We start from the raw sequence: 200149 nt of genomic DNA, 5'->3' as shown, positions 1-200149 counted from the left end.
AGCCGAAGATCGTCGCCATCGTCGCGACCATGCGAAAGCTCCTCACCATCCTCAACGCCATCATCCGGGACGGAAAACCATGGCAAAGCGCTTGACTGACAAGACAGTCGCTCTCCCCGCACGTGGCAGGGCTATTGTATATGGAACTCGACGCTACCGCTCTTCCCTTCTCCCCTCGGGAACAAGGTGGCCCGAAGGATCGGATGAGGGGGGTGGCAAAGAGAAACTTTTCTTTCTGCCTTCGGCATCCCCCTCATCCGCCTGCCGGCACCTTCTCCCCGCCGGGGAGAAGGGGAACGAGGCAACGGTTTCCTTCCACATGCGATGGTGACCCCGCCTGTGGGGAGAGGTGGCCGGCAGGCGGGATTGAGGGGCCAACGCCGAGCCCGTCACGCCTTGGTGACGTGATATTCCTTGATGGCGACCATCTTGATCGCCGGGTAGCGCTTCGCCTCGTAGCGCAGCGAGAAGGCGTCCTGCGCCAGGAACACCGGGTCGCCGTCGAGGTCGCGGGCGATATCGCCGCGGCGCTGGGTGACGAACTTGTCGAGCTCCGCGGCGCTGTCGGACGAGATCCAGCGGCAGACTGAGAAGCGCGACATCTCGAAGGAGACCGGCAGGCCGTATTCCGCCGAAAGCCGCTCCTTCAGCACGTCGAGCTGAAGCGCGCCGACGACGCCGACGATGGCGGGCGAGCCGTCCTCCGGCGAGAAGAGCTGCACGACGCCCTCTTCCGCCATCTGCTGGAGCGCCTCCTTCAGCTTCTTGGCCTTCATCGCGTCTTCCAGCCGCACGCGGCGCAGGATTTCGGGGGCGAAGTTCGGCACGCCCTCGAAGACCAGCGCCTCGCCTTCCGTCAGCGTATCGCCGATGCGCAGCGTGCCGTGGTTGGGGATGCCCACCACGTCGCCGGCATAGGCCGTGTCGGCAAGCTGCCGCTGCGAGGCGAAGAAGAACTGCGGGGCCGAGAGGCCGATGGTCTTGCCCGTGCGGGCAAGGCGAACCTTCATGCCGCGCTCCAGCATGCCGGAGCAGACGCGGGCAAAGGCGATGCGGTCGCGGTGGTTGGGGTCCATGTTGGCCTGGATCTTGAAGACGAAGGCCGTCATCCTGTCTTCCGAGGCGTGGACCTTGCGCACGTCCGCCACCTGGTCGCGCGGCGGCGGGGCGAAGGCGCCGAGCGCGTTGATGAGGTCGCGCACGCCGAAATTGCGGAGCGCGGAGCCGAAGAAGACCGGCGTCAGGTGCCCTTCGAGGAAGGCCTCGCGGTCGAACGGGCGGCAGGCCTCGCGGGCAAGCTCCATCTCCTCGATGAAGGCGTCCCGCTCGTTTTCCGGCAGGTGCTTTGCGACCTCGGCCGCATCGTCAATCCGCGTCGGCTGGACCTGCGTGTCCGAGCCGCGGAAGGTGCGGTCGGCGAGGTGATAGGAGCCGCAGAAGGTTTTCGAGCGGCCGACCGGCCAGGTGACCGGGGCGGTGTCGAGCGCGAGCTTTTCCTCCACCTCGTCGAGGATCTCGAACGGATCGCGGCTCTCGCGGTCCATCTTGTTGACGAAGGTGATGATCGGGATGTCGCGCAGGCGGCAGACCTCGAAGAGCTTCAGCGTGCGCGGCTCGATGCCCTTGGCGGCGTCGATGACCATGACGGCCGCGTCCACCGCCGTCAGCGTGCGGTAGGTGTCGTCGGCGAAGTCCTCGTGGCCGGGCGTATCGAGAATGTTGAAGACGTTGCCGTCATATTCGAAGGTCATGACCGAGGTCACGACCGAGATGCCGCGCTCGCGCTCGATCTTCATCCAGTCCGAGCGGGTCTGGATGCGGTCCTTCTTCGCCTTCACCTCGCCGGCGAGCTGGATGGCGCCGCCGAAGAGAAGCAGTTTTTCGGTAAGGGTGGTTTTACCGGCGTCCGGGTGCGCGATGATCGCGAAGGTGCGGCGGCGGGAGACCGCCTCGGCAAGGGTTTCGGCCATTTTCTGCAATATCCTGTGAGTTGCCGGGGTCTTTACAGGCTCCGCCGAAAAAGCGCAATTGACGAGGCGCGCCGCGCGCCGGCTTATGGGCGCATGAACGCGCACGCCCCCTCCCAGCCCACGCTTTCCCTCGTCCGCCTGCCCCATGGCGACGGCATCGAGCTACCCGCCTACGAGACTTCAGGCGCCGCCGGCATGGACCTTCGCGCCGCCGTAGCAGCGGATGCGCCGCTCACTCTGGAGCCCGGAAAACGCGCGCTGGTGCCGACCGGCTTCGTCTTCGAGATCCCGAATGGCTACGAGGGCCAGATCCGGCCGCGCTCCGGCCTTGCCTTCAAGCACGGCATCACCTGCCTCAACACGCCCGGCACCGTCGACAGTGACTATCGCGGCGAGGTGAAGGTGCTGCTCGTCAATCTCGGCGAGGAGGCCTTCGTCATCGAGCGCGGCATGCGCATCGCGCAGATGGTGATCGCCCCCGTGACGCAGGTCGCGGTGCGTGAGGCGACGGAAGCGAGCGAGACCACGCGCGGCGCAGGCGGCTTCGGCTCGACCGGCGTCCGCTGAGGCGATGCCCGGCCGTCGAGGTCTTTCCTTCCGTTCCGGCCCCGTCGCCGACCCAGTCACATGGCGCGCGGTCGCCGGCCTGCTGGAAGACGTCTTCGAAATCGACGTGACCGTGCTCGACCAGTTCGGCGGGCCGGATCCAACCGGCGTTTCTTTCGCCTGGTTCGACGCGGCAGGCACCTGCATCGCCAATATCAGCGCCTTCGACCTGCCGCTCGTCATGGACGGCGCCGTAGTGCATGCGGCGGGCCTGCAATCGGGCGCCGTGCGGCCGTCCCATCGCGGCAGCGGGCTTTATCGCGACGTCATGGAGGCGGCGCTGGCGCATTGCGACGCGGAAGGGTTCGAGGCGGTCGTCCTGCTGACCGATACGCCCGAACTCTACGGGCGCTACGGGTTCGAGCCGCTGGCGCAGCACCGTTTTGCCGGAGCTGCGCCGACCGGCGGACGGGCGCTGCCGGTCCGCCGGCTGGAGGCCGGGCGCAAGGCCGATGCCGCGCTGCTGCGCCGGCTGCTCGACGGCCGCCGGCCGATATCCGATCGTTTCGCCCCGCTCCGGCAGACGGAGATGTTTCTCTTCAATGCCTTGCTGATGCCGGACCTGCGGCTCGACTTGATGGACGAAGACACCGTCATCGCCTGGCAGGCCGGGCAGGATGGCGGCTTCGAGCTGCTGGATATCGTCGGCGGAGAGATCCCCGATCTGGCGGATATTCTGGCCAGCCTTCGCATCGCCCCTGCGCGGGTTCTCGTCCATTTCGCGCCGGACCGCCTGGCGTGGGAGGGCAAGGCCGTCGCCGGGACGGGCGACATGGTCCTCATGCTTCGGACGAAACGCGGCCTCAGGCCCGCGAAGCCCTTCGCGCTGCCGCCGATGGCCGAGTTCTGATCAGGGACGCGCTTGCGTCGCCATGCGCAGGGCGAGGCCGGCGAGCACCGTGCCCATCAGCCAGCGCTGTACGAGCATCCAGCGCGGCCGGGCGGCGAGCAGCGTCGCGATGGAGCCCGCCGACACGGCGACCAGCGCGTTGACGCTGACGCTGATGGCGATCTGGACACCGCCGAGCACGAGCGACTGAAGGAAGACGCCGCCTCTGGCGGGATCGATGAACTGCGGCAGGAGCGACAGGTAGAGCACCGCGATCTTGGGGTTCAGGAGGTTGGTCAGCAAGCCCATCGTGAACAGCCTGCGCAGGCTGTCGCGCGGCAGCGCCCTCACCTCGAAAGCCGAGCGGCCGCCGGGACGCAACGCCTGCCAGGCGAGCCAGCCGAGATAGAGCGCGCCGGCAAGGCGAAGCGCATCATAGGCATAGGGAACGGCCATCAGCAGCGCGGTGATGCCGAGCGCGGCGGAAAGCATGTAGAAGACGAAGCCGAGCGCCACGCCGCCGAGCGAGACGAGACCGGCTGCCGCCCCTTGGCAGATCGAGCGGGAGACGAGATAGACCATGTTCGGCCCGGGCGTCAGCACCATGCCGAGCGCGATGAGGGCGAAGGCGGCGAGGCCGGCCGGATCGGGCATGGCGCTCCATCTCCTGATTTTTCGGTGCCCGCGGCCGCAAGGCCGCTTCGCGCCCGTACCGGAATCGCTCCGGCGGATGCCAAGCACTATCCGGCGTCCGCTCCCGCGGCAAGACGGCGACCCTTACCGGCAACTGCGGGCGGCGGTAGAAGATGCCGGATGCCCGGAGTTTTCATCACCATTGGCGTCCCTCTCGCCGGCTCGCTCCCATCGCCGCTGTCATTCCCGGGTCGCAGCATCACGGCGATCGTCGCGCGCTCGGTTCGGGGTTCGGCCCGACCTTCTTCATGGGGCCCGGCCTTATCCTCGGCGACATGCTCTACCCGACATCGGTCATCCCCGGCCTTGCCTTCATCGCGCGGGCCTTCACCTGACCTCATGCCGTTTGATATCGCCGGCGCGCGCTATCTCGGCCAGATCGCCTGGAAGCGCTGGACGACCGACCTCCTGCCGCAGGGGCCGGCATGGGCATGTCCGGACTGCCGGTGACGCCCGTCAATCAAAGACCGAGCGCCCGTGCCAATGCTGATCGACCCCAACGCCATCGACCCGACGGACTACGGCCTGCTGCTCGCCGCGGCCTTCGTGGTGCTCGAAGGCGTGCTCATCCCCCATATGGCGCTCGCCTCGCACGCGGCTGCTTCTCAGGCAACCGATGCCTTGAAGCGGCTCAACCGCGGCGCGGCGGGTATTCTTGCGGGAACGGCGGCCTGGATCGCGACGCACGCGGTTCGACCGCGCCGGCTTTTGCCGGTTCGCCAGCCGAATATTCCCCTTTGAGGGCTTTTACCGCGAAATCCGGACTCGTCTCCGGCTGCATTCCCTCCTACATTCTCGTTCAACGTGAACCGAGGGAGCCCCCAATGACCGAACCCCGCAAGCCCGGCCGCGGCCGCATCTATGCCTCCATCACCGAGACCGTCGGCGATACGCCCATCGTGCGGCTCGACAAGTTCGCGAAGGAAAAGGGCGTGAAGGCCAATCTTCTCGCCAAGCTGGAATTCTTCAACCCGATCGCCTCCGTCAAGGACCGCATCGGCGTGGCGATGATCGAGGCGCTGGAAGCGCAGGGCCGGATCAAGCCCGGCGAATCGACGCTCGTCGAACCCACCTCCGGCAACACGGGCATTGCGCTCGCCTTCGCGGCGGCGGCCAAGGGGTATCGGCTAATCCTCACCATGCCGGAGACCATGTCGATCGAGCGGCGCAAGATGCTGGCGCTGCTCGGCGCCGAACTGGTGCTGACCGAGGGGCCGAAGGGCATGAAGGGCGCGATCGCCAAGGCGGAGGAACTGGCGGGCACCATTCCCGGCGCCGTGATCCCCCAGCAGTTCGAGAACCCGGCCAACCCGGAAATCCACCGCAAGACGACCGCCGAGGAAATCTGGAACGACACCGAGGGCGCGGTCGACATCCTCGTCTCCGGCATCGGCACCGGCGGCACGATCACCGGCGCGGGGCAGGTGCTGAAGGCGAAGAAGCCCGGCGTGAAGGTGGTCGCCGTGGAGCCGGCCGACAGCCCGGTCCTGTCCGGCGGCAATCCCGGCCCGCACAAGATCCAGGGCATCGGCGCGGGCTTTGCGCCGGCAATCCTCGACACCGCGATCTACGACGAGGTCGTGACCGTGACCAATGACGAAGCCTTCGAAACCGCCCGCCTCGTCGCGCGGCTCGAGGGCGTGCCGGTCGGCATCTCCTCCGGCGCAGCACTGGCCGCCGCCGCCAGGGTCGGCAGCCGTCCGGAAAACGCCGGCAAGATCATCGTCGTCATCATCCCCTCCTTCGCCGAGCGCTACCTTTCCACCGCGCTCTTCGAGGGCCTCGGCGGCTGAACAAGCATCCGTCGCGCAGGCCCGCCTGCGCGACGGGCTCCCGCCAAGGAGACCCGGCACGGCCCATGCTCCACCACCTTTCCCTCGGCGTCCGCGACATCGCGCGCACGGCGGCCTTCTACGACGCAGCCCTCGCGCCGCTCGGCTATGGTCGTGTCTGGTCGGATATCCGGCCGGGCGAGCCGGGCCAGGCCATCGGCTATGGGCCGCCCGGCGGCGGCGACAAGCTCGCCCTCAAGCAGCACGGCGATGCCGCAGCGCCCGGCCCCGGCTTTCACATCGCCTTCGCCGCGCCGAACCGCCAGGCGGTCGACGCCTTCCACAAGGCCGCGCTTGCGGCTGGCGGACGCGATAACGGCCCGCCGGGCCTGCGACACGACTACGGCCCGACCTATTATGCCGCCTTCGTCATCGATCCGGACGGACACCGGCTGGAAGCCGTGTTCAAGGGCTCGACCTGAGGCGGCGCCCCGTCGTCACGACACCGTTTCCAGCGCTGGCCATCCGCAAGCCCCACCGACCGGGGCGGCCGCACGCCTGTCTTTCAAACGCACCCCTTCGTCCCTCGACCACCGGTGCTCAGGCCGCGGCGACCAGCCGGTCGCCGGCGATGCGGTAGGAGATCGCTTCGGCAAGATGGATGCGGCCGACGATGGACGCCTCGTCGAGATCGGCAAGCGTGCGGGCGACCTTGAGGATGCGATGATAGCCGCGGGCGGAGAAGCGCATCTTCTCGGCGGCGTCGCGCAGGAGCTGGAGGCCGCCGGGATCGGGTTCGGCAACCTTCTCGACGAGGGCGGTCGAGGCCCGGGCATTGCTCGTCACGGATGCCATGCCGAGGCGGGCGAAGCGGTCGACCTGCAATGCGCGGGCCCGGGCGACACGGCGGGCGACGGTTTCGCTGGCTTCGGCCGCCATGGGGCGGATGAGGTCCGTCGCCGAGACGGCCGGCACGTCGATGCGGATGTCGATGCGGTCCATCAGCGGGCCGGAGACGCGGGCCTGGTACTCGCTGACGCAGCGCGGACCGCGCGCGCAGGTGTGGCCCGGCTCGCCCGCCATGCCGCAGCGGCAGGGGTTCATCGCGGCCACGAGCTGGAGGGCGGCGGGGTAGCTGACGCGGTGATTGGCGCGGGCGATGATGCATTCGCCGGTCTCGAGCGGCTGGCGCAGCGCATCGAGCGCCTGCGGAGAAAACTCCGGCAGTTCATCGAGGAAGAGCACGCCGTTGTGGGCGAGCGAGACTTCGCCGGGCCTTGCCCGCGATCCGCCGCCGACGAGGGCCGCCATGGTGGCGGAGTGGTGCGGCGTGCGGAAGGGCCGGCGGTCCGACAGGCGCCCGCCGGAAAGCTGGCCGGCGATGGAGTGGATCATCGACACTTCGAGAAGCTCGGCCGGGGAAAGCGGCGGCAGGATGGCGGCGAGGCGCGCGGCGAGCATGGACTTTCCCGATCCGGGCGGGCCGACCATCAGGAGGTTATGGTTGCCGGCCGCCGCCACCTCCAGCGCCCGCTTGGCGCTTTCCTGGCCGCGTATATCGGCAAGGTCCGGCAGGCCGGCGGCGGGGGCACGGATGGCGGGCGTCGGCCGCGACAGGACCTGCGTGCCCTTGAAGTGATTGGCGAGCGCGATGAGGCTGCGCGGGGCGAGAATATCGAGGCCGCTGCCCGCCCAGGCCGCTTCCGCCCCGTTCTCGGCCGGGCAGACGAGGCCCTTGCCGAGCGCGTTCGCACCCATGGCGGCGGGGAGCGCCCCCGCAACCGGCGCAATCGTGCCGTCGAGGTTGAGTTCGCCGATGACGAGGTAATCGTCCAGCGCATCGCCCGGCACGGCACCGAGCGCCATCATCAGGCCGAGCGCGATGGCGAGGTCGTAGTGGCTGCCTTCCTTCGGCAGGTCGGCGGGCGCCAGATTGACCGTCACGCGCTTGGGCGGCAGCGAGAGGCCGGAGGCGTGGAGGGCCGCCTGCACCCGCTCACGACTCTCTGCCACCGCCTTGTCCGCCAGGCCGACGATCTGCATGCCCACCTTGCCGGGCGCGACCATGACCTGGACGTCCACCGGGACGCCCTCGATACCCTGAAACGCAATCGTACCGACCCGTGCCACCATGACCGCCCCACCCGCTCCACGGCATCATGCGTCGCTCATGGCGCACAAGGACACCGAAACACTTTTTCGCCGAAGACGGCCTCTGCCGCCGCCTCTGGGTTGCAGCCGCAAATCTGGCACGGAATGCGGAATGAAACAAGAACAATCAAGGAACTTGCGAGGGAATTTTCCGCGCGACGGTTGCACCCGGTTGCATTCGCGGAACGAAGGCGGGCCGTTCGCGAACGGGCGGCCCGCCAGGCGCCGTCAGCGCTTCTTCTCGATGGCGTCCCACAGGAGAGCGGCGATGTCGGCACCGCCGAATTTCCTGACCTCGCGGATACCGGTCGGGGAGGTCACGTTGATCTCCGTCATGTAATCGCCGATGACGTCGATACCGACGAGGAGGAAGCCGCGCTCGCGCAGCGCCGGGCCGATGCGGGCGCAGATTTCCCTTTCGCGCGCCGTCAGGTCCGTGGCCTCCGCGCGGCCGCCGACATGCATGTTGGAGCGGCTGTCGTGCTCGGCGGGCACGCGGTTGATCGCGCCCACCGGCTCACCATCGACGAGGAGGATGCGCTTGTCGCCCTTGCGCACGTCCGGCAGGTACTGCTGGGCGATGAAGGGCTCGCGGAACATCTGGCCGAACATTTCGAGCAGGGACGAGAGGTTGCGGTCGTCCTTCGTGGAATGGAAGACGCCCGCCCCGCCATTGCCGTAGAGCGGCTTGAGGATCATGTCGCCCATCTCGTCGCGGAAGCGGCGGATCTCGGCGGGATCGCGGGTGATGAGGGTGGCCGGCATCAGGTCGGCGAATTCGGTGACGAAGATCTTTTCCGGCGAGTTGCGCACCCATGCCGGATCGTTGACGACGAGCGTCTTCGGATGGATGCGCTCGAGCAGGTGCGTCGAGGTGATGTAGGCCATGTCGAAGGGCGGGTCCTGGCGCAGCAGCACCACGTCCATGGTGGACAGATCGACACGCTCGGGCGCGCCGAGCGTGTAGTGATCGCCCTTGACGTCGCGCAGCTCCATCGGCTCGACGGTGGCGTAGACCTTGCCGTCGCGCAGGCTCAGGCGGTCCGGCGTGTAGTGGAAGAGCCGGTAGCCGCGGCTCTGCGCCTCGAAACTCATGGCGAAGGTGGAATCGCCCGCGATGTTGATGGTCGACACATGGTCCATCTGGACCGCGACGTTCTTGATCTCAGCCATGAAAAATCCCCTGGGAGTGCCCGACACATTTAGGATGCGGCGGGCACGAAGGCAACGGGCCGGAGAAAGACGGGCGCGCGGCCGTCAGGGCTGCGGGCCGAGGAAGCGGAAGGGCTCGGCCGGCACGAGGGCCGCCGTCGCATCGCCGGAATAGGTATGATCCTGGTCCTTGCCGAGATCGAGCTTCATCGTCTTTCCCGTTTCGGGCGAGAAATCGATCTTCTTCAGGTCCAGCCAGAAGGTGTTGGGCGTCAGCGCGGATTCGAAGAAGTAGAGGCCGCGCTTGTGGTCGGCCACCGTGCGCCAGCGGGTCGAGGAGATGTTCGGCTCGTCCGGCGTGGTGATGCCGAAGGGAACGGAGACGTTGCGGATGACGCTGAAGACGCTGGCGAGCGCCCGGTTCGGGTCCTCTGCCTTCGGAATGGCGTTCACATAGAAGGAGGCGCGGGCGAAGCGGTCGGAGGCGCGGTTCGTGCCCGGCAGCATGACCGTCCCGCCGATCTGCTTCCAATAGGCGTTGAGGGCCAGCTGCTGGTCGAAGACCGGCGAATTCGTCATCACCTGATAGGATCGGTCGTGGTGGATGACCTGCCTGCCGCCGATATATTCGACGATGGCGCTGTCGCCGGAGGCATCCGAAAGGGAAAGGTGCAGGGTCGTCAGCCGGGTTTCGCCGGGCACGCTGTCCGTCACGATGGTGAAGGGCTCCTCCTCCAGCGCGCGCACCGCCTCGTCGACGGTCTCGTAGCTGTCGAGCACGTACTGCGCCCAGGCGGCGATTGTCAGGCCCGGTTTCTTCCGGTCGAATTGCGGATAGTCCGATTCCACCAGCCAGAGCACATTGGCCACGAGGCCGCGCTCGTTCATGCCGTCGGTGGTCGACACATCGTAGCCGGTGGCGATGACGCTGCCGTATTTCGAGGTCCACTTGAAAGAGTTCTCGCCGGCCTCGCCGTTGCGCTCCATGCCGCGCGGAAAGGCCCACAGATTGGTCGCCACGTCCAGCTTCCAGTCCATGGAGCGCGCGGTGACGATGTTGCCGTCCGCACCGTGATAGACGAGGCGGGTGCAGGCCTGCGCAACCGGCGCCAGCGCCATGCAGCCCGCCGCGAGCGCGAGGAGGACCGCTCCTGCTTTCTGTACTGTCTTGCGTGGCATGGTGCTCTCCTCCTTTTCCTTCCCGCAGCCTTGGAAACGCACGGACAGGCCGCTGACCGGCCCGTGCTGCCCGACATTCCTGCAGAAAGTGTTGCGGGTAAAGTCGTCGTCCTCGCGGTCCGGCGAGAGCATGCGGTCGCTGGCCCGGAAGATGGCCGGCAGCCTGCCGAGATAGGCCCGGGCGTCGACGCTGAGCTTGGAGCCGGCATCGAAGCCGCCGACATCGGCTTCGGCATCGGGAATCCAGCGGTCGTTCAGGCCGGCATTCATGCGCAGGCCGGCGACGGACCGGTCCAGTCGGCGCGCTTCGTCGTGCGCAAGACGCCGGCATCGAGCATCGCCTTGAGGCGGGTCCAGCGGACACTGAGGGCACCGAAGACGACCGGCAGGAGGATCGCCGTGAGAAAGAGCCGTCGCAACGCCATTCTTCACCTCTCACAGTTGCATCTGCACGCTACAACATGGCGGGAAATTCGCAACAAGCAAGTTTCAGCGGGGCTTTCCGGCAAATCGTCCCGCTTCGATACCACCCTGGATTTCAGGCGATGGCGGTGCGGTCTTGCGCGTTCTGACCGGCGCGTTGAAGGCCCGCAGGCTGCTCGCCCGGGTAGAAGGCGGCGATGCCGGAAGCGAAAGCTGGTGCCTTGGGAAGCGGGCGTGACGGAGCGCGCCGGCTGTGCAGCATTGCCACCCCGAGCGGCTTCCTCGCTCTCGCCATTACAGCCAACCGCAAGCCGGAAGCAGCGAGCGTAAGACCTGCACGCGAAAGCAGCGCGGACACTGGATGCACCAAGGGGCGCCGATGGCGGGCGCGCTGCGCTTCCGGTTTCGCGACATCCGATCAGAACGCATCCGCAAGATGCTTCGGAAGCCGCCAGGGCAGGACCGCGACGATATCATACCGCAAGGAAAGGCGATGGGCGTCCGGCTGACGGGAGAGCCAGATCCCGCTGGCCGCGCGGATGCGCCGCTGCGCCGTTCCGGTGACGGCGAAGACGGCGCTGTCGACATCGCGGCGGGCCTTCACCTCGACGCAGATGACGAGATCGCCGCGCCGGGCGATGATGTCGATCTCGCCCAGTTTCGTGCGATAGCGGATGGCGCGGATGCGGTAGCCCTTGGCAAGGAGGTAGAGCGCGGCGAGATATTCGGAGACATGGCCCCGGCGGAAGGCTTTCAGCCGGTTGGCATCCGCCGGCCTATTCTTCATCGGCATCCTTCAGGGCGAGGAGGCGCTGGTAGAGGTCCTTGCGCGGCAGGCCCGTCTGGCGCGCCGCCTCGGTCGCCGCCTTGCCGGTCGACATGTCCTTCGCGAGCATCGTCAGCAGCCGGTCGACGTCCTCCGCCTCGGGCGCGGCCGCCGCGCCGGGCGGGCCGATGACGAAGACGATCTCGCCCTTCACCGTCGCCCCGTCGCCGTAATGGGCCGCGAGCTCGCTGAGCGTGCCGCGGCGGAATTCCTCGAAGGTCTTCGTCAGTTCCCGGCAGACGCAGGCCGCGCGTCCCCCGCCCAGCACGTCGGCGGCGGCGGTGACCGTCGCGGCGATACGGTGCGGCGATTCAAAGAAGAGAAGCGTCGCCGGGACGCCGGCAAGTTCCGCGAGACGGTCGCGGCGGGCCTTGTCCTTCGACGGCAGGAAGCCGGCGAAGAGGAAGGCATCGTTCGGCAGGCCCGAGCCGACGAGCGCGGCGAGCGGCGCCGAGGCGCCGGGGATGGGCACGACGCGGTGGCCGGCGGCGATGGCGAGCAAGGCCAGGCGATAGCCGGGATCGGAAACGAGCGGCGTGCCGGCATCGGAGACGAGGGCGACCGATTTTCCGGCTTCGAGGGCGGCAATGAGGCGCGGACCGGCCTCGTCCGCATTGTGCTCGTGATAGGCATAGGGCCGGTTCACGATGCCGTAGCGGTCGAGCAGCACGCGGGTGACGCGGGTGTCCTCGCAGGCGAGCACGTCGGCGCCGGCCAGCGTTTCGAGAGCCCGCAGCGTGATGTCGGAGAGGTTGCCGATGGGCGTTGCGACGAGATAGAGCGCCGGCTCCAGCGGGCGGGCGGGGATCACGGCATTGTGGAGGCGGAAGCTTTTCGCGCCGTCCCCTGCCCTGCCTGCCGCAGTCTCGTCCCGCATCGTCAGTCCCTTTTCAGCCACGCATGCCCGCGCTTTTCTCCCCTTATGGGCGAGCGCGGATGCCCCCGCAAGGTCCGGCGGTTGACTATCGCGCATCCCGTACCGTTAGCACTTGCAATCCTGCTGGAACTTCTGCCATTTTGCCCCTCCACATCTTCCGGCATCCGCCGGACCTTCAAGGCAATGCCGCGCCGGGCTCCGGCGTGCTAGCGGTCGAAAGCGGTACAGTTCATGCGCATTACTCTCGAGCGGTCCAACCTTCTGAAGTCGCTGAACCACGTCCATCGCGTGGTCGAACGGCGCAACACGATCCCGATCCTCTCGAACGTGCTCCTGCGCGCCGACGGCGCCAGCCTCGACATGAAGGCGACCGACCTCGACCTCGAGATCACCGAGGCGACGCCCGCGCAGGTCGAGCAGGCCGGCGCGACGACCGTTCCGGCCCATCTGCTCTACGACATCGTGCGCAAGCTGCCCGACGGTTCGGAAGTGCTGCTGGCCACCAGCGCCGACGGCGCATCGATGACGGTCGCCTCGGGCCGCTCGAAATTCTCGCTGCAATGCCTGCCGCAGTCCGACTTCCCGGACCTCACCGCCGGCAGCTTCTCGCACACGTTCCGCCTCAAGGCGACCGACCTCAAGATGCTGATCGATCGCACCCAGTTCGCGATCTCGACGGAAGAGACCCGCTACTACCTCAACGGCATCTTCATCCACACGATCGAGAGCAAGGACGAACTGAAGCTGCGCGCCGTCGCCACCGACGGCCATCGCCTCGCACGCGCCGACGTGGATGCCCCTTCGGGCTCCGAGGGCATGCCGGGCATCATCATCCCGCGCAAGACGGTCGGCGAACTCCAGAAGCTGGTCGACAATCCGGAGCTCACCGTCACCGTCGAAGTCTCGGATGCCAAGATCCGCTTCACCATCGGCTCGATCGTGCTGACCTCCAAGCTGATCGACGGCACGTTCCCGGATTACCAGCGCGTGATCCCGACCAACAACGACAAGGAACTGAAGATCGACTGCCAGTCCTTCGCGCAGGCCGTCGACCGCGTTTCCACCATTTCCTCCGAGCGCGGCCGCGCCGTGAAGCTGGCGCTGACCGACGGCCAGCTCACGCTGACGGTCAACAACCCGGATTCGGGCAGCGCGACGGAAGAGCTGGCGGTCGGCTACGACAACGACCCGCTCGAAATCGGCTTCAACGCGAAATACCTGCTCGACATCACCGCGCAGCTTTCCGGCTCGGAAGCCGTCTTCATGCTGGCCGATCCCGGTTCGCCGACGCTGGTGCGCGACCTTGCGGGCGACGACGCCCTTTACGTCCTGATGCCGATGCGCGTGTAGGCGTCGTTCCACGGCGCCGGGAGACGCTCAGGAGCCCGCCGGCCGCCGGCGGGTTTTGTCTATGCGGTTTCGCCGCCTGCCCGTCGTTTTCGTCAGGCAGCGGCGCAATCAGACTTGTTTTTGACGCAAACCGCGTCACATATTCGCCAAGGTCGAAACAAGCGGACGGGACGATGCCCGCTGCCGGCCTCAGGCGACCACAAAGGGGGACGGCATGACGTTGCGCGTGAAGGTGAAGGAACGGCTCGGCAAGAAATTCGATGACGAGATCCGCTTCTTCAAGGGCTGGGTGAGCAACACCAAGGCGGTCGGCGCCATCATCCCGACATCCTCCGTCACCGCGCGGCGCATGGCGAGCATCGTCGATCCCGCCTCCGGCCTTCCCGTCCTAGAGCTCGGCCCGGGCACCGGCGTCATCACCAAGGCGATCCTCAAGGCCGGCATCGCACCCGAGAAACTGACGTCGGTGGAATTCTCGACGGACTTCTTCAATCATCTCGTCGAGCGCTTCGAGGGCGTCAACTTCATCAACGGCGACGCCTTCGACCTCGACAGGACGCTCGGCGACCTGCGCGATGCGACCTTCGACAGCGTCATCTCCGCCGTGCCGCTGCTCAACTTCCCCATGCACCGGCGCGTCGCGCTGATCGAGGACCTTCTTTCGCGCGTGCCCGTCGGTCGACCGGTGGTGCAGATCTCCTACGGTCCCCTTTCGCCCGTCGTCGCCATGCCGGACCGCTACCAGATCAGCCATCTCGACTTCGTCGTGCGCAACATTCCGCCGGCGCAGCTCTGGACCTACCGCCGCACGCACTGAGCGGCGGCGGTGTTCGCGCTTTACATCACCCACCCCGAGGTCGCCATCGATCCCGCCGTGCCGGTGCCCGACTGGGACCTTTCCGGGCGCGGGCGGAAGCGTGCCGCGCTTGCGGCCGCCGCGCCGTGGGCGGGGCGGATCGGCCGCATCGTCGCGAGCACCGAGCGCAAGGCGATCGAGGCGGCGGAGATCCTCGCCGCCGGACGCCTTCCCGTCGAGACCGACCATGCCATGGGCGAGAACGACCGCTCGGCCACCGGCTTCCTGCCGCCCGACGCCTTCGAGGCGGCAGCGAACGAATTCTTCGCTCATCCGCAGGACAGCTTTTACGGCTGGGAACGGGCGGTGGATGCGCAGGCACGCATCGTCGCGGCCGTCGAGCGGGTGCTCGCGACCCATGACCCGGCCGTTCCCATCGCCTTCGTCGGCCATGGCGGCGTCGGCACGCTGCTGAAGTGCCACCTTGCGGGCACGCCCATCCGCCGCGACGGCGACCAGCCGACGGGCGGCGGCAATCTTTTCGCTTTCTGTCTTGCGGACCGAAGCGTCACATGCGACTGGACGGCAATGGAATCCTGGAAGGAGCTGTGACCATGCCCGCGCGCGACCGCCTGATCGTTGGCCTCGATGTCCCGACCATCGCGGAGGCGGAAAAGGTGGTCCGGACGCTTGGCAGCACCGCCCTCTTCTACAAGATCGGCTATCAGCTCGTCTTTGCCGGCGGCCTGGAATTCGCCCGCGACCTTGCCAGGGACGGCAAGAAGGTCTTTCTCGACATGAAGCTGCTCGACATCGACAACACGGTGGCCAAGGGCGTCGAGAACATCGTCAAGATGGGCATGTCGATGCTGACGCTGCATGCCTATCCGAAGGCGATGGCCGCCGCCGTCTCGGCCGCGAAGGGCTCGGACCTCTGCCTCCTCGGCGTCACGGTGCTGACCTCCATGGACGCCAAGGACGTCATCGATGCCGGCTATGAATACGATCCGCACACGCTGGTGCTGCGCCGCGCCGAACAGGCGCGCATCGCCGGCATGGGGGGCGTGGTCTGCTCGGCGGAGGAGGCGAACGCCGTGCGCAAGATCGTCGGTGCCGACATGGCGATCGTCACGCCCGGCATCCGCCCCGCCGGCGCCGAGCCCGGCGACCAGAAGCGCGTGATGACACCGGCCGATGCGCTGAGGGCCGGCTCCAGTCACCTCGTCGTCGCCCGCCCCATCGTCAAGGCCGCCGATCCGCTCGCCGCCGCAAAGGCGATCCTCGCCGAGATGGACGGCGCGCTGGCGGCGTGAAATAACAACCGTTGCGGGACACCCCCTCATCCGACCCTTCGGAGGAAGGGAAACGGATGCCGGCGATCTTGCCCTTCTCTCCACAGGCGGGAAGGTGCCGGCAGGCGGATGAGGGTGAGAATCCCGACGGCAACGCTGGAAAAAATGGGAGACAGAGATGCCCAAGGGTTACTGGATTGCACAGGTCGATGTGCGCGATCCCGAGCGCTACAAGGACTATGTGGCCGCCGCCAGGCCCGCCTTCGAAAAATACGGCGCGAACTTCATCGCCCGCGGCGGCGCCTTCGCGCAGCTGGAAGGCCGCGTGCGCGCCCGCAACGTGATCATCGAGTTCCCCTCGTTGCAGGCCGCCGTCGACTGTTACAACTCGCCGGAATACCAGGTCGCCGCCGCCATCCGCCAGGAAGTGGCGGACGCGGAAATGGTGGTCGTCGAGGGTCTTTGACCGGCAAGGCCGCGGCCCTTGCAAAACCGGCATGAGAGACGCTTCGCCGCGCTTCACCTTGCCGGTCGTTTCGGCTATGTAGGCCTCACCCACCTATCCTATCCTTCAGGAGCAGCCTCATGACCTTGTCCAACCTTCCGCCGCTCGTCACCGTCTTCGGCGGCTCGGGCTTCGTCGGGCGTCATGTGGTGCGCGCGCTGGCGCGGCGCGGCTACCGCATCCGCGTCGCCGTGCGGCGTCCCGACCTTGCCGGCTTCCTGCAGCCGATCGGCGGCGTCGGCCAGATCTCCTTCGTCCAGGCGAACCTGCGCTACCGCCAGTCCGTCGACCGCGCGGTCGAAGGCTCCGACCATGTCATCAACTGCGTCGGCGTGCTCTTCGAGGCCGGCCGCAACACCTTCGACGCGGTCCAGGATTTCGGCGCGCGCGCGGTGGCGGAAGCCGCCCGTGCGGTCGGCGCGAAGCTGACCCACATCTCGGCCATCGGCGCGGACGAGAATGCCGCCTCGACCTATGCCCGCACCAAGGGGCGGGGCGAAGCCGCCGTGCTGCGGACACTTCCGGATGCCGTCATCCTGCGGCCGTCCATCGTCTTCGGCCCGGAAGACGGCTTCTTCAACAAGTTCGCCACCATGGCCCGCTATGCGCCGGCCCTGCCGCTGATCGGCGGCGGCCATACGAAGCTGCAGCCGGTCTATGTCGCCGACGTCGCCGAAGCCGTCGCGCGCTGCGTGGACGGCACGGTCGAGCGCGGCCGGATCTATGAGCTCGGCGGGCCGGAGGTGTTGACCTTCCGCCAGTGTCTTGAGACGATGCTGCGCATCGTCGACCGCAAGAACCCGCTCGTCTCGCTGCCCTTCGCCATCGCCTCGCTGATCGGCTCCGTCGCCTCGCTCATCCCCTTCGTCAAGCCGCCGCTGACGGCCGACCAGGTGACGCTGCTGCGCTCGGACAACGTGGTTTCCGAGGCCGCCCGCAAGGAAGGCCGCACGCTCGAAGGCCTCGGTATCGAGCCGATCCTCGCCGAGGCGATCCTGCCGAGCTATCTCGTGCGCTACCGCCCGCAGGGCCAGTTCACGAAGATCGACCGCGCGGCCTGACCGCCTTTTCCGGATAGGGAACCGGCCGCCGCGGGAGGCTTTCCGCGGCGGCCGGTTCGTTTTTCCAGAGGCGCTTCGGGCCCGCTGTTGCACTTATGCAGCGGTTAAAAAAAGCATTGCGGCATTTACGCGCGATTCAGCATGTCGCGATATTGATTGTCGCGGGACCTGCGAATAAACACCGCCCCCGCCGCGTCATATTCGAAGAGACAGAAGCGGCGCATTTCAGCACTTTGAGAGGCTTCCGGCGCAAATGGGCAAGGCAATTGCAATCTTCTTCGGATTTTCGGCTCTGATCATCGTGGCCGGGTCCTTTGCCGCGCCCTCGACGGTCTCCGCCAGCAAGCACGGCTGCTCGCCGGCCTACGGCGTCGATCCCTGCACGACCGCTTCGGCCAAGTAAGCACGGCCAGCCCGGCGGGCCGGCCGTTCCGGGTCTTTCAACCCCAGATCAGAAGCGCCGCAAGGCCCAGCACGCCGACGACGATCCGCCAGATCGCGAACAGCGTGAAGCCGCGGCGCGAGACGAAGTCGAGCAGCGAGCGCACGACGAAGAGGCCGGCCACGAAGGCGGCGGCAAAGCCGACGCCGATCAGCAGCAGGTCGTCGGACGACAGCGCGTCGCGGTTCTTGTAGAGATCGAGCGTGAAGGCGCCGACCATGGTCGGCATGGCGAGAAAGAACGAGAATTCCGCCGCCGAGCGCTTGTCGGTGCCCATCAGAAGCGCACCGGCGATGGTCGCGCCCGAGCGGGACGTGCCGGGGATCATGGCGAGGCACTGGCAGAGGCCGATCTTGAAGGCGAGCGAGGGCGGATACTTCATCGCGTCGGTATAGCGCGGCTTCAGCGGCATGCGGTCGATCGCGTAGAGGATGACGCCGCCGACGATCAGCACGACGCAGATCAGAATCGGCGTCTCGAAGAGCACCGTCTTGATGAAATCGTGCGCCAGCGCGCCGATGACAGCGGCGGGCAGGAAGGCGACGAGGATGCTGACGACGAAGCGGCGCGCCTCCGGGCTCGACGGCAGCGCGAAGGCGATGCGCAGCAGCTTGGCCGCATAGACGGAGAGGATGGCCAGGATGGCGCCGAGCTGGATCAGCACCGCGAAGGTGTTGCCCGGCGACTTGAAGCCGAGGAAATGCCCGGCCAGCAGGATATGGGCGGTGGAGGACACCGGGATGAACTCGGTCAGGCCCTCGATGAGGCCGAGGACGAGGGCGCTGACGATGGACTGGTCTGCCATGGGGGTTCCTTGGGAGAGGGAAAGAAAAGCACGAAACGAAAGCGGGCATACGGCAAAAGGCCCGATTCGCTTGTGTTTGTACCACCAAATTTCTATAGGTTCGTCAAATCGGCCGTGACCAAATCAGTTCCGCATGAAGCGGCAGGCACGGCGCAGCCCCTTCCGCACGACCAGTAAGGCAGCGTTCATGCCCACACTCTATCATCACCCGATGTCCTCTGCTTCCCGCTTCGTCCGGCTGATTCTCGCGGAATACGGGTTCCAGACGGAGCTTGCCGAGGAGCAGCCCTGGGAGAACCGGCGCGATTTCCTGGCGCTCAACCCGGCCGGCACGTTGCCCGTCTATGTCGACGACAGCATGCGGGCGCTCTGCGGCGCGAGCGTGATCTCGGAATATCTCGACGAGACGCACGGCGTCCTCAAGCGCGACCGGCGGCTGCTCGCCGAGGATCCGTTCCAGCGCGCCGAGATCCGCCGCCTTACCGAATGGTTCCTGCAGAAGATGGAGCAGGACGTCACGCGGCCGCTGGTGCGCGAGCGCATCTTCAAGCTGCAGATGACCTCCGACCAGGGCGGCGGGCCGCCGGACAGCAAGATCCTGCGCAATTCGCGCGCCAATATCCGCCAGCACATGAAGTACCTCTCCTGGCTTGCCGGCTCGCGCACCTATCTTGCCGGCGACCGGCTCAGCTATGCCGACCTTGCCGCCGCCGCCGCCGTCTCCGTCCTCGATTATATGGGCGAGATCAACTGGACGGACGCGCCGCAGGCCAAGGACTGGTACCAGCGGCTGAAATCCCGTCCCTCCTTCCGCCCGCTGCTCGCCGAGCGCGTGCGCGGCGTGACCCCGGTCTCGCATTACGCGGACCTCGACTTCTGAGGATGACGCCATGTCGGGCGACGACAGGCTCCGGCGCCGCCTGACCGATTTCGTCAAGGCGGAGGCGGCGGACAAGGGCTTCGACCTCTGTCGCATCACCGGTCCGGATTCTATTCCCCAGGCGCCGGCACGGCTCGCCGACTTCCTTTCCGCCGGCTACCACGGCACGATGGACTGGATGGCGGAGACCGAGGCGCGACGGGCCGATCCGCGCGTCCTTTGGAGCGACGTGCGCTCCGTCATTCTCTTCGGCATGAACTACGGGCCGGAGCACGACCCGCGCGCCGTGCTCGCCATGCCCGACCGGGCGGCGATCTCCGTCTATGCGCAGAACCGCGACTATCACGACATCATCAAGGGCCGGCTGAAGGAAGTGGCGACGCGCTTTGCCGCCCGCGGCGGGGCGGACGTGAAGGTCTTCGTCGATACCGCGCCCGTGATGGAAAAGCCGCTTGCCGCCGCCGCCGGTCTCGGCTGGCAGGGCAAGCACACCAACCTCGTCAGCCGCACGCACGGCTCTTGGCTGTTCCTCGGCAGCCTCTTCACCACCGCCGATCTCCTGCGCGACGAGCCGGAGCGCGACCATTGCGGCTCGTGCCGGGCCTGCCTCGACGCCTGCCCGACCGATGCCTTCCCGGCGCCCTACAAGCTCGATGCGCGGCGCTGCATCTCCTACCTCACCATCGAGCACAAGGGGCCGATCGAACCCGCGTTCCGCGAGCAGATCGGCAACCGCATCTATGGCTGCGACGATTGCCTTGCCGCCTGTCCCTGGAACAAGTTCGCCGCGGCCGCCTCCGAGATGAAGCTCGTCGCCCGCCAGGAGCTGAAGGCGCCGCGCCTTGCCGATCTCCTCGCGCTCGACGACCCGACCTTCCGCACCCATTTCTCCGGCTCGCCCGTCAAGCGCATCGGCCGTGACCGCTTCGTACGCAACGTGCTGATCGCCGCGGGCAATTCCGGCGACCGCAGCCTCATCGACCGATGCATCAGCCTTGCCGACGACGCCGGGCCCGTGGTGCGCGGCATGGCCGCATGGGCGCTTTCCCGCCTGATGACGGCTTCCGAATTTACGGAATTTGCGGCAGGAAGGGCGGACGACGCGGACGAGGGCGTGCGCGCGGAATATGCAAGAGCGAAGGCAGAGCGATGACGAAGCACCTCCTGATCCTCGGCGCCGGCTTTTCCGGCAGGGCCATCGGCGATGTTTTCAGGCAGGCCGGTTTCACGGTCTCCGGCACGACGCGTTCCGAGGACAAGGCGGAGGCGCTGCGCCGGCGCGGCATCGAACCGATCGTCTATGACGGCGGCACCATTTCAGGAGCGCTCGCCGCAGACATGGCGCGCACCACCCATCTCGTGCAGTCCATCGCACCCGGCCGGGACGGCGACCCGCTGTTCCGCGCCGGGATGCCCGCCATCCCGGCGCTCATGCCGCGGCTCGAATGGGCCGGCTATCTCTCCACCGTCGGGGTCTATGGCGACCACAAGGGCGGCTGGGTGGACGAGGAAACGGTGCTGAACCCGGTTTCGGCCCGCTCCGTCGAGCGGGTGGAGGCGGAGGGCTGCTGGCTCGGCCACGGAAAGGCCTCCGGCGTGCCCGTGGCCGTGCTGCGTCTCGCGGGCATCTACGGGCCGGGACGCAACGCGCTGCGCAACATGGAGGAAGGTACCGCCCGCCGCCTGATCAAGAAGGACCAGGTGTTCAACCGCATCCGCGTCGAGGATATCGGCCGCTCGGCCCTCTTCCTTGCCGAACGGCATCTTGGCGGCGTGTGGAACATCACCGACGACGAGCCCGGCCCGCCGCAGGACGTGGTGGCCGAGGCCGCCCGCCTGATGGGCCTGCCGTGCCCGCCCGACATTCCTTTCGAGACGGCGGAACTTTCTCCCATGGCCCGGTCTTTCTATGGCGAGAACAAGCGCGTCTCGAACGCGAAACTGAAGGCTGCGGGCTTCGAATTCCGCTTCCCGAACTACCGCCTTTCGCTGGCCGAGCTGCATGGCTCAGGCCGCTGGAAGGGCTGACGGACGGGGCCGGAAAACCCGGCTTTTGCGATTTTCTACAACCTTGAATTCATCTGCCACATTTTTGCCGCCGAATTCCTGCGCAGCAATTGCTAATATTGAAAGTTTTTTCCGAAAATTTGCAGGAATGTCGAACGACTATTCCTGCTTTCAAGTCGATCCAGTTTAGCAACTGATTCGCAAGCACTTTTCCAGGCTCATTAACGAAGGTTAAAGATGCATCGCTGGCGATGAACTGTATATCTGCGACCGCCTTGCCAGCAATTGCGGCCGGTTGAGGCACGTTTTCGCCATTTTTGCTTCCTCATAGGGCGACCATCACAGCGGAAGTTCACAACTTGCCCGGAAGGTCACCCGATACATGACGCCCAAGCTTTCCAGCCTAGCCCTGGCCTCGCTTCTCGCGGCCGCCTCCACCATCGTTACTTTCTCCGACGCACAGGCCTCCGGCTGCGGACGCGCTTCCTGGTATGCGCTGCACTCGCGCACGGCCTCCGGCGAACGCATGAACCCGAACATGCTGACGGCCGCGCACCGGAGTCTGCGCTTCGGCACCAAGGTGAAGGTCACCAATGCCAACAACGGCAAGAGCGTGGTGGTCCGCATCAACGATCGCGGTCCGTTCGTGCGGGGCCGGGTGCTCGACCTCTCGAAGGCTGCCGCTTCGAATATCGGCATGATCGGCGCCGGCCACGCGAAGATCTGTTACCAGATCGTCAGCTGACGCCTTTCCGGAATCTGCGGCTCCCGGCTTGCCCTTCGCGCATTCCACCGCTACCACGACGCAAAACGGAGTAAACGGATGCGATTGGGTGGGCGGCTCTCGGGGGCCATCGAGGTTCTGGCGGATATCGAGACGCGGCGGCGCCCCGTCGCCGATGCGCTCAAGGACTGGGGCCTCTCCCACCGCTTCGCCGGCTCCGGCGACCGCGCCGCGATCGGCAATATCGTCTACGACGCGCTGCGCATGAAACTGTCGCACGCCTTCCTGATGGACGACGACAGCCCCACCGCCCTCGGCCATGCCGTGCTGCTGCGCCAGTGGGGACTTGCCCCCGAGGCGCTGGCCGCCGAGTTCGAGGGCGACCGCTTCGCCCCGCAGCCGCTTTCGCAGGACGCGCTCGCCGCCTTCCACGCCCGCGACCTCGCAACGGCCCCGCTCCATGTGCAGGGCGACATTCCCGAATGGATCCAGCCTTCCTTCGAGGCGAACTTCGCCGGCGACTGGCTGGCGGAAGCAAAGGCGCTCGCCGGCCGGCCGACGCTGGATCTCAGGGCCAACACGCTCAAGGCCGGCCGCGACAAGGTGCTGAAGGCGCTGGAGCGCAACGGTGCGCTCGCCTCCGCCATCGCAAGGCAGGGCATCCGCATTCCGGCCGGCGAAGGCCCGGCACGCCTTCCCAACGTCACCGCGGACCTCGCCTTCCAGAAGGGCTGGTTCGAGGTGCAGGACGAGGGCTCGCAAATCGTCGCCGACCTCGTCGTGCCCGGGGAGGGCGAGCAGGTGCTCGACTTCTGCGCCGGCGGCGGCGGCAAGACGCTCGCCATGGCGGCCGCCATGCACAACAAGGGCCAGGTCCACGCCTACGATACCGACCGCAAGCGCCTCGCCCCGATCATCGAGCGGCTGAAGCGCGCCGGCACGCGCAATGTCCAGGTCCACGAGGACATTTCCAGCCTCGCACCGCTGAAGGACCGTTTCGACCGCGTGCTGGTCGACGCTCCCTGCACCGGCACCGGCACCTGGCGCCGGCGGCCGGACACCAAATGGCGCCTCACCGAGAAGAATCTGGAGGAACGCCTCACCCAGCAGCAGGAAGCGCTCGCTAATGCCAGCGCCTTCGTGCGGCCCGGCGGCGCGCTGTTCTACGTCACCTGTTCCATCCTGCCGCAGGAGAACGAGGAACAGGTGCAAGGCTTCTGCAAGGCCAATCCGCAATTCGAGATCCTTGACGCCACGGACACCTGGCAGAAGCTGTTCGGCGCGGATACGCCGCAGCCGCGCTCGCGCGACGGCAAGACCGTGACGCTGACGCCGGCCACCACCGACACGGACGGTTTCTTCTTCTGCGCCATGCGCCGCAAGGCCTGAATCCCTTGCGTTCCGTCAAAACAGGCACAACAGCTTGAAATCGTTCTAAACTATACACTTTGACACAAGTTTTCATTTGGTCCATGACAGGAGCGCCTGAATAACCCGAGCCCGGCGGCCTGCCGGGCGGTCCGGGCGGCGGCCTGCCTGTAGCGAGCCGCGGCATCGGCGCCGGGGGGACTCGCCAAACAGGACACCAGGAGACGTCATGAAAACTTCCTTCCTTCGCGCGGCTGCCTTTGCGCTCGCTGCCGCGGCGTCAAGCCTTGCGATCGGTTCCGCCCATGCGGCCGCCGATCCGGCTGCGATCGTCAAGCACTATACGGACATCGCCCACGCCAAGTATTCCGATGCGCTCGACGCCGCCAAGGCACTCGACGCGGCAATCGACGCCCTCATCGCCAAGCCGGGCGACGACACGCTGAAGGCGGCGCGCGAGGCGTGGCTCAAGTCCCGCATCCCCTACCAAGAGACGGAAGCCTACCGCTTCGGCAACCCCATCGTCGACGAATGGGAAGGCAAGGTGAACGCCTGGCCGCTCGACGAAGGCCTGATCGACTATGTCGACCCGAGCTACGGCACGGAAAGCGACGAGAACGCCCTCTTCGTCGCCAATGTCATCGCCAATCCGAAGCTGGAGGTCGCCGGCAAGGAAGTCGACGCCACGACGATCACGCCCGAAGTGCTGCAGGAACTGCACGAAGCCGGCGGCGTCGAAGCCAATGTCGCGACCGGCTACCATGCCATCGAATTCCTGCTGTGGGGCCAGGACCTCAACGGCACGGGTCCCGGCGCCGGCAACCGCCCGGCGACGGACTACGACACGGCCAATTGCACCAATGGCAATTGCGACCGCCGCGCCGCCTACCTGAAGGCCGCCTCCACCCTGCTCGTCTCCGACCTTCAGGACATGGTCGCGGCCTGGTCGCCGGACGGCGACGCCACCAAGAACGTGACGGCAGACCCGAAGGCCGGCATCACCGCCATGCTGACCGGCATGGGCTCGCTCTCCTATGGCGAGCTTGCCGGCGAGCGCATGAAGCTCGGCCTCCTGCTGCACGATCCGGAAGAAGAGCACGATTGCTTCTCCGACAACACGCACAACTCGCACTACTACGACGTCGTCGGCATCCAGACCGTCTATACGGGTGAATATACCCGCCCGGACGGCTCCAAGCTGACCGGCCCGTCGCTGCACGACCTCGTCGCCGAGAAGGACGCCGCGCTCGACAAGGAGATGACGGCCAAGCTCGACGCCAGCCATGCCGCCTTCAAGGCGCTGGTGGACCGCGCGGAAGGCGGCGAAGCCTACGACCAGATGATCGGCGAAGGCAATGCGGAGGGCAACAAGGTCGTCCAGACCGCCATCGACAGCCTGATCGACCAGACGAAGACGATCGAGCGCGTCATCACGGCGCTCGACCTCGGCAAGATCGAGCTTGAAGGCTCCGACAGCCTGGACAATCCTGGCGCGGTCTTCAAATAAGAAGGAAGGCGGGCCGTCGGCATGAACGGCGGCCCGATCCAGCAATGACAGAACGCCCCGCCCGTCGCCTGCTCGCGGTTTCCGCCGCGTTCACCGTCGCGGCGGGCGTTTTCGTCATCGGCAGCGCCGTTTCGGCCAGCCGGGAGCGCGGGGATCTCTCCGCGAAGGACCTGAAGCGCGTCGCCGCCGTGACGGCACCGGCGACGGATTTCTCCAAGGCCGAGCAATACGAGGCCATGTCCGCCGGCGCCGCCACCTCGCTTGCAAGCGTGGATGCGAAGAGCTTCTCGCATTTCTCGGAGAACATCACCTTCGAGGAGCGCGAGACCTTCAAGCTCGGCAACGCGCTCTTCCAGAAGCTCTGGGTCTCCTCCCCCTCCTCCACGCAGGCCTCCGACGGGCTCGGCCCGCTCTACAACGCGCGCTCCTGCCAGTCCTGTCACATCAAGGACGGGCGCGGCCATCCGCCGGAGGGCGCGGCGGACGCGACCTCGATGTTCCTGCGCCTTGCCCGGCCCGCAGCGACGGCGGAGGAAGAGGCGGCGCTGAAGAGCTTCCATGCGATGAGCCTGCCGGACCCGATCTACGGCCGCCAGCTCCAGGACCAGGCCATTCCCGGCCTCAAGGCCGAGGGCCGGATGGCCATCGACTACACGGAAGAGCCGGTGACGCTTGCCGGCGGCGAGGTCGTGAGGCTGCGCCGCCCCACCTATTCCATTACCGACCTTGCCTATGGCGATCTCGATCCGGCGACGACGCTCTCGCCGCGCGTCACCCAGCCGATGCTCGGCCTCGGCCTCGTCCAGGCGATCCACGAGGCCGATATCCTGGCGCTGGCCGACCCCGACGACGCGAACGGCGACGGCATCAGCGGCAAGGCCGCCGTCGCCATCGATCCGAAGACCGGCAGAAAGACGCTCGGCCGGTTCGGCTGGAAGGCGCAAGCCGCCACCGTGCGCCAGCAGAGCGCCGAGGCCTTCGCCCTGGACATCGGCATATCGACGCCGGAGGTTCCCCTCCCTAACGGCGACTGCACGCCGGCCCAGACCGCCTGCCTCGAACGGCCCAACGGCGTGCAGAAGCGCCTTGGCGACGCCGAGGCGCCGCCGCCGGTCATGGACCTCGTCACCTTCTATGCCGAAAACCTCGCCGTGCCGGCGCGGCGCAGGGCGAGCTTCCCCGAAACGCTCGCCGGCAAGCGGGTCTTCTACGAGACCGGCTGCATCTCCTGCCACCATCCGAAATTCGTGACCCGGCGCGATGCCGGCAACAAGGCCCATGCCTTCCAGCTCATCTGGCCCTATTCCGATTTCCTGCTGCACGACATGGGCGAAGGCCTTGCGGACGGGCAGCCGGTGGGCGTTGCGACCGGAAGGGAATGGCGCACGCCGCCGCTCTGGGGTATCGGCCTTACAAAAACCGTCAACGGCCATACGTTCTTCCTGCACGACGGGCGCGCCCGCAACCTCACCGAGGCCATTCTCTGGCACGGCGGGGAGGCACAGGCGGCGCGCGACCGCTTCGCCGCGCTGGAAAAGCAGGACCGAGACGCCCTTCTGACCTTCCTGGAGAGCCTGTAGATGCCGATGCTGCGTTCAACCCTCCTGCGTTTCGCCGCCCTTGCCGGGGCAAGCCTGATGCTTTCCGCCGCCCTTCCGGCCATGGCGCAGGAAGAGGCGACGGCCGCGCCGCCCGAACTCACCGACGAGAGCGTCGTCGGCGTCATGACCCATGCCGTCGACGACGTCATCCGCCCCGGCTACCGGGCCTTCGAGGCATCCGCCGGCAAGCTGGCCGAGGCGACCGCCGCCTTCTGCAAGGCGCCCTCGGACGATTCGCGCAAGGCGGTGGACGACGCCTTCCGGCAGGCCGTCGCGGACTGGGGCCGCATCGAGATGGTGCGCATCGGCCCCGTTCTCGACGACAACCGCTTCGAGCGCATCCTCTTCTACCCCGACCGCAAGAGCACCGGCCTCAAGCAGGTGCAGGCGCTGCTCCAGAAGGCGGACGAGGCGGACACGAAGGCCGCGGCGATGGGCGAAAAGAGCGTCGCCATCCAGGGGTTCGGCGCGCTCGAATTCGCGCTCTACGGCACCGGCTCCGAAGACCTCGCGAAGACGCCGGAAAGCTTCCGCTGCCGCTACGCCGCCGCCGTCGCCAGCCATATCGAGACGACGGCCGGGCAGCTCACGGCGGCCTGGGACGCGCCCGACGGCGTCCAGCAGCACTGGAAGCATCCGGGACCGCAAAACCCCGTCTTCCGCACCGGCCGGGAGGCGATGACCGCCCTGCTCGGCATTCTCGTGCACGGGACGGAAGCGGTGCGCGACCAGCGCATCGAGACCTTCTACCGCAAGGGCGGCACGCCGCGGCCGAAATCGGCGGTCTTCTGGCGCTCCGGCAACACCTGGGTCTCGATCGACGCCAATCTCGAAGGCCTGCAGACGCTCTTCGACCGGTCCGGCATCGCCGAATTCGTCGATCCCGGCCGCACGTCGCTCAGCGGCAATGTCGATTTCGCGCTGAAGGCACTCAGGAGCGTCGCGCAGACCGTCGACCCAGACATCGAGAAGGCCGTCTCCACGCCGGCGGAAGAGAAGAAGATCGGCTTCCTCCTCACCAATACCCGCGACCTTATCCTGGCGCTCAACGGCGATTTCGGCGGCGCGATCGGCCTCGGCGCCGGCTTCTCCTTCGCGGACGGCGACTGATGGACGCTATGGGCCTGCCCAGCGCCGCGCTCGACCGCCGTGCCTTCCTGCGCATGGCGGGCACGGCCTTCGTGGCGTCGCTCGGCGCCGGCCCGGCCTTCGCCCTCGCGCGCACCGACGCGGTCTTCGCCTCCGGCTACATGGACCGCGACGGCCGCTTCGGCATCGCGGTGCTGGCCGAGGACGGGACGGTGATCGACCGCACGGCGCTTCCCGCCCGCAGCCACGGCATGGCCTTTTCGCCCGCGACGAACCATCTCGTCGCCTTCGCCCGCCGTCCCGGCACCTTCGCGCTCGTCATCGACCGGAGCGGCCGGGCGGAGCCGCGCACCATCGCGGCCGCGCAGGAGCGCCATTTCTTCGGCCATGGCTGCTTCTCGCAGGACGGCAGGCTGCTCTATGCCAGCGAGAACGACTTCGACGCCAATCGCGGCGTCATCGGCCTCTACGACGCCCGCGACGGCTACCGCCGCATCGGCGAATATTCCACCTATGGCATCGGCACGCACGACCTTTCCGTCAGCGACGACGGCCGGTTCCTGATCGCGGCGAACGGCGGCATCGAGACCCATCCGGATTTCGGCCGCACCAAGCTCAATCTCGACCATATGGAGCCCTCGCTCGCCCTCATCGACGCGGCGACCGGGGCGCTTGTCGAGCGCCACGCGCTGCCGGAGAAGCTGCGCCAGCTCTCCACGCGCCATATCGACCTCGACGACAGGGGCCGCATCTGGTTTGCCTGCCAGTACGAAGGGCCACGCAACGACCTGCCGCCGCTCGTCGGCCATTTCGGCAGGGGCGAGGACCTCGCCTTCATCGACCTTCCCGCGGAAACCACGATCGGCCTTGCCAACTATGTCGGCGCCATCGCCGTCAACCGGCGCGAAGGGCTCGTCGGCCTCACCTCACCGAATGGTGGGCGCTTCGTCGTGCTGGACGCCAAGACCGGCCGCGTCGTCAGGGACGAGGCGATCGCGGACGCCGCCGGCATCGCCGCCGCGCCGCACGGCTTCGCGGTGTCGTCCTATGACGGGCGCTTCGCCGGCCGCCGGGAGGATGTCGCCTGGGACCAGCACATCGCCGGGTTGTCGCCGCGGCGTTGAGACCCCTCTGGACGACGGCGCGGGCCGCACTATTTCGCAGGCCATGAGCAACAAGCCCCTCACCTATCTCGCCTTCATCATCCTCGTTCTCGGCGGCGGTCTCCTGATCGGCGCCAACACCATGCCGGGCGACTGGTATCAGTCGCTGGCAAAGCCGGCCTTCAACCCGCCGAACTGGGTTTTCGCGCCGGTCTGGAGCATCCTCTACGTCCTCATCGGCGTTGTCGGCGCCCGCACCTGGCTCGCTTTCCGCCGCTCCATGGCGATGCGGCTGTGGTTTGCCCAACTGGTCCTCAACTTCGCCTGGTCGCCCCTCTTCTTCGGCCTTCGCGATCCGATGTCGGCGATGATCGTCATTCTCGGCCTGCTGGTCAGCATCATAGCCTTTATCGCAGCCTCCTGGCGCCAGGACCGTACGGCGGCCCTTCTGTTCCTGCCCTACCTTGCCTGGATCGCCTTCGCGTCGGCGCTCAATGCGGCGATTCTCGTGCTGAACTGAGGCTTGCCAGAAACGACGCTTGCAGTGCAGCATACGTCGTGCAAACGTCGGCCACTTCTTCAAGGCCGGCGTGCCGGCAGACATGTGTGCACCATGACAAGCTTTCCCCCGTCGGGCTTTGCCGATCGCATCGCCAGGAGTTTCGAACGGCAGGCCGCAATGCGGCTGATCGGCGCCGAGCTGACCCGCGTTTCCCACGGCACGGTGGAGATCGAGCTGCCCTTCGACGAGAAGCTGACGCAGCAGCACGGCTTCCTGCATGCCGGCGTCATTTCCGCCGCGCTCGACACGGCCTGCGGCTATGCCGCCTATTCCGTGATCGACGCGGACGCCTCGGTGCTCACCATCGAGTTCAAGGTCAATCTCCTGTCGCCGGGGCGGGGCGAGCGCTTCCTGTTCCGCGGCGAGGTCACCAAGCCCGGCAGCAACATCATCGTCGCCGACGGGCGCGGCTATGCCATCTCGGACGGCCCGGCCAAGCTGATCGCCTCCATGACGGCCACGATGATGGTCGTGCGCGGGCGGGAGGACGTCGCCGAATGAGCTTCGTCGTCAAGACCGCCGGCCGCTACCGCATCCTTTATGTCATGGCCGTCGACGCCGAATACGGCCCGCATCTTGCGGCCCGCATGACGCCGCTGATGACGGGCGTCGGACCCGTCGAGGCCGCCGTGCAGCTGACGCTCGCCCTCTGCCACCTGGAGGCGGAGGGGAACCTGCCCGACCTCGTCGTCTCGCTCGGCTCGGCCGGCTCGGCGGTGCTGGAGCAGACCGGCGTCTATCAGGCCACCTCCGTCTCCTACCGTGACATGGATGCCTCGCCGATCGGCTTCACCCGCGGCGCGACGCCCTTCCTCGACCTGCCGGCGGAGGTGCCGCTGACCGTGCATGTGCCGGGCCTGCCGGAAGCCCGGCTTTCGACGGGCGCCAACGTGGTTTCCGGCGCCGCCTATGCCGCCATCGACGCCGACATGGTGGAGATGGAGACCTATGCGGAGCTGCGCGCCTGCCAGGCCTTCGGCGTCCGGCTCGTCGCGCTTCGCGGCATTTCCGACGGCAAGGCCGAGCTCACCCATATCGGCGACTGGACGGAATACCTTCACGTGATCGACGAAAGGCTCGCCGCCGCCGTCGACAGGCTGGAAACCGCTGCCGCCGACGGAACGCTCGTGCTCAAAGGCTGAGAATCCGGCTTTTTCCCCGTTGCACGCCGCAAGGATATTCTTTAAAGGCTCGCCATGACCCAGACAGCCCATCCCGACAGCGTTCTCATCATCGATTTCGGCAGCCAGGTGACCCAGCTCATCGGGCGGCGCGTGCGCGAAGCAGGCGTCTATTGCGAGATCATCCCCTTCCAGTCGGCGGAAGAAGCCTTCCACCGCATGAAGCCGAAGGCGGTCATCTTCTCCGGCGGTCCCGCTTCCGTTCTCGACCAGGGCAGCCCGCGCGCACCGCAGATCGTCTTCGATTCCGGCCTGCCGATCCTCGGCATCTGCTACGGCCAGCAGACGCTCGCCACCCAGCTCGGCGGCACCGTCGAGGGCGGCCATGCCCGCGAATTCGGCCGCGCCGACGTGGAGATCCTCAAGGAAAGCCCGCTCTTCGAAGGCTTCTGGGACGTCGGCAAGAAATATCCGGTCTGGATGAGCCACGGCGACCGCGTCACCGTCGCCCCTGAAGGTTTCGAGATCATCGGCGTTTCGGAAAACGCCCCCTTCGCCATCTGCGTCAACGAGGCGAAGCGCTACTACACGACCATGTTCCACCCGGAAGTGGTGCACACGCCGGACGGCGCCAAGCTGCTCTCCAACTTCGTGCACAAGATCGCCGGCATCAAGGGCGACTGGTCGATGTCCGCCTACCGCGCCCGCGCGGTGGAAGCGATCCGCGAGCAGGTCGGCGACAAGCGCGTCATCTGCGCCCTTTCGGGCGGCGTCGACAGTTCCGTCGCGGCCCTCCTCATCCATGAGGCGGTCGGCGCGCAGCTCACCTGCATCCTCGTCGACCACGGCCTGATGCGCAAGAACGAGGCGGCCGACGTCGTCGCCATGTTCCGCGAGCACTACAACCTGCATCTTATCCATGTCGACGCCGTCGACCGCTTCGTAGGCGAGCTGGAAGGCGTCTCCGACCCGGAGACCAAGCGCAAGATCATCGGCCGCCTTTTCATCGAGGTCTTCGAGGAAGAGGCGAAAAAGCTCGGCGGCGCGGAATTCCTCGCCCAGGGCACGCTCTACCCCGACGTCATCGAAAGCGTCTCCTTCACCGGCGGCCCCTCGGTGACGATCAAGTCGCACCACAATGTCGGGGGCCTGCCCGAGCGCATGAACATGAAGCTCGTCGAGCCGCTGCGCGAGCTGTTCAAGGACGAGGTGCGCGTGCTCGGCCGCGAGCTCGGCCTGCCCGACTCGTTCATCGGCCGCCATCCCTTCCCGGGACCGGGCCTCGCCATCCGCTGCCCGGGCGGCATCACCCGCGACAAGCTGGAGATCCTGCGCGAGGCCGACGCGATCTATCTCGACGAGATCCGCAAGGCAGGCCTCTACGACAAGATCTGGCAGGCCTTCGCCGTGCTGCTTCCCGTCCAGACCGTCGGCGTCATGGGCGACGGACGCACCTACGAATTCGTCTGCGCGCTGCGCGCCGTCACCTCCGTCGACGGCATGACCGCCGACTTCTACCACTACGACATGAACTTCCTCGGCCGCGCCGCCACCCGCATCATCAACGAGGTCCGCGGTATCAACCGCGTCGTCTACGACGTGACGTCGAAGCCGCCGGGCACGATCGAGTGGGAATGATTCAGACCCATCCGAACGCCGCCTATTTCGCGCTGAAATGCGATCTAACTGACTGAAAATAAAAATAAATTCCTTCTATGCCTATCGACATCTATCGGTGGGCATAGATCGCGTTTGGCAGCCTCGCTGACGGGCCTCGCCCCCATTGATCAAACGGAAAAACGAAAGTACCGTCAGGAGCAATGAGGCTCGTGACGGTACTTTTCTTGGTCTAAGACGCTGAATTAAAAGTGTTTTCGACGCTGACGGCCTCCAAAAACCGCGTGACGGTACTTTTCCGTTAGGAGGCCCGAAATGTTGACCGATGCAGCACTTAAGTGTTTGAGACCAAAAGCCAAAATGTACAAGGTATCCGATCGTGACGGCATGTATGTGCGCGTCGCGCCGTCGGGTGCCATCTCGTTCAGGCTCGACTATCGGCTGAACGGCAGGCGAGAGACCGTCTATCTCGGTAGGTATGCCCGTGACGGGATATCGCTCGCCAGGGCTCGAGAGCTATGCATCGATGCGCGCCGGGCGATTGCCGAGGGGCGGTCCCCCGCCATCGAGAAGCAGCGGGAGAAACGCCGGATCAAGGAAGCAAAGAGCTTCGGTCAGTTCGGAGAGAAGTGGCTGACGAACGCAACCATGGCCGACAGTACGCGCGCGATGCGTCGCTCCATCTTCGAGCGCGAACTGATGCCCGTCTGGCGCAATCGTCTTCTGACGGAGATCACGCCTGATGACCTGCGTGCCCATTGCGGCAAGATCGTCGAACGAGGCGCGCCTGCAACGGCCATCCATGTGCGGGATATCCTGAAGCAGATCTACAGCTATGCCATTCTGCACGGCGAGAAGGTCGTCAATCCGGCCGATGACGTCGGTCCGGCTTCAATCGCCACCTTTACGCCGAAAGACCGCGCATTGTCGCCCGCCGAGATCCGCATCATGTTCAAGCAACTCGAGCATGTCGCGACGCTGCCAACGATCCGCCTCGGTATGAAGCTCTTCCTCCTGACCATGGTCCGAAAGAGCGAGCTGCAGGACGCGGTGTGGGACGAGATCGATTTCGACAACGCTGTCTGGACGATACCAAAGGAACGCATGAAGCGGTCGAAGCCGCACAACGTCTACCTGTGCCGACAGACGTTGGATATCATGATCGCGCTCAAGACCTGCTCCGGCAACTCCCGATATCTTTTGCCGTCCCGGTACGATGCTGATGCTCCCATGTCCCGCGCGACCTTTAACCGTATCACCTACGCTGTCGTCGCACAGGCCAAGAAGGAGGGGTTGCCGCTGGAGCCGTTCACCGTGCACGATCTGCGGCGCACCGGGTCGACGCTGCTAAACGAATTGGGCTTTAACAGCGATTGGATAGAAAAGTGCTTGGCGCACGAGGACGGGCGCTCATCGCGCGGCGTTTACAACAAGGCTGAGTATGAAGTGCAGCGCCGGCATATGATGCAGCAGTGGGCGGATACTGTGGATGCCTGGATCGATGGCCGGAAGTACGCTCCCACGCTTTTGCCGCGAGCTATGCCCCTGATGGAGCTTGATCCTGCCCTTTGACGGGGCGGGTTTTACGCCTGGTGACATCGGGGTGTTGGGCGCGCCGGATCGGTGCCGCCCGCTTTGCCATTAGCCAAGCTTCGACTTCAGCCAAGTCCCAAACGACGCAACGCGGAGAGAGCGCAAACCGGCATGGAAACTCGCCACGTTGCTCCATTTCATAAATGGTGCTGTCAGCCAAAGGGACCATTTCACGTAGCTGCTGGCGCCGAATCGTTCGACGAAAATTTGGAGTGTTCATTCTATGTCCTCTGATCATCATGAGAACCATAGAAAGCGATAGAAGCTGAATGTGAAAAGTCCTTGCAGGCGCTTGTGCGGTAATATCGCGCTATGTCGTGCAAATCGGATTGGTCTTGGAAGAAACGCCTCCCATAACCGTCCACGCAGCTATGCAGCCCGCCTGTCACGTTCCCAGCCGTCTTCTCGATCGTATGACGTTCAATCAATTCGTTCCCGAAAGGTCGAGGGGCTTTGATTGCTCGGCAGAGACCGGTCGCGAAAGGAAGCCATCAATCAACGTCAGAATTATTCCAACAACAAGCCCCGTACCCAACACCAATATGAGGGAAATATTGTCGCCGCGATCGATTGAACGTATTGCTGCGGGGAGGACTGCAAAAATTGTCACGTTATTTAGCGTTTCAGCAAAAGCAAGTACCATGCCTTTGCTATACCCAGATCGCTCTGCCAATATCGTTGTGCTGCTTGGCGCGCCGGCGCCGAGTGCAAATCCCCATAGGACTAGGCAAGTTACGGCCCCGATGAAAGGGAGAGCGACTGTGGTGAAGGCTGCGATCGACAGCGCAAGTAATGCAGTTATCGCGATGAGTGATATTTCTTCTCTGCCGCACATGCGGCGTATCCAGCCTGCAGAAAGATTTCCGATGCCCAAACCGAAACCAAACGCGGTAACCGTGACGCCAATTTCGGCCGTGTTCAAGTTGTAGCGTTGCTTGAGCATCTCCCCCGAGAGTAGGAAAGCGGCCACGCCTGTCCCATTCCAGGCGCCCTTGGCTATCAGCGGTCGCATTACATTCCATTTCTTCATCCAATGAAAATGCACTGCAGTTCTGGCGAATGAGGGTGAATAATTACCGGGGGTCGTTCTGGAGCCGATAATGAACGCCAACACGCATCCGCTTGCGCTCGTGAGAAAAGGCAGTCGCCAACCAGCCCATTCGGTGAGCACGCCTGCGAGGGCTGGACCCAGCGCAATGCCGAACGTCATTCCAAGCATGACGAGGCCCATCGCACCAGCCTGCCTTTCCCTGGGGACGATTTCGGAAACCAGGGCGAACGCCGTTGGAATGATTACAGCAGACGCTAGCCCACCGAAGACTCTAAGAACCATTGCAATTTCGATAGTCGGCGAAAATGCAATTCCTATTCCATCGATAGCAAAGGCCAGAAGAGCAAAGAGTAGGAAACGAACACGGTCGATACGGTCTGAAAGATATCCCAGAATAGGAGCCGCCAAAGCGTAAGTGAAGGCGTAGCCGGAGATTAGCCACGAGGCACGAGCCGGAGACGTGCGGAATGCTTCAGCTAGCGGTCCAAGCATCGCCGAAAGCATGAACTCGCTTGCGCCGACGAAAAAAACCGCCAAGGCTAGGATAGCGAGAAAGGGTCTGTCCTGGTTGGACGTCTCCGACGTCTTTTCTGATGTCCTTACCATTGGTCTCTTGCTCTCTTTGAAGCTGTTTCAGACAAAAATACGTCTTCGCGATCGCGATCGCGTTTGGGCGGGATGAATTGACGGCGGGAGGGGTCGAGCGAGGGATCTCGCGACAAGGCCAGATGGATCAATATCCTATCTGGATCGGCTCAGAATGTTTGTGAGTATATCGACGAAAAGCAGCTTGAAATTAGCTGTCCACGCTGATCCGCGTTCCGATACAAGTCATCGTATAAATCGACCTTAGTGCTGCTGTCAACGTGCTGAGGTCGGAACAGTGATCGGGACCTGGCCTTCTCTTGGGGTTGCTTGCCGCCAGAATGGGCGACTTTAGCCGCTGGTGTTGGGATAGAGCACATAAAGGTGCCCGATAGCGCGGCCGATGATCACGGTCGAATGCTTGCGCCTCAACAAACCGAAGCCAGTTCGTCGCTCGCCGTACCCTAGGTCCAATTCGAGCTACTAACGTCGACTTCATATGTGACATCGATTATCTATAATCTATGACCAAAGAGACAGACGAGACCATTTCCGACCGGATCGCGCGTATTCTCGCGGATCGGATCATATCTGGCGCAATACGGCCCGGCGCGCGGTTGCGGCAGGATCATGTCGCGGCGGAGTTCAGCGCCAGCCACGTACCGGTGCGCGAGGCCTTTCGCGCGCTGCAAAAGCAGGGGCTGGCGGAGAGCGAGCCTTGGCGCGGGTTCCGCGTCACCGAGTTCGATATCGCCGAATTGCGCGAGGTCGCCGAGATGCGGGCGAGCCTCGAATCGCTAGCCCTACGCCACGCCGCGCCAAACCTGACGAGGGCAATTCTGGATGAGGCAGAAGAGGTTACCCGCCATGGCGATCGCGCAGGCAATGTCCGGGACTGGGAAGCCGCGAACCGCAGATTTCATCATCTGATCCTGGCGCCGTGCTACATGCCGCGCCTGTTGCATACAATCGACGACCTGCAGGCGGCGAGCGCGCGCTTCCTGTTCGCGGCATGGCGCAGCGACTGGGAGGCACGCACCGACCACGACCACCGTGCCATCCTCGATGCCCTGCGGAAGGGCCAGACCGAATTTGCCTGTTCGACCCTGGCACGCCATGTCGGCTGGATCGGCAAGCGCAAGCCGACATCAAAAAATGCAGATCTCAGAGAGACTTATGAGATTCCTGGCTGATTATCTATAATCTGTATTGAACGCATGAAGATGTCTCCGGAATTATAGATAGCGTCGAAACCTATCCTCGGAGAACCGCCTCATGGCCTTGCTCACCCCCTCCCTGACCCGCCCGGCATCGCTCTGGCGCGGTGTCGCCCTCACGCTCTTCGGCGCGGCACTGATCACGATCGGCGCCAAGGTGCAGATCCCGTTCTGGCCCGTGCCGATGACACTGCACACGCTCGCGGTGTTCTTTCTGGCAGCGGCGCTCGGTCCCCGTCTCGGCTTTGCAGCCATGGCCGCCTATCTTGCCGCCGGGGCGATGGGCCTGCCGGTGTTTTCCGGATCGCCGGCGCGCGGGATCGGGCTTGCCTACATGGCGGGGCCGACCGGCGGCTATCTCATCGGCTACCTGCTCTCGACCCTCGTGATCGGCAGGCTGGCCGAAGGCAATGGCCCGATGCGGCTGGCGCTGGCGATGCTCGCCGGTCTCGCCGTGGTCTATGCCTTCGGCCTGGCATGGCTCGCATTGTTCGTGCCGGCCTCCGGCCTGATCGCCGCCGGCCTCGCCCCGTTCATCCTCGGCGACCTGATCAAGATCGCGCTGGCGGTCTCCCTGATCACCGGCCTCGGCCGCCTCAAGGGTCGCGTGGCATGACCGGCGCCAAGATCAGAACCGACTGGACCATCGACGAGGCGCGGGCGATCCATGCCCAGCCCTTTGCGGGCCTGATCCACCGGGCGCAGACCCTGCATCGGGCCCATTTCGACCCGACCGCGATCGAGACGGCGAGCCTCTTGAGCATCAAGACCGGCGGCTGCCCCGAGGATTGCGGCTACTGCTCGCAATCGGCCCACCACAAGACCGGAGTGAAGGCGACGAAGCTGATGGCGACCGACGATGTGCTGGAAGCTGCCCGGCGCGCGAGGGATGCGGGCGCGCAGCGCTTCTGCATGGGGGCTGCCTGGCGCAGCCCCAAGGACCGCGACATGGACACGCTCTGCGCCATGGTGCAGGGAGTCTCTGAACTCGGGCTCGAAACCTGCATGACGCTCGGCATGCTGAAACCGGATCAGGTGGCGCGGCTGAAGGCGGCCGGGCTCGATTTCTACAACCACAATATCGATACCTCGCCGGACTATTACCGCGAGATCGCCACCACGCGGACGATGGCGGACCGGCTGGAGACGGTCGAGCATGTTCGCAAGGGTGGCATCAGGGTCTGTTGCGGCGGGATCGTCGGCATGGGCGAGACGGAAGAGGATCGCATCGCCATGCTGGTGACGCTCGCGACCCTGCCAGCCCATCCCGACAGCGTGCCACTCAACCTGTGGAACCCGGTCGAGGGCGTGCCGGTGCAGGAGACCGCAAGGCCGGTTGATCCATTCGCGCTCGTCCGTCTCGTGGCGCTCGCCCGCATCCTGATGCCGGCCTCCGTGGTGCGGCTTTCCGCCGGCCGCACGGGGATGAGCGATGAATTGCAGGCGCTCTGCTTCCTTGCCGGCGCGAATTCGATCTTCATCGGCGATCAGTTGCTGACGACCGGCAACCCCGCGGCCTGGAAGGACCACGCCCTGTTGCAGCGGCTCGGCATGCATGTGGCGCCCGCCAGGCCGCAAGGCTCCGCTATGGCGGCCGAGTAGCTCAATCGGGCAGGCTTCGGGCGAGGATATCCACCGCCCGGGCAATCTGCCCCTCGTCCAGCGCCGCATAGCCGAGACGAAGGGCTTGCGGCGCGGCGTGATCAAGGGCGAAACGCGTTCCGGGCAGCAGCGCAAGCCCGGCCGAGCCCGCCCGCTCCGCCCAGGTGTCGGCGGAGACATTCTCGCAGTGCAGCCACAGCGCCAGCCCGCCCGCAGGACTGTCGAACAGGATCCGCCCGCCCAGATGCGCCGACAGCGCCGACGCCAGGACATCGCGCCGGGCCCGATAGATGCGACGGGCCTTCCGCGCATGGCGGCCGAGATCGCCGTCGCGGATCAGGTCCGCCAGCGCGGCCTCGAGCGGCGCGTCGCCCTGCCGGTCGATGGCCGCACGGTCGGTCGCCATGCGGGTAAGCAACGGCTCCGGGGCCATGGCATAGCCGAGGCGAATACCGGGCGAGAGCAGTTTGGAGAGCGAGCCCACATAGATCAGCGGCAGGCCTGCCGGGGCCCGGGCCGCAAGCGGCAGGACCGGGCGCCCTTCGAAGCGGTACTCGTGGTCGTAGTCATCCTCGATCAGCGTGATGCCGTGACGCTCGACGGCGTCCAGAAGCTGCAGCCGCCGCGCCGCGCCCATGGTGACCGTGGTCGGATACTGGTGATGGGGCGTGACATAGACCGCCGCGATGCGTGGATCGCGTTCAATCGCCGCCTCAAGCGCCGCGACCGACAGCCCGCCCGCATCGACGGGAATGCCAAGCACGGCAACACCAGCGGCCCGGAAGGCCTCCCAGGCCAGCGGATAGCCGGGTTCTTCCACGGCAATCGCCTGACCGGCCTTCACCGCCGCCCTGGCCGCCAGGAACAGCGCCATCTGGCTGCCGCGCGTGATCAGCAGTCGCGCCGGATCGGCGACCACGCCCCGGTCCGTGGCAAGGTAGGACGACAGCGCGTGACGCAGGACCGGAGTGCCTCTGGCATCGCCATAATCCGCGCCGCCGCGGAAGGCCGGAGACAGCAAGGCCCGGCGGAAGGCGCGCGCCAGCGCCTTGTCCGGCACCAGCCTGGGATCGGGAGCGCCGTCGCTGAAGGCGAGATGCGGGCGGACGGTTGCGGGCTCTCGGGGCACGGACACGGAAACCGGCTCCGCCATGCTTTCGGGCAGATCCTCTGCGACGAATGTGCCGCGCGCGGGTTCGGCATGGAGCCAGCCCTGCGTCATGAGCTCCTGATAGGCGGCATCGACCGTATTGCGGTGAACGCCGAGCTCGCGCGCCAGGGCCCGCGTCCCGGGCAGACGGGCCCCGGGCTTCAGGCGGCCACGCATGATGTCGCGGGTGATCGCGTCGGCAATCGCCAGAAACAGCGGGCCGGAAGGCTCCTTCTCGATATCCAGCGCAAGCGGTTCCGATGCCATGACAACCGGCCTATCCAAATTTACGAAACTGGCACTTTTGTTCAGGCCGGATATTCGCGAGACACATGGCAAAACGCAAGAGGTCCCCATGTCGAAATCCGCCCTGATCCTGCGCCATCTCGCTTTCGAGGACCTTGGCAGCTTTGGCCCGGTGCTTGAGGAAGAAGGCTACCGGCTCATCCATGCCGAAGCTGGCATCGATGCCTTGCCGGATTCGCTCGGCCCCGATCTCGTGGTGGTGCTCGGCGGCCCGATCGGGGTGAATGACACGCAAGCCTATCCCTGCATGAAGACAGAGCGCGACTGGCTGGCCCCGCGTCTGGCCGCCCGCCGCCCGACGCTCGGCATCTGCCTTGGCGCGCAGCTCATGGCCGCGGCGTTCGGCGCGAAGGTCGCCCCGATGCCGCGCAAGGAAATCGGCTTTTCCGCCCTGACGCTGACAGATGCCGGCATCAACAGCCCGCTTCGTTACCTTCGGGATGTGCCCGTTCTCCACTGGCACGGCGAAGCCTTCGATATCCCGGATGGAGCGGACAGTCTCGCAGGAACTGCGGCCTCAGCGACGCAGGCCTTTGCCATGGGAGCAACTGTTCTGGCGCTGCAATTCCACCCCGAAGCAGGCGAACTGCCCGCCTTCGAGCGCTGGCTCATCGGCCACAGCGTGGAACTGGCTGAGGCCGGCATCGATCCGGCCAGCCTGCGCCGCGACGCCCTCGCGCATGGCCCGGCGCTGAGGCATGCCGGCCAATCCATGTTGCGGGCATGGCTGCAGGGCTTGGCCGCATGACCGTGATCACCCTTCTGGCCGGGCGCGCCAGACCGCTGCCGGGAAGCGACACGCAAAGCGGCATCATGAAGACGCCGGTGACGGGGCCGCTTCGGCTCGGCCCTGAAGGGTTCGAAGGCGACGAGCAGGCCGACCGACGGGTGCATGGCGGCGTCGAAAAGGCCGTGCACCATTACCCGTTGGATCATTATCCGCTCTGGCGTGAAGAACTCGGCGATCTGCCGGCGCTTGCCGCTCCCGGCGGATTTGGCGAGAACATTTCGGCATTGGGCCCGACCGAAAACACCGTCGCAGTGGGAGATGTTTTCCGGCTGGGCACAGCGCTCCTGCAGGTCTCGCAGGGGCGGCAGCCATGCTGGAAACTCAATCATCGCTTCGAGGTGCCTGACATGGCCCGTCGCGTGCAGCAGAGCGGCCGCACAGGCTGGTATTATCGCGTGCTGGAAGACGGACTCGTTAAGACGGGAGACCGGCTTGAACTGGTGGATCGCATCGCGCCGGACTGGACGCTCCAACGGCTCTGGCATGCGCTTTATGTCGACCGGCTGAACCTGGACGAACTGAAGGGCATCGCAGCCCTCGACGTGCTGGCCGAAGGCTGGCGGAAATATGCGGTGCGGCGGCTCGAGAGCGGTCGGGTGGAGGATTGGCGCAAGAGACTGGACGGCACTGCATGACCTTTCCTCCCTTCGTGATATCGATCCAGAGTCAGGTCGTGTTCGGCCATGTCGGCAATTCCGCGGCCGTGTTTCCGATGCTCGCGGCTGGGCTGGAGGTGGCGGCGATCCCGACGGTCATCTTCTCCAACACGCCCGACTATCCGACGTTGCGTGGCCGGGCACTGCCGCCGGAATTCTTCTCGGACCTGTTGCAGGGCGTACGCGAGCGCGGCCTGCCGGAACGCGCGGATTTCATCCTGACCGGCTATATCGGTTCGCTCGACGTAGCGCTGATGGTCGCGGATTTCGTGGCCGAGGCCAAGGCCATCAATCCGCGCCTCACGTATGTCTGCGACCCCGTGATGGGCGACACGGGCCGCGGCCTCTATGTACCGGAGGCGATCGCCGACGTCATGCGCGACCGTCTGCTGCCGATGGCCGACATCGCCACGCCGAACCCGTTCGAACTGAGCTGGTTGACCGGACAGCCGATCGCGACCATGGCGGACCTCAAAGCCGCACGAGCCTTTCTCCACATCGCGCCGGAAGCCCATCTGATCGCTACGGGCTGCGCGCTCGAAGATACGCCCGCCGGCCACATTGAAAGCGTCGTGCTTGGAGCCGCCGGCGCAAGCCGTCATCCTGTGGAGCACCTGCCGGTCGCACTTCCCGGAACCGGCGATCTGTTCGCCGGGCTGATCGTCGCGGGGCTCGCGCGCGGATTGCCGTTGACGCAGAGCGTCGAAGCAGCGCAGCGCCTCACATCGCGCGCGTTGGACCACGCCTGTGCCCTCGGCGCCAGCGAAGTGGTGCTCAGCGAACAGGAGTTCCGTCGCGCTCTTCTGACGCTCGATTTGTGAATGAGGGTTATTTCATCTGAACTGAGAAGACTTCAGTGTTCACTGAGGTGAATTAGCAATATCGAACTGAGGGTTTCGTAAAAAGTGGATGCTCATGCTCGATCGATATGACGTACTCCTTCAGAAATTGAGCGCCCCATTGTGGCTCCGGCAGTACCGGCTCGGTTCATACCTAAAAGAAACCTTTCTGATCGGTCAGCCTGCCGAATACTATGGCTGCCCGCCCGCTCTTATTCCCATCACCTCGAATGGTAGCTTACCGGAATATGAAGGGATCTGGATGCGCTGGTTCTGTGACGAGCCGGACGATATCCGACGCTATGTCTGCGCAGGCCCGGAGGACCAATTCCTGCTGGATGAGATCGCTCTTGATGATGAGCAATTTGCGAACTGGCTGTTGGTCCGGGCGCTCGTTTACACGGATGGGGACGATGAGACGGAAGAAATAGCGTCATTTAGTAAGGCGGCCGGGATTTCGGGTCGTCAATTTGCTGAAATAGACGCACACACAATTGAATTCGGTGATGATCCGGAAAAGCTGGACAAACTCGCCGCGTATACTGGACGCGCGCCCATTGGCATCGGCGAACGACGGGCTGCGCCGTCGGCGATCAGCCTGTCCGGTTTATCTGACGAGAATACAAATGATGTCGCTTATTTCGAGCTCAGTGAGCACGGGCGCTCGAGGCTGAGAAATGGGGCATCTCAACTGCCGCCTTGGCTTGTCGCGAATGCGCCGCTGAACCAGGTTTTCGGAGAGTACCTTAAAGGCGGTCGTCTAAAGGAAGCCTGGTTGACCCTCAACAGTACGGGTTGGTCGATCGGAGAGGCCCGCAGCGCCGCTCTTGCCCTTGCCAGGGCCGTAGACGAGCCGCTGTTCACACTCCATATGCGGACTTGGGTTGCGTTCACGCTCGATGAAGAAGAATTCATTCCGGACGATGAACTGAGTACCCGCGAATATGAAAACTACGATTATTAAGATGATCGGCTGGAAGATGCGTCCCTTAAAATGCGCGTCTCCCCCAAGGCTCAAAACGGCAGGCCCGCGCGGATGAGCAAAGCGGAAGCCACCATTTTCATTTTCGCCATCGTCTTGCTTATCGGTGTCGGCTGGCTGACGATATTTCTCTACATCAAGAGCCGCCTGTCGGCGGTGAGGCACAGCAGGATCGAGACCGCAGGAGAGGTCGCGAACATTCCGTTGGTCGCCGCATTTTCGGGCTGGCGGGGCGTACCCTGGATTTGCTGGTCATCGAGCGACCTGAAGCCGACGCTTATTTTGCACGCCGACCATATTGAGTGCCGTGTAATCAGGCGGCGCAGGAAAATCTATGACGTGGTTTCCCGTGTGGACTACCGACAAACTGTCGGGACGGCCAATATCGTGCTGGAATTTTCGGATTCTCTGTCGAGCTTCGTCGGCAACACGGGCAACAGGGATATCGCACGCGACGCGATCAAGCGGCTTGCAGAGAAGGGGTGCCCCCTGTCGGCTCGGGCGAGCGACCTGCTTGATCGCTGAACTTTTGTCCGGTCGTGGGAAAGACGTTCCCCACGTGTCGTGATCCGCCATGAAATCCTGCGCAAGACGGGTTCGATTCCCCGATCGGGCCGGAACAACGAAGATGCCGACGCCATCCGCCAAGGGCGCGACCCAGGCGAGCATGCCGCGCGGCCTTCTCCGCAACCTTCGTTCGTCGCCCGCGAGGAGACCCACAAGGAAATCAGCTTCATCTGGGGCGGGTCTGGTGCCCCTGTCCATCACCAGCATTGGCTGGTGCCCGAAGTCCCATCGTCCGTAGGCAAAATAGGCCTCTCTCATCGCAACTTCATGATCCGCCGTGACAAGCCAAAGCCGCTCTTTGAGCAGCAGCTTGCGCATACGGCCTAATAAATCGGGTCGACTACCAGTCTCCAGCAATTGGTGGCCGGCCGAGCGGAATGGCTCGGCGTCCGAGGAAAGAAAACTCAGGCGACCGAATCGTAACAGGCGCCGTGTGCAGGCGTCGAGTTCATGATCTGTCGGGCTGCCGCAAAATGGATTGATGAGCTCCTCGCCGACGAATGTCTCCCATCGCCAACCAAGAGCGCCTACCGCCTCCGGCCAATCCCGTAGGGAAGCGGCAAGGAGCGGATCCTCTTCCAAAAGGCGTAGCGCCTTAACCCTTACGGAGCCGTCGGATATCTCGTTCATGTCCCTTGCGTACTACGCACTGCTCGCCGGTCCAAGAAATGGCGAAATGAGAAATACTGCGGATCGGCTGAGATGACTTCAGTTTAGCGCTTCCCGAAGATGCTTATGATTTCGAGCAGGAAACTGGGGATCCTCACGATGAGAGCTTATCGTCTGCTGACCGGCGTCGATGACGCTGCCTTCTGTCACCGCATCACTGAGGCCCTCAACCTGGGCTGGAGCCTGCATGAGAGCCCGGTCCTGACCTACGACGGCGTGCGTCAGGCCGTGATTTGCGGGCAGGCGATCACGAAGGATGTTCCTGACCGCAGTTACGAGCCTTCGATGGATCTTTCCCAACAATAGAAGGGCGACAGAATGACCTCATTCATCACACTGCCAGGTATCGGCGGTTCCGGTGAAACCCACTGGCAAACGCATTGGGAGGCGTCAGACCCTTGCTTTACCCGGTTCCATCCTTCCGACTGGGACAAGCCCGAACTTGCAGACTGGCAAGATGCGCTGGAACGGCAAATCGAGAGGTTGCCATCGCCGCCTGTTCTCGTCGCGCATAGTCTGGCCTGCCTGCTCGTCGCGCACGCGGCAGAGACGGTCGCGGGCCGGGTTATGGGTGCTTTTCTGGTCGCAGTCCCTGATCCCGCTTCCGCTGCATTCCCGGCAGCAGCGGCCAGCTTCGCAAACCCGCCACGCCATCGCCTGCCGTTTCCGACCCTCATCGTCGCAAGCGCCAACGACCCTTATGCCACCCCTGACTATGTGAAAGAACGCGCCGAGGAATGGGGCGCCGGTTTCGTCGAGATCGGCCCGTGCGGTCATATCAACGGCGCAAGCGGCCTCGGTATCTGGGACCAGGGGCGGATGCTCTTCGGTGCATTCTGCGCTGGCCTGAGGTCCTGACATGGATGCCTTTTCCGCCGCTGCCGCCTTTTCGATCGCCGCCGCTCTTTTGACAATTACGCCTGGGCTGGACACGGCCATGGTCTTGCGCACTGCCACTGTTGAGGGCGGCAAACAGGCCATGCAGGCTGGCGCCGGGGTCGTAACAGGTGTTCTGGCGTGGGGACTGTTGGCTTCGGCGGGTCTCGGAGCCGTTCTCACCGTATCGGAAGTCGGCTACCGGCTTCTTCAATATCTCGGCGCTGGCTACATCATCTGGCTGGGCGCGCGGATGATTCGGAGCGCAATCCGTAGAACGGTCGAGAAGGAAGGGGCGCTTCACAGCGTGCAGGCAGGCGAATCGGCCAATAAAAGTGCCAACTGGTTCTGGCGCGGTCTGATGACCAATCTTCTCAATCCGAAAGTCGGCGTGTTTTACGTGAGCTTCCTGCCGCAGTTCATTCCGCAGGATGTCCCTGTTGTCATGTTCAGCATGGCCCTGGCGGCCATTCATGCGCTCATGGGGCTCATCTGGTTCGGGGCCATCACGGCGGCGACGCGGCCATTCACGCGCATTTTCCATAGTTCGTTATTCAAACGTGGCGTCGATGGAGTAACTGGCTCGGTCCTGATTGCCTTCGGTGTCCGGCTGGCTTTCGAAGAGCGGGGTTGATCAGGTATGGAGATGAATACCACGGCCCTTTTGGTCGCCGCCGGTCTTGTTGGCGGAACCTGCAATGCAGTCGCCGGGGGCGGCACTTTCTTTACTTTTCCGGCGCTCCTTGCGGCTGGCGTTCCTCCGATTGTCGCCAATGCCACAAGTGCGATTTCGATCTGGCCTGGACATGCGACCAGCCTGTTCGGTTATCGGGAGGAATTGCGCCGGAATGCAGGGCGATTGAAGTCCAGTGCGCCTGCTTTCGTTCTCGGTTCCCTTATCGGCGCGGTACTTCTTTCGATCACTGGGAATGCAATATTCCGCCAGCTTATACCATGGCTTTTGCTTGTCGCGACGATCCTGTTCGCACTCGGCCCTAGGCTACGCTCCTGGATAAGAAGGGACCGCCCCGGAATGCTGCCGAGGCCAGTCATCTTTGCGACAGATCTGCTCGTCGCAATCTATGGCGGATATTTCGGTGCGGGCCTCGGTATCCTGCTCATGGCTGTTCTGACGTTGATCGGGCTTAGCGACGTGAACGAGGCCAACGCGGTAAAAAATGCACTGGCAACAATCGTCTCGAGTCTCGCGGTCGCGGTTTTCATTGCCACAGGGATCATAGCCTGGGGGCCTGCATTCGCGGTTCTGGTAGGCGCTATTGCGGGCGGCTATCTCGGTGCGCGCTTCGCTCGCTGGATCAATCCTACCATCCTGCGCGGCATTGTCATTGCCGTCGGGTTTGGCCTGACCTGGTTCTATTTCTGAGATGCGGCGGTCAGAGGAACAGAGTGGGGAGCGGCGCGTCTACGGTCTGATACTGGTTGGCGCAGGAACCGTGCTCTGGAGCCTTGCTGGCCTGTTCGTACGCGCAATTGATCTTGGGCTTTGGGATCTGATCCTGTGGCGTTCTCTCTTCGCCTGCCTTTGCCTTGTTGCCATCGCCATCGCAAGGTCGGCGGAAGCGGTGCGTTTCGACTGGCGCTTCTGCCTGGCCGCCTGCTTCTCCGCCACCGCAATGTTCTGCTATGTCGCCGCACTCACGATGACGACGGTCGCAAACGTTTTGATCATCTACGCGACACTTCCCTTCGTGACAGCCGCATTGGCCTTCGCGGTCGGTCGGGAAGCGGCCTCGCGACGCCTGTTGATGGCGAGCACGGTATCTATGATCGGGATCGTGTTCGTTGCAGGCACGGCACTGGCGGCGAGCGATATCAAGGGTAACTTGCTGGCCTTCGCAATGACGCTGAGCTTTGGCGCGCTTCTCATCGTCACACGCCGTAATCGAGCCCTGAATCTCATTCACGTGAATGCTGCGGGGGCAGCGTTGTGTGCGATCGCGGCATTCCCATTCTCATCCGGCCAGCTTCCGGGGGGCGGTGCGCTCGGATTGATATTCATGCTGGCCTTTCTCACGACCGCGCTCGCATTCCTGTTATTTCTTGCAGGTGGACGCCATGTCGCTTCGTCGGAGTCGGCTTTGATCGCACTTCTGGATGTGGTTCTCGGTCCGCTTTGGGTTTGGTTGGCCTTCGCCGAAGATCCGGGGAAATCGGCGATCGCAGGTGGTCTTATCGTAGTGGCAGCAGTGGTCTGGTATTTCTGGCCGTCCCTGCTCCGGTCTCGATCCTGAAGCGATCGACTATGCGCCTGATCGCGGGAAGCGCCTGCTCAAGATCTTCAGAGGATGGCGCACCGATACAAAGACGGATTCCGGAGCTAATGCCGTTTGCGGAGGTTGAAGACGGCGGCGTAACCAGAATGCCCAAGGCCTTCGCCGCAGTCTCGAGTGCCCCGGCATGGGAATGGCCTAGCGGAACCCACAGATGATAACCGACATGGACAGGTTGGCGTACAGCTTGCCCCAACAAGTCCGTTGCCATCGCACGGCGGCGAATGGCTTCTTCCTGTATAGCCGTGCTGATGGCATCGGCCGTTCCATCGAGAAGCCATTGTTCCATGACCGAGCAACTCAGCGGACTGATCATCAGCCCGCTGGCATGCATCGCGGTTTCCGCGCGGTCCAGCCATGCCGGCGGAACCACGAGACCGCCAATCCGCAAAGCCGGGTTGAGGGTCTTCGAAAGGCTGTTGATATAAAAGACATGCTCAGGCGCAAGGCTCGCGATCGGCGGATAGTCCGGGTCGGGCGCGAGGGCATAAACGTCGTCCTCGATCACGATGATGCCTGACTTGCGGCAGATTAGCGCGATCGCGCTCCTTCTCGCTTTGCTCATCGAACTCGTGGTCGGGTTCTGCATCGTCGGCGTGAGATAGACTGCCGCGTTGCTGCCGCGACTTGTCGCGAGCTCCCGTTCAAGCTGATCCGGCAGCATGCCTTCGTCATCCATAGCAATTGAAGTGAGCTTGACGCCAAGATGGCGCGCAACGTTGATCACACCGGGATAGGTCTGATCCTCCACATAGAGCGTACCGCCGGGACCACAGAGCGTGGAGAGGCTGACGGACAGCGCGTGCTGCGCACCATTGGTCAGAAGCAGGCAGGCAGGGTCGGCGTCCAGACCGAGACGGCGAAACCAGCGCGCCATTTCTTGGCGGAACCTCTGATGCCCGGTTACGGGCGGATAGGTATTGAAAACATCCGCGTCGATACGCCTGGCGATCGCGTTGAGAGATCGGGACAGAAGCCTCTCGCTGATGACGGCGGGCGGCGCGTTGCGCGAAAGATCAATGACGTCGCCTCTGCGGGCTTCGGTAACGGCCACGAACGTGCCCCGTCCCTTGACCGAGCGCAGCAGGCCGCGCCGCTCCAGGATTCCGTAGGCCTTCGTCACCGTGCCAAGGCCGATGCCGAGACGCCAGGCAAGATCGCGGTGGGCCGGAAGCCTGTCTCCAACCTCCAATCGCCCGGCTGCGATGTCCTCCGACACGGCGGCGACGAGCCGATCGCATGGAGAGTCCATGTCACCAGTAAGGCGAGGTTGCCAGGGTGATTGTAGACGCATGTGAGTAGCCCGATAGTGTCATGTTACGCTTTTGTATTTTACGGGAAGTGTAACATCAAATAGTATTGGCTATCACGAAAAATCTTTTGCTCCGAGAAGAACGACATGGAGAACGCATCGAAACCCGGCCCTTTTGGCAAGGGTGTCCGCCTATGCGGGACATTGTTGGCGAACCGAGTTCTGAAAGTTGTCGATGAGGCTTTGGGTAAGAGGGCCAACGCTCCATTGGGCTCCAATCGCTGGCCCCTTGAGTTCGACGACGGGCTGGATCTCGATCGAAGTACCGACAACGAAGACTTCATCTGCCGCGCACAACTCCTCCAGCGAGACTTTTCGCTCCTCGAGTTCCAGGCCAGCCCTCTGCGCGAGAGCGAAGACATGGCGTTTGGTGATGCTGTCGAGAAAACAGTCTGCTGCCGGGGACACGAGCTTGCGACCTTCGACCAGTATGATGTTCGTCGCGGTCGTTTCGGCAACATCTCCGTCGACGTCGAGCAACAGGGCATCGTCGAAACCCTCATCATTTGCGGCATGCCGCGCGAGCGTGCCGATCATATAAAGGCCGGAGCATTTGGAGGCCGTCGGCGCCGTATCGGCACGCGGCCGCCTCCAGGAGGAGAGCTGAAGGCGAATACCCGTCTTGCTCCTTCCCTCGGCGGCCGGCGTCGGCCAATCCCAGGCGGCAATCGCAACGTGGATAGTGGCGTTGCGGGCGGCCACCGTCACGCTCTGGCTGCCGCGCCAGGCAATGGGACGGATATAAGCATCCTTCAATTCGTTCGCCCAGAGAACGGCTTCACATGCTTTGACGAGCTCAAGGCTAGAATAGGGAAGCGTGTACCCGACGATCTCGGCAGAACGCTGGAAGCGGGAGAAATGCGCGTTGGACAGAAATATACATCCGTCATAGGCCCGAATTCCTTCGAACACGGCCCCGCCGACATGCAGCGAATGGGTCATGACATGGAGCCGGGCTTCGTTCCAGGGAACGAGTGCTCCATCGAGCCAGATCAGGCCATCGCGATCATTGAAGGCAAGCACGTCACTCATAGCAATTTGGCCCTTTTGAAAGACATCCCATTGTCACTCAACATCCGTGCCTGGCGAGTGAGCAATCCTCAGAGAAAGCTGAGATTTCGTTGTTGGACGCCAAGTGCAGGAGGAGAACGGCGGCATCCGGCGAGGACGGGAAATACGAGAGCGGGCGCGGCATGACCGAAACGATGCGATTATCCGTGCCGCTGAATGCCCTGCGCGCTTTCGAGGCCGCCGCACGCCACATGTCGATCAAGGATGCGGCCGAAGAAATCGGCGTGACGCCCTCCGCCGTCAGTCATCAACTCAGGATCCTCGAGGATCTGCTCGGGGTAGAGTTGATGCGCCGCGTCGGACCGCGCCTTGAACTGACCGAGACCGGACGACTGTTGTCTCCGGATCTCACCGTCGGCTTCACGCGGATCATTCAGGCCGTTGCGACAGTGAAGCAGGAGCGGAAGCTTGGTCCTTTGCGCCTGTCCATGCTGCCGACGTTCGCGGTTCATTGGCTGTCGCCACGGATGGCATCCTATCCATTTGCGAGGTCCGGCTTCGAACTTTTGATCTCTACGACCCAAACCGCCGTCGATCTTGGCGCCGGCGTTGCAGATGCTGCTGTGCGCCATGGTTCTGGGCAATGGGCCGGTGTTCTCTCCGAGCGCCTGTTCGACGAAAATGTGACGTTGCTTGGCCGTCCGGATGACTGGCAAACAAATGACGAAATCGATATTCGCCAAGCCATCTCGCAAACCAACCTGTTTCTGTCCCAGCATCGGCGCGCGGACTTCCAGCGGTGGAACGAGACGCTACCGGGCGGCCCGACCCGACCTGCGGCAGTCACAGTCGTCGACTCTTCGAGCCTTGGTCTAAAGGCTGCGATTGACGGCGCAGGAATAACCTTTGCGGGCATCGAAATTGCGGCCTGCGACATAGCCGCAGCAAGGCTCAGCCCAATCATGCCGCACCAGGTTCCGGCAAATGCTGGCTACTATCTTTGCTACCCGCCGGCCCTTGAGCGCGACCGCCGCATCAGGAATGTCAGGACCTGGATGCTGGCAGAGGCCGCAAAGACATGCCTGCCTGCGGACCGAGAGACAAGATAATGGCACCGGAAAAACCTGCCAAAGCTACGCATCTTCCAGATTTTCCGGTCTATTTGTCCTATTGGCGGGCGGCGCTGCTTCTTTTCTTTACGCTGCCGTTCCTACTAGGTGCTGTGAGCATGCCCATCGCCGTTTTCAAAGCCGGCTGTCTTTCAGAGTTTGCGATGGCGGCGATCCCAGCGGCTTTTTTTATGACAGGGACGCTGATGTCCCTGTTCGGGGTGTTCAGGTACCGCCGGAGCCGTGGTCCAATGTATGTTTTCACGGCCAGCGGACTTATTGTCGGACGGTATTTTGGCGGTAAGCCCATACCCTGGAAAGACGTCGATGTTTCAACACCAATGCTGCTGTGGTCAGGACCTCTCCTCGTCAATGTGGACTATCGGAAAGCTGAGTTCCGGTCTGATCCAAACCGCCAGCCAATCACTTCCTTCTGTAAAGACAGACATAAAACCACCCGGCGTATTGTCATGCCGAACATTGCTACACTTGGGGGCAGAAATCTGGAACGCACCCTGATCGAGTACATCCGGGCCAGCGGCTGCTATGAAACCGAATAGCTCCCTATCTGAACATTTGTCCGCTGCACTGGTCCGCCTTCTCGCGGTCAGCGCGGGTGCGACCGTCGCCAACAGTTACTATAATCAGGCATTCCTCGGTCATCTGACGGCAGATTTTGGGCTGGCCGCGGGCACTGCTGCCATCGTGCCGGTTCTCACCCAGGCAGGTAATGCCTTCGGCGTGTTGCTTCTCGCCCCACTCGGAGACCGGCTGGAGCGCAAATCTCTCATTCTCCGTACTTTCGTTGTGTTGGTGATGGCGTTGATTGGTGCGGCCTTGTCTCCAAGTTTTGTGTGGCTGGCGGTCGCCAGTCTCGCTGTCGGATTATTCACCACCGTCACGCAGCAGATTGTTCCACTCGCTGTGCATCTTGCCCCACCTTCCGAGCGTGGACGCATTCTTGGCAAAGTGACGGGCGGCATATTGATCGGCATCCTGCTTGCCCGCACGGTGAGTGGCACAATCTCGGACCTTTGGGGTTGGCCTTTCGTATTCTGGTTCTCGGCGGCAATGATGACGGTAATTGGGGTGGCACTTGCGCTCTGGCTGCCTCGTGTGCCGCCAACAACTGACTTGAGCTATCTGCGGCTGCTTGGTTCCTTATGGACGCTTCTCCGAACGCATGGTGTTCTCCGACAAGCAGTCGCAGTGCAATTCCTGATTTTCGCAGCCTTTATCGGCTTCTGGTCGAATCTCGCGCTGTTACTATCCGAACCGCCTTATCAGCTTGGTGGCACGGCGGTTGGCCTTCTGGCGCTTGTCGGAGTCTGCGGAGCGCTTGCCGCGCCAGTTGCCGGGGGCTTTACGGATCGACGCGGACCCGCCGTCGTCGTGTCAGTTGGCGCTGGCCTCGTCACGCTCGCTTTCATCGTCTTCGGGCTTTGGCAAGGTTCCCTCATCAGCTTGGTAACCGGTATCCTAGTTATGGACCTTGCCGTACAGTCCTCGCAGGTTGCGAACCAGACGCGTGTCTATGCACTCGACCCGACCGCCCGCAGCCGGCTTAACACGGTGTTCATGGCGACCATGCTCGCTGGGGGGGCGGTCGGCGCCGGCGTTGGAGGCGCTGCGTATGCCGCCTGGGGTTGGACCGGCACATGTGTTTTCGGCGCAAGTTCGGCCGCCATGGCGTTCTATCTGTCGCGAAGATCATGACCCTTCAGCAGGGGTGAAAACGAACGGCCCCGATGAGGTGGATGCTCGCAAACCTGGTGACTAGGAGATTGAGGATGCTCTGCCTCACCAAGAGCCGCCATCGCCCAACCACAACACGTAGCTTTTCCAAGATGCTGCTTTGGCAAAGCGCTCATAGGTCCGAAGCGCAGCTGCATTGTCCTCTGGCACAAGCCATCTCAGATGAACCCAACCGCGCGCTCTGCCGATCAATGCTACCGCCTGGACCATTTCTTGCGCCAGACGCTGGCCGCGAGCGCCAGCAGCCACGTAGAGGTCGTCGAGCTGTCCGGCGCGTCCGTTTGAAATTGCTTCCGGCAGATCGAAGAAAACGGCGAATGCCGACAGTTTGCCGTCCAGGAAACCGCCTATCACCTCGGCCGTCTGGCTCGACAGCAAGGCGGTGGCAGCGTCCTGACGGAGGTTCTCTGTCTCTGAGGCGGGGTACATCTCTGCGCGATAAGCGTTAAGGAGCGGCGCCAGATGCGCCGTGTCTTGGCTGGAAAGCTGGCGAATGACCAGACGTCCTGCCGTTGCGCCTTGCGAGTCCGCCACCGGTCTGTCTTCAGCCTTTTTCAAACGGTTATTGTCTCAGCGTCCAAAATAACCGGCAATGCTTGCTTTCGCGAGCACGTGGCTATTGATCATGTAACTGGCCATTGCGCCAGAAGAGGTAACCGCCAATGGCAGTGTGCTGACATCAAGCGCATACACCGTAACCACGTAACGATGCGGCTGGGCACCAACTGGTGGGCATGGGCCACGATACCCGGAGATGCCAAAGTCGGTGTTTGTCGAGAGCGCTTCTCTGGGTTGGGATCGCTCCGGCAAGCTGGTGACATCCGCGGGGATGTTTACGAGAATCCAGTGCCACCAACCGCTTTCTGTAGGCGCGTCCGGATCGAACATTGTGACAGCGAAGCTCTTCGTTTCTGGAGGAGCGTCACGCCATTGCAAAGCAGGAGAAATATTCTGCCCTTCGCAACCCAAACTGTTAAGCGCATGGCGCAGAGGTATTATTCCTCCATTCTCGAAGGACGAACTCGTCATTTCCATTGCGAGCGCTGATGTCGGCAACAAAGCGGCCGCAATGAGAAGTGTCTGCATCCAACTCGCAGGTATGGCGAAAAGTGCACTTCTCTTGTTCTGACTCCGCTTCATTCCTCCCCCTCCCAATATCCGACAGCAGCATTTTTCTTCACGGTTAGTTCCAGGCTTCGGGCTGCTTTTTCACCACCCGGCGCGGAGCCCGCGAAAACCGCCACCTTGCCACTATCGGGATATTCCAGGACGTCGGGCTCATTCATTGTGCTGACCGCTAGGTAACGCAGCGGTTCGGAGCCTGCTGCCCGCAGTTGATGAGCTGTTTCAACGCCACCGGCGGGGCAAACGACGACATCACCAGCGCTTACGTCGTGTTCTTCCTCGCCATATCGCAGCACGCCGGCCCCGGCCAGAATGACAAAGAGCTCGTCATTCGCGTGGTGACAATGAAAGGGCCAAGCCTTTTTGCCCGGGGGAATTTCAACGTAGCGAGCGCCAAGTCGCTTAGCGCCAAACGGTGCCGCGACGGCAGCCATGTGCGCTTCATAGGCTCCACCATGCGATTGTGTCCGAAGCGGCAGTTCTCGAAGGCGAACGATTGGATGCATCGACTTTCCCTGGCTGATTTCAAGCTTTTCGCCAAATGAGCCTGCAATCGATAACGAAAACAAATGAGCGCTTCTCACGCCATATGGAGGGATGCTCATTCGACAATCTCCATCCGGGCGAAGAAAAAACGGATACGTGAAAGTAACAATCGAGAGGCGTCAGCGTGATAAACCACGGACGCGGAACAGAGGTTGCTGGTGTCCGGGAGATGCCGAACCAAGCATTGTCAGTGTGCCTTGAAACAGACGATGGCCGGCTTCTCGGCGGGTTTCTATGGCGACACGGCGGTGTTGCGGCCGCGCGCCCGATCGTGATCATCAGCGCCGCGACGTCTGTAAGGTGCCGCTACTACTCGCGCTTCGCTGACTACCTGTTTCTCAACGGATTCGATGTGCTCACCTTCGATTACCGGGGGATCGGCGAATCCCGGCCAAAATCCCTGCGCGGTTTCCGTGCCGACTGGGTGGATTGGGGCGCGCACGATCTGGAGGCGGCGCTCGCTTACGCTGAACGCACTTTTCCGGGGCAGGAAATCCATGTCGTAGGCCATTCGATCGGCGGCTTTGCCATCGGGCTTGCGCCCTCGAGCCGGCGGATAGGACGCATTCTTACCGTCGGATCCCAATTCGCCTATTGGCGGGATTACGGCGAGGCCGAACGCCCGCGCATGTATATCAAGTGGCACATCGTCATGCCGCTGCTGACACGGATGTTCGGCTACTTTCCGGCCAAACGGCTTGGCTGGATGGAGGATACGCCCGCAGGCGTGGTCCGGGACTGGAGCCGAATGAAGGCCCGGTTCGAGCATACCGTGCGGCAGGATCTTTTCATCGGTGGGGAGCGGGAATCCGAAATCCTGCAAAGACGCTTCACCAGGGTGACGGCGCCCATGCTCGCGATTGGCCTTGAAGACGATCCGCACGGCACCCCGGCAGCCCTCAACCGGCTGCTCGCCTATTTCACGTCCAGCCACCGGCATCATTGGCGCATTGCCCCAGCGGACATCGGCGTATCATCCATCGGACACTTCGCCTTTTTCCATGACCGGTTCAGGGACAGTCTGTGGCCACTCGCGCTTGGCTGGCTGCGCGCGGGCGAGATCCCGGCCGACGCGCCCGGCCTTCTGCTCGATGAAGCAACTCCAGGGACAACGACATGACGATAACGATCAAGGCCGCAAGCCACGCAGACAGAAGCGGCTGGGAAAAACTCTGGGCAGAAAACCGCGCGTATTTCGGTGCCGGGGACATGGACGAGGCGGTCATCGCCGGGCTGTGGCAGCGCGTACGCGATCCTTCCTCACCGATGAATGCCTGGCTCGCGTTTCAGGCTGGAGAACCTGTGGGGCTGGCGCATACAATTCTCCATCCCCACACATTCTCGCTCCGCCTCGTCTGCTATCTCGAAGACCTTTGGGTTTCTCCCCTGCACAGGGGCCGGGGCGTTGCGACGAGGCTCATCGAACATCTGGAGGTTCTGGGCAGGCAGGAGGGCTGGCGTCGCCTCTACTGGGAAACGGCCGAGGACAACGCGGCCGCCCGACACCTGTATGACCGCGTGGCGACGCTGAGGCCGATGGCGACTTACCAGATCGAGCTGGCTAACTGAGGTTGCCAATGGCGAGAACCACCCATGACCCATGCCACCGCCATCTTTGATCTGAGCCTTGCGTTGGAGGCGTATGGCGCCGGTCGCCTCGGCGAGGCCGAAAGTATCTGCCGCACTATCTGTGTGCAAGACCCGCCGCCAGTCGACGCGATGCACCTTCTCGGACTGATCGAAATGGCGCAAGGAAGGCAGGAGGCAGCAGTCGAAACGCTGACAGCCGTGACCAAATTTCAACCCGACGACGCAACGGCCCGGAACAATCTCGGCATTGCGCTGCGGAAGCACGGCAGATTGCCGGAAGCGATCGCCGCGTTCGAGAACGCCGTCGCCTGCCGCCCGACTTATCCGAACGCTCTTTACAACCTGGCTGTCGCATTGACCGATACGGGCAACAGAGGCTCGGCAATCGAACCCTTGCGCCGGTGCCTGTCACACGCGCCCGGCCATGCCGGCGCCCGCTTCCTGCTCGGGGATCCGCTGGTCGATGCCGGCGATCATGAAGAGGCCACCGCCCATCCGGAGAGATATCTGGGCGAAAATCCGGACGACGTTGATGGCGCCCGGATGCGTCTGGCTCAGATGAACAGGGGGCCGGTCCCCTCAAGAGCTTCCGCGGCGCAGCTCGACCAACTCTATTCATCCAGGGCGCGCGATTGGGATCGGGCGGACGGTTATCTGGCGCATCGCCATGTCGGCGACGCCCTCGCCCGGCTGTTGCCCCGACACGGCAACCGGATCCTCGACATGGGATGCGGAACCGGACTGGTCGGTGGCCTGCTGCGAGATCGGGCCGCGCATCTGGCGGGCATTGATCTGTCCGGGGCGATGCTGTCAGTCGCGAGACAAAAATCGCTTTACGACACGCTTGTCCGTGACGATCTGGCGTCGTTTCTCTCCGCCACCTCGCTTCGGTTTAATGCGGTCGCGGCTGCGGCCGTCCTGATCCATTTCGGAGACCTGGCCACAATCCTCCCGAGCGTCGCCAATATCATGGATCCCGGAGGCCTGTTTGCCTTCACAGTCTATCCAAATGACAAAGGAGACCGTCTCGGCTTTGGTCCCTGCATCAACCCGGAATTCGCCAGGTCGGGCTGTTTTTCCCACGGCTCCGCCTATATTGAGGCGATTGCCGAGCGCTCAGGCTTCAAGCTTCTTGAACAAGGCGAGGTTGTGCACGAATTCAGCGAAGGGCATATCGAAATGGGGCTGCTGACCGTTTTACAGTGTCGCTGATCGCACAACCTGACCACCAGAGGCAATTTTGCGTGACGATAGCCGTCGATCCAAGCTCAAGCCCCCCAATTCGTTGGGTCGGCGGGGTAGCGGTCACCGGATGTACTTGGGCTGGATGAGAGCAGGAATATAAGATCGGAAACGTCGTCGTTTCTGACCCAGTGCGGTTGCCCGGCCGGTATATGCATTCCTTGGCCCGGACCAATGAGAGTGACGCCGATGGGGGTGAGGATCGTCATTTGCCCATCCAGCACATAAAAGAATTGATGCGCCTCACGATGTACATGGGGCTCTTCAGCCGTCGCCGGCGGCATTGTTTCCTGCCTCACCTGAAGGTGCTCGAGGTCGAGCAGGCGCCAGCCCGAACAGCCGTTTCCCCAACGATAGAAATTCTCGCTTGAAGGTTCGACGGGTCTCATTGCGACGGCTCCGAAACATCCGCGCCATAAAACGCCTCGCCATAAACTTGCAGTCCATTCTCGAACCGCATGAGTTCGCATGCTCGAAGAGTCTTTCCACCGGCATGCGACACGTAGTGGACCAGAACGGTTTGCGCGTTCTCGTCACAGGCGATGGATTCAAGTCTAAATTCCAGGTCGGGAACGGCGGCGAGGGCTTTCGTCCAGTAGTCATAAAGCGCATCTCGGCCTCGCACCGTTGCGTCTCCGGTCACGATTGCCGCCCTCGGGCTAACGAATACAACCGACTTGGAAAATGGTGTGATCACCGCATCGACGTCGTGGCAGTTCCATGCTTCGATCCATGTAGTTGCATGATTTTCGAGATCTTTGCGTGAAAGAAAATTCATAGCCAAAACAATCCTGCTGTCAGTGCCGCGAGCGCGGACATGCTGCGATTTATGAGAAGAAGTTTCGATGGATCGTGAAGTACTTGTCGCAGTCCAGCCCCGAAGGCCGCCCACACCGCCAAGCATGGAATGCCGACAACGGTGAAAATCGCTGAGGCAAAGACAAGCTGGATCAGATAGCCGTTATCTGGAGAAATAAAGGCCGCGATGACGGTTACCGCAATCAGCCAGGCCTTGGGGTTTACGAACTGGAATGCGGCAGCCTGGAAAAAAGAAACCGGCTTTGCCAAAGAGGCATCGGGCATCTCGGCGGCACGCCAGAGTTTGTAAGCAAGCCAGAGCAGGTAAGCCGTGCCAATAATTTTCAAAAAAATCTGGATACGGGGCTCAAGTGCAAAGACAGCCCCAAGGCCAGCTCCGACCGACATCAATTGAACGGCAACACCAAAAGGAATTCCGAGAATATGTGGCCATGTTCGTGCCATGCCAAAGACAAGGCCTGATGTGGTGAGCATCAGGTTGTTCGGCCCCGGCGTGATCGTCATCACGAAAGCATAAAGTGCGAGGCCGGTAAGTGTTGCGGTTTCCATCCAGAGATCCGTTTGCAGGCCATCTCGATACTGAAAAATGGCCATACATACCTGTCATTGAATGGAGAGAGACGCTGCTGAGAATTCATCATGCAAAGATGAGCCTTTCTCTCTCGCTTACCGGCCAACCAAATGCACGATGTCGGGAACACAATGAATTTCCAGCGCTTTCAAGGATCAGATGGACCCATGCCATTGGCTATAGCTGCACGATTGGACGATCACCTTTCCAAGACAATAGACCGGTTAAGGCAAGATCTCCTCGTTCGGGCTCCGAACGCAGAAAAGCAGCTGGACTATCCACCACACATCACCTTGGCAGTGATAGAGGACGGTGAACGCGTTGATCCCATGATTCAGCAACTCGCCGCAGCTTGCCAAAATACTGGCCAGCTCAAAATAAAAATGAGTCACTTTGGAATATTTTCAGGGATCCCATCCTATGTTTTTCTGGCACCTGTCGTAACTCAATCGCTCCTTGCACTTCATGAGAATATCGCGGAAGCCGTTCGAGGGCAGCAAATACGCGAACATCATTTGGTTGGTAGTTGGGTACCTCATGTCACGGTCGCAACGCTCAAAGGAAAGCCGGAGATGGCTTTGTAAGCGGCGATGCGCAATTTTGACCATCACGACGGTCATATTACGGCGATCGAGCTTGTGCAGTTTCCGCCAGTCGAAATTCTGGCAAGTTTCCCTCTCCAGTAGAACTTTCAACGACGATGGTGGACGGAAAGAACCTGAGTTTTTCTCAGCATCCTGTCAGGGCTTTTCACTCCAGTATGTCGTCACCTCCCGGTAGTTTTGGCATCCAGGGTCATTGCTCCGGAGGTGTCATGAAAAGGGTTATTGGCAGTGCCGTAGACGCAAGCGTTGAGCAGCGGGTTCGTGACAGCTTTCGTCGCCAGGGGCTGATGAGCCATTTGGGCGCGACACTGTCCGAAATTCGCCAGGGACTGGTATCTGTCCAGATGCCTTTCCGGCCTGAGCTTTCGCAGCAGCACGGTTATTTCCATGCAGGAGGAACTTCCGCGATCGCGGATTCTGCCGGCGGCTATGCCGCTTTTACGCTCTTCCCGGAGTTCAGCTCGGTTCTCACCGTGGAATTCAAGATCAATCTGCTGAACCCGGCTCTAGGCGATAAACTCGAAGCGCTAGGCAAAGTGATCAAGGCCGGAAAGACGCTCACAATCTGTCAATTAGAAGTGTTTGCCGACTCTGCTGATGGCGGAACGCTTGTGGCAATTGGTCAGCAAACGCTCATTTGCATGATGGGCCGCCGGGATTCGCTGTCGCACGCTAACCCCGAATAGGTGGTTGTATTGTGTGTAGACGCAGGGCCTGAAAGGAGCGAGTTGTGTGTGAAGTACCCCTTTCCCCCTCCTTGACACAGATGCCGAATGCCATCGCGCTACGTCACCTACGATACTTTGTTGCCGCAACGGAGGAAGGGAGCTTCCGCAAAGCGGCGCTATCCTTATCGGTGCAGGAGTCTTCCGTCAGTAGACGAATTCGTAATCTCGAGGATCAAATCGGCGCTTCGCTCTTTCACCGCCACAGCTCCGGCGTAGCTCTTACCGTAGCTGGTGAACGCTTTCTTCCTGCCGCCCGTAAGGCTCTCAGAACCTTGACGGAGGGAACTAGAGATATCCAAGTCATCGCGCGAGGCGACCTGGGATCGGTAAGGATCGGCATATTTTCTTCGCTGGCATCGGGATTTCTTGCAGACTTGTTCCAAGCATATGGAACCAATCACATTCAGGTTCGGATGGACTTCATTGATGGCAGCCCCGCGGATCACCTATTAGCTATCCGCCGCCTTGAAATTGACGTAGCCTTTTTAACTGGAACTTCCAAACGTCCGGATTACGACTCCGCAGAGTTGTGGTCGGAGAAGGTGTTTGTCGCTTTGCCCGAGCATCATCACTTGACTGCCAAAACCGAAGTAAAATGGACTGATCTGGCTGATTCAACGTTTATTGTCAGTGACGCGCCGCCAGGTCAGGAAATTCAAGATTTTCTCGTGATGCGATTGGCCGAACTGGGACATCATCCGCAAATCGAGCCCCAATGTGTAGGGCGAGATAATCTTTTACCCTTGGTGGCATTCGGCCGCGGACTCACGGTTACAAGCGAATCCACGACAGCTGCCTGTTTTCCTGGTGTTGCCTACCGCCCTATCGAAGGAGAACGTCTGCCATTTTGTGCGGTATGGTCTCCTCGGAACGACAATCCAGCTTTTCGCAGGTTGTTGAGCTTGGCCAAGCATCTATCGAAATCAAGAATCTCTAGGCAGACGAACGTTGGCGCTTGGCCTTCGCAAAACCTCGGTCTGTCGCAATGAACCGTTCCAGCATGGGCACGATCAAGCGGACGGGATCGGCGGGCGCATGCCCTCCCTCCCTGCCGAGAATTTCGGCATAGGCGGCGAGGTCGCGATGGAGACTCGCAGGCAGTTCCACCGTGACTTTGACCGGCTTGTCATCAGCGATCGGACCAAGTTTCAACTTCGTCATGGTCAGCCTCCATAGGGTTCAAGTACGAGATCGTGCGTGACGATCACGCGGACGGGGAAGCCCGGACGGATCGTCAATGTCGGCGCGATGTTGAGCTGGCGGCTGACGATCTGCTGTCCGGTCTGGTTGATACTGTCGCCAGCGCCCTGGCGCAGGGCACGGACGATCTCGCTTTCCTCGTTCGACGAACTGGCCTGCGAACCGATGCTGAGCAGCGTCGAGAGCGCGGCAGCCTTGAACAGTTCGCCCCAGTGATAATCGACACCATCCTCCAAGCCGGCATAGCCTTGCGTGTCTGCGCCTGGCTGGCGTTCCAGCACGATCGAACGGCCGTTCGGGAAAATCAGCCGGTTCCAGACGAGCAGGATGCGGCGCTGGCCGAAACCGATGCCGTTGTCATACTGACCGATGACGCGCGTGCCCTGAGGGATGAGCAGGATGCGCCCGGTCGGGCTGTCATAGATGTTCTCCGTCACCTGCGCCGTGATCTGGCCGGGCAGGTCGGAACGAATGCCGGTGATGAGCGCGGCGGAAATCACCGCGCCGGCCTGAAGGGTGTTTGCCGATGCCGGAGCGGCGACGCGATCGGTCGACACGGTGCGTTTGTCGGGCGTCTGGTTGAGGAAGGCGAGCTGCCGATCCTGCGCCGAGGGCGTCGCTGGCTGCGGCGCGAGGCCGAGACTGGTCAGATCCGGCAAGGGCGTCGTTGTGGTTGTTGTCGTGGTGGCGGGCGAGGCCATGTTGCGCGTCTCGGTCGAAGTGAAGAGGCGCGCGGTCCTAGCGGCCTCCAACTCCTGCAATCGGCGCTGTTCCTCGGCGCTGAGGCCGGGCTGCGCGGCGGGGGTGCCGATCCGTGACGACGTCACAGGCTGGCCGCGGTTCTGCGCATCGAGGATCGGGCGGCCGAGATCGCCTGGCAGCGGTGGGCCGAGGACCGGGCCGGTATAGTCCTTCGGAAGCGTGTTTAGGCCATCGGGTGTCGGCCGGTTGTCGGTCGAATACAGCTCCTCGTTCGACCGGCCGTCATGCTGCACCTGAAGCGCATAGATCAGCGCGCCACCGATACCAACACCGGCGACCAGACCGAGACCAGCCAGCACTTTGCGCGAGAGCCGGGTGACGCGCGGCGGCTCCGGACGCAGCCGCATCGGCGCGGCCGGTTCTCCGGTCAACGGCCGGGCATCATCGTCGGACTCCGGCTGGGGTTCCAGCCCGGACTTGCGGCCTTCCTCCTTATCGGGATCGATCTCGTTCACGACGCAGGCCTCCCGTCAGTCCGGGAGATGCGCACGCGCTTCTGGTTCTTGGCTGCGCCGAAGCGTAGCTCGGCGGCGGCGAACAGCCGGTCGATGACCATGTAGTTGCCGCGCACCCGGTAGTTAACCAGCTCGGACGTGTCGCCTTCGGGGCCGACGACGAAGAGCGGCGGCATCTCGCCCTGACCGATGCCGCGCGGGAATTCGATGAAGACCTGTTTGCCGTCGTCGAAGGCGCGTAGCGGCCGCCACGGCGCGCGATCGCCCGTCACCTGGTATCGGAAATTGACGCGGGACAGATCGACGCCACTGGCGACGGGCTGTACGGCCTGCGCCTCCGTATTCTGGCGACGCAGCGCGATGAGTTGGTCCTGCGGATACTGCCAGGAGACCGAAGCCATGTAGGTCTTCTCGGTCGAGCGCAACTCCATATGATAGGTGCGCAGGCTGGTATTGATGACGAGATTGGTCATCAGCTCCGTGCGCGTGGGCTTCACCAGGATATGGATCTGCTTGGTCGCGCCTGTGCCGCTTTCGGTGTCGCCGATGATCCAGCGGACGGTATCGCCGGCGGCGACCGGGCCGGAGCCAACGAGGGTTTCGCCGGGCTGCAGCGCGATATCGGTGATCTGTCCGACGGCGGTGTAGACCTGATAGAGCGCGCCTTGAGTGAAGGGATAGACCTGCATGGAATTGATGAAGCCGTCACGGACGGGTTGGATGCGGGCGGCGGCGTTTGCCTGATTGACGCGGGCGGCGGGATCAGTCGGCTCCGGCGTCCGGCGTGAGGCTTCGACCGGCTTCATCTGACCGGGAAGCGGCAGCGGCTTTGGCAGTTCGACCACCGTGACGGGTGCGGGCGGATCGACTGTCTGCACGGCGGGCGCGGCATCGTCGTAGGAGATTTCCGGGGGCTTCTGCATCGTTGCGCAGCCTGCAAGCGCCGAGGTGCAAACGAGGAGAGCCAAGAAAGCGGATTTGCGGAAAGCCGGCCTCCCGGCGGCGCGGAAGGTCGGTGTCATTGTCCAAGCTCCTTCGACCAGTTGATGGCGTTGACATAGATTCCAAGCGGATTGGCCCGGAGTTTTTCGGGGTCGCGTGGTATCTGCACGGCGACGGTGAGGATGGCGGACCACCGTTCGGTGGAGGCGAGCGAGCCGTCCTGATAGCGGCGCTCGATCCAGGCGACGCGGAACGAGTCTGGTGAGGCCCGGATCACGCTGGAGACCTCGATGGCGATCTGCTGCTTGCCAACCTTGGTGAAGGGATCGTTGGCGCGGGCATAATCGTTGAGCGCGAGCGCCCCGGCCTGCGTGGTGAAGTCGTAGGCCCGAAGCCAGTTTTGCCGGACGATGATCGCGTCGGCCGGGATCGAGCGGACCTCTTCGATGAAGCGGGCGAGATGAAAGGCGATCTGCGGATCGGTCGGGCGATAGTCGGCGACGGCCGGTGCCACGGCTTGCGCTTGGCCGAGCTTGTCGACCTGAACCACCCAGGGAACGATCGAGCCGCTCATCGACTGCCAGACCAGTGCGGCCGACAATCCGGCTGAGAGCGCCAGTGATCCGAAGGCCATGAAGCGCCAGTTGCGGGCCTGCACGCGGGCGGAACCGATGCGGTCGTCCCAGACCTGGGCGGCGCGCTGGTAGGGCGTCTCGGGTTGTGGTGATTTACCGTAGTGAGTGGCGGGTCGTTTGAACATGGTCAGTCGCTTTCGGAGAGGTTGACGGAAGAGCCGCCGCCATGGCTGTCGCCCGACTTGACCGAGTGAGCTGCGGCCTGGACGCCGTGGGACATCTGCTGCGAACGCTTCATGCGCTTCGCCCAGGCGGGTGGGCCGTCGGTGGCGGGAGATGGGGATGCGGCGGACGCCGAAGCGGCCTCGGCGTCGGCTTCGCCGCCTATCGTGCCAGCGGTGGACGATCCGCCGGTCATTTCGAAGGCTGCGCGTGCCCCGGACTGGTAACTAGACTTGAAACCATCAGCGGTTTGGGTTGCTGCGCGTTTCAACGGCGAGGTGGCGGCTTGGGCGCCGGCGCTGGCGACATTGCCGAGACCCGACGCCACAGCCGATGCGCCGGATTGGCCGGCAGCGCCCAGGCTGTAGGCGGTCGAGGCGCCGCCCGCGAGCGCAGCCCCGCCACGGGCAGCGGCAGCAGCGCCGCCGGCAAGGGCAGCGCCACCAGATGCGACGGCGCCTACCGTGGCCGCACCCGCCGCGACCATGCCACCAGCGGCGAGACCCGTGCCGACAGCGGCACCAGCGCCAAGCTGCGGGCCGCCGGAGACCAGGCCATTGGCGATGCCGGGACCGAAGATGCCGAGGCCGAGCAGCGACAAAGCGGCGAGCACGATCGCCATGGCGTCGTCGATAGATGGGGTAGCACCGCCGAATCCGGCGGTGAACTCGGAGAACAGCGTCGAGCCGATGCCGATAATGACGGCGAGCACCAGCACCTTGATGCCGGACGAAATCACGTTGCCGAGCACGCGTTCGGCCATAAAGGCGGATTTGCCGAACAGGCCGAAAGGGATCAGCACGAATCCTGCGAGCGTCGTCAGCTTGAACTCGATCAGCGTCACGAAGAGCTGGACGGCGAGGACGAAGAAAGCGAGCAGCACCAGCATCCAGGCAAACAGCATGCAGGCGATCTGGATGAAGTTCTCGAAGAAGGACCAATAGCCCATCAGGTTCGAGATCGAGTCGAGCAGCGGGCGGCCGGCATCGAGGCCGGTCTGCGCCACCTTGCCGGGGCGAAGAAAGTCGGTGACGGTAAAGCCCGTGCCGGATGCCTTCAGGCCGAGGCCGGCAAAACTCTCGAAGACGATGCGGGCAAGATTGTTCCAGTTGCCGATGATGTAGGCGAAGACGCCGACGAAGAGCGTCTTCTTGACCAGGCGCGCGATGATGTCCTCATCGGCGCCCCACGACCAGAAGAGGGCTGCCAGCAACACATCGATGACGATCAGCGTGGTGGCGATGAAGGCGACCTCACCGCCGAGCAGGCCGAAGCCGCCATCGATGTAGCGGCTGAAGACCTCGAGGAAATGATCGATGACGCCGGTGCCGCCCATATCAGTGCGCTCCCGGCCGGACGGGTTCGGGTTGCGCGACCGGCGCGGTGTCCTTGATGGCCGTATCTTCGGTTGGGAAGAGCGTCACCGGCGCCTCCGTTGCGGGCGTCCTCGTTCCGCCCGGTTGGGAAGGTTTCGGGCTTTGACCCAGAAATCGGTCACGGGCCTTGGCCCAGACATCGAGGCAGGCGGGATCGCGGGCCGCCGCTTCGCCCATGTCGCGGCACCGGCGCAGGACCTGGCGAAGCGCATCGGTGTCGTCGCGCTCGTGGACGAGCGTGCGGACCTGCGGCTCCTCGGGCTTGCGGGTCACTTCTATGACCGTGGCGGTGATGGCGACGCCGACGAAGACGACGGCGCCGAGCCGGGCGAGCATCTTGCCGTCCATGGCGATCTCCCCGTTCAGTTGCTGCCGGGGAACATCCGGGCGTTGCCCGGCTGGTAGCCCGTGCTTGGCGTCAGGAAACGGCGACGCTGTTCGCGGCCCTGTTCGGCCGCCGCCGCCTGCTCGGCCGATTGCAGCGCCTGTGCGCGACCGTTCGCTGCGACGACAGCGGTGAGGTCGGCGAGTTGCTGGGCCTGAAGGGCGAGGAGCTGGTTGCCGGCCTGGGTTGCCTGAAGCGCGCCGGTGGCGCCCTGGCTCTGGCCGACAAGCGCTGACATCTGGGCTCGGTTGGTGTCGATGTTGCCGACGACGCCGGCCTGTACCTTCATGGCGTCCTGCAAGCCACCGACCGTGTTCTGCCAGCGCGATTTGGCGTCGGCGACGAGTTGCGCGTCCGAGGCGGAGAGTGAGGCACTCCCGTATTTCTGCTGGAATGCCTGGTCGATCTGCTGGACGTCGTAGGCGATGTTCTGCGCCTGGCTCAGAAGCTGTTGCGTGCGGCTCACCGACTGCTGGAGCTGTTGCAGCGAGGAATACGGTAGATTCGCAAGGTTGCGGGCCTGGTTGATGAGCATCTGCGCTTCGTTCTGAAGCGAGGCGATCTGGTTGGTGATTTGCTGGAGCGCGCGGGTGGCCTGAAGGACGTTCTGCGCGTAGTTGGTGGGATCGAACACGGTGATGGCGTGGGCCGGCGTCGTGATGATCGGCGACAGGGACAGCGGGACAGACAGGATGGACGCGGCAAGCAATGCCGCGCGTGAACGGCGCAGTTTCATGGCAGTTTCTCCAGGTTGGTGAGGTTGGGAATGAGGTCGGCGGCCCAGTCAGCGCCGCGCAGGCGCAGCCATGCGCCGAGGAAGCCATCCGGGCCGTGCTCGGCAGTGATGCGGGCGATGGCGGCCTGATCGGTCTTGGAGGATGCGGCGCAGAGCGCCAGCGCCACCTCCGACAGGCCGAGCTCGAACAGCCGGTTGCCGCGTCGGGACTGGCAGTAGTAATCGCGCTTGGGCATGGCCCGCGCGAGGATCTCGATCTGGCGATCGTTGAGACCGAACCGGCGATAGATGGCGGTGATCTGCGGCTCGATCGCCCGTTCGTTCGGCAGAAGGAGCCGGGTCTGGCAGCTCTCGATGATGGCGGGTGCGATGGCGCTGCCGTCGATGTCCGACAGGCTCTGCGTGGCGAAGATGACGGAGGCGTTCTTCTTCCTAAGCGTCTTCAGCCATTCACGGAGCTGGCCGGCAAAACCCTCGTCGTCGAGGGCCAGCCAGCCTTCATCGACGATGATGAGGGTCGGTGAACCGTCGAGCCGATCTTCGATCCGGTGGAACAGATAGGCCAACACCGCGGGTGCGGCGTCCGTGCCGATCAGCCCTTCTGTCTCGAACGCCTGAACGGTGGCCGTGCCGAGATGTTCGCTCTCGGCGTCGAGCAGCCGGCCCCAGGCCCCGCCGATGCAATAGGGGCGGAGCGCCTGCTTCAGGTCATTGGACTGGAGCAGGACGCATAGGCCGGTGACGGTGCGTTCTTCGACCGGCGCCGAAGCCAGCGAGGTTAGTGCCGTCCAGATATGCTCCTTCACGTCAGGCGAGATGGCGACGCCCTCCCGTGTCAGGATGGCGACAATCCAGTCCCCCGCCCACGCGCGTTCGCTCGTCTCCTCGATACGGGCGAGCGGCTGGAGGCTGACGGACGTGTCCGAGCCGTCCGTCAGGCCGCCGCCGAGATCGTGCCAGTCTCCGCGCATGGCGAGTGCTGCGGCGCGGATCGAGCCGCCGAAGTCGAAGGCGAAGACCTGTGCGCCGGCGTAGCGCCGGAACTGCAGCGCCATCAGCGCCAGCAGCACGGACTTGCCCGCGCCGGTCGGGCCGACGACGAGGGTGTGACCGACATCGCCGACATGAAGGGAAAACCGGAACGGGGTCGAGCCTTCGGTCTTGCCGAAGAGCAGTGGGGGCGCTGCAAAGTGCTCGTCTCGTTCCGGCCCCGCCCACACCGCCGAAAGCGGGATCATGTGGGCGAGATTGAGCGTGGAGATTGGTGGTTGCCGGACATTGGCGTAGACATGGCCCGGCAGGCTGCCGAGCCAGGCGTCCACGGCGTTGATGGTCTCGGCCATCGCCGTGAAGTCGCGGCCCTGGACGACCTTTTCGACCAGCCGCAGCTTCTCGTCGGCGATGCGCGGATCGGCGTCCCATACCGTCACCGTCGCGGTGACATAGGCAATTCCGGCATAGTCGGCGCCCAGCTCCTGCAAAGCGAGGTCGGCATCCGCCGCCTTGTTCGCCGCATCGGTATCGACCAGTACGGAGGCCTCGTTGGTCATCACCTCCTTGAGGATCGCGGCGATGGACTTGCGCTTGGCGAACCATTGCCGCCTGATCTTGGTGAGCAGCTTGGTGGCGTCCGTCTTGTCGAGCAGGATCGCGCGGGTAGACCAGCGATAGGGAAAGGCCAGCCGGTTCAGCTCGTCGAGCAGACCCGGCGTGGTCGCGGTCGGAAACCCGGTGATGGTCAGCACACGCAGATGCGACGTGCCCAGTCGCGGCTCCAGCCCGCCGGTGAGTGGCTGATCGGCGAGCAGCGCGTCGAGATAGATCGGCGTCTCGGGGACGCGGACGCGGTGCCGGTGCGTGGAGACGCAGCCGTGCAGATAGGTCAGCGTCTCGCCGTCATCGAGCCATCGGCATTCCGGCATGAAGGCTTCGATCAACCGCAGCAGGCGTTCGGTGCGGTCGGCGAAGGCGGTCAGCACCTCGTTGGGGTCGATTCCGGTCTTCTCGCGGCCCTCATAGAGCCAGGTCTCGGCGCGGGCGGCATCCTCGGCCGGTGGCAGATAGGTGAAGGTCAGAAAATAGCTGGACTCGAAATGCGCCCCGGCTTCTTCGAAATCGGCCTTGCGTTCGGCATCGACCAGTGCTGACGCCGCGTCAGGGAATCTACTCGTCGGGTAGATCGCTGCGGCATGGCGCTGCGCCTCCACGAAGATCGCCCAGCCGGAGCCGAGACGCCGGAAGGCGTTGTTCAATCGTCCTGCGACTGCAACCAGCTCGGCAGGCACGGCGGAATCCAGATCGGGGCCACGAAACCGGGCCGTGCGCTGGAAGCTGCCGTCCTTGTTGAGCACGATGCCCGTGCCGACCAGCGCGGCCCAGGGCAGGAAGTCGACGAGCCGGCTGTTGCGATTGCGGTATTCGGCGAGGTTCATCATCGCTGCGCGCTCCTCAGACCGAAAGATGCGCGGGGATGCGCAGATGGCGGCGGCCGACCTCGACAAACAGCGGATCGCGCTTGGCCGCCCACACCGCTGCGAAATGTCCGATCGCCCAAATGGCGAGGCCGACCAGCCAGAGGCGAAGGCCGAGCCCGACCGCGCCGGCCAGCGTGCCGTTCATGATCGCGATAGCGCGCGGTGCGCCGCCGAGCAGGATCGGCTCGGTCAGCGCCCGGTGGACGGGAACGGTTAAGCCCGGAACCTCGCCACACTGATCGACGACGCCCGCCATCAGACCAGCGCTCCGCCGCCGAAGCTGAAGAAGCTGAGAAAGAACGAGCTGGCGGCAAAGGCGATCGACAGGCCGAACACGATCTGGATCAGACGGCGGAAGCCGCCCGAGGTGTCGCCGAAGGCCAGCGCCAGGCCGGTCGAGATGATGACGATCACAGCGATGATCTTGGCGACCGGGCCTTCGATCGACTGGAGGATGGATTGCAGCGGCGCTTCCCACGGCATGGACGAGCCGGATGCGTGGGCGGGCGCTGCCATCACGACGCTGAGCGTGGTGACGGACAGCACCATGGCGAGGCGATGGCGCATTGAGCGCGAGGCTTGGATCACAGGTTTTCTCCTTCGGGGCTGGGGGTGAGAGAGGTCGCACCGCCGTCGCCCTTGACAGCCAAGGCCGTGACGGCGGGCGTGACGCGGTAGTCGCCATCCGGGCCGAGGCCCTCGACACGGGCGAGTTCGGAAAGCCGACGCGCGGAGCCGCGGCCGGAGAGCACGGCCACGAGGTCGATCGTCTCGGCGATCAGCGCGCGCGGGACGGTGACGACGGCTTCCTGGATGAGCTGTTCCATTCGGCGAAGCGCGCCGATGGCGCTGCCCGCGTGGATGGTGCCAACGCCGCCCGGATGGCCGGTGCCCCAGGCTTTGAGCAGGTCGAGTGCTTCCGAGCCGCGCACCTCACCGACCGGGATGCGGTCGGGGCGCAGGCGGAGAGACGAACGAACGAGATCGGAGAGAGACGCGACGCCGTCCTTCGTTCGCATGGCAACGAGGTTGGGTGTTGCGCATTGCAGTTCGCGTGTGTCTTCGATGATGACGACGCGCTCGGAGGTCTTTGCGACCTCGGCCAGGAGCGCATTCGTCAGCGTCGTTTTGCCGGTGGAGGTGCCGCCCGCGACGAGGATGTTGGCGCGCGACGCAACACCTTGGCGGAGCGCCTCGGCCTGTGCGGCGGACATGATCCCGGCGGCCACATAGTCGTTGAGGGTGAAGACAGCGACGGCGGGCTTGCGGATGGCAAAAGCCGGAGCCGACACGACGGGCGGCAACAGCCCCTCGAACCGCTCCCCCGTTTCCGGGAGTTCTGCCGAGACGCGCGGGGCGCCGGCATGGACCTCGGCGCCGACATGGTGTGCCACCAGGCGCACGATGCGCTCGCCATCGGCTGGCGACAGGTGTTCGCCGGTGTCGGACAGCCCTTCGGAGAGGCGATCGATCCAGATGCGACCGTCCGGGTTCAGCATCACCTCGACGATCGCGGCGTCTTCGAGAAGCCGGGCGATGGACGGGCCGAGCGCGGTGCGCAGCATCCGCGCGCCGCGTGCCAAGCCTTCCGAATTGTGGTGAGAAACTGCCATCTGATCCCCGTGTCCGCCGGGGAGACATCAGGCGGTCCCCGGACGGGGATGATTAAAAGAGCCATAAATTAGGCCCGTTCAACAAGAAATCAGAGGCGTAGTAGTGTAGCGTGTAAATACAGGAGAACGACGGATTCTACGGATGGCCCATCAATCGGATATATCAAGCCCGAGACTCGACTTACTTCGGCGAGAAGTTGAACAGAGTGTGCTGAAGCCCTTCCGCACCCACGGCTGGTCAATCTCGGACACCAGCGAATATGCGCATGAAGATCTCATTAAGATTACTGCACAACGCGGAATGGAAAAGATTCGGATTGCTATCCTCTACAGCAGCAGCGGCATCTCCAATCTACGATACAGAGCGTTGGGGAACGAGGTCGATCACATATTTTTTCATGGTCAACCTTATATGTTGGAATCGTTTGCCGCTGGCGTAACCATCCCGGTAGTACCACTCAGTAGCTTTTTCCCGTTCTTGGTGGCACTAAATAAGAGAATTGAACCAGACCGATCGCCACAACTGCCGATTCAACGCCCGAAGACCGTCAAACGTCTGACAGCAGAGCAGCCGATCGATGCTGTTTTTGCTCGGCTCCAGCAATTCACAAGTGTCAACTTAGCGGCAAAGCTTGTTAAACGCCGCGCGGCGGATGCAGACCTGGCCATGACTCCGGAGGTTGTTGCCAGCAAATCAACCGGCATCGCTTTCTCACTGCGAAGTGCGCTTGATTACATCGTTTCAACGCCGGGTGACCGCCTTAATAAGCGCGTTCTGGGGCTCTACTATGGAACGATGGCCTTCGCACAGGCGGAAATGCTCGCATCGCCCTCTGGGCCTATCGACTTGGACGAAGTCGAAGGAATGACCAAGCAGGGACACGGTCTGTACACGCTCGCCGGTCCGAACGGGGTATTCTCAGACCTTCGCATCGGTGTCTTGGCAACCGGCTTCCTTCCGCAATGGGCCAGCTTTCTTGGCTACGACATCACAAATTATCCTACACGGAAGGCGCGTTCCTTCGGCGATATAGAAAAGCAGCCGCAAGGCACCGTATGCTCGCTCCGCGACCTATTCTCATCAGTGCCGGAGATCGACGATCTTTTCTCTGAGGTTTTCAACGGGGCGGTCAATTGGCTATCTGTTCGCTACGACGACAAAACTAATATGCGGTTTTCAGTCCATGGTATGGCGGAGAAAAAGTACGATAGTACCTATGGTTTGTTTCATGACCGCTCGGGTGAAATCTCTGTCGAGCGCTTGAGCAAAGCAGGCTGGCCCCTCGCAGAGATCCAACGGGTCGAAGACTTTGTCGGACCGGGAACCCTATTCAGGGCACGTGTCGATCATGCTGGGCATGATGTTTGGTGGAGTGTTCTGCCAACACATTCGTCTCCATTCGGGACAAGAAGCACCCTCTTGTTGCCGACTGTCGGGGGGCTGAGAGATTATAGGACAATCGTAGCAGTAACCTTATATGCCCTGTCGATAATGGCTCGTTACATGCCTAGTGCATGGCGGCGCATTGAAGGAGGCGATGACGATCAATATCTCGCATTGATCAAGGCCTCCCTCAGTGTCTGGGAACGCGTCCTCCCAGAGCATTTTCTCGAAAGCATTGCGGGTGAAATCGTCCATACGGCTCAGCCAGGCAGTTTTTTTGGCTAATATGACAGCCGGTTGACAGTCACAAATCGTCATCGGTTCGGGGAACAATATCCTCCGAAATCTCCTGCCTGAGCTTCGGTCCCTTGGCGAGACGCCGACCGAGCGCAGTGACGAACTGATCGTATCGCTCGCCGGCCTTGGCGCGTGCTGCCTGCGCGGCGGGCTCTGGTAACGCAGGCGTGGTCGCGAGCCAGAACTTGATGAACACGGCCAGGCTCTCCACCGCGATGCCGCTATCGCGCTCAAGCCGGGTCATGCGTCGATCGAGCTGATCGAGACGCTTGGCGATCACTGCTTCCCGGCGCTCAGCCGCATCCGGTGACAGGAAGGAGGCGATCGCGGCCTCGGCGATCATCGACTGTGACTGATCCCGGCGCGCGGCATGGTCGGCAAGCATCGTCATGATCGCCGGATCGAGATAGACCGATATCTGGGACTTCTTCTTACGGGTCTCCATGACGGTCACAGCTCCATGCCGTCGTTCGGATCGAGCGAGACCTGTCGCGCCACGCCCTGCATGATCCCGCTCATCCGCCTGTTGCGGGTGGCGGCTTCCTTCATCTCGTCATCGCGATCAGCATCGATCTCGAACTCGTTTTCGATCGGCGGCGTTTTCTCGACCGGCTGCAGCCGATTAAGCTCCGGTTGGTGGCGGCGCTCGGATTCGGTCGGGTCTTCATCCTGGGTGGCGTCGACCTGTTTCGCCTCGGCGAGCTGGGGAGGTCGCGGAAGCGGCAGCGAGGTCCAATCGTCGGGGCGCCCCTGCTTCGGTGTGGCGAGGGCGGGAGGCGGCAGAAGACGCTCCTTGAACCTGATGTCCTCGTAATAGCGCGCCTTCTTCGCCCGGATCGGCGGCGTGCCCGCGACCATGACGATCTCGTCGCTCGGCGGAAGCTGCATGATTTCGCCGGGAGTCAACAGCGGGCGCGCCGTCTCGGAGCGGGAGACCATCAGGTGCCCGAGCCAGGGCGAGAGACGATGCCCGGCATAGTTCTTCATCGCCTTCATCTCGGTCGCGGTGCCGAGTGCGTCCGACACGCGCTTGGCCGTGCGCTCGTCGTTGGTGGCGAAGCTCACGCGGACATGGCAGTTGTCCAATATGCTGTTGTTCGCCCCGTAGGCCTTCTCGATCTGGTTCAGTGACTGCGCAATCAGGAAGCTTTTCAGCCCATAGCCCGCCATGAAGGCCAGTGCGGACTCGAAGAAGTCCAGCCGCCCCAGGGCCGGGAACTCGTCCAGCATCAGGAGCAACCGGTACCGCCCGGCTTTGGCCTGCAGATCCTCGGTCAGGCGGCGGCCGACCTGATTGAGGATCAGACGGATCAGCGGCTTGGTGCGGTTGATGTCGGACGGCGGCACGACGAGATAGAGCGTCGTCGGCTGTTTGGCTGTCACGATGTCGGTGATGCGCCAGTCGCAGCGGCGCGTCACCTCGGCGACCACGGGATCGCGATAGAGGCCGAGGAAGGACATCGCAGTGGATAGCACGCCCGACCGCTCGTTGTCGGATTTGTTCAGCAGCTCGCGCGCGGCGCTGGCGATGACGGGATGCGGTCCGACTTCGCCGAGATGCGCCGTCTTCATCATAGCGGCGAGCGTCGACTCGATCGGTCGCTTGGGATCGGAGAGGAAGGCGCCGACACCGGCAAGCGTTTTGTCCTCTTCGGCATAGAGGACATGAAGGATGGCGCCGACCAGCAGGGCATGGCTGGTCTTCTCCCAATGGTTCCGCTTTTCCAGCGAACCTTCCGGATCGACCAGGATGTCGGCGATGTTCTGGACGTCGCGCACTTCCCATTCGCCGCGCCGCACTTCGAGCAACGGATTGTAGGCAGAGGACTTCACGTTGGTCGGATCGAACAGCAGCACGCGGCCGTGCCGGGCGCGGAAGCCCGCGGTGAGCTGCCAATTCTCCCCCTTTATGTCGTGAACGATGGCCGAGCCTGGCCAAGTGAGCAGTGATGGCACGACCAGGCCGACGCCCTTGCCAGAGCGCGTCGGCGCGAAGCACAGCACATGCTCCGGCCCGTCATGGCGGAGATAGTCACGATCGAGCTTGCCGAGCACCACCCCATCCGGACCAAGAAGCCCGGCGGCTTTGATCTCTTCCGTCTCGGCCCAGCGAGCAGAACCATAGGTCTCGACCTTCTTGGCCTCACGTGCCCGCCAGACCGACATGCCGATGGCGACGCCCACGGCAATGAAGCCGCCTGACGCGGCGATGAATGCGCCTTGTGTAAAGATGCCAGGCGCATAGGCATCGTAGAAATACCACCACCAGAAAAAGGCCGGCGGCAGGTAGAAGGGGAAGCCGAGGACCGTGAACCACGGCGGCCCGAGCTGTGCCTGGAAGCCCAGCTTCCATGCGACATATTCGGTGGCGCCCCAGGTGGCGGCGAGAACGATCAGGAAGACAGTGAGGATCTGACCCCAGAGTATTTTGGTGGCCGACATGGCGACGGTCCTTTCTTGGGAATGAGGGTTAGAGGCCGAGCCCCCGTTTGCGGCCAAAACTCCAATCGACGCCGCCATCGTCGCGGGCGACGCCGGAGACATGGCGGCCGAGCTGCTTTTCGAGCGACGGCGTCCAGGGCACGAGTTGGAAACCGAGTCCGTCGTCGATCATGGCGAAGCGGCCGGAGGCGAGCGTGAGGCGCCGGCGATAGGTGCCGGCGACATATTCGCCGCTGCCTGACCGGTTAAAGGGCTGGCCGGTCTCGGTGGCGAGCTTGTCGCCAGCCGCCTCCAGTTCCCGGCGGCGTAACGTGTCGATCAAGTTGCGGCCGAAACTGATGCGCTGGCCCTGCCGCTCGGCAAGACCCTGTTCGATCAGATGCTCAGCGCGGGCGGACATCGCTTGCCGCACCTCGGCGCCGAAGCCGCCTTCGGAGAGAGCGACCGGCTCGCGGGCGATGTTCTGCCGATCAAGCCAGGTGGCGCCCGACGCCGTGACCTGAGCATCAACGTCGAGATCAGAGCGCACGGCGAGCGCGACGCGGCGCTGGCCACGCGCGTCATCGAACTTTCTGAGTTCGACGATCGAGCCCGGCGCGCTGTCGCCAGCCGCATCGAGGTCGGGCAACTTGATATGATGGGTGCGTCCGTCCACGCCATCCACCACGGCGTAGGCCGTGCCGTTCAGCTCGTCATCGAGACCGCGTTCGACCAGCCGTCCGACGACGGGCAGATCGAGGCTTTCGGCCGCCAGGACATAGTTGGTGGAGCCGCGGTCGATACCGCGCTCCGTCAGCGCCTTGTGCATCCGCTTGATGATGTCGCCGCGCTCACCCAGTTCGCGCAGCGTCTTCTCGGCTTCGGGCTTGATGAACCATTGCGCGTTGCCAACCTGGCTGGCGAGGCCGAGGGTTTCCAGCTTGCGCAGACGCCCGACCTTCAAGGCGTGGAACTCGTCAGGTTGCTGGCCTGGAACCGGCGCAAGGTCGATGATCCCGGTATCGCGCCCGTCGCGAACAAGCTGACGGTCGAGCTGGGTCCAGCGTTCCGTTTCGATCTGTCGCTCGAGGGTGCGGCGGATGTCGAGATCGGTGCGTGGCCCAAGCTCCTGGGTGATGAGATCGCGCGCCCGGTCACGCATCCCTTCCTTAATGTAGTCGCGAGCGATCACGAGGTCCTGGCCGTCGTCACGAACGCCACGGACGATCAGATGGACATGCGGATGCTCGGTGTTCCAGTGATCGACCGCCACCCAGTCGAGCCGGGTGTCGAGATCCTTTTCCATCTGCCCGACGAGGTCGCGGGTGAAGGATTTGAGATTGGCCATCTCCAGCGCGTCGTCGGGCGATACAATGAAGCGGAAATGGTGCCGGTCGCCCTGGCAGCGCTCGGCGAAGGCGCCAGGGGTCGCATTCTCGGTCTCCGGCCCGAACAGGTGAGCCTTCTCTCCATCGCGGGTCACGCCCTCTCGGCGCAGATAGTTGAGGTGCTGCGCCAGTGGTGCGGCCCGGGCCGTATGGCGCACGACGCGCGCCTTGATGACGGCTCCGCGCGAGCGCGAAGTGATGAGGCGGTTCGCCTGGATGCTCGCGCGCTGGCCATGTCCGAAGCGCGAGCGATTGCCCGGCACGATGCGACCCGAGCGCGACACGCCGCCACCGGCCTTCTTCGCCGCTGCCAATGCCTGCGCGATGAAGGGCTTGGCCCGCTGCGCGCCTGAGGAGCGGATGCGGCCCGGGCGGACACGGAATTCGCGCTCATCGGACATGGCGCGGCCCCGCAATGTGCGAAAGCTCTAGGGAGTACAGCGGCTTCGGCGTGTAGCGCACATTGCCGATAAAGGCCGCAAGGTGCGGAACCTTCAAGAAAATCCAGCAAAAACAACCAACCGACCAAAGCGCAATGTGCGCCCTTTTATCCTGCCCTCCTTCGGTCGTGTTGCCCGGTCCCCACCTCTGCGCCCCATATGCTGCGCCAGAGCCCGACAGGATGCGAATGGGAGGCAATGCGGTCATGGGACCGGCCTTTCCGCGGGGCGCGGCACGAACAATCCGCCGGACTGCGGCGCGATGGCAGAGACATCGCGCACGGTAACTGCTGCCGGCGCGTCGGTCGGTGGACGATCCGCCGACACGGGATCGGCAGCTGCAGCGCTTATCCGCTGCGCTACAAACAGCGGCGCGCGCGTCCAGGCGAGCGGCTCAACCGAGGCGACCATGACAGGTTCGGCGGTTTCGCTGCCGTTGATGATCGGCGCGATGGTTGCGACATAGGCGCGGGTTTCGGCGGGCAGCGGGCGACCGGAAAGCGATGCTTCGTAGCGGCCGGGACCGGCATTGTACGCCGCGAGAAACCCTGGGGAGCCGTAACGGTCGTACAGTTCGCGCAGGTAAGCCGTGCCCGCCAGGATGTTGTCGCGCGGGTCATAGGGATCGCTGCCGAGCCGATGCCGGACGCGCAGTTCCGCCCAGGTGTCGGGCATGATCTGCATCAGCCCCATCGCGCCGGCCGACGAGACTGCCTGGCGGTCGCCCGCGCTTTCGACCCGCATGACGGCCCTGATCCATGCCGTCGGGATGCCGAAGCGCTGCGAGGCCTCCGCGATATGGGCGGCATAGGGGTCGGCAGGCGCCGGACGCCGCACCGGCTCCGCCTGCGCCAGTGCGGAGGCCGTCCATGGGGCGGCAAAGATCAGGCCGGAAAGAAGAAGGAGGGCGGGACGGCGCATGGTGTCAGCCCTTCCCGCCGCGCGCCTGCGGGCGGCTCCAGTGCAGTGACCATGCGTTGCCGGCATCGTCGTCGCGGAACAGGTTGGCGCGGATCGGCTGCTTCAAAGCGGGATCGTCGATCAGCAAGGCGATATATTCGCCTGCGCGTTCGCCGGTACGCTTCCAGCCCGCTCCGACTTCCGGGCCGGCCTCCGCTTTGCCGTCGTCGCTGGCATGGATGCGGAAGTCCGGCGCGTTCTCGGCATCGGACGGCTCTGCCGAAACGATGACGATGTCGCGGAAGAGCGTGAACGTCTCGATGCGCCCGACAAAGCCGGAGGTCTCGCGTGTAAATTGTCCGATCTGGGGCATGGTGGGTTCCTTGGCGGTGGCGTTGGGAAACCCATCGGCAGACACCGCTTCCGCCGATGGGGAGGCGATCAGTGCGTGGCGGCACGCCAGACGTAGCGACCGTCACCGGCCTCGTCGGTGTAGATCGGCGCCGCCTTGCCGAGAACGGTGTGCGCAGGGATCGGGCCGAAGTAGCGGCCGTCCAGGCTGTCGCGCACGTCAGGATTCATCAGGAAGATGTCGCCGTCCGCGATGTGGCGGCAGCCCTGCCAGACGGGTAGTTCTCGACCTTGGCTGTCGCGGCCGAGGGCATCGCCGAGCGGCACGGCATCGACGGTCACGGCGTTGCCGGTACGGCAAACCCGTTGACCGGGAAGCCCCATGACACGCTTCATCAGCGGCACGCCGCGACCGATATAGCCGCGGTCGACCATGAAGTCGGCGAGTGGCTTGTCGGGCATGACGGCGACCAGATCGCCAATTTCCAGATGACGTGGCAGATCGAGATCATAGAGGCCGATCGGCACGCTGGCCGAGGCGTTCCAGACGATGCGCAGCGGCGTCGGAATGAACGCGGCGATGGCGACGCCCATGACGGAAAAATACGTCGCCAAGACATAACCGAAGCGGGTCATTGCTCGATCTCCCGCCGCTTGAGCCACGCCTGATGGCGTTCTAGCGTGTAGGGGCGAGGCTCCTGACCGGCGGTCATCCGGTTGGCGACATGCCGCCAGTGATCGGTAGCGACGTCGCAGGCGTCGATGCCGGCGGTCTCCACCGCGTCGATGTGACGGAGCACCTGTTCGACCTTGGGCCAGCCCTCGATCTTGAGCAGGATGTCGCCGCCGGGACGCACGAAGGGGAGCGTTTGGTAGGGCTCGCCCGGCTCAACGGCGCGAACGATGTCGATGCGGGAGATGATCGTGCCGAAGTCGTTGGCCGCCCAGCGGACAAAGGCGAAGATGCTGCCCGGCCGGTAGGAGAAGACGCGCCGCCTGCGGTCGAGCACCTGTTCGTTCACCTCGCGGCCGAACCTGATCCAGTTCTCGATCCGCTTCTCGATATGCGTCAGTTCGACATGGGTAAGGCTGTCGGCGGAATGCGCGCGCGGCACCGGGCCGCCGCGCGCGGAGGGAACCGCGGCGCTGGTCATGGATGGTCTCCTTCGGTTTGGGGGAATTCGCGCGCGAGCAGGTCGCGCAGCATGTCAGCGACCGTGATGCCCCGACGGAAGGCGGCGATCTTGATCCGCCCGCGCAGCTCTGGCGTTACGTCGATCGTGAGCCGTGCGGTGAAACCGCTGGCCTCACCGTCGCGTGGCGGAGTTTCGGCCGCCTTGATCCAATCTTCGGGATCGGCTGGACGGGCAGCGAAGCCACGGCGCGTCGGATGCTCGCTCATCGCGCGGCCCTCCCGATGCCAAGCCGGTCGAGCTCGTCCGCCAATGCTGCGATCTCACGTGCGGCAGGCGTGTCGTCGTCGAGTTCGGAGACGAGGCGGCCGGACTGCGCGGCGACTGCGAAAGCGATGCGCTGGCCGATGGTGCTGGAGAGCACCGGCGGATCGTGATCGGCCAGCGTCTCGGCTGTCTCGCGCGCTAGCACGGTGCGCGCGCCGCAACGGTTCAGCACGAAGCGGGTGGCGAGGTCCGGGCGGTAGATGCGCGCCTCGGTGACGAGCGCCAGCATTTCGGCCGAAGCCCAGCCGTCGAGTGGCGACGGCTGCACGGGGATCAGGACCAGGTCGGCGGCAAGCAGCGCCGAGCGCATCAGCGCGGCGACACGCGGCGGACCGTCGATGACGATATGATCGACGTCGCGGGCCAGTTCCGGCGCTTCCCGGTGCAGCGTGTCGCGGGCGAGACCAACGACGCCGAACAGGCGCGGAAGGCCTTCATGGCTGCGCTGCTGCGACCAGTCCAACGCCGAGCCTTGCGGGTCCGCATCGATCAGGGTGACGCGCTGACCGCGACGGGCCAGTTCCCCGGCGAGATTCAGCGCCAGCGTCGTCTTGCCGACACCGCCCTTCTGATTGAGCAGCGCGACGATCATGACGCGCTCCCGATCGTCGGCGAGCGGTTTTCCGCAATCGTAGAAACGGCGGAGTGCGTTAGAAGAATTCCATAGGAATTCTGGTTAGATAAGTTACGGGCGCCACAAGCTTTTGATTCAAGGCAAGGAATCGACGATTCCGGTCCCCGATAGCACGAGGATCGGGTCCCCGATGGCACGATAGGCGCGGTCCCTGATAGCACGAGACTATTCACAGCTTATCCCCAGAGCGAGAGGTTGCACGGCGACGGCGAAGCCGGGGCACGCCGAAGGGCACCGGATCGGTCGGAGCGAAGGAAAGTCGTTCGGGAAGACCTGACGGCTGCTCGATCACGAGCCGGTAGCCGGGCAGCGGCTGGCGCCGGACGATGTCTCGCAGGTCGTAGGCGAAATGCTTCAGGGGCGAGAGCGACCCCGACTTGGCGTGCAGATGGAGGAGATCGAAACTCCAGCCATATTCCTGGCGGCCGCCATGCTTGCGCACAAGCCGGTAGAGCCAGCGTTCGAGCCCGCCCGTCAAATCAAAATAGGCCTGGTCGATGGTCAGTACGAGCGCGTCGTCGAGCACGGCGGCGTAGAACCAGTCGGGCAGGATCAGTTCGAGCCCGAGCGGACGGCCGCGATGGTCGGCCTTCTCCTTCCACTCGTTGATCCAGGAGAAGCGATGCATCCGCCGCTCGGTTGGCTGGCGGATCGATGTCGCCACGGTGGTCGACTGAAGGCGATCGAGGGCCGCTTTGAGGCGGTCATAATCACGCAGGCTGACGCCGCGGCCAATGAAGGTCAGGATTTCGTAGGGCGTCGTAGCCATCAGGCGCGACGGGCGCAGGCCCAGGTCGCGCGCTTCCACGATCTGGGACGCCGCCCAGATCAGGACATCGGCATCCCAGATCGTTGCCATGCCGTGCTCGGCCACCGCTTCGACCCGGATGACGATCGACCCGGCCTTGAAGTCGATCGGCGCCAGGCGTTTCGACTTGGCGAGCGAGAAGAAAGGATAGGCCATGAGATCCTGGGCGTCGCGCGGAGCAAGATCGCCCGGCAGCGTCCGGAAGAGGTCGAGCTGATCGCGCTCGTTGCTGTGACGGTGAAACGTCATGGCCGACCGCTCAGCGGGCGTAACGGCCGGCATGGGCCGGCTGCGTCGGCTCTTGCCGCTTGGCGGGCAGCACTGCGCCGCGCGGATCGGAGGTCGAGGTGACGGCGCCCCGCTCAGCCCAGGCCCGCAGGTCATCGACCGCGTAGACGACCCGGCCGCCGAGTTTGCGGTAGGCCGGGCCAGTCCCATAGGTCCGGTGTTTTTCGAGGGTTCGGGCTGACAGGCTGAGAAATTCGGCCGCCTCTTTGGTGCGCAGAAAGCGCGGCGGCAAAACGGCGAGATCGTGTCGCATGGATCGAGCCTCCGTGGGGTTCGTTAGAGCCGTCGAGGATCGGCGGCGGACGAGAAGCACGGTGGCGAAGAAGGCCCGGCAGGAGGGAGGGCGAAGATGGAAGGGCTAAATTCTCCCCCCTCCCGAAAAGGGAGAATTCGCTAGGGTCGGCGGCGATGACGAAGAAGCTGACGATACCCGCCCTGGATCATGGCAAGGCCGTCGCGGACGAGATCCCTGACGGTGTCTCGCAGCGCGGAGGTTTTCCACGGCTGATCGGCGACGCGACGCACGCCGAAGAGGGCCTCGGCAATTTCGCGGTAGCTTGCGCCGTTGGTCCGGCCATCGACGGCTTGTAGCATGTGGCGCGCGCGGCGTAATTGCTGGTCGGTCAGTCGGGTATCTTGTGGCACGGCGCGCCCATGAAGCGCCTTGACGAGGCGGCTGACCGCTTCGACGCGATCAAGGCCGTCCGCGTTGAGGGGTACAAGAGCCGCCAGCGGCCGGGCTCCATCGACGCCAATCAGGCGGACCAGGTGCAGCGACTGCCCGTTGCCGAGATCATGGAGAAAATGCTCGCCGGCTTCGTCCCGCTGGGGCGCGTTCGGATCGAGCGCGTCGATAAAAATGTTGTCGGAGGGAAGGAGCGAGGGAACATCCGTCAGGATGACAACGCTGCTGTCTTCCTCTGGCGACCAGAAGACGGGAATCTCAACGGCGGTGAAAACAGGGTGGACAAGGAAATTGCAGGCCCCACCGCTGTCGCACTGCGTTCACAAGCAACTCGGGCTCTTCCGCCTGGCCTTCGACCTGGGAATAGTCATGCTGGTACTCGCTGTTGCGCCGCAACCATTCCCAGGCGAGGTCGGGCGCCACAAGGCGTTCGATATAGTCGTAGTTCGGTGAAGCTCTCCAGTTCGATATATCGGGAGTCATGTTACCTCCAGGCTCGCATCGTTCGTGCGTATCGCGGCCTGTGATGATTCCCGATTGCAATACCGGTCGGAAGCCCTGAGGGTTGCAACATGCGATGCCGTGACTGCATCGCAATTAATCAATGAAGATGGCCTTCGCGCACCAACAATCGATAGCCGTGCTCCGTCATCCAGCGCGCGCGGGCCAGATGGGTATCATGGACATGGCGCGCACGTTCTGGCTCGTTCGTGGGGTCGAGGCCGAACAGGATCATGACGGCTTCGCGCCAGTCGGCGCCGTCCGTCGCCGCGTCGAGCAGGCGCAGATAGCGAACCATGTGCTTACGGTCATATGCCGTGAGCACCGCGCTTTCCGGCGGTTCGTCGAGAAAATCTATGTCCGTCATATTGTGCCCCAGTACCCATTTATAGCCATTCTAAATCCCGGTGTTAACCATTGGATCTGGACGCGAAGCAGCGAGCATCGCACACATCAGGCGATGCGCCGCGTGTATCGCCTGTCAGTTCAAACGGGCAGAAATCACGAAGACTTGCGACTGTCGATTTTCGCACGGACGAGCATCACACCTTCACCCTGGTCGGATGTGAGGAGAACGATGCCGTTGCCTTCAAAGGCCCGACGAACCTGATCGCGCGTCGTTTCATACACCTCGAGGCCGTTTTCGGATTCGAGGCGCTTCAACGCGGTCAGTGATACCTGGGCCTTGTCAGCGAGCGTCTCCTGTGTCCAACCCAGCAACGCGCGTGCGGCCCGTGATTGTCGGGCGGTGATCATGCATGATCACCTCCCATCGGCACGGGCACGCGCGCCAGAACTACGACTTCTCTATTCGGGCCAATCGGATAGCGAGGCTTCCCGCGCGCTCCGCTGGCTCATTTACATACTATAGTTGATAAACTCAAAGTATGTAAATCACGATCCTCCTGCGCATGGATATGCGCAAATTGGTCGGCCGGAACTTCGCCCGCCTGCGTCGGGAGAAAGGCCTGACCCAGGAAGAGGTCGAAGCGCGCTCCGGTTTCAGTCAACAGTATCTCAGCAGCCTTGAACGCGGCCGGAGGAACCCGACCGTGATCACGCTTTATGAATTGGCTCAGGCCCTCGGCGTCAGCCACATGGAATTGGTCCGGCCCGACGATCAGCTTTGAGCCGTATTCCCGCGAGGATCATGCTTCTCTTCGTGGTCGGCACGAGGCCGCCACAGGATGGGATCAGAAGAGCCGGCGGAGCAATCTATAATGCGGCTTCGCGTTGGACATGCCGACGCTGCCAAGTCGTATTTGCGAACTCACCGTCCCTCGTCCCCTCGCAGGGAGACGCCTCAGTCAGACTTGCGCCTGACCGAACCTATGTCAGAGGAGCGGCGGCCTCTGGCCGCTTACCCCAGTCGAACTCAGTTCCATCCACCCACATGCGATGCAGTATGACACCGATGCGGCGAGCGAGGGCGACGATCGCCTTCTTGTGGCCTCGACGTCGCGAGACCTGAGCAGCCCAAGCCTTTAGGGTGGACCAGCGTTTTACGCGAGTCAGTAGCACCTGTGCTGCCTCGTAGAGCGCGCTGCGCGTCATGGCGTCACCCCATCTCGAAATGCGGCCGGTGCGATCCACTTCGCCGGATTGGTGCTTGCGCGGCGTCAGACCAAAATGGGCACCAACGGTTCGCGACCGAGTGAAGCGAGATGGGACATCGACCGTTGCCCGGAAGATGAGCGCTACGAGCGGGCCGACCCCCGGCACCGTCATAAACCGGCGCGAAACAGTGTCGTCCCGCGCGAGACGGACAAGCAAATCGTCCAACCGACCGAACTGCTCCCGCAGCGATCGCCGCGCCAACAGGAGCGTATCAGCGACTATGTGTAGGTCGCTTCCTGCGATCAGTTCCCGTACTCGCGGCTCGAAATCGCGCGCCGTGACTTTGCCGAGGTGATATCCGAAGTTTCGGATGAGACCACGGATTTCATTTTCAACATCCTGGAGCTTGTTTCGCAGGAGTTGGCGGGCCGTCAGGACGGTCCGAAGGCGCTGGCTTGTCGGCGTCTTGACGTGGACGGGTTTGAAGAGGCCGACGCGCATCATCTGCGCGATTCCGCGCGCATCATGCCGGTCGGTCTTGTTGAGTTGCGCGGAGAGAGCCGCCTTCATGTGCCGGGTCTCTACACACACGATGGGAATGCCGGCTTCGGCTAAATGCCCATAAATGTGCTGAGACAGCATCCCTGCTTCGAGACCGACGCGGACGACTGGAAGCGGGAGCGACAGGATATGCTGCGCAATCTCTTCCGGATTGGATGAAAGCTTTCGTTCATGCGCTACCTGCCCATCGGCGTTGACAACGCAGAGATTGATTGTTCGGGCGGAAACATCCAGCCCAATATAATAGCTTTGAGACATGCCGAACTCCTCCGAATCAAGAGTCGACACGTCTCATAACCAATCTACAGACCATTTTGTAAACTACGACTATTTCAGTCGTTCTCGGGACTAGACTGGCCCTTGGGCCGCGACGAGCCATCACCTATTGCATCGTGCGCCTCCTTCAGGATATTCCAGCCACCCTTGAGCACGATGCCGCCAACCAGCAACCCGATGATTAGGTCAGGCAGCGGGGACGCGAAGAACATGACCGCGGCACCCGACGCGACAATGCCGGCGTTCGCCAGCATATCGTTCGTCGTAAAGATCCAGGACGCTTTGAGATGCACACCTCGATCCCGATGCGACCGCAGCAGTTTTAAGCAAACTACATTCAGCGCGGCATTGGCGAGAGCCGTGACGATCATGGCGAGGCCGATTGGCTCGGCACCCACGAAGAAACGGCGAAGCACCTCCACGAACAATGCAAGTCCAAAGGCGATCAGAAGCAAACCCGAAAGACGCGCCACTCGCACCTTTGCCACGATCGTCCGGCCGACGGCATAAAGGCTGACGGCATAAACGCCGGCATCTCCCAAATTATCCAGGGCGGCACCCAAGAGACCTGTCGAGTCTGCGATAACGCCGACGACACCGGCCACGATCACCTGCAAGAAGTTTATGGCAAGAACCCAGATAAGAGTCCTGCGTTCGGCGGCATTGCTCGCGTCAAGCTCGATTTCACCTTCTTCTTGTTGTTTTTCACTCATACACGTTTCCGATATTTTGCATCTCAAGTGAAATAGCCCAAAGCAACCGCCCAGATGAGTACGATACCGAGAACACCTCGGTAAATAACAAACGGCCAGGCGGAAAAACGCTCGAGAACGCGCATCAGCCCCCAAATCGCACAGAACGCGGAAATAGAAGCCACGACGAGCCCGACAAGAAGTAGTGACCAGCCGTCGGCGGAAAGCTGCACTTTGTGGAGTTCCCAGAGCTCCTTGAAGCCAGCCAGGGCGATTGCCGGCAGGCCAAGAAGGAATGAGAACCGCGCCGCCTCATCTCGCTTCAGGCCGAGGGCGAGCGCCGCAGTCAAAGTCGAGCCTGAACGCGAAACGCCAGGAATCAGCGCTCCGATTTGAGCAATTCCCACGATCATTGCATCGATGGCCGATGTGTTCTCAAGCGTTCGTCGGTGCCGGGCAAAAATCTCCGCGAGCGCCAGGAGGACAGCCATGACGATGCACGCCCAGCCGATGACTTCGAGAGTACGAAGCGGCGAGCCGCACGCGTTCAACGCTCCAGACAAGGAAAGGCCGGCAATACCGATCGGGATCGTGGCAAGGAGAATTCCGACCGAGAAGCGGAAGTGTCGATCTCGGAAATCCCGATTTGCGACGGCACGCAGCGAATTGGTGGCTAGTTGGCTCACGTCGCTCCAGAAATAACTGACGACTGCAGTAAGCGCTGCAAGCTGCATGGCGGCTGAAAAGGCTGAGCCAGGATCCTGCCAACCGAGCAGCGCAGGCACGATCCGCATATGGGCGGTCGAAGAGATCGGTAGCAACTCGGTGATGCCTTGGACAAGTCCGAGCAGGGCGACCTTGCCATAGCCTAGCGCCACGAATCCGGTGTCGACGCCTTGAGTACACGCTCCCGTCATTCTGGCTCCCGGTTGTTGCGCGGCGCGGGCGCGCCCCGATGAATCACGCGCCAAAGTTCGGCGGGGGTTCTGAAGCCGACTGACGAGTCGCAGCAATTCGCGGCAGCCAGCGAGTCCCTCAACCGATCGCTCCCAGCATCGGAAACGTCATCAGCATCCAAATGGCGATCTCCTGCAACCTCCCGGTCATCATCAAAACGCCGACGCCGATCATGACCGCACCACCGCCGATGTTCAGCGCGGCACCGACGCGGCGCATGCGCTTCAATGCGGCTGCCGCGTTTCCCATGAAGAGGGCCGTGAGGAGAAACGGCACACCGAGGCCGAGGCCGTAAGTTCCGAGAAGAATCGCGCCGTTGCCTGATGACGTCGCGGTTACCGTGAGGATGGAGCCCAATACCGGGCCAATGCAGGGCGTCCAGCCGAAGGCAAAGGCGACACCCAGCAGGAAGGCGCCGACCGGTCCATTGACCTGGCGCGGTCCGTTCCATCGGCGGTCGGTCATGAGTATCGGGAGGCGAAGGAGCCCCGTCATCGCCAAACCGAAGACAATGACCAGAGCTCCGCCGATCAGGTTGGTTTCCATCTGGAAGCGTTGGAGAAGGCCGCCGAGGGCCATCGCGCTGACTCCAAGCAGCACGAATATGGTCGTGAACCCGAGCACGAACAGCAGCGCAGGGCGGAAGATGTGAAGCCGGGATACCGCATCACTGCTGCCGGTCGTGCCGGCGCCACCAGCGACATAGGACAGGTAGCCCGGCACGAGCGGCAGGACGCAGGGTGAAAGGAAGGAGATAGCGCCGGCAGCGGCCGCTGTCGCCAGCCCGAGCAACGATATTTCCAGCGCCGCCATGCTCAGCGCTTCCCGTTGCTAAGCGGCTCCTGCGTGCGAAGCACCGGTTGGGTCGAAAAAAGCGATCCAGCCAGGAGCAGCGCGACGCCAATGCTGATTGCAACATCCGCCATGTTGAAGGTCGGCCAATGCCAGTTGCCTATGTGAAAATCGAGAAAGTCTGTCACCGCGCCTTGATGCACGCGGTCAACGATGTTGCCGGCGGCGCCGCCGGCGATCAAGCCGAGAGCCGTTGCTTCAATGGTCCTGCGGGTCCGCATTGCCCAAACGAGAAGACCGACCGTGATCGCCACTTTGATCCCGGCCAACACCAACGGATGCTCGAGGAAGACATCTTGGAACATCCCGAAGCTGACTCCGGTGTTGAAGCCGAGCGTCAGGTTGAAAAAGGGCACAACCTCGATCACGCGTGGCGGGACCATGACGGCATTTATGATCAACCACTTCGTAGCAACGTCGAAAAGAAGCGCGGCCACAAATGCGCCGCCAACCCATATCGCGATATTTCTAGCGGGACGTTCGGCCACGATGATTCCTTGTGTTCTTCGGGTTCTGATCGGCATTTCTGTCGTCAGCGGCCGCCCCAATACAGGGCGGCCGCTATTGGCTCAATGCGCAGTTGCAGGGCGAGCCACAGTGGAATGCTGGCGCTCCTGTGCTCGAACCTTTGCGCCGCCGACTGGGCCACCATCTCTCTGGCGCTGTTCCCGATTGAGGAGCCGCAAACCGTTGAGAACGACCAGCAGGGAGGCCCCAACATCGGCGGCGATCGCGCCCCAAAGGGATGCGAGACCGATCACCGTCAGCACTGTGAACAACAGCTTCACGGCGATCGAGAAGGCGATATTCTGCCGAATGACGGCGAGCGTGGCTCGTGAATGGCGCACGAGCCAGGGAAGTCTGGAGAGGTCGTCCGACATCAGGGCGACGTCTGCCGTTTCGATGGCTGCGTCGCTCCCCATTGCGCCCATGGCAATGCCGAGATTGGCGCGGCCCATGGCAGGGGCGTCATTGACCCCGTCACCCACCATGGCGACGACGCCATAGCGCCGAACCAGGTCCTCGACGGCCGTGACCTTGTCGCCGGGCAGAAGTTCCGCGCGAACTTCATCAATGCCGGTCTGCTTGGCAATCGCCTCGGCGGTGGCCCGATTGTCGCCTGTCAGCATCACCACTTTTTCCACGCCCGCCCGATGCAGCGCGGTGACGATATCCTTGGCTTCAGCCCTCACAGCATCGGCAACAGCGATCAGTCCCCAGACTTCCTGGCCGTCGCCAACGGCGACAATGGTCCGGCCAGCGCCGGAAAGTGTGTCGGCGCGTTCCAGGATGGCCGGTGAGCCGACCGCGCGTTCATCGAGGTAGCGGCGTGACCCAAGCCAGACTTCGCGACCGGAGACGCGGCCGGTCATGCCGCGACCCGTGATGGCCTGGACGGCCTCGGCCGGTTGTGCGGCAATGCCGTTTTCTGTTGCCCTCGCCAAAATAGCGCGGGCGATGGGGTGCTCGCTGCGCGCCTCGAGGGCTGCTGCTAACCGAAGAAGGTCATCCTCGTTTCGGCTGCCGAGCGCCAAGATCTCCACGACCTGAGGACGTCCTTCGGTGAGCGTCCCCGTCTTGTCCATGGCGATTGCTTTCAAGCGCGCCGGCGTCTCGAGATGGACGCCGCCTTTCACCAACACGCCCTGCTTCGCAGCTCCCGCAAGGGCAGCCACAATGGTCACGGGCGTCGAGATGACAAGGGCGCAGGGGCAGGCGATCACGAGCAATACGAGGGCGCGATAGAACCAAACCTCCCAGCCACCACCGAGCAACAGCGGCGGCACCAAAAAAACGGCTATCGCGAGCGCCATAACGACGGGCGTATAGACGCGTGCAAATTTCTCGACCCACTGCTCGCTGGGAGCCCGCCGGCCCTGCGCGGAGCCGACCATGCGGATGATCTGCGCGAGCGTGGTATCGCTTGACGCCTTGGTGGTCACGACGTCCAGCGCGCCTTCGCCGTTGATGGTGCCTGCAAAAACGTCGTCTCCTTCCGATTTGAAGACCGGGACGCTTTCGCCGGTGATCGGTGCCTGGTTGACCTCACTCTCTCCGGCGGCCACACGGCCGTCGAGCGGTACTTTATCGCCAGGTCGAATAATGATGTGCGAACCGACACGGACTTCGGCTGCCGGCACGTCTCTCTCCGTGCCGTCTTCAAGCATGATGCGCGCGGTCGGCGGCGCGAGCTCCATCAGGGCCGCCACGGCCCGCCGCGCTCGGCCGAGGCTCCAGGCCTCGAGAGCAAGGGCGAGCGCGAAGAAGAACGAAACCGTTGCGGCTTCGAACCAAGCGCCAATTCCGATCGCACCCACGACGGCGATCACCATCAGGAGGTTCATGTCGGGACGCAGGCGCCTGGCCGCGAGCCAAGCCTTCGGGGCCACGTAACGCACAGCACAAAGCGCGGCGAGCGTATAGAGAATGACGCTTAGCAGCGGCGTTGCACCTGCACCATGTTCGCCTGCCTCGAAGGCCGCGATGATTCCACCTCCGACCCAGGCGTGAACCGCAAATCCGATCGCGACGAACAGGCCGCTCGCAGCAGTCAGCCATGATTGAATGCGTCTGCGCCGCTCTTCTGCCCGTGCCCCTTCGCTGGTGGCGCCCTCGGTCCAGGGCTCCGCCTGCAGGCCGGCGCGTACAACGGCCTTCTCGATCTTGGCCTCCAAGGCGGCGTCAGGCGCCATGTCGATCGACATGCGGCCGTTAAGAAGGTCGAAAGCGAGCTTGTCCTCACCAACGAGCGGGCCGACTTCGCGCTTCAGGGCGGCGATCTCGTCGGCACAATCCATGCCATGGATTCGATAGACAACGCCGCCAGGCAGATTGATCGGCGGCGGGCTGAGGGCTTCCTTCACGTTGGTCGCGCAACCGCACGCGGATCCTGCGGCATCGCAGGTTGCCTGCTCAGCAACGGCCGGCGCTGTCCACAGCTCAGCCCGCATCCCGGTTCGCGCGACCGCCTGTTCGATCTCTTGGAGGGTTGTCCCGCTCTGAGGTGCAATGGTCATCGCACCCTGCGAAGTGTCGAAGGCGAGCTTATCCTCGCCAACGAGCGGTCCCAGTTCCCTGGTCAGAGCAGCCACCTCATTCTTGCAGTCGAGGCCGCGCACACGCAGGAGCATGGTTTCGGCCGAACCATCCTGGATGAGAGAGCCTGACATCCCGGTTCTTGAGATGCCGCTCACGAGTTCGTCGATCGAGGCACGGTGCTGAGGCGCGACCGTCATCAACCCCTTTGCTGTGTCGAAGGCGAGCCAGTCCTCACCGCCAACCAGAGGGCCGATTTCGCGCTTGAGCATCGCGACCTCGTTTTTGCAATCGAGGCCCTCGACCTTGAACAGCCACGCCGACGCGGAGGACTTATCCAGCTCAGCCAGCAATTGTGCCCTCATTCCAGTGGTAGCGACCGCCTGCTCAATGGTATCGAGTGCCGGAGCGGTCAGGCCCGCGACCTCCATGACACCGCCCTTGGTGTCGAACGACAACTTGTCCTCGCCACCGACGACGGGACCGACCACGGCACGAAGCATCCGAACTTCGTTCTGACAATCCAAGCCCTCAACCTTGAAGCGTAACGTGCCTAAGGTGCTTCTAGCCTCGGCTTCAATAGTCATTGCGGTCTCCTAAATTTGCTTATTCTCTCGAGCCCGGCTCGAATCCTTTCACGCACCATACATTCTGTAGTGGCTACAGGAGCAAGAGGCCTTTCAATCGTTTTTTGCCGTCCAAGCGAGCGACAGACGTCAGCGTCCGGCGGCTATCAGCCCGACCACAATTCCATAGCTCGCGATTATTGAGGCGCCGGTGAGCGCCATGCCAAAAGCCCGGCCTGAGACTCGTTTGGCGTAGCCGAATGCAAAGGTGATGCGGCCAACCAGAAACAGAGCAACCAGCAGCGGTATGAGCACCAGTTCGGTTTCTCGCAGAAGCGCTGCTAGGGTCAGATGTGCGCCAAAAGCCAGTACTGTCTGCTCCAATGAATTCTGCAGCACCGCGGCACGCACGGCGATTGCCGGGCTGGGTTTGCCGAACGCCGAGCCCCGTATATCCGCCGGCGAATAGAACCTGCCTCTGCTCACCGCGCCGACGCAGCCGGCCAGCCAGAGAAACATGAGAATACTCGCCTTCAACGTGAACGCGATCCGCTCACCGAAGTCCATCTCTGGGCTGAGGCCGAACAATTCAGGAGGCAGCCAGGCATAGCCAACCACAAGGACGACCGCCGCGAAGGCGAGCGCGACGGCTGAGGCTCGGACAATGCCCACCTGGTCAGAACTGAGCCTCTTGAACACTGTCCTTGCTCCTTGTCGTCCTCCGCCGCCTGCCTGTGGTGATGAAAGACCGGGGGCGACCACTCATCGCGCGTGGGTTCACACGCCCCGATCATAGGTATATAAATCCTGTAGTAACTACAGAATCAACCCTTGCGAGGGGTCGAGGCCGTGACTGAACCCGGTCGCCGTAACAGCGGTCACGGCCACTTGGTGCCGAGATCGGGCACCGCAAGAACACGAGATGAGACCGGCGGATGAGCTTCTATTCGATTTATCAGCAGGGTTTCGTTCGCGTGGCTGCCTGTACACCGAAATGCGAAGTCGCCGATCCCAGCTACAATGTCGCTGAGACGCTCGCGCTCGCCCGCGACGGTGCGCGCCAGGGTGTTGCGCTGATGGTGTTCCCGGAATTGGGCCTCTGCGGTTACGCGATTGACGATCTTCTCGGCCAAGCCGCGTTGCTGCAGCGGGTGGAACAAGCGATCGAGGAAGTCGCGGCCGCGAGCCGCGAGCTTTCGCCGGTTCTGCTCATCGGCGCGCCGCTGGTGCGGGAAGGACGACTCTACAATTGCGCTGTCGCCGTCCATCGTGGGCGCATTTTGGGTGTTGTTCCCAAAGGACATCTGCCGAATTATCGGGAATTCTACGAAAAGCGTTGGTTCGCTTCGGGCCGAAACTTGAAAGGCGCTACCATCGAGATCGCTGGTCAGTCCGTCCCCTTCGGAATGGATATGATTTTCGCGGCCGAGGATTTGCCAGGCTTCGTCTTCCACGTCGAGCTGTGCGAGGACGTATGGGGACCGGCTCCGCCCAGCGACTTTGCCGCGCTCGCTGGCGCTCTCATCCTTACCAACCTCTCGGCCAGCAACATCACTGTCGGCAAGGCCGAAACCCGCCGGCTGCTCTGCGCAACCCAATCGGCGCGGTGCTGGGCTGCATACATCTATTCCGCGGCCGGTCCGGGCGAGTCGACGACGGACCTCGCTTGGGACGGTCAAGCCTGCATTTATGAACTCGGGCAGCTGCTGGCAGAGACCGAACGGTTCCCGCAGGACTCGCAAATGGCCATCGCCGATGTCGACGTTGATAGGCTCAGACTGGAGCGCCTGCGCACCGGCACCTTCAACGAGGCGGCCATCGCACAAGCTATGCCTGAAGACAGGTTCCGGCGTATCGGCTTCCGGTTCGAGCCGTCGATGACGGACCTCGGGCTGCGCAGGGCCGTCGCGCGCTTCCCCTATGCTCCAGCCGATCCGGCACGCCTCGACCAGGACTGTTATGAGGCCTACAGCATCCAGGTCCAGGGGTTGATGAAGCGCCTTCAGGCGACGGGCATCCGCCGCGTCTGCATCGGGGTCTCCGGTGGTCTGGACTCCACTCACGCGCTGATCGTGGCGGCGAAAGCGTTCGACCGGCTAGGCTGGCCCCGGTCCGACATTCTCGGCTTCACGATGCCGGGCTTCGCGACGGGGGAGGCCACCAAGGCAAATGCCTGGACGCTGATGCGTAGTCTCGGCGTCACCGCCGAGGAGATCGACATCAAGCCGTTGGCGCAGCAGATGCTGGCGTCACTTCAGCATCCGTTCGCGCAAGGCGAGCCGGTTTACGACGTGACGTTCGAGAACGTGCAGGCGGGCCTGCGCACGGACATCTTGTTCCGTGCAGCCAACCAGCGAGGCGCCATGGTGCTTGGCACTGGCGATCTGTCCGAAATCGCGCTCGGCTGGTCGACCTACGGTGTCGGCGACCATATGAGCCACTACAACGTCAACGCGTCGGTGCCGAAAACACTCATCCAGCATTTGATCCGCTGGGTGGCACAGTCAGCCGCCTTCGATGAGGCAACGAACGGCACGTTGCTCTCCATTCTTGACACTGTGATTTCGCCAGAACTCGTGCCGGCCGGCGAAGGCGGCGCCTTACAAAGTACGGAGGAGAAGATTGGGCCTTATGAACTGCAGGATTTTACCCTGTTTTATTTGACGCGCTATGGCCTGAAGCCGTCGAAGATCGCTTTCCTGGCCTTCCATGCCTGGCGTGACGCCACCGCCGGAGCTTGGCCTCCACAGTATCCGGAAGAGCGCCGTCGCGCATATGATCTGCCCACAATCAGATCGTGGATGGAGGTGTTCCTCTATCGCTTCTTCACGATCAGCCAGTTCAAGCGCTCGGCGTCGCCGAACGGCCCCAAAGTCACTGCTGGCGGCTCGCTGTCGCCGCGCGGCGATTGGCGCGCTCCGTCGGATGGCAACGCCCGCCTCTGGTTGGAGGAGTTGCGCGCTCACACGCCGTCGGAATGAACGTGCCCTGAGGGTTGGCGCTCAGCGGCCAACGGCAATCGGCGCACGGATGCCGATGACGCTTCCGCCCAGTTGTTATCCCTACTCGAACCACCGTTACGGAATGAATTCGCCATGATCACCATCGGAGCCTTGTCACAACGGACAGGCGTCAATATCGAGACAATCCGCTACTACGAGCGGATCAATCTCATCCCGCCGCCGCCCCGCACAGAGAGCAGGCGGCGCCTCTATGAAGCAGAGGATGTTCGGCGACTGACGTTCATACGCCATTCCAGGGATCTCGGCTTCGACATCCCGGCTATTAAGACGATGCTCGCTCTGCAGGAAAGGCCAGAGTCCTCTTGTGAGCAGGTGAGCCGAATTGCCACCGATCAGCTCGAAGCCGTCGAGGTGCGGATCCGACGCCTTCTCGGACTTAAGAGCGAGCTCACTCGGATGATCAAATCGTGCGACAATGGGAAAGTCGCATCGTGCCGGATCATAGAAGTTTTAGCTGACTCACCCAACTCGCATGATGCCCCCTGAATCGCTGAGGAATTCAGGAACATCCACGACTTTGTTGGCTAGGGAGTGCCCGAATACCCCATCTATAATAGTCGTTCTTGAGGCTGTGAGCCAAGCTATTTCTGCTGATTGGCCAGCTTCAGCCGTCATTCTGGCTTGACTGATTCGGTTGCGGCGGCAGCGCTTCGGCCCAGCCCGGATTATCCGGGCGGGGCGGCTGCGGGTCTCAGTCGCCGTTGCGGCGGTTGGGGCGGGACCAGATCAGCGAATGGGTGTCGCCTTCCTCGTCGTCGAAGAGGTTGGCGTAGATCGGGGCGTTGAAGCTCGGATCGTCGAGCTTGAGGCCCAGATAGTCGCGGCCTTCGCCCGAGCGCTTCGTCCAGGCGGCGCCGATCTCGGCGCGGCCAACCAGGACCCGGTGGCTGGGGGCGTTTTCGCCGGTGGAGCGCAGGTCGGGGACGATGCGCACGCCCTTGGCCTGGACGCTGAGGGTGACGATTTCGCCGGTGAATTCGTTCGAACCGATCTTCTTGAAGGTGCCGATGGTCGCCATGTTCAAATCTCCGTTTTCCGTTTTCGAGCCCGCACCATGCGGCCTCGATGGCGATCGGTTGGCCGGAGACGACCGACGACGCATCGCTTGCGACCGGAGCGAAGCGGAGGATGGCGCAGGAACGAGTTTCTTGCCTCGCGAGGAATGACGGCCTTGGCCGGCAGGGGAAGAAAGTAGGGACGCGCCATTGCGGCATAGGCGGCCGAGGCGAAGCCGCTCTTCGGCCAGATCAGCCCATTGAAGAGGCCGTTTGGAGCGGTCGGCGGACGGATTTCTCACGGAGATGATGGCGACCTGACGCGACTGGCGCGGAGACTGTCCGATCTCTCACCGGCTCATCCCTCCTTAGCGGCGGGCCGCATGTGCTTCTCCGCCGTCACGCCCTTCCGAATCACGAATGCCCACCATCACGTCATGATTGGTTGTGTCGGCCGTGGACACCGCTGGTCCAGGCGTATCAGCAGAATTCCAGCTTCTGGGCCTCTTGCGCGACACGCTGCCATCGCCGCCTTGCCACGTCTTCGACGACGAGGCGGGCGCGCGGATCAGCCGTTTGGTCTGGCGAACCATCGTATGGAGAAACGATCAGGCCCACATCGTGCCTTGACCGGCCGGGGCGGTGGCCGCCATGCCTGTGACCCGCATGAGTGCAGTGATGCCGACAGCGATCGCGCCGATGACGGAAAATGCGATCTGCCAGGTCTCCGACGGCATGGTGTGTTTCACGATGCCATGCGTGGCGTGATAGCCGGCCATCACCGCAGGCGCGACAAAGACCAGTGCGATCAGCAGCCGCGCCCAGATGGGGCGGACGATCACGAACAGGATCTGGCCGATGCCGAGCGTGAGCCCAGCGGCGACGATACCTATGATGATCGCTCCGAGCCAACCCGCGCCGGTGTGCCAGGCCCAGGTTCCGGCGCTCAACCCTGCGAAGAAAGGAAGCGCGAAGACGGCGAGCGTGAACAGAAGCCAGCAGAAGAAGCCGATGGCCGCGATGGAAAGAAGAATGCCGAGAAAGATCATAGTGGTGTCTCCGTGAGGAAAGCTCTGACGGTCGCGCCTCCACCACCACCACGACGCGAAACGGAGAATAGCAAAAGATAACCGTCAGCGGGAGCGGAAACCGGCAAGGTTTTCGTCTCGGCCATGACGATCTTCGCCCCGTCATGGGGCGAAAGGATCGATCTCGCTGACGATTTCGGCGGCATCGCCGTCGTATTCGGCTGCGGGGGTGACCGAGAGCGTGCCGTCGCCGGCACGGAAGATGACGATGGCGGCCATGAGCGTTGCGGCGAGGCTGAAGGCGAAGGCGTGAGCGTCGTTGAGGGACATTGATCCGGCTCCTGCTTGAAGCGGAGGACCATCCCCCGCTGACAGGCGCCCGATGTGTCGGACTGAGCGCTGCAATCACCGCGAAGGCGAAGCCGCAGCGGCGGCATGCTCGCATAGCCGACCCTTTACGGGTTGATGGCGTCAAGCGATCAGTCGGACCAAGGATCAGCGCAGAAAAGCGGGGGTGCGTCAGCCGGTCCGAAATGGTAGTCGATGAATATCTCAACAGCCCAAGTGCCAAGACTTCAGCCGGACGTCTCGCGCAGCGGAGGCGATAATCATGGCGGGGGAACAGTGGCGAGTGGATTTCATGTGCCCGACGGCAACGAGGCGCTTCGTGCCGACATCCCCGCAATCGTTGAATTGATCGAGCGAACGGCACGGTGGGTTCATCCGCACACTTTCCGCGCGCTGCCGGTCTGGGCGCCGCACACGGCGCGAGGCCGCCCACTCTACGATGCCGGTTGGTCTCGCCGATACACGAACACTCGGAAGGCGACAGGCGTGACTGCCGAGAAGTTCGAGGGAAACGTGGCGGCACTGAACGCGCTCGTGGCCGCTCTCGACGTCGCGTCGCCTAAGCCGAAGAATTGGACCGTCTGCCACATCTGGGGATATGACGATCCGTCTTTCGCGCAACGCAGCAACGTCGTGCAGGATCCGCGCTATTTCTCATGTGTCGCGAACATGGTCTGGCTGCCGACTTCGCTGAAGGGTTTCACCGACACGCTTCCCGAGATCAAGGCAATGCTGCGGGTTTGTTCGTTCCATCTTTACGGATGGGCATGCGAGCATAAATCTGTGGGGACGCAGGCGGAACAAGTTCGGTCGGGCTGGATACCGTCAGATTATCCGAAGAGTTGGCCTGCACCCGACCGACCGGGCATTCTGCCGCCGGGCACTGCTCCCTTCACATCGCGCATTGAGCGCGAGATCGCGAAACGAAAATCGAAGGTGCGATCTGATTTGGCCAATGCCGATTACCTCCACTACCCGAAAGCGGAAGTTGAGGAAGTGCTGCGGTTTTGGAAGATCGACCTGAGATAGGCGGCGCTCACGCGCCGCCGAACTTCCAGACCGGGATGCCGAGCTTCCTGGCCTTGTCGGCAAGGTTGTCGTTGATGCCCGTGCCGGGGAAGTGCATCACGCCCTTCGGCACGATGTCGAGCATCTCATCGTTGCGTTTGAAGGGCGCTGCGCGACCGTGCTTCGTCCAGTCGGGTGCGAAGCCGATCTGCGGGACATTGCGGTTCTTGGCCCAGATCGAGGCGATCTTTTCGGCGCCTTTCGGGGATTTGCCGTGGATCAGCACCATGTCGGCGTGCTTCTCGTGGACCTGATCGAGCTTGGCCCAGATCAGCCGGTGGTCATTGAAGTCCAGTCCGCCGGTGACGACGATCTTCGGGCCGGGAGGGAGAAGGATTTCCTGTTCTGCCCGCTTCTTGGCCATGAGGAAGTCGCGGCTGTCGATCATCGCGGAGGTCAGGTTGCGATGGTTGACCTTTGAGCCGGTGCGGGGAAGCCAGGGCTTGCCGATCTGGCGTTCGTAGTGTTCGGCGGCTTGGTCGCGCATCAGCTCGAAAGCGTTCAGCCGTTCGATGAGCGTCTTGCCCTCGGCGATCTGGCGCTCGAGTTCGACCGAGTTCACCTCGCTGCCGTCCTGCTGCCGCTGCGAGCGTTTCTGAGCCTGCTCGTTGTCGTCGAGTTCGCGGGCGATCCGCTCGGTGGCGCGGTGGAAGACGTTGACGGTCGACCAGAGGAGATCGTCGAGGTCGGGTTCGAGGCGCGTGTCCTCCAGGGTCGAGATCAGGGCATCGAAGATGTCTGCGACAGCGCCTGCGACCTGATTGCCGTCTGGCAGGAGACGCTGATCCGGCTCGTCGGCGAAGGGGCGGTAGCCGTGGAGCTGGAGTTCGTTGAGGACGTGATCGGTGGGTGACGATTCATGGTGGGGTTCGTAGTCGTCGTGCTCGTTCATGGGATGCTCCCTTGGCTGGACCGCGACCGTCGCGGCCTTCATGGCGACGGAGCCCACGGGCGGAGCGGACCTGCACCCGGCGGGCGCGCCGGGCCGGAGCGAACGCGGAGGATGCCGGAGGCCGGCTATTTTGTTTCGCGATGGAAAGGCGCGGCACGCGCCGCCGGAAAATAGTCGGCCGCAGGCATTGCCTGTCCGAGGCGCTTGTGGGCCGATCGCCCTCTCGAAGGCCGAGGCGCGGTCCTCTGCAAAGGACCGGACATACATGCGAGCATGATGGCGGCCGTGCGCCGCCGCCGTTCAGCCGCCGATCTATGCCGCCAGCAGCATGAAGCGGGCCACGTCCTGCGGTGCGAGCTGCACCCGGATATGCGCCATCAGCGCGTCACGGCCGTAGGTGCGGAGATCCTCGTTGAAGTCCCCGAGCATGGGTGACAGGGCAATCGCCTCGATCCCGACCGCGTTCGCCCGTTCGATCAGCGTGTTCCTCGCACCGTCCCCGGCGCGATCATTGTCGCGCACGACATAGAGCCGGCGCAGTGCATCGTGGAACTGGATGGCGGCGAGGTGCGCCGCGGAGAGTGCCGCTGCCACCGACATGCCGGGCATGACCTCACGGGCCGATAGCACGCTTTCGATCCCTTCGCCGGCCGCCAGCACGTCGCCTGAGAGCCCGAAGCGGACCGCGTGCCCCAAAAGGTCGCCCATCGCCTTGCGCTGGATGTCGATCGGCGCCTTGCCTGAACCGTCTGGCGCGAGCCAAGTCCGATGCGCGCCGGTGATCCTGTCGGCGAGATCGGTGACGGTGGCGACCATGGCCGGCCAGGTCTCGGTCGGGCTGTGCTCGTCGGGCCGATAGTAGCACCGGGGATGGAAGCGCAGGCTTCCGCATCCGTGCAAAGCCGTAATTCCGCGTCTGCGCAAATACGCTTCTACGAGCGTGCCGCCGATCGGCTGACACATCGCGATGAGCCGAAGTGCGGCCTTGGCGGACCCCGATGGTGCTGACGTGCGAGCGTGCTGTTTCGGCGCCGATTCGGGATCGGGTGGCGGCATGCTGAGGAACAGACGGGCCTCTTCGGCAACGTCGGCGAAGTCGATGAGGCCCAGCGATTCACGGATCACGTCGAGCAGGTCGCCATGCTCACCAGTCGCGGCGTCGGTCCATTTGCCAGCGGGGCCTTTGGCGGTGTCCTTGAGGCGCACGAACATGGATCGGCCGGGCGTGTTACGAACATCGCCAACCTGCCAATAGTTGCCCTGTGGGCGACCGGCAGGGAGATAGCGTTTGCATACCGCCTCAGCCTGCCGGCCGAGACGGGATGCGAGATCGGAAGCGTCGCGGCGGGCCATCACGAGGCCTCCCGCTCGCCGATGCGCGCCACCGGATAGGTGTCGAGCAGCTTGCCGAGCACCGCAGGTCCCGTGCTGTCGATCGGCACGAAGAACCGCAGCTTCCACGAGATAATTTCCGTGAAGAGGCCATAGGCGCGAAGGCGCTCGCGCATAGCTTCGGTGAAGCCGGTCAGCTCGATCCGGGTCGCGCCCATGACGCGCACGCGGCGAAGCTGAAGTCCCTCGGCCAGTTCGAGAATCGTGCGCCCGTCGATCAGCGCGGCATAAGCATCGTCGGCGCTGAGATTGGCCGCGTCGGTCGATGCGGCGTTCGCCGCCCAGGCCGGCGAGACGCGACGGCCGATGATGCGTTCGCCATCGTTGGTCTGGAGCCGGTAGACGCGGGTCGACTCGTTCGGTAGCCGCTTCCAGACCGGCAGTAGCAGTCCGGCGACGATGTGGATGGTGCTCTCGCTGAAGGCGGGCACGTCGCCGAGTTCGCGAGACCATGCCGCGGCAAACGTGTTGCGGTTGGCCTCCTGCCAATGGCTTTCAGCCATCGACTTCAACAAAGCATGATGATGCTCCATCGGTCGAATCAGCCGAACGCGGCGTTCGATCTCGCCATCGTCGAGCATTAGCGATGGCGCTGGAACCTGCACGGCGGCTCGCCCGGACCGCTCGTTCACCAGCAGCTTCGTACCACGATCATCGAGCCAGCCGAGCGCGTCGTCGAGCGACAGCGGACGATTGCGCTCGCGCTGCGCGATCGTCAGCAGCCGGGTTTCCGCGCCCGATGCCGGGTGGGTGTAGATCGTCGTGCGATCGGTGACGACGAAGCTCTCCGCCGTCAGGGTTTCGAGGCCAACGTCGTAGACGCCGCTGGCGATCGCGCCCGACACCTTCGCATCGAGAAGCTGTTCGAAGGCGGTGAAGAGAATGCCCTGCAGCTCAATAGTCAGCGCCAGCAGCCGGTTGAGGAAGGTGGTGATCGGCGGCAGCTCGTCCTTGATGCCGTTGTCGTCCATCAGCTTGAGGCCGGTGGCGGTTTCGAAGCGATGGAGCGAGCAGCCTTCGATCTTGCCGCGCACGATCAGGAGATAGAGCTGGCGCAGCGCATCACGGGCGTAGCAGGATTCCAGATTGTCCTCGGGCCGGAACAGGCCCTGGCCACCTGTCTGGCGTTGCCCGCGTGTGATCGCACCGAGCGTGTCGAGCCGGCGCGCGATCGTGCTGAGGAAGCGCTTTTCCGCTTTCACGTCGGTCGCGATTGGACGGAACAAGGGCGGCTGCGCCTGGTTCGTGCGGTTGGTGCGGCCCAGCCCCTGGATCGCCGCGTCGGCTTTCCAGCCCGGTTCGAGCAGGTAATGCACGCGCAGTCGCTGGTTCTTCGCCGACAGATCCGCATGGTAGCTGCGGCCGGTGCCGCCCGCGTCCGAGAAGACGAGGATGCGCTTCAGGTCATCCATGAAGGCGGCGGTTTCGGCGAGGTTGGCTGATGGCGCGCGGTTCTCCACGGCCAGACGGTCGCCCTTCCGGACGATCCGCCGCGAGCGGCCCGTCACCTCGGCTACCATATCGGTGCCGAAGCGCTGGACGATCTGGTCGAGCGCGCCCGGCACGGGCGGAAGCGACGCGAGGCGTTCGATCAGCTCGTCGCGGCGCGCGACGGCTTCGCGGCTCTCGACGGGCTGGCCATCGCGATAGACTGGACGAGACGACAGATTGCCCTCGCCATCGCTGAACGGCTCATAGAGCTGCACCGGAAAGGAATGGGCGAGATAATCGAGAACGTATTCGCGTGGCGTGATGTCGACGCGCACGTCGTTCCACTCGTCGGTCGGGACTTCGGCCAGGCGACGTTCCATCAGGGCTTCGCCGGTCGATACGATCTGCACGACGGCGGCATGGCCAGCCGCAAGGTCGCGCTCGATGGAGCCGATGAGGGTCGGCGTCTTCATCGAAGTCAGCAGATGCCCGAAGAAGCGCTGCTTCGCGGATTCGAAGGCCGAGCGGGCTGCGGATTTCGCCTGCCGGTTCAACGTGCCGGTCGAGCCGGTGATGTTGGTGGCCTCCATCGCGGCATCGAGGTGATTGTGGATGATGGCGAAGGCGCCGGCATAGGCATCGTAGATGCGGCTCTGTTCGTCGGTGAGCTGGTGTTCGACCAACTCGTATTCCACGCCGTCGTAGGAGAGCGAGCGGGCGGTGTAGAGTCCAAGCGAACGCAGGTCGCGAGCCAGCACCTCCATCGCTGCAACGCCGCCGCCCTCGATGGCCTCCACGAATTCCGCGCGCGTGGCGAAGGGGAAGTCGTCGCCGCCCCAGAGGCCGAGCCGCTGGGCATAGGCGAGATTATGAACGGTGGTCGCGCCGGTGGCGGAGACATAGACGACGCGCGCGTTCGGCAGGGCATGCTGTAGCCTCAAGCCCGCGCGTCCCTGCTGCGAGGCGGCGACGTCGCCGCGTTCTCCCTTGCCGCCGCCGGCGTTCTGCATCGCATGGCTCTCGTCAAAGATGATCACCCCGTCGAAATCGGAGCCCAACCATTCAACGATCTGCCGCACGCGCGAAACCTTCTCGCCACGGTCATCGGAGCGTAGCGTAGCGTAGGTCGCAAATAGGACGCCCTCCGAGAGCGTGATGGCCTTGCCCTGCGGGAACCGTGACAGCGGCGTGACCAGCAGTCGCTCCATGCCGAGCGCTGACCAGTCGCGCTGCGCGTCCTCGATCAGCTTGTCGGACTTAGAGATCCAGACGGCCTTGCACCGTCCCTGGAGCCAGTTATCGAGGATGACGCCGGCCGCCTGGCGGCCTTTCCCGGCGCCGGTGCCGTCGCCGAGCATGAAACCACGGCGGAAGCGAACGGTGTCGGGCACGTCGGCGGGCGCGGCCTTCACGACGTCAAAGGTCTTATCGACCGTCCATGATCCGGTGAGATGATCGCTGTGCGCCTCGCCGGCATAGATCACCGTCTCAAGCTGTGCATCGGACAGCAGGCGGAGGATGTTCGCCGGCAATGTCGGCCGATAGCTCGGCTTGGGCGGTGCGATGCTCGCCATGGCGGCGGACTGGACGAGCTTCGTTGGGTGGGCCTGAGAGCCGGGAATTCGGATCGATTGCAATCCGTATTCTTCATAGATCGCTTCGGTCAGGTGCGCGCCCTCTGACGGCGCCCAGTCCACGGTCTCATAGGCGAGTGAGACCCCATCGGGATCGGTGGCGATCGGTGTTCCCGGATGCGAGGATGCCGTGCGGGCGAGGTAGCCGCGCACAGATTTCGGGGACGCTGCCGAGCTCGGCGCAAGGATCTCCGGCAAAGTGACGGGCAGTCGGGCCGGCATGTCGCGCTCGATCCAGCCGAGCAGCGTAGCGACATCGGGCGCCATGCCGGGCGATGTCGGAAAGCTAACCGGATCGCCAGCCGGAAGCTTGTCGATGACGGTCAGCCGCGTCGCGAAGGTGGTTCCGTGCTTGGCATAGACCGAGCCTGCAATTGCCGCGGAGAAGACGACAGTGCTCCGTTTCTGCAGGCGCTCGAACGCACCGCGCCAATTAGGCGTGTCCGGCCCGACAGCGGCTCCGGTGATCGCCACGAGCCGGCCACCGGGCGCAAGCCGGTTCAGGGCCGAGGCGATGTGGCGAAAGCCGGCGTCTGCAACGCGACCGGAGACATTGGCCATCGCCGAGAATGGTGGGTTCATCAGCACGACGGAGGGAACGGCTGCCGGGTCGAGATGATCGTCGATCTGTGCGGCGTCGAACCGGGTGACGGTGATTGCCGGGAAGAGAGAGGCGAGGAGATCGGCGCGAAGGTCGGCCAATTCGTTGAGGATCAGCGATCCGCCGACCATCGATGCGAGAATGGCGAGCAGGCCAGTGCCAGCTGAAGGCTCCAGCACGATGTCGTCCGGCGTGATCGCCGCCGCCGTCAACACAGCGAGGCCAAGCGGCACTGGTGTCGAGAATTGCTGGAGCTCCTGAGATTCCTCGGATCGGCGAGTATGGGAGGGCAAAAGCCCCGCGACTTTCGCCAGCATGGAAAGCCGTGCCGCCGGAGATACGGATTTGCGGAAAAGTGCGCGTCCGAATTTCCGCAGGAACAGGACGGCGGCGACCTCGCAGGCTTCGTAGGCGACCTTCCAATCCCATGCGCCAGCGGAATCGGAAGCGCAGAACGCGGTTTCCATCACCGCACGCAGCAGCGGCGTATCGATGCGCTCACCGCGTTCGAGATGGAGGAGCAGGTTCTGGGCTGCCGACAGGATGGCAGGCCCACGGGCGACGGGCGCGGCCGGAGCGGCCACGGGTAAAAAGACAGTCATCGGGAGATCCTCGGGAGAGCGTGAACGGATAAGTCCGGCCGGCGCTCTCTCTCGAACCCCCCGGACTCATTCCGCCCCGGCGAGCCTCTCACTCTCGAAGGCGGGCATGAAAAAAGCGCCCAGCTGCAAGGCGGGGCGCTTTGACGATCGGGGGAAGGGGCTGGCTCCCTCAACTATGATGGCGCTTCGGGCCGCACGAAACCGCCCGGATCGTCAGGATCGGGCGGCAGATAGGCGTCATAGGGATTGTCGTCGGCGAGATGGCCGAAGGGAGTGAAGACATAATCTCCGCTATCGCGCCCAACGGCGCAGATGACATAGCGATGGGCGCCGGTCTCGGCGTCGAGGCATTCCATGAGCGCGAGATTGCCATCCGCCGCCGCGCGCAGCAGCGTCTGGAAATTGCACCTAGCATGGTCGGGGATGCTCATGTCCGTTCTCCATCGCCAGAGAGAAGCTCGGCAAGCCAGCCATCGGTGTAAGTCCAGTCGAGGGTCTCGCCCGTGGCGAGATCGAGGACATGCGCGCCGCCGCCGAAACCATCGAGCCGAGGTTTCGAGCAGGTGTTGGCGTATTGAAAGCCCCAGCGGCCGGTGAGACCGAATTCCACAGCGCACCGTTTGACGAACTGGATCAGCCGCTCGGGATCGCCGGTGACGTCATCGCGCATCCAGAGGTTCGTGCCGCCATGTTCGGGCTGGATCGAGAGCAGGAACCCGTCTGAAGGTGGTTCCTCCGAGACGCCTTCCTCCGACAGGACGTTGTAGAGATCGAGCGCACGAGCGGCGTTCTGAGGCGTGCCGACATCAAGCAGGCACGAGAAATGAGTGAAATAGTTGGCCATGACAGGCTCCTGAAACGAAAAGAGCCCGGCGCGATGGCCGGACTCGATGAAAGGGGAATTGGGCGGAGCGGCTGGAGCCACCCCGCCTCCTGTGATCATTCGGCCGGGATGGCGTGGACTTCGTCGTCCTCGTCCGCGGTGACGTCTTCATCCTCGTCGCCCTCGGTGAGGAAGGCCGGCAGGTCGGCCCCGTCATCCTCAGCACCCGCGTCGACGTCGGGCGTGGAGGTTTCGGCCTCGGCTGCCAGGCGCAGGGGCTCCGGGAGCCAACCGGTGTCGGCCAGCAGGCGCTCGGCTTCCCGTGCCATGTCACCCTTCTTCAGATGGTCGATGAGCTGCGCGGCCTGCTCGCCCGCACCCTCGCGTACCGCTTCGAGGATACGCGGCTTGGTGACCCGGCCGAGATAGTTGCCGACCGTGGGCCGCCAGCCGACCTCGACCATGTCGAGACCGGTCGCGCGCGCCAGCCGGTCAGCCTGAGCGAGCCGCATGTCCAGCGTGTGCTGCGAGACGCCGTTGCCGCCATAGGGGTTGGGCTTCTCGTAGAGGGCGTTGACGCCATAGCTGACGCAATGGGCGAGCAGCGCCATGCGGCTGGTATCGTCGAGCCCGGCCAGCCAGTCCCACAGCGCCTGGTCTTCGGCGGGGATGTCGCCTGCCCAGGCCTCGGCACGCGCCTGCACCGTGCGGGCCGACGGGCTTTCCTTCAGCCCCTCGTCCTGCACGGGGAAGAAGATGTGATTGACGCTCGCTTCAAGCGCCCCCTTGTACATGCGGTGCTGGAAGGTGTCGGAGACCAGCTTGTGCAGCAACGCCGTCATCGCGATATGCGGATTGTCGGCCAACGCATTGCGTAGCGCCAATGTCCGGTGTGCGGTCAGCTCGGTGACCAGACGGTCGGGCAGCGGCCTGATCGCCTCTTCCTCCTCGTCCTCGCCGTCCGCAGGTTCACCGCCGATGGTGATGACGGCGCGCTGCACGCGCGGATCATCCTGATCATGCGCCTCAAAGCCGGCATCGCCATCCTCGATGTCGTCCGCTGGTTCGGGCGCCTCGTCCTCGGGGCGGACATAGCCGCGTTCGATGTCGAGCCGGCCGTCATTGCCGATGCTGACGAAGACTCCGGCGCGGGCGATGTCGGCGAATTCGAAACGGATGGGACGCTCGTCGAAGGCCGCAAGGGCGGCCTCGATCTCGCCGAGACGCTGATCGACCTCTTCCGGCAGCTCGTCAGCGCCTTCATACTCGGCTTCGAGCTTCTGATATTCAGCGTTCAGGGCTGCGATCGTCGCCTGTTCGTCGGTGGTCAGGTCGAGCGGCTCGCCTTCCAGCGCCCGCAGGCCATGGGTCGCGCCATAGGGGAAGCTGACGGCGACCTCGATCCACTTCCAGCCTTCGGCTACAATCGTGTCGGCTTCGGCCTTCAGCTTCTCGGCGACCAGCCGGTCGAGCAGCGCCACGTCCTGCAGCCAGCCGCCATCGTCGGACTGAAACAGGTCGCGCATGATGATGCCGCCGGCCACCTCATAGGCGTCGAGGCCGACGAAAACGGCGCGCTTGTCGGAGGCCCGGACCGTGGTCTCGGTCAGCATCCGGCGGATCTGGTACGGCTCCTTCGACCAGGAATCCTTCACGGCATCCCAGACCTGCTGCTGGCGGTCATGGTCGCCGGAAACCGTGAAGGCCATGAGCTGCTCCAGCGTCATGCCGTCCTCGGCATAGATGTCGAGCAGCGCCGGCGAGACAGAGGCAAGCCGGAGCCGCTGCTTCACGACCTGGGCCGACACGAAGAAGGCGGCGGCGATCTCTTCCTCGGTCATGCCTTTGGCGCGCATGTCCTGAAAGGCCCGGAACTGGTCGAGAGGATGCAGCGGGGCGCGTTCGATATTCTCGGCAAGCGAGACTTCCTCGGCGAGGATCGCGCCATCACGCTCGCGCACGACACAGGGCACCGGTGTAGTCTTGGCGAGGCGCTTCTGCTTCACCAGCATCTCGAGCGCGCGGAAGCGGCGGCCGCCGGCCGGCACCTCGAACATGCCGGTCTCGTTGCCCTCGGCATCAATGACCGGGAAGACGCTGATGCTCTGGATCAGGCCGCGACGGGCGATCGAGGCCGCCAGGTCCTCGATCGAGATACCGGCCTTGACGCGGCGGACGTTGGACTGGCTGAGCACCAGCTTGTTGAAGGGGATGTCGCGCGAGGACGACAGGGTGATCTTCTGAACGGCAGTAGCCATCGGGATTTACTCCGCGACGGGCGGCCGGGAGCCTCTCTCTCGACCTCCAACCCGTCACGAAGCGAAGCGCCGCCCTCTTCCTCTAAAGGGGGCAGCGCCACGATGTGGGAACGCGGATAAGGAGAAGCGTAGAGCCGGAGATACGGACAGCCGGATCCCCGACTTCACGAAAGTTAGGCGGCCCGATCGAGCAGCTTCTTCGCTTTGCCCTCCATATCGAGGCGGGCATCCTGATGCGGCTTGTCACGCGCGACGGCGGTGACGCCCTGCACGAAATCGAAGATGCTTTCGGGCGGGCGACCTTCCTCGGCTAGCACCGTGTCGATGATCTTGCCAGTCTCGACCTTGGAGAAACCGCGACGGCGCAGGAAATCGGTGCGGTCCTCGTCAGTCTTGGCGACAATCCGTTCGCGAGCGGCTTTGATGCCGTTGACGAAGGGCATGGGCGAGGAGTTCGCGAAGTTCAGCAACGCCGGCGCCGCCTCATGCGCAAAGCGGTTGGCGGCATATTTGCTGTGGCGGATGGTGATTTCCTCGAAATCCTCCACGCCCCACAAATTGCGATTCTGGCAGACCGCGCGCAGATAGAAGCTCGCCATGCCGAGGGTCTTGGCGCCGACCTCGGAATTCCAGCAATAGAAGCCCCGGAAATAAAGGTCGGGCGATCCGTCTGGCAGTCGGCCGGCCTCAATCGGATTCAGGTCGTCGACCAGGAACAGGAAGACGTCGCGATCCGAAGCGTAGAGCGTCGTCGTATCTTTGGTGATATCGACGCGCGGATTGTAGACGCCGGTCGACCAGTCCAGCACGCCCGGCACCTTCCAACGTGTGTCGCCTGTACCGTTGCCAGCGATGCGCTGTACCGCCTCGACCAGTTCGTGATCGAAGATGCGGCCATAGTCCGGGCCGGTGACGGCGCGCAGCTCGACGCGCCCATCTTCGGTTTCGAACGTTTTGATCTGCTCGGCCCGGTTGGAGCTCAGGCCATATTGCAGATTGATGCCGGCAAGCGCGGCGGGGAGCTGCCGCAGATAGGCGGCGGGCGCGCCGACCAGGCTGGCGAGCTGCCCAAAAGACCAGTGCGTCGGTGCGACGGGAGCGTTGGCGCCGGGGAGCATGAAGGCCAGCCGCTCCGGATCGTCGCGATTGGCCTCGACATGGACGAGCGCGCTTTCCACCACGCGGGTGCGGCTGCGATCGGCGCGGTCACGCACCGATCGCGCTAACTCGGACAGCGACAGGTAGCGCTCGTCGGCCGGGCGCGAGAACCATTCGGACGAGACGCGGCCGATCCGCTCGCCACGGCTGACATCCACCTTGTAACCGCCGCTCGTGTCACGGTGCGCATTGAGTGCTTGCATGTTCATTGTACCAATCTCCACGACGGACGCGGGAGCCTCTCTCCCAGCTATTCACCCGTCACGGAAACAAGTCCGCTCTCTCACTCTGGGGGCGTTGCGGGGATCTCCCCGCTCGAAGGGGTCGGCCGAGACCCAAGGCTCGGACGCAGGGGAAGACCTTCCCCACCTTCTGTCACAAATATCGAACCGAAACGCTCGCGCTGCCGGGGCCTTGGCCAGAAATCTTGACTAATAGCTTAATTTGTCATATATGAACGTTTGTTCGCGGCATTCCATCAAATATGGACGATTGACATGGGTTCTCCCAAGGCGAAACCAGCGCTGGAACGGCTGGGCCAGGATATACGCAACGCGCGTCTGCGGCGTGGCATCGCCGTGGCGGATCTCGCCGTGCGTGCGGGAACCTCGCCAAGTTCTATCGCCCGCCTTGAACGGGGCGATCCGGGCGTTGCGATCGGAACGCTTGCCGACGTTCTCGTCGTGCTCGGCCTTCTGGAGCGGCTCGCTGACCTGGTCGATATCCGCAAGGACGATCTGGGGCTGGCGCTGGCAACGGAGCACGGACCGCGCAGGGGCCGCTCTTTCGCTGCAAGGCTGAAAAAGCAGAAGGCTCAGACGGAGGAGACGCAGGATCGACAGGACGTTGTGGACCCTGACGGGGCCTCCTTCTGATGGCCGATTTCGTCGCCCATGTTGCGCTTGGCGAAGCCCGGGCATCGGTGGGCCAGTTGCGTTTCACCCATGCCGGGCCACGGCAATTCTCGACCTTCACTTATAGTCCCGAATGGATGGAAAACCCGCGCGCCTTCGCCATACAGCCTGACTTTCTTCTGGAGGCTGGCCCATTCCACACTTCGGGGCAGCCCGGCAACATGCGCGACGCCTTGGCGGGCGTTTTCGCCGATGCGGCGCCGGACAGTTGGGGGCGCAGGCTGCTCGAACGCGCCTATGGCAATGGCCTCAACGAATTCGAGTATCTGACGCTTTCCGACGATGCCTGCCGTCAAGGCGCGTTGCGCTTTCTGGATGACAAGGGCGAAGTCATTCGCGGCAAGGCGGCCGACGCCGTTCCCCGTCTGGTCGATCTTGAAACCATCACGGCGATCGCGCGCGCCTATGAGCAAGGCAAGGAAATCTCGCCCGAGGAGATGCAGGCGCTGGCCGGGGCGGGCGGCTCCGGCGGCGCTCGCCCAAAAGCCAATGTCAGGGACGGCGACGCGCTGTGGCTGGCGAAGTTCACCTCCGTCCACGATCAGCAGCCGATCGAGCGCGTCGAGGTCGCAACCCTCCGCCTGGCGGCAGCCTGCGGTATCCGCACCCCCGAGGCACGGCTGGAACTGGCTGACACGCCGTTCCCGGTTGCTCTGATCCAGCGGTTCGACCGACGCGGGTCCGCACGGATTCCCTACATCTCCGCGCGCACTGCGCTCGGCAAGACAGGAGCGGAGCTGGGTTCCTATACCGAGATCGTCGATTTCATGCGGGCTTATTCACCCGATCCTTCCGACGATTTCCGCGAACTCTACCGGCGCCTGATCTTCACGATCCTCGTGTCCAACAAGGATGACCACCTGAAGAACCACGGCTTCCTCTATGTGGGGGCGGGTCAGTGGCGCTTGTCGCCAGTATTCGACGTGAACCCGGCCCCGGATCGCAACCCCCATCTCGAGACGGCGATCCTTGAGGGCGGCGCCCATGATCGGTCGATCAACCTCGCACTCGAAGCCTGCGAGTTTTTCGAGATTCCCGACGCAGAGGCACGGGAGGCGATCCGGAACGTGGCGCAGCGCATTTCGGACGGATGGCGGGAAGCCTTCAGACAAGTTGGCGTTTCTGGTGCGATGGCGCGCGACTATGAAGCTGCTTTCGTCAGCGATGAGATGGAAGCAGCGCACAGTCTTTAAGGCATATTTGACGACTTATGGCAAATTATCTGTCAGATATGGCGACAATCAAAAAGATGCTCGGACAGTAGGCTATCACGATGAGGAGCCGCCGGCTGAGTCCCACCGCGTGAGCGGACGATCTAAGCGCGCTTGAGAAGGCGACGACGGACAGTGGAAGCGATCGACCAAAGACATTCACTCCACTCGCAGCGTATAAGTGAATAGTTCTCGCCGAGCAGTGCGCAGCGCCGCGACCGGAAATCTGTCACGGGCAATTTCCTTGATTCGGGCAAGATTATCCGGAGCCATCAGTTCGCCCACAATTATCGATTTCACCGCTTCTGGTGGATACGAAATGGCTAGTGGCTCCATATCGTGTTGATCGGTCTGAACAATCAGACGGCGCTCGTGCTCGTAACTCCAAGCCACGGGCTTGGTGGCAAACCCATGACGGTACAGGTCCTGTATTTGCCCTTCCAAACGCTTGGCTTCCTCCAGCCAGAAGTCATTTTTCTCTTCATGATAGCACATATATGCGTAGTCGACCTGGTCGTCGAGAACGCCAAGAACCATTCCATCAACAGAAGGCGCTGCGTCCGAATATGCAACGTCCGTAATGAAAGGAAATCCGGGAAAATTACTGATAGCTTCGTTGATGACCGCATCATCAAACTCAAGACAGAATCCGCGTAAGCCGTCTCCATAGTGAGACCACATAAGAAGATTGTCGATCTCTGACGCGAAGCAGCAGATCCTCACACCCGGAAGAGCCATCTCCAAGTCGTAGTGCTCAAACTGTTCGAAATACTCTTCGGTATCTTCGAGCGGCGCATCTGCCGGATCATCAAAGCCCCACGCCCGTATCAACGCGGCAAAACGCTCTGGTTCAGCTTTGCGGTCAATCTGCCCCGCGACAAAATGCGCACTGCATTCGAACGGATCATTGAATCGCGTGAAATGCTGCGCATAAAGCGTCTGTTCAGCGAGTGCCTCTAAAGAACGCTCGCTGACACGCCAATATTTATAGAGCATATTCCCCCCGGCAGGACATACTTCACGGACTGTATTTCCATGTACTCGCCAACAATAATAACAGCAATGGCTACTCTCCAGCGAGACCTCGGAGTAAAGCAAAATGAATGAGGTTCCGGATTGGCGCATCTATGAGCGTGTAGCAGCGTGCTTCGAAATCGAGGCCGCCGATATGGACGCATCGGTGACACCGAATGCAACACTCGTCGGCAGCCTTAGCGGCACCCCACGCCAGATTGATGTGCTGGTAGATGCCCGATGGGCCGATGGCGTCGAAAGACGCATTATTTTTGACGCAAAGCTTCGGAAACGAAAAGTGGATGTGAAGGACGTCGAATCCTTCGAAGGCATGATGCGGGATGTGCGGGCCTCTCGCGGGGTTCTCGTATGTTCGAGCGGCTACACAAAGGCTGCGCTTGCGCGTGCGGAGCAGTGGATAGAGATCCGGATCATCACCTCTGACGAGGCTGAAGACCTTGATTTCGCAATGGTCGATCCGTGCCCGCACTGCCGGAACACCAAGCGGAGAACAGAGGGCCTTGTCTTCTGGGACGGGCAGTTGCCTCTGGCAATTGGCTGGGGATGGGCAATCATTTTCACGGGCAAGTGCGATGTTTGCCGGAGCTTCGCCTTCTGGTGCTGGGATTGCGGTGACAAGAAAGTCGTTCCTGACGGCGAGGTCTATGAGTGCGGCTGCGAACGCACGTGGTTTGTCGAAAAGAACGATGAGGAAGCTCTTTTTATCCTCGGCGTTGAAGATGGCGAAATCCCCATAGATCGGCGGCCGCTTCGGTAACGCAAGCGCCTACTCTCTTAGAGATTATGATCGCGCCGGCGCGCAAGGCCACGAGCAAGGCCGATCCAGGAAGATGAAGAGTATCGGAGAAATCAGCATAGCGACGCCGGCAGGCGGGATTTCGGGAATTCTCGTCGTGCCGGGGCGGGAAGCAGGCCAGCCGCAGGAGCTTCAACATAGTGGCCCGAAGGGGAAGCGGGACCGACTGGCCCCCGGTCCGGCGCTCTGCATGACGGGTGTACTGTTCAGCCAGATGCACATCTGTCCCCCGAAAGCAGCAGAAGGTCAATGTTCGGTAACCGAATTCACGCCCCTGCGCCTTTCCTCTACCGGTTGCAATTGATATATTAAGCTACGGATTTACTTAAGCCTTCAGAGGATTATGACGACGCCAAGGTGGAAAATTCAGGGAGGTGCGCTTTCACTCATCGATGAGGCCGGAGATACACGTCTTCTGTCTGCCGACGAGATTTACAGCGCCCTCATCGAAAAGCGGCCATCGGCCGACTGGATACCGACAAGCGTCGACGGCCTCCGTCCCTCACGTTATCCTCTGGTGCCGACCCTGACGATTTCGGAATGTGGCGATAGCAAGGCGCCTTCCTACAGCATCACGTCCATCAGCCGGGGCGTGGAAGTCCCTCTTGATCTCGCTGACCTGGAACGTGGCCACAAGGTGGCTGAAGACATCTGGTATCCGATAGAGCCGGCAGCCGGCGCCGAAATCCTGGAGTTGTTGCGAAACACGGGTGTAACACTCGGGGAAGCCGCTTCCCTCAAGGCTTTTCTTGCTATCCGCAAGGCTGCGGGAGCCGGAGCATCAATCGAGGACCGGACAACTGACCGGGCGATTTCGCCGCTCGCTTTCACGCCCTCTGGTGATGATGTGCCAGCCGGGGTTCAGGCAACCCTTTACCCATACCAGATTTCCGGCTGGCGCTGGCTGAAGTTCCTCCTGGCAGAGGGGCTTGGCGGCCTTCTGGCGGACGAAATGGGCCTCGGCAAAACCTTGCAGATCATCAGCGCGCTCAGCGATTCCGGCGGCGCGCCGCTACGGCCCGCTCTTATCATCGCGCCCGGTTCGTTGCTGGAGAACTGGCGACGGGAAATTTCGAAGTTTGCGCCCCATCTCAGTGTGCTGAAGCATCATGGAGCACTTCGGACGGGCCGGCCTTCGGAGCTGAAGGAGTATGATGTCGTCGTGACCTCCTATGACAATGCAGTGCGCGACAACAGCCTGCTCAACATGATCCTCTGGAAGGTGATAGTGCTGGATGAGGCACAGTTCATCCGGAACCCCGACGCCCAGCGGACCAAAGCCGTGAAACGGCTTCAGCGTGAGGCTGGTCTGGCCGTGACCGGAACACCTGTCGAGAACCGCCTGCTCGACTTGTGGTCGATCGTGGATTTCGTGCTGCCCGGTCATCTCGGTGACGCGAAAACCTTCGGGTCGGAATATGCCGATGATGTTGATGGCGCGGCAAAGCTGGAACCGCTGGTTTCGCCGCTTATGTTGCGCCGGCGCGTTGCCGAGGTAGCGCAGGACCTGCCAGGCCGGATCGACATCCCTCAAGTGGTTGAGCTGGATGAAGGCGAGGTCGCGGCCTATGACGCCGAGCGCGAGCGCATCTATGCGGAATATGGAGCTGCCGCCACTCTCGTCGCCCTGACATCATTGCGCCGTTTCTGCGCTCACCCAGACCTGATGAGCGGCAATGCCGCCACGGCCGATCCCATGTCCTTCTCGAAATTCCGGCGTATGGATGAGATCGTAGAAGAGATTTTCGCACGTGGCGAGAAGGTGATCATCTTCACATCGTTTACGGCAATGGCCGATATGATCGCCCGGCACCTCAAGACCCGTTTCGGAGCCTTTGCCGGCGTCATCGACGGTCGTCTGCCTATTGACGACCGCCAGCCGCTGATTGACTGCTTCAGCGCCGTCCAAGGTGGCGCAGCGCTCGTGCTGAACCCGAAGGCCGGAGGCGCTGGCCTCAACATTACAGCTGCCAACCATGTGATCCACTATAATCCGGAATGGAATCCGGCACTCGAAGACCAGGCGTCTGCCCGGGCTCACCGGCGCGGCCAACAATTGCCGGTAACAGTTCACCGGCTCCTCGTGGCCGATACGGTCGAGGACGTGGTGGACGAACGACTGACGCGCAAGCGGGCGATTTCCGGCACTGCGGTTGTCGGCCTTGAAGGCAGGGAAGATGATTACGGTGATATCGTTGCGGCGCTGATGCGGTCGCCATCGAAGGGGACTTAACAGGCTGGATATGGCAGAGCAGACAATTGCAAAGGTGCTGAGCGCCAACGACACGGGCGAAACCGGCGGCCATCAGGCCGGCATTCTTGTGCCAAGGGAGGAACGGCTGCTGTCGTTCTTCCCACGCCTGGACCCGAGCCAGTACAATCCGAGATGTCATCTGAATTTTGTGGATGATGGCGGCACTTTCTGGGAATTTGCCTTCATCTATTACAACAACAAGTTTTTTGACGGTACACGCAACGAGTACAGGTTGACCAGAATGACCAAATACATTCGCCAGGCAAATCTGGTTCCTGGCGACGAAATCATTCTGGTTAGAGATGACGAGGACCGGTATCGCATCACTCACAAACGCAAGCAGCAGGTAGAACGGGCAAAGGGCGTCCTCAAGCTCGGTACGGGCTGGCGCGTAATCGAAATTCAGGGGGGAAGATGAGCAACGTTGAAGAAATCGAACTACCACCGGACCCGGAACGGGTTATCGTCGGCCTGCGTGACACTGGCTATGAGTTCGATACGGCGGTGGCCGATATCGTGGACAATTCCATTGCTGCAAACGCCAGCCAGGTTCAGCTCTTGCTGGAAGCCGATCTGCGAGGCAACATCCGTCTGATGATTGCCGACAACGGCGACGGTATGAACCGCGATGGCCTGATCAACGCCATGCAATATGGCTCGAAAGCCCGCCCCAGCGCCGCCAGCCTCGGTAAATACGGTCTGGGCCTGAAAACCGCCTCAACGGCTTTCTGCAAGAAGCTGTCGGTGATCTCCCGGCCGGACGGCAATACGCCGGCGCTAATGGCAACTTGGGACCTCTACCATGTAGCCCAAGCAAAAAAATGGGCGCTGCTCCTGAATGAAGAATGCGATCCTGAAGCGCTCGAAACTCTTGATGCCGTGGCTCCCGGCCATGCCGGCACCGTCGTCCTCTGGGAAGATGTCGATCGCCTGATCAAGGACTATCAGGACAAGAAAGGTAAACCGGCGCGAAATGCTCTCAGGGCAAAGGAGGATGGTCTGCGAGAACATCTTTCCATGGTCTACCAGCGTTTCCTCGATCCGGATGACGATCGGGCGAGAAACGTCGTCATTGTGCTGAACGGCAAACCTGTCGTGGCTTGGGACCCGTTCCAGACAAAACTCTCCGAGCTCGTTGCCAACGAAACCATTGAGACAGAGCTGCCGGATGAACGAACGGCTTCTTTCACGGCACGGGCATATATCCTGCCCCGTCGTGAGGAATTCCCGGATGATGCCGCTGCTTCGGCTGCGAAGCTTTCGAATGACCGGCAGGGCATATACATCTATCGCGAAAACCGCCTGATCCATGATGCTGACTGGCTCGGCCTTTACCAGAAAGAGCCACACCTGACCGGCTTGCGCGTCGAATTTTCGTTCGACCACAAGCTGGATGATGCCTTCCACCTGGATATCAAGAAGTCCCAGATTATTCTCAACGATGATCTGGCAAACTGGCTGCAAAGCGAGTTCCTGACCGCGCCACGCCGCGAGGCAAACAACCGGTCGCGCGAGGGACAGCAAAAGCTGTTGTCAAAAAAGGGAGAGGGTGCGCACGACACCTCCAACAACAACATCCGTAATCGTGAGGCAGCTGCTGGCGGCCCCAAGGTCAACATAGCGGACCCGAATACCGGTGAAGCCATCGTTGAAAACAAGCACGGCACGACACGCCTGAAGCTGACGATAACGTCTGCAAAAAGACCTGGCGAAGTTTTCGTGCAGCCGGTGGAGGGGATCAACAATGGTCTGCTCTTCGAACCGGCGCTGATCGAGGGGCATAAGGGTATCCGGATCAACACCAGTCACCCCTATTACCAGAAGGTCTACATTCCGAACCTCAATCGGAGTGTGACCATGCAGGGGCTGGACTCGCTGATGTGGGCGCTGGCCGTCGCAGAACTCTCGACGGTTCAGGACCACACATCCTCAATGTTCCGTGACATGCGCTTTGAGGTCTCGCGTATCCTTGAGAAGCTTGTCGAAACGCTGCCTGAACCGGACGTGGATAAGGATGTCGCCTGATCCACGCTCGCTTGCGGAGCGGATCTCCGCCGAAATCGGGCTGGAATTCTCTGGCCGGGAAGGACGAGACAACGACGGTACGCGCTGGCTTGAACTCCAGCCGGCCGGCTATCCTCCCGGCCAGACCTTTACGCTGAGGACCCTGATAGGATGGCGACGGCTGGATGTGCATTTCCGGCCGGGCAATTTTGCCGGTGATCTTATGAGCGCCATGGGCTCGGCAGATGAGACCGGACGCCGTACCTTCCGGGCGGTGCTGGACGTTTGCCGTGATGCCGATGCCGAAATCGTTCTCACCATCAATGGCGTGGCATATTCACCGGACGATTCAGCGATCTGGGAAACGCAGTGGCGGAGCTTCAGCCTCGACGTGCGCCGGGGAATGCTGGCGATCAATGAGGGCAACGCTGAAGAGGATATGCGTCAGGTGGAACTCTGGACTTTCAGGGTCGCGGCGGCCGTTCTGGCACTGCTGCCAGTGGAGGCTGACGACGATGGCGCTGAGGCGTCTGTTGAATTGTCGGGGCTTCCGGAGGGAGCAAGGACCCGCATCGAAGTCAATGGCTACGAGAGGGATCGACGCAACCGTGCCGCCGCCCTCGCGATTCATGGCTATTCCTGCAAGGCCTGCAAGCTGGATATGGGGGAGCGCTACGGCTCAGCTGCTGCGGGTTTCATAGAGGTTCACCATGTGACACCAGTTTCGCAGCTCGGGGAAGATTACATTATCGATCCGAGAACGGACCTGACGCCGCTTTGCCCCAACTGCCATTCGGTCGCCCATCGCCGAAACCCGCCTTTTTCCGTTGACGATCTCCGCGAAATGCTAGCGTCGACACACGAAACTTGACAGTTATTCAGCCCGCTGGCGCTCCTTCACCAGCTCCACGAAGTTGCCAAGCGTCATAAGCCACCCGCGCTGACCTTCGCGATATGTCGAGTGGAGCGATTTCGGAAGAACCAGCTGAAGCTGCTTCGCCCGCATTTCGTCGGTCTGGTTTTCCGAAATACCGGGCTCCAACGTCATCAGGTGCTTTGGCTTGATCCTTTCCGCCTCGGAGAGCACCTGACGCCAGCGGTCTTTCAACGTCGATTTGGAGCCGAGCATGGTGAGGCGTGCGGCCGGGAATGCCGGATCCCGGTATTCCTCCTGACCGGGGAAAAGAAAGTCCGGCTTTTTGCGATTTTCCGTCTCGGCCTCATGATCAAAACGCACTTTGTGGGCAGAAAAGACAGCCTCCAGGTGATGTTCGAGGGCCAGGCCCGCACGCTTCTTGCGGCGGTTCTGGACGCTTTTCGAAAAGCCCATAAAGCCGTCAACGTCCGCGCCTTCGTCGGAATGAAAACCATTCTTAATACGGTCCGCGACTACATGCCTTTCCAGGCGGCGAAACAGCTGCTCTTCCATGTCGATCCAGGCCATCAGCGCGGCATCGGGATCATCGGCGGCCGACACCTGCGGAAGGGAGGTCCTTGCAAGTTCCGACAGGACGCGGGTCGGCGGAAACACCAGCCCGAATTTTTCGATCAGCGCATCAAGGCGGTCGGTTTCCGGCTCCTCGACCTCGATTCCGAGTTCGTCAAGGATATATCGTGCGGTAAAGTCCAGCTCGGCCGCATTGTCCTTGCTGATTTCCAGTGATTCGAACTGCAAGGCCGGCTGTGCCTCAAGCCCGAAGAGCCACAGCAGCTGGTTCTGGATCGTGCTATCTCCGGGTACAATAATCGCCATGAGGGTGTTATCAGTACGTCGGGCAATAAACAGGACATCCCCTTCGGCGGCGGTCGCACATACCGCATTTGTCGGGAAATAAAGCCTGTGCTCCCGCCTCGGAGGTTTCCGGGATTGATACCAGGTCAGGAAACCCTCTTCGGACAACGCCTCCTGCTCACCACCGATCCAGATGAAGATTGCCTGGTACTGCACCCGGTCAGGCGTCCCCAGCAGGCTCTTGAGCTGTTTTGAACTGTTGAATTCGTGCTGGTTCGAACGGAGGACGTTGGCCTCAACGGCGCTCAGCCGCTTGACCGCCACGCCGTCGAAATAATCTGAAAGCAGCCCCCGCCGCATGACCTATGCGCTCCCCCTGAGTTCGAAAAACGAAATGTCGGACTGAAGCCACGTCGCGCATTCGGTAAGAACGGTCTCGATTGGCAACCGGGCCTTACCTTTCAGTGCACACTCCCAGACGATTCCCTGACGCCATCCTGCTATCTGCAAGGCGGCCGAGGCGAGAGCGTCAACCTCACGGTTCCTGTGAATCTTGGCCTGCCAGAAATCCGGTCTGCTGGCGGGCCATTTGAACAGATGGCAATCGTGTCCGTGCCAGAAGCATCCATGAGCGAAGAGAACAGCCCGGTATTTCGGAAAAACGATATCGGGCTTTCCTGGTAACGTGCGATCATGCAGCCGGAACCGGAACCCGACCGCATGCAAACCACGTCTTAGCGTCAGTTCCGGTTTGGTGTTCTTACCCCGAATGCCGGCCATCATCCGGCTGCGGACCTCCGGGGTAACGATGTCAGCCATGAGCGGCGGCCAATGGCATACCAGGACGTGTCACAGCGAGAGCCGGGCCCGGAACCGCGGGACGCCGCTCTCCTGCTGCAAGAGCCGTCTCGATATGAGGCTTCATAGCCTCCGCAACGAACTCGACAACCGGAACAACGACGGCATTTCCGAATTGCCGATAGGCCTGCGTATCCGACACCTCAATCCGAAAGCGCCGGTCACCACGATCGAAGCCCATCAGTCGGGCACACTCAAGCGGCGTCAACCGCCGGGGGCGCTTGCCCGGCTGATCGATAAGCACCTCGGAACCGTCTTTGTAATAGCGTGCAGACAGGGTGCGGGCGACATCATCGGGTCCGAAAAGGCTGTATCCAAACCCGTTCCCCTTTGCCTGATGCTTCGCTTTATAGCCTTGCAGATACTCCCAAAGTCGCGGGGTAAGGGTATATTTTGGATCAACCTCGTCATGCGGCTGGAGAATGCTTCCAAGCTTCGGACCGCTTTTTGCAGGTGGCAGCTTGAGGCCCTTGAAATCGAACTTCGAGGGTTCGCGAAAGCCGACGATAAATACGCGTTCCCGCTTTTGCGGCACCCATGGCTCCGAGCTGATGACGCGATGCTGGACATGATACTTTAGCTCGTTTTGCAGAACGTTCATAATGGTCGCAAACGTTCGACCCTGATCATGGCTTTCAAGGTTCTTGACGTTTTCCAGAACGAACGCAGCAGGTCGGTGATGGGCGATAATCTGGGCTGTATCGAAGAACAACGTTCCCTGCGTATCACACAGGAAGCCATGCGGCCGGCCAAGCGAGTTTTTCTTTGAAACTCCTGCTAGCGAAAATGGCTGGCACGGGAAACCGGCCAGCAAAACGTCATGTTCCGGGATCAGGTCGGGATTTTTCGAAAACTCCCGCACGTCCCCATTGACGCGATGGTTATCAGGAAAATTTAGCGAATAGGTCTGCTGGCTGTGCGGATCCCATTCGGAGGTAAAAACACAACGCCCACCGATGCTTTCAAATCCAAGCCGGAGTCCGCCTATCCCAGCGAACAGGTCGATGAAGCGGAAGTCGGCCTTCCCCGCTTCGCATGCACTGAGCCGGCGGTCGGCTGCATCCTTAAGCGTCTTCAGGGCTAATCGGGGAACCTTGGTCGTGCCGTCTTCATAGCGATAGGCTGTGCGGGGCGAAACCTCAAGAAGTGCTTCGGTCTCCTCCAGAGTGAGGCCCGCCTGCTCTCTCAACCTACTGAATTCAGTTCGCTTTTTGGTTCGCATGATATGGCTCGAATCATTCTCTGGGTCAATTTTTGTCAGATTGACATTATTCTTCCTTACAAACAATAAATGTTCTTATTTTGTTCTGATTTAAAAAACGAATTGCACAGTTTCTTGCCGTCACAACGACGAGGTTCAGGCTTGCCCCTTTACGAATTTCCTGGGCGCAAGCATGTGCAGGCGATCGTCCTCATGGGGCCAGTAAACAAGAAAGGTTGCATCCGGAAATTGCTCCGATTGGCATCGAAGCTCCACAGGCATGCCCCTGATAATCGACATACCGTTTGCAGCCGCCTGCGACCGCAACAATTTTTCAAGGTCTGCTGGCACTTCGATCATTGACAGTTCCGACAACGGAAAACGCTGATCGATGAACGGATAGAAACCATCCGGTAGCTTCACTTGCATTCTTCGCCTCCCGACCAGTTCCGTCAGCTCATGACGTGAAAGTGGTGGTCTCGTCAAAGCGCTAGGCTCCGTGAGACCCGAAACTGATGATAGCAGGCCGTGTGGTATGGCGCGCTCCGTGAGTTGTTATCTGCATCAGGAGCGGCTCACGCAGCCTGCACAGTGCGGTCCAGGCAGCAAATTCGGCTGGCACCATTGAAATCTGGAGGTGAGTGTTGAAAATTATCCTCACCGGGCCGTCGAAACCATCAATCATTAGGGGCGGTGTCACAATTTCTGCTTTGGGGAGGCCTTCTCGCCGCTTTGCTTCGGCAGGTACGATTGCTCCAAGAACAAAGGGGACGGGGCCCTTCCGGCTTTGCGCATAATCGCAACTGGCACCGATCCTGAGGAGGCAGAGCCGGCTGGCACTGCGCTCACCTTTTTCAGTGAGGCAGAATGTACCAGACAACATTGGCTTTGCGGGGAGATCGAAACGCTTCATCATCGGTGCGTCAGCCAGTTCGGCTTCCGGCAAGAGGGTCACGGCACCCCACGCGTCAGACCTGAGCGCTTCACTGGAGGCTTTGGCGATATGGAGCATCGAATTAAGTTTTGCGGCCTCTGCTGGAGACGGTTGGCTAAGATCTTCGACCTTCGTCACCGCGGCTTTCCAGATCGCGCTGCTCTTCGGATCAACACGCTGGTTCGCTATGCGATCAGAAAGTATCGGCATGAGCGCCGCATTGACCGCGCTATAGGGATCCGCCTTCGCGTTGGCGCTACCGACCGCCTCAAAGGCCAGCAAACTGAGAATCTCGTCGAGCCTTTCCGAAAAACGCGCGGCAGTCCTGTCTTCTTTGGCGACGAGCGAGCCAATCTCGGCGAGCGTGGCTCCGGCCGCCTTCAGAACCTCCCGCTCCCAGTCGAGCATAGCTCTCAGGCGCGGATCCGTTTCGATAATCTGACCGACGTCAGTCGTAAGTTTCTCTCCGGCATCGCCCGCGAGGTAGTTGTTCTTATCCAGGCTGAGAATTGCGAGAGGCCGCTTCAGTGGATCGAGGTTTTCCATAACGTAAGCCTCGAACGCGGCCCTCTGCTCCTGATGCTTTGTCCAAAGAATGATTACATACGGTCCTGCCGTAGCAACAATGCCCTCTTCCAGCATTGCTACAATCAATCCAGCGGTTTGCGCGATGCTTCCCGACTGTGCGCCCGTAGTCAGATGCAGGTCAAGGAAGAGAAGCCGCACGCCGCCGAGATGCCTAGTTTCGATACCTTCTGCTTGATCGTACCTTAACGGAAGGCATGGTGCCCCGATTTTCTGCATGCAGTCAGCGAGTTGCTTCAACTCGTCAGCATTGTCATCTACAATGACGTATCGGGCCGGCGTGAACACGAATTATTTCTCCCCCTTGAAAGCGAGCGCCACAACAGCGCCATTGAAATCGTCTGGAATGTCAAAGTCGTCCATTGTTGGAAACAGAAGTTCGCCATCATTCAGGCTCATCGCGAGATTGGCGTAATATAGCCCGAGACCCATGCCGTCAGGACGCCGCGAAAAGAATGGCTCTACAAGCTGCTCGGGAGGATCGCGAAAACCCGGTCCATTGTCGGCGATTACAAGAGCAGGGCGTCCCTTGTAGTCAGGAACAACGTTCATGAAAATTCGTCGCGCGCCAGGTAGAGCATTGTCAGGTACGCTGACTTTCAACCAGTGGATTGCGTTATCGATGATGTTCGTTGCTGCGCCTAGCGCGAGACCGAAAGCGAATACCGCACTTGCGTCTTCAGCGCCCTCCTCAAGAGCAGGGCAGACGAGCTGGACCTTGTGGATCCGAAACCGGACCAATGTGATATCACGCGCCCTTCGTGCGAGCTGCCTTAACGAATAAGATTTCTTGTCGCCCTTTTTCAGCAACTGGGTAGAGGTTTCCAGAACACCTTGAAGCTGCCCGACCTGTATCCTGAGATCATTTATGTTCGCCCCATCGGCCAAGGCAGTGGCAAGGGCGCCTATACCACGCTCGACTTCATGAAAAACGACAGCAAGACCGACTTGGGAAATACCGGCACGCAAGAAGTCGTCTCTGAGTTGGTAGAATTCCTGCTCGACGCGTTTTAAAGAAGGGTCGATATCAGGCAGGAACCCTTTGGATCGGGCAACTTTGCGCACGTCGCTTATTGGTCCTGCGACGTCCCTGTCCGCACTCGGTGCTTTCCCGGTAAGTGCTCGGATGCGCTGCTTGTCAAGCCGTCGTTCTGTTTCAAAAACGCTGATCGCTCCAAGGACAAGTTGCCGCAAATGGCGGTAGGCATCGTTTTCCACAAAACCTTCGCGGTTCGTCTTTTCCTTGAGGTCCTTGCTCGCTTGCAAATCAAGGTCAATGAAGCCTAGGACGATGTTTCTACTGAGGTTTCTCGACGGGCTATTTACCCTTCGAAGGTCCAGGCCCAGCCAATCGTCTCCCGGCTCTCCGTAGTTATAGATACGGATATCGTCGCGGTAGACCCGCACCCCACCATTCTGATCCAGAAAACGCTCGATCAGGCGCGATTGGGCGTATTTCGAAATGACTTCCCGGTCTCTGTCGAAAACATAAAAAGTGCCCTTGAGACGCCCGATACCCTTTATAGTCGATTGATCCGCGACAACGCTGACAAGCCGCTTGGCCCTTGGTCCGGACGCCGCGTCGAGATCGTCCGGCTCTTGCTCAGCGGTGATTTGAAGAGGCTCGTTCTGCCGGACGATCCGGGGCTCAACCCGCACACCGGGAACTCCCCGAAATGAATACGTCGAGTCCAAGGTCATGCCATCGAACTCGAAATCGAAGCGCCACGGGGCACGCTCCACAAGCTCCGACGCATCCGGGAGTTCTGAGATCCAGTTTTCGAATCCCGGCACCCTGAAGTGAATTGTGAAGTTATCGTCCTTCGCGGCAAAGGGGGACGATATAGACGTGACCTGCCGGTAAAGATCCCTGACTTCTCGCCGCGACCATTCCTTCTGACTTAAGTCATCGATACGAATTCTTGTGCCGGTGCGGTTGCCGGTGAATACTTTAGCTTCCCGTTCGGTGACCGTTACAGGAGCGTCCTCGAGAAAGCGGGCTGACATGAATTCAGACCAGTTGATTGCAACATGGCATTCGCGGTGTCCAGCCGCCCGCGTTGTCATTCGGACCTTTCCGCCAAGCTTATGGACCGCAAAACGTCCGACACCTTTCTCCCCAAGCGGCAATCGCCGATATCTCGGCGATCGCCGATCTCCGGCACGATCCTTTTCACGATGATCATCTCCCGGCACTAGCCAGACGTCCCGGATGGTGTCGATTGACATTCCCAGCCCGTTGTCCTGTACCCGTATCCAGGGTTCATCGGTCGAAAGGTCCCCCATTGTTATCGTCACTTCGCTCGCGTCAGCGTCGTACGCATTCTTGACCAATTCGAAGACTGCCAACTTGGAAGAGCCAATAAGCTGGTCTCCGAGCAGTTGAAGTAGACGTGCACGTGGCTTGAACGCTTGCGTGATACGGTGCTCTATCGAGCTTTTCGCCATTTCGGGTGTGCACTTGTTGGCTTTTGCGACATACACGCGATTGCCAATGTTGCCGATAACGAGCTGGTCGCCCTCTTCAGCCCATGTGATTAAACCACGACCCATCCGGGTTTCCGGCTCTCGACCCGACCCGAGACGCAAAGAATTGTAGTACGATGTAGCCAAGGGCGCATGGGCTTCGCCCAGTACCTCGACTTCGATGAGTTCTGTCGATGGCCCTGGACTAGGTGAATAGCCCGCTGCAGCCATTGCTGCGCGTTGCTCTTCATTGGGCAAGTACGCCTGCTTTTCCTTGTCAGTTCGCGAAACGGCTTTCAGACCGAAATTTTCGAAAACCGAACCCCATCCGGCTGAAGTCACGCTTGAATCCTTGACCCTCGTGGGATTGTGAGGGTGAAAGTTCGCTGTTGCTCACCCGTTCCCTTGCTCGCGATGCATGTGGAAGTTTCTTGCAGGATCACGCTTTTCTTGCAAGATCGATCACGCGATAACCACGTTTCACCCGACTTGTTTTACCCGTACGCCCACGCGGATATTATTTAAAGTTGCAGTATTCGCAAGGAGATTGTGGTCGTCGACGGAGGAAAGATGGCGTTAGTCTGGGATGCAAATACGATCCGATTCGCATCCCATCGGGAACCCAGTATCTGTAGTGGCTGCAGGAAGACTGCGCCGCCTGCTTGTCATCTCTGGCTTTCATCGTTCTGCACGCGATCCACGACGAAACTCATGGTCTCGTTCATCTTGCCAAGAGTCCCATCTTTGCGAAAGCGCCGGCCGGACAGGAGGAATGTAACGTGCTTGTCGGTGGAATAGAGCGAAACCGATTCGGCCGAAATCCGGACAAACGCGCCATTATGTTGTGAGGCAATTATATCGCCAGGCCTGACGCCGAGAACGGCTTGTGCCAACTGCGATCGCTCGGCCTCGATTTGCTGTTCCCAGCGCTCCAGATCAGTCTCGATATGGGCAAATGCATCACGGGCGGCCCGAAACGGCCGCTCGGCGCCAAACCAGATCCGGTCTGCCATGGCCAGAACCTCGTCTGGAACAGACCTGTCCATGGCGTAAGCCGCGTTGGTGATCATCTCGTGGATCCGCTCAGCTTCATCGAGTGCCTGCAAACGTGCCTGATATGGTTTGACTTTGGCCTCGGCGATCGCCGGCGGCAAAACCCTGTCCTCTTCCCCATCGAGAAAATCGATCGGCATGACATCACGCAACTTGATCTTGCTCGTCGAGTGCCGCTCAGGCTGGTTTTCCTCCCGCCATGATCGTCGGTACCATTCTATCCACGCAGCCTCCGGCGATATGCATAGATAGCTATTTACAATAAAGTCAGCTTCGGGCTGATAGAGATGATTGCTCGACCATGCATGGTCTGCTGCTGACAACGGCTGCACGACATGGCTGAGATTTTGATCTCGGGCGATCGCCGCAAGCGTTGCTATTCTTGTCTGAAGCTCCGACGTCCACTGAACAAATACGACCGGGCCTGGTGCCGAGAAGGAATGGCGTTTCCCTTCCGTCTCGAAAGTCAGCAACTGCGGGCGAGCAAGCGGCATCAATCGCTCGACAAGTTTTCCGACGCTGGTTCTGACGGACGGCCCCCAGTTGACGTCGACACGACCATTCTGCGCCCATTTCTGCGCCTGGCTCTGTATCAAAAGCAGCACCTGCGCAGCGACATCCTGATCGAGGTGCAAGACATGCTTCAAACGCGATGTATCGACATGATGTTCGACGCCGCGCTTACGCAGTTCATCGAGTGCGGCATTGACGAATTTCAATTGAAGTTCCGTGAACTGTCCGGCAGTCCGGGCTTGTATCCTGCTCTTGCGTTTTTCCTCCAGTTCCTCTCGGAACGCCTTCAAGGCCGGGCGCCGTGGCGTCTGCCCCGCCTCCACGCGTGCCCAGTACCCACGAGGGGGCTTGGGAACCTGCAGTTTCTCGCAGAGCTTTCCGACTGCGACGTCGGAAATGCCGAGTTCTGTGGCGATCTCGCTGGTTGGGCGCTCCCATACCAATGCGAAGAGTTCTTCTCTCGACAAATCACGCTTTGCCATCTGGACATCCTTAAGCGGTAATAAGGCCTCAATCTGAAACGGCGTTCGCCTTTTCACAGATGGCGGCGCATCGAGGCGTACAATGTCATGCCAATGACACGAAAACCGGTCACCGCGAAGTCGTTCCTGCAGGCAGAAGACATGGATAACATCGCCATTTGGCATGTATGGTTAGATAACCGTAGTGACGTATGATCGGTGGCCGTGGTGAACTCTTCACCCCGGCGATCTAGGATCGAGCCCGTGTATTGATTTCGCTGATTCTGGCGGTACTTTATCGGAGGCGAAAGATTCGAGGTTTGAGGTCTATCCAACCGTGAAACAGTCGATAGATGCCGATAGTCCACAAAAAAATTTATGGGCTGAATCAGCAAAAAATCAAACAAAATCAAAATGATAGATTTTTGACGGCCCGCGTAACGGCTCTGTGTGCTGCAATTAATATTTTATACAATAAAACCAATAACTTATTATGCAAAAAATGTTCGAGTGGGAGTGAGGGCGCGTCCCTCTCCATGACGGAAATCCCAAAAGCCCCGGTGTTCGCGCCGGGGCTTTTGCTTTCCGGTAAAAAATTCGAAGTTCCATGTCACATTCCGTCTTACTGCCTCGTCATGACAGTACTGGATTGAAAAGGAGACTGGAATGTCTGCTCGCATGACCGATTATCTCACACGCGCCGAGCCCGCCTTCAAGGCGATGCTGGCCTTCGAAGCCGCCGTCAAGGCAGGCCCGCTGGACGGGATGCTTCTTCACCTCATCAAGGTGCGCGCCTCGCAGATCAACGGCTGCGCCTATTGCATCCACATGCATGTCGGCGAGGCGCTCAAGGACGGCGAGGATCCCATGCGTCTCCACCTTCTCGCCGGCTGGCGCGATTCCCCGCTCTATAGCGAACGGGAACGGGCCGCACTTGCCTGGACGGAGGCGCTGACGCTGGTGGCGGAAACGGGCGCGCCCGATGCGGACTGGGAGGCCGTCAAGGCCGTCTTCACGCCGGACGAGCAGGCATGGCTGCCGTTTGCGATCGGCGCGATCAATGTCTGGAACCGCGTGCAGGTCGGCTTCCGCGCCGAGCACCCGGTCGACCGGCGCCATGCGGCGTGATCCCGCCACTGATGTCTTCGAGGCGCAGCGGCCCCGGCTGCTGCGCCTTGCCTACCGCATGCTCGGCTCGCATGCGGAGGCGGAGGATATCGTGCAGGATGCCTGGCTGCGCTGGCACCGCAGCGACCGCGCGGCGGTGGCCGAGCCCGCCGCCTGGCTCACGCGCATCGTCTCGCGCCTCTGCCTCGACGCGATGAAATCCGCCCGCGCGCGGCGCGAGACCTATCCCGGCATGTGGCTGCCCGAGCCGCTGATCGAGCCGGCGGACGAGGAGATGCGCGCCGACAACATCACCCTCACGCTCATGGTGGCGCTGGAAAGGCTTTCACCGCTGGAGCGCGCGGCCTTCCTGCTGCACGACGTCTTCGACCAGCCGCTCGACCACGTGGCGGCGACGCTGAAGCGCAGCCCGGCGGCCACCCGGCAACTCGCGGCACGGGCGCGCGCGCGCGTGCGGATGGACCAGCCGCGTTACGAAATCCCCCGCGAGGATGGCGAGGCGCTGACGCGCGCCTTCTTCGAGGCCTGCCGCGCCGGCGATGCGGCGGCGCTCGGCTCCATGCTGGCGGCGGACGTGACGCTGCGCTCGGACGGCGGCGGCAAGGTGCTCGCCTTCCCCAACGCTATCCATGGCGTCGACCGGCTGATCCGGCTCTATCTCGGCCTCTCGCGCAAGCTGGGTCCGCAGATGGAATTCCTCGGCCATGAGATGATCGACGGCCTGCCCGGCTTCCTTAGCCGCGTCGACGGTCACCTGCAGACCACGGCGGTGGAAATCGTCGACGGCCGCATCGCCGCCATCTATATCACCCGCAACCCGGACAAGCTGACGAGCCTCGCGCTGCCGAACTAAAACCCGAACGTCTGCTGCGCCGGTTCCGGCGGGGCGAAGGAAATGCCCTCCAGCGCCAGCATCTTCACCTTGGAGGATGCGCCGCCGGGGGCCGAGAAGCCGCCGACCTTGCCGCCGGCGGCCAGCACCCGGTGGCAGGGAATGATGAGGGCGACGGGGTTCTTCGCCATGGCCTGGCCGACCTCGCGCGCGCCTTCGGGGCCTGCGCCGAGATCGCGGGCGATCGTGCCGTAGGTCGTCGTCTCGCCCCAGTGCACGCGCCGCGCCGCATCATAGATCGCCCGGAAGTAATCGCTCTGGCCGGCAAGGTCGAGCGGCACGTCGGTGAAATCGGCCTCCTCGCCGGCGAAATAGCGCTGCGCGGCTTCGATGGCCCGGGCGACGGCCGGCGGCGGCTCGGCAGGCTCGGCGGCCTCAGCATTTTCGAGACGGCGCAGCAGCAGGCGGCGCGTCGTTGCGGCATCCTCGCCGGGCAGCTGGAAGCGCACGACGCCCGCCGCCGTCCAGGCGATGCCGCAGGGGCCGCCCGCCGTTTCGAAGATCCGATACTGGGTCTTGCCGGTCATTTTCGGCTCCCGTTCCCGTTTTGTCACAAGATCGGGCTTTGCCCGGCCGGTTTCAACCCGTTTCTTGCCGGGGCTTGCGCCATCCGCAGCCAATTCGCATAACGCGGCAAACGATTTGAGGAGAAACGGCGTGGAGCGTTCCGAGATCATCATTAGCGGGGATACGGCAGGCATCGAATGGCGCGTGCCGGTCTTCCGCTTCAAGGGCAGCGAGGCGGCGGCGCCGTCCATCTATATCCAGGCAGCACTGCATGCCAACGAGCTGCCCGGCACGGCGCTCCTCCATTTCCTGCTGGAACGCCTGAGGACGGCGGAAGCGGAAGGCGCGATCCGCGGCGACATCACCGTCGTGCCGCAGGCCAACCCGATCGGCCTTGCGCAGTACCATTTCGGCGAGATGGAGGGCCGCTTCGATCTCGGCTCGCGCACCAATTTCAACCGCGACTTTCCGCTGGTGGCGCTCGCCGGGCGGGACACGCTGCTCGAAACGTTCGAAAGCCGCAGCGCCGCCGACCGGCTGAAGCGGACGCTGCTGCACACGGCGCTCGGCGCCGACTTCGTCCTCGACCTCCACTGCGACGACGAATCCCTGCAATATGCCTATATCGACGAGGCCTTCTGGCCGGAGGCGGCGGACCTGGCATCGGCGCTCGACATGGAGGCGGTGTTCCTCTCGGACGGCGAAAGCACCGCCTTCGAGGAGGCCGTCGGCCATGCCTTCAAGCACCAGGGCGGCGGCAAACTCAAGAGCGTGCCGGGCAGGCTTGCCGTCACCGTGGAGCTGCGCGGCCGGCGTGACGTCTATCCCGACATGGCCAAGCGCGATGCGGGCGGCCTCTGGGCCTTCCTCGCCGGGCGCGGCATCGTCGCCGACCCGGCGCACAAGGCGAAGCCCTATGCGGGACCTGCCGTACCGCTCGACAATATCGAGATGGTGAAGGCGCCTGAGCCCGGCACCGTGCTCTTCCACCGCGACATCGGCGACACCGTGAAGGCCGGCGACCTGCTCGCGACCCTCATCACCCGGCCGGGCGAGACGGACGGCACGATCGTGGTCAGGGCCGGCCATGACGGGCTGATCGCCACCCGCGCGTCCGCCCGCTATGCGCGACGCGGCGAGGATCTGATGAAACTTGCCTGCCATGAGGCGACGCGCAGGGATCGCAAGCCCGGCACGCTGGAAGACTGAGGCGAGAAAATCTTTCGCGAAGAGGGACTATCATCCCTCTCGCATTCGTATCATCCAGAGCAATATATAGAAGCAGCAAAAGAGCTTGCCGCCTTGGGATGATCCGCACGCATCATGTTTGAGACGCTCTCCGCCTACTGGCCGCATATCTTCGTCGCCCTGTCGATCGCCCTCGGCGTGCCGGCCGCCATCCATGCGACCATGACGAAGGAAGAGGTGCGCGCGGCGATCGGCTGGGTCGGCGTCATCGTGCTGTCGCCGGTCGTCGGCGCGCTCATCTATGCCGTGGGGGGCGTGAACCGCATCCGCCGCAAGACGCTGAACCTCAGCCGCGAGGGGCTGCTCGCCGCCGGCTGGCACCACATGGCGGAATACGACGTCTCGAACGAGCACATGAAGGTGGCCTATGGCGGGGCGCTCGCCGCCATGCAGCGCGTCGGCGATGCCGTCGCCCGCTGCAGGCTCACCTCCGGCAACCGCATCGAGTTGCTTTCGACCGGCGACGAGGCCTATGCGGCCATGCTGGCCGCCATTAACGGCGCCGAACGCTCCATCCTGCTGGAGACCTATATCTTCGACCGCGACAGGGCGGGAAAGCGCTTCGTCGCGGCGCTTTCGGCCGCCGTCGCGCGGGGCGTCGAGGTGCGGGTGCTGATCGACGCGGTGGGGGCGCGCTATTCCATTCCCTCGATCGTCTCGGAGCTGCGGCGGGCCAGCGTGCCGACGGACGTGTTCAACGGCAACATCGTCATGGGGCTGCGCCTGCCCTATGCGAACCTGCGTACCCACCGCAAGATCGTCATCGTCGACGGAACGGTCGCCTTCACCGGCGGGCTCAACATCCGTGCCGGCTTCTGCGCCGAGTTCTCCGGCGAGGCGGCGTCGCTGGACACCCATTTCCGCCTTACAGGTCCCGTCGTCAGCGACCTCTTCCGCATCGCCTATGAAGACTGGCGCTTTTCCGGCGGCGACGATCTTGCCGGCGAGGCCTGGCAGATCACCGCGCCTGCGGACGCGCCCGGCAGCGGCATGCTGGCGCGCGTCGTGCCCTCGGGACCGGACAAGAGCCTGGAGTCCAACCAGCGCATGCTGATGGGCGCCCTTTCCATCGCCAGGAAGCATATCCGCATCATGTCGCCCTATTTCCTGCCGGACCGCGAGCTGATCAGCGCGATCGTCACGGCGGCGCGGCGCGGGGTGGAGATCGACATCGTCGTGCCCTCGGCCAACAACCTCAAGCTGGTCGACCTCGCCATGACCGCGCAGTTCGACCAGCTTCTCAAATACGGCTGCCGCATCTGGCGCGCATCGGGCGCCTTCAACCATTCCAAGCTGACGGTCATCGACGGGGTCTGGTGCTATATCGGCTCCTCGAACATGGATCCGCGCTCGCTGCGGCTGAACTTCGAGGTGGATATCGAGGTGGTGGATGCCCACTTCGCCGACCTCATCGAGAACCGCATCGCGACCGCGCTGTCGGAGGCGGAGCAGGTCAACCTCGCGGCGCTCCAGGCGCGGCCCTTCGTCCAGCGCCTCGTCGAGCGCGTCACATGGCTCGGCTCACCCTATCTGTAGACCGCTCCCAGACGACCTTGAGGTCGATATGCGCCTTGATCGGCAGGTGATCGGACGCGAGGCGCGCAAGCGGCGAATCATGCACCTCCACCGAGGTGACGAGATCGTGCGGATGGCCGAGCGCCCGGTCGAGCGCCAGCATCGGAAAGCGCGACGGGAAGCTCGGCACGGCGCCGGAGGCGGGATCGAATGTCGGCTGGAGACGGGCAAGCGATGACCGCCGGCCGACGCGCCATTCGTTGAGGTCGCCGACGAGAAGGGTCGGCATTTCCTCCTCCTCGGCGACGGAGGCGAGGATCGCCATCGCCTGCTGCTCGCGCGAGCGCTTCAGCAGGCCGAAATGGGCGGCGACGAGCCGCAGCTTGCCCAAAGGCAGATCGAGCGTCACGACCAGGGCGCCGCGCGGCTCGACGCCGGGCAGCTTCAGCTGCCGCACGCCGCCGACCGCGCCCTTGCGCATCATGATCATGTTGCCGTGCCAGCCGTGGCCGGTGGAGGACAGCGCGGTGATCGGCACGGGCACGAGGCCGCAGTCGCGCTCCAGCATGCCGAGATCGAGCAGCCCCGAGCGTTCGCCGAAGCGCTTGTCCGCTTCCTGGATGGCGATGATGTCGGCATCGATCTCGGCGATGACGCTTGCCGTGCGCTCCGGGTCGAAGCGACGGTCGACGCCCACGCATTTATGCACGTTGTACGACGCGATGACGGTGTCGCCCGGGCGATTGTTTTCCGGCGGCCTGTGGCCGCGGCGATTGCGAATGGCCGAAAGCAGCGCGGCCGACGTGATCTTGCCTTTCCTCTCCAACGGACCTTCCTCGTGGCATTCCCCCATCATATGGGGGCGGGCTTCCTTCCCGCAACCGTTCCGCGACGGGAAGGTTCCGGAAAAATCAGGGCAGAGCGCTCACCTGCATCTTCGGGCTGTCGAGAAGGATGGTCGAGCGCAGCGCCTTGATCTCGCCGATGCGCTCGAACTCGCTCCACAGGAGCCGCCGGTAGTCGGCGACGTCCTTGACCGCGATCTTCAGGAGGAAATCGAAATCGCCCGCGACGGTGTGGCACTCCACGACCTCCGGCATGCGCCGCACGAGGTCGATGAAACGCTCGCCGACTCGGGGCGCCGTGCGCTCCAGCGTCACCTCCAGGAAAGCCTGGAAGCCGATGCCCGCCGCGCGCGGATCGACGATCACCGTATGGCGGATGACGCCGCTCGATTCCAGCCGCGCCAGCCGGCGCGAGAGCGGGGCGGGCGAGAGGCCGACCTTTTCGGCGAGCTGGTTGTTGGAAAGGCCGGCGTCCTCGACGAGCAGGCGGATGATGCGCCGGTCGGTCTGGTCCAGCACGATGTCGTCGCCGGCTTTCTTCTCCATCTCCGCCCCTCGCGCAAAAACCTGCATTAATCTAGCGGGTACCGGCAAGAATGCAAAAGCTTCTTGCGCTTGCCCCGCAATATCATGGTCGATTTTGCGGGCGCTTTGGCCTAAATCCGTTCCACGCTCCACCCATACAGGAACCCGGCCATGTTCGATGCCCTCACCCGCCAGCCCGACGATCCGTTGCTTGCCCTCATCGGCCTTTTCCGGGCGGACGAACGCGCCGGCAAGGTGGACCTCGGCGTCGGCGTCTACCGCGACGAGACCGGCGTGACGCGCGTCTTCCGCGCGGTCAAGGAGGCCGAGCGCCGCCTGGTCGAGACCCAGCAGACCAAGGCCTATGTCGGGCCGGAGGGTGATCCCGTCTTCCTCGAACGCCTGTGGGCGCTGACGACGGGCGAGGCCGGCCGCGGCCGCGCCACCGCCGCGCTGCAGACGCCGGGCGGCTCCGGCGCGCTCCGCCTTGCCGCCGACCTGATGGCGCGCATGGGCACCAAGGGCGTCTGGCTCGGCCTGCCGACCTGGCCGAACCACGCCAGCATCTTCAAGGCCGCTGGCCTGGAGGTGATCACCTATCCCTTCTTCGACGTCCCCGCGCAGGCCGTTCTCTTCGACCGGATGATGGAGGCCCTTTCGGGCGCCGCGCCGGGCGATGCCGTGCTGCTCCATGCGAGCTGCCATAACCCGACCGGAGCCAATCTCAACGCCGAACAGTGGCGCGCCGTCTCCGCCCTCGTCGCCGAGCGCGGCCTGCTGCCGGTCGTCGACATCGCCTACCAGGGCTACGGCCGCGGCCTCGACGAGGACGCGGCGGGCCTGCGCACGCTGCTTGCCGCCGTGCCGGAAGCGCTCATCGCCGTCTCCTGCTCGAAGTCCTTCGGCCTCTACCGCGAGCGCACCGGCGCGATCTACGCCGCCTGCGGCAGCGCCGACACGGCGCTTTCGGTGCGCACCAACCTCGCCGCGCTCGCCCGCACCAGCTACTCGATGCCGCCGGACCACGGCGCTGCCGTCGTCGGCATGATCCTCGGCGACGAGGCGCTGACGGCGGACTGGAAGGCCGAGCTCGAATCCATGCGGCTGCGCATCGCCTCGATCCGCGAACGGCTCGCCGCCGGCCTTTCGAAGCGCTGGCAGGTGCTGACCGCCATCCGCGACCAGGAGGGCATGTTCTCGCTGCTGCCGCTGGACGAGGCGGACGTGCTGAAGCTGCGCGCCGAGCATGCCATCTACATGCCGACCTCCGGCCGCATCAACATTGCCGGCCTCAAGACGGCTGAAGTCGATGCCGTGATCGAGAAATTCCTGAGCCTGTGAGGACGCCATGCCGGCCGGCACCGCAGCGCAACCCGCGCGCCATTCCGCCTACGAGGACCTGATCGCCATCGTCGTCGGCACGATGTTCGTGGCGCTTGGCGTGGCGATCTACACCAAGGCCGTGCTGCTCACCGGCAGCACGGCGGGCCTTGCGCTGCTCCTGCAATATGCGAGCGGCATCGGCTTCTGGTGGCTGTTCTTCGTCATCAACCTGCCGTTCTACGTGCTCGCCGTGAAAAAGCTCGGCTGGGCCTTCACGCTGCGCACCTTCGCCGCCGTGACGCTCGTCTCGGTCCTTACCCGGCTCACGTCCGGGCTCGTATCCTTCTCCCATCTCGATCCGCTTTACGCGGCCGTGATGGGCGGGGCGCTCTCCGGCACGGGCCTGCTCATCCTCTTCCGCCACCGCACGGGGCTCGGCGGCATCAATGTGCTGGCGATCTACCTGCAGGACCGCTTCGGCCTGCGCGCCGGCTATTTCCAGCTCGCGGTCGACCTTGCCATCCTCTCGGCCGCCTTTTTCGTCATTCCGCTCGACCGTCTCGCCCTCTCCGTGCTCGGCGCCGTCGTCGTCAACATGACGCTCGCCATCAATCACCGCCCCGGACGCTATCTCGGGGTGACGTGACGGGCACGGCGCTTTATGAAAGCCGGAAACGGCATGAGGAGGAAGACGTGACCGTCACGATCTACGGCATCAAGACCTGCGACACGATGAAGAAGGCGCGGAACTGGCTCGATGCCCGCGGCATCGCCTACCGCTTCCACGACTACAAGGCCGAAGGCATCGACGCGGCGAGCCTGAAGCGCTGGGTCGACGCCCTCGGCTGGGAAACCGTGCTCAACCGCGCCGGCACCACCTTCCGCGCCCTGCCCGACAGCGACAAGCAGGATCTCGATGCCGAAAAGGCGATCGCGCTGATGCTCGCGCAGCCCTCGATGATCAAGCGCCCCCTCCTCGACCGCGACGGGCAATTTACCGCCGGCTTCAAGCCGGACGTCTACGAGACGCTGTTTTAAACCGGCCGGCGATAGCCCGTCGGCTGCTGGTAGAGATAGCCGGTGCGCTCGATGGCGGCGGCGAGCGGCTCGCGGGCGACGCTCATCGTGTGGCCGTTGGCGTGGATGATGGTCGCCTCGTCCTCCATGATCGCCACATGCCCCTTCCAGAAGACGAGATCGCCGCGCCGCAACGCGCCGTGTTCGATGGGCGTGCCGAGGCCGGCGGCCTGCATGTCGGAATCGCGCGGCACGCTGCGGCCGGCCATCATCATCGAAAGCTGCACGAGCGCCGAGCAATCGAGGCCGAAGCCCGAGCGGCCGCCCCACAGATAGGGCGTTTCGAGGAAGCGGCCGGCAATGGCCACGTAATCGTCACCGGCCGTCTCGCCGGCCGGCAGGCAATGGCCGGCGACGACCGACTGCCCGCCTTCCAGAGTGAAATAGCGCGTCCCGCGCGTCTCACTCTCGCCTACGACCGTCAGCCGGCTTCCGATGGAAAGGGCGAAGGCGGCGGGGGTTCTGAGATCCGCCCCGCAATAGGCGAAGGTGCGGGGCACGGCGACGACATGGGTGGCTGGCGTGACGGCCATGTCCAGCGCCGTCCCAGGCAGGTAGCCGACATAAGAGTCGAAATCCGACTTCACCCAGGCCCAGCCGTCCGCGCGGTCGAGCACGCGCACGCGCTCGCCGAACAGCACCTGCGTGTCGATGCCCGCGGCCTCGTCCGGCCGCGGCCGGAGCGCGGCGACGGGCGCGGCCACGCGCGCGGGCGTGCCGGTGACGTAGCGTTCCGCCGTGACGGCGCCTTCGAGGGTCGCTTCGGCAAGGTCGGGGCGGTAGGCGTTGAGGCGGCGGTCCGGCAGGGCGTTCATCGGCTTCTCATGAAGTTTGGGCGCGTCCCCGGGCGATTATAAGGTCGCCGAGGCGTTCGAGATAGAGGGCGCCGTCCACGGTGCGCTTGATGACGACGTTGCGGCGGTCGCGTTCGTCGCGCATGCGGGTGACGAGGCCCTGCTCGCCCATCGTGTCGAGCGCGCGGGTGATCACCGGCTTGGTGACGCCGAGCTTGGCCGCGAGCCCCCGCACGGTATGCGGCGGCGGCACGAGGTAGATTTCGAGCAGGATGGCGAGCTGGCGGAGCGTCAGGTCCCGCCCGTCCTGGTGCACCTGCTGCAAGGTCACCTCGTGCCAGAGGCTGAGCGCCTGCGATGGGGTCAGATCTACCGGCACGGCCGCCTCCGGGTGTTCCCTTGCATTTCGTTACGCTACCGTATCGTTCATGCGAAGGAAAGCGCCCCTCAGGCCGCCACGCCGCGCAGGTGATGGTAGAGCGCGCGGATCGCCTGCGCCTCGCCGCCGACCGGCGAATGCGGCCGCTCGGCCTGCGCCCAGGCATAGATGTCGAAATGCGCCCAATGCCGGTTGCGCGTGACGAAGCGCTTGAGGAAAAGCGCCGCGGTGATCGAGCCGGCCATGCCGCCGGAGGGCGCATTGGTGAGGTCGGCGATGCGGGCGGAGACATCCTTGTCGTAGCCCATGTAGAGCGGCATGCGCCACATCGGGTCATCGACCGCAAGGCTCGCCTCGGTGAGGTGGTGGGCAAGGTCGTCGTCATCGGTGAAGAAGGGCGGCAGGTCCGGGCCGAGCGCGACGCGGGCGGCGCCCGTCAGCGTCGCCATGTCGATGACGAGGTCGGCGTCCTCCTCGTCCGCATAGGCGAGCGCGTCGGCAAGGATCAGCCGGCCCTCCGCATCCGTATTGTCGATCTGGACCGTCAGGCCCTTGCGGCTCCTGTAGATGTCGCCGGGGCGGAAGGCATTGGCCGAGATCGAGTTCTCGACCACCGGCACGAGCACGCGCAGGTCGACCTTCAGCTTCGCGTCCATGATCATAAGCGCAAGGCCCATGACGTTCGCAGCGCCGCCCATGTCCTTCTTCATCAGGAGCATGGAGGCGGCCGGCTTGATGTCGAGGCCGCCGGTATCGAAGCACACGCCCTTGCCGACGAGCGTCACGCGCGTGTGACCCTTCCTGCCCCAGCGCAGTTCGAGAAGGCGCGGCGCCTGCTGCGAGGCGCGGCCGACCGTGTGGATGAGCGGGAAGTTCTCCTTGAGGAGATCCTCGCCGGCGATGACGGACACCTTCGCCTTGTAGTGCTCGCCGAGCGCGCGGAAGGCGTCCTCCAGCGCGTCCGGGCCCATGTCGTTGGTCGGCGTGTTGATGAGGTCGCGTGCAAGGAAGACGCCGGCGAGCTGGCGCTTGATGTCGGCCGCGTCCGCGTCCGTCGGGATGAGCAGCGTCGGGGCTTCGGAAGCGGAGGCCTTGTAGCGCTCGAAACGGTAGCTGCCGAGGCCGTAGCCGAGCGCGAGGCGGTTGGCCGTCAGCGGCGCGGTCTCGACATGCCAGTCGCCGGCCGGAAGGCTGCGCGCCAGCTTGCCCGTCAGGAAGGGCGCGTCGGACGGGTTCCTGCCGAGGCCGAACAGCGCGCCGCCGAGATGGCCGTCCGCCGTCGGCACGAGGAGGAGCGCGCCGGACTCGGCCTTGAAGCCGGCCTTCCTCGCCCAGTCGAGCGCGATCGGGTCGATCGTCCCGGTCTCGATATGGGCCGGCGTGATCGCGAAGATCGGCAGCGTCCTGCCGCCTTTCGTGCTGAAGGGAGAGGGCCGGTCGATGAACTGGAAGGGGGCCATGGCGGAACCTTTGAAGCGAGTCTCGGAATCAGACGAATTAACACTCTGTTAGGGTTAACAGATTATTGCTGGAGTGGAGATTGCGGCGTGATTCTTGACCGCCGCGGGGATGCGGAAATCGCTTCGGGGACTGATCATGGCCGCTTGCGTTACGTCACTTCGCCCGGCGCTCCTGAGGGGTGCCGCACTGGTTGTCATCGCCCTTGCGATGGCGGGCTGCGCCGCTAAGAGCAACCTCACCACCGGCTCCATCGCCAGGACGTCGAAGCCGGTCGGCGAGATGAACGCGACGGAACTGCGCAACGCCGCCGACAACATCGGCAAGGCCTATGAGAAGAACCCGCGGGACCCGCAGACCGGCATGAACTATGCCAGCGTGCTGCGCATGAACGGGCGCAACGACCAGGCGCTCGCCGTCATGCAGCAGGTCGCCATCGGCAATCCGAACAACCGCGAGGTGCTCGCCGCCTACGGCAAGGCGCAGGCCGCCGCCGGCCAGCTCCAGCAGGCGCTCGACACGATCCTGCGCGCCCAGACGCCGGACCGGCCGGACTGGAGGCTGAAATCGGCCGAAGGCGCCATCCTCGACCAGCTCGGCCGCTCGGGAGAGGCGCGCCAGCGCTACCGCGAGGCGCTGGACATCCAGCCGAACGAGCCCTCCGTGCTTTCCAATCTCGGCATGTCCTATGTGCTGGCCCGCGACCTGAAGACAGCCGAGACCTATCTGCGCTCGGCCGCTTCCCAGCCCGGCGCCGACAGCAGCGTGCGGCAGAACCTCGCCCTTGCCGTCGGCCTGCAGGGCCGCTTCCAGGAGGCGGAGACCATCGCGCGGCAGGAACTGACCGCCGCGCAGGCAGAGGCCAACGTCACATATCTGCGCGCCATGCTGACCCAGCAGAACGCCTGGAAGAAGCTCGCGGCCAACGACAGCGGCAATACCAACTGAACCCAGCGTCCTCCCAAGACGCCAACGCCCCGGTAGGTTATCCCGGCCGGGGCGTTTCCTTGTTCGTCTTGCCGCAATCAGAACGTATCGGCGACCTGGATGCCGGCCGGACCGAGAATGACGGCGACCAGCACCGGCAGGAAGAACAGGATCATCGGCACCGTCAGCTTGGGCGGCAGCGCGGCGGCCTTCTTCTCGGCCTCGTTCATGCGCTGGTCGCGGCATTCCTGCGCCAGCACGCGCAGCGCCTGGGCGAGCGGCGTGCCGTAGCGCTCGGCCTGGATCAGCGCCTGCGTCACCGACTTGACCGTATCGAGGCCGATGCGGATGCCGAGGTTCTCGTAGGCGACGCGCCGTTCCTGCAGGAAGGAGAGCTCGGCCGTGGTGAGCACCAGTTCCTCGGCCAGTTCCGGCGAGGACATGGCGATCTCGTCCGCCACGCGCTTGAACGCGACCTCGATGGAGATGCCCGATTCCACGCAGATCAGCATGAGGTCGAGGGCATCCGGCCAGGCCCGGCGGATCGATTTCTGGCGCTTGCCCACCTTGTTGGAGACGAAGATGTTGGGCGCGTAGAAGCCGATATAGCCGATGACGACGGTGGCGAGGATGCGGATCGGCAGCGGCTTTTCGCCGAGAAAACCGAGGTAGAAGATGTAGAATGCCGCCAGCGCCAGGAACACGAAGGGCAGGACGAAACGGGCGAAGAGGAAGATGTTGAGCGCGTTCTGCGACCGGTAGCCGGCCTGGCGCAGCCGGTTCATCGTGTTGGCGTCGACCAGCGCCTCGCGCAGGTTCAGCCGCTCGACGACCTGGCGCACGGAGGTGTTGTGCTGGGCGCGCAGCGAAGCCTTGCTCTGCGCGGCTTCCGCGCTGAGGCGCGCGCGCTCGCGCGCCCGCATCTGCTCGCGCTCCAGCGCCACCGCCTTCATGCGCTTGTCGAGATCGCCGCGCTCGAAATAGGGCGCCGCCAGCGTATAGAAGGTGGCCAGCACCGCGATCATCACGAAGGCCGGCAGCAGGATGGCGGGGTCGGTAAGCGTGGCGACCATGGTTCGTGCCCTAGATGTCGAAGTTGATCATGTTGCGCATCATGAGGATGCCGATGGACATCCACACGCCGGAAAGACCGAGGATGAGGTGGCCGCGCGGATCGCGGAACAGGACCATGATGTAGTCCGGCGAGGTCAGGTAGACGAGGAGGGCGACGATGAACGGCAGGGCGCCGATGATGGCGGCCGAGGCCTTGGCCTCCATCGACAGCGCGTTGACCTTGGCGCGCATCTTGCGGCGCTCGCGCAGCACGCGGGAAAGGTTGCCCAGCGCTTCGGAGAGGTTGCCGCCCGCCTGGCTCTGGATGGCGATGACGATCGAGAAGAAATTGACTTCCTGCAACGGGATGCTGGTGAACATGCGCGCGCAGGCATCCGGCACGCTGAGGCCGACCTGCTGGGATTCGACGACCTTACGGAACTCGGTCCTCACCGGCTCCTGGCCTTCGGCCGCGATGAGCCGCAGCGCGTCCGTCAGCGGCAGGCCCGACTTGATGGAGCGCACCATGACGTCGAGCGAGTTGGGGAACTCCTCGAGGAACTTGTTCAGCCGGCGCTTGACGAGGAAGCCGACGAACCAGCGCGGCGCTCCGGCGCCTGCGATGAAGGCGGCGCCGAGTGCGACCAGCGGCCCGGCACCGGAGATAAGCGTGACAACGAAGACGAAGAGGCCGAAGATCGCGCTGAAGACGTAGAACTTCGCCGGGGTGATCGAAAGGCCCGCCTGCACGAGCCTCGCCTTCAGCGTGGTGGCGACGCGCCTGGTCTGCTCCTGCTGCTTCTTCTCAAGGTCCTTGAGGGATTCCTGCACCGACTTGCGGCGCTTGGACAGCTCCTGCATGCGGTCGCGTGCTGCCTTCGCCTTGCCCTGGTCGGTCTCGGCGGCCTGCACGCGGCGGACACGGCTTTCCGCCTTCTTCTGGGTCTCGATGCGCGAAAAGAGCACGCCATAGGCAAGGCCGGCGGTGGAGAGCGCCGCCAGCGCGAAGATCGCCACGATGGTGATATCCATTCCGAACATCCTTGCCCCCGCCCTGCCCTTACGGCTTCTCCATGGCGTCGAGCGTTGCCGCCAGGCGCTGTTCCTCGTTGAAATAGCGGGCGCGATCCCAGAAATGCGGCTTGCCGATGCCCGTGCCCGTGTGCTTGCCGATGATGCGGCCGTTGGCATCCTCGCCCTGGATGTCGAAGCGCATCAGGTCCTGGGTGACGATGACGTCGCCTTCCATGCCGATCACCTCGGTGATGTGGGTGATGCGGCGCGAGCCGTCGCGCAGGCGCGAGGCCTGGATGATGATGTCGACCGAGCCGGCGATGATCTCGCGCACGGTTTTCGCCGGCAGCGTGTAACCGCCCATGGCGATCATCGATTCCATGCGGGAGAGGCACTCGCGCGGCGTGTTGGCGTGGATGGTACCCATCGAGCCGTCATGGCCGGTGTTCATCGCCTGCAGGAGGTCGAAGACCTCCGGTCCGCGCACTTCGCCGACGATGATGCGTTCGGGACGCATGCGCAGGCAGTTCTTGATGAGGTCGCGCATGGTGATCTCGCCCTCGCCCTCGATGTTCGGCGGGCGGGTTTCGAGGCGCACCACATGCGGCTGCTGGAGCTGGAGTTCGGCCGAGTCCTCGCAGGTGATGACCCGCTCGTCCCGGTCGATATAGTTGGTGAGGCAGTTGAGAAGCGTCGTCTTGCCCGAGCCCGTGCCGCCGGAAATGACGAGGTTGCAGCGCACGCGGCCGATGATCTGCAGCAGCGTCGCGCCCTCGGGCGTGATGGAGCCGAACCGGACGAGCTGGTCGAGCGTCAGCTTGTCCTTCTTGAACTTGCGGATGGTCAGCGCGGTGCCGTCGATGGCGAGCGGCGGCGCGATGACGTTGACGCGCGAGCCGTCGGGAAGGCGCGCATCGCAGATCGGGCTCGATTCGTCGACGCGGCGGCCGACCTGGCTGACGATGCGCTGGCAGATCGAGAGAAGCTGGGCATTGTCGCGGAAGCGGATTTCCGATTCCTGCACCTTGCCGCCCACTTCGATATAGGTCTTGCCGGCGCCGTTGACCATGATGTCGGCGATGTCGTCGCGGGCCAGCAGCGGCTCCAGCGGACCGTAGCCGAGGACGTCGTTGCAGATGTCGTCGAGCAGTTCCTCCTGCTCGGAGATCGACATCGCGAAGTTCTTGATCGTGATGATGTCGTTGACGATGTCGCGGATTTCCTCGCGCGCGCTTTCCGTGTCGAGCTTGGCGAGCTGCGACAGGTCGATCGTGTCGATGAGCGCGGAGAAGACCTGGCTTTTCGTGTCGTAGTAGTCCTCGGTACGGGCCACGCGGCGGCGCGCGGCGGGTGCCGGGGCGGCGGCCGGCGGAGGCGCCGGCTCGAAGACGGGCTGCGGCGCAGGCGCGGGCGGGCGCTCGGCGGTCACCGTCGCGGCGGCCGCAGGCACGGCATGGGACGCCTGGCCCGTCGTGCCGCTCTTGCCGAAACCCTCATTGCCACGTTTGCCGAACATGCCACGTCATCCAGTCTGTTGCACCGCCCTTTCGGGCCTACTTGCGTCCGATCAGGCCGAGCATCTTGCCGAGCCCGGCCTTCTTGGGTTTCTTCACCGTCGCGCGGCCCGTCACGAGATGGGCGATCTGCGAGAAGGTCTCCGCGGTCGGCGACTTGCGATCCATCTCGGCGATCATGCGCCCGCTGTTGGCGGCGGTGCCGAAGAGCTGGGCGTCGAAGGGAATGATCGCGGCGGGCTCGATGCCGAGCGGGTCGCAGAAGTCGGCGGGCGCGATTTCCGGCCGCTTCGGCATCCCGACCTGGTTGAGGATCAGGTGCGGCGGCTTGTCGTTGGGCCGCAGCTTCTTCAGCGCGTCGAGCATGTTCTTGGCGTTGCGCAGGTTCGCAAGATCCGGCACGGCGGTGATGATCAGCTCGTCCACCTCGGAAAGCAGCGTGCGCGTCCATTCCGACCAGGCGTGCGGCACGTCGAGGACCGTCACCGGCGCGCTGCGCTGGAGCACTTCGAGGACCGGCTGGAAGGAGCCGCGCTCGAGATCGTAGGCGCGGTCGAGCATGGAGGGTGCCGCGAGCAGCGAAAGGTGCTCGGAGCACTTCGTCAGCAGGCGGTCGAGGAAGACCTCGTCGAGACGCTCCGGCGCGTAGATCGCCTCGGAGATGCCCTGCGGCGGGTCCTGGTCGAAGTCGATATTGGCTGTGCCGTAGGGCAGGTCGAGATCGGCGAGGATTACCTCGGTCTGGAAGAGGTTGGAGATGTCGAAGGCGCAATTGTGCGCGACGGTCGAGGAGCCCGAGCCGCCCTTGGCGCCGATGAACGCAATGGAGCGGCCGAGCGGCTCGGCTTCCGGATCGATGAAGATCGCCGCCATGGCGTTCAGCACCTCGGCCATGCCGACGGGGCCGACCATGTATTCGGAAATGCCGTTGCGGATCAGCTCGCGATAGAGCGAGATGTCGTTGTAGCGTCCGACGACGATGACCTTGGTGGACGGATCGCACACCTCGGCGAGCGGGGCGAGCTCGTCCATGATGGCGCTCGGCTCCGTCGAGGTTTCCAGGATCAGGAGGTTCGGCGTCGGGGCGCTGGCGAACATGTTGGCCGCCGCCGCGACGCTCGCGCTCGAAATGCGCAGGCTCACCTTCGCCATGCGGCGGTCCTGGCCGCACCGCTCCATGGCGTGCACCATTTCCTCGCTCTCGCAGAAGGCGTGCACGGAGATGCGCGGCAGCGGGCGCACGGCCTCGAGGTCCGCCGGCCGGACCGCCTCGTCCGCCGGCCCGCGCGCGGTCTCGTTCGTGAAGGTGTAGTCGACCGTGCTCATGGCTTTACCCGGCTTTGGCTGGAGGAAAGGTGGGGCATCGTCAGATGTTGTCCTTCAGTTCGGTATAGGCGCCGCGATAGCGCTCGAGCGCCTCGCCGCGCTGGGTGGCGTCCGCCGGCGTCATGCGGCGCGGGCCGAGAAGATCGTTCGGATCGGCGATCTGGGCGGCGAGGTTGTTCTGCGTGGCGCAGCCGAAATTGTAGTAGTTCTTGTTCTCGAAGGTGTTGAGCGCGAGATCCTCCGGCCACTGGCCGCAGGCCTGCGTCGAAGCCGTGATGGCGAAGTAGCTGAGGCGGATCGGCGCGGCCTCGGCCGGATCGCCCGCCGAATAATTCTCGATCATCACCTTGCGCGCGGGAATGCCGTGGCGCGCGAGCAGCTTGCGGATCTGCCGGCCGGCGAGCGAGGTCGCCGCGTCGTTGCGCGCGCCGCGCGGCAGGATGATGCGGAACATGCCCGACGATTCGGCCGAGTAGCCGGAGGCGAAACCCGCGATCACCTCGCTCTGGCCGCGCGTCAACTCGCTTGCGCCGGTGGCGACCGGGATGTCGATGGTGCGCTCCTGCTCGCCGACGACGATCGGATGGCGCGTGCGGTAGTCGTCGGGCAGGGAGCCCGTCGCCCTGCGGTCGGCGCAGCCCGCAAGCGCCACGGTCAGCGCCGCCATGGCGGCAAGGGCGAGGATGCGGCCGTTCTTTGCGCGGGTGGTGTGCTTTTCGTTTGCCATTGGCTGGGTCCGTCCCTTCGTCACGTCGCACCCGATCACTTGTAGATGAACCCGACGCTGCCTTCGTAGCGCTGGGCGGGCAGTGCGTTCTTGCTGCCGTAAATCTGGTTGACCTGGCCAAGGAAGACGCTGGCGGCATCGTTGACCGGGTTGAAATTGTCGTCGGGCCGCGCCAGCGCGTTCCGGCTCACCGGCTTGACCAGATAGGGCGTGGCGATGATCACCAGTTCCGTCTCGTTGCGCTTGATGGTCTTCTGGCGGAAGAGTGCGCCGAGGACCGGCACCTTGGAGGCGACCGGCGTGCCGGACATGGTCTGTTCCACGTCGTCGTTGATGAGACCCGCCAGCGCGATCGAGCCGCCCGAGGGAAGTTCGACGACGGTTTCGGCGGCGCGACGGCGATATTCCGTCCCGGTCGTCGATGTCACGGGTTCGGAAACCTTCGTCTGGATGCGCAGGCCGATGCGGCCCGAGGAAAGCACGGTCGGCGTGAAGCCGAGCGAAATGCCGTATTGGTAGGTTTCGATCCGGACACCACCGTTGCCGTCGGGAACGGAATAGAGCCGCTCGCCGCCCGAGTTGAACGTCGCCGACTGGCCGGATACGGCCGTCAGCGTCGGCTCTGCGAGGGTGCGGATCGCCTTTGCCTGTTCGAGCGCGCTCAGCGCAGCCCGGATGCCGAACTTCCCGACATTTCCCGCGACCGTGCCGGACAGACCATCCTCGGCGGCGTTGAAGATCAGGGTGTCGAGGTTCGAGCCTGATTTGTTGACGCGGCTGAACGTGTTGTCGAAGCCGAGCTGCTTGAGAACCTCGCGGCGGATTTCCGCGACGGTCACCTTGAGCGTGACCTGGTCCTCGCCCTCGATCTTCAGCATGTTGACGACCTGGGAGCTCTGGCGCCCTTCGCCGAAGATCGCCGCATCGCCGTTGTTGCCCTGCGACACGACGGTGCGTGTCGTCGCCTCGCCGCCCTTGAGGAATATCTGTGCAAGGTTCACCGCTTGGGTGGCGTCCTGCGGGGTGCGCACCGAGCCGCTGAGCACGATGTTGTCCGAGATGATCTCGACCTGGATGTCGGATTCGGGGATGAAGCGGCGTAGGTTCGCCTCCAGCCCGCTGACGTCGCGTTCGACGTTGAGGTCGATCGAGACGATCTCCTCGCCGTTGGGGCCGAAGACGAAGATGTTGGTCTGGCCGACCTCCTTGCCGAAGAGATAGATCCGGCGCGAGGTGCGGGTGACGGCATCCGCCTTGACGGGATCGGCGACCAGGATATCGTGCGCGTCGGCGGGCAGGTCCACGACGAGCGCCTTGTTGAGGCCGAGCCGCACCGTCTTGCGCGCGCCGGGGCCGCTTTCCTGGATGCGGAGGATCGACGAGGTCGCCGCCTCTGCAGCAGCGCCGGTCACGGCGGCGACGGGCAGGCCGGAAACCGCCAGGCAGAAGCTCAGCCCGCCGGCGACAGAAGCCCGAAAAGTCCTTGCGATTCCAATCACGGTCAGCTCCTGGTCACTGCTTTGCTGCGGCGGCGGTCGTGCCGTTGACGATTGCGCCCGTCTTGATCACCTGCACCTGCGGCCGGCCGTCTCCGCCGCTGAGCAGGTAGTCGGCCGCGCCGGTGTCGGGCTCCTGGGCATCGGCGATGCTGCGCAGCGCCAGCGACAGGCGCTCGGCCATCTGCTGGGCGACGGCGATCACCTTGGTCTGGTCGGGGGTCAGCTCGAGCGTCGCGGTGGTGCCGACGACCGCCTTGGAGCCATCGGGATTTTCCTGGATCTGCTGGTCGATGGCGAGAACGCGGACGTTCGACAGGATCGTCTCGGTGAGGTAGGCGCCCGCATCGCCCTTGCGCACCATGTTGACGTCGACGCGGTCGTTCGGCAGGATGAAGCCGCCGGCGCCGGTCGCGACCGAAATCTCCGTCGCGACGGCGCGTTTGCCCGAAGGCAGCAGCGACGACATGATGCGGTTCGACGAATCGGCGATCTTTTCCTGCCGGATCGGCTCGCCGTTGAAGATGGGCATGCGGGCGATGGCGCCGTTCAGGGTCTCCACCGCGTCCGGCCGGTTCTTGTCGGTGATGAACCCCTCGACGATGGATCCTTCCGGCCAGGCCGCCCAGGCGACCGAGTCGGACGTAAGCCGCGCGCCGACCGGCAGGCTTTCCTTCGCGACGAGCACGTTGGTGGTGGGCTCGCGCTCGACGACGGTCTGGGTCTCGACCACCGAGCCGCCGCGGGCGACCTGCAGGGCAAGGACGCCCGCGACGCCCGCCGAAACGACGGCCACTGCCAGAATGATGATTCGCGCCGGTTTCATGTGGTTTCCCTGAGCTGCGGAGTCTCCTATCAGCCCACATTGACCGGCAATGGTATAATTATGGTTAACAGCCGCCTTACGGGTATGGTTAACGCCCGGTTGACGGCGCCGTCAGCCGCCGAGCGCGGCCAGCATCAGCGGGGAGGACGGGTAGGCCATGAAGGCCGCAACACCGATGGCGATGCCATAGGGCACCTTCTTGGCCATGACGAGGGAGTCCGGCACCGGCAGGCCGCTGGCGAGAATGGTATTGGTGTGCGCCCGCAGCGACAGGATCGCCAAAGTCAGGACGCCGCCTAGGAATGACACGTAGACAAGAAATTCGACTAGCGAGAATGTCAGGCCGAACCACACGGCGCTCGCCGTCAGGAGCTTCGCATCGCCGCCGCCCATGACATTGAAGGCGAAGAGCGCGAAGCACGCGGAGAAGACGATAAGGCCTGCCGCGAGATGCACCGCGATGTCGATGAGTCCGAGGCCGACAAACGGGGCAACGATGAGGAAGGACGCCAGCAGGATTGCTGAGACACGGTTGGGGATCGTCATGGTCAAGAAATCCGAGCAGGCCGCGATGGCCACGCAAAGAGGAAAGACCACGAAAATGACGGCATCTGTCATTGCAAAGACCTCGTTTGGAACGACCCTAGCTGCTGGTACTTAATGAATGGCAAAGTCGAAAACGAAAGCCGCCTCGCTAGCGAGGCGGCTCGTCATATCTAACCGGTCAATTTCAGAGGCTTACGGCGTGATTGTGCCGTCTGCCTTGACTTTCAACTGCTTCGACAGACCCGTGAACTGGTTGTTCAGCGAGCCGCCGAGAGCGGTGGCACCGGTGATGAGGGCGACGGAAATCAGGGCTGCGATCAGGCCGTATTCGATGGCGGTTGCGCCAGACTCGTCCTTCATAAGGCGAGCGAAAATCTTGGTCATGGTATTCTCCTAGCTCCACGATGTTGGTTCAGCACGTCCGCCAACTGTTTCCGTTGTTCGGATGACTGCAACCTACAGGCAGGCCATTTCCATCGGCTTAAGAAGTTAAGTTAACGAAGCCCTAACGGCACACTCCCGGATTTACGGTTACCCGGGCATGAATTTGCCCGTATCGCCGCCTGATCCCGGCCTTTCGCACGCTTTTGCCCTGCACACCCGCAATGAGCGCCAGGGTTGAAATGAGAATGTCCGCGGCCGCCTTAAACCTTCATTCACCATTCGCGGCGATGCTATCGGTACTTTCTTGTCGGGATGACTGTTTATGGGACGCGACCGGACCTTCGCTGCGACGGCAGCAACGCTTGCAACGACCGCCCTCGTCTTGCTGACGGCCACCGCTGCCGTCGCGGAGGAGCAGTTCCTGCGCGTCTATATGGACCATGCCCGCGTGCTGCGGCTCGACCGGCCCGTCAGCAAGGTGATCCTCGGCAATGCCGAAGTCGCCGATGCGACCGTCGCCGACGCACAGACGATCGTCCTGACCGGCCGCAACTTCGGAACGACCAATCTCGTCCTGCTCGATGCCGACGGCAATGCCATCGTCGACGAGCGCATTCTCGTGTCGATCGACGAAGGCAACACGGTGCGCGTCTTCCGCCAGACCGACCGGTCGGTGCTTTCCTGCACGCCGAACTGCGAGCAGCACGCCTCCAAGGCCGGCAACGGCGATTGATGCGGCCTTGCCTCTCTTCCGTCTTGATGCGGGAAACCCTTTAAATCTTCGCGGTCCCGCATACGAAATATAAACGGTCTGTCGCCTAATCTGTCCGTCTCAAGGACTTGGGAACGGATCGCGATGTCGCTCGATCATGACGCAACTACCCGCCGACGGCCTATGAAGGGCCTGTTCGGGCGCTTTTTCGCTCGCCGCGACGGCGCGACGGCCATCGAATTCGCCATCCTCGTCATCCCTTTCTTCGTCATCCTCTTCGCCTCGCTCGAGACCTTCGCGGCCTTCATGGGCGATCAGTTGCTGGCCACCGCCACGGACACGATGGCGCGCAAGATCCGCACCGGCGAAATCCGCCCTGGCCTCGCCGAGAAGGATTTCCGCAAGGCGTTCTGCGAGGAGATCAAGATCCTGATGCCGTGCTCGGCGGCCGAGATCATAACGCCGAACAAGCTGCTGCTCGACGTGCGCCATTTCAACAACTATGCGGACATCCCGCAAACCGTTCCGCTGGTCGACGGCGATCTCAGCACGAAGGACTTCAAGTTCGATCCCGGCGGCAAGAAAACGATCAACATCGTGCGCGCCTATTATCGCTGGGACATCATAACCGACCTCGTGCGCCCGCTGCTCTCCAACATCCGCTCGGCCGACGGCTCCCGCCAGAACTACCTGATGGTGGCGACCGTCATCATGCAGAACGAGGACTATCCGTGATGCGGGGACACGCTTCGTCTGCGACGGCCGGAAAGGACGCAACCTTGCGGGGCAACGGGGTGCTATTGCGGCTGCGCCGTTTCGTCGAGGATCGCCGCGGCGTCGGCGCCATCGAATTCGCCATCGTCGCGCCGCTCTTGATCATGACCTATATCGGCGCCTTCGAGATCACCGTCGCGGTCACCATGTCGCGCAAGATCGGCCGGGCCTCAAGCACCGTCTCCGATCTCCTGACGCGCAACGAGACGACGAACACGGCGACGCTGGATTCGATGAAGGACGTGACCAAGAACATCATCGCGCCCTTCTCGCAGGACGGCTACACGCTGAAGGTCACCGGCATCGCCATCGATGCCGCCGGCAAGGCGACCATCGCCTGGTCGCGCGACCAGAAGGCGGCCACGCCCTACACCAAGGGAAATTCCGTAACCCTGCCCTCGGACATGGATGCCAAGAGCACGTTCATCGTGCGCACGGAGCTCACCGTACCGCATACGATCCTGCTGATGGCGCCGGGGCTGACCTCGAACCTCAACAAGCTCGACCTCTCCAAGACGAGCTATTTCCGCCTGCGCAGCGGCACGGCGGTCACCTGCAGCGATTGCTGATACGGCGGCGCGATTTTTCTTGAACGCCTCGCGGCGCCCGTGTCATGTCAGACAGTCAAGCCGTCCCGCTTGCCGGGGCGGACGCGACCAGACGACAGGTGATCCATGGCGCGAGCCTTTCTCTTCGTTCTCGATTCCTTCGGCATCGGCGGCGGCCCGGATGCGAAAGCCTTCGGCGATCTCGGCGCGAACACGCTCGGCCACATCGCCGAATTCTGTGCGGCGGGCGCCGCCGACCGGGCGGGCCTGAGGCAGGGGCCGCTGCGGCTTCCCAACATGTCGGCGCTCGGCCTTCTGCATGCCGCCCGCGCGGCGACCGGCGCCTTTCCGCCGGGCATGGAGGTGCCGCAGCGCGTCTTCGGCTATCACGGCGCGGCGAGCGAAGTGTCGAACGGCAAGGACACGCCGTCCGGCCACTGGGAGATCGCCGGCACGCCCGTCACCTTCGACTGGGGCTATTTTCCTTCCGATGGCGATGCCTTCGAGCCTGATCTGGTGGAGGCGATATGCTCGGCCGGCAAGGTGCCCGGCATCCTCGGCAACTGCCACGCCTCCGGCACCGACATCATCGCCCGGCACGGCTTGGAGCACATGCGCAGCGGCAAGCCCATCTGCTACACCTCGTCCGATTCCGTCTTCCAGGTCGCCGCGCACGAAGACGCCTTCGGCCTCGACCGGCTGCTCGCCTTCTGCGAGACCGTCCGCAAGATCCTCGACGAGCGGCCGGGCGGACGCATCGGCCGGGTCATCGCGCGCCCCTTCACCGGCGAAACGCCGGAGACCTTCGAGCGCACCGGCAACCGGCGCGACTATTCCGTGCCGCCGCCGGAGCCCACCCTGCTCGACCGGCTGACGGATGCCGGCCGCACCGTGCACGCCGTCGGCAAGATCGGCGACATCTTCGCCCACCGGGGCATCGGCACGCTCACCAAGGCCAACGGCAACATGGCCCTTTTCGACGCGACGCTGCGGGTGATGGACGACGCCCGGGATGGCGACCTCGTCTTCACCAATTTCGTCGACTTCGACATGCTCTACGGCCACCGCCGCGACGTGCCCGGCTATGCGGCGGCGCTCGAGACCTTCGACCGGCGCCTGCCGGAGATCGACCGCAAGCTCAAGCCCGGCGACATCGTCCTCCTGACCGCCGATCACGGCTGCGACCCGACCTGGCGCGGCACCGACCACACGCGCGAGCGCGTGCCGATCATGAGCTTCGGTCCCGGCATCCGCTCGCGCCGCATCGAGACGCGAACGACCTTCGCCGACATCGGCGAGAGCATCGCCCGCCATCTCGGCATTCCCCCCGGCCCGCACGGAAGGAGTTTCCTGTGACAGGACGCATGGCCAAGGCGGAGCTCCACTGCCATATCGAAGGCGCGACGCCCCCTGCCCTGGCGCTTGCCCAGGCGGAGCGCTACGGCATCGACACGTCGCGCTTCATCCGTGACGGGCAATACGCCTGGGAGGATTTCACCAGCTTCGTCGAGAGCTATGACGCGACCGCCAACCTCTTCCGCACGGAGGAGGATTATGCGCTGCTCGCCGAGACCTACCTCACCGGGATCGCAGAGGACGGCGCGATCTACAGCGAGCTGATCGTCTCGCCGGACCAGGGCGATGCCGTCGGCATCGGCGCGGATGCCTATATCAGCGGCCTTGCCGAGGGCGCGCAGCGGGCCAAGGTAAAGACCGGCATCGAAACGCGGTTCCTCGTCGTCGGCATCCGGCATTTCGGGCCGGAGCGGGTGGTGAAGGCGGCCGAATATGCCGCGCGCCGCCCGCACCCGCTGGTCACGGGCTTCAACCTTGCCGGCGAGGAGCGCATGCACCGCGTCGCCGACTTCGCGCGGGCCTTCGACATCGCCCGCGATGCCGGCCTCGGCATCACCATCCATGCCGGCGAGCTTTCGGGCGCCTTCAGCGTGCGCGACGCGCTCGACCATGTCCGCCCCTCGCGCATCAGCCACGGCGTGCGCGCCATCCAGGATGGCGACCTCGTGAAGCGGCTGGCGGACGAGGGCGTGGTGCTGGAGGCCTGCCCCGGCTCGAATGTCGCGCTGAAGGTCTTCCCGGATTTCCAAAGCCATCCGCTGCGGGCGCTCCACGCGGCCGGCGTGCGCGTCACGCTCAATTCGGACGACCCGCCCTTCTTCCACACTTCGCTCGCGCGTGAATACGAGGTCGCCGCGTCGATCATGGGCTTCAGCGACGCGGAGATCCTCGGCATGACGCGAACCGCCATCGAGGCGGCCTTCGTCGATGCGCCGACGCGGCAGAGGCTGCTTTCCGCCCTCTGAGGCCAAAGCCGGCTGGGGATGTCGCCTCCGGCCGCCTGTCTTCTCTTGCGGGCTTCTGCCGTTCCGTGGAAAAAGAAACGTTCGGTTATTTTTCGGAAGGTTGGCCATGGACGGCGTTACAGTCATCGATCACCCGCTCGTGCAGCACAAGCTGACCATCATGCGCAAGAAGGAAACGTCGACCGGCAGCTTCCGCCGCCTGCTGCGCGAAATCTCCACGCTCCTGTGCTATGAGGTCACGCGCGACCTGGAGCTGACCACCGAGCGCATCGAGACGCCGCTGGAGGTCATCGACGCGCCGGTCCTGGAAGGCAAGAAGCTGGTCTTCGCCTCGATCCTGCGCGCCGGCAACGGCCTTCTCGAAGGCATGCTGGAGCTGGTGCCCTCGGCCCGCGTCTCGCATATCGGCGTCTACCGCGACCATGAAACGCTGGAAGCCGTGGAATATTTCTTCAAGGCGCCCGACAGCATCGACGAGCGCCTCGTCATCGTCGTCGATCCCATGCTGGCGACCGGAAACTCGGCCATCGCCGCCATCGACACGCTGAAGGAACGCGGCGCGAAGAACATCCGCTTCCTCTGCCTGCTGGCGGCGCCCGAGGGCATCAGGAGCTTCCGCGCGCATCACCCGGACGTGCCGGTCTATACCGCCTCCATCGACCGCCAGCTCAACGAGAAGGGCTATATCGTGCCCGGCCTCGGCGATGCCGGCGACCGCATGTACGGCACGAAGTAGCGGGCAGGCCTTAACGCCTTCTTTACCAAGCCGAGCGAAGATCGTGGAGGGGCGCGCCGTCGAGCGCCCCTTTTGCCGTTCGTTAGCCGGACGCGTGCTATTTCGGGACAAATCCTTCCGGAGACCTGTCCCATGTTCGTTCGCAGCCTCGTTCTTCTCGTCGGTTCGGCCATCGCCGCGGCCACCTTCGTGCCGGGCCTTGCAACCCGCTATCTCGAACACGCCGGCGCCGCGCCGCAGGCGAAGGTCGAGAAGGCATCGGCACCGGCGGCACAGGATGCCGCGCGCTATACGGGCAACCGCAGCGCCGTGATCGGCGCCGATGCGAGCGGCCATTTCACCGGACTCTTCTCCATCAACGGCCGCAAGGAAGAAGGCATGGTCGACACGGGCGCCAGCATGGTCGCCCTCAACGTCTCGACGGCCCAGCGCATCGGCATCGACAAGGCCGGCCTCGACTTCCGCTATGCCGTCGAAACCGCGAACGGCAAGGCGCGCGCCGCCTATATCCGCCTGGACCGGATCGAGATCGGGCCGGTGAAGATCGAGAATGTCGGCGCCATGGTGCTCGACGACGCGGCGCTTTCCGGCACCCTGATCGGCATGAGCTTCCTGAAGGGACTTTCCTCCTACAAGGTCGAGGAGGGGCGCCTGCACCTCACGCGCTGATGCGCGCGCGTATTTCCGGCGCCGCCGCCGGTGCTTCCGGCGTGATCCGGTAGAGGCCGGAGAGCCGCTCCGCGGCGCGTGCCGCATCGGCCTGCCCGGCCGCGTGCACACGGCCGATCTCCTCGCCCTTCTCCACCTTCGTTCCGAGCGGCCGGAGCCGGTCGAAACCGACGCGGTGGTCGATCCCGTCGCCGGGCCGGCTGCGCCCGCCGCCAAGCTCGATGACCGCAAGGCCGACGCCGCGCGTGTCGCAGGCGGAGAGATAGCCGGCTGCGGAGGCAAGGACCGGCCGGACGACCGGGGCCGGCGCCAGATAGGCGTCCGCCTTCTCCACGAAATCAGCGGGCCCGCCGATCGCATGCACCATGCGCCCGAAGGTTTCCGCCGCCGCGCCGCTGGAAAGCGCCCTACCCGCCTTCGCCTGCGCAGCCGCAAGGTCCGTTTCGAGCCCCGACAGCACCAGCATCTCCGCCGCGAAGGCGAGCACGATGCGCTGCAGGCGCGTCCCGGCCTTCTCGCCCTTCAGGAAGGCGATGCAGTTCGCGACCTCGACCGCGTTTCCGGCGGCATCCGCAAGCGGCTGGTTCATGTCGGTGATGAGCGCGGCGGTCTTCACGCCCGCCCCGTTCGCAACCTCGACCAGCGAGCGGGCAAGCGTTTCGGCTTCCGGTGCCTCCGCCATGAAGGCGCCGTTGCCGACCTTGACGTCCAGCACGAGCGAGCGGAGACCGGCGGCGAGCTTCTTGGACAGGATCGAGGCGGTGATCAGCGGCACGGAATCCACCGTCGCCGTGACGTCGCGGATCGCGTAGATGCGCTTGTCGGCCGGGGCGAGATCGGCGGTCTGGCCGATGATCGCGCAGCCGACGTCCCTAACGGTGCGGCGGAAGAGGTCCGCCGGCGGCATGATCGCGTAGCCCGGGATCGATTCCAGCTTGTCCAGCGTGCCGCCGGTATGACCGAGGCCGCGGCCGGAGATCATCGGCACGGCAAGGCCGCAGGCGGCCGCGATCGGCGCCAGCATCAGGGACACGTTGTCACCGACGCCGCCCGTGGAGTGCTTGTCGGCGATCGGCCGGTCGATGCCGGACCAGTCGAGCACGTCGCCCGAATCGCGCATGGCCAGCGTCAGCGCGACGGTCTCCTCGCGCGCCATGCCCTTGAACCAGACGGCCATGGCGAAGGCCGCGACCTGCCCTTCGGAGACGCTGCCATCCGTGATGCCGGAGACGAAACGGGCGATCTCCTCCGGTGCGAGAGGCTCGCCGGCGCGCTTGCGGCGGATCGTCTCCTGCGGCAGCATCTCAGTAGCCCGCGGTCGCCGGAGAGGCGGGCTGGTCGGCGAGCACGGAAAGGACGTCTCCCAGCAGGGCGGAGGCGCCGAAGCGGAACGTCCGCGGCGTCGCCCAGCCTTCGCCGAGGATCGAGGCGGCAAGGGCGAGGTATTCGCCCGCATCGACCACGGTCCGCACGCCGCCCGCGGGCTTGAAGCCGACCGGCCTGCCACTTTCCCTGATCGCGGCCAGCATGATCCGGGCGGCAGGAAGCGTGGCGTTGACGACGGCCTTGCCGGTGGAGGTCTTGAGGAAGTCGCTGCCGGCGGCGATGGCGAGGTCGGAGGCCTCGCGGATCAGCGCGGGGTCCTTGAGTTCGCCAGTCTCCAGGATGGCCTTCAGGATGACCGGCGGCGTGCAGGCGGCCTTCACCGCCGTCACCATCTCCGTCACGGCCGCTTCGTCGCCTCTGATGAAGGCGCGGTAGGGAATGACGAGGTCGATCTCGTCCGCGCCGTCGGCAATCGCCTGCCGTGTCTCGGCAACGACGTCGGCAACCGGCAGGTCGCCCGCGGGAAAGTTGACGACGGTTGCGATCTTCACCGAATGCCCCTTGCCGAGAAGTCCGCGCGCCTGCGCGACGAAACGCGGCCAGATGCAGATGGCCGCCACGGTGCCGAAGGGTGTCCTGGCCTCTTCGTAAAGCCTTTCGATGGCCGCGGCGTCGCAGGTCTCGCCAAGATCTGTCAGGTCGAGCAGGGAGAGCGCCTTCCTCGCCGTCTCCTTCGCGCCACGCTCATGCATGGTCCCTGCCCTCGCCCGCGATCACCTCGGAGAGGATGGCGGCGAGCCGCTTTCCGCCGATGGGGGCCATGTCCTTGGTTTCGTGATGGCTGAGTTCGGCGCCCGTCATGCCGGCGCCGAAATTGGTGATGACCGAGGCGGCCGCGACCTTGAGGCCGAGATGCCGGGCGATCAGCACCTCCGGCACGGTCGACATGCCGACGGCATCGGCGCCGAGGACGCGCGCCATGCGGATTTCCGCCGGCGTCTCGAAGCTCGGGCCGGAGAACCACATGTAGACGCCGCTCGAAAGCGGAATGTCGAGCTTCGCCGCCGCAGCCTCCATGCGCGCGGCAAGGTCGCCGTCATAGGCGTTCGTCATGCCGACGAAGCGGTCGTCGCTTTCGAGGCCGATCAGCGGGTTGGTGCCGGAGAAGTTGATGTGGTCGGCAATGCGCATCACCGAGCCGGGCGGCATGTCCTCGCGCAGCGAGCCGGCCGAATTGGTGAGGATCAGCGCGGTGACACCGAGTCCCTTCAGCACCTCGATCGGCGTGCGCATGGCATTGGCGTCGCCCCGCTCGTAATAGTGCACGCGGCCGGAGAGCATGACGACCGGCACGGCACCGAGGAAGCCGATGACCATTTCGCCGGCATGGCCCGAGACGCTGCTCTGCGGAAAGCTCGGCAGGTCGGAATAGGGGATGCGCAGCGGATCGCGCACGGTCTCCACCAGCGTGCCGAGGCCGGAGCCGAGCACGATGCCGTAGCGCGGCGCGACGCCGCCGAGGCGGGAGATCAGGAGGTCGGTGGTTGTCGTGCTCATCCGATCGTGTCCGTCGCAAAGCTGCTTGGCAGCAATTCTTCCATGGTCATGGTCTTCTTCACGCCGGTCTCGTCGCACAGATAGATCGGCGTCTTCGCCGCGGCGAATTCCGCGATCTTCTGCCGGCAGCCGCCGCAGGGCGGGCAGAGCGGCAGCTTTTCCGCGATGACGGCCATCTCGACGATCCTCTTCGCCCCGCCCATGATCATCTGGCTGATCGCGGTCGGCTCGGCGCACCAGCCCTGCGGGAAGGAGATGTTCTCGATATTGGCGCCGGCATAGATCTTCCCGTCCTCGGCGCGGATCGCCGCGCCGACCGGGAACTTGGAATAGGGCGCATAGGCGAGGCGCATGGCCGCGCGCGCCGCCTCGAAGAGGTCGTGGGACATTTCATCGCTCCTTGACGTAGGGCACGCCGCCGGCCTTGGGCGGAATGGCCTTGCCGATGAAACCTGCGAGCAGGATCACGGTCAGGATATAGGGCAGCGCCTGCATCAATTGTACCGGCACCTTGCCGATCAGCGGGAAGGCGTAGCCCTGGTAGCGGATGGCGAAAGCATCGAGGAAGCCGAAGAGCAGGCACGCGAAGAGGATGTTCTTCGGCCGCCACTTGGCGAAGATGAGGGCAGCGAGCGCGATATAGCCCTTGCCCGCCGTCATGCCCTTGGTGAAGCCGGCATTGGCGGCGAGCGACAGATAGGCGCCGGCAATGCCGCACAGGATGCCGCAGCAGATGACCGCGCGGTAGCGCAGCCAGATCACCGAGATACCGGCGGTGTCGACCGCGCCCGGATTCTCGCCGACGGCGCGCAGGCGAAGGCCGAAGCGCGTGCGATAGAGGATCCACCAGCTCACCGGCACCATCAGGAAGGCGAGATAGGTGAGCGGCGAATGGCCGGAAAGAAGGCCGGAATAGAACGGGCCGAGGAACGGCACCTCGCGCAGCGCATCGGCGAAGGGAAGCTTGATCGTGCCGAAGCGGCCGTCCGCCGAAAGCGCCGGCGTGCGCCCGCCCTGGCGGAACCACGCCTCGCCGAGGATGACGGTCGAGCCGGCGACGACGAAATTGATGGCGACGCCCGAGACGATCTGGCTGCCGCGCTGGGTGATCGAGGCATAGCCGTGCACCAGCGAGAGCAGCACGGAGACGAGGACGGCGGCAAGCAGGCCCATATAGACGGACTGGGTGATGTAGGCGACGGAGCCGGCGGCAAAGGCCGCGCCCAGCATCTTGCCTTCGAGGCCGATGTCGAAGACGCCGGCCCGCTCGGTGAAGAGGCCGGCAAGGGCGGCGAGGATCAGCGGCGTCGAGACGCGGACGGTCGATTGCGCCAGCTCGATGAAGACCTGAAAGAATTCCATGGCGATCAGGCTCCCTTGGTGGCGGCGACGTCGCGCGCCTTCGGCGAAAGGCCGAGGACGATGCGCGTGATGGCCGGGCGGAACATGTGCTCCAGCGCGCCGGCAAACAGGATCACGAGCCCCTGGATGATGACGATCATGTCGCGGGAGATCGACGGCATCTCGAAGGAGATCTCCGCCCCGCCCTGGTAGAGCATGCCGAAGAGAAGGGCGGCGGGAATGATGCCCGCCGGATGCGAGCGGCCCATCAGCGCCACGGCGATGCCGACGAAGCCGGCGCCCTGCACGAAATCGAGCTGCATGCGGAACTGTTCGCCCATGATCGGGTTCAGCGCCATCATGCCGGCAAGCCCACCCGAGATCATCATGGTGATGATGATGATCCGCGACTCCTTGATGCCGGCATAGCGCGCGGCGGCGGGGCTGTGGCCCATGGTGCGCATCTCGTAGCCGAGCTTCGTGCGCCAGATCAGCACCCAGACGCCGAAGGCGGCAAGGAGCGCCAGCAGGAAGGAGATGTTGAACGGCGCCGAGCCGACGGAAAGGCCGAAGATCGACATCAGCCAGTCGAGCTTGGGCAACTGCCCGCCCGTGTCAAAGGTGCGGGTTTCCAGCGACATGGAGCCGAGCGGCTTGAACACCTTGTTGAGCAGGTAGTTCATCAGGCTGGCGGCGATGAAGTTGAACATGATCGTCGTGATGACGATGTGGCTGCCGCGCCTGGCCTGCAACCAGCCGGGGATGAGCGCCCAGAGCGCGCCGAAGAAGGCGGCGCCGGCAATCGCGATGGGGAAGACGAGATACCAGGGCAGCGTTCGGTCGAAGGCAAGGCAGGCGAGCGCCACGCCGATGCCGCCGACATAGGCCTGCCCCTCGCCGCCGATGTTGAAGAGGCCGCAATGGAAGGCGACCGCCACGGCAAGGCCGGTGAAGATGAAGGTCGTCGTGTAGTAGAGCGTGAAGCCGATATATTCGCCGCGCCCGAAGGCGCCGTTGATCATGTGATAGGCGGCCTCCAGCGGGCTTTCGCCGACGATTAGCACGACGAGGCCGGAAATCAGGAAGGCGACGGCGAGGTTGACCAGCGGGATCAGGCCGTATTCCGCCCAGGCCGGCAGTTTCGCGTGAGGGACACTCATTCCGCGGCCTCCTTGGGGCCTTCCACACCGGCCATCAGCAGGCCGAGTTCTCCTTCGGTGGCATCGGGCGTGCGCTCGCCCACCACGCGGCCGGCGAACATCACGAGGATGCGGTCGGACAGCGCGCGGATCTCGTCGAGCTCGACCGAGACGAGCAGCACCGCCTTGCCCTGGTCGCGCATCTCGATGATGCGCTTGTGAATGAATTCGATGGCACCGACATCGACGCCGCGCGTCGGCTGGCCGATGATCAGCACGTCGGGGCCGCGCTCCATCTCGCGCGCCAGCACGATCTTCTGCTGGTTGCCGCCGGAAAAGTTCGCGGTCTTCAGCCGCGGGTTCGGCGGGCGGATGTCGTAGGCGGCGATCTTCTCCTCCGCGTCGGCGCGGATGGCGTCGATGTCGAGCAGCAGGCCCTTCCGGTACTTCGGATCGTCGTGATAGCCGAGGATGGCGTTCTCGCTTTCCTCGAATTTCAGGACGAGGCCGACATGGTGCCGGTCTTCCGGCACATGGGCGAGGCCGCGCTTGCGCAGTTCGGCCGGATCGGCATTGCCGATCACGTCGACGGGGCTGCCGTTCAGCATCACGGTGCCGGATGCGGCGCGGCGGATGCCGGAGATCGCCTCCAGCAGCTCCGACTGGCCGTTGCCGGCAACGCCGGCGATGCCGACGATCTCGCCCGCGCGGATATCGAAGGAGACGTCGTCGACCATGGTGACGCCGCGGCTGTCGCGCACGGTGAGGTTCTTCACCGAGAGCTTGACGTCGGCGGGCCTGGCCTCGCCCTTCTCGACGCGAAGGAGGACGCGGCGGCCAACCATCAGCTCGGCCAGCTCCTCGACGGACGTCTCCTTCGTCGTGCGCGTCGCCACCATCTCGCCGCGGCGCATGACCGAGACCTCGTCGGTGATCGCCATGATCTCGCGCAGCTTGTGGGTGATGAGGAGGACGGTCTTCCCCTCCTCCTTCAACTGCCGGAGGATGCGGAACAGATGGTCGGCCTCGGCCGGCGTCAGCACGCCCGTCGGCTCGTCGAGGATGAGGATGTCGGCCTTGCGGTAGAGGGCTTTCAGGATTTCCACGCGCTGCTGGATGCCGACCGGCAGTTCCTCGATCACCGCGTCGGGATCGACCTCCAGCGCATATTCCTTCTCCAGGCGCTTCAGTTCGGCGCGCGCCTTGGTGATGCCGGCATTGAGGATCTGGCTCTCCTCGGCGCCCAGCATGATGTTCTCCAGCACGGTGAAGTTCTCCACCAGCATGAAGTGCTGGTGCACCATGCCGATGCCGGCCGCGATGGCCGCGTTCGGATCGCGGATGTCGACCTTGCGCCCGTCGATCACGATGTCGCCGCGGTCGGCCTGGTAGAAGCCGTAGAGGATCGACATGAGGGTGGACTTGCCGGCGCCGTTTTCGCCGATGATGCCGTGAATGGTGCCCTTGCGGACCTTCAGGTCGATGTTCCGGTTGGCGTGGACGAGGCCGAAGCTCTTGTCGATGCCCTTCAGTTCGATTGCCAGTTCGTTCATGACGATCCACTCTTACGGGGATTTGCGGCCTGCCGGTCCCAGTCTTGTTGCTTCCGGAGCGCTTGTCCAGTCCGATTGCGGGCCACGGCGCCAGCCGCTATAGCTCGTCCCCGGCTGATCGAAGAGGAGAGCCAGACCATGTCCGACCTTCCCGAAGCGGCCCGGCGCATCGCCCGGCTGGAAGAGCACGTCGCCCACCAGGCCCAAACGATCGAGGAACTCTCCGACCAGCTTGCCGAGCAGTGGCGCGTCGTCGAGCAGCTCCGCTCGAAGCTCGACCGGCTGACGGAACGTTTCCTAGTGCTGGAAGAGGGATCTCTCGAGGCCCCGGCCGTTACCCGTCCCCCGCACTACTGACGCGCCGGGACGGAATCGGCCCGCCTGCCATGGCAGACGGGCCGCCCGACGCCCTTAGTAGGGGCAGGTCTCGTCGGACATGTAGTCGTGCACCTTGACCGCGCCGGAGATGATGTCGGCGCGCGCCTTGTCGACGGCGGCCTTCATTTCCGGGGTGATGAGCGGCGCGTTGTTCTCGTCCATGGCGACGTCGACGCCGTTCTCCTTGAGGCCGAAGACGTTGACGCCGGGCTCGAACTTGTCGTCCTTGGCCGACATGAAGGCATCGTAGACGGCGACGTCGACGCGCTTGACCATCGAGGTCAGCACCTTGCCGGGATGCAGGCCGTTCTGGTTGGAATCCACGCCGATGCCGAGCTTGCCGGCATCGACCGCGGCTTGGAGGACGCCGACGCCCGTGCCGCCGGCGGCGTGATAGACCACGTCGGAGCCCTGGTCGAACTGGGACTTGGCGATCTCGCCACCCTTGACCGGGTCGTTCCAGGCGTCCGGCGTCGTGCCCGTATAGGCTTCGAGGACCTTGTAGTCCGGGCCGAGCGACTTGGCGCCGCCGATATAGCCGCAGGCGAACTTGTGGATCAGCGGGATATCCATGCCGCCGACGAAGCTGACCGTCTTGGTCTTGGAGGCCATGCCCGCCAGGATGCCGGCAAGCCAGCCGCCCTCTTCTTCCTTGAAGACGACCGAGCGGACATTCGGCTTGTCGAGGACCATGTCGATGATGGCGAACTTGGTGTCCGGATATTCCGCGGCGACCTTCTCAAGCGCTGCGGACCAGGAGAAGCCGGCCATGACGATCGGGTTGTTGCCGTCGCCGGCGAAGCGGCGGAGCGCCTGTTCGCGCTGCGCGTCGTTGGCGATCTCGAAGTCGCGGTATTCGATCCCGGTCTCGTTCTTGAACTTCTCCGCGCCGTTGAAGGCCGCTTCGTTGAACGACTTGTCGAACTTGCCGCCGAGGTCGTAGATGATCGCCGGCTTGATGTCTGCGGCGAACGCGCTCGCGGACATCGCGGCCGTGGCAAGGAGAGTGAGAAGGGTTTTTTTCATTGTGCAGCCCTGTTCGCTATTGATCTTATAGGGACCTTCCGCGTGGGCGCCCGGAGAAGGCGCGCGCCGGAGCCACCGACCCTTTCCCTTGGGTCAGGCTGGCGGCATCCTTGCATGCCTCCGGGAAAAATTCACCAGAAATTTTTCAGTTGGTAAAAAATATGAACCGCCGCGATCGACGGTGGAGAACCTCGTTCGCGGCGGCCCCAGCCTGCTTGAAAACAGGGCGGCGATCAGCCGATGGCGCAGGCGACGCCCGTGCCGCGCAGGCCGCAATAGCCGCCCGGATTCTTGGCGAGATACTGCTGGTGCACCTCCTCGGCGAAGTAGAACGGCCCTGCCGCGGCGATCTCGGTGGTGATGCGGTCGGTGCGGCCGGCCGCATGGAGCGCGGCCTGATAGACGTCGCGCGCGCGGCGCGCCGTTTCGAGGTCGGCCTCGTCGCCGAGGTAGATCGCCGAGCGGTAGGTCGTGCCGATGTCGTTGCCCTGGCGCATGCCCTGGGTCGGGTCGTGCGCCTCGAAGAAGGCCTTCAGCAGGGTTTCCAGCGAGACCGCGGCGGGATCGTAGACGACGAGCACCACTTCCGTGTGACCCGTCAGCCCGGTCGTCGTCTCGTGGTAGGTCGGGTTCGGGGTGAAGCCGCCGGCATAGCCGGCCGCCGTCACCCATACGCCGGGGATCTGCCAGAGCAGGCGCTCGGCGCCCCAGAAGCAGCCCATGCCGAGCAGCACGGTCCTGAACCCCTCCGGATACGGCCCCTTCAAGGGCCGGCCGTTGACGAAATGGGTCGCGGATGTGGGGACGGGCTCGTCGCGGCCGGGCAAGGCCGCTTCGGGCGCGGGCATGGCAGTCTTCTTGTTGAACATGTCGATCAGGAACATCGTGGCCTCCGGGCCGGAACGGTAAAAGGAATCAGACGGTGAAGCGGCCCGCGACGGGCGGGCGCTTGTAGGCAAGCGTCCAGAACAGCAGCGAGACGGCGAGCAGCACCGCGAAGGCGGGCTGCGAGAGCACCCACATGGCCGCCGGGTCCCAGGCATAGGGGAAGTTGCGCATGATGCCGTCGGCGACGAGGGCGATCGTGCCCGGGCTTGCCGTGCTCCAGGCGACGGCGAGCGGCGTCAGCACCGGCTCGGACGCCGAGACCGACTGGATCGCATCGATCGCGCCCGCCATCACGGCGACCACGAGGGCGAAAAGACTGAGGGTCCTCAGGACGAACCGTATCATCGCACCCTCCCGGTGCCGCCTGCGCGAGCCGAAATCCGCTCCGCTTCATTGCTGCCTTAAGATAGGAAGACGGCCCGCCCTGCGCAATCCTTCGCGCCGCCGCGGAACATCCTTCAAAAATCTGTCAGAAAGCGGTTGATCCTGCGGCAAACCTCGGTATATATCGCGCCGTCTCGCCGGAATGGAAACAGGAAAGCGACCCGCGCCGGACTGACCACCGGCAGCGAGCGGACGGACAGGTGGCCGAGTGGTTGAAGGCGCACGCCTGGAACGCGTGTATAGGGGAAACTCTATCGAGGGTTCGAATCCCTCTCTGTCCGCCATAACCTTTGATTCATTGCATTTTTTTGACGCTTTAACAGTTGCCGCATCCTGGAAAGCCGCACGCCCCATGGTGAGGGCGAGCGGTTGAGCACGACGTGCGGCAAAGGGTTGCGACCGGACGGTGCTCATGCACGTCTCAAGCGCCGACGGCTGGCCCTTGTGTCTTACCAGGACTGACGGCCGTACCAGTCGTCGATGTCCTTCTTCGTCTGGTCCTTTGCGTAACCGTAGCGCTCCTGGATCTTGCCCTCGAGCTGGTCGCGCTTGCCGTCGATCACATCAAGATCGTCGTCAGTGAGCTTACCCCACTGCTCCTTGATCTTGCCTTTGACCTGCTTCCAGTTACCTTCTACTCGGTTCCAATCCATTGAAATATCTCCTGATTGTCCAGCGCAGAGATAACGTCGGGCACAAAGGATGGTTCCAGGTGGATCGGAAGCGGGTCAGGCGTCCGCTGTTTGCCCTTGCCCCACGTGGCCATCGCTATAACTTTACCAGAGGTCTCAGAAAGAGGCCCAAACGAGAAGGACGCACCATGGGTATTTTCAGCTCCATCAAGGAAAAGCTTTTCGGCAAAGCCGCCGAACCGGCTTCGGTCGAAACCGCATCGGCAAAGACGATCGGGAGTGCCGGCGTGGCGCCGGCGACCGCCGACATGTCAGGCACTCCTTCTTTGAAGGATGAAGCCAACGCTACGCTCGCGGGAACACCTGCAGCGACGCCGCAGCCGGCCCCGGCAGGCAATGTCGACGTGGCCGCCATTCTCGACGCCGCCGTCAAGAAGAACGGCCAGAAGCTCGATTGGCGCAAGTCCATCGTGGATATGATGAAGGCGCTCGGCATGGACGCCAGTCTTCAGGAGCGCAAGGAACTGGCCGACGAACTTGGCTATACCGGCGACAAGAATGATTCCGCTGCAATGAATATCTGGCTGCACAAGGCGCTGATGAAGGCTCTTGCCGATAACGGCGGCAAGGTTCCGCCCGAATTGCTGACGTGATCCCCGCCATCTGGCTGTAATCATCCCCGGCTATACCCCGCGGCACGGACCGGAAGCCGCGATTCGGCTTCCGGTCTGGCAGGATCAACGCGCGTCGACGGGGTCGCCATGGTCAATATCGCGGTTGCCGGCATCGGTTATGTCGGGCTTTCCAATGCGGTGCTGCTGGCCCAGCACAACGGGGTGACCGCCTATGACATCGCCCCCCACCGGGTCGATGCGCTGAATGCCGGCATCTCCCCCATCGCGGATGCCGAGATCGAGGACTACCTGCGCGAAAAGCCGCTGCGCCTGCGCGCGACGACGGACAAGGCCGAAGCCTTCGCACACGCCGATTTCGTCGTCGTCGCAACGCCCACCAACTACGACCCGGAATACAACCATTTCGACACGAGCAGCGTCGAGGCCGTGGTCGAGGATGTGCGGCAGGTCAATGCGAGCGCCACGATCGTCGTCAAGTCGACGATCCCCGTCGGCTATACGGCGTGGCTGCGGGCGGCGCGGGGCGACGAGCGCATTGTCTTCTCGCCGGAATTCCTGCGCGAGGGCAAGGCGCTCTACGACAACCTCCATCCCTCCCGCATCGTCATGGGGGCGGATACGCCGGAGGCGCGGCAGTTCGCGGGGCTCTTGCAGCAGGGCGCGGTGAAGGAAGACGTGCCGGTGCTCTTCACCGGCTCGGGCGAGGCGGAGGCGATCAAGCTTTTCGCCAATACCTATCTCGCCATGCGCGTCGCCTATTTCAACGAACTCGACAGCTACGCGATGACGCATGGCATCGACACGCGCCAGGTCATCGAGGGCGTGGGGCTCGATCCGCGAATCGGCGGGCACTACAACAATCCCTCCTTCGGCTATGGCGGCTATTGCCTGCCGAAGGATACGCGCCAGCTGCTCTCCAATTTCAGCGACGTGCCGCAGAACCTCATCCGCGCCATCGTCGATGCCAATACGACGCGCAAGGATTTCCTGACCGCCGACATCGTCGGGCGCGATCCTGACGTCGTCGGCGTCTACCGGCTCGCCATGAAGAAGGACTCGGACAATTTTCGCGAGTCCTCCATCCAGGGCATCATGAAGCGCATCAAGGCGAAGGGCATTCCGGTCATCATCTACGAGCCGGATTTCGGGGAGGAGACGTTCTTCCGCTCCGAGATTGTCCGCGACCTTCAGGACTTCAAGCGCCGCGCAGACGTCATCCTCACCAACCGGCATGCCGAAGAACTCGATGACGTTGCGGACAAGGTCTATACGCGCGACGTCTTCGGAAGGGACTGATCAGGAAAGCCAGGCCGGCAGGCGCGGCGGCACGCGGCCGGTCAGCGCCGCCTCGATGCAATCGGCAAGATTGCCGAAGCGCACGCTGCGGCCGGAAAGGCCCGGGCCGTAATGGGCATACTTGCCGGAATTGGTGATGAGCGTGCGCGTCTTCGGCGGGAAGACCGGCTCGGAGATCGAGCACCAGCAGAGATCCGGCAGGACCTCGACGCCGCTTTCCCTTAGCCGACTAAGCACATCGCCAGCCCCCGCCATGACGTCGCGGCCCGCCGTGACGATCACGGAAATGCTTTCGTGCCGCTTGCGCCCGCCGAGCGCGTCGGCCAGCGCCCGGCATTCGGAGGCCGAGGCATGCGGGCTGCCGATGGCGACGAGTTCCACCTCGGCCGGGCCGTCGTTGAACATCGTCCAGACCTCGACCATGTCGGCGCGGGTGATGGACACCTTGTCGGCGTCAGTGGCGGCCGCATCGTCCGCCTCGGGGGTGACGCCCTCGATATGCAGCATCGGTGCGGCGGAGGTCGTGCCGAAGGCGGCGCAGAGGGCCTTCAGGTCGTCGCGCGTCGGCCTTGCGGCGGCAAGGCCGGTGAGCAGCGGAATGCGGTCGGGCGCGGCGCGGCCGGCGAGATAGCCGACGAGCGGCCAGAAGGCGTCGTCCACATTCTCCGGCAGTTCGACGTCGATGATGCGCTTTGCCTTGCGGTGCTTTTCGAGATAGACGCCGGACAGCGGCGTGCGGCCGGTCAGCGCGATGCAGAGGTCGAGGAAATCCGGGTGCTTGGCCGTGCGCGCGCCAAGCACGGTATTGGCGAAGATCACGGCATTGGATTCCGCCCAGGCGATGGCCTCGCCGGTTTTTGGCGCGCTTTCCAGAAGGTAGGGGGAACAGGTGAAGGTCGGGCGGCAGCCCATGCGCACATAGGCGTCGGCAAGACGGGCGGCCGGATCGCCGAAATCGTGCGGCACGCCCTGCTTTTCCCAGTTCGCCCGGTCGACGGAAATGGCGTTCATCGTGGTCGGCACGCGCACCTTCGCGCCCATGTCGGCCATCTTCTCCGCGAAGGTGAGGTTGGCGGGGCTGGCATAGATGCAGCCGTCGATATGGCCCTGCACCACGTCGACCAGTCTCGTCGCGCCCTGCTGCGCGGCCATGGCGGCGGTGATGCGCAAGGCGAGCTGCACGGCGATGCCGTCGCGGCCGTCCAGCATGGCGCGGTCGTCCTCGGTGAGGTCGAGCGCGGCGGTGGCCGGCGGTGCGACGGGGATGGTGAGGCCGTCCGCCTCGATGCTCGTCTCGCCGATCCTTGCCGTCTTCGCGCGACAGAGCGCGTCGAAGGCGTCATGCGACAGGCGCAGCACCGGCAGCGAGTTGCCGAACATTTCCGCGGCGATCAGCGCGCCGAGCGTCAGCACGTCCTCGGCCTCGCTGAAGACCAGCGCTGCGGGCGCGCGGCCGGTCAGCGCGAGGTCCAGCAGCACGCCGGAGCCGGTGCAGGAACCGCGGCTCGACGGCATCATCAGGATGCCGCCGGTGATCGTCACGCCATGCAGCGGGTGGTGCACGTCGATGACGCGGCCGGTCGCCGGATCGACGCCGCCCCAGAAGCTCAGCGCCTCCCCGGCGGCGATGATCGGGCCGGAGGCTGTTCCGGCGAGGATGCTGCGGGCGGAGAGGTCGGCCATGGCGTTGTCCCTAGGGGTTGTCAGGGAAAAGGGGAATCCGGTTTTCCCGAAAAGACAACCGAAAACAGAGATCCAGAGTCTGGCCGGTCCATCTTGAACCGGACAGATTCTAGAAGCGTTGCGGCGAGAAGGGGGCGATGTCGATCGCCGTCCTGCCGTCGGTGAGGAGTTCGGCGACGAGGCGGGCCGTGCCGGCCGACTGGGTGAGGCCGAGATGGCCGTGGCCGAAGGCATAGACCACGCGCGGCGTTGCCCGGGCGGCGCCGATGGCCGGCAGGCTGTCCGGCAGCGAGGGGCGGAAGCCCATCCACTGCACGCCGCCCTCGGGCTTGAGACCCGGCAGGAAGGCGCGGGCCCTTTCCAGCATGGCTTCCGACCGGCGGAAGTTCGGCGGTAGCTTCAGTCCGCCGAGCTCCACCGCGCCGCCTACGCGGATGCCGGTCGAAAGCCGGGTGACGACGAAGCCATGGCCGCCGAAGGTGACCTGCGTTCGCAGGTCGAAGGCGTCGGCCGGCAGCGTCGTGTTGTAGCCGCGCTCGGTTTCGAGCGGGATGTTCTCGCCGAGCGAACGGGCGACCCGATGCGAGAAGGCTCCGGCCGCGAGCACGACCTTCTGTGCCCGCAACGTGCGACCATCCGTCGTGCGGATTTCGACGCCGCCCTCGATGGGATGCAGGCTGGAGACCTCGGCGCGCTCGATCTTGCCGCCCCTGGCGCGGAAATGATCGGCCAGCGCCAGCGTGTAGAGCTTGGGATCGGCGATGGAATACCAGCCGGGCGTGAAGGTGCCGTGGGTGAAGCGCGGCGCAAGGCCGGGCTGGATCGTCGCCATCTCGGCGGCGTCCATGTGGCGGAACGCGATGCCGTGTTCGGCGCGCGCCTTCCAGCCGGGCAGCGAGGCGTCGAGCTCGGCCTGGCTTTCATAGACTTGGAGATTGCCTTCCTTGCGCAGCATGGATGCCGTGCCGGTCTCGGCGAGGAACGGCTCCAGCTCGGCCCTGGAAAGGTCCATCAGCGCGGTCTGCGCGGCGGTGGAATGGGCGACGCGGCTTGCCGAGCAGGCACGCCAGAAGCGGAACATCCACGGCGCGATCTGCAAGGCATAGGAAGGCGGCACGGAGAGCGGCCCGAGCGGGTCGAGCAGCCATCTCGGCGCCTTCTTCAGGATGCCGGGAGACGCGAGCGGCAGGATGTCGGTGAAGGCGAAGGCGCCCGCGTTTCCAGCGGACGCGCCGGCGGCGGGTTCTTCGCGTTCGAGGACGGTGACGGCGAGGCCGCGGGCCTGCGCCGCGATGGCGGCGGAAAGGCCGACCACGCCGGCGCCGATGACGACGACGCCGGGCTCGATTTCAGTCTGCATCTTTGCCTCAGTGGGTGGCGGCGAGGAACGCCTGCAATTCCGGGTTCTTGGGTGCGCCGAACAGGTCCTCCGGCGGAGCGATCTCGGCCATCACGCCCTTGTGGAAGAAGGCGACGCGGTCGGAGACCTCGCGGGCGAACTTCATCTCGTGCGTGACGCAGATCATCGTCATGCCCTCGGAGGCGAGCATGCGCAGCGTGTCGAGCACTTCGCCGACGAGCTGCGGGTCGAGCGCCGAGGTCACTTCGTCGAACAGCATGTAGGCCGGCGACATGGCGAGCGCGCGGGCAATCGCCATGCGCTGCTGCTGGCCGCCGGACATGCGGCTCGGATAGACCTTGAGCTTGTCGCCGAGGCCGACATGGGTGAGCTGCTTGACGGCCATCGCCTCGGCTTCCGCCTTCGACTGGCCGAGCACCTTCACCGGCGCCAGCATGACGTTCTCCAGCACCGTCAGGTGCGGGAAGGCGTTGAACTGCTGGAAGACGATCCCGAGCTTGCGGCGCAGCTTGTTGAGGTCCGTGCCCTTGGCATGGACATCGGTGCCGTCGACGACGATGCGGCCGGCGTCGATGGTCTCCAGACCGTTGATGCAGGTCAGCAGCGTCGACTTGCCGGAGCCCGAACCACCGATGATGGTCAGCACCTCGCCCTTTTCCACGGTGAGGTTGATCCCCTTCAGGACCTCGAGCTGGCCGAAGGATTTGCGGACGTTTTCGATCTCAATCATTGGACCACCGTCTTTCGAGATACCCGCCCAGCCGGGCGATGGGGAAGGAGATGAGGAAGTAGATGGCGCCGCAGATGAACAGGATGAACAGCGGTTCCTGCAGGCGCGTGACGAGGATCTGCGAGGCGCGCAGCAGCTCGATCAGGCCGAGCCAGAGCACGAGCGCGGAATCCTTCATGACGCCGAGCGTCAGGCCGATCCAGGCGGGCAGCGAGACGCGCGTGGCGAGCGGGGCAACAATGTAGCGCATGTCCTGCCACCAGGTCATGCCGAGCGAGCGGGCGGCGCGGCGCGTCGTCGGCGGAACGGAGGAGATGCCGCCGCGCACGATCTCGGTGCAATAGGCCGCGGTATAGAGCGACAGCACCACGCAGGAGGTAGTGAAGGGCGCCCAGCCGAGCTTCATGATCGACTGCGCCGCATTGCCGAGCACGAGCTGGATGAGCAGCGGCACGGAGCGGAAGATGTCGAGCAGGAAGGTGAGCGGCATCGACCAGTAGGGGCCGGCCTGGTTGCGGATGACGCCGAAGACGATGCCGAGCACGGTTCCGGCGAGGACGGAGACGGCGGTGACGGCGAGCGTCATCGCCGCGCCCTGCGCGAGGAAGGCGAGATCGGCCCAGGTGAGAGCGGTATCGAACATGGCTTCCCCTCTCAGTAGCGGAACATGCGCGCGGCGGCGAGGCGCGCCGCCAGCGTCACGATCTTGGCGATGACGTAGTAGATCACCGCCGCGAGCGCGAAGAACTCGAAGGTGCGGAAGGAGACCGCGTTCAGTGCCTGCGTGACGCCGGCAAGGTCCGTGTTCATGCCGACGGTGACGCCGAGCGAGGTCATCAGGATCGCCCAGACCATCTGGTTGGTGACCGGCAGGAAGGCGATGCGCAGCATCTGCGGCAGCACGACGTAGCGGAAGGCCTGCAGCGGGGTCATGCCGAGCGAGCGGGCGGCGCGTGTCTGCGTCTCCGGGATCGCCTTCAGCGCGCCGCGGAAGTTCTCCGCGAGGTAGCCGGCATTGTTGAAGGCGATACCGACCAGGAGCGCCGTATAGGGGCTGAGGTGGATGCCGAAATTGCCGAGGCCGAAATGGGCCATGTAGATCTGGAAGAGCGCCGGCGTGTTGCGCGCGATCTCCACCCAGGCCGTGGCGAAGCCGCCGAGGAAGCGGTTGCCGGACAGGCGGAAGAGCGTCAGCGCGAGCGCGACCGCGACGCCGATGACCATCGACAGGATGGCGATCTGCAGCGTGACCAGCGCGCCGTCCAGCATCTGCGGCAGGGCCTTGAACGCCTGGTTCCAATGAAAGGAGTAACTGAACATTGCCGTCTCACCCTTTGAAACGACCGGCGGCGCGGAACGGGATGTTCCGCGCCGCCGGGCAAGCGGCAGATTAGCGATAAACGCCGTTCACGGACAGGTCCGGCACGTCGCCGCCGACCCACTTCTCGTAGAGTTCCTTGTAGCGGCCGGTGCGAACCTGCTGGTTGATGAAGAGGTTCAGGTAGTTGATCAGGCCGTATTCTTCGCGGTTGGTGAAGAGCGCGACATAGTCGATGTCGTAGGGCGCCTTGCCGACGACCGAGATGCCGGCGAACTTGCCGCTCTTGACGTTGGACTGGGCGACCGTGGAGGTGGAGACCGTCGCGTCGATCTGGCCCTGGCTGAGCGCGAGGAAGACGTCGGCCTGGGTCTGGTAGGGACGGAACTCGCCGGTGCCCCATTCCTTGACCGACTTTTCGAGCGCGATGGCCTCGAACGTGCCGGCGGTGGCGCCGACCGTCTTGCCCTTCATGTCCTCGAAGGACTTGACGCCCGACTTGTCATTGGCCGTGACGGCCATTTCGAAGGCGAAGTAGGGGATCGTCATGCCGACGGTCTTGGCGCGCTCAAGCGTGTCGGAGGTCGAGGCGACGCCGACGTCGACGCGGCCGGACATCAGGGCCGGGATGCGTTCCGGGAAGGGCGTCTCGACGATCTCGGCCGTGACGCCGAGCGCCTTGGCGAGGTCGTTGCAGTAATCGACGTCGAAGCCGATCGGGTTGTTGCTCTCGTCGCGCGCGCCCATCGGCGGGAAGTCGAGGACGACGGCGCAGCGCAGCGTGCCGGACGAGATGATGTCGTCCAGCTTGTCGGCCTTGGCCGGGCTGGTCAGAGCGGTGGCGGCAACGAGGCCGAAGGCGAGGACCGAGGTCTTCTTCATAACTCTCTCCCTGGATTGGTCTGGCAGTTCACGCGGGCGAAGGCCGTCCTTCGTCCGAGGCGCAAACCGGGCCACAAAATACAATTAATATACAAAAAGTATATACCCGAAAGGAGAAAAAAGCAGGGGCCGGGCCCTCCTTGCGGAAAACCCGGCCCCTGTCCACCTGACGGATTGAATCAGTTGAGGAAATCGTCCGGGAGCAGGCCTTCCGGCATGTTCTGGTAGCTGACGGGACGCAGGAACCGGCGGATCGACATGGTGCCGACGCTCGTCGCGCCGAAATTCGTCGAGGCCGGGTACGGGCCGCCATGCACCATGGAATCGACCACTTCCACGCCGGTCGGGAAGCCGTTGACCAGCACGCGGCCGGCCTTGCGCTCGAGGATCGGGCGCAGGCGCTTCGCATCGTCGAGGTCGCCTTCATCCATGTGGATGGTTGCCGTGAGCTGGCCTTCGAAATTGCGGGCGAGTTGCTCCATCTCACCGACGGAACCGACGCGCACGACGAGGCCGAGCGGGCCGAAGACCTCCTCGGAGAGCGCGTGGTCGGCGAGGAACTGCTCGCCGGAGATCTCGAAGAGGTTCGGCAGCGCGTTGCGGCCGGTGGATTCGGTGGTGAAGAGCGGCTTGACGGTGTTGCGGCTTGCAAAGCGCGCCTGTCCGTCCTGATAGGCCTTGGCGATGCCGTCGGTCAGCATGGTCTGCGCGCCGACCTTGCCGAGGGCTTCGACGGCGGCGGCCGTGAAGCGGTCGGCATCCGGACCGTCGGCGACGATGGCGATGCCCGGATTGGTGCAGAACTGGCCGGCGCCCATGGTGAGCGAGCCCGCCCAGCCCTGGCCGAGGCCTTCGGCGCGGGCCTTCATGGCCTGCGGCAGCAGGAACATCGGGTTGACCGAGCCGAGCTCGCCGAAGAACGGGATCGGCTCGGGCCGGGCGGCGCAGAGGTTGAAGAGCGCGCGGCCGCCGGCAAGCGAGCCGGTGAAGCCGACGGCCTTGATCAGCGGATGCTGCACCACGGCCTCGCCGACCTTTCGGTTGCCGCCCTGGATGAGCGAGAAGACGCCCGGATGCACGCCGGTCTTCTTGATGGCGGCCAGCACGGCCTCGGCGACGATCTCGCCGGTGCCCGGATGGGCCGAGTGACCCTTGACGACGACCGGGCAGCCGGCGGCGAGCGCGGCGGCGGTGTCGCCGCCGGCCGTCGAGAAGGCGAGCGGGAAGTTGGAGGCGCCGAAGACGGCGACCGGGCCGAGCGGCCGCTGGATCAGGCGGATTTCCGGGCGCGGCAGGGGCTGGCGATCCGGCAGGGCGGCATCGCGGCGGCGGTCGAGATAGTCGCCCTTCTCGATATGGTCGGCGAAGAGGCGGAGCTGGCCGGTGGTGCGGCCGCGCTCGCCCTGGAGGCGTGCGACGGGCAGGCCGGTCTCCTCGGTACCGATCTCGGTGATGGCATCCGCCCGGGCCTCGATCTCGTCGGCGATGGCGCGCAGGAACGCGGCCCGTTCGGCGCGCGAGGCATAGCCGTAGCTGAGGAAGGCGTCTTCCGCGGCCTCTGCGGCCTTGTTCACCAGCTCGACCGTGCCGACGGCGAAGTCGTGCGCCGGGCCATGCGCCGGCGAGGAGGCGAACGTGCCGTTGCCGTCCAGCCATTCGCCTGCGACGAGGTGTTTACCGTTCGGGGTGAAAGCCATTTGACGTCCCTTTCTTGCGGAATGATGCTCGCCCGATATAGGAAACGGCGGGGCGAATTGCACTTGTGGAAATCTTGTATACTCTATGTATGCAAATGTTCAATCGCCAACCTGCCCCGGGGTCGGCACCAGCCTTTGAAGAGACGAAAGATGACGCAAACCACCACTCTGTCGATTGCCGCGCTTCAGGAGCGGGTCGAAGCCATCTTCCTCAAGGCCGGCCTCAACGCCGTGCAGGCCGGCGCGCTTGCCCGCGTCATCGTCGCCGGCGAGCGGGATGCCTGCAAGTCGCACGGCATCTACCGCATCGAGGGCGCGTTGCGCACCGTCAAGGCCGGCAAGGTCAAGCCGGACGCCGTGCCGGAACTCGACGCCAACGAGGGCTCGGCCATCGTCAAGGTCAACGCCAAGGGCGGCTTTGCCAACCCCGCCTTCGAGCTCGGCGTCCCCGCCCTTGCCGACCGCGCCCGCAAGCTCGGCATTGCCGCGCTGGTCATCAACGACTGCACCCATTTCTCGGCGCTCTGGCCGGAAGTCGAGGCCGTGACGAAGGCGGGCCTTGCCGGCCTCGTCATGTGCCCGAGCTATGCGACGGTCGCACCCACCGGCGGCAACAAGCCGCTGCTCGGCACCAATCCCTTCGCCTTCGGCTGGCCGCGCCCGAACGGCGCGCCTTATGTCTTCGACTTCGCCACATCCGTCGCCGCCCGCGGCGAGATCGAGCTGCACCGCCGCGCCGGCAAGCAGCTCCCGGAAGGCTGGGCGATCGACGCCGACGGCAACCCGACGACCGATCCGGAAGCGGCGCTTGCCGGCGCCATGCTGCCCTTCGGCGGCCACAAGGGCTCGGCCATCGGCACGATGATCGAGCTCCTCGCTGGCATCATGATCGGCGACCTGACGAGCCCGGAAGTGCTCGACTATCTCGGCACGACGACCCTCGCCCCCTTCCACGGCGAACTCATCATCGCCCTGTCGCCGGAAGCCTTCGCCAAGGGCCGCCCCGGCGATCCCTTCGCCCGCGCCGAAACCCTCTTCGAGGCCATCGTCGGCCAGGGCGCGCGCCTGCCCTCCCAGCGCCGCTTCGTCGCCCGCACGAAGTCCGAGGCGGAAGGAGTCACGCTGACGACCGCCGAGGTGGAACAGCTCGACCGCCTGCTGGACAAGGGGCTGGACGCGATCGCCTGAGCGAAAGAGCGCTCATCGGCCGGCCAACAGGGCCGGCCTTCACGCTCGGCGCCCTCGGGCTTGAGCGGGGATCCAAACCGCGCCGCGCCCCTCACTTCCCGGGGAAAAACCCGCCGCATTTTCCCCGCCCTCTCCTTCCGTGCCTATAATCTCCCCATCCCGTCATGGATACACCGCAAGGCGTTGCGGCGAGGCGGGGTCGGCGCGGGGCATCGAGGGAAGGACGCGAAATCTCATGCACCGGGTCCGTGGAAAATGGTCTCCCTCCGGCGATCCGGGGGAAGCAGCAGGGCGTCGGGCCGATCCCGCTGTTTCTCCTGATAAACTCGGCGGGCGTGCCTGTGTGGCACACAAAGGGGTGGGGTCGCGCCAGGGTGACGTCCGAGGGTCGAAAGGCCCGGCTTACCCGAAGCAGTGGAAGACGGTGCCGACCGGCAGCCATGGCTGCGGCGCCGTAAGCCTGAGGGCGTGCATGGCTTCCTTGAAAGAGGAGCACGCTACTGTTCCCATAGATAGCCACCCTCCCAGAGAGACCGAAGTCACGGGCAGAAACCGTCGAACGGGGCACCGGAAGGGGCCATGTAAAAACTCTTCAGATGAGGCACCGCCGGCGCCCCGTCCAATGTTCATTGACAAGCCACGGGCGGGTTTCCGCCGCGGGATCGATCTCGCATGGCCGCTTCCGCTAACAAAAAGGCTCTCCTTGCGGAGAGCCTTTCTCATCAGGATGCACGCGGCGTCAGACCTTGTATTTCTGCACGGCGCCCGGCAGCTTGCTCCATTCGGCATACCAGGTGTCGAAGAGCTTGAGCTGGGATTCGACGTAGCCGCGCTGGCTCTCGGAGAGGGCGTCGGTTTCGTTGAAGTGCAGCGTGTATTCCTTGTCGCCCTTCAGGACCATCATGTGCTTGAAGTAGAGGACGAGGTCCGGGCCTTCGTCGAAGGACGAGAGGACGGCGAGCGCCGATTCCAGTTCCAGCGCGCGGGCGCGGGCATCCGCATCACCCTTGGCGGCGCCCTGGGCGAGGGCGCACATGTGCAGCACTTCCTTCGGCAGAACGCAGCCGATGCCGGTGATCGCACCGACGGCGCCGCAATCGACAAAGCCGGTGAAGACGCAGGTGTCGACGCCGATCATCAGCGAGACGTCGTCGTCGCGGCTGGTGATGTTCTCGGCCGCATAGCGCATGTCGGCGGCGCCGCCGAATTCCTTGAAGCCGACGAGGTTCTTGTGGTCCTGGCGCAGGGCGAAGAACAGGTCGGCGCGGGTGGCGAAGCCGTAATAGGGGCTGTTGTAGATGACGGCCGGCAGGTCCGGGGCGGCCGACAGGATGGCCTTGAAGTGGTTCTTCTGGGCGGCGACGACGGAGCCGCGGGAAAGGACACGCGGGATGACCATGAGGCCCTGCGCGCCGACCTTCTGGGCGTGGGCGGCGTGCGCGACGGCCGAGGCGGTGTTGACGGCGCCGGTGCCGACGATGACCGGGATGCCGGCCTTGACCAGGCGCTCGACGCCCTCCATGCGCTGCTCGTCCGTCAGAAGCGGCCAGTCACCCATGGAACCGCAATAGACGACGGCGGACATGCCCTTCTCGTTGAGTTCCTTGCCCTTGCGGACCAGCTGGTCGAAGTCCGGCGTGCGGTCTTCCTTGCAGGGGGTCATCAGGGCGGGAATGACACCGGAAAAAATCTTGGCCTTCATGTCGATCTCCTATGGGCGGTTCGGGCGGTCGGCCGGCGCGGATGTCCTCAGCCTCCCCTCACGGCAATGTATAACAACTTGTATTTTATTTGTCGACAAGAAAAATACAACGCATCACAGCGGGATGTCCAGCCGGTCGTCGCGGCTGAAGAGCTTCTGCACCTGCGTGACGATCTGCTCGGCATGGGCCTTGCCGAGGCGGTCGGCCTCCTCGATGTCGCGCGCCTCGATCGCCGCGACGATCGCCGCGTGCTCGTCCACGAAGCGCCGCGGAAACTGCTCCTGATAGGACTGGTAGTAGAGGCGCAGGATGCGCCGCGCCTCGTCGAGCAGCCGGCGGAAGAGGCTCGTGAAATACGGGTTGCGGCCGGCCTCGGAGATGGCCGCATGGAAGGTCGCATTGGTCGCGATCATCGCCAGCATGTCGCGCGCCTCGACGGCCTTGGCATAATCCTCGTGAAAACCGCGGATGACGGCGAGGTCCTCCGCACGATGGTTCTGCGCTGCGAGCCGCGTGGTCACGCGATACATCAGAACCAGCGCGTCGAAGAGGGTGTGGAGGTTGAGGAAATCGATGTTCGACACCATGGTCGAGCGGTTCGGCAGCGTCTCGATCAGCCCCTCGCCGGCAAGCCGGACCAGCGCCTCCCGGATCGGCGTTCGCGACATCTTGAACCGCTCGGCAAGCTGCACCTCGTCGACCGGGCTGCCGGGGGCGAGCTTGAGGTCGAGGATCTCGTCGCGCAGAAGGTCGTAGACCATTTTGACGCCGGAGCCGCGCTTGCGTTCGGGCAGGATACTGGAATCGGTACCGGTCATCGGAAATCCTCTTGTCGACAAAAGAAATACAATTGTATGCCTGCACTATCAATCGCTTAAAGTGGGCATTTTGACGAAAGCGCCGTCAAGCCGCTCCGGGCGCCGATCGAAAAGAAAGGGCGGGAAAACCCGCCCTTCTCATGTCCGCTGCTGCCGGAGGAACGTCATCAGCGATTGCCCGGCGTCGAGAACATGATCGCGGGTCAGTCGCGAGGCGAGGTCCGCATCGCCCTTCTCGCAGGCCGCAAGGATCGCCTCGTGCTCGCGGCCGGCCCGCGGCATGCCGTGGGTGAAGGTGAGCTGGGCGCGCAGGTAGCGGTCGATGCGGTCGAACGACAGGCCGACATTATGCAGATGATAGGGGCGGTGCGAGGCCTCGTAGAGCGTGGTGTGGAAATGCCGGTTGATCTCGCCCCAGCGGTGCGGGTCCGTTTCCCGGTCGAAGGCCTCGCAATAGCGCCGCGCGCGGTCCAGCGCCTCCCGGTCGAGATTGGGCACGGCAAGGCGCATGACCTCGGCCTCGATCAGCGCGCGGAACTCGAAGATCTCCGCGATCTCCTCGATGGAAAGGCCGGCGACGACGGCGCCCCTGTAGCGCCGGGTGGTGATGAGGCCGTGCTGCTCCAGCCGGGACAGCGCCTCGCGCACGGGGATACGGCTGGTATTGAACATCCGCGCGATCTCTTCCTGCCTGAGGCTCTCGCCCTCGGCAATGTCGCCCTCGATGATCGCCTTGCGCAGGGACTCGTAGACGATGTCGGCCGCGGAAGCGGCCTGCCTGACATCGACGGCGGCAAATCTCATCACGTCCAACCCCTGATAATGCAGGCCATGGTCATAGGTCGAAACCGCAAACGGGGCAACCGAGCGGCTCCGCCGCGTGCGAAAGCCGTATTGTATATTGGATCCAATCTTTCTATGAAAGGGCCACCGCGCCAGCGGTGAAGCAGCCAGAAACCGGAGAGAAAGCCATGCGCAGCAGCAAGGTCATCCACATCGTCTCCTGCCACGCCGAGGGCGAGGTGGGCGACGTCATCGTCGGCGGGGTCGCGCCGCCGCCCGGCAGGACGCTTTGGGAGCAGCGCAATTTCATCGCCGAGGACAAGACGCTCCGCAACTTCGTGCTGAATGAGCCGCGCGGCGGCGTCTTCCGCCATATCAACCTGCTCGTGCCGCCGAAGGACCCGCGCGCCACGATGGGCTTCATCATCATGGAGCCGGAGGATACGCCGCCGATGTCCGGCTCCAACTCGATCTGCGTTTCCACCGTGCTGCTCGACAGCGGCATCGTGCCGATGGTCGAGCCGGAGACCCGCATGGTGCTGGAGGCGCCGGGCGGCCTCGTCGATGTCGTCGCCGCCTGCCGCAACGGCAAGGCCGAGCGCATCACCGTGACGAACGTCCCGTCCTTCGCCGACAGGCTGGATGCGACGCTGGAAGTGGAAGGCCTCGGCACGCTGACCGTCGATACCGCCTATGGCGGCGACAGCTTCGTCCTTGCCGATGCGCGCGCGCTCGGTTTCGCCGTGACGCCGGACGAGGCGCGGGAACTGGCCGAGACCGGCATCCGCATCACGAAGGCGGCCAACGAGCAGCTCGGCTTCACCCATCCGGAAAACCCGGAATGGAACCACATCTCCTTCTGCCAGCTCACGCTGCCGGTGGAAGAGCGCGACGGCGCGCTGCACGGCCGCAACACGGTGGTCATCCAGCCGGCCAAGCTCGACCGCTCGCCCACCGGCACCGGCTGCTCGGCCCGCATGGCCGTGCTGCACGCCCGCGGCCAGATCAAGGTCGGGCAACCCTTCTCCGGCTATTCGATCATCGATTCGCGCTTCGACTGCCGCACCGTCGGCGAGACCACCGTCGGCGGCCGCCCGGCCATCGTGCCGGAGATCTCCGGCCGCGCATGGATCACCGGCACCAGCCAGGTGATGCTCGATCCCGACGATCCGTGGCCAGCCGGCTACCGCCTCGCCGACACCTGGCCGCGCAAGCGGTAACGGCCGACGCGGCCGGCCGGGAAATAAATCCGGCGCCGCTTCTCCCGTCCATGCCCGGAGCTATCGCCTATCGAGCCCGACGTTGCCGCACTTCCCTTCTCCCCCGCGGGGAGAAGGCGCCGGCAGGCGGATGAGGGGGACGCCGGAGGCAGAAAAAATCAACGGTTTTATTCGAGATGCCCCTCATCCGACCCTTCGGGCCACCTTCTCCCCGTGGGGAGAAGGGAAGAGCGGCAACGCCCAATCCCATAGGCGGCAGCTCAGCGTCCATGGCGGACGGACCATCGCTCAGGAAAGGAAACCATTGCCCTACCCGCGAGGGGAGAGGGAAACTTCGGAACAGGCAGAATGGCTTTGACCTTTCCGCACAATCGCGATAATCACCAAGTCATCAGATGATCTGGTGATTATCCATGCAATCCCTGAGCAAGACCAATCTCGCCGACACGGCGGCCGAGGCGATCCGTGCCGAAATCCTCGGCAGCCGCTGGGCCGTCGGCGACAAGCTGCCGAACGAGGCGACGCTTTCGGCGATGCTCTCCGTCAGCCGCGGCACCGTGCGCGAGGCTGTGCGCGTCCTCGTTTCGCAAGGCATCCTCGAAACCCGGCAGGGCTCCGGGACCTATGTGCTTTCCGCGGCCGACACCACCCGTCCGCTCACCATGGCCCGCCGCGCGGGCCTGCGCGACCAGTTCGAGGCGCGTCTCGCGCTCGATGCGGAGGCGGCGCGGCTTGCCGCTCTCCGCCGGACACCCGCCGTGATCGCCGGACTGCGCGCGCGCCTTGCCGAACGCGGCAACTACGAGGGCGGCGACAAGGCGGCCTTCATCGCCCGCGACCTCGCCTTCCACCAGGCCGTGATCGCCGCCTCGCAGAACGCGGTGCTGGCCGGCATGTACGATTTCTTCTCCGCGCTGATCTCCGAAACCATCGAGGCGAGCCTTCGCGCAGACCTTCCCGAACCCGACATGGCGGCCCACGCCGCCATCGTCGACGCCATCGAAAGCGGCGATCCCGACGCGGCGGATGCCGCCGTGCGCCGCTTCATGGCCCCCGTCCTTTCCGCTCTCGACCGGTTGCTGCTCTCATGACCCATCCCCTCCCCGACGATCCCGGCTCCATCGACCTGATCGACGCCGAAGCCGACAGCGTGCCCGCACCGGAACCGCATCGCCCGCCCGGCACGGCGGCGCGCATTCTGCTCGGCGCCAGCCTCGTGCTGATTGCCTTCAACCTGCGGCCGGTCTTTTCCAGCGCCTCGGCGCTGCTGCCGGAGATCCGCGCCTTGCTCGGCCTTTCGCCGACCGGCGCCAGCCTGCTGACGACGCTGCCCGTCGTCTGCCTTGGCCTGTTCTCGCCGCTCGCCCCGCGCCTTGCCCAGCGCTACGGCACGGAGCGCACCCTGCTCGGCGTCGTGCTCATCCTCGCGCTCGGCACGGCGCTGCGCGGCCTTTCCTCCATTCCGCTGCTCTTTCTCGGCACGGCGCTGGCCGGCGGCTGCATCGCCGTCGGCAACGTGCTGCTGCCGGGCCTCGTCAAGCGCGACTTCCCGGACCGGGCGGCGCTGATGACCGGCTGCTACACGATGGCGCTCTGCGCGGGCGCGGCGAGCGCCGCGGGGCTGACGCTGCCGGTGGAACACCTGCTCGGCGGCTCGCTCGGCGGGGCCTTGGCGATCTGGGCGCTGCCGGCGCTGCTGGTGGCGCTGCTCTGGCTGCCGCAGGTCCTTGCCAGCCGCCGGCAGGTCAAGCGCACCGGCTTTCGCGTGGAGGGCCTATGGCGCGACCGGCTCGCCTGGCACGTCACGCTCTTCATGGGCCTGCAATCGGCACTCGCCTATTGCGTCTTCGGCTGGCTGGTGCCGATCCTGCGCGAACGGGGGCTGGACGGCGTGACCGCCGGCGCCATCGTCTCCGTCTCCGTCATGGTGCAGGCGGCCGCCTGCCTCGTCGCGCCGCATCTTGCCGTGCGCGGCAAGGACCAGCGGGTGATCAACGTCACGCTCTGCGCCCTCGCCGTCGTCGCGCTTCTCGGCCTGCTCTTCGCGCCGCTCTCCACCGTCTGGTTCTGGGCCGTGCTGCAGGGCATCGGCCAGGGCGGGCTGATCGCGGTGGCGATGACCGTGATCGTGCTGCGCACGCGCGATCCGCACATGGCGGCGCATCTTTCCGGCATGGCGCAATGCGTCGGCTACCTGCTTGCCGCCATCGGCCCGCTGATCGTCGGCCTCATCCGCGGCTGGACGGGCAGTTTCGGCTGGAGCGCGGTGCTCATCGTTCTGCTGGGCATCGGCGCCGCCATCAACGGATGGTTCGCCGGAAGGGCGCTCTACGTCAATGCGCGCACCGTGGAAACGTCTCCCTGACGGCGGACGGTCCCGGTCTCCGTCACGATCAGGTCCATCGGGATGTCGTGCATCTGCGGATAGATCGTCGGGACCCTCGCGGCGCTGTAGCCGATGCCGATGACGCGGGGCCGCGCCGGCATGGCGGCAAGCGTGCGGTCGAAGAAGCCGCCGCCATAGCCGAGCCGGTAGCCGGCCGGATCGTAGCCGACGACGGGCGCGATCACGATGTCGGGCAGGCACGGCCGGCTCTCCGCCGGAACAGGGATGTTCCAGACGCCGCGCGACAGCGCCTCGCCCGCCTGCCAGAGATGGAACTCCAGCGGTTGCCCCTTGCCGGTCACGACCGGCAGCGCGGTGCGCCCGCCCCGGCGGGCGACCGCCTCCAGGAAAGGGCGTAGATCCGGCTCGCCGCGAAACGGCCAGTAGGCGCTGACGACGCGTCCCGCGACATCGCCGATTTCCGCGAGCACCCCGGCGGCGATGGCATCTGCCCAGCCTGCCCGCGTCTCTGCGGGCACGTCGAGGCGCGCGGCGATCAGCCGTTCCCGCTCGGCCTTGCGCCAACGGTTCACATCCGTCCATGCCTGCAGGTCGAGCGGTCCGGGCAGGCCGGAATAGGCCGGATCGACCTCGTGCAGGAAACAGGCCGGCGAGGCGAAGGTGCCGGGAATGTCGTCGTCGGCCATTGCATCCCTTTCTGGTTGCTCAGCAGGCCGAAAGGCCCGCATCGAGCCCGGCCAGCAGATCATCGACATGCTCGAGCCCGACGGAAAGCCGCAGCAGCCCGTCGCTTATGCCGGCCCGGGCGCGGGCGTCGGCGCCCATGTCGACATGGGTCATGGTCGCCGGATGCGCCACGAGGCTTTCGACGCCGCCGAGCGACTCGGCGAGCGTGAAGATCCTGACCGCCCGCACGAAGCGCCGCACCGCAGGCTCGCCGCCGGCAAGTTCGAAGCTCATCATGGCACCGAAACCCTGCTGCTGTCTTGCGGCAAGCGCGTGATCGGGATGGCCGGCAAGGCCGGGATAGTGCACGCGAGCGACGGCGGGATGGACGACCAGCCGTTCGGCGATCGCCATCGCGTTCCGCTCCTGCCCCGCCATGCGGGCGAAAAGGGTGCGAAGGCCGCGCAGGGTCAGCCAGGAATCGAAGGGCGCGGCGATGGCCCCGGTGACATTGGCCCAGTGGCGTAGCGCCCGGGCCTCCCCAGCATCCGCGGCGATCACCGCGCCGGCGATGACGTCGGAATGGCCGTTGAGGAACTTCGTCGTCGAATGCAGCACGTAATCCGCGCCGAGCGACAGCGGCTTCTGAAGGGCCGGCGACAGGAAAGTGTTGTCGACGGCGACGCGTGCGCCCGCCGCCCTGGCGAAGGCGGAAAGGGCCGCGATATCCACGACGCGCATCAGCGGATTGCTCGGCGTCTCGATCAGCACCAGCGCCGGATGGTCCCAGAGCCGCGTCCTGAAGGCTTCCATGTCGGACTGGTCGACCAGCCGCAGCCGGATCTGGCCGAGCCCGGCGCGCGCCTTCAGGAGCCGCATCGTGCCGCCGTAGCAATCGTGCGGCGCCAGCACCAGGCTGCCGACGGGAAGCCGCCCCACCAGGAGATCGACGGCGGCCATGCCGCTCGGCGTCAGCACCGCGCCCGCGCCGCCTTCCAGCTTCGCGATCGCTTCGGCCAGAAGGTCGCGCGTCGGGTTGCCGACGCGGCCATAGTCATAGGCGCGCGGCGTGTCGAAATCGGCGAACTGGTAGGTGCTGGAGAGATAGAGCGGCGGCGCGATGGCACCGAAGGCCGTATCGTCGGCCACGCCATGGGCCGCGGCGACGGTCTGCGGTTGAACCTCGTTCGCCGTCCGCTCGGGCATCGATGCTGCTCCTCTTTCACAATCGTGAAAATGGCGGCGATACGTACTTGTGACAAATGAATTCTATTGCGGTTTGACTACAAGATTCTTGCAGTCAACCGGAAAGCGCTATGCCGGCTTCGCCAGGAAGTCGGCAAGCACGGCGGCGTGGTTGTATTGCCGGTCGCGCGAACCGTAGAGCAGCGTGACCGTTCCCGCGGCGACCCGCTCGCGCAGCGCTTCCACCGCAGGGTTTTCCCGTAGCTCCTCGCGGTAGCGTTTCCGGAATTCCACCCAGCGTTCGGGCCTGTGGTCGAACCATTTGCGCAGGGCGGGCGTCGGCGCGATGTCCTTCATCCAGTCATCGAGCGCCGCCTTCTCCTTCGAGATGCCGCGCGGCCAGAGGCGGTCGACGAGGATGCGCTGACCGTCGTCAGGCCCCGGTTCGTCATAGACACGCTTGATCTGCACGGCCATGGCTCAGCCCTTCCGCCTGCCGCTCACCGTGCACTGAAGATCGGAAAGCAGGCCGTCCTTCAGGCCGTAGACCCAGCCGTGGATCGAAACGTCGCGGCCCGCCTGCCAGGCCGCCTGCAGGGTCGGCGTGCGGGCGAGGCGCTCGACCTGCGCGGCGATCGAGGCCTCGCAGAGCCGGTCGAGGTCGGCATCGCTCCACCCCTCGCATTCGCGGCATTCGAAGCGGCGGTCCGCCACGTCGCGCACCGGCTGCAGCCAATGGTCGATCAGCCCGAAGCGCTCGCCGCTGACCGCCGCGCGGATGCCGCCGCAGCCATAGTGCCCGCAGATGATGATGTGCTTCACGCCGAGCTGGTGGACTGCATATTCCACCACGGAGAGCATGTTGAGATCGGCCGGATGGATGAGGTTGGCGACATTGCGATGGACGAAGACCTCGCCCGGCTCCAGCCCGGCGATCACATTGGCCGGCACGCGGCTGTCGGAACAGCCGATCCACAGATAGTCCGGCTGCTGCAATTGCGTCAGGCGCTCGAAATAATCCGCCCTCTCCGCCTTGCGCTCGGCGGACCACGCCTTGTTCCTGGCAAGAAGGTCTTCGATCATCGCGGGGCCTCGCTCGTTCGGGATCGACGAGCTATCCGCGCCTATCTGGCTTCTGTCAAATCGACACGGCGTCGCACGGGGCGTTCGGCCGCATCGGCGCCGGGCGGCTTGACTTTCCCCGTCCGCTCACCCCATCATAAGGGCATGATGACCACGCACGACCTTGCCCGATTTCTGAAACGGTTGTTTCCTCTCGCAGGATACTAGCCCCCGGCTTGGTCGCGTCGCGCCCCGGCCGTGGGGCGATAGCGGTTCCGTGAAAAAACGAGAACCGCGCCAGACCAGCGCGACATGACCCTCACATTTCCATTTTCCGCGTGCCCTTCGGGCCGCAAGACCTATGTCGCGAGAGTGCCATGACCACCAAGACCAAGGCCGTTCGCCTGCCCGCCATCACGATCGCCCGTTCCGAATACGCGCGCCTTTCCAACCTTGCCGACATGCTGGCCGAGCGCGATCCGCATGCCGCCGAGCAGCTTGCCACCGAGCTCGACCGGGCGAAGGTCGTCGATGACGCCCGCATGGCGCCGGGCGTCATGCGCATCGGCGCCACCGCCGAATTCCAGATCGACGACGAGGCGCCGCAGACCGCCGAGCTCGTCTTCCCCGGCGATGCCGACATCTCGCGCCAGCGCATTTCCGTGCTGACGCCGGTCGGCGCGGCGCTCCTCGGCCTTTCGGCCGGCCAGTCAATCGAATGGGCCGCGCGCGACGGGCGGGTGCGGCGCCTCAGCGTCATCGCCGTTCACGCCGGCGCGCCGGATGCCGCCCGCGCCTCCTGAGGGCCGCGTGATGAAATTCCTGTCCTTCTCCCAGTCCGGGCGCATCGGGGGCTGCCTCGTCGCAGGATCGTGACCCCCTGCGCCGCACGCGCGGCCAGGGGGCCTCTCCACCACGAACCTTGCAAGCCCCGCCCGAAACGGCGGGCAGGATGGAGAATGACGATGAGACGGGATCCCGGGATGCTCACGGCGCGCGACAGCTACGTGCTGGAGAAGCTGCTGAACGGCTGGCCGCCGCTGACGGAGGAATGGCTGGCGCTTCTCAGGCGCAAGCTTTCGACGGCACGCCTGCCGCTCGGCGCGCCGATACCGGCTGGGCTGGCGACGGTCGATGCGCGCGTCGCCTTCCGCTGCGCGAGCGGGCTGACCGACAGCCGCACCCTCTGCCTTCCCGGCACCTACGCGCCCGGCAGCGCCTTCCTGCCGGTCACGACGTTCTACGGCCTTGCCCTGCTGGGGCTGCGCGAGGGCGAATCGCTGCGCTTCGACCGGCCGGAGGGACGGAGCGACTGGATCGTCCTGGAAAAGGTGCTGTTCCAGCCGGCCGCGGCGAAGGCCGCGACGGAAGAACCGGCATCCGAAGCCCGGCCGACGTTCCGGCTGGTGGCCGGCGGCCTCGACGGGCGGGCCTTCGTCGCCGCCAACGAGAACGGCCCCGGACCGGGTCCGGGGCCGTCGGTGGCCTGAAGCGAAAGGACGATCAGATCACGCCCTGGGCGCGCATCGCCTCCGCCACGCGGATGAAGCCGGCAATGTTGGCGCCGAGCACGTAGTTGCCCTTGGCGCCGTATTCCTCGGCCGTCCCGGCGCAACGGTCATGGATGCCCGCCATGATCTGGCCGAGCCGCTCGCGGGTCTGTTCGAAGCTCCAGCTATCGCGGCTGGCGTTCTGCTGCATTTCCAGCGCGGAGGTGGCGACGCCGCCGGCATTGGCCGCCTTGCCGGGGCCGAAAAGCACGCCCGTCTCCTGGAAGGCGCGCACGGCTTCGGGCGTCGAGGGCATGTTGGCGCCCTCGGCGACGGCGATGACGCCGTTCTTGATCAGCGTGCGGGCATCCTTGCCGGTAAGCTCGTTCTGCGTGGCGCAGGGCAGCGCGACATCGCAGGGCACGTCCCAGATCGACCCCTTGCCGGTGGCAATGAAATGCGAGCCCTTCTTCGCACGGGCATATTCGGACAAGCGTTCGCGGCGCACTTCCTTGATCTCCTTGACGAGATCGAGGTCGATGCCCTCCTCGTCGAGGATGTAGCCGCTGCTGTCCGAGCAGGCGACGACCCTGGCGCCATAGGCGATGGCCTGTTCCATGGCGTAGATCGCGACATTGCCCGAGCCGGAGACGGTGACGCGCTTGCCGGAGAAATCCGTGCCCTTCGTGGAGAGCATGGCCTGGGTGAAGTAGACCGCGCCGTAGCCGGTCGCTTCCTTGCGCACCAGCGAGCCGCCGTAGCTGAGGCCCTTGCCGGTGAAGACGCCGGCTTCGAAGCGGTTGGTCAGGCGCTTGTACTGGCCGAACATCCAGCCGATCTCGCGGCCGCTGACGCCGATGTCGCCGGCGGGCACGTCGGTGTACTCGCCGAGGTGGCGGTGCAGCTCGGTCATGAAGGACTGGCAGAAGCGCATGATCTCGAGGTCGGACTTGCCCTTCGGGTCGAAGTCCGAGCCGCCCTTGCCGCCGCCGATCGGCAGGCCCGTCAGCGCGTTCTTGAAGATCTGCTCGAAGCCGAGGAACTTGATGATGCCGAGATTGACGGAGGGATGGAAGCGAAGGCCGCCCTTGTAGGGACCGAGCGCCGAGTTGAACTGCACGCGGAAGCCGCGGTTGATCTGCACCTGGCCCTTGTCGTCGACCCACGGCACGCGGAAGATGATCTGGCGTTCCGGCTCGCAGATGCGCTCGATCAGCGCGTCCGCCAGGTAGCCGGGATGCTTGGAGACGACCTGCCCGAGGCTTTCCAGCACCTCGCGCACCGCCTGGTGGAACTCCGGCTCCGCCGGGTTGCGCTGCAGCACCTGGGCAAGGATGGGTTCAAGCTTCTCATCGACAGTCGCCATGGCGACACTCCTTTCGTCTCTCGGTCTCACATTTCCTGGATGGGGCGGCCGGTCTGGCGCCGGCCGGCCGGATGACATCGTCCGGGCATTTTCAGATACCCTGCCCGTGGCCGCCCATCAGGCCGGCCATACCGGTCCGGGAAAGGCTTCGTGCGAGCGTGGCCAGAAGATCGGTCTGGGAGATGATGCCGGCGACGCGGTTCGCCTCGTCGAGCACCACCACGGCATGGATCGTGCCGTCCGTCAGGCGCGGCAGGAGACCGATCGCCGGGTCGGCGGGCCGCACGGTCGCCGCCTCGGAAACGGGAAGGGGGGCGGACGGCGCCATGGCGGCAAGCTCGCGCAGGCCCACCGTGCCCAGCAGCCTCTCGCCGTCGAGCACCGGCAGCGTGCGGATATCGTGGCCGAGCAGCAGCGCCCGCGCCTCGTCCGCGCTTGCACCAAGCTGGATCGTCACGACGTCGCGCGACATGATGTCGGCGCAGGTGAGATCCCCGCGTTCGCGCAGCAGCGCCTGGAGCTCGACCTGCCGAAGCAGCGTGTCGAGGTCGGCGCGGCTGATGTCGAGCGTCTCGTTGAGGCTTTCGATGGCCGCGTCGATGTCCTGCGTGTTGAAGCCGACGCGGAAGGCGGGCGGCGGGTCGGCCGTGTTGTGCGCATTGACCGGGGCGACCGACTGCAGGTGCGGATACTGCCGGCCGGCGAGCCGATGGAACAGCATGCCGACGCCGACGAGGATGAGCGAATTGATCGCGACCGGCACGAGCGGGAACCAGAAGCCGGCGCGCGTGACGGCGGCCCCGCCGATGACGGCGGTGAGCGCGGCGGCGCCGCCCGGCGGATGCAGCGAGCGTGTGAGCGACATGGCGAGGATGGCAAGCGCCACGGCAAGGCCGATGGCGATGGCGGGATCGCGCACGAGCGTCAGCACCGCGACGCCGACGAAGGCGGAGATCGTGTTGCCGCCGACGATCGACCAGGGCTGGGCGAGCGGGCTTGCCGGTACCGCGAAGAGCAGGACGGCCGAAGCGCCGATGGGCGCGACGATCAGCGGAAGATGCGCATCGTTGCCCATGACGAGGCCGCAGACGAGACCGGTGATGCAGATGCCGATGAGGGCCCCGAGGCAGCCGATCAGGCGCTCCTTGAGCGTGGCGCCGGCCAGAATGGGGGTAAACAGCCGAAATTTGGACAGAATGCCCGTTTTCCGGGCATCGTGCTGCGATGGGGCCACGATAATCCTGATAAGAAGAAGGCAGATGATTATTTTCTAGGCTTATGTGCCGATCGCGCCGATCACGCAAGGGCGCAGCCGGAAGATTCTGTCTTGCCGGAAAAGAAGCGGGATGACGCTGTCCGCAGGCAACAAAAAAGCCCGGCAAGGCCGGGCTTTTTTTGGCATGTTCCGGAAAGTCCGGAACGGGAATTTGGTGCCCAGAAGAGGACTCGAACCTCCACACCCTTTCGAGTACCAGCACCTGAAGCTGGCGCGTCTACCAATTCCGCCATCTGGGCGACGGAGAGGCATGTAGAAGGAGCGCCCGCCGGTGTCAACAGGCTTTTTGAAGTTTTCGCAACAGCTTGGCGAAAAGCGCATGGCGGGCGAAAGTGCGCGGCGGCGGCAGACGCCCCAATGCGGCCGTCAGCGGCTCATCGCCCATTCGCGAATGCGTTCGAGGCCGGCCTCCAGCAGTTGTGCGGCCGCGGCCTCGTCGGCGGCCTCCACGTAGCAGCGCATTTCCGGCGCGTTGCCGGAGGGGCGGAAATGGATGACGCTCCCGTCTTCCAGCGTCACGCGCAGCCCGTCGACATCGCTCGTCTTCTGCGGCACGCCGATGGGCGCGAGGAAGGCGGCCAGGCGGCCGGCGCCCGAGCGCAGTTCGGCCATCAGCGCGGCGCTCGTCTCGACCGGGAAGTTCTCCAGCCGGTCGCTCGCGGCGGCCGGAAGGGAGAAGTCCGCGACGACCTGCGAGAGCGGCCGCTCCGCCGCCGCCAGCGCCAGCACGGCCAGCACCGGCATCAGGCTGTCGCGGGTCGGCAGCGGCGCGAGCGCCGCACCGTTCACCGTGAAGCGTGTCGCCGTCAGCGTGCCGCCGTTCGCCTCGAAGCCCGCGACGGCCGTTTCGCCGGCGGCGACGGCCTCGTTCATCGCGGCGATGACATAGGGCGAGCCGACCCTGGTGCGCAGCACGCTGCCGGCGACCGCCGCCTCGATGCCGGAATTGGACGTGACGGGCGTCGCGACGGCCGTCGCGCCGAGGAAGCGGCTGGCGACGAGGCCGACGAGATCGCCGCGGATCGGCGTGCCGGTCTCGTCGGTGATGAGCGGCCGGTCGCCGTCGCCGTCGGCCGAGACGATGGCGTGCAGGCCGTGCTGGACGGCCCAGCCCTGCAGCAGCGCGACGGTCTCGGGCGAGACGGCTTCCGTGTCCACGGGGATGAAGGTCTGCGAGCGGCCGAGCGCGACCACGTCCGCGCCGTAATGGGCGAGCACCGAGACGAAGAGATCGCGCGCCACCGTCGAATGCTGGTAGACGCCGATCCGCAGGCCGGAAAGGCTGCCCGCCGGCAGGAGCGCGCGGTTGCGCTCGCCGTAGAGTGCCATGGCCGCTTCGTGGAGACCGTCTGCCTCCTCCTGCGCGCCGTCGAAGACCACGCCCTCGGCGCCGAGCGCGTCCGCGGCGGCGGTGATGGCGGCTTCGTCCGCCTTGTCGATCTCGCCGTCCGGGCGGTAGAACTTGATGCCGTTGCGGTCGGCGGGAATGTGCGAGCCCGTCACCATCAGGCAGGCTGCCTTGCGGCGGAGGCAGAGCAGCGCAAGCGCCGGGGTGGGCAGTTCGCCGCAATCGCGCGGGGCAAGGCCCGCCTTGCGCAGCGCGGCGATGGCGATGGCCGAGATCGCGGGGCTCGAGGCGCGGAAGTCGCGGCCGATCAGGATCTCGTCGCCCGGCTGCGCGAGGCCCGCCGAAAGGAGATGGCGCGCGAAGGCCGTGGCATAGAGCGCGCTCGCCGGCCCCTCCAGATCCACCGAAAGGCCGCGCAGGCCGCTGGTTCCGAATTTCAGGCTCATGCTGTCCCCTCATGCCTCTTGCGGATCGAGAATCCGGCGCTACATCCCGCCCAGGCGCGGTTGCGACCATCAATAAAACAAAATGCGTGAACGTAATGCAAAGCAGGGACGTGTCAGGGAAATATCCCGCCAGGAACAGTGAGGATCACATGTCGAAGATTCGTAATCTCGTTTTTGGGTGCGCGATGGGCATCGCCTCCGCAGTTGCGCCCCTGGGGGCGGCCGAGGCCGTCCCGCTCGCCGTGCCGGACATGAAGCTTCAGACGAGGAGCGACGTCACCAAGGCGCAGGTGGATTTCTGCATCGGCTATGACTGCGGCTGGGACCGCCCCTATTATCAGCGGCGCCACTACCGGCCGTATTACGGCTACGAGCGCCGCTACTATCGTCCGCGCTACGTGCAACCACGCTATGAGCATCCGCGCTATGAGCAGCCGCGCTACTATGGCGGCGGGCGGAGCGCGCATGTGCGCTGGTGCCTCAACCGCTACCGCACCTACGATCCCGGCACGAACCGCTACCATGCCGGCGGCGGCATCTACCGGCTCTGCTACTCGCCCTACCGATAGGCCGGGCGACCTTACGGCCATCATGGCGGCGGCGGGCTTGCCCGCCGTTCGCGTCTCAGCCGGCAGGTTCGCCCGCCCTGTCGGTATGGCCGAGATCGCGGCCGGGCTCGATTATGTCGCGCACCCGCTGCTTCAACTCCTTGGGACCGGGAAAACCGCCATCGCGCTTGCGCTCCCACACGAGCGCCTCGCCGACGCGGATCTCGAAATTGCCGCCGGTGCCGGGAATGAGCGCCACTTCCCCGAGCGCATCGGAAAAGGTCGACAAAAGCTCCTGCGCCATCCAGCCGGCGCGGAGCAGCCAGTTGCACTGGGTGCAGTAGAGAATGGAAACGCGCGGCTTTTGCCCGGACATGGCGACCTCCCTTGTCGAGGCGAAGCATATAGCAGGCGCCGCGGTTTGGCACGCGCCGGATCGCGGCCGGCTCACGGAAATGTCAACTCATTTCATCATGTTTTGTCGCCGGACGCCTTGCGGCCTCCCGATTCCTGAAACACAGGAGACGGAACGCAACATTCCGACAGGAGCATCGATGACCGAGCTTGCCCCCAACCGTCCCCGCCTGATCATTCCCTCGCTGGGCGGCCTCTATTCGGCGCTGCATGAAAGCGCGGAAACGATCCTGCGCGTCGTGACCGGCCTGCTTCTCGTCAGCCACGGCTACGGCAAGATCCTCGACCCCTTCGGCGCCAGCGGCATGGTCGAGAGCCTCGGCTTCTATCCCGGTGCCTTCTGGTCGCCGCTGCTTGCCGCCACCGAATTCTTCGGCGGCATCCTGATCGCGATCGGCCTCTTCACCCGCCCGGCCGCCTTCGCGGCGACGATCGTGCTCGCCGTCACCGTCTATTTCCACGGCATCGTGCAGGGCGAGGGCGTGATGGGCGCGGAGAAGTCCATCCTCTGGATGCTCATCCTCTTCTTCTTCGCGGTCCGCGGCGCCAACAGCCACTCCGTCGACGCCAGGCTCGGCCGTCAGTTCTGACCGGCCTGCCCGGGCGGCGTCGGGCCGCGCCGCAACCTTTGCTTCACGAGGGCGACCAGCGTCTCGCCCTCGTAGGGCTTCGTGACGACCGGTATGATCTCGAACCCCTCGACACCGTCGCGGTGGACTTCGCAGACGGTGGTGAAAAGCAGGGGCACGCGCTCGGCGATCAGCCGCGCGATCCGCGGGGCGATCTCGGCCAGGCCGAGCGGCACGTCGAGCAGGCACAGATCGACATCCGCCAGCGCGGCCGCATCCCACAGGTCCACCTGCTCGGGCCGCAGCAGCGTAATGCGGCATTCCAATGCCGACTTGATCAGATATTCCGCATCGAGCGCGATCAGGAACTCGCGCTCGGCAATCAAGATGTGCGGAATAGAAGGTTCCATGGTGCCGCACTCCTCATCCATGTGAAATCGCCGCGAAGGACGATTCGGGAGGCGGGACTGTGAGGCCGGGGCCGGCAGGCGTCATTTAAAAAAGACATAGTGCGAACGCGCGGGGAACAATTGCGGATGCGGCGCATTGTCCACGCCAGCCAAGCCAGCCGGTCCTGGCCGAAGACACGGAGGTCAGATGGCGAGCGGCACCACGGCCAACCAGCATTCGAAATGGCGCACGCCCTGCCAGCAATGTCCGTTGCGAAGCCTTTCCACGTTCCGGGACTTTTCCGCCAAGGAGCTCGAATTCGTCGCGCAGTTCAAGAGCGGCGAACTGTCGATCGAGCGCGGCGCGACGATCCTCGTCGAGGGCATGCACAGCGCCCATCTCTTCACCCTGCTCTCCGGCTGGGCCTTCCGCTACAAGCTGCTGCCGGACGGGCGCCGGCAGATCATGAACTACGTCCTGCCCGGCGATCTCGTCGGTCTCCAGGGCAGCCTGATGGACGAGATGGACCACTCGGTCGAAGCCCTGACGCCGGTGACGCTCTGCGTCTTCGAGCGATCGAAGCTGGAGAAGCTTTTCGAGCGCCATGCCTCGCTGGCCTACGACGTCACCTGGATCGCCGCGCATGAGGAACGCATCCTCGACGAGCACCTGCTCAGCGTCGGCCGGCGCACGGCGCTGGAGCGCACCGCCTACCTGCTCTCCTTCATCCACCAGCGCGCCCATTCGGTGGGCCTCAACGGCGGCCGGCGCGTCATTCCCATCACCCAGCAGCATGTCGCCGACACGCTCGGCCTCTCGCTCGTCCATACGAACAAGACGCTGCGCAAGCTTGCCGACCGCAAGCTGATGCGCTGGCACGACAGGGGCTGCGAAATCCTCGACGAGGACGGCCTGCTGGCGCTGGCCGACTGGGAAGGGCTGCGGGGCGGATTGCGGCCCTTCATCTGATCTTTCGGTGCCGTGCGTGCCCGGCGGCTTCTCAGGCGACGTCCCAGTGCAGCGGGAACATCGGGTCGAACACCGTCACCGGCCCCGCGCCCGTCTCGATCTTCGCGGGGAAGGACACGGGCGCCTCCCGCCTGACGAGGCGGATCGTCTCCTCGTTTACCGGCAGGCCGTACCAAGCCGGGCCGTTCAGCGAGGCGAAGGCTTCGAGCCTGTCGAGCGCGCCCTCCTCCTCGAAGACATGGGCAAGGCAGCTCATCGTGTTGATCGAGGTGTAGATGCCGGCGCAGCCGCAGGCGCATTCCTTCAACGGATCGACATGCGGCGCGCTGTCCGTGCCGAGGAAGAAGCGCCTGTCGCCGGAGGTCGCGGCGGCGCGCAGCGCCAGCCGGTGCTCCTCGCGCTTGGCGACGGGCAGGCAGTAGTAATGCGGCTTGATACCGCCGACGAGGATGGCGTTGCGGTTGATGATCAGGTGATGGGTGGTGATCGAGCCGGCGAGGTTGTCCTTCGCCGCCCTGATGTAGTCGATGCCGTTCCGCGTCGTCACATGCTCCATGGTGACGCGCAGCTCGGGCAGGCGCCTGCGCAGCGGGTCCAGCACCGTCTCGATGAACACGGCCTCGCGGTCGAAGATATCGACCTCGGGCGTCGTGACCTCGCCGTGCACGCAGAGCGTCAGGCCGATCTTCGCCATTCGCTCCAGCACCGGCATCGCCTTGTCCATGTCGCGCACGCCGCCATGGGAATTGGTCGTCGCGCCGGCCGGATAGAGTTTTACCGCACGGATCAGGCCGCTTTTGTAGCCGGCTTCCACGTCGTCGGGATCGGTGTGCTCGGTGAGGTAGAGCGTCATCAGCGGCTCGAACCGGTCGCCCTTCGGCACCGCGGCGCGGATGCGGTCGCGGTAGGCGGCCGCGTCCGCCGTGGTGACGACCGGCGGCACGAGGTTCGGCATGATGATGGCGCGGGCGAAATGGCGGCTGGTGTCGGCGATCACGCCTTCCAGCATGGCCCCGTCGCGCAGGTGCAGGTGCCAGTCATCGGGCCGGCGGATGGTGAGTTCTGTGGTCATCGGCGTCTCTCCCGCGTCTTTGCGGCTGCGATAGCATCCGCGCGCCGCAAGGACAATCGCCTCAAAAGAGGTCGATATGGAGATCGGCGGGGCGGGAATTCTCCAGGATGCGCTTTCCGTTCGGCAGGTCGTTGCCGTAGAGCTTCCAGCCGATCTGGTCCTCCGGCAGCGCATAGCCCAGCCAGCGCTGGCGCAGCCGCGCCTCCAGCACAGGATAGGGCGGGCCGACGAAGATGGTGAAGTCGAAGACGCCGTCGAGCCTGTCCCACGGCGAATCCTTGAAGAGCAGGTAGTTGCCCTCCGCGATGATGAAGCGCGTTTCCCCGGGAATGGCGCGCGCGGCATTGATGGCAAGCTCGCGCGCGCGGTCGAAGACCGGCACGAGCACCTCGCCGTCCGCCTTTTTCAGCGCGTGGACGATGTCGATGAAGCCGCGGCCGTCGAAGCTCTCCGGCACGCCCTTGCGCTGAAGCAGGCCGCGCGCCGCGAGGATGCCGTTGTCCATGTGGAAGCCGTCCATCGGCAGGATCTCGGCGCTCTCGCCGCGGGCGAGGAGGCCCTCGCGCAGCGCGTCCGCCAGCGTCGACTTGCCGGCCGCCGGCGGGCCGGCGAGGCCGACGAGGAAGCGGCGCGCGTCTCCCGCGCGCCGCAACACCGCATCCACGATCGTGGCAGGCGAGATCATGCGGCAATGGCCTCCGGCACCTTGGCCCCCGTCATGAAGGCGACAGCATCGGACATGGTGTAGTCCTTCGGGTCGATGACGGTCAATCGCCGGCCGAGGCGGTGGATATGGATGCGGTCCGCCACCTCGAAGACATGCGGCATGTTGTGCGAGATGAGCACGATGGGGATGCCGCGCCGGCGCACGTCGAGGATGAGCTCCAGCACGCGCCGGCTCTCTTTGACGCCGAGCGCCGCCGTCGGCTCGTCGAGGATGATGACCTTCGAGCCGAAGGCCGCCGCGCGGGCCACGGCCACGCCCTGGCGCTGGCCGCCCGAAAGCGTCTCCACCGCCTGGTTGATGTTCTGGATCGTCATCAGGCCGAGTTCGGAAAGCTTGTCGCGGGCGAATTTCTCCATCGCGCTCCGGTCGAGCTTGCGGAAGACGCTGCCCATGACGCCGGGCTTCCTGATCTCGCGGCCGAGGAACATGTTGTCGGCGATCGAGAGCGCCGGCGAGAGCGCGAGGTTCTGGTAGACGGTCTCGATACCGGCTTTCTGCGCGTCGATGGGCGAGCGGAAGCTGACCGGCTGGCCCTCCAGCCTGATCTCGCCCTCGTCCGGCGTGATGGCGCCGGAAATGGCCTTGATCATCGACGACTTGCCCGCGCCGTTGTCGCCGATCACGGCGAGGATCTCGCCGGGATAGAGGTCGAAGTCGGCATTGTCGAGGGCGGTGACGCGGCCGTATCGCTTGACCAGACCGCGTGCGGTGAGAATGGGTTCGAGAGCCATCAGCCTGCTACCTTTCTGATCCACTGGTCGATTGCGACGGCCGAGATGATGAGGACGCCGATCAGGAGGTAGGTCCATTGCGGGTCCGTGCCGATGAGGCGAAGGCCGAGCGAGAAGACGCCGACGATGAGCGCGCCGAAGATCATGCCGAGGATCGAGCCGCGCCCGCCGAACAGCGAGAGGCCGCCGATCACCACCGCCGTGATGGATTCGATGTTGGCGAACTGGCCGGCGGTCGGCGAGACCGAGCCGATGCGGCCGATGAGCGCCCAGCCGGCGAGCGCGCAGATGAGGCCGGACAGCGTATAGACCGAGACCAGCATGCGCTTGACGTTGACGCCGGCCAGCTCCGCCGCATCAGGGTCGTCGCCGACCGCATAGACATGGCGGCCCCAGGCGGTGTGGTTCAGCACGTACCAGAGGACGGCGACGAGCAGCACCATGGCGATGACGCCGTAGGTGAAGACGGCGCTGCCGAGCTTGAGGTTGTTGCCGAAGAACTGCAGCAGCGGGGCCTGCGTGGCGATGTCCTGCGAGCGGATCGTCTCGTTGGCTGAATAGAGGAAGTTCGAGGCGAGGATGACCTGCCACATGCCGAGCGTGACGATGAAGGGCGGCAGCTTCATGCGGGCGACGAGCAGGCCGTTGATATAGCCGCAGAGCGCGCCGCAGGCCAGGCCGCAGGCGACCGCCACAGCTGGCGGCAGGCCGTAGCGGAAGGTGAACTGGCCCATGACGACGGAGGAGAGCACCATGATCGCGCCGACCGAAAGGTCGATGCCCGCGGTCAGGATCACCAGCGTCTGCGCCGCGCCGACGATGCCGACGATCGCCACCTGCTGGAGGATGAGCGTCAGCGTGAAGGCGGAGAAGAACTTGCCGCCGAGAACGGCGCCGAACACCGCCACCGAGAGCACCAGCACGATCAGCGGCACGGCCGATGGGCTGCCGTGCAGGAAGTGCTGGAACTTCTGGAGGGGCGTCTTGTCGTTGGTATCGAAGGATGCGACCTGCGTCGAGCTGCCCGATAGCACCTTCTCGAATTCCTGCGATGGCTGCGAGGCCGTCGTTGTCTCACTCATGATCCTGGTCCTCCCCTTCCGGTGCCGACCGTCGCGGCGTTTCCCGGATGAAATGGTGCACGGACGCATCGATAGGGCGCCTTGCGCACCTGCCGCCGTCTTCGGGCGGCCTCCTCCCGCAAGCGGTCCCGGCTCTCGCCGCCGCCTGTAGAAGAAAGGTGCCCATGTCTTTTCGCGATTGTCAAAGCAGCAGGGGTGCGCCTTGCGTCACCCGGTCCGTCCGTGGCGGATGGCCGGCCCGGTCAAGCCGGGCCGGCCGGGAGCTCTCAGCCCCAGCACTTTTCCTTGCCGGCCTTGGTGTCGATCGATTCGACGCCTGCGGCCGGCTTGTCGGTGACGAGGGCGACGCCCGTGTCGAAGAAGTCCTTGCCTTCGGTCGCCTTCGGCTTCTCGCCGGTGTCGGCGAAGGTCTTGATCGCCTCGATGCCGAGGGCGGCCATCATCAGCGGATATTGCTGCGAGGTCGCGCCGATGACGCCGTCGATGACGTTCTGGACGCCCGGGCAACCGCCGTCGACCGAGACGATCAGCACGTCCTTTTCCTTGCCGACGGCCTTCAGCGCCTCATAGGCGCCGGCGGCGGCCGGTTCGTTGATCGTGTGCACGACGTTGATGGACGGATCCTTCTGCAGGAGGTTTTCCATGGCGGTGCGGCCGCCTTCCTCGTTGCCGTTGGTGATGTCGTGGCCGACGATGCGCGGATCGTCCTCGTCGCCGATCTTGTTGATGTCCTTCACGTCGATGCCGAAGCCCTTCATGAAGCCCTGGTCGCGCAGCACGTCGACCGACGGCTGGGAGGGCGTCAGGTCGAGGAAGGCGACCCTGGCATCCTTGGCAGCATCGCCGAGCGTGGCGGCGGCCCACTTGCCGATCAGCTCGCCGGCCAGCAGGTTGTCGGTGGCAAAGGTCATGTCGGCGGCATCGATCGGCTCGAGCGGCGTGTCGAGGGCGATGACGAGGAGGCCCGCGTCGCGCGCCTTCTGCACGGAGGGAACGATGCCCTTGGTGTCGGAGGCGGTGATCAGGATGCCCTTGGCGCCATCGGCGATGCAGGTCTCGATGGCCGCGACCTGGCTTTCCGAGTCGCCGTCGATCTTGCCGGCGTAGGATTTCAGCGTGACGCCGAGTTCCTTGGCCTTCGCCTCGGCGCCTTCCTTCATCTTGACGAAGAAGGGATTGGTGTCGGTCTTGGTGATCAGGCAGGCGCCGACATCGGCGGCAGAGGCCGGCGCGGCAAAGGCGACGCCGAGCGCAAGCGCGCCGAGAGCGGCGGAAATCATCGTCTTCTTCATGGTATCCTCCCAAGGACGAAACGGGACGCGCCCCACTTGCGGGACCGTCCGGTCGCAGGGGCCGGGGGCTCCTCCGCCGGTCAACCTTGCTTCCGGCCATGATGAGATCATCAAAGGAAATGCGTGTCAATAAATAAATCGAATTGAATTATTAATCCGATGTGGCATGCTCCGCAGGATCGGGCCAGAACCCGGCGGCATCGTTTCCGGTGGAAGAGCGGAGCGCCAGCCGATAAGAGGACCGGAAGGCCGATTTGCGCCCAACCGGCATGGGAGGAGACGATGACAAAGAACGCCGCGGCGGCATCCGCGTCGCCGGCCGAGATTCTCGACCCGTCCGGGGGCGCCAACCAGGTGCGCGTGCGCGCCTATAACGAGCGCCTGGTCATGTCGCTGGTGCGCCGGCACGGCAGCCTTTCCAAGGCGGAGATCGCCCGGCGCAGCGGGCTTTCCGCCCAGACCGTCACCGTCATCATGCGGGCGCTCGAGGCCGAGGGGCTGCTGATGCGCGGCACGCCGATGCGCGGCAAGGTCGGCCAACCCTCGGTGCCCATGCTGCTCAATCCCGACGCCGTCTATTCCTTCGGGCTGAAGATCGGCCGCCGCAGCGCCGACATCGTGATGATGGATTTCGTCGGCGGCATCCGCCGACGGGTGCGGCGGACGTTCGCCTATCCCATGCCCGGCCCGCTGCTCGCCTTCGTCGAGGAGGGGCTGGCGGAACTGGAGGCGGCGATCACGCCGGAGGAGCGCGCCCGCATCGCCGGCTTCGGCGTCGCCACGCCCTTCGAGCTGTGGAGCTGGGCGAGCGAAGTGGGCGCGCCGCAGGCCGACATGGACCAGTGGCGCGGCGTCGACCTGGAGGCGGAGATCGCCCGGCGCGTGCCCTATCCCGTCGTGCTGCAGAACGATGCGACGAGCGCCTGTGCGGCCGAGCTCGTCTTCGGCCTCGGCCCGCAATATCCCGATTTCCTCTATCTCTTCATCGGTTCCTTCATCGGCGGCGGCGTGGTGCTGAACTCGGCGCTCTTCACCGGCCGCACCGGCACGGCCGGCGCGATCGGCCCGCTGCCCGTGCAGGGCCGCGACGGCGGGACGGTGCAGCTCCTGAAGATCGCCTCCATCTACCGGCTGGAAAACCTGCTGCGCGAACACGGGATCGACCCGGAGCCGCTCTGGTATTCGCCAGACGACTGGGTCGATTTCGGCGCACCGCTCGACATCTGGATCGAGGATACGGCCGCCGCCCTCGCCCAGGCGGTCGTCGCCTCGGCGTCCGTCATCGACTTTTCCGCCGTGATCATCGACGGCGGCTTTCCAGCCTGGATGCGCGAGCGCGTAGTCGCGGCGACGCAGGCCGCCGTCGCCCGGCTCGACCTCCAGGGCGTGACACTGCCGGAAATCGTCGCGGGCGCCGTCGGCAGCCATGCCCGCTCGATCGGCGGGGCGAGCCTGCCGCTGTTCTCCCGCTATCTTCCCGACCAGAACGTCCTCTTCAAGGAGCTTGCCTGAAATGCTGAAAGGTATCGACCCCATCCTGAGCCCGGACCTGCTCGCGACGCTGCGCGCCATGGGCCACGGCGACGAGATCGCCCTCGTCGACGGCAACTATCCGGGTGTCGAACATGCCCGCCGGCTGGTCCGGCTCGACGGCGTGGCGCTCATTCCCGCGCTGGACGCCGTGCTTTCGGTGCTGCCCGTCGACGATTTCGTCGAGGAGGCGATCTTCCGCTCCACCTACCGGCAGGAGCGCGACCGGCTGGAACCCGTGCATCGCGAGATCATCGACTGCTGCGCCCGGCACGAGCCGGAACGCACCGTTGTGCCGCTCGTCGGCGCCGATTTCTACGACCGGGTGCGCGCCGCCCACACGCTGGTGCAGACCGGCGAGCGGCGGCTTTATGCGAATGTCATCCTGCGCAAGGGCGTGATCCATCCCTGAGCGTTGCCGGGGCACTTGAACCGGGCGATGCGCCGTGGTTGTGTCGCGCGGTATTAGAAGCGGGAGTATCGCATGCGGGTTCTGGTGGTCGAGAACGACAGGGTGACGCTGCTCGGGCAGATCGGCGTCGCGCTCGAAGAGGCGGGCGCGGACCTCGACATCTGCCGGCCCCATGCCGGCGATGCCCTGCCCGCGGACGAGACGGGCCATGACGCGATCGTCGTCATGGGCGGGCCGCAGAACGCGCTGGACGACGAAAGCCATGGCTACCTGCCGGCGCTCGCCGCGCTGATGCGCCGCTTCGGCGATGCGGACAAGTCGGTGCTCGGCGTCTGTCTCGGCAGCCAGCTTCTGGCGCGGACCTATGGCGCCCGGAACCATATCGGCACCGCCCCCGAATTCGGCTGGTGCAGCGTGGCGCTGACGACGGAGGGCACGGGCGATCCGGTGCTGTCGGCCGCCCCGGC

General features: G+C 64.1%; 210 protein-coding genes, 2 tRNA genes and 2 pseudogenes (1 of these 214 running past the window's edge). 92 read left to right on the top strand and 122 right to left on the bottom strand.

Features of this window, described 5'->3' with window-relative positions; all coding sequences use genetic code 11:
• Positions 1 to 389: 389 nt before the first annotated feature.
• The gene (locus tag L0976_RS09430) at positions 390 to 1970 is read right to left on the bottom strand and encodes a peptide chain release factor 3 (RefSeq protein ID WP_234187055.1); all 1581 of its coding nucleotides are present in this window, start codon (positions 1968 to 1970) and stop codon (positions 390 to 392) included.
• 93 nt (positions 1971 to 2063) lie between these two features.
• Between L0976_RS09430 and dut the strand changes: the two genes are divergently transcribed.
• Together dut and L0976_RS09420 are read left to right on the top strand one after the other, a co-directional pair.
• Positions 2064 to 2537: a dUTP diphosphatase gene (dut, locus tag L0976_RS09425; protein WP_234187054.1), complete on the top strand. Its 474-nt coding sequence runs from the start codon at positions 2064 to 2066 to the stop codon at positions 2535 to 2537.
• A 4-nt stretch (positions 2538 to 2541) separates the two neighbouring features.
• Positions 2542 to 3426 (top strand): GNAT family N-acetyltransferase, encoded by an 885-nt coding sequence (locus tag L0976_RS09420; protein ID WP_234187053.1) that lies wholly within the window; start codon positions 2542 to 2544, stop codon positions 3424 to 3426.
• On the opposite strand, the gene L0976_RS09415 is transcribed toward L0976_RS09420, so the two are convergent.
• Positions 3427 to 4059 carry a LysE family translocator gene (locus L0976_RS09415; RefSeq protein ID WP_234187052.1) on the bottom strand — a complete coding sequence of 211 codons (633 nt, stop codon included), beginning with the start codon at positions 4057 to 4059 and terminating at the stop codon, positions 3427 to 3429.
• Between the two features lie 152 nt (positions 4060 to 4211).
• Here L0976_RS09415 and L0976_RS09410 point away from each other — a divergent pair.
• From L0976_RS09410 to L0976_RS09400, 3 genes and pseudogenes are all read left to right on the top strand, one after another.
• Positions 4212 to 4839: pseudogene (locus tag L0976_RS09410) on the top strand (LysE family translocator).
• An 83-nt stretch (positions 4840 to 4922) separates the two neighbouring features.
• Positions 4923 to 5891: a cysteine synthase A gene (cysK, locus tag L0976_RS09405; RefSeq protein ID WP_234187051.1), complete on the top strand. Its 969-nt coding sequence runs from the start codon at positions 4923 to 4925 to the stop codon at positions 5889 to 5891.
• 65 nt (positions 5892 to 5956) lie between these two features.
• Positions 5957 to 6352 carry a VOC family protein gene (locus tag L0976_RS09400; protein WP_234187050.1) on the top strand — a complete coding sequence of 132 codons (396 nt, stop codon included), beginning with the start codon at positions 5957 to 5959 and terminating at the stop codon, positions 6350 to 6352.
• Positions 6353 to 6470: 118 nt separating this feature from the next.
• Here L0976_RS09400 and L0976_RS09395 read toward each other — a convergent pair whose 3' ends face one another.
• The 6 genes from L0976_RS09395 to rsmI all read right to left on the bottom strand — a co-directional run bounded on the left by L0976_RS09395 (position 6471) and on the right by rsmI (position 12478).
• Positions 6471 to 8003: a YifB family Mg chelatase-like AAA ATPase gene (locus L0976_RS09395; RefSeq protein WP_234187049.1), complete on the bottom strand. Its 1533-nt coding sequence runs from the start codon at positions 8001 to 8003 to the stop codon at positions 6471 to 6473.
• A gap of 246 nt (positions 8004 to 8249) precedes the next feature.
• Positions 8250 to 9194, bottom strand: a complete 945-nt coding sequence (gene gshB / locus L0976_RS09390) for a glutathione synthase (protein WP_203317280.1) — start codon at positions 9192 to 9194, stop codon at positions 8250 to 8252.
• An 84-nt stretch (positions 9195 to 9278) separates the two neighbouring features.
• Positions 9279 to 10352, bottom strand: a complete 1074-nt coding sequence (locus L0976_RS09385; RefSeq protein ID WP_370643619.1) for a linear amide C-N hydrolase — start codon at positions 10350 to 10352, stop codon at positions 9279 to 9281.
• Positions 10353 to 10618: 266 nt separating this feature from the next.
• A complete protein-coding gene (locus L0976_RS09380) occupies positions 10619 to 10777 on the bottom strand; it encodes a hypothetical protein (protein ID WP_234187048.1) in 159 nt (52 codons plus the stop codon).
• A 416-nt stretch (positions 10778 to 11193) separates the two neighbouring features.
• The gene (locus L0976_RS09375) at positions 11194 to 11562 is read right to left on the bottom strand and encodes a YraN family protein (protein WP_234187047.1); all 369 of its coding nucleotides are present in this window, start codon (positions 11560 to 11562) and stop codon (positions 11194 to 11196) included.
• Positions 11552 to 12478, bottom strand: coding sequence for a 16S rRNA (cytidine(1402)-2'-O)-methyltransferase (gene rsmI, locus L0976_RS09370; RefSeq protein WP_234187046.1), 927 nt, complete (start codon positions 12476 to 12478; stop codon positions 11552 to 11554). Before rsmI ends, L0976_RS09375 begins: the two co-directional genes overlap by 11 nt.
• A gap of 231 nt (positions 12479 to 12709) precedes the next feature.
• On the opposite strand from rsmI, the gene dnaN reads away from it, so the two are divergent.
• From dnaN to L0976_RS09335, 7 genes are all read left to right on the top strand, one after another.
• The gene (gene dnaN / locus L0976_RS09365) at positions 12710 to 13828 is read left to right on the top strand and encodes a DNA polymerase III subunit beta (protein WP_203317276.1); all 1119 of its coding nucleotides are present in this window, start codon (positions 12710 to 12712) and stop codon (positions 13826 to 13828) included.
• 214 nt (positions 13829 to 14042) lie between these two features.
• The gene (gene pmtA, locus L0976_RS09360) at positions 14043 to 14645 is read left to right on the top strand and encodes a phospholipid N-methyltransferase PmtA (protein ID WP_203317275.1); all 603 of its coding nucleotides are present in this window, start codon (positions 14043 to 14045) and stop codon (positions 14643 to 14645) included.
• Between the two features lie 9 nt (positions 14646 to 14654).
• Complete coding sequence (locus L0976_RS09355; RefSeq protein ID WP_234187045.1) at positions 14655 to 15236, top strand: histidine phosphatase family protein; 582 nt, start codon at positions 14655 to 14657, stop codon at positions 15234 to 15236.
• 2 nt (positions 15237 to 15238) lie between these two features.
• The gene (gene pyrF / locus L0976_RS09350; RefSeq protein ID WP_203317273.1) at positions 15239 to 15937 is read left to right on the top strand and encodes an orotidine-5'-phosphate decarboxylase; all 699 of its coding nucleotides are present in this window, start codon (positions 15239 to 15241) and stop codon (positions 15935 to 15937) included.
• A 157-nt stretch (positions 15938 to 16094) separates the two neighbouring features.
• A complete protein-coding gene (locus L0976_RS09345; protein WP_234187044.1) occupies positions 16095 to 16382 on the top strand; it encodes a DUF1330 domain-containing protein in 288 nt (95 codons plus the stop codon).
• 119 nt (positions 16383 to 16501) lie between these two features.
• Positions 16502 to 17482 (top strand): complex I NDUFA9 subunit family protein, encoded by a 981-nt coding sequence (locus tag L0976_RS09340; protein ID WP_203317271.1) that lies wholly within the window; start codon positions 16502 to 16504, stop codon positions 17480 to 17482.
• Between the two features lie 253 nt (positions 17483 to 17735).
• Entirely contained in the window at positions 17736 to 17885 is a 150-nt protein-coding gene (locus L0976_RS09335; protein WP_203317270.1) for a hypothetical protein, read from the top strand.
• Positions 17886 to 17922: 37 nt separating this feature from the next.
• Here L0976_RS09335 and L0976_RS09330 read toward each other — a convergent pair whose 3' ends face one another.
• Entirely contained in the window at positions 17923 to 18729 is an 807-nt protein-coding gene (locus tag L0976_RS09330) for an undecaprenyl-diphosphate phosphatase (protein WP_234187043.1), read from the bottom strand.
• Positions 18730 to 18916: 187 nt separating this feature from the next.
• Between L0976_RS09330 and L0976_RS09325 the strand changes: the two genes are divergently transcribed.
• From L0976_RS09325 to L0976_RS09260, 14 genes are all read left to right on the top strand, one after another.
• Positions 18917 to 19609, top strand: coding sequence for a glutathione S-transferase family protein (locus tag L0976_RS09325; RefSeq protein ID WP_203317268.1), 693 nt, complete (start codon positions 18917 to 18919; stop codon positions 19607 to 19609).
• A gap of 10 nt (positions 19610 to 19619) precedes the next feature.
• Positions 19620 to 20762, top strand: a complete 1143-nt coding sequence (gene queG, locus L0976_RS09320; RefSeq protein WP_234187042.1) for a tRNA epoxyqueuosine(34) reductase QueG — start codon at positions 19620 to 19622, stop codon at positions 20760 to 20762.
• Complete coding sequence (locus tag L0976_RS09315; RefSeq protein ID WP_234187041.1) at positions 20759 to 21637, top strand: SDR family oxidoreductase; 879 nt, start codon at positions 20759 to 20761, stop codon at positions 21635 to 21637. Before queG ends, L0976_RS09315 begins: the two co-directional genes overlap by 4 nt.
• Positions 21638 to 21998: 361 nt before the next feature.
• Positions 21999 to 22361 (top strand): septal ring lytic transglycosylase RlpA family protein, encoded by a 363-nt coding sequence (locus L0976_RS09310; RefSeq protein ID WP_203317265.1) that lies wholly within the window; start codon positions 21999 to 22001, stop codon positions 22359 to 22361.
• A gap of 78 nt (positions 22362 to 22439) precedes the next feature.
• The gene (locus L0976_RS09305) at positions 22440 to 23729 is read left to right on the top strand and encodes an RsmB/NOP family class I SAM-dependent RNA methyltransferase (protein WP_234187040.1); all 1290 of its coding nucleotides are present in this window, start codon (positions 22440 to 22442) and stop codon (positions 23727 to 23729) included.
• 208 nt (positions 23730 to 23937) lie between these two features.
• Entirely contained in the window at positions 23938 to 25215 is a 1278-nt protein-coding gene (locus L0976_RS09300) for an imelysin family protein (RefSeq protein WP_234187039.1), read from the top strand.
• A 44-nt stretch (positions 25216 to 25259) separates the two neighbouring features.
• Positions 25260 to 26795, top strand: coding sequence for a di-heme oxidoredictase family protein (locus L0976_RS09295; protein ID WP_234187038.1), 1536 nt, complete (start codon positions 25260 to 25262; stop codon positions 26793 to 26795).
• On the top strand, positions 26796 to 27926 hold the full coding sequence (locus L0976_RS09290; protein WP_234187037.1) for an imelysin family protein: 1131 nt from the start codon (positions 26796 to 26798) through the stop codon (positions 27924 to 27926).
• Positions 27926 to 29029 (top strand): DUF1513 domain-containing protein, encoded by a 1104-nt coding sequence (locus L0976_RS09285; protein WP_234187036.1) that lies wholly within the window; start codon positions 27926 to 27928, stop codon positions 29027 to 29029. The genes L0976_RS09290 and L0976_RS09285 overlap by 1 nt, the downstream gene beginning before the upstream one ends.
• 43 nt (positions 29030 to 29072) lie before the next feature.
• Entirely contained in the window at positions 29073 to 29528 is a 456-nt protein-coding gene (locus L0976_RS09280) for a TspO/MBR family protein (RefSeq protein ID WP_234187035.1), read from the top strand.
• 93 nt (positions 29529 to 29621) lie between these two features.
• Positions 29622 to 30071: a PaaI family thioesterase gene (locus L0976_RS09275; RefSeq protein WP_203317260.1), complete on the top strand. Its 450-nt coding sequence runs from the start codon at positions 29622 to 29624 to the stop codon at positions 30069 to 30071.
• Positions 30068 to 30712: a 5'-methylthioadenosine/S-adenosylhomocysteine nucleosidase gene (locus L0976_RS09270; RefSeq protein ID WP_234187034.1), complete on the top strand. Its 645-nt coding sequence runs from the start codon at positions 30068 to 30070 to the stop codon at positions 30710 to 30712. The genes L0976_RS09275 and L0976_RS09270 overlap by 4 nt, the downstream gene beginning before the upstream one ends.
• Before the next feature lie 54 nt (positions 30713 to 30766).
• Complete coding sequence (gene guaA / locus L0976_RS09265) at positions 30767 to 32329, top strand: glutamine-hydrolyzing GMP synthase (RefSeq protein ID WP_234187033.1); 1563 nt, start codon at positions 30767 to 30769, stop codon at positions 32327 to 32329.
• A 294-nt stretch (positions 32330 to 32623) separates the two neighbouring features.
• A complete protein-coding gene (locus tag L0976_RS09260) occupies positions 32624 to 33880 on the top strand; it encodes a site-specific integrase (RefSeq protein WP_234187032.1) in 1257 nt (418 codons plus the stop codon).
• On the opposite strand, the gene L0976_RS09255 is transcribed toward L0976_RS09260, so the two are convergent.
• Together L0976_RS09255 and L0976_RS09250 are read right to left on the bottom strand one after the other, a co-directional pair.
• A complete protein-coding gene (locus L0976_RS09255) occupies positions 33846 to 34121 on the bottom strand; it encodes an AlpA family transcriptional regulator (RefSeq protein WP_234187031.1) in 276 nt (91 codons plus the stop codon). The genes L0976_RS09260 and L0976_RS09255 overlap by 35 nt on opposite strands.
• A gap of 204 nt (positions 34122 to 34325) precedes the next feature.
• On the bottom strand, positions 34326 to 35558 hold the full coding sequence (locus L0976_RS09250; protein WP_234187030.1) for an MFS transporter: 1233 nt from the start codon (positions 35556 to 35558) through the stop codon (positions 34326 to 34328).
• A gap of 503 nt (positions 35559 to 36061) precedes the next feature.
• Between L0976_RS09250 and L0976_RS09245 the strand changes: the two genes are divergently transcribed.
• The 3 genes from L0976_RS09245 (at position 36062) to bioB (ending at position 38356) form a co-directional block, all read left to right on the top strand.
• Positions 36062 to 36730, top strand: a complete 669-nt coding sequence (locus L0976_RS09245; protein WP_234187029.1) for a GntR family transcriptional regulator — start codon at positions 36062 to 36064, stop codon at positions 36728 to 36730.
• Between the two features lie 82 nt (positions 36731 to 36812).
• Positions 36813 to 37370: a biotin transporter BioY gene (locus L0976_RS09240; protein ID WP_234187028.1), complete on the top strand. Its 558-nt coding sequence runs from the start codon at positions 36813 to 36815 to the stop codon at positions 37368 to 37370.
• A complete protein-coding gene (gene bioB / locus L0976_RS09235; RefSeq protein WP_234187027.1) occupies positions 37367 to 38356 on the top strand; it encodes a biotin synthase BioB in 990 nt (329 codons plus the stop codon). The genes L0976_RS09240 and bioB overlap by 4 nt, the downstream gene beginning before the upstream one ends.
• Position 38357: 1 nt before the next feature.
• On the opposite strand, the gene L0976_RS09230 is transcribed toward bioB, so the two are convergent.
• Complete coding sequence (locus L0976_RS09230) at positions 38358 to 39773, bottom strand: PLP-dependent aminotransferase family protein (protein WP_234187026.1); 1416 nt, start codon at positions 39771 to 39773, stop codon at positions 38358 to 38360.
• An 88-nt stretch (positions 39774 to 39861) separates the two neighbouring features.
• Between L0976_RS09230 and L0976_RS09225 the strand changes: the two genes are divergently transcribed.
• From L0976_RS09225 to L0976_RS28750, 11 genes are all read left to right on the top strand, one after another.
• Entirely contained in the window at positions 39862 to 40560 is a 699-nt protein-coding gene (locus L0976_RS09225; protein ID WP_234187072.1) for a glutamine amidotransferase, read from the top strand.
• Entirely contained in the window at positions 40557 to 41237 is a 681-nt protein-coding gene (locus L0976_RS09220; protein ID WP_234187025.1) for an MOSC domain-containing protein, read from the top strand. The genes L0976_RS09225 and L0976_RS09220 overlap by 4 nt, the downstream gene beginning before the upstream one ends.
• Complete coding sequence (gene pdxY, locus L0976_RS09215; RefSeq protein WP_234187024.1) at positions 41234 to 42079, top strand: pyridoxal kinase; 846 nt, start codon at positions 41234 to 41236, stop codon at positions 42077 to 42079. Before L0976_RS09220 ends, pdxY begins: the two co-directional genes overlap by 4 nt.
• A gap of 88 nt (positions 42080 to 42167) precedes the next feature.
• Entirely contained in the window at positions 42168 to 43061 is an 894-nt protein-coding gene (locus tag L0976_RS09210; RefSeq protein WP_234187023.1) for a hypothetical protein, read from the top strand.
• Between the two features lie 72 nt (positions 43062 to 43133).
• Positions 43134 to 43604 carry a hypothetical protein gene (locus L0976_RS09205; protein ID WP_234187022.1) on the top strand — a complete coding sequence of 157 codons (471 nt, stop codon included), beginning with the start codon at positions 43134 to 43136 and terminating at the stop codon, positions 43602 to 43604.
• Between the two features lie 39 nt (positions 43605 to 43643).
• Complete coding sequence (locus tag L0976_RS09200) at positions 43644 to 43973, top strand: hypothetical protein (protein WP_234187021.1); 330 nt, start codon at positions 43644 to 43646, stop codon at positions 43971 to 43973.
• Positions 43974 to 44414: 441 nt separating this feature from the next.
• Positions 44415 to 44621, top strand: a complete 207-nt coding sequence (locus L0976_RS09195; RefSeq protein WP_234187071.1) for a DUF1737 domain-containing protein — start codon at positions 44415 to 44417, stop codon at positions 44619 to 44621.
• A 12-nt stretch (positions 44622 to 44633) separates the two neighbouring features.
• Positions 44634 to 45173, top strand: coding sequence for an alpha/beta hydrolase (locus L0976_RS09190; RefSeq protein ID WP_234187020.1), 540 nt, complete (start codon positions 44634 to 44636; stop codon positions 45171 to 45173).
• 1 nt (position 45174) lies between these two features.
• Positions 45175 to 45825: a LysE family translocator gene (locus L0976_RS09185; protein ID WP_234187019.1), complete on the top strand. Its 651-nt coding sequence runs from the start codon at positions 45175 to 45177 to the stop codon at positions 45823 to 45825.
• A 12-nt stretch (positions 45826 to 45837) separates the two neighbouring features.
• Positions 45838 to 46575: a sulfite exporter TauE/SafE family protein gene (locus tag L0976_RS09180; protein ID WP_234187018.1), complete on the top strand. Its 738-nt coding sequence runs from the start codon at positions 45838 to 45840 to the stop codon at positions 46573 to 46575.
• Between the two features lies 1 nt (position 46576).
• Positions 46577 to 47443, top strand: coding sequence for a DMT family transporter (locus L0976_RS28750; protein ID WP_370643612.1), 867 nt, complete (start codon positions 46577 to 46579; stop codon positions 47441 to 47443).
• Here L0976_RS28750 and L0976_RS09170 read toward each other — a convergent pair.
• Together L0976_RS09170 and L0976_RS09165 are read right to left on the bottom strand one after the other, a co-directional pair.
• On the bottom strand, positions 47382 to 48734 hold the full coding sequence (locus L0976_RS09170; protein ID WP_255695861.1) for a PLP-dependent aminotransferase family protein: 1353 nt from the start codon (positions 48732 to 48734) through the stop codon (positions 47382 to 47384). The two genes, L0976_RS28750 and L0976_RS09170, sit on opposite strands and share 62 nt — an antisense overlap.
• 192 nt (positions 48735 to 48926) lie before the next feature.
• A complete protein-coding gene (locus L0976_RS09165; protein ID WP_234187015.1) occupies positions 48927 to 49826 on the bottom strand; it encodes a branched-chain amino acid transaminase in 900 nt (299 codons plus the stop codon).
• Between the two features lie 161 nt (positions 49827 to 49987).
• Between L0976_RS09165 and L0976_RS09160 the strand changes: the two genes are divergently transcribed.
• Genes L0976_RS09160 through L0976_RS09150 form a run of 3 tightly spaced genes read left to right on the top strand, consistent with a single transcriptional unit; the run spans position 49988 to position 52630 of the window.
• A complete protein-coding gene (locus L0976_RS09160) occupies positions 49988 to 50914 on the top strand; it encodes a LysR substrate-binding domain-containing protein (protein WP_234187014.1) in 927 nt (308 codons plus the stop codon).
• Positions 50914 to 51474, top strand: coding sequence for a hypothetical protein (locus L0976_RS09155; protein WP_234187013.1), 561 nt, complete (start codon positions 50914 to 50916; stop codon positions 51472 to 51474). The genes L0976_RS09160 and L0976_RS09155 overlap by 1 nt, the downstream gene beginning before the upstream one ends.
• Entirely contained in the window at positions 51461 to 52630 is a 1170-nt protein-coding gene (locus L0976_RS09150; protein WP_139974513.1) for an MFS transporter, read from the top strand. Before L0976_RS09155 ends, L0976_RS09150 begins: the two co-directional genes overlap by 14 nt.
• Before the next feature lie 84 nt (positions 52631 to 52714).
• Here the strand turns inward: L0976_RS09150 and L0976_RS09145 are convergent, their stop codons facing one another.
• From L0976_RS09145 to L0976_RS09135, 3 genes are read right to left on the bottom strand one after another with little or no spacing between them, the layout of a single operon-like run.
• Positions 52715 to 53227: a GNAT family N-acetyltransferase gene (locus L0976_RS09145; RefSeq protein ID WP_234187012.1), complete on the bottom strand. Its 513-nt coding sequence runs from the start codon at positions 53225 to 53227 to the stop codon at positions 52715 to 52717.
• A gap of 12 nt (positions 53228 to 53239) precedes the next feature.
• On the bottom strand, positions 53240 to 53809 hold the full coding sequence (locus L0976_RS09140) for a YbhB/YbcL family Raf kinase inhibitor-like protein (RefSeq protein WP_234187011.1): 570 nt from the start codon (positions 53807 to 53809) through the stop codon (positions 53240 to 53242).
• Positions 53806 to 54399 carry a cupin domain-containing protein gene (locus L0976_RS09135; RefSeq protein WP_234187010.1) on the bottom strand — a complete coding sequence of 198 codons (594 nt, stop codon included), beginning with the start codon at positions 54397 to 54399 and terminating at the stop codon, positions 53806 to 53808. The genes L0976_RS09140 and L0976_RS09135 overlap by 4 nt, the downstream gene beginning before the upstream one ends.
• 110 nt (positions 54400 to 54509) lie before the next feature.
• Here L0976_RS09135 and L0976_RS09130 point away from each other — a divergent pair, with 110 nt between their 5' ends.
• From L0976_RS09130 to L0976_RS09120, 3 genes are read left to right on the top strand one after another with little or no spacing between them, the layout of a single operon-like run.
• Positions 54510 to 55460, top strand: coding sequence for an alpha/beta fold hydrolase (locus tag L0976_RS09130; protein ID WP_234187009.1), 951 nt, complete (start codon positions 54510 to 54512; stop codon positions 55458 to 55460).
• Entirely contained in the window at positions 55457 to 55909 is a 453-nt protein-coding gene (locus tag L0976_RS09125; protein WP_234187008.1) for a GNAT family N-acetyltransferase, read from the top strand. Before L0976_RS09130 ends, L0976_RS09125 begins: the two co-directional genes overlap by 4 nt.
• 24 nt (positions 55910 to 55933) lie before the next feature.
• Entirely contained in the window at positions 55934 to 57142 is a 1209-nt protein-coding gene (locus L0976_RS09120) for a tetratricopeptide repeat protein (RefSeq protein WP_234187007.1), read from the top strand.
• Between the two features lie 56 nt (positions 57143 to 57198).
• On the opposite strand, the gene L0976_RS09115 is transcribed toward L0976_RS09120, so the two are convergent.
• The 3 genes from L0976_RS09115 to L0976_RS09105 are packed head-to-tail and all read right to left on the bottom strand — an operon-like array spanning position 57199 to position 58585.
• The gene (locus L0976_RS09115) at positions 57199 to 57561 is read right to left on the bottom strand and encodes a cupin domain-containing protein (protein WP_200334636.1); all 363 of its coding nucleotides are present in this window, start codon (positions 57559 to 57561) and stop codon (positions 57199 to 57201) included.
• Positions 57558 to 57950, bottom strand: coding sequence for a nuclear transport factor 2 family protein (locus L0976_RS09110; RefSeq protein WP_234187006.1), 393 nt, complete (start codon positions 57948 to 57950; stop codon positions 57558 to 57560). The genes L0976_RS09115 and L0976_RS09110 overlap by 4 nt, the downstream gene beginning before the upstream one ends.
• Entirely contained in the window at positions 57947 to 58585 is a 639-nt protein-coding gene (locus L0976_RS09105; protein WP_234187005.1) for a LysE family translocator, read from the bottom strand. The genes L0976_RS09110 and L0976_RS09105 overlap by 4 nt, the downstream gene beginning before the upstream one ends.
• Before the next feature lie 108 nt (positions 58586 to 58693).
• Between L0976_RS09105 and L0976_RS09100 the strand changes: the two genes are divergently transcribed.
• The 3 genes from L0976_RS09100 (at position 58694) to L0976_RS09090 (ending at position 60884) form a co-directional block, all read left to right on the top strand.
• Entirely contained in the window at positions 58694 to 59146 is a 453-nt protein-coding gene (locus L0976_RS09100; RefSeq protein ID WP_234187004.1) for a 2'-5' RNA ligase family protein, read from the top strand.
• 230 nt (positions 59147 to 59376) lie between these two features.
• Positions 59377 to 59853, top strand: coding sequence for a PaaI family thioesterase (locus L0976_RS09095; RefSeq protein WP_234187003.1), 477 nt, complete (start codon positions 59377 to 59379; stop codon positions 59851 to 59853).
• 80 nt (positions 59854 to 59933) lie between these two features.
• A complete protein-coding gene (locus L0976_RS09090) occupies positions 59934 to 60884 on the top strand; it encodes a LysR family transcriptional regulator (protein ID WP_234187002.1) in 951 nt (316 codons plus the stop codon).
• Here L0976_RS09090 and L0976_RS09085 read toward each other — a convergent pair.
• The 11 genes and pseudogenes from L0976_RS09085 to trbB form a co-directional block, all read right to left on the bottom strand.
• Positions 60829 to 61056, bottom strand: a complete 228-nt coding sequence (locus tag L0976_RS09085) for a DUF2274 domain-containing protein (RefSeq protein WP_114215844.1) — start codon at positions 61054 to 61056, stop codon at positions 60829 to 60831. The two genes, L0976_RS09090 and L0976_RS09085, sit on opposite strands and share 56 nt — an antisense overlap.
• A 2-nt stretch (positions 61057 to 61058) precedes the next feature.
• Positions 61059 to 62312 (bottom strand): TrbI/VirB10 family protein, encoded by a 1254-nt coding sequence (locus L0976_RS09080; RefSeq protein ID WP_370643610.1) that lies wholly within the window; start codon positions 62310 to 62312, stop codon positions 61059 to 61061.
• Positions 62309 to 63334, bottom strand: a complete 1026-nt coding sequence (trbG, locus tag L0976_RS09075; protein WP_200334626.1) for a P-type conjugative transfer protein TrbG — start codon at positions 63332 to 63334, stop codon at positions 62309 to 62311. Before trbG ends, L0976_RS09080 begins: the two co-directional genes overlap by 4 nt.
• Positions 63331 to 64014, bottom strand: a complete 684-nt coding sequence (gene trbF, locus L0976_RS09070; protein WP_234187001.1) for a conjugal transfer protein TrbF — start codon at positions 64012 to 64014, stop codon at positions 63331 to 63333. Before trbF ends, trbG begins: the two co-directional genes overlap by 4 nt.
• A gap of 2 nt (positions 64015 to 64016) precedes the next feature.
• Positions 64017 to 65387, bottom strand: a complete 1371-nt coding sequence (gene trbL / locus L0976_RS09065) for a P-type conjugative transfer protein TrbL (protein WP_234187000.1) — start codon at positions 65385 to 65387, stop codon at positions 64017 to 64019.
• 112 nt (positions 65388 to 65499) lie between these two features.
• Positions 65500 to 65775, bottom strand: a pseudogene (trbK-alt, locus tag L0976_RS09060) (putative entry exclusion protein TrbK-alt); the annotation flags it as partial.
• A gap of 14 nt (positions 65776 to 65789) precedes the next feature.
• On the bottom strand, positions 65790 to 66548 hold the full coding sequence (gene trbJ, locus L0976_RS09055) for a P-type conjugative transfer protein TrbJ (RefSeq protein ID WP_234186999.1): 759 nt from the start codon (positions 66546 to 66548) through the stop codon (positions 65790 to 65792).
• Positions 66545 to 68983: a conjugal transfer protein TrbE gene (gene trbE, locus L0976_RS09050; protein WP_234186998.1), complete on the bottom strand. Its 2439-nt coding sequence runs from the start codon at positions 68981 to 68983 to the stop codon at positions 66545 to 66547. The genes trbJ and trbE overlap by 4 nt, the downstream gene beginning before the upstream one ends.
• A gap of 13 nt (positions 68984 to 68996) precedes the next feature.
• Positions 68997 to 69278 (bottom strand): VirB3 family type IV secretion system protein, encoded by a 282-nt coding sequence (locus tag L0976_RS09045; RefSeq protein WP_234186997.1) that lies wholly within the window; start codon positions 69276 to 69278, stop codon positions 68997 to 68999.
• Positions 69278 to 69589, bottom strand: coding sequence for a TrbC/VirB2 family protein (locus L0976_RS09040; protein WP_097622889.1), 312 nt, complete (start codon positions 69587 to 69589; stop codon positions 69278 to 69280). Before L0976_RS09040 ends, L0976_RS09045 begins: the two co-directional genes overlap by 1 nt.
• 17 nt (positions 69590 to 69606) lie before the next feature.
• Positions 69607 to 70635 carry a P-type conjugative transfer ATPase TrbB gene (gene trbB / locus L0976_RS09035; RefSeq protein WP_234186996.1) on the bottom strand — a complete coding sequence of 343 codons (1029 nt, stop codon included), beginning with the start codon at positions 70633 to 70635 and terminating at the stop codon, positions 69607 to 69609.
• A gap of 142 nt (positions 70636 to 70777) precedes the next feature.
• On the opposite strand from trbB, the gene L0976_RS09030 reads away from it, so the two are divergent.
• Positions 70778 to 72304, top strand: coding sequence for a hypothetical protein (locus L0976_RS09030; RefSeq protein WP_234186995.1), 1527 nt, complete (start codon positions 70778 to 70780; stop codon positions 72302 to 72304).
• A gap of 19 nt (positions 72305 to 72323) precedes the next feature.
• On the opposite strand, the gene L0976_RS09025 is transcribed toward L0976_RS09030, so the two are convergent.
• The 15 genes from L0976_RS09025 to L0976_RS08955 all read right to left on the bottom strand — a co-directional run bounded on the left by L0976_RS09025 (position 72324) and on the right by L0976_RS08955 (position 82948).
• Positions 72324 to 72761, bottom strand: a complete 438-nt coding sequence (locus L0976_RS09025) for a CopG family transcriptional regulator (RefSeq protein WP_234186994.1) — start codon at positions 72759 to 72761, stop codon at positions 72324 to 72326.
• Between the two features lie 5 nt (positions 72762 to 72766).
• Positions 72767 to 74758, bottom strand: coding sequence for a conjugal transfer protein TraG (locus L0976_RS09020; protein ID WP_234186993.1), 1992 nt, complete (start codon positions 74756 to 74758; stop codon positions 72767 to 72769).
• A gap of 28 nt (positions 74759 to 74786) precedes the next feature.
• Positions 74787 to 76526 carry a VirD2 family relaxase/mobilization nuclease gene (locus L0976_RS09015; protein ID WP_234186992.1) on the bottom strand — a complete coding sequence of 580 codons (1740 nt, stop codon included), beginning with the start codon at positions 76524 to 76526 and terminating at the stop codon, positions 74787 to 74789.
• Between the two features lie 243 nt (positions 76527 to 76769).
• Positions 76770 to 77486, bottom strand: a complete 717-nt coding sequence (locus tag L0976_RS09010) for a lytic transglycosylase domain-containing protein (RefSeq protein ID WP_234186991.1) — start codon at positions 77484 to 77486, stop codon at positions 76770 to 76772.
• Positions 77487 to 77490: 4 nt separating this feature from the next.
• Complete coding sequence (locus tag L0976_RS09005; protein WP_234186990.1) at positions 77491 to 77838, bottom strand: DUF736 domain-containing protein; 348 nt, start codon at positions 77836 to 77838, stop codon at positions 77491 to 77493.
• A 68-nt stretch (positions 77839 to 77906) separates the two neighbouring features.
• Entirely contained in the window at positions 77907 to 78452 is a 546-nt protein-coding gene (locus tag L0976_RS09000; protein ID WP_234186989.1) for a S26 family signal peptidase, read from the bottom strand.
• A complete protein-coding gene (locus L0976_RS08995; RefSeq protein WP_234186988.1) occupies positions 78449 to 78970 on the bottom strand; it encodes a DUF2840 domain-containing protein in 522 nt (173 codons plus the stop codon). Before L0976_RS08995 ends, L0976_RS09000 begins: the two co-directional genes overlap by 4 nt.
• On the bottom strand, positions 78967 to 79218 hold the full coding sequence (locus tag L0976_RS08990; protein ID WP_234186987.1) for a hypothetical protein: 252 nt from the start codon (positions 79216 to 79218) through the stop codon (positions 78967 to 78969). The genes L0976_RS08995 and L0976_RS08990 overlap by 4 nt, the downstream gene beginning before the upstream one ends.
• A complete protein-coding gene (gene parA, locus L0976_RS08985) occupies positions 79215 to 79868 on the bottom strand; it encodes a ParA family partition ATPase (RefSeq protein WP_234186986.1) in 654 nt (217 codons plus the stop codon). The genes L0976_RS08990 and parA overlap by 4 nt, the downstream gene beginning before the upstream one ends.
• A gap of 211 nt (positions 79869 to 80079) precedes the next feature.
• Positions 80080 to 81000 (bottom strand): replication initiator protein A, encoded by a 921-nt coding sequence (locus tag L0976_RS08980; protein WP_370643609.1) that lies wholly within the window; start codon positions 80998 to 81000, stop codon positions 80080 to 80082.
• Positions 80978 to 81259 (bottom strand): AlpA family transcriptional regulator, encoded by a 282-nt coding sequence (locus L0976_RS08975; protein ID WP_234186985.1) that lies wholly within the window; start codon positions 81257 to 81259, stop codon positions 80978 to 80980. The genes L0976_RS08980 and L0976_RS08975 overlap by 23 nt, the downstream gene beginning before the upstream one ends.
• A 140-nt stretch (positions 81260 to 81399) precedes the next feature.
• A complete protein-coding gene (locus tag L0976_RS08970; protein WP_234187068.1) occupies positions 81400 to 81738 on the bottom strand; it encodes a DUF2285 domain-containing protein in 339 nt (112 codons plus the stop codon).
• A 211-nt stretch (positions 81739 to 81949) separates the two neighbouring features.
• Positions 81950 to 82174: a transcriptional regulator domain-containing protein gene (locus tag L0976_RS08965; RefSeq protein ID WP_234186984.1), complete on the bottom strand. Its 225-nt coding sequence runs from the start codon at positions 82172 to 82174 to the stop codon at positions 81950 to 81952.
• A 118-nt stretch (positions 82175 to 82292) separates the two neighbouring features.
• Complete coding sequence (locus L0976_RS08960) at positions 82293 to 82559, bottom strand: DNA -binding domain-containing protein (RefSeq protein ID WP_234186983.1); 267 nt, start codon at positions 82557 to 82559, stop codon at positions 82293 to 82295.
• 134 nt (positions 82560 to 82693) lie between these two features.
• Positions 82694 to 82948 (bottom strand): helix-turn-helix transcriptional regulator, encoded by a 255-nt coding sequence (locus L0976_RS08955; RefSeq protein ID WP_114215823.1) that lies wholly within the window; start codon positions 82946 to 82948, stop codon positions 82694 to 82696.
• A gap of 155 nt (positions 82949 to 83103) precedes the next feature.
• On the opposite strand from L0976_RS08955, the gene L0976_RS08950 reads away from it, so the two are divergent.
• Positions 83104 to 83322 (top strand): helix-turn-helix domain-containing protein, encoded by a 219-nt coding sequence (locus L0976_RS08950; protein WP_024343470.1) that lies wholly within the window; start codon positions 83104 to 83106, stop codon positions 83320 to 83322.
• Between the two features lie 199 nt (positions 83323 to 83521).
• Here L0976_RS08950 and L0976_RS08945 read toward each other — a convergent pair whose 3' ends face one another.
• The 7 genes from L0976_RS08945 to L0976_RS08915 form a co-directional block, all read right to left on the bottom strand.
• A complete protein-coding gene (locus L0976_RS08945) occupies positions 83522 to 84568 on the bottom strand; it encodes an IS110 family transposase (protein WP_024343494.1) in 1047 nt (348 codons plus the stop codon).
• 74 nt (positions 84569 to 84642) lie between these two features.
• Entirely contained in the window at positions 84643 to 85299 is a 657-nt protein-coding gene (locus tag L0976_RS08940) for a cation transporter (RefSeq protein ID WP_024343495.1), read from the bottom strand.
• 23 nt (positions 85300 to 85322) lie between these two features.
• On the bottom strand, positions 85323 to 86195 hold the full coding sequence (gene uppP, locus L0976_RS08935; RefSeq protein ID WP_024343496.1) for an undecaprenyl-diphosphatase UppP: 873 nt from the start codon (positions 86193 to 86195) through the stop codon (positions 85323 to 85325).
• Between the two features lie 118 nt (positions 86196 to 86313).
• Positions 86314 to 87048: a cytochrome c biogenesis CcdA family protein gene (locus L0976_RS08930; RefSeq protein ID WP_024343497.1), complete on the bottom strand. Its 735-nt coding sequence runs from the start codon at positions 87046 to 87048 to the stop codon at positions 86314 to 86316.
• A gap of 2 nt (positions 87049 to 87050) precedes the next feature.
• Positions 87051 to 87575: a signal peptidase II gene (gene lspA, locus L0976_RS08925; RefSeq protein WP_044411231.1), complete on the bottom strand. Its 525-nt coding sequence runs from the start codon at positions 87573 to 87575 to the stop codon at positions 87051 to 87053.
• A gap of 81 nt (positions 87576 to 87656) precedes the next feature.
• On the bottom strand, positions 87657 to 90710 hold the full coding sequence (locus tag L0976_RS08920; protein WP_234186982.1) for a cation-translocating P-type ATPase: 3054 nt from the start codon (positions 90708 to 90710) through the stop codon (positions 87657 to 87659).
• A gap of 129 nt (positions 90711 to 90839) precedes the next feature.
• On the bottom strand, positions 90840 to 91388 hold the full coding sequence (locus L0976_RS08915) for an MAPEG family protein (RefSeq protein WP_024338471.1): 549 nt from the start codon (positions 91386 to 91388) through the stop codon (positions 90840 to 90842).
• A gap of 236 nt (positions 91389 to 91624) precedes the next feature.
• On the opposite strand from L0976_RS08915, the gene L0976_RS08910 reads away from it, so the two are divergent.
• Both L0976_RS08910 and L0976_RS08905 read left to right on the top strand, forming a co-directional pair.
• Positions 91625 to 93670: an NAD(+) synthase gene (locus L0976_RS08910; RefSeq protein ID WP_024922550.1), complete on the top strand. Its 2046-nt coding sequence runs from the start codon at positions 91625 to 91627 to the stop codon at positions 93668 to 93670.
• 114 nt (positions 93671 to 93784) lie between these two features.
• Positions 93785 to 94198 (top strand): helix-turn-helix domain-containing protein, encoded by a 414-nt coding sequence (locus L0976_RS08905; RefSeq protein WP_024338473.1) that lies wholly within the window; start codon positions 93785 to 93787, stop codon positions 94196 to 94198.
• 205 nt (positions 94199 to 94403) lie between these two features.
• On the opposite strand, the gene L0976_RS08900 is transcribed toward L0976_RS08905, so the two are convergent.
• From L0976_RS08900 to L0976_RS08890, 3 genes are all read right to left on the bottom strand, one after another.
• Positions 94404 to 94730, bottom strand: a complete 327-nt coding sequence (locus L0976_RS08900) for a DUF736 domain-containing protein (protein WP_025560835.1) — start codon at positions 94728 to 94730, stop codon at positions 94404 to 94406.
• 585 nt (positions 94731 to 95315) lie between these two features.
• On the bottom strand, positions 95316 to 95756 hold the full coding sequence (locus tag L0976_RS08895) for a hypothetical protein (RefSeq protein ID WP_234186981.1): 441 nt from the start codon (positions 95754 to 95756) through the stop codon (positions 95316 to 95318).
• A gap of 141 nt (positions 95757 to 95897) precedes the next feature.
• Positions 95898 to 96065 carry a hypothetical protein gene (locus tag L0976_RS08890; protein ID WP_164740513.1) on the bottom strand — a complete coding sequence of 56 codons (168 nt, stop codon included), beginning with the start codon at positions 96063 to 96065 and terminating at the stop codon, positions 95898 to 95900.
• A gap of 213 nt (positions 96066 to 96278) precedes the next feature.
• Between L0976_RS08890 and L0976_RS08885 the strand changes: the two genes are divergently transcribed.
• Positions 96279 to 97112: a hypothetical protein gene (locus tag L0976_RS08885; RefSeq protein WP_234186980.1), complete on the top strand. Its 834-nt coding sequence runs from the start codon at positions 96279 to 96281 to the stop codon at positions 97110 to 97112.
• A 7-nt stretch (positions 97113 to 97119) separates the two neighbouring features.
• Here L0976_RS08885 and L0976_RS08880 read toward each other — a convergent pair whose 3' ends face one another.
• The 7 genes from L0976_RS08880 to L0976_RS08850 form a co-directional block, all read right to left on the bottom strand.
• Positions 97120 to 98043, bottom strand: a complete 924-nt coding sequence (locus tag L0976_RS08880) for a DUF2493 domain-containing protein (RefSeq protein WP_234186979.1) — start codon at positions 98041 to 98043, stop codon at positions 97120 to 97122.
• Between the two features lie 312 nt (positions 98044 to 98355).
• Entirely contained in the window at positions 98356 to 99396 is a 1041-nt protein-coding gene (locus L0976_RS08875) for a toprim domain-containing protein (RefSeq protein ID WP_234186978.1), read from the bottom strand.
• On the bottom strand, positions 99396 to 103703 hold the full coding sequence (locus tag L0976_RS08870; RefSeq protein WP_234186977.1) for a strawberry notch family protein: 4308 nt from the start codon (positions 103701 to 103703) through the stop codon (positions 99396 to 99398). The genes L0976_RS08875 and L0976_RS08870 overlap by 1 nt, the downstream gene beginning before the upstream one ends.
• Positions 103704 to 103876: 173 nt before the next feature.
• Complete coding sequence (locus tag L0976_RS08865; RefSeq protein WP_234186976.1) at positions 103877 to 104134, bottom strand: DUF6117 family protein; 258 nt, start codon at positions 104132 to 104134, stop codon at positions 103877 to 103879.
• The gene (locus L0976_RS08860; protein ID WP_234186975.1) at positions 104131 to 104547 is read right to left on the bottom strand and encodes a hypothetical protein; all 417 of its coding nucleotides are present in this window, start codon (positions 104545 to 104547) and stop codon (positions 104131 to 104133) included. Before L0976_RS08860 ends, L0976_RS08865 begins: the two co-directional genes overlap by 4 nt.
• A gap of 95 nt (positions 104548 to 104642) precedes the next feature.
• On the bottom strand, positions 104643 to 106784 hold the full coding sequence (locus tag L0976_RS08855) for a ParB/RepB/Spo0J family partition protein (RefSeq protein WP_234186974.1): 2142 nt from the start codon (positions 106782 to 106784) through the stop codon (positions 104643 to 104645).
• Between the two features lie 173 nt (positions 106785 to 106957).
• Positions 106958 to 108151, bottom strand: a complete 1194-nt coding sequence (locus tag L0976_RS08850) for a DUF932 domain-containing protein (protein ID WP_234186973.1) — start codon at positions 108149 to 108151, stop codon at positions 106958 to 106960.
• A 288-nt stretch (positions 108152 to 108439) separates the two neighbouring features.
• Here L0976_RS08850 and L0976_RS08845 point away from each other — a divergent pair, with 288 nt between their 5' ends.
• Both L0976_RS08845 and L0976_RS08840 read left to right on the top strand, forming a co-directional pair.
• Entirely contained in the window at positions 108440 to 108817 is a 378-nt protein-coding gene (locus L0976_RS08845) for a helix-turn-helix domain-containing protein (RefSeq protein ID WP_234186972.1), read from the top strand.
• Positions 108817 to 110049, top strand: coding sequence for a type II toxin-antitoxin system HipA family toxin (locus tag L0976_RS08840; protein WP_234186971.1), 1233 nt, complete (start codon positions 108817 to 108819; stop codon positions 110047 to 110049). The genes L0976_RS08845 and L0976_RS08840 overlap by 1 nt, the downstream gene beginning before the upstream one ends.
• Before the next feature lie 177 nt (positions 110050 to 110226).
• Here L0976_RS08840 and L0976_RS08835 read toward each other — a convergent pair whose 3' ends face one another.
• Positions 110227 to 111063 (bottom strand): DUF2971 domain-containing protein, encoded by an 837-nt coding sequence (locus tag L0976_RS08835; RefSeq protein ID WP_234186970.1) that lies wholly within the window; start codon positions 111061 to 111063, stop codon positions 110227 to 110229.
• A 103-nt stretch (positions 111064 to 111166) separates the two neighbouring features.
• Here L0976_RS08835 and L0976_RS08830 point away from each other — a divergent pair, with 103 nt between their 5' ends.
• From L0976_RS08830 to L0976_RS08810, 5 genes are all read left to right on the top strand, one after another.
• A complete protein-coding gene (locus L0976_RS08830) occupies positions 111167 to 111859 on the top strand; it encodes a restriction endonuclease (RefSeq protein ID WP_234186969.1) in 693 nt (230 codons plus the stop codon).
• Between the two features lie 382 nt (positions 111860 to 112241).
• Positions 112242 to 114131 carry a DEAD/DEAH box helicase gene (locus tag L0976_RS08825; RefSeq protein WP_234186968.1) on the top strand — a complete coding sequence of 630 codons (1890 nt, stop codon included), beginning with the start codon at positions 112242 to 112244 and terminating at the stop codon, positions 114129 to 114131.
• Between the two features lie 10 nt (positions 114132 to 114141).
• Positions 114142 to 114570 carry an EcoRII N-terminal effector-binding domain-containing protein gene (locus tag L0976_RS08820; protein WP_234186967.1) on the top strand — a complete coding sequence of 143 codons (429 nt, stop codon included), beginning with the start codon at positions 114142 to 114144 and terminating at the stop codon, positions 114568 to 114570.
• Positions 114567 to 116177, top strand: a complete 1611-nt coding sequence (locus tag L0976_RS08815) for an ATP-binding protein (protein WP_234186966.1) — start codon at positions 114567 to 114569, stop codon at positions 116175 to 116177. Before L0976_RS08820 ends, L0976_RS08815 begins: the two co-directional genes overlap by 4 nt.
• The gene (locus tag L0976_RS08810; RefSeq protein WP_234186965.1) at positions 116167 to 117027 is read left to right on the top strand and encodes an HNH endonuclease; all 861 of its coding nucleotides are present in this window, start codon (positions 116167 to 116169) and stop codon (positions 117025 to 117027) included. Before L0976_RS08815 ends, L0976_RS08810 begins: the two co-directional genes overlap by 11 nt.
• Before the next feature lie 3 nt (positions 117028 to 117030).
• Here L0976_RS08810 and L0976_RS08805 read toward each other — a convergent pair whose 3' ends face one another.
• The 7 genes from L0976_RS08805 to L0976_RS08775 form a co-directional block, all read right to left on the bottom strand.
• Positions 117031 to 118248 carry a type II restriction endonuclease gene (locus L0976_RS08805; RefSeq protein WP_234186964.1) on the bottom strand — a complete coding sequence of 406 codons (1218 nt, stop codon included), beginning with the start codon at positions 118246 to 118248 and terminating at the stop codon, positions 117031 to 117033.
• 3 nt (positions 118249 to 118251) lie between these two features.
• On the bottom strand, positions 118252 to 118707 hold the full coding sequence (locus tag L0976_RS08800; protein WP_234186963.1) for a very short patch repair endonuclease: 456 nt from the start codon (positions 118705 to 118707) through the stop codon (positions 118252 to 118254).
• Positions 118700 to 119968, bottom strand: a complete 1269-nt coding sequence (dcm, locus tag L0976_RS08795; RefSeq protein ID WP_304951679.1) for a DNA (cytosine-5-)-methyltransferase — start codon at positions 119966 to 119968, stop codon at positions 118700 to 118702. Before dcm ends, L0976_RS08800 begins: the two co-directional genes overlap by 8 nt.
• 135 nt (positions 119969 to 120103) lie before the next feature.
• Complete coding sequence (locus L0976_RS08790) at positions 120104 to 120376, bottom strand: hypothetical protein (RefSeq protein ID WP_234186962.1); 273 nt, start codon at positions 120374 to 120376, stop codon at positions 120104 to 120106.
• A gap of 61 nt (positions 120377 to 120437) precedes the next feature.
• A complete protein-coding gene (locus L0976_RS08785) occupies positions 120438 to 121754 on the bottom strand; it encodes a hypothetical protein (RefSeq protein WP_234186961.1) in 1317 nt (438 codons plus the stop codon).
• Positions 121755 to 121757: 3 nt separating this feature from the next.
• Entirely contained in the window at positions 121758 to 124274 is a 2517-nt protein-coding gene (locus L0976_RS08780; protein WP_234186960.1) for an ATP-binding protein, read from the bottom strand.
• Positions 124275 to 124597: 323 nt separating this feature from the next.
• Positions 124598 to 125980 (bottom strand): hypothetical protein, encoded by a 1383-nt coding sequence (locus L0976_RS08775; protein ID WP_234187067.1) that lies wholly within the window; start codon positions 125978 to 125980, stop codon positions 124598 to 124600.
• Positions 125981 to 126625: 645 nt separating this feature from the next.
• Between L0976_RS08775 and L0976_RS08770 the strand changes: the two genes are divergently transcribed.
• Positions 126626 to 127087, top strand: a complete 462-nt coding sequence (locus tag L0976_RS08770; RefSeq protein ID WP_234186959.1) for a carboxymuconolactone decarboxylase family protein — start codon at positions 126626 to 126628, stop codon at positions 127085 to 127087.
• Positions 127077 to 127940: a sigma-70 family RNA polymerase sigma factor gene (locus tag L0976_RS08765; RefSeq protein ID WP_234186958.1), complete on the top strand. Its 864-nt coding sequence runs from the start codon at positions 127077 to 127079 to the stop codon at positions 127938 to 127940. Before L0976_RS08770 ends, L0976_RS08765 begins: the two co-directional genes overlap by 11 nt.
• On the opposite strand, the gene L0976_RS08760 is transcribed toward L0976_RS08765, so the two are convergent.
• Entirely contained in the window at positions 127937 to 128506 is a 570-nt protein-coding gene (locus tag L0976_RS08760; protein ID WP_234186957.1) for a methylated-DNA--[protein]-cysteine S-methyltransferase, read from the bottom strand. The two genes, L0976_RS08765 and L0976_RS08760, sit on opposite strands and share 4 nt — an antisense overlap.
• Before the next feature lie 130 nt (positions 128507 to 128636).
• On the opposite strand from L0976_RS08760, the gene L0976_RS08755 reads away from it, so the two are divergent.
• Complete coding sequence (locus L0976_RS08755) at positions 128637 to 129695, top strand: succinylglutamate desuccinylase/aspartoacylase family protein (protein WP_234186956.1); 1059 nt, start codon at positions 128637 to 128639, stop codon at positions 129693 to 129695.
• A 114-nt stretch (positions 129696 to 129809) separates the two neighbouring features.
• On the top strand, positions 129810 to 131270 hold the full coding sequence (locus L0976_RS08750) for a phosphatidylserine/phosphatidylglycerophosphate/cardiolipin synthase family protein (RefSeq protein WP_234186955.1): 1461 nt from the start codon (positions 129810 to 129812) through the stop codon (positions 131268 to 131270).
• Here the strand turns inward: L0976_RS08750 and L0976_RS08745 are convergent.
• Together L0976_RS08745 and L0976_RS08740 are read right to left on the bottom strand one after the other, a co-directional pair.
• Positions 131242 to 132075, bottom strand: a complete 834-nt coding sequence (locus tag L0976_RS08745; RefSeq protein ID WP_234186954.1) for an endonuclease/exonuclease/phosphatase family protein — start codon at positions 132073 to 132075, stop codon at positions 131242 to 131244. The two genes, L0976_RS08750 and L0976_RS08745, sit on opposite strands and share 29 nt — an antisense overlap.
• Positions 132076 to 132160: 85 nt before the next feature.
• Positions 132161 to 132640, bottom strand: a complete 480-nt coding sequence (locus tag L0976_RS08740) for an Lrp/AsnC family transcriptional regulator (protein ID WP_203317246.1) — start codon at positions 132638 to 132640, stop codon at positions 132161 to 132163.
• 150 nt (positions 132641 to 132790) lie between these two features.
• Between L0976_RS08740 and L0976_RS08735 the strand changes: the two genes are divergently transcribed.
• From L0976_RS08735 to L0976_RS08725, 3 genes are read left to right on the top strand one after another with little or no spacing between them, the layout of a single operon-like run.
• Positions 132791 to 133960, top strand: coding sequence for an amino acid aminotransferase (locus L0976_RS08735; RefSeq protein WP_234186953.1), 1170 nt, complete (start codon positions 132791 to 132793; stop codon positions 133958 to 133960).
• A gap of 7 nt (positions 133961 to 133967) precedes the next feature.
• The gene (locus tag L0976_RS08730; protein ID WP_234186952.1) at positions 133968 to 134588 is read left to right on the top strand and encodes a YitT family protein; all 621 of its coding nucleotides are present in this window, start codon (positions 133968 to 133970) and stop codon (positions 134586 to 134588) included.
• A gap of 47 nt (positions 134589 to 134635) precedes the next feature.
• The gene (locus L0976_RS08725; protein ID WP_234186951.1) at positions 134636 to 134980 is read left to right on the top strand and encodes an ArsC family reductase; all 345 of its coding nucleotides are present in this window, start codon (positions 134636 to 134638) and stop codon (positions 134978 to 134980) included.
• Here the strand turns inward: L0976_RS08725 and L0976_RS08720 are convergent.
• The 3 genes from L0976_RS08720 to L0976_RS08710 all read right to left on the bottom strand — a co-directional run bounded on the left by L0976_RS08720 (position 134977) and on the right by L0976_RS08710 (position 137652).
• Positions 134977 to 135834, bottom strand: a complete 858-nt coding sequence (locus L0976_RS08720) for an NlpC/P60 family protein (RefSeq protein WP_234186950.1) — start codon at positions 135832 to 135834, stop codon at positions 134977 to 134979. The genes L0976_RS08725 and L0976_RS08720 overlap by 4 nt on opposite strands.
• Before the next feature lie 7 nt (positions 135835 to 135841).
• Positions 135842 to 136192, bottom strand: coding sequence for a MarR family transcriptional regulator (locus tag L0976_RS08715; protein WP_203317241.1), 351 nt, complete (start codon positions 136190 to 136192; stop codon positions 135842 to 135844).
• Between the two features lie 68 nt (positions 136193 to 136260).
• Positions 136261 to 137652 (bottom strand): M17 family metallopeptidase, encoded by a 1392-nt coding sequence (locus tag L0976_RS08710; RefSeq protein ID WP_234186949.1) that lies wholly within the window; start codon positions 137650 to 137652, stop codon positions 136261 to 136263.
• 136 nt (positions 137653 to 137788) lie between these two features.
• Between L0976_RS08710 and L0976_RS08705 the strand changes: the two genes are divergently transcribed.
• Positions 137789 to 138598: a lipopolysaccharide assembly protein LapB gene (locus L0976_RS08705; protein WP_234186948.1), complete on the top strand. Its 810-nt coding sequence runs from the start codon at positions 137789 to 137791 to the stop codon at positions 138596 to 138598.
• A gap of 77 nt (positions 138599 to 138675) precedes the next feature.
• Here L0976_RS08705 and L0976_RS08700 read toward each other — a convergent pair whose 3' ends face one another.
• The 9 genes from L0976_RS08700 to L0976_RS08660 all read right to left on the bottom strand — a co-directional run bounded on the left by L0976_RS08700 (position 138676) and on the right by L0976_RS08660 (position 147463).
• On the bottom strand, positions 138676 to 139650 hold the full coding sequence (locus tag L0976_RS08700) for a type II secretion system F family protein (RefSeq protein ID WP_203317238.1): 975 nt from the start codon (positions 139648 to 139650) through the stop codon (positions 138676 to 138678).
• Between the two features lie 10 nt (positions 139651 to 139660).
• Positions 139661 to 140671, bottom strand: a complete 1011-nt coding sequence (locus L0976_RS08695; protein ID WP_203317237.1) for a type II secretion system F family protein — start codon at positions 140669 to 140671, stop codon at positions 139661 to 139663.
• A gap of 19 nt (positions 140672 to 140690) precedes the next feature.
• Complete coding sequence (locus L0976_RS08690) at positions 140691 to 142160, bottom strand: CpaF family protein (RefSeq protein ID WP_203317236.1); 1470 nt, start codon at positions 142158 to 142160, stop codon at positions 140691 to 140693.
• Between the two features lie 37 nt (positions 142161 to 142197).
• The gene (locus L0976_RS08685; RefSeq protein ID WP_203317235.1) at positions 142198 to 143484 is read right to left on the bottom strand and encodes a CpaE family protein; all 1287 of its coding nucleotides are present in this window, start codon (positions 143482 to 143484) and stop codon (positions 142198 to 142200) included.
• A 40-nt stretch (positions 143485 to 143524) separates the two neighbouring features.
• Complete coding sequence (locus L0976_RS08680; RefSeq protein ID WP_234186947.1) at positions 143525 to 144211, bottom strand: CpaD family pilus assembly protein; 687 nt, start codon at positions 144209 to 144211, stop codon at positions 143525 to 143527.
• A gap of 35 nt (positions 144212 to 144246) precedes the next feature.
• Positions 144247 to 145710, bottom strand: a complete 1464-nt coding sequence (locus tag L0976_RS08675; RefSeq protein WP_203317233.1) for a type II and III secretion system protein family protein — start codon at positions 145708 to 145710, stop codon at positions 144247 to 144249.
• Between the two features lie 13 nt (positions 145711 to 145723).
• A complete protein-coding gene (cpaB, locus tag L0976_RS08670; protein WP_203317232.1) occupies positions 145724 to 146533 on the bottom strand; it encodes a Flp pilus assembly protein CpaB in 810 nt (269 codons plus the stop codon).
• Positions 146534 to 146644: 111 nt separating this feature from the next.
• The gene (locus L0976_RS08665; protein ID WP_234186946.1) at positions 146645 to 147151 is read right to left on the bottom strand and encodes a prepilin peptidase; all 507 of its coding nucleotides are present in this window, start codon (positions 147149 to 147151) and stop codon (positions 146645 to 146647) included.
• Between the two features lie 120 nt (positions 147152 to 147271).
• Entirely contained in the window at positions 147272 to 147463 is a 192-nt protein-coding gene (locus L0976_RS08660) for a Flp family type IVb pilin (protein WP_234186945.1), read from the bottom strand.
• Between the two features lie 322 nt (positions 147464 to 147785).
• Here L0976_RS08660 and L0976_RS08655 point away from each other — a divergent pair, with 322 nt between their 5' ends.
• The 7 genes from L0976_RS08655 (at position 147786) to L0976_RS08625 (ending at position 153223) form a co-directional block, all read left to right on the top strand.
• A complete protein-coding gene (locus L0976_RS08655) occupies positions 147786 to 148196 on the top strand; it encodes a pilus assembly protein N-terminal domain-containing protein (RefSeq protein ID WP_203317229.1) in 411 nt (136 codons plus the stop codon).
• Positions 148197 to 148319: 123 nt separating this feature from the next.
• On the top strand, positions 148320 to 148910 hold the full coding sequence (locus L0976_RS08650) for a TadE/TadG family type IV pilus assembly protein (RefSeq protein WP_370643607.1): 591 nt from the start codon (positions 148320 to 148322) through the stop codon (positions 148908 to 148910).
• A gap of 44 nt (positions 148911 to 148954) precedes the next feature.
• On the top strand, positions 148955 to 149518 hold the full coding sequence (locus L0976_RS08645) for a TadE/TadG family type IV pilus assembly protein (protein ID WP_203317227.1): 564 nt from the start codon (positions 148955 to 148957) through the stop codon (positions 149516 to 149518).
• Between the two features lie 105 nt (positions 149519 to 149623).
• Entirely contained in the window at positions 149624 to 150853 is a 1230-nt protein-coding gene (locus L0976_RS08640; protein WP_234186943.1) for a phosphopentomutase, read from the top strand.
• An 8-nt stretch (positions 150854 to 150861) separates the two neighbouring features.
• The gene (locus L0976_RS08635; protein WP_255695855.1) at positions 150862 to 151818 is read left to right on the top strand and encodes an adenosine deaminase; all 957 of its coding nucleotides are present in this window, start codon (positions 150862 to 150864) and stop codon (positions 151816 to 151818) included.
• Positions 151819 to 151924: 106 nt separating this feature from the next.
• The gene (gene upp / locus L0976_RS08630; RefSeq protein ID WP_203317224.1) at positions 151925 to 152554 is read left to right on the top strand and encodes a uracil phosphoribosyltransferase; all 630 of its coding nucleotides are present in this window, start codon (positions 151925 to 151927) and stop codon (positions 152552 to 152554) included.
• A gap of 132 nt (positions 152555 to 152686) precedes the next feature.
• Complete coding sequence (locus L0976_RS08625; RefSeq protein WP_234186941.1) at positions 152687 to 153223, top strand: TIGR02281 family clan AA aspartic protease; 537 nt, start codon at positions 152687 to 152689, stop codon at positions 153221 to 153223.
• Here the strand turns inward: L0976_RS08625 and deoA are convergent.
• The 7 genes from deoA to L0976_RS08590 are packed head-to-tail and all read right to left on the bottom strand — an operon-like array spanning position 153213 to position 160139.
• Positions 153213 to 154526 carry a thymidine phosphorylase gene (gene deoA, locus L0976_RS08620; protein ID WP_234186940.1) on the bottom strand — a complete coding sequence of 438 codons (1314 nt, stop codon included), beginning with the start codon at positions 154524 to 154526 and terminating at the stop codon, positions 153213 to 153215. The two genes, L0976_RS08625 and deoA, sit on opposite strands and share 11 nt — an antisense overlap.
• Position 154527: 1 nt before the next feature.
• Positions 154528 to 155301 carry a deoxyribose-phosphate aldolase gene (gene deoC, locus L0976_RS08615; RefSeq protein WP_234186939.1) on the bottom strand — a complete coding sequence of 258 codons (774 nt, stop codon included), beginning with the start codon at positions 155299 to 155301 and terminating at the stop codon, positions 154528 to 154530.
• The gene (locus tag L0976_RS08610; RefSeq protein ID WP_234186938.1) at positions 155294 to 156106 is read right to left on the bottom strand and encodes a purine-nucleoside phosphorylase; all 813 of its coding nucleotides are present in this window, start codon (positions 156104 to 156106) and stop codon (positions 155294 to 155296) included. The genes deoC and L0976_RS08610 overlap by 8 nt, the downstream gene beginning before the upstream one ends.
• A complete protein-coding gene (locus tag L0976_RS08605; protein WP_203317219.1) occupies positions 156103 to 156495 on the bottom strand; it encodes a cytidine deaminase in 393 nt (130 codons plus the stop codon). The genes L0976_RS08610 and L0976_RS08605 overlap by 4 nt, the downstream gene beginning before the upstream one ends.
• Before the next feature lies 1 nt (position 156496).
• The gene (locus L0976_RS08600) at positions 156497 to 157468 is read right to left on the bottom strand and encodes an ABC transporter permease (protein WP_234186937.1); all 972 of its coding nucleotides are present in this window, start codon (positions 157466 to 157468) and stop codon (positions 156497 to 156499) included.
• A gap of 5 nt (positions 157469 to 157473) precedes the next feature.
• Positions 157474 to 158607 carry an ABC transporter permease gene (locus tag L0976_RS08595; protein ID WP_203317217.1) on the bottom strand — a complete coding sequence of 378 codons (1134 nt, stop codon included), beginning with the start codon at positions 158605 to 158607 and terminating at the stop codon, positions 157474 to 157476.
• Complete coding sequence (locus L0976_RS08590; protein ID WP_234186936.1) at positions 158604 to 160139, bottom strand: ABC transporter ATP-binding protein; 1536 nt, start codon at positions 160137 to 160139, stop codon at positions 158604 to 158606. The genes L0976_RS08595 and L0976_RS08590 overlap by 4 nt, the downstream gene beginning before the upstream one ends.
• Positions 160140 to 160277: 138 nt before the next feature.
• Between L0976_RS08590 and L0976_RS08585 the strand changes: the two genes are divergently transcribed.
• Complete coding sequence (locus L0976_RS08585) at positions 160278 to 160496, top strand: SlyX family protein (protein WP_203317215.1); 219 nt, start codon at positions 160278 to 160280, stop codon at positions 160494 to 160496.
• Positions 160497 to 160550: 54 nt separating this feature from the next.
• Here the strand turns inward: L0976_RS08585 and L0976_RS08580 are convergent, their stop codons facing one another.
• The 3 genes from L0976_RS08580 to L0976_RS08570 all read right to left on the bottom strand — a co-directional run bounded on the left by L0976_RS08580 (position 160551) and on the right by L0976_RS08570 (position 162773).
• Positions 160551 to 161543, bottom strand: coding sequence for a BMP family protein (locus L0976_RS08580; protein WP_203317214.1), 993 nt, complete (start codon positions 161541 to 161543; stop codon positions 160551 to 160553).
• A gap of 233 nt (positions 161544 to 161776) precedes the next feature.
• Positions 161777 to 162427, bottom strand: coding sequence for a peptide-methionine (S)-S-oxide reductase MsrA (gene msrA, locus L0976_RS08575; protein ID WP_234186935.1), 651 nt, complete (start codon positions 162425 to 162427; stop codon positions 161777 to 161779).
• 31 nt (positions 162428 to 162458) lie between these two features.
• The gene (locus L0976_RS08570) at positions 162459 to 162773 is read right to left on the bottom strand and encodes a hypothetical protein (protein ID WP_234187066.1); all 315 of its coding nucleotides are present in this window, start codon (positions 162771 to 162773) and stop codon (positions 162459 to 162461) included.
• Between the two features lie 236 nt (positions 162774 to 163009).
• Between L0976_RS08570 and L0976_RS08565 the strand changes: the two genes are divergently transcribed.
• Positions 163010 to 163099, top strand: a tRNA-Ser gene (locus tag L0976_RS08565).
• Between the two features lie 165 nt (positions 163100 to 163264).
• Here the strand turns inward: L0976_RS08565 and L0976_RS08560 are convergent.
• Complete coding sequence (locus L0976_RS08560; protein ID WP_203317212.1) at positions 163265 to 163468, bottom strand: CsbD family protein; 204 nt, start codon at positions 163466 to 163468, stop codon at positions 163265 to 163267.
• Between the two features lie 167 nt (positions 163469 to 163635).
• Here L0976_RS08560 and L0976_RS08555 point away from each other — a divergent pair, with 167 nt between their 5' ends.
• Positions 163636 to 164100, top strand: a complete 465-nt coding sequence (locus tag L0976_RS08555; RefSeq protein ID WP_234186934.1) for a DUF3597 domain-containing protein — start codon at positions 163636 to 163638, stop codon at positions 164098 to 164100.
• A 108-nt stretch (positions 164101 to 164208) separates the two neighbouring features.
• Positions 164209 to 165378 carry a nucleotide sugar dehydrogenase gene (locus tag L0976_RS08550; RefSeq protein ID WP_234186933.1) on the top strand — a complete coding sequence of 390 codons (1170 nt, stop codon included), beginning with the start codon at positions 164209 to 164211 and terminating at the stop codon, positions 165376 to 165378.
• On the opposite strand, the gene L0976_RS08545 is transcribed toward L0976_RS08550, so the two are convergent.
• The 7 genes from L0976_RS08545 to L0976_RS08515 all read right to left on the bottom strand — a co-directional run bounded on the left by L0976_RS08545 (position 165379) and on the right by L0976_RS08515 (position 173048).
• Entirely contained in the window at positions 165379 to 167061 is a 1683-nt protein-coding gene (locus tag L0976_RS08545) for an aconitase X (protein WP_203317209.1), read from the bottom strand.
• Between the two features lie 109 nt (positions 167062 to 167170).
• Positions 167171 to 168421 carry an FAD-binding oxidoreductase gene (locus L0976_RS08540; protein WP_234186932.1) on the bottom strand — a complete coding sequence of 417 codons (1251 nt, stop codon included), beginning with the start codon at positions 168419 to 168421 and terminating at the stop codon, positions 167171 to 167173.
• A 7-nt stretch (positions 168422 to 168428) separates the two neighbouring features.
• Positions 168429 to 169151 (bottom strand): amino acid ABC transporter ATP-binding protein, encoded by a 723-nt coding sequence (locus L0976_RS08535; protein WP_234186931.1) that lies wholly within the window; start codon positions 169149 to 169151, stop codon positions 168429 to 168431.
• Positions 169144 to 169794, bottom strand: coding sequence for an amino acid ABC transporter permease (locus L0976_RS08530; RefSeq protein WP_234186930.1), 651 nt, complete (start codon positions 169792 to 169794; stop codon positions 169144 to 169146). The genes L0976_RS08535 and L0976_RS08530 overlap by 8 nt, the downstream gene beginning before the upstream one ends.
• A gap of 11 nt (positions 169795 to 169805) precedes the next feature.
• Positions 169806 to 170471, bottom strand: coding sequence for an amino acid ABC transporter permease (locus L0976_RS08525; RefSeq protein ID WP_234186929.1), 666 nt, complete (start codon positions 170469 to 170471; stop codon positions 169806 to 169808).
• Positions 170472 to 170541: 70 nt separating this feature from the next.
• On the bottom strand, positions 170542 to 171351 hold the full coding sequence (locus tag L0976_RS08520; RefSeq protein WP_234186928.1) for a transporter substrate-binding domain-containing protein: 810 nt from the start codon (positions 171349 to 171351) through the stop codon (positions 170542 to 170544).
• Positions 171352 to 171530: 179 nt separating this feature from the next.
• On the bottom strand, positions 171531 to 173048 hold the full coding sequence (locus tag L0976_RS08515; protein WP_234186927.1) for an aldehyde dehydrogenase (NADP(+)): 1518 nt from the start codon (positions 173046 to 173048) through the stop codon (positions 171531 to 171533).
• 150 nt (positions 173049 to 173198) lie between these two features.
• Here L0976_RS08515 and L0976_RS08510 point away from each other — a divergent pair, with 150 nt between their 5' ends.
• A complete protein-coding gene (locus L0976_RS08510; RefSeq protein ID WP_234186926.1) occupies positions 173199 to 174236 on the top strand; it encodes an Ldh family oxidoreductase in 1038 nt (345 codons plus the stop codon).
• A 739-nt stretch (positions 174237 to 174975) separates the two neighbouring features.
• Here the strand turns inward: L0976_RS08510 and L0976_RS08505 are convergent.
• From L0976_RS08505 to L0976_RS08495, 3 genes are all read right to left on the bottom strand, one after another.
• Positions 174976 to 175938, bottom strand: a complete 963-nt coding sequence (locus tag L0976_RS08505; RefSeq protein ID WP_234186925.1) for a dihydrodipicolinate synthase family protein — start codon at positions 175936 to 175938, stop codon at positions 174976 to 174978.
• A gap of 114 nt (positions 175939 to 176052) precedes the next feature.
• Positions 176053 to 176757, bottom strand: a complete 705-nt coding sequence (locus L0976_RS08500; RefSeq protein ID WP_234186924.1) for a GntR family transcriptional regulator — start codon at positions 176755 to 176757, stop codon at positions 176053 to 176055.
• A 138-nt stretch (positions 176758 to 176895) separates the two neighbouring features.
• Positions 176896 to 177561 carry a GntR family transcriptional regulator gene (locus L0976_RS08495; RefSeq protein ID WP_203319891.1) on the bottom strand — a complete coding sequence of 222 codons (666 nt, stop codon included), beginning with the start codon at positions 177559 to 177561 and terminating at the stop codon, positions 176896 to 176898.
• Between the two features lie 167 nt (positions 177562 to 177728).
• Here L0976_RS08495 and L0976_RS08490 point away from each other — a divergent pair, with 167 nt between their 5' ends.
• The 3 genes from L0976_RS08490 (at position 177729) to L0976_RS08480 (ending at position 181125) form a co-directional block, all read left to right on the top strand.
• On the top strand, positions 177729 to 178760 hold the full coding sequence (locus tag L0976_RS08490) for a proline racemase family protein (RefSeq protein ID WP_234186923.1): 1032 nt from the start codon (positions 177729 to 177731) through the stop codon (positions 178758 to 178760).
• Between the two features lie 413 nt (positions 178761 to 179173).
• Positions 179174 to 179851 carry a FadR/GntR family transcriptional regulator gene (locus L0976_RS08485; RefSeq protein ID WP_234186922.1) on the top strand — a complete coding sequence of 226 codons (678 nt, stop codon included), beginning with the start codon at positions 179174 to 179176 and terminating at the stop codon, positions 179849 to 179851.
• Positions 179848 to 181125 carry an MFS transporter gene (locus L0976_RS08480; RefSeq protein ID WP_234186921.1) on the top strand — a complete coding sequence of 426 codons (1278 nt, stop codon included), beginning with the start codon at positions 179848 to 179850 and terminating at the stop codon, positions 181123 to 181125. Before L0976_RS08485 ends, L0976_RS08480 begins: the two co-directional genes overlap by 4 nt.
• Here the strand turns inward: L0976_RS08480 and L0976_RS08475 are convergent.
• The 4 genes from L0976_RS08475 to L0976_RS08460 form a co-directional block, all read right to left on the bottom strand.
• On the bottom strand, positions 181089 to 181793 hold the full coding sequence (locus tag L0976_RS08475; protein WP_234186920.1) for a 5-formyltetrahydrofolate cyclo-ligase: 705 nt from the start codon (positions 181791 to 181793) through the stop codon (positions 181089 to 181091). The two genes, L0976_RS08480 and L0976_RS08475, sit on opposite strands and share 37 nt — an antisense overlap.
• Positions 181794 to 181812: 19 nt before the next feature.
• Positions 181813 to 182979 carry a cystathionine gamma-synthase gene (gene metB / locus L0976_RS08470; RefSeq protein ID WP_234186919.1) on the bottom strand — a complete coding sequence of 389 codons (1167 nt, stop codon included), beginning with the start codon at positions 182977 to 182979 and terminating at the stop codon, positions 181813 to 181815.
• Positions 182980 to 183087: 108 nt separating this feature from the next.
• Positions 183088 to 183435: a DUF488 domain-containing protein gene (locus L0976_RS08465; RefSeq protein ID WP_234186918.1), complete on the bottom strand. Its 348-nt coding sequence runs from the start codon at positions 183433 to 183435 to the stop codon at positions 183088 to 183090.
• 3 nt (positions 183436 to 183438) lie between these two features.
• On the bottom strand, positions 183439 to 184065 hold the full coding sequence (locus L0976_RS08460; RefSeq protein WP_370643617.1) for a carbonic anhydrase: 627 nt from the start codon (positions 184063 to 184065) through the stop codon (positions 183439 to 183441).
• Positions 184066 to 184397: 332 nt separating this feature from the next.
• Here L0976_RS08460 and rnk point away from each other — a divergent pair, with 332 nt between their 5' ends.
• Together rnk and L0976_RS08450 are read left to right on the top strand one after the other, a co-directional pair.
• The gene (gene rnk, locus L0976_RS08455) at positions 184398 to 184823 is read left to right on the top strand and encodes a nucleoside diphosphate kinase regulator (protein ID WP_203317192.1); all 426 of its coding nucleotides are present in this window, start codon (positions 184398 to 184400) and stop codon (positions 184821 to 184823) included.
• A 156-nt stretch (positions 184824 to 184979) separates the two neighbouring features.
• Positions 184980 to 185510 carry a hypothetical protein gene (locus tag L0976_RS08450; RefSeq protein WP_234186916.1) on the top strand — a complete coding sequence of 177 codons (531 nt, stop codon included), beginning with the start codon at positions 184980 to 184982 and terminating at the stop codon, positions 185508 to 185510.
• 13 nt (positions 185511 to 185523) lie between these two features.
• Here L0976_RS08450 and gdhA read toward each other — a convergent pair whose 3' ends face one another.
• The 4 genes from gdhA to L0976_RS08430 form a co-directional block, all read right to left on the bottom strand.
• Positions 185524 to 186876, bottom strand: a complete 1353-nt coding sequence (gene gdhA, locus L0976_RS08445; RefSeq protein WP_234186915.1) for an NADP-specific glutamate dehydrogenase — start codon at positions 186874 to 186876, stop codon at positions 185524 to 185526.
• Positions 186877 to 186967: 91 nt separating this feature from the next.
• Positions 186968 to 188116, bottom strand: a complete 1149-nt coding sequence (locus tag L0976_RS08440; RefSeq protein WP_203319890.1) for an HPP family protein — start codon at positions 188114 to 188116, stop codon at positions 186968 to 186970.
• Positions 188117 to 188304: 188 nt separating this feature from the next.
• A tRNA-Leu gene (locus L0976_RS08435) sits at positions 188305 to 188391 on the bottom strand.
• 127 nt (positions 188392 to 188518) lie between these two features.
• Positions 188519 to 189946 carry a phosphomannomutase gene (locus tag L0976_RS08430; RefSeq protein ID WP_234186914.1) on the bottom strand — a complete coding sequence of 476 codons (1428 nt, stop codon included), beginning with the start codon at positions 189944 to 189946 and terminating at the stop codon, positions 188519 to 188521.
• A 149-nt stretch (positions 189947 to 190095) separates the two neighbouring features.
• Here L0976_RS08430 and L0976_RS08425 point away from each other — a divergent pair, with 149 nt between their 5' ends.
• Positions 190096 to 190515 carry a BA14K family protein gene (locus tag L0976_RS08425; RefSeq protein WP_234186913.1) on the top strand — a complete coding sequence of 140 codons (420 nt, stop codon included), beginning with the start codon at positions 190096 to 190098 and terminating at the stop codon, positions 190513 to 190515.
• Positions 190516 to 190570: 55 nt separating this feature from the next.
• Here L0976_RS08425 and L0976_RS08420 read toward each other — a convergent pair whose 3' ends face one another.
• The gene (locus tag L0976_RS08420) at positions 190571 to 190870 is read right to left on the bottom strand and encodes a SelT/SelW/SelH family protein (protein ID WP_234186912.1); all 300 of its coding nucleotides are present in this window, start codon (positions 190868 to 190870) and stop codon (positions 190571 to 190573) included.
• 178 nt (positions 190871 to 191048) lie between these two features.
• Between L0976_RS08420 and L0976_RS08415 the strand changes: the two genes are divergently transcribed.
• Positions 191049 to 191498, top strand: coding sequence for a DoxX family protein (locus L0976_RS08415; RefSeq protein WP_234186911.1), 450 nt, complete (start codon positions 191049 to 191051; stop codon positions 191496 to 191498).
• Here L0976_RS08415 and L0976_RS08410 read toward each other — a convergent pair.
• On the bottom strand, positions 191489 to 191887 hold the full coding sequence (locus tag L0976_RS08410) for a hypothetical protein (RefSeq protein WP_203317185.1): 399 nt from the start codon (positions 191885 to 191887) through the stop codon (positions 191489 to 191491). The genes L0976_RS08415 and L0976_RS08410 overlap by 10 nt on opposite strands.
• A 187-nt stretch (positions 191888 to 192074) precedes the next feature.
• On the opposite strand from L0976_RS08410, the gene L0976_RS08405 reads away from it, so the two are divergent.
• On the top strand, positions 192075 to 192836 hold the full coding sequence (locus tag L0976_RS08405; protein ID WP_203317184.1) for a Crp/Fnr family transcriptional regulator: 762 nt from the start codon (positions 192075 to 192077) through the stop codon (positions 192834 to 192836).
• A 31-nt stretch (positions 192837 to 192867) separates the two neighbouring features.
• Here the strand turns inward: L0976_RS08405 and pyrC are convergent, their stop codons facing one another.
• From pyrC to L0976_RS08380, 5 genes are all read right to left on the bottom strand, one after another.
• A complete protein-coding gene (gene pyrC, locus L0976_RS08400) occupies positions 192868 to 193908 on the bottom strand; it encodes a dihydroorotase (protein WP_234186910.1) in 1041 nt (346 codons plus the stop codon).
• Positions 193909 to 193969: 61 nt separating this feature from the next.
• Positions 193970 to 194593 carry a nucleoside triphosphate hydrolase gene (locus tag L0976_RS08395; RefSeq protein WP_203317182.1) on the bottom strand — a complete coding sequence of 208 codons (624 nt, stop codon included), beginning with the start codon at positions 194591 to 194593 and terminating at the stop codon, positions 193970 to 193972.
• A complete protein-coding gene (locus L0976_RS08390; RefSeq protein WP_234186909.1) occupies positions 194590 to 195366 on the bottom strand; it encodes an ATP-binding cassette domain-containing protein in 777 nt (258 codons plus the stop codon). The genes L0976_RS08395 and L0976_RS08390 overlap by 4 nt, the downstream gene beginning before the upstream one ends.
• Complete coding sequence (locus L0976_RS08385) at positions 195366 to 196448, bottom strand: ABC transporter permease (RefSeq protein ID WP_203317180.1); 1083 nt, start codon at positions 196446 to 196448, stop codon at positions 195366 to 195368. The genes L0976_RS08390 and L0976_RS08385 overlap by 1 nt, the downstream gene beginning before the upstream one ends.
• 266 nt (positions 196449 to 196714) lie before the next feature.
• Entirely contained in the window at positions 196715 to 197740 is a 1026-nt protein-coding gene (locus L0976_RS08380) for a sugar ABC transporter substrate-binding protein (protein WP_203317179.1), read from the bottom strand.
• A gap of 282 nt (positions 197741 to 198022) precedes the next feature.
• On the opposite strand from L0976_RS08380, the gene L0976_RS08375 reads away from it, so the two are divergent.
• From L0976_RS08375 to L0976_RS08365, 3 genes are all read left to right on the top strand, one after another.
• Entirely contained in the window at positions 198023 to 199252 is a 1230-nt protein-coding gene (locus tag L0976_RS08375; protein ID WP_234186908.1) for an ROK family transcriptional regulator, read from the top strand.
• A 1-nt stretch (position 199253) separates the two neighbouring features.
• Positions 199254 to 199682 (top strand): RbsD/FucU family protein, encoded by a 429-nt coding sequence (locus L0976_RS08370; RefSeq protein ID WP_203317177.1) that lies wholly within the window; start codon positions 199254 to 199256, stop codon positions 199680 to 199682.
• A gap of 72 nt (positions 199683 to 199754) precedes the next feature.
• Positions 199755 to 200149, top strand: partial view of a type 1 glutamine amidotransferase gene (locus tag L0976_RS08365; protein ID WP_234186907.1) — the 5' portion only. The gene runs 313 nt beyond the window's last position; only the first 395 of its 708 coding nucleotides appear in the window; its start codon is at positions 199755 to 199757; its stop codon lies beyond the right edge, outside the window.

Origin of the sequence: Shinella sp. NM-101 (assembly GCF_021401195.1) — a bacterium.
Lineage (GTDB): Bacteria > Pseudomonadota > Alphaproteobacteria > Rhizobiales > Rhizobiaceae > Shinella.
Note: the sequence above shows the minus strand (reverse complement) of the source record. Positions and strands in the feature narration are given on the sequence as shown.

Excerpts from the sequence above, each read along its gene's own strand:
- L0976_RS09430 (WP_234187055.1), bottom strand. The coding sequence starts at position 1,970 with ATGGCCGAAACCCTTGCCGAGGCGGTCTCCCGCCGCCGCACCTTCGCG.
- dut (WP_234187054.1), top strand. The coding sequence starts at position 2,064 with ATGAACGCGCACGCCCCCTCCCAGCCCACGCTTTCCCTCGTCCGCCTG.
- L0976_RS09420 (WP_234187053.1), top strand. The coding sequence starts at position 2,542 with ATGCCCGGCCGTCGAGGTCTTTCCTTCCGTTCCGGCCCCGTCGCCGAC.
- L0976_RS09415 (WP_234187052.1), bottom strand. The coding sequence starts at position 4,059 with ATGCCCGATCCGGCCGGCCTCGCCGCCTTCGCCCTCATCGCGCTCGGC.
- cysK (WP_234187051.1), top strand. The coding sequence starts at position 4,923 with ATGACCGAACCCCGCAAGCCCGGCCGCGGCCGCATCTATGCCTCCATC.
- L0976_RS09400 (WP_234187050.1), top strand. The coding sequence starts at position 5,957 with ATGCTCCACCACCTTTCCCTCGGCGTCCGCGACATCGCGCGCACGGCG.
- L0976_RS09395 (WP_234187049.1), bottom strand. The coding sequence starts at position 8,003 with ATGGTGGCACGGGTCGGTACGATTGCGTTTCAGGGTATCGAGGGCGTC.
- gshB (WP_203317280.1), bottom strand. The coding sequence starts at position 9,194 with ATGGCTGAGATCAAGAACGTCGCGGTCCAGATGGACCATGTGTCGACC.
- L0976_RS09385 (WP_370643619.1), bottom strand. The coding sequence starts at position 10,352 with ATGCCACGCAAGACAGTACAGAAAGCAGGAGCGGTCCTCCTCGCGCTC.
- L0976_RS09380 (WP_234187048.1), bottom strand. The coding sequence starts at position 10,777 with ATGGCGTTGCGACGGCTCTTTCTCACGGCGATCCTCCTGCCGGTCGTC.
- L0976_RS09375 (WP_234187047.1), bottom strand. The coding sequence starts at position 11,562 with ATGAAGAATAGGCCGGCGGATGCCAACCGGCTGAAAGCCTTCCGCCGG.
- rsmI (WP_234187046.1), bottom strand. The coding sequence starts at position 12,478 with ATGCGGGACGAGACTGCGGCAGGCAGGGCAGGGGACGGCGCGAAAAGC.
- dnaN (WP_203317276.1), top strand. The coding sequence starts at position 12,710 with ATGCGCATTACTCTCGAGCGGTCCAACCTTCTGAAGTCGCTGAACCAC.
- pmtA (WP_203317275.1), top strand. The coding sequence starts at position 14,043 with ATGACGTTGCGCGTGAAGGTGAAGGAACGGCTCGGCAAGAAATTCGAT.
- pyrF (WP_203317273.1), top strand. The coding sequence starts at position 15,239 with ATGCCCGCGCGCGACCGCCTGATCGTTGGCCTCGATGTCCCGACCATC.
- L0976_RS09345 (WP_234187044.1), top strand. The coding sequence starts at position 16,095 with ATGCCCAAGGGTTACTGGATTGCACAGGTCGATGTGCGCGATCCCGAG.
- L0976_RS09340 (WP_203317271.1), top strand. The coding sequence starts at position 16,502 with ATGACCTTGTCCAACCTTCCGCCGCTCGTCACCGTCTTCGGCGGCTCG.
- L0976_RS09335 (WP_203317270.1), top strand. The coding sequence starts at position 17,736 with ATGGGCAAGGCAATTGCAATCTTCTTCGGATTTTCGGCTCTGATCATC.
- L0976_RS09330 (WP_234187043.1), bottom strand. The coding sequence starts at position 18,729 with ATGGCAGACCAGTCCATCGTCAGCGCCCTCGTCCTCGGCCTCATCGAG.
- L0976_RS09325 (WP_203317268.1), top strand. The coding sequence starts at position 18,917 with ATGCCCACACTCTATCATCACCCGATGTCCTCTGCTTCCCGCTTCGTC.
- queG (WP_234187042.1), top strand. The coding sequence starts at position 19,620 with ATGTCGGGCGACGACAGGCTCCGGCGCCGCCTGACCGATTTCGTCAAG.
- L0976_RS09315 (WP_234187041.1), top strand. The coding sequence starts at position 20,759 with ATGACGAAGCACCTCCTGATCCTCGGCGCCGGCTTTTCCGGCAGGGCC.
- L0976_RS09310 (WP_203317265.1), top strand. The coding sequence starts at position 21,999 with ATGACGCCCAAGCTTTCCAGCCTAGCCCTGGCCTCGCTTCTCGCGGCC.
- L0976_RS09305 (WP_234187040.1), top strand. The coding sequence starts at position 22,440 with ATGCGATTGGGTGGGCGGCTCTCGGGGGCCATCGAGGTTCTGGCGGAT.
- L0976_RS09300 (WP_234187039.1), top strand. The coding sequence starts at position 23,938 with ATGAAAACTTCCTTCCTTCGCGCGGCTGCCTTTGCGCTCGCTGCCGCG.
- L0976_RS09295 (WP_234187038.1), top strand. The coding sequence starts at position 25,260 with ATGACAGAACGCCCCGCCCGTCGCCTGCTCGCGGTTTCCGCCGCGTTC.
- L0976_RS09290 (WP_234187037.1), top strand. The coding sequence starts at position 26,796 with ATGCCGATGCTGCGTTCAACCCTCCTGCGTTTCGCCGCCCTTGCCGGG.
- L0976_RS09285 (WP_234187036.1), top strand. The coding sequence starts at position 27,926 with ATGGACGCTATGGGCCTGCCCAGCGCCGCGCTCGACCGCCGTGCCTTC.
- L0976_RS09280 (WP_234187035.1), top strand. The coding sequence starts at position 29,073 with ATGAGCAACAAGCCCCTCACCTATCTCGCCTTCATCATCCTCGTTCTC.
- L0976_RS09275 (WP_203317260.1), top strand. The coding sequence starts at position 29,622 with ATGACAAGCTTTCCCCCGTCGGGCTTTGCCGATCGCATCGCCAGGAGT.
- L0976_RS09270 (WP_234187034.1), top strand. The coding sequence starts at position 30,068 with ATGAGCTTCGTCGTCAAGACCGCCGGCCGCTACCGCATCCTTTATGTC.
- guaA (WP_234187033.1), top strand. The coding sequence starts at position 30,767 with ATGACCCAGACAGCCCATCCCGACAGCGTTCTCATCATCGATTTCGGC.
- L0976_RS09260 (WP_234187032.1), top strand. The coding sequence starts at position 32,624 with ATGTTGACCGATGCAGCACTTAAGTGTTTGAGACCAAAAGCCAAAATG.
- L0976_RS09255 (WP_234187031.1), bottom strand. The coding sequence starts at position 34,121 with ATGAACACTCCAAATTTTCGTCGAACGATTCGGCGCCAGCAGCTACGT.
- L0976_RS09250 (WP_234187030.1), bottom strand. The coding sequence starts at position 35,558 with ATGGTAAGGACATCAGAAAAGACGTCGGAGACGTCCAACCAGGACAGA.
- L0976_RS09245 (WP_234187029.1), top strand. The coding sequence starts at position 36,062 with ATGACCAAAGAGACAGACGAGACCATTTCCGACCGGATCGCGCGTATT.
- L0976_RS09240 (WP_234187028.1), top strand. The coding sequence starts at position 36,813 with ATGGCCTTGCTCACCCCCTCCCTGACCCGCCCGGCATCGCTCTGGCGC.
- bioB (WP_234187027.1), top strand. The coding sequence starts at position 37,367 with ATGACCGGCGCCAAGATCAGAACCGACTGGACCATCGACGAGGCGCGG.
- L0976_RS09230 (WP_234187026.1), bottom strand. The coding sequence starts at position 39,773 with ATGGCATCGGAACCGCTTGCGCTGGATATCGAGAAGGAGCCTTCCGGC.
- L0976_RS09225 (WP_234187072.1), top strand. The coding sequence starts at position 39,862 with ATGTCGAAATCCGCCCTGATCCTGCGCCATCTCGCTTTCGAGGACCTT.
- L0976_RS09220 (WP_234187025.1), top strand. The coding sequence starts at position 40,557 with ATGACCGTGATCACCCTTCTGGCCGGGCGCGCCAGACCGCTGCCGGGA.
- pdxY (WP_234187024.1), top strand. The coding sequence starts at position 41,234 with ATGACCTTTCCTCCCTTCGTGATATCGATCCAGAGTCAGGTCGTGTTC.
- L0976_RS09210 (WP_234187023.1), top strand. The coding sequence starts at position 42,168 with ATGCTCATGCTCGATCGATATGACGTACTCCTTCAGAAATTGAGCGCC.
- L0976_RS09205 (WP_234187022.1), top strand. The coding sequence starts at position 43,134 with ATGAGCAAAGCGGAAGCCACCATTTTCATTTTCGCCATCGTCTTGCTT.
- L0976_RS09195 (WP_234187071.1), top strand. The coding sequence starts at position 44,415 with ATGAGAGCTTATCGTCTGCTGACCGGCGTCGATGACGCTGCCTTCTGT.
- L0976_RS09190 (WP_234187020.1), top strand. The coding sequence starts at position 44,634 with ATGACCTCATTCATCACACTGCCAGGTATCGGCGGTTCCGGTGAAACC.
- L0976_RS09185 (WP_234187019.1), top strand. The coding sequence starts at position 45,175 with ATGGATGCCTTTTCCGCCGCTGCCGCCTTTTCGATCGCCGCCGCTCTT.
- L0976_RS09180 (WP_234187018.1), top strand. The coding sequence starts at position 45,838 with ATGAATACCACGGCCCTTTTGGTCGCCGCCGGTCTTGTTGGCGGAACC.
- L0976_RS28750 (WP_370643612.1), top strand. The coding sequence starts at position 46,577 with ATGCGGCGGTCAGAGGAACAGAGTGGGGAGCGGCGCGTCTACGGTCTG.
- L0976_RS09170 (WP_255695861.1), bottom strand. The coding sequence starts at position 48,734 with ATGGACTCTCCATGCGATCGGCTCGTCGCCGCCGTGTCGGAGGACATC.
- L0976_RS09165 (WP_234187015.1), bottom strand. The coding sequence starts at position 49,826 with ATGAGTGACGTGCTTGCCTTCAATGATCGCGATGGCCTGATCTGGCTC.
- L0976_RS09160 (WP_234187014.1), top strand. The coding sequence starts at position 49,988 with ATGACCGAAACGATGCGATTATCCGTGCCGCTGAATGCCCTGCGCGCT.
- L0976_RS09155 (WP_234187013.1), top strand. The coding sequence starts at position 50,914 with ATGGCACCGGAAAAACCTGCCAAAGCTACGCATCTTCCAGATTTTCCG.
- L0976_RS09150 (WP_139974513.1), top strand. The coding sequence starts at position 51,461 with ATGAAACCGAATAGCTCCCTATCTGAACATTTGTCCGCTGCACTGGTC.
- L0976_RS09140 (WP_234187011.1), bottom strand. The coding sequence starts at position 53,809 with ATGAAGCGGAGTCAGAACAAGAGAAGTGCACTTTTCGCCATACCTGCG.
- L0976_RS09135 (WP_234187010.1), bottom strand. The coding sequence starts at position 54,399 with ATGAGCATCCCTCCATATGGCGTGAGAAGCGCTCATTTGTTTTCGTTA.
- L0976_RS09130 (WP_234187009.1), top strand. The coding sequence starts at position 54,510 with ATGCCGAACCAAGCATTGTCAGTGTGCCTTGAAACAGACGATGGCCGG.
- L0976_RS09125 (WP_234187008.1), top strand. The coding sequence starts at position 55,457 with ATGACGATAACGATCAAGGCCGCAAGCCACGCAGACAGAAGCGGCTGG.
- L0976_RS09120 (WP_234187007.1), top strand. The coding sequence starts at position 55,934 with ATGACCCATGCCACCGCCATCTTTGATCTGAGCCTTGCGTTGGAGGCG.
- L0976_RS09115 (WP_200334636.1), bottom strand. The coding sequence starts at position 57,561 with ATGAGACCCGTCGAACCTTCAAGCGAGAATTTCTATCGTTGGGGAAAC.
- L0976_RS09110 (WP_234187006.1), bottom strand. The coding sequence starts at position 57,950 with ATGAATTTTCTTTCACGCAAAGATCTCGAAAATCATGCAACTACATGG.
- L0976_RS09105 (WP_234187005.1), bottom strand. The coding sequence starts at position 58,585 with ATGGCCATTTTTCAGTATCGAGATGGCCTGCAAACGGATCTCTGGATG.
- L0976_RS09100 (WP_234187004.1), top strand. The coding sequence starts at position 58,694 with ATGAATTTCCAGCGCTTTCAAGGATCAGATGGACCCATGCCATTGGCT.
- L0976_RS09095 (WP_234187003.1), top strand. The coding sequence starts at position 59,377 with ATGAAAAGGGTTATTGGCAGTGCCGTAGACGCAAGCGTTGAGCAGCGG.
- L0976_RS09090 (WP_234187002.1), top strand. The coding sequence starts at position 59,934 with ATGCCGAATGCCATCGCGCTACGTCACCTACGATACTTTGTTGCCGCA.
- L0976_RS09085 (WP_114215844.1), bottom strand. The coding sequence starts at position 61,056 with ATGACGAAGTTGAAACTTGGTCCGATCGCTGATGACAAGCCGGTCAAA.
- trbG (WP_200334626.1), bottom strand. The coding sequence starts at position 63,334 with ATGACACCGACCTTCCGCGCCGCCGGGAGGCCGGCTTTCCGCAAATCC.
- trbF (WP_234187001.1), bottom strand. The coding sequence starts at position 64,014 with ATGTTCAAACGACCCGCCACTCACTACGGTAAATCACCACAACCCGAG.
- trbL (WP_234187000.1), bottom strand. The coding sequence starts at position 65,387 with ATGGGCGGCACCGGCGTCATCGATCATTTCCTCGAGGTCTTCAGCCGC.
- trbJ (WP_234186999.1), bottom strand. The coding sequence starts at position 66,548 with ATGAAACTGCGCCGTTCACGCGCGGCATTGCTTGCCGCGTCCATCCTG.
- trbE (WP_234186998.1), bottom strand. The coding sequence starts at position 68,983 with ATGATGAACCTCGCCGAATACCGCAATCGCAACAGCCGGCTCGTCGAC.
- L0976_RS09045 (WP_234186997.1), bottom strand. The coding sequence starts at position 69,278 with ATGGCGGGCGTCGTCGATCAGTGTGGCGAGGTTCCGGGCTTAACCGTT.
- L0976_RS09040 (WP_097622889.1), bottom strand. The coding sequence starts at position 69,589 with ATGCGCCATCGCCTCGCCATGGTGCTGTCCGTCACCACGCTCAGCGTC.
- trbB (WP_234186996.1), bottom strand. The coding sequence starts at position 70,635 with ATGGCAGTTTCTCACCACAATTCGGAAGGCTTGGCACGCGGCGCGCGG.
- L0976_RS09030 (WP_234186995.1), top strand. The coding sequence starts at position 70,778 with ATGGCCCATCAATCGGATATATCAAGCCCGAGACTCGACTTACTTCGG.
- L0976_RS09025 (WP_234186994.1), bottom strand. The coding sequence starts at position 72,761 with ATGGAGACCCGTAAGAAGAAGTCCCAGATATCGGTCTATCTCGATCCG.
- L0976_RS09020 (WP_234186993.1), bottom strand. The coding sequence starts at position 74,758 with ATGTCGGCCACCAAAATACTCTGGGGTCAGATCCTCACTGTCTTCCTG.
- L0976_RS09015 (WP_234186992.1), bottom strand. The coding sequence starts at position 76,526 with ATGTCCGATGAGCGCGAATTCCGTGTCCGCCCGGGCCGCATCCGCTCC.
- L0976_RS09010 (WP_234186991.1), bottom strand. The coding sequence starts at position 77,486 with ATGCGCCGTCCCGCCCTCCTTCTTCTTTCCGGCCTGATCTTTGCCGCC.
- L0976_RS09005 (WP_234186990.1), bottom strand. The coding sequence starts at position 77,838 with ATGCCCCAGATCGGACAATTTACACGCGAGACCTCCGGCTTTGTCGGG.
- L0976_RS09000 (WP_234186989.1), bottom strand. The coding sequence starts at position 78,452 with ATGACCCGCTTCGGTTATGTCTTGGCGACGTATTTTTCCGTCATGGGC.
- L0976_RS08995 (WP_234186988.1), bottom strand. The coding sequence starts at position 78,970 with ATGACCAGCGCCGCGGTTCCCTCCGCGCGCGGCGGCCCGGTGCCGCGC.
- L0976_RS08990 (WP_234186987.1), bottom strand. The coding sequence starts at position 79,218 with ATGAGCGAGCATCCGACGCGCCGTGGCTTCGCTGCCCGTCCAGCCGAT.
- parA (WP_234186986.1), bottom strand. The coding sequence starts at position 79,868 with ATGATCGTCGCGCTGCTCAATCAGAAGGGCGGTGTCGGCAAGACGACG.
- L0976_RS08980 (WP_370643609.1), bottom strand. The coding sequence starts at position 81,000 with ATGCCGGCCGTTACGCCCGCTGAGCGGTCGGCCATGACGTTTCACCGT.
- L0976_RS08975 (WP_234186985.1), bottom strand. The coding sequence starts at position 81,259 with ATGCGACACGATCTCGCCGTTTTGCCGCCGCGCTTTCTGCGCACCAAA.
- L0976_RS08965 (WP_234186984.1), bottom strand. The coding sequence starts at position 82,174 with ATGACTCCCGATATATCGAACTGGAGAGCTTCACCGAACTACGACTAT.
- L0976_RS08960 (WP_234186983.1), bottom strand. The coding sequence starts at position 82,559 with ATGACGGACATAGATTTTCTCGACGAACCGCCGGAAAGCGCGGTGCTC.
- L0976_RS08955 (WP_114215823.1), bottom strand. The coding sequence starts at position 82,948 with ATGATCACCGCCCGACAATCACGGGCCGCACGCGCGTTGCTGGGTTGG.
- L0976_RS08950 (WP_024343470.1), top strand. The coding sequence starts at position 83,104 with ATGGATATGCGCAAATTGGTCGGCCGGAACTTCGCCCGCCTGCGTCGG.
- L0976_RS08945 (WP_024343494.1), bottom strand. The coding sequence starts at position 84,568 with ATGTCTCAAAGCTATTATATTGGGCTGGATGTTTCCGCCCGAACAATC.
- L0976_RS08940 (WP_024343495.1), bottom strand. The coding sequence starts at position 85,299 with ATGAGTGAAAAACAACAAGAAGAAGGTGAAATCGAGCTTGACGCGAGC.
- uppP (WP_024343496.1), bottom strand. The coding sequence starts at position 86,195 with ATGACGGGAGCGTGTACTCAAGGCGTCGACACCGGATTCGTGGCGCTA.
- L0976_RS08930 (WP_024343497.1), bottom strand. The coding sequence starts at position 87,048 with ATGGCGGCGCTGGAAATATCGTTGCTCGGGCTGGCGACAGCGGCCGCT.
- L0976_RS08920 (WP_234186982.1), bottom strand. The coding sequence starts at position 90,710 with ATGACTATTGAAGCCGAGGCTAGAAGCACCTTAGGCACGTTACGCTTC.
- L0976_RS08910 (WP_024922550.1), top strand. The coding sequence starts at position 91,625 with ATGAGCTTCTATTCGATTTATCAGCAGGGTTTCGTTCGCGTGGCTGCC.
- L0976_RS08905 (WP_024338473.1), top strand. The coding sequence starts at position 93,785 with ATGATCACCATCGGAGCCTTGTCACAACGGACAGGCGTCAATATCGAG.
- L0976_RS08900 (WP_025560835.1), bottom strand. The coding sequence starts at position 94,730 with ATGGCGACCATCGGCACCTTCAAGAAGATCGGTTCGAACGAATTCACC.
- L0976_RS08895 (WP_234186981.1), bottom strand. The coding sequence starts at position 95,756 with ATGATCTTTCTCGGCATTCTTCTTTCCATCGCGGCCATCGGCTTCTTC.
- L0976_RS08890 (WP_164740513.1), bottom strand. The coding sequence starts at position 96,065 with ATGTCCCTCAACGACGCTCACGCCTTCGCCTTCAGCCTCGCCGCAACG.
- L0976_RS08885 (WP_234186980.1), top strand. The coding sequence starts at position 96,279 with ATGAATATCTCAACAGCCCAAGTGCCAAGACTTCAGCCGGACGTCTCG.
- L0976_RS08880 (WP_234186979.1), bottom strand. The coding sequence starts at position 98,043 with ATGAACGAGCACGACGACTACGAACCCCACCATGAATCGTCACCCACC.
- L0976_RS08875 (WP_234186978.1), bottom strand. The coding sequence starts at position 99,396 with ATGGCCCGCCGCGACGCTTCCGATCTCGCATCCCGTCTCGGCCGGCAG.
- L0976_RS08870 (WP_234186977.1), bottom strand. The coding sequence starts at position 103,703 with ATGACTGTCTTTTTACCCGTGGCCGCTCCGGCCGCGCCCGTCGCCCGT.
- L0976_RS08865 (WP_234186976.1), bottom strand. The coding sequence starts at position 104,134 with ATGAGCATCCCCGACCATGCTAGGTGCAATTTCCAGACGCTGCTGCGC.
- L0976_RS08860 (WP_234186975.1), bottom strand. The coding sequence starts at position 104,547 with ATGGCCAACTATTTCACTCATTTCTCGTGCCTGCTTGATGTCGGCACG.
- L0976_RS08855 (WP_234186974.1), bottom strand. The coding sequence starts at position 106,784 with ATGGCTACTGCCGTTCAGAAGATCACCCTGTCGTCCTCGCGCGACATC.
- L0976_RS08850 (WP_234186973.1), bottom strand. The coding sequence starts at position 108,151 with ATGAACATGCAAGCACTCAATGCGCACCGTGACACGAGCGGCGGTTAC.
- L0976_RS08845 (WP_234186972.1), top strand. The coding sequence starts at position 108,440 with ATGGGTTCTCCCAAGGCGAAACCAGCGCTGGAACGGCTGGGCCAGGAT.
- L0976_RS08840 (WP_234186971.1), top strand. The coding sequence starts at position 108,817 with ATGGCCGATTTCGTCGCCCATGTTGCGCTTGGCGAAGCCCGGGCATCG.
- L0976_RS08835 (WP_234186970.1), bottom strand. The coding sequence starts at position 111,063 with ATGCTCTATAAATATTGGCGTGTCAGCGAGCGTTCTTTAGAGGCACTC.
- L0976_RS08830 (WP_234186969.1), top strand. The coding sequence starts at position 111,167 with ATGAATGAGGTTCCGGATTGGCGCATCTATGAGCGTGTAGCAGCGTGC.
- L0976_RS08825 (WP_234186968.1), top strand. The coding sequence starts at position 112,242 with ATGACGACGCCAAGGTGGAAAATTCAGGGAGGTGCGCTTTCACTCATC.
- L0976_RS08820 (WP_234186967.1), top strand. The coding sequence starts at position 114,142 with ATGGCAGAGCAGACAATTGCAAAGGTGCTGAGCGCCAACGACACGGGC.
- L0976_RS08815 (WP_234186966.1), top strand. The coding sequence starts at position 114,567 with ATGAGCAACGTTGAAGAAATCGAACTACCACCGGACCCGGAACGGGTT.
- L0976_RS08810 (WP_234186965.1), top strand. The coding sequence starts at position 116,167 with ATGTCGCCTGATCCACGCTCGCTTGCGGAGCGGATCTCCGCCGAAATC.
- L0976_RS08805 (WP_234186964.1), bottom strand. The coding sequence starts at position 118,248 with ATGCGGCGGGGGCTGCTTTCAGATTATTTCGACGGCGTGGCGGTCAAG.
- L0976_RS08800 (WP_234186963.1), bottom strand. The coding sequence starts at position 118,707 with ATGGCTGACATCGTTACCCCGGAGGTCCGCAGCCGGATGATGGCCGGC.
- dcm (WP_304951679.1), bottom strand. The coding sequence starts at position 119,968 with ATGCGAACCAAAAAGCGAACTGAATTCAGTAGGTTGAGAGAGCAGGCG.
- L0976_RS08790 (WP_234186962.1), bottom strand. The coding sequence starts at position 120,376 with ATGCAAGTGAAGCTACCGGATGGTTTCTATCCGTTCATCGATCAGCGT.
- L0976_RS08775 (WP_234187067.1), bottom strand. The coding sequence starts at position 125,980 with ATGGCAAAGCGTGATTTGTCGAGAGAAGAACTCTTCGCATTGGTATGG.
- L0976_RS08770 (WP_234186959.1), top strand. The coding sequence starts at position 126,626 with ATGTCTGCTCGCATGACCGATTATCTCACACGCGCCGAGCCCGCCTTC.
- L0976_RS08765 (WP_234186958.1), top strand. The coding sequence starts at position 127,077 with ATGCGGCGTGATCCCGCCACTGATGTCTTCGAGGCGCAGCGGCCCCGG.
- L0976_RS08760 (WP_234186957.1), bottom strand. The coding sequence starts at position 128,506 with ATGACCGGCAAGACCCAGTATCGGATCTTCGAAACGGCGGGCGGCCCC.
- L0976_RS08750 (WP_234186955.1), top strand. The coding sequence starts at position 129,810 with ATGTTTGAGACGCTCTCCGCCTACTGGCCGCATATCTTCGTCGCCCTG.
- L0976_RS08740 (WP_203317246.1), bottom strand. The coding sequence starts at position 132,640 with ATGGAGAAGAAAGCCGGCGACGACATCGTGCTGGACCAGACCGACCGG.
- L0976_RS08735 (WP_234186953.1), top strand. The coding sequence starts at position 132,791 with ATGTTCGATGCCCTCACCCGCCAGCCCGACGATCCGTTGCTTGCCCTC.
- L0976_RS08730 (WP_234186952.1), top strand. The coding sequence starts at position 133,968 with ATGCCGGCCGGCACCGCAGCGCAACCCGCGCGCCATTCCGCCTACGAG.
- L0976_RS08720 (WP_234186950.1), bottom strand. The coding sequence starts at position 135,834 with ATGAACGCCCTGCCGGACCGCCGCCTCAACGCCTACCGCCCCGACCTT.
- L0976_RS08710 (WP_234186949.1), bottom strand. The coding sequence starts at position 137,652 with ATGGCCCCCTTCCAGTTCATCGACCGGCCCTCTCCCTTCAGCACGAAA.
- L0976_RS08705 (WP_234186948.1), top strand. The coding sequence starts at position 137,789 with ATGGCCGCTTGCGTTACGTCACTTCGCCCGGCGCTCCTGAGGGGTGCC.
- L0976_RS08700 (WP_203317238.1), bottom strand. The coding sequence starts at position 139,650 with ATGGTCGCCACGCTTACCGACCCCGCCATCCTGCTGCCGGCCTTCGTG.
- L0976_RS08695 (WP_203317237.1), bottom strand. The coding sequence starts at position 140,671 with ATGTTCGGAATGGATATCACCATCGTGGCGATCTTCGCGCTGGCGGCG.
- L0976_RS08690 (WP_203317236.1), bottom strand. The coding sequence starts at position 142,160 with ATGTTCGGCAAACGTGGCAATGAGGGTTTCGGCAAGAGCGGCACGACG.
- L0976_RS08685 (WP_203317235.1), bottom strand. The coding sequence starts at position 143,484 with ATGAGCACGGTCGACTACACCTTCACGAACGAGACCGCGCGCGGGCCG.
- L0976_RS08680 (WP_234186947.1), bottom strand. The coding sequence starts at position 144,211 with ATGGCAAACGAAAAGCACACCACCCGCGCAAAGAACGGCCGCATCCTC.
- cpaB (WP_203317232.1), bottom strand. The coding sequence starts at position 146,533 with ATGAAACCGGCGCGAATCATCATTCTGGCAGTGGCCGTCGTTTCGGCG.
- L0976_RS08665 (WP_234186946.1), bottom strand. The coding sequence starts at position 147,151 with ATGACAGATGCCGTCATTTTCGTGGTCTTTCCTCTTTGCGTGGCCATC.
- L0976_RS08660 (WP_234186945.1), bottom strand. The coding sequence starts at position 147,463 with ATGACCAAGATTTTCGCTCGCCTTATGAAGGACGAGTCTGGCGCAACC.
- L0976_RS08655 (WP_203317229.1), top strand. The coding sequence starts at position 147,786 with ATGGGACGCGACCGGACCTTCGCTGCGACGGCAGCAACGCTTGCAACG.
- L0976_RS08650 (WP_370643607.1), top strand. The coding sequence starts at position 148,320 with ATGTCGCTCGATCATGACGCAACTACCCGCCGACGGCCTATGAAGGGC.
- L0976_RS08640 (WP_234186943.1), top strand. The coding sequence starts at position 149,624 with ATGGCGCGAGCCTTTCTCTTCGTTCTCGATTCCTTCGGCATCGGCGGC.
- L0976_RS08635 (WP_255695855.1), top strand. The coding sequence starts at position 150,862 with ATGGCCAAGGCGGAGCTCCACTGCCATATCGAAGGCGCGACGCCCCCT.
- upp (WP_203317224.1), top strand. The coding sequence starts at position 151,925 with ATGGACGGCGTTACAGTCATCGATCACCCGCTCGTGCAGCACAAGCTG.
- L0976_RS08625 (WP_234186941.1), top strand. The coding sequence starts at position 152,687 with ATGTTCGTTCGCAGCCTCGTTCTTCTCGTCGGTTCGGCCATCGCCGCG.
- deoA (WP_234186940.1), bottom strand. The coding sequence starts at position 154,526 with ATGCTGCCGCAGGAGACGATCCGCCGCAAGCGCGCCGGCGAGCCTCTC.
- deoC (WP_234186939.1), bottom strand. The coding sequence starts at position 155,301 with ATGCATGAGCGTGGCGCGAAGGAGACGGCGAGGAAGGCGCTCTCCCTG.
- L0976_RS08610 (WP_234186938.1), bottom strand. The coding sequence starts at position 156,106 with ATGAGCACGACAACCACCGACCTCCTGATCTCCCGCCTCGGCGGCGTC.
- L0976_RS08605 (WP_203317219.1), bottom strand. The coding sequence starts at position 156,495 with ATGTCCCACGACCTCTTCGAGGCGGCGCGCGCGGCCATGCGCCTCGCC.
- L0976_RS08600 (WP_234186937.1), bottom strand. The coding sequence starts at position 157,468 with ATGGAATTCTTTCAGGTCTTCATCGAGCTGGCGCAATCGACCGTCCGC.
- L0976_RS08595 (WP_203317217.1), bottom strand. The coding sequence starts at position 158,607 with ATGAGTGTCCCTCACGCGAAACTGCCGGCCTGGGCGGAATACGGCCTG.
- L0976_RS08590 (WP_234186936.1), bottom strand. The coding sequence starts at position 160,139 with ATGAACGAACTGGCAATCGAACTGAAGGGCATCGACAAGAGCTTCGGC.
- L0976_RS08585 (WP_203317215.1), top strand. The coding sequence starts at position 160,278 with ATGTCCGACCTTCCCGAAGCGGCCCGGCGCATCGCCCGGCTGGAAGAG.
- L0976_RS08580 (WP_203317214.1), bottom strand. The coding sequence starts at position 161,543 with ATGAAAAAAACCCTTCTCACTCTCCTTGCCACGGCCGCGATGTCCGCG.
- msrA (WP_234186935.1), bottom strand. The coding sequence starts at position 162,427 with ATGTTCCTGATCGACATGTTCAACAAGAAGACTGCCATGCCCGCGCCC.
- L0976_RS08560 (WP_203317212.1), bottom strand. The coding sequence starts at position 163,468 with ATGGATTGGAACCGAGTAGAAGGTAACTGGAAGCAGGTCAAAGGCAAG.
- L0976_RS08555 (WP_234186934.1), top strand. The coding sequence starts at position 163,636 with ATGGGTATTTTCAGCTCCATCAAGGAAAAGCTTTTCGGCAAAGCCGCC.
- L0976_RS08550 (WP_234186933.1), top strand. The coding sequence starts at position 164,209 with ATGGTCAATATCGCGGTTGCCGGCATCGGTTATGTCGGGCTTTCCAAT.
- L0976_RS08545 (WP_203317209.1), bottom strand. The coding sequence starts at position 167,061 with ATGGCCGACCTCTCCGCCCGCAGCATCCTCGCCGGAACAGCCTCCGGC.
- L0976_RS08540 (WP_234186932.1), bottom strand. The coding sequence starts at position 168,421 with ATGCAGACTGAAATCGAGCCCGGCGTCGTCGTCATCGGCGCCGGCGTG.
- L0976_RS08535 (WP_234186931.1), bottom strand. The coding sequence starts at position 169,151 with ATGATTGAGATCGAAAACGTCCGCAAATCCTTCGGCCAGCTCGAGGTC.
- L0976_RS08530 (WP_234186930.1), bottom strand. The coding sequence starts at position 169,794 with ATGTTCGATACCGCTCTCACCTGGGCCGATCTCGCCTTCCTCGCGCAG.
- L0976_RS08525 (WP_234186929.1), bottom strand. The coding sequence starts at position 170,471 with ATGTTCAGTTACTCCTTTCATTGGAACCAGGCGTTCAAGGCCCTGCCG.
- L0976_RS08520 (WP_234186928.1), bottom strand. The coding sequence starts at position 171,351 with ATGAAGAAGACCTCGGTCCTCGCCTTCGGCCTCGTTGCCGCCACCGCT.
- L0976_RS08515 (WP_234186927.1), bottom strand. The coding sequence starts at position 173,048 with ATGGCTTTCACCCCGAACGGTAAACACCTCGTCGCAGGCGAATGGCTG.
- L0976_RS08510 (WP_234186926.1), top strand. The coding sequence starts at position 173,199 with ATGACGCAAACCACCACTCTGTCGATTGCCGCGCTTCAGGAGCGGGTC.
- L0976_RS08505 (WP_234186925.1), bottom strand. The coding sequence starts at position 175,938 with ATGAAGGCCAAGATTTTTTCCGGTGTCATTCCCGCCCTGATGACCCCC.
- L0976_RS08500 (WP_234186924.1), bottom strand. The coding sequence starts at position 176,757 with ATGACCGGTACCGATTCCAGTATCCTGCCCGAACGCAAGCGCGGCTCC.
- L0976_RS08495 (WP_203319891.1), bottom strand. The coding sequence starts at position 177,561 with ATGAGATTTGCCGCCGTCGATGTCAGGCAGGCCGCTTCCGCGGCCGAC.
- L0976_RS08490 (WP_234186923.1), top strand. The coding sequence starts at position 177,729 with ATGCGCAGCAGCAAGGTCATCCACATCGTCTCCTGCCACGCCGAGGGC.
- L0976_RS08485 (WP_234186922.1), top strand. The coding sequence starts at position 179,174 with ATGCAATCCCTGAGCAAGACCAATCTCGCCGACACGGCGGCCGAGGCG.
- L0976_RS08480 (WP_234186921.1), top strand. The coding sequence starts at position 179,848 with ATGACCCATCCCCTCCCCGACGATCCCGGCTCCATCGACCTGATCGAC.
- L0976_RS08475 (WP_234186920.1), bottom strand. The coding sequence starts at position 181,793 with ATGGCCGACGACGACATTCCCGGCACCTTCGCCTCGCCGGCCTGTTTC.
- metB (WP_234186919.1), bottom strand. The coding sequence starts at position 182,979 with ATGCCCGAGCGGACGGCGAACGAGGTTCAACCGCAGACCGTCGCCGCG.
- L0976_RS08465 (WP_234186918.1), bottom strand. The coding sequence starts at position 183,435 with ATGGCCGTGCAGATCAAGCGTGTCTATGACGAACCGGGGCCTGACGAC.
- rnk (WP_203317192.1), top strand. The coding sequence starts at position 184,398 with ATGACCACCAAGACCAAGGCCGTTCGCCTGCCCGCCATCACGATCGCC.
- L0976_RS08450 (WP_234186916.1), top strand. The coding sequence starts at position 184,980 with ATGACGATGAGACGGGATCCCGGGATGCTCACGGCGCGCGACAGCTAC.
- gdhA (WP_234186915.1), bottom strand. The coding sequence starts at position 186,876 with ATGGCGACTGTCGATGAGAAGCTTGAACCCATCCTTGCCCAGGTGCTG.
- L0976_RS08430 (WP_234186914.1), bottom strand. The coding sequence starts at position 189,946 with ATGAGCCTGAAATTCGGAACCAGCGGCCTGCGCGGCCTTTCGGTGGAT.
- L0976_RS08425 (WP_234186913.1), top strand. The coding sequence starts at position 190,096 with ATGTCGAAGATTCGTAATCTCGTTTTTGGGTGCGCGATGGGCATCGCC.
- L0976_RS08420 (WP_234186912.1), bottom strand. The coding sequence starts at position 190,870 with ATGTCCGGGCAAAAGCCGCGCGTTTCCATTCTCTACTGCACCCAGTGC.
- L0976_RS08415 (WP_234186911.1), top strand. The coding sequence starts at position 191,049 with ATGACCGAGCTTGCCCCCAACCGTCCCCGCCTGATCATTCCCTCGCTG.
- L0976_RS08410 (WP_203317185.1), bottom strand. The coding sequence starts at position 191,887 with ATGGAACCTTCTATTCCGCACATCTTGATTGCCGAGCGCGAGTTCCTG.
- L0976_RS08405 (WP_203317184.1), top strand. The coding sequence starts at position 192,075 with ATGGCGAGCGGCACCACGGCCAACCAGCATTCGAAATGGCGCACGCCC.
- pyrC (WP_234186910.1), bottom strand. The coding sequence starts at position 193,908 with ATGACCACAGAACTCACCATCCGCCGGCCCGATGACTGGCACCTGCAC.
- L0976_RS08395 (WP_203317182.1), bottom strand. The coding sequence starts at position 194,593 with ATGATCTCGCCTGCCACGATCGTGGATGCGGTGTTGCGGCGCGCGGGA.
- L0976_RS08390 (WP_234186909.1), bottom strand. The coding sequence starts at position 195,366 with ATGGCTCTCGAACCCATTCTCACCGCACGCGGTCTGGTCAAGCGATAC.
- L0976_RS08385 (WP_203317180.1), bottom strand. The coding sequence starts at position 196,448 with ATGAGTGAGACAACGACGGCCTCGCAGCCATCGCAGGAATTCGAGAAG.
- L0976_RS08380 (WP_203317179.1), bottom strand. The coding sequence starts at position 197,740 with ATGAAGAAGACGATGATTTCCGCCGCTCTCGGCGCGCTTGCGCTCGGC.
- L0976_RS08375 (WP_234186908.1), top strand. The coding sequence starts at position 198,023 with ATGACAAAGAACGCCGCGGCGGCATCCGCGTCGCCGGCCGAGATTCTC.
- L0976_RS08370 (WP_203317177.1), top strand. The coding sequence starts at position 199,254 with ATGCTGAAAGGTATCGACCCCATCCTGAGCCCGGACCTGCTCGCGACG.